Annotated in this window: 139 protein-coding genes, 2 tRNA genes and 3 pseudogenes (1 of these 144 cut by a window edge); 60 read left to right on the forward strand and 84 right to left on the reverse strand. The window is 41.9% G+C overall.

Going from position 1 to position 161,645, the window contains the following annotated elements; all coding sequences use genetic code 11:
* The 21 genes from FXV91_RS04915 to FXV91_RS05010 form a co-directional block, all read right to left on the reverse strand.
* Positions 1–135: the 5' end (the start) of a DUF4157 domain-containing protein gene (locus tag FXV91_RS04915; RefSeq protein WP_229388982.1), read on the reverse strand. Its footprint begins 1,524 nt before the window's first position; only the first 135 of its 1,659 coding nucleotides appear in the window; its start codon is at positions 133–135; its stop codon lies off the left edge, out of view.
* Between the two features lie 351 nt (positions 136–486).
* Positions 487–3,009 (reverse strand): DUF4157 domain-containing protein, encoded by a 2,523-nt coding sequence (locus FXV91_RS04920; protein ID WP_229388984.1) that lies wholly within the window; start codon positions 3,007–3,009, stop codon positions 487–489.
* Positions 3,010–3,340: 331 nt separating this feature from the next.
* Positions 3,341–4,915: a hypothetical protein gene (locus FXV91_RS04925; RefSeq protein WP_229388986.1), complete on the reverse strand. Its 1,575-nt coding sequence runs from the start codon at positions 4,913–4,915 to the stop codon at positions 3,341–3,343.
* Positions 4,916–5,067: 152 nt separating this feature from the next.
* Positions 5,068–7,158 carry a phage tail protein gene (locus FXV91_RS04930; protein WP_229388988.1) on the reverse strand — a complete coding sequence of 697 codons (2,091 nt, stop codon included), beginning with the start codon at positions 7,156–7,158 and terminating at the stop codon, positions 5,068–5,070.
* A gap of 40 nt (positions 7,159–7,198) precedes the next feature.
* Entirely contained in the window at positions 7,199–8,776 is a 1,578-nt protein-coding gene (locus tag FXV91_RS20170) for a baseplate J/gp47 family protein (RefSeq protein WP_229388990.1), read from the reverse strand.
* A 228-nt stretch (positions 8,777–9,004) separates the two neighbouring features.
* Positions 9,005–12,298, reverse strand: coding sequence for a putative baseplate assembly protein (locus FXV91_RS04940; protein ID WP_229388992.1), 3,294 nt, complete (start codon positions 12,296–12,298; stop codon positions 9,005–9,007).
* Positions 12,299–12,300: 2 nt separating this feature from the next.
* The gene (locus FXV91_RS04945) at positions 12,301–12,690 is read right to left on the reverse strand and encodes a GPW/gp25 family protein (protein ID WP_229388994.1); all 390 of its coding nucleotides are present in this window, start codon (positions 12,688–12,690) and stop codon (positions 12,301–12,303) included.
* A gap of 122 nt (positions 12,691–12,812) precedes the next feature.
* On the reverse strand, positions 12,813–13,118 hold the full coding sequence (locus FXV91_RS04950; protein WP_229388996.1) for a PAAR domain-containing protein: 306 nt from the start codon (positions 13,116–13,118) through the stop codon (positions 12,813–12,815).
* Between the two features lie 31 nt (positions 13,119–13,149).
* Complete coding sequence (locus FXV91_RS04955) at positions 13,150–13,803, reverse strand: phage baseplate assembly protein V (protein ID WP_229388998.1); 654 nt, start codon at positions 13,801–13,803, stop codon at positions 13,150–13,152.
* Complete coding sequence (locus tag FXV91_RS04960) at positions 13,803–14,879, reverse strand: hypothetical protein (protein WP_229389000.1); 1,077 nt, start codon at positions 14,877–14,879, stop codon at positions 13,803–13,805. The genes FXV91_RS04955 and FXV91_RS04960 overlap by 1 nt, the downstream gene beginning before the upstream one ends.
* Before the next feature lie 3 nt (positions 14,880–14,882).
* On the reverse strand, positions 14,883–15,530 hold the full coding sequence (locus FXV91_RS04965) for a LysM peptidoglycan-binding domain-containing protein (protein WP_229389002.1): 648 nt from the start codon (positions 15,528–15,530) through the stop codon (positions 14,883–14,885).
* Positions 15,531–15,574: 44 nt separating this feature from the next.
* Positions 15,575–16,660 carry a hypothetical protein gene (locus FXV91_RS04970; RefSeq protein WP_229389004.1) on the reverse strand — a complete coding sequence of 362 codons (1,086 nt, stop codon included), beginning with the start codon at positions 16,658–16,660 and terminating at the stop codon, positions 15,575–15,577.
* On the reverse strand, positions 16,657–17,130 hold the full coding sequence (locus FXV91_RS04975; protein ID WP_229389006.1) for a phage tail protein: 474 nt from the start codon (positions 17,128–17,130) through the stop codon (positions 16,657–16,659). The genes FXV91_RS04970 and FXV91_RS04975 overlap by 4 nt, the downstream gene beginning before the upstream one ends.
* A gap of 11 nt (positions 17,131–17,141) precedes the next feature.
* Entirely contained in the window at positions 17,142–17,303 is a 162-nt protein-coding gene (locus FXV91_RS20175; protein WP_322225055.1) for a DUF6760 family protein, read from the reverse strand.
* A 20-nt stretch (positions 17,304–17,323) separates the two neighbouring features.
* Positions 17,324–17,608, reverse strand: a complete 285-nt coding sequence (locus tag FXV91_RS04980; RefSeq protein ID WP_229389008.1) for a phage tail assembly protein — start codon at positions 17,606–17,608, stop codon at positions 17,324–17,326.
* A gap of 225 nt (positions 17,609–17,833) precedes the next feature.
* Positions 17,834–18,268, reverse strand: a complete 435-nt coding sequence (locus tag FXV91_RS04985; RefSeq protein WP_229389010.1) for a phage tail protein — start codon at positions 18,266–18,268, stop codon at positions 17,834–17,836.
* An 88-nt stretch (positions 18,269–18,356) separates the two neighbouring features.
* On the reverse strand, positions 18,357–20,849 hold the full coding sequence (locus tag FXV91_RS04990) for a phage tail sheath subtilisin-like domain-containing protein (protein ID WP_229389012.1): 2,493 nt from the start codon (positions 20,847–20,849) through the stop codon (positions 18,357–18,359).
* Positions 20,850–21,036: 187 nt separating this feature from the next.
* Positions 21,037–21,645 carry a carboxypeptidase-like regulatory domain-containing protein gene (locus FXV91_RS04995; RefSeq protein ID WP_229389014.1) on the reverse strand — a complete coding sequence of 203 codons (609 nt, stop codon included), beginning with the start codon at positions 21,643–21,645 and terminating at the stop codon, positions 21,037–21,039.
* A complete protein-coding gene (locus FXV91_RS05000) occupies positions 21,646–22,248 on the reverse strand; it encodes a DUF4255 domain-containing protein (protein WP_229389016.1) in 603 nt (200 codons plus the stop codon).
* A gap of 116 nt (positions 22,249–22,364) precedes the next feature.
* Positions 22,365–24,560, reverse strand: a complete 2,196-nt coding sequence (locus FXV91_RS05005; protein ID WP_229389018.1) for an AAA family ATPase — start codon at positions 24,558–24,560, stop codon at positions 22,365–22,367.
* A 58-nt stretch (positions 24,561–24,618) separates the two neighbouring features.
* Positions 24,619–24,813 (reverse strand): hypothetical protein, encoded by a 195-nt coding sequence (locus FXV91_RS05010; protein WP_229389020.1) that lies wholly within the window; start codon positions 24,811–24,813, stop codon positions 24,619–24,621.
* 727 nt (positions 24,814–25,540) lie between these two features.
* Between FXV91_RS05010 and rnhB the strand changes: the two genes are divergently transcribed.
* On the forward strand, positions 25,541–26,206 hold the full coding sequence (gene rnhB, locus FXV91_RS05015; protein ID WP_229389748.1) for a ribonuclease HII: 666 nt from the start codon (positions 25,541–25,543) through the stop codon (positions 26,204–26,206).
* Between the two features lie 172 nt (positions 26,207–26,378).
* On the opposite strand, the gene FXV91_RS05020 is transcribed toward rnhB, so the two are convergent.
* Both FXV91_RS05020 and FXV91_RS05025 read right to left on the reverse strand, forming a co-directional pair.
* On the reverse strand, positions 26,379–27,221 hold the full coding sequence (locus FXV91_RS05020; protein ID WP_229389022.1) for an MBL fold metallo-hydrolase: 843 nt from the start codon (positions 27,219–27,221) through the stop codon (positions 26,379–26,381).
* Between the two features lie 726 nt (positions 27,222–27,947).
* Entirely contained in the window at positions 27,948–29,030 is a 1,083-nt protein-coding gene (locus FXV91_RS05025) for a NosD domain-containing protein (RefSeq protein ID WP_229389023.1), read from the reverse strand.
* 370 nt (positions 29,031–29,400) lie between these two features.
* Here FXV91_RS05025 and FXV91_RS19685 point away from each other — a divergent pair, with 370 nt between their 5' ends.
* A complete protein-coding gene (locus tag FXV91_RS19685; protein ID WP_255679929.1) occupies positions 29,401–29,529 on the forward strand; it encodes a hypothetical protein in 129 nt (42 codons plus the stop codon).
* Positions 29,530–29,619: 90 nt separating this feature from the next.
* On the opposite strand, the gene purQ is transcribed toward FXV91_RS19685, so the two are convergent.
* Positions 29,620–30,318 carry a phosphoribosylformylglycinamidine synthase I gene (gene purQ, locus FXV91_RS05030; protein ID WP_229389026.1) on the reverse strand — a complete coding sequence of 233 codons (699 nt, stop codon included), beginning with the start codon at positions 30,316–30,318 and terminating at the stop codon, positions 29,620–29,622.
* A gap of 88 nt (positions 30,319–30,406) precedes the next feature.
* Positions 30,407–30,658, reverse strand: a complete 252-nt coding sequence (purS, locus tag FXV91_RS05035) for a phosphoribosylformylglycinamidine synthase subunit PurS (protein WP_229389750.1) — start codon at positions 30,656–30,658, stop codon at positions 30,407–30,409.
* 1,286 nt (positions 30,659–31,944) lie between these two features.
* On the opposite strand from purS, the gene FXV91_RS05040 reads away from it, so the two are divergent.
* Complete coding sequence (locus tag FXV91_RS05040; protein WP_229389028.1) at positions 31,945–33,426, forward strand: asparagine synthetase B; 1,482 nt, start codon at positions 31,945–31,947, stop codon at positions 33,424–33,426.
* 93 nt (positions 33,427–33,519) lie between these two features.
* Complete coding sequence (locus FXV91_RS05045) at positions 33,520–34,308, forward strand: carbon monoxide dehydrogenase accessory protein CooC (protein ID WP_345945473.1); 789 nt, start codon at positions 33,520–33,522, stop codon at positions 34,306–34,308.
* 186 nt (positions 34,309–34,494) lie between these two features.
* On the opposite strand, the gene FXV91_RS05050 is transcribed toward FXV91_RS05045, so the two are convergent.
* The 3 genes from FXV91_RS05050 to FXV91_RS05060 all read right to left on the reverse strand — a co-directional run bounded on the left by FXV91_RS05050 (position 34,495) and on the right by FXV91_RS05060 (position 37,287).
* Positions 34,495–35,124, reverse strand: a complete 630-nt coding sequence (locus FXV91_RS05050; RefSeq protein ID WP_229389030.1) for a tetratricopeptide repeat protein — start codon at positions 35,122–35,124, stop codon at positions 34,495–34,497.
* A 155-nt stretch (positions 35,125–35,279) separates the two neighbouring features.
* Complete coding sequence (locus tag FXV91_RS05055) at positions 35,280–36,527, reverse strand: tetratricopeptide repeat protein (RefSeq protein ID WP_229389754.1); 1,248 nt, start codon at positions 36,525–36,527, stop codon at positions 35,280–35,282.
* A 232-nt stretch (positions 36,528–36,759) separates the two neighbouring features.
* Positions 36,760–37,287, reverse strand: coding sequence for a PASTA domain-containing protein (locus FXV91_RS05060; RefSeq protein ID WP_229389032.1), 528 nt, complete (start codon positions 37,285–37,287; stop codon positions 36,760–36,762).
* Between the two features lie 425 nt (positions 37,288–37,712).
* Here FXV91_RS05060 and FXV91_RS05065 point away from each other — a divergent pair, with 425 nt between their 5' ends.
* Positions 37,713–38,432: a DUF169 domain-containing protein gene (locus tag FXV91_RS05065; RefSeq protein ID WP_229389033.1), complete on the forward strand. Its 720-nt coding sequence runs from the start codon at positions 37,713–37,715 to the stop codon at positions 38,430–38,432.
* Positions 38,433–38,629: 197 nt separating this feature from the next.
* Here the strand turns inward: FXV91_RS05065 and FXV91_RS05070 are convergent, their stop codons facing one another.
* The 3 genes from FXV91_RS05070 to FXV91_RS05080 form a co-directional block, all read right to left on the reverse strand.
* Entirely contained in the window at positions 38,630–40,018 is a 1,389-nt protein-coding gene (locus FXV91_RS05070; protein ID WP_229389035.1) for a tripartite tricarboxylate transporter permease, read from the reverse strand.
* 1,311 nt (positions 40,019–41,329) lie between these two features.
* Entirely contained in the window at positions 41,330–41,677 is a 348-nt protein-coding gene (locus tag FXV91_RS05075; protein ID WP_229389037.1) for a hypothetical protein, read from the reverse strand.
* 186 nt (positions 41,678–41,863) lie between these two features.
* Positions 41,864–42,598, reverse strand: a complete 735-nt coding sequence (locus FXV91_RS05080; protein WP_229389039.1) for a pirin family protein — start codon at positions 42,596–42,598, stop codon at positions 41,864–41,866.
* 444 nt (positions 42,599–43,042) lie between these two features.
* On the opposite strand from FXV91_RS05080, the gene FXV91_RS05085 reads away from it, so the two are divergent.
* Complete coding sequence (locus FXV91_RS05085) at positions 43,043–43,951, forward strand: TIGR00269 family protein (RefSeq protein ID WP_229389041.1); 909 nt, start codon at positions 43,043–43,045, stop codon at positions 43,949–43,951.
* Between the two features lie 114 nt (positions 43,952–44,065).
* On the opposite strand, the gene FXV91_RS05090 is transcribed toward FXV91_RS05085, so the two are convergent.
* Positions 44,066–44,971, reverse strand: coding sequence for a hypothetical protein (locus FXV91_RS05090; protein ID WP_229389043.1), 906 nt, complete (start codon positions 44,969–44,971; stop codon positions 44,066–44,068).
* Positions 44,972–45,172: 201 nt separating this feature from the next.
* On the opposite strand from FXV91_RS05090, the gene FXV91_RS05095 reads away from it, so the two are divergent.
* On the forward strand, positions 45,173–45,736 hold the full coding sequence (locus FXV91_RS05095; RefSeq protein WP_229389045.1) for a hypothetical protein: 564 nt from the start codon (positions 45,173–45,175) through the stop codon (positions 45,734–45,736).
* A gap of 63 nt (positions 45,737–45,799) precedes the next feature.
* Here the strand turns inward: FXV91_RS05095 and FXV91_RS05100 are convergent, their stop codons facing one another.
* From FXV91_RS05100 to FXV91_RS05115, 4 genes are all read right to left on the reverse strand, one after another.
* Complete coding sequence (locus FXV91_RS05100) at positions 45,800–47,848, reverse strand: COR domain-containing protein (RefSeq protein WP_229389047.1); 2,049 nt, start codon at positions 47,846–47,848, stop codon at positions 45,800–45,802.
* A gap of 30 nt (positions 47,849–47,878) precedes the next feature.
* A complete protein-coding gene (locus FXV91_RS05105) occupies positions 47,879–51,553 on the reverse strand; it encodes a leucine-rich repeat domain-containing protein (protein WP_229389050.1) in 3,675 nt (1,224 codons plus the stop codon).
* A gap of 263 nt (positions 51,554–51,816) precedes the next feature.
* Positions 51,817–52,491, reverse strand: coding sequence for a molybdenum cofactor guanylyltransferase (locus FXV91_RS05110; protein WP_229389052.1), 675 nt, complete (start codon positions 52,489–52,491; stop codon positions 51,817–51,819).
* 109 nt (positions 52,492–52,600) lie between these two features.
* Positions 52,601–53,437 (reverse strand): molybdopterin synthase, encoded by an 837-nt coding sequence (locus FXV91_RS05115; protein WP_229389054.1) that lies wholly within the window; start codon positions 53,435–53,437, stop codon positions 52,601–52,603.
* A gap of 324 nt (positions 53,438–53,761) precedes the next feature.
* Between FXV91_RS05115 and radC the strand changes: the two genes are divergently transcribed.
* The 8 genes and pseudogenes from radC (at position 53,762) to FXV91_RS05155 (ending at position 64,049) form a co-directional block, all read left to right on the forward strand.
* Positions 53,762–54,451 (forward strand): DNA repair protein RadC, encoded by a 690-nt coding sequence (gene radC, locus FXV91_RS05120; protein ID WP_229389057.1) that lies wholly within the window; start codon positions 53,762–53,764, stop codon positions 54,449–54,451.
* Between the two features lie 351 nt (positions 54,452–54,802).
* Positions 54,803–55,380, forward strand: a pseudogene (locus FXV91_RS05125) (flavodoxin family protein).
* A gap of 963 nt (positions 55,381–56,343) precedes the next feature.
* Positions 56,344–57,384 carry a methanogenesis marker protein 11 gene (mmp11, locus tag FXV91_RS05130; RefSeq protein ID WP_229389059.1) on the forward strand — a complete coding sequence of 347 codons (1,041 nt, stop codon included), beginning with the start codon at positions 56,344–56,346 and terminating at the stop codon, positions 57,382–57,384.
* A 120-nt stretch (positions 57,385–57,504) separates the two neighbouring features.
* Positions 57,505–59,247, forward strand: coding sequence for an indolepyruvate ferredoxin oxidoreductase subunit alpha (locus FXV91_RS05135; RefSeq protein ID WP_229389061.1), 1,743 nt, complete (start codon positions 57,505–57,507; stop codon positions 59,245–59,247).
* Between the two features lie 1,157 nt (positions 59,248–60,404).
* Positions 60,405–60,569, forward strand: a complete 165-nt coding sequence (locus tag FXV91_RS05140; RefSeq protein ID WP_229389064.1) for a hypothetical protein — start codon at positions 60,405–60,407, stop codon at positions 60,567–60,569.
* Between the two features lie 118 nt (positions 60,570–60,687).
* Positions 60,688–63,015, forward strand: a complete 2,328-nt coding sequence (locus tag FXV91_RS05145; RefSeq protein ID WP_229389066.1) for a DUF3160 domain-containing protein — start codon at positions 60,688–60,690, stop codon at positions 63,013–63,015.
* 365 nt (positions 63,016–63,380) lie between these two features.
* Positions 63,381–63,536 (forward strand): hydrogenase maturation nickel metallochaperone HypA, encoded by a 156-nt coding sequence (locus FXV91_RS05150; protein WP_229389068.1) that lies wholly within the window; start codon positions 63,381–63,383, stop codon positions 63,534–63,536.
* 27 nt (positions 63,537–63,563) lie between these two features.
* The gene (locus tag FXV91_RS05155; protein WP_229389071.1) at positions 63,564–64,049 is read left to right on the forward strand and encodes a hypothetical protein; all 486 of its coding nucleotides are present in this window, start codon (positions 63,564–63,566) and stop codon (positions 64,047–64,049) included.
* Between the two features lie 338 nt (positions 64,050–64,387).
* Here the strand turns inward: FXV91_RS05155 and FXV91_RS05160 are convergent, their stop codons facing one another.
* Positions 64,388–65,605: a homocitrate synthase family protein gene (locus FXV91_RS05160; protein WP_229389075.1), complete on the reverse strand. Its 1,218-nt coding sequence runs from the start codon at positions 65,603–65,605 to the stop codon at positions 64,388–64,390.
* Between FXV91_RS05160 and FXV91_RS05165 the strand changes: the two genes are divergently transcribed.
* Positions 65,604–65,870 carry a hypothetical protein gene (locus FXV91_RS05165; RefSeq protein WP_229389077.1) on the forward strand — a complete coding sequence of 89 codons (267 nt, stop codon included), beginning with the start codon at positions 65,604–65,606 and terminating at the stop codon, positions 65,868–65,870. The two genes, FXV91_RS05160 and FXV91_RS05165, sit on opposite strands and share 2 nt — an antisense overlap.
* 185 nt (positions 65,871–66,055) lie before the next feature.
* Here FXV91_RS05165 and FXV91_RS05170 read toward each other — a convergent pair whose 3' ends face one another.
* The 5 genes from FXV91_RS05170 to FXV91_RS05190 all read right to left on the reverse strand — a co-directional run bounded on the left by FXV91_RS05170 (position 66,056) and on the right by FXV91_RS05190 (position 70,805).
* Positions 66,056–66,883: an NAD(+)/NADH kinase gene (locus FXV91_RS05170; protein ID WP_229389080.1), complete on the reverse strand. Its 828-nt coding sequence runs from the start codon at positions 66,881–66,883 to the stop codon at positions 66,056–66,058.
* 1 nt (position 66,884) lies between these two features.
* Positions 66,885–67,688, reverse strand: a complete 804-nt coding sequence (locus FXV91_RS05175) for a bifunctional fructose-bisphosphatase/inositol-phosphate phosphatase (RefSeq protein ID WP_229389082.1) — start codon at positions 67,686–67,688, stop codon at positions 66,885–66,887.
* 155 nt (positions 67,689–67,843) lie between these two features.
* The gene (locus FXV91_RS05180; protein ID WP_229389085.1) at positions 67,844–68,851 is read right to left on the reverse strand and encodes a type II glyceraldehyde-3-phosphate dehydrogenase; all 1,008 of its coding nucleotides are present in this window, start codon (positions 68,849–68,851) and stop codon (positions 67,844–67,846) included.
* 645 nt (positions 68,852–69,496) lie between these two features.
* Positions 69,497–69,685 (reverse strand): CooT family nickel-binding protein, encoded by a 189-nt coding sequence (locus tag FXV91_RS05185; protein ID WP_229389087.1) that lies wholly within the window; start codon positions 69,683–69,685, stop codon positions 69,497–69,499.
* Between the two features lie 238 nt (positions 69,686–69,923).
* A complete protein-coding gene (locus FXV91_RS05190; RefSeq protein ID WP_229389090.1) occupies positions 69,924–70,805 on the reverse strand; it encodes a DUF89 domain-containing protein in 882 nt (293 codons plus the stop codon).
* Between the two features lie 358 nt (positions 70,806–71,163).
* Between FXV91_RS05190 and FXV91_RS05195 the strand changes: the two genes are divergently transcribed.
* Complete coding sequence (locus FXV91_RS05195) at positions 71,164–72,645, forward strand: alkaline phosphatase family protein (RefSeq protein WP_229389092.1); 1,482 nt, start codon at positions 71,164–71,166, stop codon at positions 72,643–72,645.
* A gap of 753 nt (positions 72,646–73,398) precedes the next feature.
* The gene (locus FXV91_RS05200) at positions 73,399–74,385 is read left to right on the forward strand and encodes a cation diffusion facilitator family transporter (RefSeq protein ID WP_229389094.1); all 987 of its coding nucleotides are present in this window, start codon (positions 73,399–73,401) and stop codon (positions 74,383–74,385) included.
* 156 nt (positions 74,386–74,541) lie between these two features.
* On the opposite strand, the gene FXV91_RS05205 is transcribed toward FXV91_RS05200, so the two are convergent.
* Positions 74,542–74,784 carry an acylphosphatase gene (locus FXV91_RS05205; RefSeq protein ID WP_229389096.1) on the reverse strand — a complete coding sequence of 81 codons (243 nt, stop codon included), beginning with the start codon at positions 74,782–74,784 and terminating at the stop codon, positions 74,542–74,544.
* Positions 74,785–75,212: 428 nt separating this feature from the next.
* Positions 75,213–76,100 (reverse strand): PrsW family intramembrane metalloprotease, encoded by an 888-nt coding sequence (locus FXV91_RS05210; RefSeq protein WP_229389098.1) that lies wholly within the window; start codon positions 76,098–76,100, stop codon positions 75,213–75,215.
* Between the two features lie 200 nt (positions 76,101–76,300).
* On the opposite strand from FXV91_RS05210, the gene FXV91_RS05215 reads away from it, so the two are divergent.
* Positions 76,301–76,474, forward strand: coding sequence for a hypothetical protein (locus FXV91_RS05215; RefSeq protein WP_229389101.1), 174 nt, complete (start codon positions 76,301–76,303; stop codon positions 76,472–76,474).
* A gap of 147 nt (positions 76,475–76,621) precedes the next feature.
* Here FXV91_RS05215 and anfO read toward each other — a convergent pair whose 3' ends face one another.
* From anfO to FXV91_RS05230, 3 genes are all read right to left on the reverse strand, one after another.
* Positions 76,622–77,248 carry a Fe-only nitrogenase accessory protein AnfO gene (gene anfO, locus FXV91_RS05220; RefSeq protein WP_229389103.1) on the reverse strand — a complete coding sequence of 209 codons (627 nt, stop codon included), beginning with the start codon at positions 77,246–77,248 and terminating at the stop codon, positions 76,622–76,624.
* A 353-nt stretch (positions 77,249–77,601) separates the two neighbouring features.
* Positions 77,602–78,111, reverse strand: coding sequence for a hypothetical protein (locus tag FXV91_RS05225; protein ID WP_229389105.1), 510 nt, complete (start codon positions 78,109–78,111; stop codon positions 77,602–77,604).
* Positions 78,112–78,135: 24 nt separating this feature from the next.
* Positions 78,136–78,750, reverse strand: a complete 615-nt coding sequence (locus tag FXV91_RS05230) for a VTT domain-containing protein (protein ID WP_229389108.1) — start codon at positions 78,748–78,750, stop codon at positions 78,136–78,138.
* A 237-nt stretch (positions 78,751–78,987) separates the two neighbouring features.
* On the opposite strand from FXV91_RS05230, the gene FXV91_RS20180 reads away from it, so the two are divergent.
* The gene (locus tag FXV91_RS20180) at positions 78,988–79,179 is read left to right on the forward strand and encodes a hypothetical protein (RefSeq protein WP_345945470.1); all 192 of its coding nucleotides are present in this window, start codon (positions 78,988–78,990) and stop codon (positions 79,177–79,179) included.
* A gap of 451 nt (positions 79,180–79,630) precedes the next feature.
* Positions 79,631–80,020: a DUF2769 domain-containing protein gene (locus FXV91_RS05240; RefSeq protein ID WP_229389111.1), complete on the forward strand. Its 390-nt coding sequence runs from the start codon at positions 79,631–79,633 to the stop codon at positions 80,018–80,020.
* Here the strand turns inward: FXV91_RS05240 and FXV91_RS05245 are convergent.
* From FXV91_RS05245 to FXV91_RS05295, 11 genes and pseudogenes are all read right to left on the reverse strand, one after another.
* Positions 80,017–80,313, reverse strand: coding sequence for a hypothetical protein (locus FXV91_RS05245; RefSeq protein ID WP_229389114.1), 297 nt, complete (start codon positions 80,311–80,313; stop codon positions 80,017–80,019). The genes FXV91_RS05240 and FXV91_RS05245 overlap by 4 nt on opposite strands.
* 328 nt (positions 80,314–80,641) lie before the next feature.
* Positions 80,642–80,746 (reverse strand): annotated as a pseudogene (locus FXV91_RS05250) (IS701 family transposase); the annotation flags it as partial.
* Between the two features lie 186 nt (positions 80,747–80,932).
* Entirely contained in the window at positions 80,933–81,682 is a 750-nt protein-coding gene (locus tag FXV91_RS05255) for a transposase (protein ID WP_229389117.1), read from the reverse strand.
* Between the two features lie 172 nt (positions 81,683–81,854).
* Entirely contained in the window at positions 81,855–82,265 is a 411-nt protein-coding gene (locus tag FXV91_RS05260) for a RidA family protein (RefSeq protein ID WP_229389119.1), read from the reverse strand.
* A gap of 8 nt (positions 82,266–82,273) precedes the next feature.
* Entirely contained in the window at positions 82,274–82,807 is a 534-nt protein-coding gene (locus FXV91_RS05265; protein WP_229389122.1) for a VOC family protein, read from the reverse strand.
* 120 nt (positions 82,808–82,927) lie between these two features.
* Positions 82,928–83,500 carry a dihydrofolate reductase family protein gene (locus tag FXV91_RS05270; protein WP_229389125.1) on the reverse strand — a complete coding sequence of 191 codons (573 nt, stop codon included), beginning with the start codon at positions 83,498–83,500 and terminating at the stop codon, positions 82,928–82,930.
* A 58-nt stretch (positions 83,501–83,558) separates the two neighbouring features.
* Complete coding sequence (locus FXV91_RS05275; RefSeq protein ID WP_345945474.1) at positions 83,559–84,086, reverse strand: DUF1579 family protein; 528 nt, start codon at positions 84,084–84,086, stop codon at positions 83,559–83,561.
* A gap of 112 nt (positions 84,087–84,198) precedes the next feature.
* Entirely contained in the window at positions 84,199–85,527 is a 1,329-nt protein-coding gene (locus tag FXV91_RS05280) for an alpha/beta fold hydrolase (RefSeq protein WP_229389130.1), read from the reverse strand.
* Positions 85,528–85,546: 19 nt separating this feature from the next.
* Positions 85,547–86,323, reverse strand: a complete 777-nt coding sequence (locus FXV91_RS05285) for a VOC family protein (RefSeq protein ID WP_229389133.1) — start codon at positions 86,321–86,323, stop codon at positions 85,547–85,549.
* Positions 86,324–86,333: 10 nt separating this feature from the next.
* Positions 86,334–86,825, reverse strand: coding sequence for an SRPBCC family protein (locus FXV91_RS05290; RefSeq protein ID WP_229389136.1), 492 nt, complete (start codon positions 86,823–86,825; stop codon positions 86,334–86,336).
* Positions 86,822–87,406, reverse strand: a complete 585-nt coding sequence (locus FXV91_RS05295; RefSeq protein ID WP_229389139.1) for a dihydrofolate reductase family protein — start codon at positions 87,404–87,406, stop codon at positions 86,822–86,824. The genes FXV91_RS05290 and FXV91_RS05295 overlap by 4 nt, the downstream gene beginning before the upstream one ends.
* 547 nt (positions 87,407–87,953) lie before the next feature.
* Between FXV91_RS05295 and FXV91_RS05300 the strand changes: the two genes are divergently transcribed.
* The gene (locus FXV91_RS05300) at positions 87,954–88,643 is read left to right on the forward strand and encodes an HD domain-containing protein (protein WP_229389142.1); all 690 of its coding nucleotides are present in this window, start codon (positions 87,954–87,956) and stop codon (positions 88,641–88,643) included.
* Positions 88,644–88,746: 103 nt separating this feature from the next.
* The gene (locus FXV91_RS05305; RefSeq protein ID WP_229389144.1) at positions 88,747–89,493 is read left to right on the forward strand and encodes a 2,3-diphosphoglycerate-dependent phosphoglycerate mutase; all 747 of its coding nucleotides are present in this window, start codon (positions 88,747–88,749) and stop codon (positions 89,491–89,493) included.
* A gap of 88 nt (positions 89,494–89,581) precedes the next feature.
* Here FXV91_RS05305 and FXV91_RS05310 read toward each other — a convergent pair whose 3' ends face one another.
* The 3 genes from FXV91_RS05310 to FXV91_RS05320 all read right to left on the reverse strand — a co-directional run bounded on the left by FXV91_RS05310 (position 89,582) and on the right by FXV91_RS05320 (position 93,325).
* Complete coding sequence (locus FXV91_RS05310) at positions 89,582–90,202, reverse strand: SagB/ThcOx family dehydrogenase (RefSeq protein WP_229389147.1); 621 nt, start codon at positions 90,200–90,202, stop codon at positions 89,582–89,584.
* 374 nt (positions 90,203–90,576) lie between these two features.
* Positions 90,577–90,735 (reverse strand): hypothetical protein, encoded by a 159-nt coding sequence (locus tag FXV91_RS05315; RefSeq protein ID WP_229389150.1) that lies wholly within the window; start codon positions 90,733–90,735, stop codon positions 90,577–90,579.
* A gap of 529 nt (positions 90,736–91,264) precedes the next feature.
* Entirely contained in the window at positions 91,265–93,325 is a 2,061-nt protein-coding gene (locus FXV91_RS05320) for a PAS domain S-box protein (RefSeq protein WP_345945475.1), read from the reverse strand.
* A 267-nt stretch (positions 93,326–93,592) separates the two neighbouring features.
* On the opposite strand from FXV91_RS05320, the gene FXV91_RS05325 reads away from it, so the two are divergent.
* Positions 93,593–93,823, forward strand: a complete 231-nt coding sequence (locus tag FXV91_RS05325; protein WP_229389155.1) for a ferredoxin — start codon at positions 93,593–93,595, stop codon at positions 93,821–93,823.
* Positions 93,824–94,063: 240 nt separating this feature from the next.
* Here the strand turns inward: FXV91_RS05325 and FXV91_RS05330 are convergent, their stop codons facing one another.
* Positions 94,064–94,840 carry a winged helix-turn-helix domain-containing protein gene (locus FXV91_RS05330; RefSeq protein ID WP_229389157.1) on the reverse strand — a complete coding sequence of 259 codons (777 nt, stop codon included), beginning with the start codon at positions 94,838–94,840 and terminating at the stop codon, positions 94,064–94,066.
* Positions 94,841–95,028: 188 nt separating this feature from the next.
* Here FXV91_RS05330 and FXV91_RS05335 point away from each other — a divergent pair, with 188 nt between their 5' ends.
* Positions 95,029–95,229, forward strand: a complete 201-nt coding sequence (locus FXV91_RS05335) for a hypothetical protein (protein ID WP_229389159.1) — start codon at positions 95,029–95,031, stop codon at positions 95,227–95,229.
* Between the two features lie 379 nt (positions 95,230–95,608).
* Complete coding sequence (locus tag FXV91_RS05340; protein ID WP_229389160.1) at positions 95,609–96,046, forward strand: CoA-binding protein; 438 nt, start codon at positions 95,609–95,611, stop codon at positions 96,044–96,046.
* Positions 96,047–96,324: 278 nt separating this feature from the next.
* On the opposite strand, the gene FXV91_RS05345 is transcribed toward FXV91_RS05340, so the two are convergent.
* Together FXV91_RS05345 and FXV91_RS05350 are read right to left on the reverse strand one after the other, a co-directional pair.
* Positions 96,325–100,146 carry a VWA domain-containing protein gene (locus FXV91_RS05345; RefSeq protein ID WP_229389163.1) on the reverse strand — a complete coding sequence of 1,274 codons (3,822 nt, stop codon included), beginning with the start codon at positions 100,144–100,146 and terminating at the stop codon, positions 96,325–96,327.
* A 177-nt stretch (positions 100,147–100,323) separates the two neighbouring features.
* Positions 100,324–101,154, reverse strand: a complete 831-nt coding sequence (locus tag FXV91_RS05350; RefSeq protein WP_229389166.1) for a CbbQ/NirQ/NorQ/GpvN family protein — start codon at positions 101,152–101,154, stop codon at positions 100,324–100,326.
* 916 nt (positions 101,155–102,070) lie between these two features.
* Here FXV91_RS05350 and FXV91_RS05355 point away from each other — a divergent pair.
* The 5 genes from FXV91_RS05355 to FXV91_RS05375 all read left to right on the forward strand — a co-directional run bounded on the left by FXV91_RS05355 (position 102,071) and on the right by FXV91_RS05375 (position 107,601).
* Positions 102,071–102,568 (forward strand): RDD family protein, encoded by a 498-nt coding sequence (locus FXV91_RS05355; RefSeq protein WP_229389168.1) that lies wholly within the window; start codon positions 102,071–102,073, stop codon positions 102,566–102,568.
* A 506-nt stretch (positions 102,569–103,074) separates the two neighbouring features.
* Positions 103,075–104,163 carry a radical SAM protein gene (locus FXV91_RS05360; RefSeq protein ID WP_229389170.1) on the forward strand — a complete coding sequence of 363 codons (1,089 nt, stop codon included), beginning with the start codon at positions 103,075–103,077 and terminating at the stop codon, positions 104,161–104,163.
* A gap of 450 nt (positions 104,164–104,613) precedes the next feature.
* Positions 104,614–105,843, forward strand: coding sequence for an AAA family ATPase (locus FXV91_RS05365; RefSeq protein WP_255679934.1), 1,230 nt, complete (start codon positions 104,614–104,616; stop codon positions 105,841–105,843).
* Positions 105,840–106,451 (forward strand): DUF4276 family protein, encoded by a 612-nt coding sequence (locus FXV91_RS05370; RefSeq protein ID WP_229389172.1) that lies wholly within the window; start codon positions 105,840–105,842, stop codon positions 106,449–106,451. The genes FXV91_RS05365 and FXV91_RS05370 overlap by 4 nt, the downstream gene beginning before the upstream one ends.
* A 907-nt stretch (positions 106,452–107,358) precedes the next feature.
* Positions 107,359–107,601, forward strand: coding sequence for a hypothetical protein (locus tag FXV91_RS05375; RefSeq protein ID WP_229389174.1), 243 nt, complete (start codon positions 107,359–107,361; stop codon positions 107,599–107,601).
* A gap of 112 nt (positions 107,602–107,713) precedes the next feature.
* Here FXV91_RS05375 and FXV91_RS05380 read toward each other — a convergent pair whose 3' ends face one another.
* Positions 107,714–107,923 (reverse strand): hypothetical protein, encoded by a 210-nt coding sequence (locus tag FXV91_RS05380; protein WP_229389176.1) that lies wholly within the window; start codon positions 107,921–107,923, stop codon positions 107,714–107,716.
* A 138-nt stretch (positions 107,924–108,061) separates the two neighbouring features.
* Entirely contained in the window at positions 108,062–108,346 is a 285-nt protein-coding gene (locus FXV91_RS05385; RefSeq protein ID WP_229389179.1) for a hypothetical protein, read from the reverse strand.
* An 858-nt stretch (positions 108,347–109,204) separates the two neighbouring features.
* Between FXV91_RS05385 and FXV91_RS05390 the strand changes: the two genes are divergently transcribed.
* From FXV91_RS05390 to FXV91_RS05400, 3 genes are all read left to right on the forward strand, one after another.
* Positions 109,205–109,756: a superoxide dismutase family protein gene (locus tag FXV91_RS05390; protein WP_229389181.1), complete on the forward strand. Its 552-nt coding sequence runs from the start codon at positions 109,205–109,207 to the stop codon at positions 109,754–109,756.
* 806 nt (positions 109,757–110,562) lie between these two features.
* Complete coding sequence (locus FXV91_RS05395) at positions 110,563–111,519, forward strand: hypothetical protein (protein WP_229389184.1); 957 nt, start codon at positions 110,563–110,565, stop codon at positions 111,517–111,519.
* Between the two features lie 179 nt (positions 111,520–111,698).
* Positions 111,699–112,994, forward strand: a complete 1,296-nt coding sequence (locus tag FXV91_RS05400) for a hypothetical protein (RefSeq protein WP_229389186.1) — start codon at positions 111,699–111,701, stop codon at positions 112,992–112,994.
* A gap of 312 nt (positions 112,995–113,306) precedes the next feature.
* Here FXV91_RS05400 and FXV91_RS05405 read toward each other — a convergent pair whose 3' ends face one another.
* Entirely contained in the window at positions 113,307–113,693 is a 387-nt protein-coding gene (locus tag FXV91_RS05405) for a hypothetical protein (protein WP_229389189.1), read from the reverse strand.
* Positions 113,694–114,134: 441 nt separating this feature from the next.
* Here FXV91_RS05405 and mtbC point away from each other — a divergent pair, with 441 nt between their 5' ends.
* The 3 genes and pseudogenes from mtbC (at position 114,135) to FXV91_RS05420 (ending at position 117,957) form a co-directional block, all read left to right on the forward strand.
* The gene (gene mtbC / locus FXV91_RS05410; RefSeq protein ID WP_229389190.1) at positions 114,135–114,779 is read left to right on the forward strand and encodes a dimethylamine corrinoid protein MtbC; all 645 of its coding nucleotides are present in this window, start codon (positions 114,135–114,137) and stop codon (positions 114,777–114,779) included.
* A gap of 201 nt (positions 114,780–114,980) precedes the next feature.
* Positions 114,981–116,384, forward strand: a pseudogene (gene mtbB / locus FXV91_RS05415) ([dimethylamine--corrinoid protein] Co-methyltransferase).
* 40 nt (positions 116,385–116,424) lie between these two features.
* Positions 116,425–117,957: an APC family permease gene (locus FXV91_RS05420; RefSeq protein ID WP_229389192.1), complete on the forward strand. Its 1,533-nt coding sequence runs from the start codon at positions 116,425–116,427 to the stop codon at positions 117,955–117,957.
* A gap of 221 nt (positions 117,958–118,178) precedes the next feature.
* Here the strand turns inward: FXV91_RS05420 and FXV91_RS05425 are convergent, their stop codons facing one another.
* The gene (locus tag FXV91_RS05425; RefSeq protein ID WP_229389194.1) at positions 118,179–119,660 is read right to left on the reverse strand and encodes an ATP-binding protein; all 1,482 of its coding nucleotides are present in this window, start codon (positions 119,658–119,660) and stop codon (positions 118,179–118,181) included.
* A 438-nt stretch (positions 119,661–120,098) separates the two neighbouring features.
* Between FXV91_RS05425 and FXV91_RS05430 the strand changes: the two genes are divergently transcribed.
* Both FXV91_RS05430 and FXV91_RS05435 read left to right on the forward strand, forming a co-directional pair.
* A complete protein-coding gene (locus FXV91_RS05430; protein WP_229389196.1) occupies positions 120,099–120,407 on the forward strand; it encodes a hypothetical protein in 309 nt (102 codons plus the stop codon).
* Between the two features lie 19 nt (positions 120,408–120,426).
* Positions 120,427–121,698 carry a multiheme c-type cytochrome gene (locus FXV91_RS05435; protein WP_229389760.1) on the forward strand — a complete coding sequence of 424 codons (1,272 nt, stop codon included), beginning with the start codon at positions 120,427–120,429 and terminating at the stop codon, positions 121,696–121,698.
* A 281-nt stretch (positions 121,699–121,979) separates the two neighbouring features.
* On the opposite strand, the gene FXV91_RS05440 is transcribed toward FXV91_RS05435, so the two are convergent.
* Positions 121,980–122,168, reverse strand: a complete 189-nt coding sequence (locus tag FXV91_RS05440; RefSeq protein ID WP_229389199.1) for a hypothetical protein — start codon at positions 122,166–122,168, stop codon at positions 121,980–121,982.
* A 1,011-nt stretch (positions 122,169–123,179) separates the two neighbouring features.
* Here FXV91_RS05440 and FXV91_RS19695 point away from each other — a divergent pair.
* The gene (locus FXV91_RS19695) at positions 123,180–123,308 is read left to right on the forward strand and encodes a hypothetical protein (RefSeq protein WP_255679860.1); all 129 of its coding nucleotides are present in this window, start codon (positions 123,180–123,182) and stop codon (positions 123,306–123,308) included.
* A 567-nt stretch (positions 123,309–123,875) separates the two neighbouring features.
* Here FXV91_RS19695 and FXV91_RS05445 read toward each other — a convergent pair.
* On the reverse strand, positions 123,876–124,055 hold the full coding sequence (locus tag FXV91_RS05445; RefSeq protein ID WP_229389201.1) for a hypothetical protein: 180 nt from the start codon (positions 124,053–124,055) through the stop codon (positions 123,876–123,878).
* Positions 124,056–124,365: 310 nt separating this feature from the next.
* On the opposite strand from FXV91_RS05445, the gene FXV91_RS05450 reads away from it, so the two are divergent.
* From FXV91_RS05450 to FXV91_RS05460, 3 genes are all read left to right on the forward strand, one after another.
* Entirely contained in the window at positions 124,366–124,968 is a 603-nt protein-coding gene (locus tag FXV91_RS05450) for a hypothetical protein (RefSeq protein WP_229389203.1), read from the forward strand.
* Between the two features lie 915 nt (positions 124,969–125,883).
* Entirely contained in the window at positions 125,884–129,063 is a 3,180-nt protein-coding gene (ileS, locus tag FXV91_RS05455) for an isoleucine--tRNA ligase (RefSeq protein WP_229389205.1), read from the forward strand.
* A 93-nt stretch (positions 129,064–129,156) separates the two neighbouring features.
* Positions 129,157–129,798, forward strand: coding sequence for a 6-hydroxymethylpterin diphosphokinase MptE-like protein (locus FXV91_RS05460; RefSeq protein ID WP_229389207.1), 642 nt, complete (start codon positions 129,157–129,159; stop codon positions 129,796–129,798).
* Between the two features lie 1,705 nt (positions 129,799–131,503).
* Here FXV91_RS05460 and FXV91_RS05465 read toward each other — a convergent pair.
* The gene (locus FXV91_RS05465) at positions 131,504–131,731 is read right to left on the reverse strand and encodes a hypothetical protein (protein ID WP_229389210.1); all 228 of its coding nucleotides are present in this window, start codon (positions 131,729–131,731) and stop codon (positions 131,504–131,506) included.
* 1,067 nt (positions 131,732–132,798) lie between these two features.
* Here FXV91_RS05465 and FXV91_RS05470 point away from each other — a divergent pair.
* Both FXV91_RS05470 and FXV91_RS05475 read left to right on the forward strand, forming a co-directional pair.
* On the forward strand, positions 132,799–132,966 hold the full coding sequence (locus FXV91_RS05470; RefSeq protein WP_229389212.1) for a hypothetical protein: 168 nt from the start codon (positions 132,799–132,801) through the stop codon (positions 132,964–132,966).
* A 55-nt stretch (positions 132,967–133,021) separates the two neighbouring features.
* On the forward strand, positions 133,022–133,189 hold the full coding sequence (locus tag FXV91_RS05475; protein WP_229389214.1) for a hypothetical protein: 168 nt from the start codon (positions 133,022–133,024) through the stop codon (positions 133,187–133,189).
* A 2,166-nt stretch (positions 133,190–135,355) separates the two neighbouring features.
* On the opposite strand, the gene FXV91_RS05480 is transcribed toward FXV91_RS05475, so the two are convergent.
* The 5 genes from FXV91_RS05480 to FXV91_RS05500 form a co-directional block, all read right to left on the reverse strand.
* On the reverse strand, positions 135,356–135,553 hold the full coding sequence (locus FXV91_RS05480) for an MM0924 family protein (RefSeq protein WP_229389216.1): 198 nt from the start codon (positions 135,551–135,553) through the stop codon (positions 135,356–135,358).
* A gap of 243 nt (positions 135,554–135,796) precedes the next feature.
* Positions 135,797–136,957: a hypothetical protein gene (locus FXV91_RS05485; protein ID WP_229389218.1), complete on the reverse strand. Its 1,161-nt coding sequence runs from the start codon at positions 136,955–136,957 to the stop codon at positions 135,797–135,799.
* Positions 136,958–137,108: 151 nt separating this feature from the next.
* Positions 137,109–137,327 carry a GNAT family N-acetyltransferase gene (locus tag FXV91_RS05490; protein WP_345945476.1) on the reverse strand — a complete coding sequence of 73 codons (219 nt, stop codon included), beginning with the start codon at positions 137,325–137,327 and terminating at the stop codon, positions 137,109–137,111.
* A complete protein-coding gene (locus FXV91_RS05495) occupies positions 137,297–137,437 on the reverse strand; it encodes a hypothetical protein (protein WP_229389221.1) in 141 nt (46 codons plus the stop codon). Before FXV91_RS05495 ends, FXV91_RS05490 begins: the two co-directional genes overlap by 31 nt.
* Before the next feature lie 394 nt (positions 137,438–137,831).
* Positions 137,832–137,925 (reverse strand) — tRNA-Arg (locus FXV91_RS05500).
* 543 nt (positions 137,926–138,468) lie between these two features.
* Between FXV91_RS05500 and FXV91_RS05505 the strand changes: the two genes are divergently transcribed.
* Both FXV91_RS05505 and FXV91_RS05510 read left to right on the forward strand, forming a co-directional pair.
* The gene (locus tag FXV91_RS05505) at positions 138,469–139,191 is read left to right on the forward strand and encodes an ATPase domain-containing protein (RefSeq protein ID WP_229389223.1); all 723 of its coding nucleotides are present in this window, start codon (positions 138,469–138,471) and stop codon (positions 139,189–139,191) included.
* Positions 139,160–140,035 (forward strand): methanogen output domain 1-containing protein, encoded by an 876-nt coding sequence (locus FXV91_RS05510; protein ID WP_229389225.1) that lies wholly within the window; start codon positions 139,160–139,162, stop codon positions 140,033–140,035. Before FXV91_RS05505 ends, FXV91_RS05510 begins: the two co-directional genes overlap by 32 nt.
* A 488-nt stretch (positions 140,036–140,523) precedes the next feature.
* On the opposite strand, the gene FXV91_RS05515 is transcribed toward FXV91_RS05510, so the two are convergent.
* From FXV91_RS05515 to FXV91_RS05530, 4 genes are all read right to left on the reverse strand, one after another.
* On the reverse strand, positions 140,524–141,246 hold the full coding sequence (locus FXV91_RS05515; protein ID WP_229389227.1) for an RAD55 family ATPase: 723 nt from the start codon (positions 141,244–141,246) through the stop codon (positions 140,524–140,526).
* A 341-nt stretch (positions 141,247–141,587) separates the two neighbouring features.
* Complete coding sequence (locus FXV91_RS05520; RefSeq protein ID WP_229389229.1) at positions 141,588–142,265, reverse strand: NAD-binding protein; 678 nt, start codon at positions 142,263–142,265, stop codon at positions 141,588–141,590.
* Positions 142,266–142,597: 332 nt separating this feature from the next.
* Positions 142,598–143,587 carry a potassium channel protein gene (locus FXV91_RS05525; protein WP_229389231.1) on the reverse strand — a complete coding sequence of 330 codons (990 nt, stop codon included), beginning with the start codon at positions 143,585–143,587 and terminating at the stop codon, positions 142,598–142,600.
* Between the two features lie 409 nt (positions 143,588–143,996).
* Complete coding sequence (locus tag FXV91_RS05530; protein ID WP_229389233.1) at positions 143,997–145,817, reverse strand: site-2 protease family protein; 1,821 nt, start codon at positions 145,815–145,817, stop codon at positions 143,997–143,999.
* A gap of 649 nt (positions 145,818–146,466) precedes the next feature.
* On the opposite strand from FXV91_RS05530, the gene cutA reads away from it, so the two are divergent.
* The 4 genes from cutA to FXV91_RS20185 all read left to right on the forward strand — a co-directional run bounded on the left by cutA (position 146,467) and on the right by FXV91_RS20185 (position 147,694).
* Entirely contained in the window at positions 146,467–146,772 is a 306-nt protein-coding gene (cutA, locus tag FXV91_RS05535) for a divalent-cation tolerance protein CutA (RefSeq protein ID WP_229389235.1), read from the forward strand.
* A 183-nt stretch (positions 146,773–146,955) separates the two neighbouring features.
* Positions 146,956–147,038 (forward strand) — tRNA-Leu (locus tag FXV91_RS05540).
* Positions 147,039–147,314: 276 nt separating this feature from the next.
* On the forward strand, positions 147,315–147,512 hold the full coding sequence (locus FXV91_RS05545; RefSeq protein WP_229389237.1) for a polysaccharide deacetylase family protein: 198 nt from the start codon (positions 147,315–147,317) through the stop codon (positions 147,510–147,512).
* Positions 147,513–147,523: 11 nt separating this feature from the next.
* Positions 147,524–147,694: a hypothetical protein gene (locus FXV91_RS20185; protein ID WP_345945477.1), complete on the forward strand. Its 171-nt coding sequence runs from the start codon at positions 147,524–147,526 to the stop codon at positions 147,692–147,694.
* Positions 147,695–147,861: 167 nt separating this feature from the next.
* Here FXV91_RS20185 and prf1 read toward each other — a convergent pair whose 3' ends face one another.
* On the reverse strand, positions 147,862–149,109 hold the full coding sequence (gene prf1 / locus FXV91_RS05550; protein WP_229389239.1) for a peptide chain release factor aRF-1: 1,248 nt from the start codon (positions 149,107–149,109) through the stop codon (positions 147,862–147,864).
* A 233-nt stretch (positions 149,110–149,342) separates the two neighbouring features.
* Between prf1 and FXV91_RS19700 the strand changes: the two genes are divergently transcribed.
* Positions 149,343–149,474, forward strand: a complete 132-nt coding sequence (locus FXV91_RS19700; RefSeq protein ID WP_255679936.1) for a hypothetical protein — start codon at positions 149,343–149,345, stop codon at positions 149,472–149,474.
* Between the two features lie 5 nt (positions 149,475–149,479).
* On the opposite strand, the gene FXV91_RS05555 is transcribed toward FXV91_RS19700, so the two are convergent.
* Positions 149,480–150,544: a glycosidase gene (locus tag FXV91_RS05555; RefSeq protein ID WP_229389241.1), complete on the reverse strand. Its 1,065-nt coding sequence runs from the start codon at positions 150,542–150,544 to the stop codon at positions 149,480–149,482.
* A gap of 1,052 nt (positions 150,545–151,596) precedes the next feature.
* Here FXV91_RS05555 and FXV91_RS05560 point away from each other — a divergent pair.
* The 6 genes from FXV91_RS05560 (at position 151,597) to FXV91_RS05585 (ending at position 157,781) form a co-directional block, all read left to right on the forward strand.
* Positions 151,597–153,780, forward strand: a complete 2,184-nt coding sequence (locus tag FXV91_RS05560; protein WP_229389243.1) for an amylo-alpha-1,6-glucosidase — start codon at positions 151,597–151,599, stop codon at positions 153,778–153,780.
* Positions 153,781–153,849: 69 nt separating this feature from the next.
* Positions 153,850–154,128: a glutaredoxin domain-containing protein gene (locus tag FXV91_RS05565; protein WP_229389245.1), complete on the forward strand. Its 279-nt coding sequence runs from the start codon at positions 153,850–153,852 to the stop codon at positions 154,126–154,128.
* A 14-nt stretch (positions 154,129–154,142) separates the two neighbouring features.
* Complete coding sequence (locus FXV91_RS05570) at positions 154,143–155,234, forward strand: alkene reductase (protein WP_229389247.1); 1,092 nt, start codon at positions 154,143–154,145, stop codon at positions 155,232–155,234.
* Positions 155,235–156,110: 876 nt separating this feature from the next.
* A complete protein-coding gene (locus FXV91_RS05575; RefSeq protein WP_229389249.1) occupies positions 156,111–156,686 on the forward strand; it encodes an HPP family protein in 576 nt (191 codons plus the stop codon).
* Positions 156,687–157,080: 394 nt separating this feature from the next.
* On the forward strand, positions 157,081–157,425 hold the full coding sequence (locus FXV91_RS05580; RefSeq protein WP_229389251.1) for a hypothetical protein: 345 nt from the start codon (positions 157,081–157,083) through the stop codon (positions 157,423–157,425).
* A 131-nt stretch (positions 157,426–157,556) separates the two neighbouring features.
* Positions 157,557–157,781: a hypothetical protein gene (locus FXV91_RS05585; protein ID WP_229389253.1), complete on the forward strand. Its 225-nt coding sequence runs from the start codon at positions 157,557–157,559 to the stop codon at positions 157,779–157,781.
* 59 nt (positions 157,782–157,840) lie between these two features.
* Here the strand turns inward: FXV91_RS05585 and FXV91_RS05590 are convergent, their stop codons facing one another.
* The gene (locus FXV91_RS05590) at positions 157,841–158,560 is read right to left on the reverse strand and encodes a CDGSH iron-sulfur domain-containing protein (protein WP_229389255.1); all 720 of its coding nucleotides are present in this window, start codon (positions 158,558–158,560) and stop codon (positions 157,841–157,843) included.
* Between the two features lie 895 nt (positions 158,561–159,455).
* On the opposite strand from FXV91_RS05590, the gene FXV91_RS05595 reads away from it, so the two are divergent.
* The gene (locus tag FXV91_RS05595) at positions 159,456–159,722 is read left to right on the forward strand and encodes a hypothetical protein (protein ID WP_229389257.1); all 267 of its coding nucleotides are present in this window, start codon (positions 159,456–159,458) and stop codon (positions 159,720–159,722) included.
* Positions 159,723–160,283: 561 nt separating this feature from the next.
* On the opposite strand, the gene FXV91_RS05600 is transcribed toward FXV91_RS05595, so the two are convergent.
* Positions 160,284–161,000 carry an alpha/beta hydrolase gene (locus FXV91_RS05600; protein WP_229389259.1) on the reverse strand — a complete coding sequence of 239 codons (717 nt, stop codon included), beginning with the start codon at positions 160,998–161,000 and terminating at the stop codon, positions 160,284–160,286.
* A gap of 25 nt (positions 161,001–161,025) precedes the next feature.
* Here FXV91_RS05600 and FXV91_RS05605 point away from each other — a divergent pair, with 25 nt between their 5' ends.
* Positions 161,026–161,472, forward strand: coding sequence for a hypothetical protein (locus FXV91_RS05605; protein WP_229389261.1), 447 nt, complete (start codon positions 161,026–161,028; stop codon positions 161,470–161,472).
* Positions 161,473–161,645: the final 173 nt, after the last annotated feature.

Raw genomic sequence — 161,645 nt, forward strand, 5'->3', positions numbered from 1 at the left:
CGCAGTTCTTTGAAGCTGCAGTATTCTGTCAGCAGGAGATCCTGAAGAATTATAGTTGAGCTTTTTGCTGCAGAAATTCGAGCATTTCTGCTTTGGCTCCTGTGCTTTGGTATGAATTCCAACTTTCTCAGCCATATGCCCTTCCCGATTAATATTTAGTATTATTACACTTTAAATGTGTCAGTTAAGGTTTAGAGAAGTAAAAAATCAAAAATTATCCAGATCATATCAGTGAGCGATGGATTAAATCTAAAAAACCTATATCCTCTTTATTTTGGAAAATATGGAGATTCTTACCCTGTGATTTCCAGTAACTCACCCTATAAACATTCTGTAAAAATTAATTACAGTGCATTTTTCGGATCAGATCCTGTCTTTTGTCAGTTACTGCTTTTTCACGACGCGGCTGACGCGGGAGGAAGTAGCAACGAGTGGGTGAACACTTAGGCAGCTTGTAATGTACGTGCTCCGTCAGCTATTTTTTCCTTACCCCTTAACATTTTTGATAATAAACCAGCGCCCATTAAGTCTTGTGTCTCCCAGAACTGCCTGTATCGGTTTGGAACCTTCCGATATTCTGAACCAGACCCACTGGTCCCGGTGAGCATTATTTGCAATCTGATTTACTCTTGCATCTAGAGGCCAGAGATTTTCAAATGCATCATCTCCACCCAACTGAAGATCCAGCACATGATCAACCTGATACAGTCTTTCGTCATAATCAACGCTGTACTCTTTGAGTATCTTTAGCAGCTGATTTTGCTCTTTCCTGCTGTCAGTTTTCCTCTCTTTCTTGAATTTGCTCTTTTCTTTATACCATTTCATGACACCGAGCGAACGACCGTCCGGATCAATATTTTTAGGAAGTTTTTTGGATGTAGTGCGATAATAACGTTCATCGTGCTCGAATTTTATGATTGGCTTATATTCGTTGAATGGCTTATACCAGGTCATCCCTATCGGATGTGATTCGTCCAAACCTGTATTGACCACACCTCGTGCCTCTTCCTTTTTTCCACAAACTTCGGCAGCTGCATTTGAAAGTGCTTTCAAAACTTTATCCTGACCCGCACTGAAAACCTGACCCTGACCTATGTTACTCTGTGCAACAACTAATTGAGAAGGACCACCAATGCCTTCAATTAAATCGCAGAACTTCGTACATTTTCCCTGCAGACCTGGCAGATTTCGTGATAAATTCCCTTCAATGTCCTCACCGGAAATAACCTGTTTCGTTATGGGTCCAACCGTAACAGGTTTATCACCTTTACTTGGGTTTATTGAGACGGGAATAGACAGCTCTTCAGCCTTGATCCACTTTTCCCAGGTCCATAATGGTGCAGTAAACTCACATAAACGTTTCTCTCTGTCAGCTATCTTATACTGGACGTTTAAGAAAGGCGTAACATTGAATTGTACCTTAAAACCAGCTTTAATTTTACTTTCAAGGTCGAATATAAATTTGTTCTGGATATATGATAAGCGCACCATCTCCTGAAAATTAAAGATAGTAGAGCCTATACCGTCACCCCGAAATCCCCCTTCAGCAAAACCTTTAATAGGAATGCTAAAACCTTCAACCGGAATTGAAAGCGTGGCACCAGCACTTATCTTGCCAGCAACTTCAACAACAATATGGCTGCCTATCGGAACATTAACCTGCCCCTGTCCTATGTAAGTATCATGCAGGGGATCAATCCTAATTAAAACATCATTCAGGGTAATCGAGCCAACACTCAGCCACAGGCTGGGACCTATATCAAGTCCAAGTTCAGGCTTGTCGATCCTTACTCCTGCAATTATATAGTCTTTTAAATTCTTAATTTTCGACAATTTAGGAAATTCCAGAACCTTTTCTTCCTGGGGATCTGTTAACTTAATGCGCCCACAGCCAAGAGTAATTCCATCCTGGCCAATTGAGAATTTGCATTTTAATTTGCCCGCCAGTTGTTTTGCCGCTGCCAGTGCAGCCGGGCTGAAGCTTGTCCCGGATATATTATTATCAGCGCCTTTCTGTCCAGCTCCATCTCCAGATTGAATAACTGCACCTGCCTGTTGCTTGGCCCAATCAACCGCTTCGCCTCCAGCCTCAGTAATAGAGTTTACCACTTCGCTGGCTTTCTCTTCAACCCAGCTTAAGATGCTTCCACCCGAACTATCAGATTCTTTCTTATCTTCGTTATCGCCAAAGAGTGACCACCTCTGTATTCCGGGCGTGGAGGTTGATATCTCAGGTGACCGTTGTATTTCCGCTTTCTTTTTTTCACAAGCTAAACACTTTAACTGGACAGACGGCTGCTCGGGAACTTTTTTGGTTTGAACCCCACCGGTTTGCTGCACCACATGAGTCAATTCGTGTGCAGTCAACTCATTCTTATCAGGAGATTTTCCGTCTCCATAATAGATGTCCTGATTATATGCGAATGCCTGTGCCTGCAGGTCGCGGTTCATCTGCACTGCCTTTGAATCCGTGTGAATGCGTACCTGGCTAAAATCTTGACCAAAGAGCGGCTCGTAAAAAGCTCGTACAGATTCGGGCAAAGGATGGCCGCCTTCGCGCATATTGCTGATGCGGGACTCCAGCTCTGGGATTATCTTAGGAATTGGGCCAGAAACCTCCTTTTTCCGGAGAGTTCCTTCCTCTTCTTCCTTTTCTGGATTATTCTTAGTACACTCTGGACACCTGCGCTGTACAGACTTGTTCCGGATGTGGCTTGAAATTCTTATCCCTTTTGAAACCTGCAGCTCAGGCATTCTCATGACTTGTTTGGCAACCCTATCAGCCTCACGTTCATAAATATCATCAGGCTGACCTATCCTGATTTTAGCCTGCAAAGCTCTTGATTTGATCAACCTCTGGACAGCCTGATTACCCGCTGTTCTTTGAAGCTGTAACATTCTGTCAGCAGGAGATTCTGAAGAACTGTGGCTGGGTTTCTGGTTGCAGAAATATGAGCATTTGTGCTTTGGTTCCTGTGTTTTGGTATGAACTCCAGCTTTTTCAGACATGTATCTGTCCCTGATTTCTTTGACGATTTATACCTTAAGTATACCAGTTAATGATTGAAAACTATGGACAAATCAAAACTCTGTACCAGTCAGTATTCAGTAGACTAAATTCCTGCCTTAAAATTACAGTTAGAAGTTAAAAATTAAAATTGAGATAAAAATTAGAGATAAAAATTAGAGATGAAAATTAGAGATGAAAATTAGAAATTAAAAAGTTTTAAACCACCAAAAAATTAAAACGAATTTTAAATTTGGTGGGAGGTTAAATCAGAAATTTCGGATCTATAGACGTGATTTCTGATATTTTCTTAATTTTCGTTTATCCCAGCAATTATCCTCGCATTTCCAGTTCTGTAGCATAGAAGCAGACCTCATCCTGCTGGACAGCTACCTGAATTGCATCGCCTGAGTCAATAGCTACTTTGAGTTCTTCCAGTGATTTCATAAATCTTTCGAAACTTATATCTGTAACTCTTCCTTGAATTTCGTCTGCAAATTCTCTCATAAACTCCAGCAAGTCTTTCATAGAAGAAATGAAGTCCTCCTCTTTTTCATAAATTCTATTATCTACTGCCTTTTTGGCCTCCTGGGAAATTTTAAGGGCTATACTGCTGTCCAGCTGCCTCATAATTGCCTTAAAATTACTTACAGTGCATTTCAGAGCCCTTTCTCTAAGGTACATAAAAAGCAGGTTAAGCTGCTTTTGAAGTGTTCCGGAAAGGTTTCCAAAGTCGACAATTTCTTTTCCCAGGTTATGTACGTGATCTTCGCGGGAATATTTATCCGAAGTACCGACAATGAGGCTGGTACCTACGCTTTCCACTGTAGTTGCCGGGGCTGCCCCTCCTCCAGTAGAAGTAAGTTCTATAGTATGGGCCGCAGGGTTGGAGGTTATCGAAATATTTGCACCTGCAATGAGACCTACGTCTCCTCCGGGGTTACTGACTCCACCTATGCTAACGAGTGCGCCGGTCTGTAGAGCGGTAACCATATGTGGATTGTCCTTTTTTGCAGAATGGGTCTCTCCTATGGTAATAAGGTTGTTCGTATCATCAGGAGTAATAACAATTGAGCCATCCTCAACAAGATCCACGTTTCCGCCAGGGTTGCTTACTCCTTCCAGACTCACAAGTGCTCCTGTCTGTACTGCGGTGACCTTATGAGGGTTTTCAGAGTCCAGAATATGGCACTTTAAAAGCTGGTAAAGTTCCTTTTTAGTGAAAAAAATCCTGTATTTCTCGGTATTCTCTGGTTTAATTATTAGGTCGCTGTCCACAGACGCAAGGAAAACTTTACCTCTCTGGTTTTCCCCACATAGAGAGCATGGTTTGTGTTCTTCTTCAAGATTTTTGAGCCACTCACTTGCATCAGGAAGCACACTCGGATCCTCTGGGGATTCGGCCCGGCAGCGTATGCCCATTGATTCAGGAGCTTCATTTGAGACAACTACTTCAAAACCCTCAACAACCCTTCCGGGACAGCATCTCTCTTCGCAACTTGAAGGATTTGAAGCCGCAGCTACATAACCTTCGTAACAGGGTTTATATTTCAGATAAAGAAATGAACCATCTGGTAAAGCGGAAACAGTTGATCCGCTGCTGCTGATTATGTCTTTCCCCAATGTATTTGTCGGCACTACAATCTCGCGTCCGCAGCAGTCAAGTGCTACCCCTCCGTCTATAAAATCGATCGTTATTTTGTTGCCTTTAAGCTCCATCTTAAGGTCTTCAAAGCCGCAGACAAGCCCTGAGCCGTGGAGAAGTCTGTTGACCAGGCGGAGTTTTTCATCGAAATAACTCTGTTCTGTTTCGAAGTCCCGGACTGTCATTAACTTGCCGTAAAAATAGTTGTTTTTCTCAAATCTGTGCAATTTACATTTATCAGTTCCATCTATGTGATTGGACATGCCATTAACCCCTTTTATTTTAGAATTATACATATTAAGACTATACGCAGCTGCCTGCGATTGATCATTAATTGAAGAATAGTAGCTCAGAGATGTATTATTGAATCTTAAGACGTCGAATCTCAGGGTATCTAATCTTAAGATAGCAAATTTTAAGAAAGTACGGTATCGATTCCTGCTCTTGAATGCCTTTGAACCTGCCCGGCTTTCTCCTCGTCGCTCAGGATGGTATCTCTGCCAATTACAGTTTCTTTACCGAGGATAAACTCAGGCTCCGTAAGTGCGGTGTTGATTCCAAGATATGTATGCATATCCAGGTAGAACCAGGGTTCGAGCATCTTCAGGTTATAACATGTGTGTGCAGGTTTTTGCTCGTCAATAATCCTTCTAATACGCTTTAGAGTACCTGTGTCAATTCCCGGACTTTTCAGGAAGACAGTGAAAACAAATTTTTCTGTCCCGAAAAGGACATTAACAAGGTTTTCTTCCCTATCGCCTATTTTTACTCTGGCTTCATTCGACGGGAAAAAGATCATATCTTCACCCGTGCAGGGGAGAGACTTTTTTCCTTCAAGTGGTAAATTGATGCGGAAGTTTTCCACAATCAGGGGCTTTATCCCCGTAAAAAGTTCGATACTTTCGGAAAGCCCTTCTCTTGTCCCTCTCTTTTTATATAGTGAGGCTGCGTGCCTGATAAAAAGTCTTTTTTTCTCTTCAGTCCAGTCCTCATCTACAGGGACCGCAAGCCAGGAAGCAAGCCAGGAAAGGAACTCAGGCGGAGCATTGCAGGTGTCAAAAAAACGGTCTATATTTTCAATCGTATAATCTATTTCAAAGATTATGCTTTCAAATATGGAAAGGAAGCGTTCGAGGAGGTCTTTGCTATACGGTTCCTCCCTGTAGATAGCAGGCAGATAATCGATATAAGAAGCCCTCGGGAAAAATATTCCGATAGATGTGACAAGCGGAGATGTCTCTTCTGTCCCTGAGAGGATGATTTTAAACCAGAGGTACCTGCCCTCTGCCCTATCAAGGAAAAGTGAATCCCTCTTCTCATAGCCCTGAACTGCCGAAGTTTCGGAAATGCATATTTTCCACCTTTTCGGGTCAAGAGCTTTAATCTCAGCCCCTGAAAGCTTTTCATCCGATGCATGATAAAAGAATTCTATTTGAGTGCCTTTTACAAAATTCCCATTTATTATCAGCCTGTGCCACACAGTATCGCTTTCCTGGCTGTCCACAGGTCTTGAAATATAGGTTCCCCGAAAAGAACCGTCAGGAGCTCTCAAATTTACTTTTTTACGTACAAGCCTGGTGAGCTTTTTTCCCTTCCCGTCAAGCACATAAAGTCTGCCTTCAGGACCGTAAACCAGCTTTTTACAGGTGCCCCTGTAGGACCATAAAGGATGAGAAAGAAAATGATTATTAAACTCCAGCCTATGAATGGTTTTCTCGTTCTGGTTTTCATCTCCTGTTTCATCCGCTTCCCCTACAAAAACCTCCTTCCAGGCATCAACTGCGATCCCTGAAGGAGAAAAGTTCTCTATATCTACCTTCCTTTCAGCCTCTGTTTCCCCGGCTCTGAAGACATGAATCCTGTTTCCTTCAAGGACGTAACGCTTCCCTTCTTTATCTACTTCCAGAAACTCTGGCTCTCCAGATCCATTAATTTCGCAGGAAATTTCGGGTTTCGGACGGAAAGGGCTGTGCTTGTTGATAGAAAGCACCCTGCTCCCTTCAAGAATGTAGATATTCCCTTTTTCATCGCATTTTATATTGGTAATTTTTTTCAGATTCTTTCCAGTTTCCTCTCCAGCCTCTTCTCCGGTCGGGCCTTTTAAAAGGGTCCAGCGCAAATAATAGTCGCTTTTTGTAAAAGCACTGAGACGGAAATTATTTCCATCAGCGCTATCTGCAATGTACAGGGTATCTTCGTCTACTCCGATTGCAGAAATCTTTCCCAGTTTTAACGGAAAAACTCCGGGACAGTTCCCTATTGGATTTGGAGCAGATGCGTTTCCTGCATACCTGAATATCAGGCTTTTCTCCGCACCCGGAGGACTCTCTGTACCTGCAGGATTCTCCTCTGTACCCAGAAGGTAAATGAAACCACATTCATCGACTGCGATATCCTCAATAATAAACCCTGGATTTTCGAATAACACCTCCTCAAATAAATATGAATAAACGCTGGAAAGCCTCAGGTCCCCCTGTCCGAGGTCGAGATTTTCGCTATATTCCATAAACTCTTCCAAAAATATCTTTGAATCTATCCATTTATGTTTAATTTCCTGAATGCAAACCACCTCTTTTCAGGCAGCTTTCAGCCTCCCTTAAAATCTCCACATTGTGTTGCCCGGAATAAACACTCGAAAATTTTGAGCCCAGTAAGAGGTTGCCCTGTGAATCTCGTGCCGCTCCGTTTTCTCCGTAGACTGAAAGCCTGATTATGCATTTTACCCCTGAAATCTTTTCCATGAGTTCATAAAGCTCCGAAAGGTAGACATCCCTGCCAATGGGCCAGCCCTGACCATCAGGCCCTCCTTTTACGGGATGGAGGTACCTGTTAAGCACAGATAATACATCCTTCCGAACCAGGCTGTCGTCAAGATAACCCTCCTGCGGGACAACTGTAATATTCACCGTCACTTTTACGTAATCTGGAGAAATTACATGGATTTCAGTCCCCAACAGGCGGTGCCTGTCAAGGTGCCTGCATACTGCCTGTATAAAGCCTGCAGAAGGAGTGGGAGGAGACCTGAGAATTTCAAGAGGAGTGTAAGGGATTACTACAACCGTCACAGAACCTTTGCTGTACCCTGATTTTGTGGGTTCCTTACCTCCGGATTTTGCCTGCTGAGAAAGGAGAGGGCGGTAATTAGGCACTGCTTTTGCTTTTGCCACTCTAAGGCCCGGAGTATTCAGGGCTATGTATTCGTAATCAGAGGTTATTACTGCAATATAGGGAACCTTAAAATCTCTGAGAAAAACTTCTACTGCCTCCTCAATTGTCTGGGCTTTTTTCCCTCCGGTTGCAGGCGTGTAATTTATAATTTCCAGATGTTCTGACCCTTCAACTTTCCAGGCACAGCCAGCTTTAAGGTTTCCTTCTTCTCCGTCCTCTTTTCCATTTGCTATATCCTCTCTTCCTTCTCCTCCTTTCCCTTTCTCACTTCCTTTTCCTGCAGTTAGATCCTGGGTTGCAGGGACCGTATTCAGCCTTATTTTTTCAATTCTTGGAGGGTACTCATAACCTGACCCTTTTACCGTACAGCGGAGCCAGAAATAAGAATTTTCAAAGTTCATTAGAGGAATAGACTGAGTTGCCTTCCAGCCTTCAAGCTCCCTAAAGGTTATTCTTCCACTCTTTTTGAACCCTGCAGTATTATCTACAGGTTTTACCTCTCTCCATGGGTATCCACTAGCCGGGTCCGAAATTTCCCACCTCAATTTCGCATTTTCAAACCCGTATTCCTGCTCGTCTCCATGGCTCCCAGGAACTTTCAGATCTTTCTCGTAAAGGTAACACATGAAATTAAGGGTCTGAGGCGGAATGGCACTGTTTTTTCCAAAACCCATATAAAATGCACATCCAGCCCGAACCTGCTCGCCAAAAGGAGCAAAGAAAAGGTCTCCTGCTTCATTTGCGCTGGTACGGTCAAATACTCCTTCTGTAAGCCCGTCAACTATCAGTTTCTCCAGTCCAAAGGCAGCGGGAACTATATCCAGGTCCTCATCCAGAGAGAAATAGATTTTCTTGCCTGCAGCTTCAGTTGACACCTGAGTTCCCTTTATCAGCTCCGTTTTTTGGGTCGAACTGAAACTGAGATTTACGCGTGCAGGTTTTGCTTTTTCCGGCACTACCCCCAGCAATTCAAGGTATTTGAGGCGGTGTCTGTCAGTAACAAGGTTTGTACGGTACAGTTCAATTTCGGTAAGCCAGGCAAAAAGCTCAATAAGCGTGATCCCGGGATCGCTATGGTTGTGATCGGTCCATTCCGGGGCATATACGGGAATGAGTTTTTTTGCTTTCTCTACAAGCTGATCAAATGACTTATCGTCAAGATTGGGTATGGGAAGAGACAGGCTTCACCCCTCCTTATTATCATTCGTCCATTTTACTGTAATCGAATGCTCCCCGCTGTAAGGGAGTGCATATTCAGGCAGTTTTATAACAGAAGTATCAGTCAGTGTTACGACCTTCGACCCTTCAAAGTACCTTATTTCTACATCCGCCACATAATCCACAGCTTCAATGCCTTCGAGTATCGAATATATGTCAGAAATACAGGGCGTATCCCCAAAATTCCAGCCTTTTCCGTCTTCAAAGCCTGTCAGGGGATGCAAAAAGTCCGTAATTTTTTCCAAGGCTTCGTTTTCAATTACAGGAATTGCGTCAATGTGACGTGTCTGGATTTGTGCAATTACATCCACCCGAACATAAAAAGGAGATATTACTTTCAGAGACAGGACAGGAGGGCACCTTGCCTCGAGATACTGCTTTACATTTCTCTTTAATTCGCCTGACGGCAGAGGCTTTTTCCCGGTTCCTTCCGGAACTATGACAACCGTAACCCATCCGGTACTGAACTTGCCTTCGGAACTAAAATTAGGAAGAACCTTTACCCTTGCAACCTTGCTGGAAGCTTCCCTTACGAGCCACTCGTAATCGTTTACTGCCATTGCACGGTTTCGGTGTTTAAGAGCAGCAGGGGACCTTTTTATAAGCGCATCTGTCTGCTCTGGATCAGCCCCGCCTTCTGAGGATACGGGGTTGTAAACCCTGTCCACAAAGGCCATCGATCTCATTAGTTTTGAGATCTTCATAGCTTCGATGTTTCCTGCTTTTCCTCCTCCGCTCCTGTAAGTGGCTTTGATGTTCTCAAAGCCTGCAGGTGGAACTTTTCCTTCTATCCTGTTCCCAAAACGGATTTTTCCTCCTATCCGGTCGAGTGTGTAGTGCCTGTCGGCCTCTTTTGATTCAAGGAAATCATTTACCCTTTGCCACCGCACCCAGAACTTTTTAAGATTTCCTTCACTATCTTTTTCTATCTCCTGAATATCTTTTCCAAGATTTTTCCTCTCTTTTTCTGAAATGCTACCGTATTCATTGACCCATATTTCTTCGTCGAGTACAGGCCTGTGAATAAGAGAAAATTCCTGGCCCGGCTCCCCGCTGCTCGAACCGATTACTTCGTTATAGGTTGTGTTCGCCTGGACAGCCCAAACCGAATTAAGATAAAACCCCAGAACCTTTGGGGGAAGCATGCGGGCTGCTTCAGGCTGGAAATCAATATTGAAGACCTCAAAAGCTTTTTTGCACTCGCCTGTTCCTGGAACCTTTCTTTGAGCAATTGCCTCCTTGCCACCTGTCTCTGAGAGGAGTGAATTCCTGAAATCCAGGAGCCTGTATATATTCGGCCTCTCCTTCTTTAGAAATCCGGCATATGCAGGGGATATAGAGCCTGATTTTACCTCTTTCATAAAGAAATTCCCGGTTACAAGTGCCCTTATCCAGTATTTCTCTCCGGAACCAAAGGAGCTGGAAGCCTGCATCTTATCAGGGACAACAAATTGAAGCATTCCTTTTTTTGTGAACCCGGCGGTTCCATCCAGGGCTTCAAGCCTTTTCCACTCTCCGCCACTTTCATCTCTACTTATCTCTCCTCCTTCTGCAAGGTATTGCCATTTCACGTCCGGCAGGAAAGATTCCGGGTATTCGAAGCTCTCCTCAATATCTACGAAAAGGCTCATAGGCCCTTCTTTGAGGGCTCCGTCAAACCCGAAATAGACTGAAGGGAATTTATCCGGCAGGGCTTCGAAAGGTCTGAAACCTTTACGGCCTTCCAGATCCTTCAGGCAGTCCCTGAATTCAAGGTTATTTTTAGCAAGAACGATGGCTGGCTGTTTATTTTCAGAACTAACATAATTAATTCTTAAATCTGTTATTACAGGAGGACAAAAACTTCCATTGCTAATATTACCATTACTATTAATCTTAAAGTCCTCCCCGTAATTTCCTCCAACCAGTCTGACCCGGATCCAGCAACTCTCCTTGCCGTTAACCCGGGAAGACTTTACGAGGGGCATCTCAGGAATTTTGATGCCAGGTGATACGCTCTCTTCAGTATCCCTTCCCCCGCATTCACTATTTTTACTTAAGTTATTACCGTCCTCAGCGATCTTAAGAACAGTCCAGCTTTCTCCATCCCAGTACTCCCAGGAAAGTTGAGGAAGATCGGTTTTATTGGTAGAACTTGGCTTTCCAGCCTTCAGATCAAATTCCAGGCATACTCTATAACCCGTTTTTGAAAAAGCCTCTGCACTCCCTATGTAAAAAGTGTCATTGAGCCGGGGTTTTTTCCCAAAAGGGTATATCTCTTTTTTGGAAATGTTAAGTGATACATCATTGTAAGACAGGAAATCCGGATCAATTCCCTGACCCTTTATTATGGAGTCTTCTTCTACTGAAATTTCGGAAGGAAAAATTGAAATTTTAATATTTTTTGCTATTAAATCCGTAAATTCGTTAATTCTGGATTTCTGTATTCTGCATCTTATCCATCTGGTCTCAAGCCCATTCACCTTAAGTATAGTAATAGGCAGTAAAGCTTTTTTATCTCCTGCTCCTTCAATCGAGTCAATTTTTAGCTTTATTTTAAAGATTTCTTCATCGTCTGTTGCTTCGCTCCTGAAAGGAATCCATTTTATATTTTTCTCTTTCTCATCCTTATTTTCCGTAATCTCAACTGCGTATTCCCATGAGGCATTCTTCTCATCCCCAAGCTTTTTAATAAAGCTGCTCTTAGTTCCTTCAAAAAAGATATCTATGCAGCCCTGCTTCAGGTTGAAAAGCTCTTCATCACCAATGTAAAGAATATGCTCCTGTAAAGACTCTTGCCCCGCAAAAAGCTCTGTTTGGGTCATTCCATTTATTGCAGGCGTGTGGCCAAAAACTTCATCCTGTTCTGTTATTACGCTATATACGGACACAATTTTTGATGGAGTTGCAAGCATATTTTTCTCAGTCTCAAAAATAACTGTTTCTCCGTCAGAGCCTTTAGCCGATACCCGGGTAGAAGCTTCGACCATGACATTTCCGGGAGCTCCTTCGCTCAGCACAAAGCTGAGAGGAACGCGTGCAGGCCTTGCCGGGATCAGGGAAAAATTGAGCATTTCGAGAAAAGACAGAAAATGCTTATCTGGGGCTTCATTAAGCCTGGAAGAAATATTTCCTGCCATGCTGGAAAAAATCATTGAAAGGGCGAATCCAACATCCTCCGAGACTTCCGCTTTCCACTCAGGGAGATAAAAGGGAACTTTTTTTCTGATTTCCTGACGAATAGCATCCGCATCTAACCGGCTGATTTCAGGAGCTTTCATAGTCACACCCCTTCTTTTACATAAAACGGATACACCAGGTTAAAACTGGTATTTGTAGTCCGGACACTGTAATCAATATTTATCAAAAGTCTTCCATCGTTTACAGGGTCAGGCAGAGCCTTAACCTCAATCAGTTCAATACGAGGTTCCCATCTGGTAAGAGCTTCAATTACGGCATTTTCTATGAGGCGAAGGCTGAGCGTATCCATTGTAGAAAAAAGATATTCATGAACCCTGCACCCAAACCCGGGCCTCATCAGGCGTTCACCTTCCGCTGTCCCCAGGATTATGAAAATAGCCTCTTTAATATCAGCTTCATAGCTGGAAATATCTACCTTTCCCCTGTGGTCTATATTAAAAGGAAATCTCCATCCTTTACCGAGAAAATCCATACTAATCTTCAGTCCCCCAGTAAATATGTACAAAAATCCGGATACCGAAAAAATTCGTTGTAATAATTCAGTGCAATAATAATTCAACTTAATAACTCGGTGTAATAAGTGTGAAATGAGTTTTACCCTATAAGCACTGTAGGACACCCGACTATAATCATATTCGGAGGTCCCGCTTCAATAACCATATCTCCTTGACGGGCAGCCGGCAGGTTATTGATTAGGACAGTGGCGCTACCCTGCACAACCACCCCTCCGGCATGAGGTGCAGGGCCTGAAGAGAGCGGGCATGCATGGAAATCAGCTGCCCCCCTCCAGGCAGGCATCCCTCCTATCAAAACATTCGGACTTCCTGGACCGGGCCCTAGAGGAGTCCCGTGGGATGTGGCATCTCCAACTCTTGCAGCAGGTGGCATTGTTTTCTCCAATTTTTTACTTTTAACTATCAATTTTTTATCCTTAATTTATTTTCACAGGCATGCCCTGGATTGTAAGAATTGCATTGGACTTCAGGCTAAGGGAACTGGTTCCTTCGATTTCAAGCATGCCGGCTTTGATAGTAAGCTGCATGGCACATTCCATTGTAATGGAATTTTTTACCGAATCGATCACAATCCTGTTACTTCCGGTTTTATCAGTGATCTCTATTTTTTCCTGACCCGAAGTATCGTCAAGGACGAGCGTATGCCCTCCCTGTGTCTTGATTTCAATCTTTTCCTGCTGGGGAGTATCGTCAAATGTAAGTTCATGTCCACTTCTTGATTTTATCTTGCGGATGTTATTTTCTCCGTTGCTGTTAGTTTCTGGAGGGAGGTCCTGAGAATTCCATAAGCCTCCGATTATATAGGGATGGTTTATATCTCCCTGTTCGAATGCTACAAGGACTTCGTCGTTAACTTCCGGATAAAAAACCATACCTCTTCCACTTCCAGCCATTGGGCTTACAACCCTTGCCCAGTGGCTTTCATCATTTTCTCCTCTCCAGGGTAGGTTTACTTTTACCCTTCCGCGTTTCTCAGGGTCCTGGTTGTTGGTTACGATTCCGACTGCAACACCATATATATTTTTAGCCTGACCTTCTTCAGCCTCTCCTAAAAGTTCACTCAGGTCCATTAGAGACACCTCCGGACTTCAAGGGAAGTTTTGTAACCGGAATCTCCAAGTACATGCTTTGATTTCATAACATAATACACTCCACTGAAGCGTTCCCCTACTTTTGTGATATTGATAAGAACGCCGGGTCTCAGTTCCGGATTTCCAGCACATTCAAGAGTTCCGGTAATAAACCCCTCATTTCTCTTTTTTAATTCCGAGAGGGCAATTGATTTCGCCTCCTCCCTCGACCTGACAACTCGCCCTTCAACTTTCACACTTACTTTGGTTCCCTGAGACTCTTTCACCATATCGACAAGCTTTTGAATTTTGGTGCCGTATATTTCATCAAGTCCAGCAGTTTCTGAAATAGTTTCCTTGTTTTTTTCGTTCCAGGCTGTTACTCGTACCTCACTTACCACATTTGCAGTGCTCATGCGTGGGCTGAAACTTATAATATTTTTATAATACTCAAAATCCATGATGCCTGTTCTTTTATCTGCCTCCTTTTGAAAATAGAGAATCCGGTTTCTGACAAAAAATTTGAAATTAATATCTTTTGCCAATCTACTCAGGAAAGCATAATCCTGTTCGTTTACTTTTCTCTCGATCTTACTGAAAGGCCCCATTTCCGCATCTTCCACTCCTGAAGGGTCAAGCTTATTTTTTTCGGCAATCTCCCTGGCTATGTCGGAATAAGTTACTTCTTTAAGATTTACTTTGGAGTTTGTCTTTTTAAGATCATAAGAAAGGTCGTACCCTTCAACGGTAAGCGTTGAAGGACCTCCTGTGAAAAAATTAGGAGATAATGCCCTGATTATTCCGGTTATCCGACTTTCTTTTCGAGGAGAGGCATATCCAAAAGAGATTATAAGCCTGGTTCCCGGAGAAATGCTTTCTGCATCCAGCCATTTGAATTTCTGCGTCTTCATGTCAAGTGCATCATTAAAATAAATGCGAAACATTGCCGGGTTTTCCAGGTCTTCATCGATTTCAATTCCGATGATCTCGTTTTTTGGGACAGCATCATCGCCGTCTGCCCAGTAAACGGTAAAAAAAGGAGCATAAATCTCAGCAGAAGAAATCAGCTGTGCCATATTTTATTCCACCGGAGGTATGATCAATTCCGTGCCCGGCTTGAGCAGTTCGGGGTGCTCGATTTTATTTGCCAGCGCAATAGGTCTCCAGAGCCCGGGATCTCCGTATTCTCTGTAGGCTATCAGCCACAGGCTGTCCCCCTGTTTTGCAGTATAAACATGGGTCTTATCAGGAGACTGAAGGCTTTTTTCACGGTTGTTGAGTTCGACTTTGAACTCTTTGAGAGTAATGTTAAGTTTTGCCCGGACAGGAATACCGTCCGAGTTAAACATAGTGAACCTTCTGGTCACCTTTTCAAGCACGCAGTAAAAAGGCTCTTTTGAGACCAGACCCCATATGAAGCGAAGCACGGGAGGGGCATGCAGTTCGGGATCGATATTCATAAGCCCTGTCAGCTGATCCGTATATTTTCTGACATCAACCCCGCCTTCCTCATAAGTATCATAAAACACTTCAAGGCTAATACTTCCGGAATTTCCTTTTATATATTGAAGGTAAGGGGACTCAAGCCCTGGAACTGAAATTTCAGAAAAACTGTTACTTTTATCGATCGAATATTCTGGAGGAAAATAAAGGATTTCTATTTGTTCCGGCTGTCCTTTCCCCCCTCTGAAAATTTCAATAAAACCTTTCTTTGGTTTTTGCTTCATTTTATCCCCCAGTTATAGCAATTCTTCTAATATCTTTTTTTCAATTAAAGAAGCCCTCTTCTTTCTTTTTCTATTTTCAATCTCATCGTGATCTGCTGCATAACCTGTTCGGAGATTCTATTTATCTCGAGATTCCGTTTTAATTCCTCTTCCATCCTGGAATAAATGGAAGAATAATTTTCCTCAGCTGCCTTTTCTGCCTGAGCCAGTTCTTCTTTAATCGACTCCATTTCTCTTTCTAACTCCTGGCTGAGATTGACCGATGAATTAAAAACCAGCCCGGGAGCCTGGCGATAAGTTTCTTTTTCGTAGGAACTGTCCAGAACAAGCCCTCCATCGAAAGCAGAAACTGAATTTCTGTCAGGTAAAGTTATTCCAGAATTTACATTTTTCAGATGAGTCCTGCTTAAGTTTGACATTACTTTACTTGTAGAGGAAGAAATTCCAATCGAGTTCCCGAAAGATTCATCCCCGGAATAAGTCTGATATATAGGTTTCAGACTTCTTTTAGCCTGATAGAACGCATAAGGACGGAATATAGAATTTTCTACCATTCTGGCAACGATAGGATTTCTCAGAAGATCTTCAGTGGCTTTTTTGCGCACAATATTTATGAGATTCGCATCCGTTAATAAGCCTGAGACCGGATAAAAATTCTCATTTCGTGATAAAGTCCTGATCTCTTTTTGAATATTATATACTGTTTTTTGAATGACGGATTCTCTTCTTTGAACTATATCCCGGGTATTTTGTCTGATTATATCCCTGGCACTTGATATGTTTCCATGTGTCCTGAATATCTCTTTTTCCTTTAAGAGAGCAGGCTTCAAAGGCTGATTACTGGTTGGCTGATTACTGGATGTTATTCTTCCTTTGGTAAGTTCTCGGGAAACCGTTCCCCGAGAAACAGGGTATTTGAGAACCTGGATATGAATTGGAAAAGAAAACCTATTTCCCTGGATAGCTCTCTCTTTGGAATTTTCTCCGAAAAGAAGAAAGGGAAAGCTGGAAAGTTTCTTTTTCCGAGAATATTTTTCTATAATGTTTGAATGGAAGCTGGGGTTTGAAACAGCGGTATGCGACCCCTTTGCACGCAGCTTTTTTGCTCCCGAGAATTTCCGTGTAATCAACCTTTCCCCTTCCATATACCCTGATGGGCAAGTTCAATAGTCTCAAAAGCTATGGTGCTGCTGTCTGCCTTCAAGTCGGGCCCTGTCCAGCGAACAGGATAAGCCCCTGAAAATTCCCAGCGCCACCTGTCATTTCCTTCAGAATCCATCAGGATTATGGATCCGTCTCTCCTTTCAAACCTCCCGTTAACAACGTCCTGATGCCACTGCCACAGCTGATCGAGATCGGTTATGCCTCTTTTGAGGACAAGGTTACTGAATTTGGTCCTTTTCGGAAGAATATGCACGAAATTGTTTACCCCACCCTCTTCGTAAGTCTCCGTATCAGTCTGTGCCTGAATCCCGGTTACTTCAGACATCTGGGCGACAATGATCCCTCCGATTTCCACCCGGAAGCGGTAAGACATAAAGGGATCCGATTTCCCTGCCGTACCTGCCATTATTCTATCTTCCCTCCATAAACCCGGCATCTGACCCGTTATTATTGGACTTCGAGGATACTTCTCTCACGATCCTTACTCAGGTGCTGGTTAATCTTTGAGATTTCTTCACACCAGCGCTGGCGGTCCCTGTGTTCAAGATTCATAATCTCTTCATGGGACCAGTGAAAATGGTAGGCAATAAAGGCTACCTCCTCATACAATCTGTTGAGGGGGTAGCCGGTTATTCCCCCTGTTCAGTCTCCTCCAGATCGAACTTATGTCCGCATTTCGGACAGACTGCCTGGATTTCACTTGTATCGTTCTCGTTGATCCTTGCATACAAATCCTGCAGGTATGCCAGATCGGAGGCAAAAAGGTTCTCTATTACAGCCGGATTGATGCTTTCAAGGGATCCAAGTTTGGTAATAACCCTTGAAAGCAGGATTATAGTCAGATATGCGGGGTTGGATTTGACCCTCGGATCCTTCAGGGGAAGGATCTCATCCGCTGCTGTTGCCAACCTCATGATACCTTTGTTATGAAGGTTCCCATCACTGTCCACATAACCTTTAGGCAGGGTAAAATCAAACTCTGTTTGAAATCCCAGAAAAATTCCCCCTTAAATTATTTTCTATCCAAAATTCTTTTCTAAAATCTGAATATATTTTTAGAACTAAAGCCTGAATCTGCTTTAAAAACTAAATATAAAAATACTTTAAAATCTTAAAAGTATTTTATATAGTATTCGGACTCAGGAAGCCCGCTTGAAACCTTCATGGACAATCTCAAGAGTCTCTATAGCCACTTCATTTCCCTTCGCATTGAAGTCGGCAGGGTCATACTTGCTTGGCCAGGCTCTCTCAATATTCCAGCGGGCTTTATCCGCACCTGCTTCATCGATCAGGATAATTGACATATTTCTCCGTGCCCCTTCTGCACCTGTGTCTATTACCTGCTGCCTCCAGCTGTAAAGGTCCAGTGAATCCGTGATCCCCCACTTCAAAGTAATATTTCCGTATTTTGTTAGCCCGGAAAGCTTTCTAAACCTTGGAGGCTCATCTCCTTCCCTGTATTCAGCCACGTCTGTTGTGGTGTCCCCAAAGGTACATTCACTGAAACCTGCCTGGGTGATCCCGTCAATTTCAACCCTGAACCTGAACTGTCTGTAAGGATCCGCTCTTACCATACATTATCCCCTTTTCCTATAATAATTTTTAATCTGTTGCCTGTTTCATTCTGCCAGTAATTATTTGGTCGTTGCTATTCGGTTATTGTTATTCAGTCGCTGCAGATCCTCCTGCCCACTGTGCTATCCTGAATATAACGAATTCTGCAGGTTTTACTGGAGCAATCCCTATGACGCATATCAGTCTCCCATTATCGATATCATCCTGCGTCATGGTAGTCCGGTCGCATTTGACAAAAAAGGCTTCTTCAGGCTTTGTCCCCATAAGAGCCCCGTCCCGCCAGACTCCGGTAAGGAACTGAGTTATAGTTGCATTAACCCGTGCCCAGAGTTTTTCATTATTTGGTTCAAAAACAATCCATTGTGTCCCGTTTTCAATAGATTTTTCAATGTAGATAAACAGGCGCCGGACATTTATATACTTCCAGAGAGAATCGCTGGATATCGTTCGAGCTCCCCAGACCCTGATCCCTCTGCCCGGGAAAGGAATAATACAATTGATCCCTTTCGGGTTCAGGACTTCCTGCTGTCCTTTTGTGATAACCCTTGCAGCACTGCCTGTTCTCTCCAAGTCCAGAGCTCCGTTGATTTTTTCATTTGCAGGTGCCTTATGGACTCCTCTTTCGGTATCGCTGCGGGCATAAATACCGCAGACATGCCCGCTTGGGGGGATATTGATCTGTTTCTTTGATACGGGATCATATGCCTGGACCCAGGGGTAATAAAGGGCAGCATATTTGGAGTCGTATAAATTGCGCTGTCCCTGGATCTCATCAAGGTCAGAACCTGTTTCCGGGTCCAGAACCGCAAACCGGTCTTTCATCTCTTCGCATTGAGCTATGATCTTGTCCTGTATCGCCTGTGTGGCAATGCCCGGAACCGCAACTATGCTTATATCCTCTTTATTTTTCAAAGTATGAAGCCCTGTCCTTTTTTCAGGAATGAGATCGTCCTTGCCTGCATAGGTTTCGTTAATTTTTCCTTCGTCTTCCGGGATTCCGTCAGTTCCCCCAGCAAGAAGCCAGCCGGGCTCTGCGCCCTGTGTGGGCATGGGGATCTTTTCAGCCGGGTCCTGTGTGCTGCTGACATCTTCTATCCGAATCAGGCGGGAACTTTCTTCCGAAATTACTCTGGTAATGTATCGGCTGTGGTTACTGTTCATGGAAAGGTTTTTAAAAATCTCTTCTGAACCGTCGAACCTGATTTTAAGGTCAAACTCAACTGTAGAGACCCTGGTGCCAGTATCGAGATTTTCATTGACCACATTTCCAAGGACTACTTTTTTGCTGCTGCCTGCTTTAATTACTTCTTTTACGGTTTCGTATATCGGAGCCTTATCTTTTGGCTCTATTTTTAGCAGGGTGCCTTTTTCCATACCGTTTATCGTACTCAATGTGAGGGTATTTTTATTTGAGGCAGGTTCTGTCAGGCTGGCTTCGGATAGGGAACTCAGGTTTGACATAACTTTGATCCGGTTTCCCCATTTTCCTTCGCTTGAAGCACTAACATTGATAGCTTTTACCAGCTGCTTTATCTCCGCATTCATTTTGTGCTGGTATTTCATCTTTTCTTCTGAAAGGAGAAGGTTACCGGTCTCGACTGCTCTTATAAGGAAATACTCATCCCCTATCTTGAGGGCACTGTTTACATCAAATTCAGCAGCTTCCTGAGCAACCGGGATAATCAAGTCTCCAGCCTTCAGTTCCATAAGTACGGCTGCAGTTTCCGGGTCAGTCTCGGGAATTGATAATTTCTGTATTTCTGCGCCCTGGTCATGTTTTAATTTTAACGCTGGTGCTACTGTAATTGACTTTTGTGTATCATTGACCGCGCTGAGGATGCAGATCTCCGCATTTTCATTCTTATCGAGCAGGACTGCATCACCTGCAGTAAGTCCGGAAACGTCATCAAGCATAATTTCCGTATCTCCGGATTCGAGTTTTTCCTGTACCTCGTAAGCATCGGGGTCAGCGGGATCAGTGGGACCTGGTATAAGTTTCGTGATTTTAGTTCCTTCCGCATATATGCTGCCTATCAGTGGAGCATTCAGGGTAAGAGTTTTTGCTGTATTTGCAAATCTGAGCTGGAAATACTCCGAGAAAGCCCCGTCTCTAAGGAATAGAATATCCTGTGGCTCCAGACCTGCTATATTGTCTACCTTCAGGACAAAAGACCCTGCTTTTGTTTCTGCGGTAAGGTGGGTGGTGATTCCCGAGATATCAGGTATAAAACCGGAGGCAGCTTTTGCATTTGAGTCTTCGTTCTCACTGTCTTCGACAGCCACCCTTACTATATAAGCCCGTTTGCCTCCGTTACTGAAAAACCCTTCTACTGCATACGGTAGCCAGCGAACACTGTCATATTCCTTATCTTCAGGCAAATATCCTCCGAAGATACTCTGGTACTCTGCAAAACTTGTTACCAGAATAGGCCTGTTAAGAGGACCCATTTCCGCAAATCCTACAAAACCGGCAGTACTCGTACTGACACCTTCGATAGGCTTTGCCCCGATTTCGAATTCTTCTATATATACCCCTGGTGCTAAATATTCCGGTATATTTATTCCCCCTATTTTGATCATCAATTATATTTTTATCCGGGCAGCCTCAGTATCTTAGTTTTGGAAGCTTTCCCGGTTCATGTGCTCCTAAATTGAAGCATGAATTATCGAATTATTTGCTAAGTTATTTGTTGAAAAATTTACTAAGTTTTTATTGAAGAGTTATTTATTGAAGAATTATTTATTGAAGAGTTATTTATCGGATCATTTACTGGATTAAAATCTTTTTTGAAGAAACCGTTTTTCCTTCCTGTACTGTGAATGAGCTCTCAACAGCTTCTCCGTTTATTGTCAGGGTTACTTCCTCTGTTTTTGCAATGTTTTTAAAATAAAGCACGAATTCTCCTCTACTGTCTGCAAGGTTTTCTATATCTCTGCCATCCACTCCAACTCTCAAGCCGGTTACGGTTTTTCCTGAGCTTGATTCTATTTGCCCTCTAAGAAGGGTTGCATTGGCAGGAAACGGATATTTGGGGTTGGGCTTAAGAGCAATTTCAGGTTTGCCGTTAATTTCAACTACCGGTTTCTTGGGATCAGAAAAAGCTGACATATCTACTGTTATTTCTTCCGGGAAATACAGTTCCGGTTTAATAGTTAATTTATAATTCCCGGCATCGAGGTCAGTAAAAAAATAATACCCGCTGAGGTTTTGGGATGCTTTTTTGCCTGTTTCCTTTGTCTCCACCTGAATTTTGCCTAATGGCTTTTGCTTTGTATAGTCATCAATTACCCATACTGCAAAGGAGAGTTTGAGAGATCGAACATCACCGGCATATGCGGTGCAGGCATCGGTCTCGTATAGTCTGGCAAAAACCATTCATTTACCTCCTTTTCTGGCATAATAGGCATAGTTTATTTCTCTGGATACTACTCTTTGAACACCAACCTCCCTGCCCGAATCTATCTGTACGGGAGTAACCACATAGCAAACTGAAGGTCTGAAAGATTTACTCGGAAATGTGCTCCAGATTTTGGTCAGGTCTTCCATATTCAGGGAACTCATCATTATGTGCAATTCCTCGTTTTTATTCAGATTCCCCTTCAAAAGCGATCCTTTCAAAATAGAGTGGTCATACAGGACTCTAATAGCCCTTCCCAGTACAGTATGTTCCTCCAGTGACCTGGCAGTTTTATCCTGCACTCCTGAAGATGTATGAGGTGTTAACATATAGTATAGTTCAAGGGTCAATGGCGGAAATGTAAGCGTATCTGGATCCTTAACCTGCATTTCCTGATTTCTCAGATGAGTGTTTTCAAAAACCTGATACAGAAAAAGGGATAGCCGCACATTGTCACTGGAATCTATTTCTCCGGGAGAAAATAACACTATTGACTCCCTGTCAACCAGTTCCTCCATATTGTCCCTTAAGAGCTCTATCAAAGTCTCTCCAACATCAGCTATTGATCTGTAATCAGACAATGAGCTTATCCTCCCACTGTTTAATTCTAAAGGACAGGATGTCCATGAAAAAATTTATTATTTAAATCTGCAATGTAAACGTTTTAGTATTCAGTAGATATGCTTCATGCTCATGATTATTTCAAATGCCTGGAATACTCTCCAAAATCAGTTTCTGTAAAGAGTTTTCCAATTTTCTGATATTCCCTTTTTGTAGCTCTGATAATGTGTTCCATTCCGACCTTACCAGACCCTCCTGCAGCCAGAAAAGAGGCTGAAAGAGCTATGTTTTTGATATTTCCTCCTGTGAGTTTGAATTTTGACAGGAAAGCAAAATCTACTTCAGCCTCAAGAGGAGTTTCAGCAGGGAATGTATGTTTCCAGATAAGTTCCCTGGATTTTTCATCGGGAACCTGGAATTCAACTGTAAAATGTAACCTGCGAAGAAATGCATCATCCATATTTTTCCGGAAATTACTCGCAAGTATCACGGTTCCTTCGTGTTCTTCCATTTTCTGGAGCAAATAAGCGGTCTCAATATTTGCATAACGGTCGTGGGCATCTTTTACCTCTGACCTTTTGCCAAAAAGAGCATCAGCTTCGTCAAAGAAGAGGATCGCATTACTCATTTCAGCTTCCTTAAATATTTTATTTAAATTCTTCTCGGTTTCCCCGATGTACTTACTGACAATACTTGAGAGGTCTATTTTATAAAGATCCAGCCGGACTTCCCATGCAAGAACTTCAGCTGCCATGGTTTTCCCTGTCCCGGAAGGACCGGAAAAAAGCACGTTTAAGCCTTTTCCAAGGGATAGTTTTTTTTCAAAACCCCAATCAGAGTATACCGTCCCCCTGTACTTGACAAAGTCACAGATTTCTTTTAACTGCTCAAGCGTATCTTTTGGAAGGACAATATCATCCCAGTTATAGTGAGGGTTAATCTTCATAGCGAGGCCACTTAGCCTCTGGTTTGACCGGGCTTTGCAGCTTTCGTAGAGAATTTCAGCCGAGAGTGTCGGAACATCTGGATTTTTTGCTCTCGCGATCTCACGTGCTGTAGTGATTGCTTTTTCAATCTGACCGCCTGTGAACCTGAACTTGCTTGCAACTTCTTTTAAGTCTGTATCCTTTTCCAGGGTACGGTCCCCCTCCAGGCAGGTCTCCCATAGTTTTTTTCTGAGAAGATAAGAAGGACGGGGAAAAGAAAAAGAAAGAAAACCGCTGTTTATCAAATCCTCTTTTTGTTCAAAAAACCCGTTTCCAGCCAGAAAAACACCCTTTGGAAAATTTCTCAGGTTATGAAGTAAATTCTTCAGAGGGATTTTAGTCTCTTTAATTTCAGTCCCTGTATTTGCAAGCAGAGAATTAAAGTTTTCAAGGTAAAGCGCCGAATCCTGCAGGAGCGATTCCCTGAGCACAAGAGTCACGATTTCTGGAAAACGGCTTTCAAGAAGGGCTTTTGAATCCACGATAAGTAAATCAGTGCCCACTTCTCTGCAGGCAGATTCTGCAGTAATCTTTTTCCCGCTGCCATCCGGCCCCTCGAAAAAGAATTTCAAAGGGACTTTATTCCTGATATGCCAGCTTATAGAGTCCTTCAACCTGCTTTTAAGGTCTTCAGGCAGGACCAGAGCTTCAAAAGACCTTTTTGTTTCTATTATGTATGAAAAATCCCGAATCCTTTCGTCAGGCTCGTCGAACTCAAGTAAAAAGTTGACTATTCTCTCATCGACTTTTAAAGCTGTAGATAGGAGGGATTGCTGCCCTTCTGAATTCTCGCCTGTCTCTTTTCCTTCAAGATAGACCAGGTGGTTTTTGACCAGGGGCGACTCTCGCGAGAAATAAGCTCTTGCCTTAATTTTCGCTTCGGTTGTCGGGCAGAGAAGGTTCAGAGCCAGATCAACTCCAGGCCGTTTTCTGGTCACGTCATTTTGAAGGTAAGAATAGATCTTTTCATATTTCAGATCCAGTTCCGGGGCAAGTCCGATTAAAAGGATATCAATCTCAAACGGATCCAGGCTGAAAAGCTCAGATAGTGTATGAAGCCTCAGTTCTTTGCCGTGTCTCAGGCTTTCAATTTTTCTACTATATATATCTCTGCGTACCTCTCCAATTTCTTTAATCTCCGAGTCAGGCAGTATTTTTGGATCTGTCCCGAAACCGGGAGATTTTAGAAGCGTCTGTATTTCGGCTTCCGAAATATATAGACCTCTGAATTCATCTATCGGCTCAGAGAGCTCTGCCCGGAAGACTTCAAAATAACTGCGAATCAGTCGATCGATTCTGGAGAACTCGTCAAGAAGATGTTCTAGACTATCAGCATATGGCATCATATAAATTCAGCATAAAAAGGAGTTAGCATCGCCAGACCGGACACTTTGGTTATCCGGGTCATGTTTTCGTTTCCGTCGCACAAACCTTAAGTGCATTTTTCGACTCCAGAATCTTCGTATATGCACCAATCAATATTTCGGCATCTGAGAATTGGCCATGGGACTTGAGTCTGTCCACCTCAAGCAGGAATTTTCCAGTATTTTCTACAAGCAGTTCATGTTTGCCTGCAAATTTCGCAGCCAGTATTTTCAATTCTTTTCGAGAAGAGTATTTCTTTGGACTTTTACCGTCAATAAAATTGAAAATAATTCCGCATGTCCGATGACCTATGGTTCTGGTTGAAGGATTAGCAGATGTTTTTGTATAAGCTCTAAAAGTATTTTCTTCTACCAGCTCTCCACATTCACATAAAAATATATTATAACCCCCTTTTATATTACCCTTTAAGCCAAAAATAAATCCCCTATTGGCTCAAAAATAAACAAACTACAGATTAAATCAAAATTCAAGCAGGAAAAATTAAACATTTAGCGTTTAATAAAATCCAGCATCTCTACTAGCCAGGGAAGTTATCATCGCCCAATCGCTCACTCCCCAAAATCGAGGATTTCCATACCCAAAGAAATTTCGACTAGATATTAAATATACTTCATCAAGTATATATGGTTTAAGATGAACAATAGTTTCAACTTAAAGTATTTTAAATTAGTTCTGAAAATTCATTATTCTAATTTGAGAGTTATTCCTAATTTGAGAGTTATTTTCTCAGATAAAATTAACCCATATGTAAAGTTGCCGCGTATAACATATGGAAAGACAGAAAAGGCTCCTTAAGAAAAGGCTCCTTAAGAAAAGGCTCCTTAAGAGCAGATATTCTCGTTTGATTTATTCTCCAAAATCACGAAGGAGACCGGCTCGAGAAGGAGCAAACTTTAATACATTGAAAATCTCTTCCCCCAAATCAGGAGATATCCAGAAAATGATGATCGCAGGAATTGACGAAGCCGGAAAAGGTCCGGTAATCGGGCCCATGTGCATAGGGGGCGTAAAAATCGAGGACTCAAAAGCCCATATCCTTAAGGTGCTGGGAGTTGCGGATTCCAAGAAGCTGACGCCGAAAAAAAGGGAGCAGCTTGCAGCCCAGATCAAAAAACATGCCGACGGCTTTTTCGTCCTTGAGGTCAGCCCCTCTCAGATCGACGAACTCAGGAAGATAATGAGTATGAACGAGATCATGGTTGTCTGCTTTGCAAAAGTGCTTGAACAGCTGAAACCGGATACCGTGTATGTCGATGCTGCTGATGTAAAAGCCGAACGTTTTGCCGAAAATGTTTGCAGGCAGTACTCAAAAACCTGTCCTGACCATGCAAAGGAAATAAAGATAATTTCCATGCACCAGGCAGATGCTATCTATCCTGTAGTCTCGGCAGCTTCTATTATTGCAAAGGTACGCAGGGACGAGCTTATAGAGGAGCTCAAGAAAGAATGGTGCACAGACTTCGGCAGTGGCTATCCTTCGGACCCGAAAACAAAAGGATTCCTGTTAAAATGGGGAAAAGAACACTGCGGAGAATTCCCCAGTATCGTCAGACAGTCCTGGCAGACAGTAGAAAATATAAGGGAAGAACTGAAAAAAGTTGAATGAAAGCCTTCAATTGAATCAAAGCTTTCCGAAAGATTTCCTGAACTACCGATATATCCTTATAAATCGAACCCTGCGTACTTACCGGTTGCGTATGCTGTCGGCTTTTTCCTGGAGAAAATGAAAGAAAGAGAAAAGGAAGAGAAAAGGAAAAAGAAAAGAAAAGAAAGGATCGTTAAAAATATTCAATCTGCAGTCCAATTCCCACTTCCTTAAGCCTGCAAACCTTTGAAAGCTCGATTTTTGAATTTAAGTCCGTACAGTGGCAGGCGTGGACGCAGGTCGGGTTAAGTATTTTGAGGTATTCGAGGGTCCCGTTCATCTTTTCTTCTGAGGGTTCCAGGAGATGGAAACCACCTATTATATCAAGGACCCTGCTGTCTCCGCAGATTTCTTTTGCATATTCGGTGATGTTGCAGATCCCGGAATGGGAGCAGCCCGTGATGATTACGAGCCCTGCCTCTGCCCTGTACACCAGGGCTGTGTCGTCCGGAAGGAGGTCGGGAATTTTATTTCCCTCGCCGTCCTGCATATATCCGACAGCTGCCCCTGCCTCAAAAGCGAAGTTCCTGGGGATTTCCCCAAGAAAAACGAGCCTCTCGCTCAGCCAGAGGGGAATGCTTGAGAGCTGCAGCCGGAAGTGTTCGGAAAGCTTTTTGGGAGTGAGCAGGCTTCCGATTTCCCCTATCCCTTCACATTTTTTACTTTCGAAGGCGAGGGGATGGGCAACGAGAATTGGAGATCTGCAGGGCAGTCTTTCTATCCCTGCTTCCATGAAAAAGCGGATAAGGGGTTCAAGCCCCCAGCTGTGGTCCAGGTGTCCGTGGGAGATGACCAGGTAATCAAGGTCCGAAAGTGAAAGTCCCATTTTCCGGGCGTTTTTGAGGAAAATATCCGAATACCCGGTATCAAAAAGGACTCTGATGCCCGAATCCTCTAACAGGAAGGACAAACCAGGCTCGGCGAGGAAATACCTGTCAATAAAGGTGTTGTTGTCAACAAGGACCGTGAGTTTCATGAAGAGTTTAATTTGCCTGCAGCCTATAATAATATTATCAAATACTCATAAAACCAGTTAGGGTTGCGTGTTTCACTGCGAATACCCGGTACCCTTTATAAAATTATATCTCAAACACATCGGCCCCCGATGTATTTTCCTGAGATCACCCCGATTTTCCCATCCGGATCAGCTTTTTATTTCAGGCTTGTTTCAAATACCTGCCGTGAACCTGAACTCTTACCCTGTACAGACTCAAAATAATAAAATCTGAAAATATAATTTCATTGTAATACTCGTGAAGAATGAAAGAAATACCTTTAGAAGTACTGATTCTGAGAAAAGATCTAGATCCTTATAAGGGAATTATAAGGGAATTATAAGGGAATTATAAAGGAATTATAAGGGAAAAATCAAAACCAAGTGAAGGAATCTACCGGAGCTTAAAATTAAAAAGCTGGAACTTGAAATGAAAAGGAAACAGACTGAAAATGAATGGATATCATAAAAAAGAGAAGGGCTTGAAAATCTAAAAGCCTTACAAGAGGTTTTAACAGAGCCCTTCCATGAATGACGGTTTGAATTCTCGTCTTTATTTTACAAGTTTCTCACAACTCTTCATTACCTTTTATATAAGCTCCTGATAATTTTTCTGAACCATCTCAGGAGTCAGAGGTACTCAAGGGTACTTATATGTATATTCCCAGCTGTGCCTTGTAGTATCCCTATATATTTCATATTGAGGCTTTATATTATCTGAGGCTTTTTATTCGCCATAAATGTCTCATCACCGTTGTTATCACTCGCGTTTCCTGAATTGTTATCCGAAGAGGTTTCATTTACCAGAGGCATGTAATCTATACTTCCGGTAGTCTCATTGATAACATATGGAGTGTCGCCTATACCGTTTCCGTCAGCATCTTGCCCTGTGTAGTTACTCCAGAAATTACCTGCCGAACTGCTATTCCATATATTAGTCCCTTCATCTATCACATTAAGGAAATTCGAAAAATCGTTCTGATAGATAGTGTTGTTAGAAGATTCATTAAGATATACTCCAAACTCATTCAGGTACACGGAGTTATTAACTATAGTATTGTATTCTGCCATCTCTCCAATGATTCCATAGTCGTTTTTTGAAATAAGATTATAGGCAAGTATATTCCTTTCAGATGTTCCAAGAAGAATCCCTATTCCATTAGCACTTGCCGTGTTATTTATAATAGTGTTATTGACAGAATTATTCAGCAAGATACCCTCGCCGTTTGACGTTAACCAGTTATCTGACAGCTCATTTTCTTCGGAATCGACGAGAACAATCCCACTATATCCGATGCCCACGAGGTTATTATAAATATAGTTACGCTGAGAACCATTGAGAGCAATGCCCACGTCATTCATTACCAGCGCATTGTTGCTTACTGAGCAGTTTTCCGCTCCTTCAAGATAAATCCCTACTTCATACCAGTCCTCGGCGGAAGGGCCTCCTGCGATATAAAATCCGGATATTGTCACATTACTTGCGTTAACGTAAAAAACATCATCTTCCGGAACTGCACCCAGTACGTATATGCGGTTAACTTGGTCTTCTGACGTGGAATTTGAGATAATTGAAACCTCTTTATTCACCTCTATATTTTCCTGGTACACTCCAGGGTTTACAAGAATCGTATCCCCATTCTGTGAATTATTAACAGCTTCCTGGATCGAACTGTAGTTTTCTCCTCCATTGGAATCTACGGTAATAACCGCAGCGCCTGCCGGGATTATGACCATCCCGAGCATAAGAAGGAAAATTGTAAAAGCATTTAGAATTAATTTTCCATTCATAAACCAATACTCCCCTTAATTGATTGAACTATCCATACAGAAAAATAAATACTGTTTTTATAATAACTCGTAAGAATATAATCTGAGGTAATAAAAAGATTTTGAAATATATATTCTGAAAAATAAACCTGAACTATCATATATTCGCCTATTCAAATAGATCCTTCTGAGCCTGAAAAATCGGTTTAATAAAAAACTCATGGATCTTAAGAGCAGGTAAAATCCCTATCCTGAAAGCCTGAATGATAATGTTTAAGGAAAATTGAAGGTTAAAGAAAATAACGAAGGTAACGAAAATAAACTAATATAAAAATAAAAAGAATAAATTGAAAAAAAATAAAAGAAATGTTTTATTAAAAATGAAAAGAACTTGAAAAGAAGAGAATCAATAACAGTAATAAAAGTAATAAAAGTAATAAAAGCAGTAAAAGCAGTAAAATTAATAAAGTTAACAAAGCTAATAAAGTTAATAAAAAAAATAGAAAATTGGCTCTGTTGATATTAATCAATCCACTTAAAACCGATCTGGTCTGTTAAAACCGATCCGGTAAGCAGAACGCTGGAATTTATTTAAAAAATAAAAAGCGGATTAGAAGTTCTCGGTAATATAATCCGCCATAGACTCGAAAACCCGCCTGCCGTCATCAGAACCAAGGATTGATTCCGAAGCCCTTTCCGGGTGAGGCATGAGTCCGAAAACGTTCTTTGAAGCGTTTACTATTCCTGCGATGTTTTCAAGAGAGCCGTTAGGGTTGGCTTTATCCGTTGCTCTTCCTTTTTCATCTACATAACGGAAAACAACCTGTTCGTTCTCATCAAGCTCTGCCAGGTTCGGTTCTTCAGCGTAGAACTTGCCTTCCATATGGGCGATGGGCATCCTGATAACCTCTCCTTTCCTGAATTTTGAGGTAAAGGGGGTATTAGCTGTCTCAACCCTGAGATTAGTCCAGTGACACCTGAATTTGGGGTACTCGTTTGTTGTAAGAGCCCCTTCAAGAAGCCGGGCTTCGGTCAGGATTTGGAAACCATTGCAGATCCCGAGGACAGGTTTTCCTTCGGCTGCTATTTTTTTTACGGAATCCATAATAGGGGTTCGGGCTGCAATAGCTCCTGCCCTCAGGTAGTCTCCATAAGAAAAGCCGCCTGGAACAACAACCCCGTCAAAGCCTGTCAGGCTCTCTTCTTTGTACCAGACAGTTTCGGCATCCACACCAACCACGTCTTTAAGGACATGAAGGACATCCATGTCGCAGTTTGTGCCTCCGAACTGAATAATGGCAATCTTCATCTTTTTCCCTCAATCTTCCTTTTGTATTTTCAAAACGTTTAGCCTTCCGGGTTTTATTCTTAAATCCCTTAATTCTGCAGGGAGCCCCTCAGCTAAGTTCCTTGAGCTTTATAGTGTAGTTGTGGACGATTGGGTTTGCAATAAGCTTCTGGCACATCTCATCAACTTTCTGCTCCGCAACTTCGGCAGACTCTGCTTCGAGCACGATTTCATACAGTTTTGCAGTCTTTACGCTTTCGACTGCATATCCAAGGTGTCCGAGAGCCCTTTTAGCTGTAGTGCCTTCAGGGTCAAGCATGCCTGCTTTCTGTTCAATAGTTACTGTTGCCTGGTACTGCATCTTTGTAAGCCTCAATTTTGAATCTTTAAATTAATCAGGCTTTCACCTGTTTTTCAGCATCCCGAATATGGTATCAGGTGAAAGATAAAATGGACTTAAAGGTGAACAAAGTGAACTTAAAGGTAAACAATTTCCGGTCTGCACCATAATAATTACAAGATGCTTAAAAACGTTGCGTATATTACGGGATATAGATAAAAAACTTCCTTTATTGCAGGCAAAGAACTCATGAGAAGTTCTTTAAAGCCAGAGAATCCTTCTTTGCCTGAAGCCTCATCTATATTTATAAAATTACTTATTATAAAAATGTTGAACAGAATAGTAAAGTTTTAAATGTATATAAAACGTAATTATAAATTGGGTGAAATGCTGAACTTCAATGAACCGGATAGCTGGGAATGTAAACAGAATAGTCTGGAATAGGACCTGCACCTGACCAGGCAGCTTGTCCTCTGCAAATATGGAGTCCTGAGGGGCAGTAATTGCTGCAGAGCTTACGTACCAAGAAATAACCTGTACGCCACACGCTGCTGCTGTCTCTACTGTGCACACTCCATCTGGATAGGGAATGAAAAAAGCGCAAGGAATCCCTTCGCTGCACTGCAGGGAGACCCTGTGTTCGCTATAGAAGTGCTCCGGGAAGAATCGCCCGGATAAAAAGAGCAGACAACGAAAATAGAGAAAGAGAAGGAGGGAAAAAAGAAAGAAAAAGAGGGAAAAAAGAAAGAGAGAAACATATCTGATTCAGCGTCAAAGTAAGAAGGCAAAAACGTACTTTCTTTTTTAATTCCAGACCTTAAATCTGTATATTATATTTGTTTATTATACCTGTTTTACCTGATAAATTCCTCAAGGTTATAATTGAAAAGCGGGTTCTGTTGTCAAGGTAAGTATTTTCAGGTAACAGAGCACCTCTTCGGTATAGGCATAATTGTCTCTAGGCATAATTGTTTCTAGGCATAATTGTTTCTCTTAACTGCGGTGCTGGTTTACCGGTTGTTTTTCTTACCTGACTGGCCGGCATAGCCATGCGGTGCAGGGAGAGAAAAAAGGGAGATTCCCTCTCTGGATTCCGAAATAGATCAACCAATTCTACAGGAGTGACCACATTTTTTAATCAGCGTTTTTTAATCTGCATTGTCAGCATCTTTTTCCAAATCCGTTTGCTTTCCAGAGAGTCCTTTTTTCAGAGTTTTATAGATGCACTGCCGGAAGAGGGCAAAATAATAAATACAGGGTGTAGCTCGTGTATACCGGACAGAAAGGACAGAAAAAAAGGTGTAACCATGTGCGGAATAGCGGGAGTGTTCGGAAACCCTGAAAGTGATTTAGAAGTAAAGAAAATGCTTGCAGCTCTGGGGCATAGGGGACCTGATGCCTGTGGGATCTATACTGCAGGAGACCTGAGCATAGGAAATACCCTGCTTAAAATAACGGGAGATATGCCCCAGCCGCTTACAGGAATAGGAGCCCTCGTACTCAATGGAGAGATATACAATTTTCGCGAGCTTAAAGCTGAGATAGGGATAAAAACCGATTCCGATACCGAACTGCTTTTTTCACTTATAGAAACAGGAGTCAGGAAGGGGAACACCCCGATAAACGCTGTATTCTCCGCACTTTCGAAAGTAAACGGCGACTATGCCCTTGCATATGTTTGCGGAAGGGAACTTGTACTTGCGAGGGACCCATCAGGAGTAAAGCCTCTTTTTTACTGCTCTGGAGAAAGGATGGAAAAGCCAGAGATAGCCTTTGCCTCCGAAAAAAAAGCCCTTGCCTGTACTGGCAGAAAAGCAAAACCCTTTCCTCAGGGAGGGATTCTGAGTTTCAATATAGAAAACAGGAAAATCGCAGAAAAAGTCGTGGTGAGGTCTATTAAAACAAAACCCCCTGAAGAGAGGATTTCCGTAGAAAAAGAGGCTTTATTTCACCTGAAAGCAGCTCTTGAAAGAGCTGTGGAACTCAGGCTTACCTCGACCGCAGGAATCGCGTTTTCAGGAGGGATTGACAGCACCTTTCTAGCAGCCATTGCAAAGCGCATTGATCCTGATATTTCCCTTTATGCGGTTGGGCTTCCGGATTCTCACGATATTGCCCAGGCAGATTATGCAGCCCAGGCCATTGGCATGAAGAAAAACCTGAAAGTACATTTCCTTTCACCCAAAGAAATAGAAGCTGCAGTCCCTCAGGTAATTTATGCAACCGAATCCACCGACCCGATGAAGGTTACAATAGGGCTTCCTCTTTACATAGTTGCAAAAACTGCAGGAGAAGATGGAAAGCGGGTCCTTCTAACCGGACAGGGCGCAGACGAACTCTTTGGAGGGTACAGCAGGCATGAAGGTTTTTTTGATCAGGGTCCTGATGTACTTGACAGGGAAATTTACTCTGACCTTGAGAACATCTCAACAATTAACCTCGAAAGAGATGACATGGTTACAATGGCCAATTCCGTGGAACTCAGGGTACCCTTCCTGGATAAAGATGTTATAAAAACCGGGCTTGCAGTAAGTCCGGAGCTCAAAATAGTGAAAAAAGACGGTTTATATACGCGAAAATATATCCTCAGGAAAGCGGCAGAAGGTCTGCTCCCTCCGGAAATTCTCTGGAAAGAGAAAAAAGCAATGCAGTATGGGACAGGAGTACAGAAGGTGCTCGACTGGCTTGCCAGGGATTCGGGTTTTTCCAAAAAGCAGGGGAAACATATAGAAAAGTACCTCATGCAAGTTGCTTCGGAAAAAAGATTTGGATTCGTAAATGAAAGGTAAAGCTAGACATAAATCAATAAGTATAAACAGTTTGATGCTTATATTCGAGTAAAAAATTATTATGTTTGATTTATAACTAGAATTTCAGGGGGAATTCGAATAAAAATAGCAATTACCGGAAAAGGCGGCGTTGGAAAAACTACGCTTTCAGGCACTCTGGCAAGACTGCTTGCAAGAGACGGATACGAGGTCCTGGCAATAGATGCAGACCCGGATATGAACCTGGCATCTTCCCTGGGGATAGAAAACCCCCCAAAACCCCTCGCCGATTTCAAAGACCTTATTCAGGAAAGGGCAGGTACCGAAGGCGGGGCTTTTATCTATAACCCGAAAGTGGACGACATTGCAGGCAAATACGGAGTAATAGGGCCTGATGGCGTAAGGATGCTTGTCATGGGCACTGTGGATAAAGGAGGTAGCGGGTGCATGTGTCCGGCATCAGCTTTCCTCAGGGCTCTTCTCAGGCACCTCATGCTTAAGGAAAAGAGCGCAGTTATCCTGGACATGGAAGCCGGAATAGAGCATCTGGGAAGAGGCACCACGCGCGGAATGGATCTTATGATTGTAGTAGTGGAGCCGGGAGCCAGGTCCCTTGAAACAGCCGAAAGAATCAAAAAGCTTTCTTCCGAAATAGGGATAAAACACATCGCCGCCGTAATTAACAAAGGAGGCGCCGGAAAAGTCAATGACAGGCTTGAGGAGCTTGGCATCCCTGTACTTGGAGAAATTCCTTTTGACCAGCAGTTAATGCAGGCTGATCTGGAAAAAAGAGCTCCTATCGATACAGGCGGCGAAGCTGTTAATGCGATAATTAAAATCAAAGAAAAACTCATGGAAACTGTTGAGGAAATCAGGAAAGAAGAAGAGGAGAGTAAAAAATAAGAGAGTGAAAAGTAAAGGCCAAAAAATAGCCCCTACACTCTTTTATCTTTAATTTTTACCTTTAATTTTTTACCTTTAATTTTTTACCTTTAGTTTTTTATCTTTAGTTTTTTATCTTTAGTTTTTTCTTTTTAGTTTTTTATCTTTAGTTTTTTGTACCCTGTAATTCTTTTATATTCTTCATACTTAGTTAAAGTCACTGTCCGGGGAATCCGTTAGAGTTCCCTTCTTATAAATAAGCCCCAGAAGCCTCAGCTTTTTCTCCCTGATAAGAACATCAGTAGGGTCTATCTCCAGAGCTCTGTCGTAAGATTCCATAGCCTCCCCGTATCTTCCCAGATTTTCCAGAACAGACCCTTTCTGGTACCAGGAGAAGACATCATCGGAATTGACCTTAAGGACTTCATCATAACACTCTATAGCTTTTTCAAAATCCTTCAGGTTATTGTAGGCAAAACCCTTAAGGCACCTTATTCCCAGATGATCGGGATCGATTTCAAGAGCTCTGTTGTAACAGGCAAGAGCTTCTTCAGACTTCCCGAGCCTGTCCAGGACAAAACCCTTCTGGAGCCAGGCATCAAAGTACATAGGGTCCAGATTTAAGGCTTTATCATAGAGACTGAGTTTGTCTTCATAATTATCGTTCTCGCCTGCCATTATAAGGAACTGCCTGGGGTCCTCGGTTTCTTCGGTTTTTCCTGCCGCTTCCATCCCCTGTTGTTTTACCGTAGTGCTTTCTGTGGTATTGTTTTCCTCTGCCATTTCGGAACCCTCGGTTTCCAGATAATGATTTATTCGGACCCCTTTAGGGGCCATCTCTCGTGCCTGATTCCCCCGTTATGTGTGAAATCAGGGTTGAAACTGATATTGAGCATTTTCGTTTTCAATGAGATATACTTTTTCTGATTCGAATTTTACTGAATACAAATCATGATACCGGCTTATGCAGAAAAAAGGTTACCGAAAAGAGCTTATCGAGAATCTCTGGCTTTTTGCCGGCTGATTCTCGAAAGGATTTCAACCTTAATTTCAATAGCAGGAACAAAGCCCGGTTTCAGTTCGAGAGCTCTGTTGCAGCTTTGCAGGGCTTCTTCCTGTTTGTCCAGTTCTGAAAGGAAAAGTCCCCTGCCTGCCCAGAGACCGGGATCTTCAGGTGCAAACTGAATAGCCGTATCGTATGCTGCCAGAGCCCTCTCAAACCTGCCCGTCCTGGAAAACAGGCTGCCGATACATTTCAGGGCTTCCAGGTAATCAGGCCTGATTTTGAGGGCTGAGCTGTATGCTTCAAGGGCTTCTTCTTTCCGATCAAGTGCAGAAAGGACTGAGCCCTTTCCTGCCCAGGCTTCGGCATATTCAGGGTTTCTCCTGAGCACTTTTTCGTAGGTTTCAAGCGCTTCTTCAAGCCTGCCAAGCCTGGAAAGAACAACTCCTTTATTGTCCCATGCAATTTCAAAAGCAGGTTCAAGCTCAATTACTCTGTCATAAGCGTCTATTGCTTCTTCAAGCCGGCCCATTTCAGAGAGGATCACACCTCTATTGTACCAGACCCTGAAGTCATCAGGAACTATTTCAAGCACCCGGTTAATAAGCTGCAGGGCAGTTTCAAACCTTGTTGCCTTATAAAGAAGTATGGCTTTCTGAAAGAGCGCTGTGGCGTTCCGAGGATCCTTTTCAAGCATCTCAGTACATGCCTGAAGTTCATTGAAGAAAGGGAAGGAAGCATAAAGATCCCTGACAGCCCGGAAAAGGGGCAGGATTTCATATTTTTTTCCATCAACCGTCAAGGTTTTTGTTTCCGGATCGTATGAAAGAGCTACTGGCTCCTTCTGGCTGATGTTTTCTTTCAACGAATTTTCTTCTACTCTTTTACTTTCTAATATATTTTCTTTTCCTTCATTCTGCAGGGCATTTTTCATTCCTTTATCAAAGGTTTTTTCCATTCTTCTAAGCGCTGTCTCAAGTTCGGATAAACATCCGGGAGAAAAAGGGGAGTTATCGGCTATGGAAAAGATAGATCTGAGATGCTTTCGGCTTTTTTTGTTATTCTTACTCCAGAGAATAGTTGAAATCCGGCTGCATTCAGTAAAAAACTCTTTAAGAGAAACATACAGATTCCTATCCTCGGAACTATTTAAGTTTCCGAAACTCCTGAGTGCAGCATTACAATGCTCCCGGAGTTCCGGAAGAAGTATATCATATTCAGAATTAAGTCCATTCATTACTACCAAGTCCTTTCATCAGCACCAGATCCTTTCATCAGCACCAGATCCTTTCATCAGCACCAGATCCTTTCATCAGCACCAGATCCTTTCATCAACACCAGATCCTTTCATTAACACCAGGTATTTTCATTAGTACCCTTTCCTTCGTTCATAAAGTTCTCTATAGACCTTACTCAGGGTCATTGGACTTTACTAAGGTCCCTTCCAGCTTCAGGAAAGATACTTGTTCTCAGTGCTTTGAATATGGACATAGAAGTGAGTTCTGGCTCAAATCAGGCTTAAAATTCCCTTTTTTTGCCACTACCAGATCTACGGTTGACCCTCTCTCCACGCACGTTCCACCCTTTGGTTCCTGCTGGATAACATCTCCGAAACGGACACCTCCTACAAAAACACTCTTCTCTCCAATATTACCGACAAGAAGTCCTGCTTCTTCCAGCTTTTTAACAGCCTGCTCCACAGGTAATCTTATAACAAAAGGAACTTCAACATCCTCTTTCTCAAACCCAGCATCCTGCACTTGTTTATCGAGTACTTCCTGTTTATCGAGTACTTCCGGTGTGCTGCTTTTACTCTCTTCTCCCAGGACCTCTTCCAGAAGCTCTATTGCTCCGCTGATCCTGAGAAGCGTTTCAGTCAGATTTTTCTTTCTGTTTTCAAGTTCTGCAAGCTTTATCTCGATATCTCTGAGAAACTTCTGGCCTGACTCGTATTCATCCCTGAGTTCTATCAAACGCTGTTCAAGTTGTGCTTTCATAGTCCTGTAAACCCCTCTTCATGATTCATTGCTTCCAGTGAAACCGAAATCAGGTTTTGGCCTTCACTCCAGTCTCCTTTTGCTCTAGCTTCTTTTAAATTAAGCAGTTTTAGTTTTTATTCAACCTTTTTATTTTTTATTCGATCATTTTATTTTATTCCATCTACAATTTCAATCCAATACATTTTAAGTTTTATATTTTTGCTTATCAGTAAGGATCTCACGAGAGTAACGTAGTTTAACATAGTCATTTACATAGTCGTTTAAAACATTCCCGGAAAAAGTTACAGAAAAAGGAGGCTGAAAAGGATTATTGCTTCTGATTTCTATTTAAGCCTTAAGCCTTACACTATTCCTGAAATACGGATATCAGGACCTCCAAGGCAGGACTAACATGGAGTCATTTCTATGAAGGAGTGATTTGTATGGAAACAGCAAGTATCGAGCAGATTAAGGAAATAAATGAGTACGGTAAGGAAATAATTGAATTGCTTAAACTGGAAACTTCACCAGTAGCAGTAGCCCTTATTCAAAAAGGAGCTGAAATTCCTGAAGGGGTCCAGCGGATCAAAGATGGAATGAAGCACTGCCAGATGATGGACCGTGTGCGCAAAACAAAAGAGGAGTTTTATGCCGTTCTTGAAGACCAGACCTGCAAAGGAGGAGCTGCAGCAATGGGGCTCGGGCACATGCCTCCTAAACTGGCAAGCGGGGAGTTCTATTATGACAAACTGAAGCATTTTAAGACCCTCGAAGCTTCGAAAAAGACTCTTGAAAGAGTCCCCATGCTTGAAGCAGAATCTACACTTGCAACTCTTTATGCACCTCTTGAAAGTGCAAGCTTCGTGCCCGACGTTGTTGTGATAATCTGTTCCCCTAAACAGATGATGCTCCTGACCCAGGCAGCCCTTTATAATGAAGGGGGTAGAATTGAAGCCGAATTTGCAGGCAAGCAGAGCCTCTGTTCCGATGCCGTTGCCGAACCCTACCTGACAGGTAAAATGGGAATAACAGTCGGCTGTACGGGCAGCAGGACATATACTGGTATTCAGGAATCAGAACTGACGGTTGGCATTCCTGCAAAATTACTGAAGGACCTGGTAGAAGGGCTCAGAGCGATTGTCGGAAAAGCTCCTGCGCATTAATTAGAAGGGAAAAAGAGCATACTTAAACAGGTCAGCTTTAAGAAAAGCAGTCTTCAGAGATGTATTTCAGAAAGGTATTTTTCAAGAATCGAACTTAGAAGAAAACGATCTTAAAATCTCTGCAAATATCTTTAAAAAGATGTTTTTCTAAAGAAACAAATAATTACAGGAAATAAAGGATTACAGAAAACAAATAACTACAGGAAATAAAGGATTACAGGCAGTAAAATAACTCCCATCGCATGGGATTTCCTGACTTTCATAAAAGACGGGAGCATGCCTATGGGAGTAGAAATTATAAAGAGGAATAGCCCGAAAAGCCCTGTAAAAAGAAATACTGTTATTGCAAGCCCTGCAAGGACGCAGGTACAGAGTTTTGCGTAGTCAAGTTTCCGGAGCATATGGTGGGCGTTATTCCCTATCCAGACTGTGGAAAAGTACGAAAACATAGCAGTCAGCAGGATAGCGGCAAAAAAGAGCAGTATTACCTGAAAACCAAGTGACCCGATTCCCAGGATTTCATTCACGGCAGCCATTGCCCCGCTGCGGGTCTTTCCTATAACCAGAAGAGCTACCAGCCCGAAAATAGCATTTGAAGTATTTACTCCGGAAACTGAGACAATGAACTCCTTTGAACTTTCCAGAGTCTGGCGGTCCGCATAAGGGTCAGAAAAAAGAGAGGATTTTTGTCCTCCGGGCACAGGTTCAGAAGTTTCTTTTTGTATGGACCGCCTGTCGAAGTCCGACTTTACAAAGAGCCCTGCCAGAAGGGCAGCAATAGCAGAAGAAACCCCTGGCAGCCAGGCTACAAGAGAACCTGCGGTGCTGCCCGTAAATACTCCCCTCAGGATCCTTTTCCGGGAAAGTTCAAATCTTGAAACGGATTCGGCCGGGATCTCGGAGCTTGTGAGGAGGCTTATGATGAGCTGGGAAGCCCCGAAAAGTCCGCTGAGGAGAGGAAGGAGCGCGGAGGCCTGCCCGAAGCTTATGACAGGGATCAGAAGGCTTTCTCTGGAGAAAGCAAAGAGCCCCAGAGCTCCTGTGATTAGAAACAGGAAAAGAGCAAGGAGCTTATATCTGTATTTTGCAAGTGAACCCTGCCCCTTTACTTCATCACCTTTCTCGCTCGCAAGCATGATAAATACGATCGTGAGCAGAACCCATGCCATATAGTCCTGAAGGTAAGGATAAATAGCTCCGAAGAAAAGAGAAAAAGGCAGCACAAATAGCATGGATGCAACAACCGAGCCTGCACTTCCGAGGGCAGAGAGGCGTACGGCTTCCGCACCTGCGCCTTCCAGCAAAAGCCTGTGCCCTGGAAGGACTGCAAGTGCCGTATCTCCGTCAGGAGCCCCCAAAAACACAGAGGGAATGATATCGTGAAACGTATGCGAGATGGCATTTGAAAGGATTATAAGGGCAATGTAAAAAGGGGCAATTCCCCTATCAGCCAGAAAGGGTGCAAGAGCCACAAGCGCAAGTGCAAAATTGTTTGTATGTATGCCAGGTAAAAGCCCTGAAAATATTCCTAGAAGGTAACCTGCAAGAACAGAAAAAAGAAGCAAGAATAAAGAAACTTCTTCCACTCAGCCAAAACCCCTTAAAATAATATATTCAAACATTGACAAACTTTATAGAGTATTTTTTACATTTACTATTAATACTTAATCTCTTTACGGTATACAGTTCATTTTTCAGACAGAAGATTTCAAGTCTTAAACCGGTTATATGAAACTGAAAATAATAATTAAAGCAGAGTGGAAGTGAGTCAGGAAAAAAATCAAAAAAAGAGAAAAAAAGAAAAAGAAAGAATATTATGAATAAATAAATTTTAAGAGAGCAGAAAGAATAAATAGAAAGAGATAAAACATAGAATAAGAAAAAAGAACATAGCAGAAAAGAGAAGAAAAGACAAATCGAAGGATAAAACGAAAGACAAATCGAAGGATAAAACGAAAGACAAATCGAAAAATTAACTTGAGAAATCCGATCGAGATCTCAATTTAAGAGTATAAATTTTAAACATGATATTATAAATAAATTTCCTTTGAAATAATGTCCTTATAATGGATAGATAACTTTCCGGCAGAAAGGTATAAATAGCCGGATTTGCCAGCACAAACAATTTTAGTTTACCGATTCGATAAGCCGCTTGAAAATTTTGAAGGCGCTTTATTACATCAAAGAAAAAGAAAAATCATTTCCACTTATGTTTTATATCTAACAGTTATACTATAACATGTAGAGTCCTAAATGCTAATATTGAATGGGGTTCATGAGAGCATTTAGCAAAAAACAGCAGATCAGGACAAATGAGGTTCGCCATTCCTCAACCCTGCTCTGAACAAATGGAACCCCGCCCGGATTAGGTGACTATTGAGGTTTTTTGCCATTCCTCGGTCTCCGTTTTCGGGAGAGGTTTCGCAGACGGAAACCGGAAACGAGGTTCGCCATTCCTCACCCGGCGACCGCAGATATCAGAACCAACAGAGAAGTGAGAGGCAAATCCCTCTCTAAAACTATTTTTACCTCTCACTTCAATTCTGTTCTCTAAATTATCTCACGCCGCTCCCTAAAAGATCTCATTTTGTTCTCTAAATTTATTCTCTAAATTTATTCTCTAAATTATTTAACTTCCGTTCCAAATCTAAATTATACAACTCTGTCATACTGATTATGAGCTTCTGTCATATTGATTATGAGCTTCTGTCATACTGATTGTGAGCTTAATCCTGATTGTAAGCTTAATCATCTTTCTATTTCCAGATTTACGGCCTACTCCGTAACCATGTCCTATGATTTTTTCTTCAGACCTTTCTTTATTTTCAGCTTTCGCCTTTCAATCTTATGCCCTTTCTGTCAACCTTCTTTTTGCTTATTTTTATCTCCCTTTCCGATTACTTTTGCCTCTCCGTCTCTCCCCTGCCTGACTGTTCCTCTTTTTTATCGCTTCCTCTTCCAGGCTGCTCTTTCTTCCTGTCACTTCCTCTTTCGGGTTGTTTCTCTTCTAACCTGTCTTCGTTTTCAGTTATTTCTGCCTCTCCAGCCATCTCATCGCCCGAATGTTCATGTTCCTTCAAACTTCTCTCTCTGATCACCTCTGCCTCTTCGGATTCACCTCTACCTGGCTGATCCTCTATCATATCGCTCCCTCTTCCAGGCTGTTTCTCTTTCTTATCGCTTCCTCTACCAAGTTGATTATGCCTCTTCTCATCCCCTCTTTTCGATCTTTTTGTTTTTTCCAATGATTTTTCCGGTCTTTTTGTTCTGATATCTTTTTATTATCGATCTCTTTTTATTACGACCTCTTTTGATTGTCTAACCTCTTTCTGTTTATCTGTATCTTCCTCAAACTAATTCATCCGGGCTCGATTCTTGCCGCTATTCAGAGAGTACTCTTATTTGCCTGAAAGAGCTTTTGCCAGCTGCGTTCACCGTTTTGCCTGTATTTCTGCTCCCTGCTGGGGAACATCGATAAGGATAAAATCTGCAGGCATGCCGGAAGAAACAGCCTCCATATGGATTGCCTTTTCAAGGTCGATGCGAGCCTGGTCTCCCCGTTCTATCCTCTGGCCATTAACAGAAAGCTCACCGGCAGAAATGTAGATAAAGGTCCGGCGATTCTCCTGTGAATTAAAATGGATAACGTGGCCTTTCTCAAGGCTGGCACGGTAAATTGTTGCATCAGCGTTTATCTTCAGGACGTTTTCAAGACCCTGACCTGAAGCAAGGGGAAGTAACCTATTCCTCCACCCCGATGCCTCGAATTTTTTCTGCGAGTAGGCAGGCTCAAGGCGGCTTCTCGAGGGCAAAATCCATATCTGGTAAAAGTGCAAAGGTTCTTTTCCCGTGTTCAACTCAGAATGATGTACTCCTGTACCTGCGGTAACACACTGCACCTCTCCTTTTCCAAGGACTCCTCTGTTTCCCATATCATCTTCATGCGTTATCTCCCCTTCAAGCACAACCGATATAATTTCCATCTCGGAGTGCGGGTGAGTTGAAAAACCTCTGCCCGGCTGGACAGTATCATCGTTAAAAACGCGCAGGTTTCCGAACTGGACATTATCCGGATCATAATAATTTGAAAAAGAAAAAAGCATGTAACTCTTCAGCCATCCGGAATCCTCAAGATGCCTGGCTTCTGCCGGAATGATTCTTATCATAAAGAGGCCCCTTTTATATTTCCCCTGTAATTATTTGAATACTTGAATAATAAGTAGGGTTTGACTGCTGAGAAGGATATACCTTTGGAAACATAGTTCAGGAATAAAGTTAAGAAAGCCTTCAGACGAGGGTAAAAAAAGTATTCAGGTTTCTTTGAAAAGCGCGTAAAAAACCATATATATGAGGGCTCCCTTTCCTAAAGCAGCCTTCTACAATTAAATTATAGTTAAGTTATAGTTAAATTATATGTCAGTTAAATTATAATTAAGCGATAGTTAAATTCTAGTAAAATTCTTCATTAAAAGAAAACTTATTTAAAACGCGTATAAATGTTAGTAAATGTCCATAAATGATGCACATAAATGGGCTCCGCAGGTACGCATTTTCCGTTTTTTCCAGATTATTTATCCAGAGTAGAAAAAAGGATTTCAAAAGGATTTCAAATGACAATTAAATGTAAAAAATGCAACCATGAAGCTATCATTTTTCAAAAATACTCAGGTATGCATCTCTGCAAAAGACACTTTATAGAGGATGTAGAAAGGAAAATCAAGCTGACTATACGGAAAGATTACAGCATCAGGAAAAATGATGTAATAGCTGTTGCTCTGAGCGGGGGAAAGGACAGCTCAGTTGCTCTCTATATAATGCATAAAATCCTGGGAGATAGACCTGATATTCAGATAGTGGCAGTTTCAGTTGACGAAGGAATACACGGATACCGCCCTCACTCTCTTGAGCTTGCAAAAAAACTTACCGAAACTCTGGGAGTTCGTCATATCATAAGGTCTTTTAGAGATGACCATGGCGTTACAATGGATGAACTGGCTGCAATGGACCGGGAAAAAGGTACATGCAGTTACTGCGGGGTTCTAAGGAAAAGCATCCTTAACAGGGTAGCGCTTGAAATAGGGGCAACGAAATTGGTAACAGGGCACAACCTGGATGATGAAGCCCAGACCATTCTCCTCAACCATTTCAGGGGAGATATGGAGCGCATGGTAAGGCTTGCACCTCCTGTAGCAATTGAAGGGCTCGTAATGCGGGCAAAGCCCCTGCGAAATATTCCTGAAAAGGAAGTAGCACTCTATGCCCTGATAAACTCCCTGCCTGTTGACTTCAGCGAGTGCCCGTATGCAGGGGAAGCTCTTCGAGGAGAAATAAGGGAACTATTAAACGGCTTTGAGACAAACCACCCCGGCACCAAATATTCCCTTCTCCGGGGTTTTGACAAACTCGTAGGAGCCCTTGCAAAGGAACTTCCTCCTGCAAAAATAGAAAAATGCAGAATCTGCGGGGATACCTGTACTGAAGATATCTGCCAGGCATGTAAACTGCTTGGAAGGACTTGAAAGCAGAGAGGAAAAGGGAAGCAGAAAGGAAAAGGGAAAGAAAAATAAAGTCAAAAAAAGTGTAAAAATAAGGAAAAGTGCAGGTTTCAGAAGTCTTCCAGTTTCAGGAATCTTTCAAAATCCTGCCGGGTCGGAAAGCAGGTCAGAAGGGTTATAGAGTTCCTTTTCCTCCCCTGTAAGGTAGAGGCGCGTCCACAGGACCGCAGTAAGCGGCTGCAGTATGAGAACCGGGACAATGTATGTAATGCCTGAAAGCAGGATGCTCTCAGAGCCCAGAAACTCACCGATAAAACTATTGATGAAAGCAAGCCCGATAGAAATAATCCAGATAAAGAAAACATCCAGCTTATTCTTCAGGAAAAACCTGTAACCTGTTTTCAGAGCTTCAAGAGGCTCAAGTTCATCGATTACAAGGGCATAAGGGGCAAGGGAAAGTACGATATTTATGGCAAGGATATAGATACCCCATATAAGGATCCCTATAGCGAGCGTGCCCATACCTTCCACAGTTGCCTGCGGATTCTCTATCAGACCGCTCATATCCCCGATTGTAAGGGCTGCAGGCACTATGAATACAATGCCCACAAGAAGCATCACGGCTACCAGCACGCTTGTGAGAAAAAGCCTGAAAGCGTTTTTAGAACCGGACCTGATCATATCCGATAATACGGTATCCCCGGTCTCAGAAGCTTTTTTTGCCATCCCGATTGCCCCTGCTGTGAAAAACGCCTGTAAGAACGTGCCAAGCAGGAAAAAAACAATAGTTACAGCCAGCATGGTTGGAATATTATTCGTGAATCCTTCCCAGATTATGGAGTAAAGCTCCTCAGTAGAAAGAGCTTGAGGGTCAATTACACTCCCCGAACCTGAGGCAAAGAGTAATACGCCCATTATACCGAAGAAAAAAATATAGAGAATCAAATTAACAAAAAAATTCAGGACATATGGAATACAAATATTTAGATTTCTAACCCAGGTCTTGAACCCTCTGTTCACTATTGTTCCAAAATCTTCATGCATGTGACACGACCTTCCAATTCTAAAGGCAGCGGCTCTGCATTCCCTCAACAGTCACGTCCTGACTGACTGCAAAAATGGGGTTCGTCTGCAGGCTCACATATACCATTTTCGCATACATATGCAGAAGATAAATATATAATCTCTTATTTCGGTACAGATAAAAATAGTGACAATCAATAATGAAAGCAACAGGCGATCCACATGAAAAAGCTGGAAAACTACAACCCCCATGCAGCCCGGGATAACTCTGCCGCCCCCGAAAATTCCACCAATTCCAGAAAGTTTACAATCCCGGATAAACCTGAAACCGATAACATCCGGCAAGAAGTACTTGTCCTGGGACATTGCCTGCTCAACCCTCTTGCAAGGGTAAAAGGAGCAAAGCCAACCACCCCTGTTGACCCTAAAGGTGCAAACGTTATTCAGCTCCCTTGCCCCGAGTCGATGTACCTGGGAATGAGACGCAGGGAAGTTACCAAAGACCAGCTCGACCACCCAGCCTACAGGCTTTTCTGCAGGAAAATCTTCACCCCCTTTGCAGATATGCTCGAAGACCTTGCAGCAAACTGCGTAAGCATCAGAATAGTCGGCGTTCCGAAAAGTCCTTCCTGCGGCGTAAAAATAACCAGTGTCGGCGGAGAGCCCGGAAAAGTTAAGGAATTTCACCACAGTCATGCTCCGGGACCGGGGGTGTTTATGGAAGAGATTATAAAAGAGCTTAAAAGGCGCGGGGTTAAGTTTGAGATAGAGGACGCGGGAAAGTGAAAAGAAGAAAGCTATACTTATACAAGCATATTTTCTAGTGAAAAATTATATCTTAAAATCAAATCATTTCTTTAGTATCATTTTGATCAATTTTAATAAATCACTAGGGTTTACTCCTATAGGACCCGCGTTAATCGAAACTGCATTCAGAAAACTGCTTTTTAATCCCTCTTCTGTATCAGCTTTGTCTTTCAACTTACAGAGAATCTCTAATATTTCTTCATTGGTCATTTCCTTAACGTCTGTCTTATTAACAGTTCCTAATAACTCTCTAACGTCATAATCGTGATCAGTTCCCTCAGGCATATATTTCCTCTTTCCGTTATTTTCTAGCCTGACCAGATGCTCGTAGCTAATACTCACTTCAGGCTTATCTGGCAGAGGAACTTTTTCGATGGGGTTTAAATCTTCAAAACTCTGATTTATTTCTCGAAGTGGACAAAGAATAGCTGCGAGGTAATCTCTTTTTTGTTTACCGTCCACATATATGTATATTTTTTTGGCCTCATTATCGGCTTTTATTACAGCAGACGATCTAAATTGTCTGTTTTTAAGTACTACTCCTGTTTTCCACCGAAGATTATCCATTATATCCTTGTGCACTTTGACGATAAAGCGAGGCATTACCGATCTTGGCAAATAATCATATTCAATGAAGAATTTTAAGGCATCAACATAATTAAAATCAAATTCAGGTTCCTGAATATCAAGAAGATCAGGTAAAAGGATAGTTTGTTCATCAATCTCATAGCATAATTCAAATTTTCTCATTAAACTTATTATGAAATTATATTGAGCTGGAGAGTAATAATAATCGGTTTCTTTTTCTTTCTTTAAAAACTCTCCTAAGAACTTAAACTTCAAAACACCCCCAGATCCAAGTAATTTTTCTGAGTTAATTATCCTATAAACAGCTTCTGTTATCCATCTAGGCTCCAGCACATGTATATCTAGAAGTGGAATTTCTTTAAAGTGTATTACTACCCCAAGATCGTTTAGATAATCAATAAGCATGTTCTGGCTATGATCTTCTGTTATGCATTCGTTATGACAAACTTCTTTATATTCTTCATATGATAAAAACTTGCTATTCGCATTTTCTAATTTTGTTTTCACAGTAAGCCAACTTTTTTCCCGCTTTATCTGTATATGATCAATCTTTGTTAATTCTATTGAAAGGTTATCTTTAAAATCCTTTATTCCCACATTATTCTTACAGGAAATACGATAGAAATCCTTTATGTAAGGATACTTTTCTTTCAGAGATTTCCTCTCTACATCAAAAGAGGGATTTTCATCTACCTTATTTATAACAACAAAAACAGGTGAGTCCCCCCCAAAACTCCGGATATGCTTGAGCCAGTAATCTGCTTTTTCTTCTTTTCTGGAATCTAGAACTAGAATATAAAGGCTCCGTCTGGTTAAGAAAAATTGGTGAGTGGCATGCATAATTTCTTGCCCACCAAAATCCCAGAAGTTGACTTTTACTTCTTTTCCATCCTCACCAAAAATCCATTTTTTAATATTTATACCACATGTTTCTGGTTCTTTTTCATTGAATTTCTCGCCAACTAATACATTAACTAGAGAAGTTTTACCCGATCCCCCCTCTCCCACCAACAAAACTTTCACTTCTCGAATTTCCTTTTTATTTTCGTCTAGTAATCCAAAAAAGTCAATTACTGTATCTCGGCCTTCTTTTACAACTTCTACAGGAGGTATCTTAAGAGGATTATCTTTCATATAAATTATATTGTTTTTCTGACGATCTTCCCATTCAATTTCCAAACCTAGGTCAGTAATTTCAGAGGGCAAGGTGGCTAGCTTATTTTCAGAGATATCAAGGCTAGTAAGATTTTTCATCAGCGAGATTTCAGGAGGCAATGAGACTAAGTTATTTCTATATAAATAAAGCTTTTTTAGGTTCTTCATTTCTGAAATTTCATGTGGCAGTAGAGTCAGTTGGTTCCTAGATAGATCAAGTTCTCTAAGATCTTTTAATTTAATAATCTCTAGAGGAAATGTAGTAAGTTGAGTTTCAGATAAGTCTAGAGAAGGTTCTCTACTTCTCCTAGCTTGTTCAATAAGCTGTTTAACTCTCTCTGTTTTCACTATAATTCCTCTTAATGTAATTTATTAGAATTAGGATTTTCGTCCTTTCAATTCGCGATCAAACTTAATCATTTCAACATTATTTAGCCTTAAATCAAAAGATTTGATGGCCAAAATAATCTTACTAATTGCTTCTAAATCATTTTTATTAGTAACTCCTAGATTACGTTCTTTTATCTCTTGAAGAGCCTTCAAAATTTCTTTATCACTCATCCCTAATTTTTTTAGCGATTCCTTTACAAGTGTCTCCATCTCAATCTCCACCAAATCATTTTTGTTGATGACCATCTCAAGCAATTGATTTACATAATATTCACGATCAGATCCATCAGGCATGTAGAATTCAATTCCCCTTGATTTCAGTTTAATTAAATGGTCATAACTAACAGCCACTTCAGGCTCGTCAGGCAGCGGAATTTTTTCTGTTGCTTTTAACTTTTCAAAGCTATTGTTTATTTCCCGGAAATTTTGAAGAATGACAGAGAAATAGTCCTTTCTTTGCTCTCCATAAACGTAAACGTTTATTCTTTTTGCTTCATTGTCAGCCCTAACCACAGCAGAAGAGTTAAAGTTTGCATCTTCCAGAACTACTCCTGTACGCCAGCGCAGGTCATCTTTTATGTCTTTGTTCATCTTCACGATAAAACGAGGCATCACAGAAGGTGGAAGGAAATCATAATCTATAATAAATCTCAAAGTCTCTTCATAATCAAACTCGAAATCTGGTTCTTGAATTTCCAGTAACCCAGGGAGAAGAACTGTGCTGTCGTCAAGGTCATAAGAGAGTTCGAATTTCTTCATCAAACTGATAAAAAAGTTATACTGATTGGGAGGATAATAAAAATCTTTTTCAGTTCTTTGTTTTAAAATTTCAGCAAACATATTTAGTTTTAGAACTCCTCTGGACTCGGCAATTTCCTTTGAGTTAACCAGCTTATAAACTGCATTAGTCACCCATTCGGGCTCAAGGACATGCATGTTTAGGAGAGGTATATCTCTAAAATGTAGTATTACTCCCAGATCATGAAGAAAATCAACGAGAGTACTTTGTTCTGATTCGCTGTTTATTCCTTCTTCATCACATATTAGTTTATATTCATCATATTGAATAAAACTACAGTGCTCACACTTGTCCTTATCTGAAAAATGAGAAATGCAGTTAGGACACATTTTTTCAAGTTTACTTTTTATATTGAACCAACTTTTCGGCCATTTGATTTCAAGATGCTTAACTCTTTTCAATTCATCTTCAAGAGTTCTCGAAAACTCCTTTATTCCATCTCCAGATGTGCAGGAAAGCCTGTAAAAACCTCTGATTGAAGTATATTTCTCTCGCAGGAACTTCCTGTTAAGTTCAAAAGCAGGGTTTTCATCTATCTTATTAATTACAACTAAAACAGGAGAATCTCCACCGAAATTCTCAATTAGTTTAAGCCAGTACTCAGGCTTTTCATCCTTTCTTCCATCCAGTACTAAGATATAAAGACTCCTTTTTGACAAAAAGAACTGGTGGGTGGCATGCATGATTTCCTGTCCACCAAAATCCCAAAAATTAGCCTTGATTTCTCTCTCTTCATTTTTCACTACAAATTTCCTGATGTTGATTCCCTGTGTCTGCGGCTCATTCCCATCAACTTCTTCTCCAAAAATCCGCTTAACCAGTGAAGTTTTACCTGCACCTCCTTCTCCTACCAGTAAAACTTTTACTTCATTTAATGGTTCTTTTTCATTCTCTGACTTAAAATAGTTGAAAACTGCTTCGCGGCCCTGTTTCACAATCTCTATTGGAGGATTTTCAAAGGGATTCTCCTTTACAAAAATTTTATTATAGTGGTCCCGTCTATTTTCCCATTCAATTTCCAGTTCCAGTTGCAAAATTTCCTGTGGTAGTGAATTCAGTTGATTTCCGGATATATTGAATTGAGTAAGATTTTTCAACTCTTTTATTTCAAGCGGAAGCGAAGTCAGTTGATTTCCGGATATATTGAATTGAGTAAGATTTTTCAACTCTTTTACTTCAGGCGGAAGTGAAGTCAGTTCATTTCTGGATATATCGAGATAAAACAAATTTTTCAACTTGGTAATTTCAGGTGAAAACAAAGTGAATTCATTTATGGATATATCGAGATAAAACAAATTTTTCAACTTGGTAATTTCAGGTGGAAACGAAGTGAGTTTATTTCTGGATATATAAAGTTGAGTAAGATTTTTCAGCTCTTTTATTTCAGGCGGAAGTGAAGTCAGCTCATTTCCAGATATATCGAGTTGAGTAAGATTTTTCAGCTCTTTTATTTCAGGTGGAAGTGAAGTCAGTTGATTTCYGGATATATTGAATTGAGTAAGATTTTTCARCTCTTTTATTTCAGGCGGAAGCGAAGTCAGTTGATTTCCGGATATATTGAATTGAGTAAGATTTTTCARCTCTTTTATTTCAGGCRGAAGCGAAGTCAGTTGATTTCCGGATATATTAAATTGAGCAAGATTTTTCAACTTGGTGATTTCAGGCGGAAGTRAAGTTAGTTGAGTTCCAGATATGTCGAGATGAATTAGATTCTTCAACTCAATGACCTCAAACGGAAGCGAAGTCAGCTCATTTTCAGATATGTCAAGTTCAGTAAGATTTTTCAGCTCTTTTATTTCAGGCGGAAGTGAAGTCAGTTGATTTCCGGATATATCGAGTTGAGTAAGATTTTTCAGCTCTTTTATTTCAGGCGGAAGTGAAGTCAGTTGATTTCCAGATATATCGAGTTGAGTAAGATTTTTCAGCTCTTTTATTTCAGGCGGAAGTGAAGTCAGTTGATTTCCGGATATGTCAAGTTCAGTAAGATTTTTCAACTCTTTTATTTCAGGCGGAAACGAAGTCAGCTCATTTCCAGATATATCGAGTTGAGTAAGATTTTTCAGCTCTTTTATTTCAGGCGGAAGCGAAGTCAGTTGATTTCCGGATATATTGAATTGAGTAAGATTTTTCAGCTCTTTTATTTCAGGCAGAAGCGAAGTCAGTTGATTTCCGGATATATTAAATTGAGCAAGATTTTTCAACTTGGTGATTTCAGGCGGAAGTAAAGTTAGTTGAGTTCCAGATATGTCGAGATGAATTAGATTCTTCAACTCAATGACCTCAAACGGAAGCGAAGTCAGCTCATTTCCAGATATATCGAGTTGAGTAAGATTTTTCAGTTCTTTTATTTCAGGTGGAAGCGAAGTCAGTTGATTTCCAGATATATCGAGTTGAGTAAGATTTTTCAGCTCTTTTATTTCAGGCGGAAGTGAAGTCAGCTCATTTCCAGATATATAAAGTTGAGTAAGATTTTTCAGTTCTTTTATTTCAGGTGGAAGTGAAGTCAGTTGATTTCCGGATATATCGAGTTGAGTAAGATTTTTCAGCTCTTTTATTTCAGGCGGAAGTGAAGTCAGTTGATTTCCAGATATATCGAGTTGAGTAAGATTTTTCAGCTCTTTTATTTCAGGTGGAAGCGAAGTCAGTTCATTAAAAGATATGTCAAGTTCAGTAAGATTTTTCAATTTGGTGATTTCAGGTGGAAGCGAAGTCAGTTCATTAAAATATATATCGAGTTGAGTGAGATTTTTCAACTCGATGATTCCAGGCGGAAGTGAAACAAGATTTCTATTTGATAGATCTAATGAAGTTACATCACTTTTTTGAGCCTCTCTAATCAGATCCTTTATTTCTTTTTGTGTCATGTATAATCCCTGCTTCACTGTCTCACGCGTTTGTTATTATAACTACTGAAAATTCAATATATAACATTACAGTTGTTAACCCTAGATAGTTCATATATAAAAAATAAAGCTAAAAAGTAGAGACAGTCGTTAGCTAAATATTTTTCGATATTATAACAAAAATAATTGAAGTCTTGAAGAATTTATGATATGAATAGTATAAAGACGCTATCCCAGCTACTTCTGCAAGTAATAAATAGATCAATAGGATAATTGCAATTAATTTACAATTTAACTTTTTCCACCTCAGACCCGATCATACTCTCAAGATCTTCAACAGTATTGATATTCGCAAAAGTCTTCAAATCAGGATCAAAATCCAGAATTTCCGAAATCTCAACAAAAATAACATCCTGCATCTGAAAAACCGGCGCAAGCACTGAATGTTTCCCCTTCTCGAAGGCTTTCTCGATTTCAGGAATTAGTTTTCTGGAATAAACTGCGTGCAGAGGCTCAAACATTCTCTCGTCCCACCTCGGGAGAGCAGCATCGTGCCCTTCTGCTTTTTCAAACAGCAGGTCTACAACTCTGAAATTTACAAAGGGCATATCTCCGGCGCAAATAAAAGAGTATTCTGACCTGGATTCAAGCAGCCCCGCCCGGATGCCTTCAAGGGGACCGGCATCATCCAGAGTGTCAAAACAGAAACGGATTTCACAGGCAGAGAATTTTTCGAGCACAGGCATAAGTTTTTCTTTCTGGGACATATCCCGGACCGAAAGGATGACCTCGTCCACAACCCGGAACAGGTTTTCAAGCAGGCGCTCAAGGATAGTTTTTCCTTCGAATTCGAGGAGGGCTTTTTCGACCAAACCCATCCTGCGGCCCCTCCCACCTGCGAGGACGATTGCGCTTCTGGTTTTTGTTCTGCCCGGTTTAAATTCTGTTTTTCTGCTCATTCTATTTCCGTTCCGGTTTTTGCTACTTTTAGTAAGAGGTTTTCGTTTTTAATGTCGCAGTTCTCGTTTTTAATACCGTTCTTCTTCTCTTCTTATTACATTTTTGCATTCAGGCGTGTTCCCGATCGTGTACCCAGAACTCTTCTTTTTCTGTGAACTCCTTTTTCCAGATCGGGGCTTCAGCCTTTACCTTTTCTATGGCTTCGCTGAGGGCGGGAAAGAGTTCGGTCCTGTGGGCGGATGCGATCACTATGTAAACGATGTCCTCTCCGGCTTTGATAACGCCTGTTTTATGGTGGATAAGGACTTCGAGAATGCCTTCTTTTTGCTTGATTTCTTCGCGGATTTTGTCCAGGGCCTTTGAGGCTTCAGGTTCGTATTTCTCAAATTCGAGCCTGGCTGTCTTTTCCTCTCCTGCAAGCTCGCGGACGATGCCAGAAAAGGTGCCGATTGCTCCTGCTTTCCTGATATCCGGGTTCCTCCGGGCTTTCTTTATAAGTGCTTCCAGGGTATAGCGGTCCGGCTGGGCAAGGGCGATTCCTACCAGGGAAGCTGTAAGTTCCTCGTGAGGGTCGATATTTTCAGGCATCCTGAAAACGACATTCGATACTCCTTCAACGTTTCCGAGCGCAATTTTTGGAAGGTTACTCCCCTTAAAACCTTCTACGACAGCAAAATCAAGCCCCTGGTCGCAGAGCATATCAAGGGCATCTTCAAGGTCGGAATCCCTTGAAAAGCTGACCAGTTCGGTGCCTGTTATCCCTATGACTGTTTCTGCTCCTGCATCAAAATGCCTTCCAGTATCCGTTTCCCCGGGATTAAGGCGCTGTTCTCCCATGTGTTTTACAGTACCCACTGTCCCGAATCCGGAAAGCTGCCGGACAAGGGATGAAACAAGGGCTGTTTTGCCCGATTTTTTATACCCAACAACGGAAATGACTTTCATCAAAGAGCCTTATGGATTTCCCGGTATAAGTAAGGGTCGGCAGCTTTTAACCGTCCAGATTTTAAAATATAACCGTTTACATTTAGAGAGGTTATCCGCGAGATTCCTCAATATAGCAACCTTTTACATTTTTTGGGCTAAATTAAAGATATTTAGGAAGGTTCAAATATTAAAACTCTTAATAGTATTACATACTGTCAGTCACATACTGTCAGCCCGAAAACGTACTACCAATAAGAGCACATAAGAGCACAGATGAGTGCCGTATACAGCAGGCCTGCTGGTCGTGAGTACTTTTTCGGTTCAGGAGATGGGGGATAAAATGTGGAAGTAACCAAAATAAGGATTCAGGACCTTCCTGAGGAAGAGCGTCCCAGGGAACGTTTAATTAAGAACGGACCGGAATCCCTTTCAAACGCCGAACTGCTTGGGATAGTCCTGAGGACAGGCTCAAGGGAAGAGAATGTTGTCAGCCTGTGTAGCCGGATATTCTCGGAATATAGCATAAAACAGCTCAGCCTTGCAAATGTTTCAAGGCTTACGCAGGTCCATGGGGTAGGAAAGGCAAAAGCTGCCCAGATAGCTGCGGTCTTTGAGCTCGCAAGGCGGCTTGAGACTTTTGTGGAAGAGCCGAAAAGAAAAATCTGCTCCCCAAAAGATGTCTATGCCCTGATGTATCCTAAAATGCGCGAACAAAAAAAAGAAAAATTTATAACACTGTATCTTGATACAAAAAACCAGATCCTTAAAGAAGAGGTAGTATCCATAGGCAGCCTGAACGCCAGCATCGTTCACCCGCGTGAAGTTTTTAAATCTGCACTTATGGAATCATCGGCATCCGTGATTATGGTTCACAACCACCCCTCAGGAGACCCGAGCCCGAGCAGGGAGGACATAATGGTTACCGAAAAGCTGGTTGAGGGAGGAAAGCTCCTTGGCATCGACATCCTTGATCACATAATAATAGGAGACGGCAGATACGTGAGCCTTAAAGATGAAGGGTTTGTAAGATAGAGACAATTAAAGCTCCCGCCAAAACTTTCAAAGTGCCGAAAGTTTCAAAACCGAAGTTCTCAAAACCGAAGTTCTCAAAACCGAAGTTCTCAAAACCGAAATCTTCAAAGTACCGAAGACCTCAAAGTACCGAAAATCTTCATATAACTCATTTTATGATAGCGTTTAAAATTTCATTTAACTTTAAGGCTCCCTTTAATGAATGCTTACCTTTAATGAACAGAATTGGGCAAGTTGGCGAATAAATTCTATCTACTTGTTTGCAGGATATGCATTATACGATGAATTTAAGATATAGTTTAAGATATTGAAAAGGTAGGAAAAGTAAAAAATAAAAACGAGTTGAAACTTATGAAAGTTATAGGTATTAACGGAAGTCCACGGAAAAACGGTAATACCGCAATCCTGATTCAAACCGTATTTAACGAGCTCATAAAAGAGGGAATTGAAACAGAACTTATTCAGCTTTCGGAAAATAAAGTGGAAGGTTGTAAAGCCTGTCGGGCTTGCCATAAAAACAGGAATAAACAATGCATTATTACAGATGATTTTTTCAATGAGTGCCTTGCAAAAATGATAGCCTCAGATGGAATTATTCTTGGTTCTCCTGTGTATTCTGCTGGTGTGACTTCGCAGATGAAAGCCTTGATTGACAGGGCAAGTATGGTACTGGCAGGAAATAAAGGATTACTTAAACATAAAGTGGGAGCATCCGTTATAGCCGCTCGCCGTGGTGGGCTATCAGTGCTTTTGATACCCTTAACAACTTTTTGTACAGTAAAGAAATGTTCCTTGTAGGTTCAAGTTACTGGAACATGGTTTACGGAAATGCCATAGGAGAGGTTGAACAGGATCAGGAAGGCATTGAAAACATGAAAAACCTCGGACAAAATATGGCATGGATATTGAAAAAAATCCATAATAGTTGAGATAATACGGTTAGATACTTATTGTTAGATGCTTACGCTCGATTCCAATTTACCCGGCAAACCACTACTTTATTCAACTTGCTAAACCTATGATGCTTTGAAAAATTTAGAAAATTGAAAGGAAATCTGCGGGAAGTGGATTCTATGCGTTTTCGGCACAAGCCGCACACTCTATTTTTCGGACTGTCCTATTTCCCGGAGAAAAGGATAGCAATGTTTTAGGGCAAAAGCGTTGCTGTTTTGGTTAAACTCTTCATATTTTGATGAAGGAAGTCTTTCATTAACTTTGCCTATGACAATAGTATCGGAGCAGTTACTTAATCTCTCATGGTTGAACGCTATGAGTAATGAACTGACTTCACAGTACAAAGGCTGGTCATTAGTTACAAGTTTGGCACTATTTTGTGAGGGATTATTTGTGAGTTTGATACTATCTTATGATCCTAATAACTCTAAACCACCAACCACTACTAAATGACCCCCAAAACATCGTCTAGGATTCCGAACTTTGGGAATTCGAACGAAAATCCCTGAACTGACCGTTTCTCTCGATTTCAACCCCGAAAAATGGCTACTTCCTCAAAATCGGACATAATACAGGGTTGAAATTCATCCAGTCTTATTCTGAATAGGGTTGAGTGATTTTCCATCTTAGTAAAAAACTCGCAGTTTCTTTTTATTTTCATTGAGAGAATTGGCGCGAAAACCGGAAAATCAACGCATATTTATACGATTGAAGATAGGCTCTATTCTACGCTGTAACTTCTGCCCTTGTGGGTGTATTGCTGCATCGACATAAGATAGCTGCGCTTTGTATTTTGCGAAGCATTTATATTTAGCAGCCATTCTATTATCGTATCACTCGATTCAAACTCTTTAACTTCTAAAAAATATCACACTATACAAATCAGGTAAAGTAACCTGATTTTTCAATAATGCATTAATAGAGCATATCTACAGGAAATGGGCTTTCGACAAACAATTATCCTCCCACTTTCTATCCCCCGTAAAAAGGAGGTCTTCGGCATTACAAAACATATAAACGCCTGTGCACTGGACAACAGACAGACAGAGGAAGTAAATCTTGATGATCCTTACACTGTGCCTTACAGGGGCATTTATGCGGTCTGTGACGCGAAAAACGAATACGCGGAGATTATCGAACACTCCAACTGCTACAGCGGGGCAGCCTGGTCCCTTTACCATTATGCAAAGGCTCCTCTTATCCTGAAAGCCCGTTCAACGGGAAACATGATCCGTTATTTCATGAAAACAGGAACCTCAAAGCTCGAACTCAAACCCTCGGTTGCAGCCGCAGGCATAGAATCCGTGATCGTGCAGGGAGACGAAGTGGAGATTACCTATGCAGGGCTGGGGGGTGGAGGCGTTGGTGCAACCCGCTGCAGAGCATTTGCTGATGGAGTTCTGCGTTACAGGATTTCCGAGTCCGGAGGAGAGCGCTGTGCAAAAGGCACAATTGTGGTTCCCCGGAGAGACCGTGTTCTTATAGGCATAGATGATACAGATTCAAAGGAAATCGGAGCTACCTGGACCCTGACCCATAACATCGCAAAGGAACTGGACTGCCAGGAAGCCGTGTACCTTTCCCATGCCCTTGTCCAGCTCTTCCCTGTCCCTGAAAAAACCCAGAACTGCATGTCAACTGTCCTGGAATTCGGTTGTGTGGACAAAAAAGCAAAGTCAAGGCTTATAGATTCTTTTAAAAAAACCCTCGAAAAATACAGCGCATCCAAAGAAACAGGACTTGTAGTACTATCTGATTTTTATGCAAAAGGGCTTTACTCGTACAGCAACCGCTGCCGGACAGAAAGAGTCTTGAAAGCGGATACCCTACGCTGCGCCGAAGAAAACAATGTAGAAGTCCTGCTTAACGGCAATGGGGTAATAGGTGCTCTTGCTTCCCTTCCCTGGTTCGGGAGACCCGAAGAATCCATTATTCCTGGAACAGAGATAAAGCCGATGAGCATGGAAAAGATTAACTAAACATACCTGATAAACAACCTGATTAAACATACTTAATTAACATATCTAATATAAACACACCTAATTAAACGGTACCGGAATATACTCGAAACTCCTATAATTCCCGGGTGGGGAGTCAACTTGAAAGAAGAAGCCGTATGTGAAATAGCATGTAACGGGTTTGAAGCCCTTCATCTTGCAGTCATCGACAGCGATGTCGCACTTATAATAGGAGTTCCCGGGTACCCTGTTACTTCCCTGATGGAACTTTTTTTGAAAACAGACATGCCATTAACTAATACACACAATACACACAAATCAACTTACAGGGCTAACTGGCTTACAAACGAGAAAGTTGCCCTGGAAATAGCTCTCGGAGCCTCTGTTTCGGGCAGAAGGGCCCTTGTGCTTGTAAAACACGTTGGTATGAATCTGCTTTCCGACCCCCTTATAACTTCGGTTACGCACACTATAGGTGCGGGTCTGGTAATCATTGCAGGAGACGATCCGGGTGTAAAAGGCTCTCAGAACGAGCAGGACTCCCGCTGGTATGGCAGGATCGCTGAAGTTGCAGTATTTGACCCGGTTAATCCCGATACTGCGTACAGAACTCTCAGACGGGCTTATGAGCTTTCGGAAGAAATCCGGGCTCCAGTAATTCTAAGAGTAACCGCAGGTCTGGAGAAAACTGAAGGGAAAGTCAGGCGCCTTCCCGCTTCTTCAGCTGTCCACCCCCTGTTTGACCGTTCGATCTGGGGACTCCGGATGATGGAAAAGCACCAGCACTTTCATTCTAAAGTTTACCCGATACTTGAAGCAGAAGCCGAAAATACTGACCTGAACAAAGTAACAGAAGAAATAGAAGAAGAAATAGAAGAAGAAATAGAAGAAGAAATCGAAGCAGACACACAGACTTCTGAACAGAAAGAAGTCGAAAGGATTAAAGGCGTTAAACAGATCGGAATCATCTCTTCAGGTTTTGCATCTTCAGTTGTCGAAACCATATTGAAAAAACCAGGCTATTCTTACGGATTTTCTCATCTGATTCTCAACCTTGTAAATCCACTTCCCCTTCAGAAAATAGGAGATTTCCTTAAGAATAACCGGAGGGTACTGGTAGCTGAAGAGTCAGAACCCTTCATAGAAGAGCATATCCGGATTTCAGGCAATGTCTGCGGCAAAAAAACGGGACACCTCCCATACGGGCAAATAATGCCTGAAGATATCGAGTTTGCCCTTGAGCATATCGAGGAAGAAACAGTTTCAAGTCCCGTAGATTCTATACGTACCGAATTCAGGAAAAAAGACAGAGCTGCCATCTGTGAAGACTGCCCCTATCTCCCACTTTACCATTTTCTCCGTATATCTGACATTCAGGTCGCCGGAGATATGGGATGTTCTGTCCGGAGCGCCCCCGAACCCCTTGCTGCAGTTGATGTCAGCTTTGCCCTGGGCTCGGCAATCTCGGTTGCCTGCGGCTTTGAGAAGAAAGGTATAGCCGTAATCGGAGACTTTGCCCTTGCACATTCCGGCATCCTCGGTCTCTTAAATGCTGCAAGCGAAGGTTATGAAGTGCTTGTACTTGTACTTCAGAATGAAGTCGCAGCCATGACAGGAGGGCAGAAAGTCCCTGAACTGAAGAAAGTGGTAGAGGCCATAGTGCCTGATGTGTCGGTTTTTAATTTAGATGGGGAAGAAGGAAAAGAAGTTCAAGATTGGGAAAAAAAGAGAGAGGGTAATACCGGAAAGGAAATTGAAAAGGAAATGGGAAAAGAAGTGAAAAAGTCAACCCCATACTCGGAACTTTCAGACCTTATCAGGGAAAAACTCGCCCTTCCGGGAACTTCGGTGATTTTTATAAAAGGCAAATGCAGAAAATATTGAAGCATTAAGTTCTTTTATTTGATTTTATTTCATGTTATTTTATTTATTTATTTATTTAGTTAGTTAGTTAGTTAGTTAGTTAGTTAGTTAGTTAGTTAGTTAGTTAGTTAGTTAGTTAGTTAGTTAGTTAGTTAGTTATTTTAACTTTTGATGCATTTGAATCGGGTAATTATTCAAATCAAGTAATATATTCATCTATAAGTTTTTCTTTCGATTTTTCTTTTTTCTGATTTTTCTCATTTTCGTTATTCTTTCTTTGAGAGAACGCTCTCCTGCGTCGAGTGTAACAGGACGACCCAGTATGGTGAATAAGGTTGTACTGGTCATGAATATTTGAATAAATCATCCGAGCAAAGCTCACTACTAAAACTCATAACTTAGTCCTCTTGAGCGAAGCGCAGCGGAGCGAAAAGGACCGCGTACTCCCGAGGCGCAATTCGGGCGAGGCACAATTCGGGCGAGGCGCAATTTGGAAGGGAAAAGCTATAGTTTTATAATTTAGTCTGCTTGAGCGAGCGAAGCGAGTGAAACAGACCTCGTGCTCCCGAAGCGGAACTCGGGAAGCGAAACTCGGGAAGCGAAACTCGGGAAGCGAAACTCGGGAAGTGAAACTCGGGTGACTCAACCAAGCATTCAGATTTTTGAGCCGTCTACTGTCATTTATTAGTGAAGAATATCAACATTACAAAAGTAGGCAACCAAACTTTTAACAGGACTTAAACTGTACTATTTTAACCTGAATTTATGCTGTTAACCCCCGCGAACTTAAAAAAATTATATTCACTCTCAGTCAGTTATATTTCTGCTTCCGGCAGGAAACAGTCAGCTTAATTCCCTGAGAATAATTAGCTTATTTTTCCTGATGAATCCAAAAAATATTTATCTCTATTTTTTGAGACTGGTTTTTTATCGAGTTTTCAATAAATCGGGTTTCTATTTGTTTTCAGAATCGAAAGCCTGTTCATTTTGAAACATAACTTCAAAACGGGTTGAAGTTTAACAAAAAATTAAATGCTTTGTGGAAAAATAAATAACCAAAGAGAAACAATTGATGTTAGGGAATTAGGGTACATATTATGCCTTAAACGAATAATTTTGAACGAATAATTTTGAAAACACCAGGAATAAAAAAATGGGAAGTAAAGGGGTGAATAAATTTGAACAGAACATTCCAGATTTTATTGATAGTAGGGGCTTTATTGCTTATCACTGGCACACTTCTTAATATCACCAGAGATCCGCTTCTCTTGAGTTCAGGAGCTGTGACTGCATTATTTATGATTTTGCTTTTCAGAATAGATCCTCTGAGCCCTCACGAATAATAGACTCTCTGAGCCCTTATAATAAGAGGGAAAAAGAGGGTTTTTCTTTTTTAGGTGTAAAAACTTAATTATTTTACGTCTGACTTATTTTTTATCAGTTTTGCCTGAGGTATAAATCATGGAATACAGAATCAAATTAGTATCAGTCTACCTGATGCTATTGCTTTTTGTCTTTTTTGCTGGCTGCTCCGGTCAGAGGACAGAACAGGACGCGCCCGGCTACGCCGCAGATGTACTTAAAACAGAAGCCGTAACTTATTCAGGAGTTCTGGGCAAGGGTGCCTCCCTGCCGATAAATTATAATCTGGAAGCTCTTGATGTCGAGTTAAAAGCGCCTTCTTACGAGTTGCCCCTGCAAAGGGACAAAATCTCCAATTATGGAACCTTTTCTACCAGAATCCCTCTGGACGCATCAGCTCTTGAGATTCTGGAAAAGAATGGTTTTGTGGTAATAGAAAACCCTTACAACCCCGCAGAAGAGGACATAACTTCAATGTACGTGACTCTCAAAGAAGAGGAGGTTCCTATTTTTATTACCACGGATTCCCTTCTGCACCTCTATCATATCCAGTTTGATGAGACCCTGCGCCAGATAGAGGAAAAGGAGTTTTATGATGCTATCTGGAAGACCGATCTTGCCCTGCTGGATGCCTCGGTCGAGAAATACAACAGCGCTTCAGGGGAAGAAAAAGAAGCCGTAAGAAGAAATACAGCTTACTTTGCGGTTGCTTTGAGCCTGCTCCAGCCGAAGCCCGAACAGGTACAGGCAGCAGAAGATCCTTATGGCTTTACTGATGAGGCTCTTTTCCCTGCAGGTTCGGCAGACCAGTACCAGTTTGAGATCCCTTCATTTGTAAAAGAAGAGGTTGAAACCGAACTGGCTCTTATCGAAAAGCACGAAGGCTTTAGTGTTTCTCCGATTTTCCTTTATAAAGAAGATTATTCTCAGTATGTGCCAAGGGGACACTACACTCACTCGGAGCTCCTGAAGAATTACTTCAAAGCTTTTATGTGGCACGGCAGGATGAGCATGCTTCTGAAGGGCGAACTGATCAAATCCGAAGACCCTGCAAAAGATGCCCGCATCCAGACTATCCAGGCAAGCCTGATCGCTTCAGAGCTCGAAAACTCGCCTGAACTTCTTGAAAACTGGGACCGAATCTACGGGGTTACGGCTTTTTACGTGGGTTTTTCCGATGACCTGGGACCTTATGAATACATGGAAGCCATGGACTCGGTCTTTGGAAATGGAGGAAGGGAGTTTAACGAAACAGTTGTAGAGGAACTGAAAACCGCACTTGCTGAATACCAGGGCCCAGAAATCTACGGCGGCACCGGAAACTGTTTGCTGGAACCGCCCTTCACGCCTGAGCAGGCTGACGAATGCCTTGAAAATACCACAGGTTTCCGCTTCATGGGACAGCGTTTCATCCCGGACTCTTACGTTTTCTCAAACCTTGTCGGAGCCTATACAGGTGAATATCAGGGAGAAAAGGAAGAGCCTTTCACTTTAGTAATTTCAGGGGCGGGAAGGCCTATTCGCGGTTTCCCTCGCGGGCTCGATGCAATGGCTTTTCTGGGTTCTGAAAGAGCTGTCTACTGGCTTAACGAATTAAACGATTCCAGTTACGAAAATTATAGTCTCCGGTACGGGGAACTGGACTCGGAGTTTTCGAATATCAGCGCAGCCGAGTGGAACAGGAACCTCTACTGGTCATGGCTTTATTCCCTCCAGCCTCTCCTGAATGATTATGGTGAAGGCTATCCCACCTTTATGCAAACCGATGCTTGGCAGGATAAAGAACTGAGCACTTCGCTTGCTTCCTGGACCGAACTCAGGCACGACACTATCCTCTATGCTAAGCAAAGCTATACTATAACTGAAACAGGCATGCCCATGCCTCCCGAAGAAAAACCGGTTGTAGGATACGTAGAGCCAGTCCCCGAATTTTACGCCAGGCTGCTTGCCCTAACGAAGATGGCAAACCAGGGGCTTGACGAAATGGGCGTGCTTGACCCCGCTTCAAAATCAAGGCTCGCGGACCTTGAAAGCATTCTTTCGAGTGTTCAGGCAATTTCGGAAAAAGAACTTGGAAATGAAGAGTTGACAGAAGAAGATTACGAATTCATCAAGAATTTCGGGGACCAGCTTGAAGGCGTCATAGACGATGTCGATGAGAAAGCAAGAAAAACTACGGTTGTGGCTGATGTCCATACCGATGGCAACACAAAAACCGTACTAGAAGAAGGAGTCGGATATGTGGACATGCTCGTAGTTGCGTATAAGCTTCCGGATGGCAGGATCCTCATAGGAGCCGGGCCCGTGATGAGTTATTACGAGTTCAAGCAGCCCATGTCCGACCGCCTGACCGACGAAAAATGGAGAGAAATACTGGAAACGCATCCACCGGAAAAGCCGGAGTGGACTTCCACCTACATTTCTTAATTTTTACTTTTTTGAATCAAAGAGATCGGTATAAGCTGAAAATTTCTGGAGAGCATAAGCAAGGAAAGGCTTTCCTGGATTCTTTTCGTTCAAAAGCCCTCATAGGAATCAAGTTTATTATCGATATTTTATTTTTTGAACTCCGGTATTTCATTTTTTGAATTCGGGATTCTTCTGGTGCTCTATTAATGAAGAAAGTATCCATCATCACAATGCTTTCGTGGAAAGGGTTGCCCTGATAGGAGAACTGCGATCAGAAATTACCCGGGAACAGATATGGAAAGGTATTAATTAGATAAGTATGAGTAATAATATGTGGATTAAATGATTATAGTAAGCCCTTGATAAACCATGAGGTGATAATTATGTGTAGCGTTGGAGACTCGTTTGATATTGATATGGAAGGAAAGTTGCCGTTTAAACAGTACGAATGCAAAGACTGTGGAAACAAATTCAAAGGCATTGGCAAGAATGTAAAATGCCCTTCCTGCCAGTCTGCAAATGTAACAGAATCTAAATAAACATGATTTTTAGATACTATTTTTAAGATGAAAATACAAGCTTCTTCTAAAGACATTTCACTGAAAGAAAGTGAAATGCTTCTCCTGCGCGGCACGGCAGGAACAGTAGCTATTGTAAAAGCAGGTCCGGACGGGCAGTTTTTTCTGGAAACCGAAAATGAAGAAATCGTACTCGGACTGGAGCCTCATGACCTGATTGTCGCTTCTTCGCTTTCAGTGGATGAGAAAACTGAGAAAGGGCTTAAATGCGTTCTCTTCATGATTCGGGAAATCAGGTCACCGTTAATAGTTCTTCCAAAGAACCATCCTGCATCACCAAGGCTCCCAATCGTAGTATCGGCTGGAAAAAAGACTGTTCTAAGCTGCAGTATCACACCTGGCACACACCCGAATCAAGACGTACTATGCGGTTCAAATGAATTTGATAGTCTGGAGATAACAGGAACACTGGAGGGCGTACAAATTAAAAATATGCCACAGTGTGAGGTATTAAAGGTTAATTTTGATATCTAATCAGCACACCTCTTTAATTCTATTACGCCGTTTTCTGCTTCCGTTAAGGGTGAACCGCCCCTCCTTACTCTACCTGAGCTCTTCGCCTCACGGCAGGTTTTTGAGAAAATTGCTTCCTTTGAGTTTTTACCTCATTTGAGTTTTCGGTTCTAAGAACCCGATACCTATCGGTAAACCTGTTTTTCGAAGATTATCAACAAATTATTGATAGCTTCATATGTATGTAGAATACTTAGAAAGAAAGTTAGATTCGGAAAAAAAGTTAGATTCGGAAAAAAAGTTAGATTTAGAAAAGAATTAGAATGAATCGTTAGAAACATTCTCATTTCTTATACACTTTAGATAGAAACCTTCTCTCTTCCACTGTCTAGGGTTTTCTGTTCCTGCCTGACCTGGGTAATTAGCTTTTCGAGCTGCTCCCGGGAAATGCTTTTGCGCTTTTCTTCGGTGCAGACCTTGACTTTTTCAATCAGAGCACAGAGTTCTTCCCTTTCAAGGCAGAAGCCGATACTGTTGATTATTCCTTTCAGGGCTTTTGTGCCTGTGTGCTTTCCGACGACAAGGTTGCGCTTTCCGCCAACCATCTCAGGGAGGAAGAGTTCGTAGGTCCGTGGTTCTTCAAGGATTGCAGCGACGTGGATTCCTGACTCATGAGTGAAGGCGTTCTGTCCGACAACAGCTTTGTTCACCGAGGGTGTAATGCCCGAGTATTCCGAGACCATTCTGGAAAGTGCAGTCAGCTTTGTTGTATCATAACGGTCTATCCCGTACTGCACCCTCAAAGCAACCATAACTTCTTCAAGGGAGGCATTTCCTGCCCTTTCTCCTATTGCATTGACTGTCGTATGAAGCTGCTTTGCCCCGGCTTCGGCGGCTGCAAGGGTGTTAGCTGTAGCCATGCCAAGGTCATCGTGACAGTGAATGCAGATTGAAGTATTTACGGACTTAAAGATCTCACTCACAAGATAGTGGGTTGTAGTAGGGTTCAGGATGCCCACTGTATCTGCAACGCTTACGTACTGCACTTTGTATTCACTTTCAACTTCCTTGAAAGCCTTCTTGAGGCGGTCAATAGGAGTGCGACTTGCATCTTCGGCTGCAAAACGTACTTTTAAACCGTGATCAGTTGCATATTCTATGGCTTCCTTAGCACAGCCGAGCATATCCTCGAGACTTCGGTGGTACTTGTATTTGAGGTGCATGTCGGACATTGCAATGAAAATGCTGACAATATCAACATCACATTCAAGGGCAGCGTCGACATCCCCTTTTACTGCTCTTGAGAGACAGCAGATCCTTGAATTAAAGCCCTGCCTTGCAATTTCCTTTACGGTTTCCTTTTCGTATGCGGAAACTACTGGAAATCCGGCTTCTATAACCTCGATACCCATGGAATCAAGTTTACTGGCTACTGCCAGCTTCTGTTCTTTCGTGAACACAACGCCAGGGGTCTGTTCCCCATCGCGCAGGGTCACGTCACAGATTTCGATATCAAGGGGGCGATATTCGATGAAGTCCATAAGTGTGTTTCTGGAGTACTGCTCGCTCTCTGACATGGTTGCTGTTTCCCGTGATTTTTCTCAATTTGAGGAATTTTTGATTATTTTTAATGATATTTGTATCAACTGCCCTGAAAAAAAATTCAAAGGCCTGGATAAGAAAGTACGTGGCGAAAACACCATTAAAAGTCAAAAAATCTTATATTTAGCAGAATTAAGCATTAGCTTTACCTACACATGTATAAATGTTTTCCTTGGAGGAAAAGAGTTTCCGGGAACAATATTCCTACTTTTGGGCTACTATTTTCGGAGAAAAAATTAGCTTTCAGTTTTTTAACGTGAGAGATAAAAGTATCAGGGAAATAACTTCAGAAGATAAATCTCAGGGGATACATTTGAGCGAATTATTTAAGGAGTAAAACGGACCTCAGGAAAAAGGTTCTGAAAACCTACGTTCATAAAGAAATTAAAATTAAAGAAGAATCAAACCTGAAAGAAGGCTTTTCTTCAGGAAAGTTTCCGCTGAACTCTCTCATAAAAGCATGTATCTGAAATCCTCACGAAACGTGCAGGATATTTTGATTTCCTCAATTTGACAATATCATCAGGCTTGATCCTGTAAGACTTCTGACCGTCAATGGCAATTACAGCCTCTTTTTTATGGTCTGACAATTTTACTGTAATCTCACTGTCCGAAGGGATGACCCAGGGCCTTGAAGAGAGTTTGAAAGGGGCAACAGGAACCACCACAATTGCATTTACCCTCGGATTTATGATAGGACCCCCTGCACTCATTGCATAGGCAGTCGAGCCTGTGGGAGTTGCAAAAACCACACCATCCGCACGCATTTCATCAAGAAGGCAGTCACTGACATATACTTCAAACTGAATAATCTTTGCGGGTTTTGCAGACATTACTGCGATCTCGTTGGTAGCGGTTTCAAGCATTTCCCCATTAAGGAAGACATCCACGCGCATCCTTTCGAGATACGAAAAACCGTAGAGGACCTCTTCTATGGTCTCAATCGCATCTTCAGGCTCCACATCTACGAGAAAACCGAGGGTTCCCATATTAATTCCCAGTACAGGGAGAGGATCTTTCATTTTGGCAATGTTCCGCAGGACTGTCCCGTCACCTCCCACACTTATGATAAGCTCGACTCCCTCATCCCTCATCTTTTCTATCGGAGTCCCTTCGATGTCAAGGACGTCAGCTGTGGCAGTTGAGACATATATCTGCACCTTCGACTGGAAGTTAGCTATAATGCTCCTTACCATATCAAGTACGTCAGGTCTATCACAGCGTGATGCGAGACCTATTTTTTTAATTGCCAAATTATCCACCTGAGAGCAAGCTTAAAAGTTTATTATGTACGTGTCCGTTGGACGCTACCATCTCCACCCTCGCGGTAACGTTATCAGGAAGCCTTAAAGTTTTTCCGTATCCGTCCGTAACAAGCCCACCGGCTTCTTCAAGGATAAGCTGCCCTGCCGCCACATCAGTTACACGCAGAGCTTTTCGGACATCCACAAAAGCATCAAGCCTGCCGGAAGCTACATAACATAGTTCAAGAGCCACACTCCCGAACAGCCTCACACGCCGGACATTGCTATATATCTTTCTGGTCCTTTCCACGTTCTGCCTGTAGCCGTATACACTGACACATAGGTTCTTCAGGTCCGAATTCATGGAGGTTTTAATTTTATTCCCATTAAGATATGCTCCCTTTCCAGCTTCTGCATAATACTCTTCTTTGAGTGCAAGGTTACTCACATACCCGAACTTGAGGTCTGCAAGGTCGTGAGAGGCAAAAGCTATTGAAACGCTGTAGAAAGGAATTCCTGCAGAGGCATTATATGTCCCGTCGAGGGGGTCAAGCACAACAGAGAACTCAGGGGAACTACCGATAATGAGTTCGCCTAGCTCCTCACTGATTACCCTCATGGGCCTGCCGTCGGCTTTAAACACCTCGACTATAGCGTCCTCTGCAACCTGGTCTATACTCGTAGTCGGTGTCCCGTCAGCTCCCATGCATACGAAGCTGCTTGCCGAATCAGTGCCCACAAGCTCAGAAGTTGCATCGTATGCAGCCTTAAAAGCCTCCCGGCACAGCTTTAAAAAATTTGAATCTGAAATCATATAAAGGTCGGATCCTTCTTATCTCGGGATTCCTGCTCCCATAACCCGTTTTTTCGGGTTAGGGAAACAGAGGTATCAAAAATCAGGACTCAGGCAGCTCGTCAGAAAGTTCATCAGAGAACCCGGAAACCTGGAAATAGAGCTCTGGAAGAGACTTAGAACCCAAGGGCTTTGTTTGTTTTCTGGATTGATTTTGCACCGTCGCTTTCAAGCTCCATCATTGCGCGGATAGCATCCACATTTTCCGGAACAACGATTGATTCCTGGTGGATTGCCTGGAAGAAGTAGAACTCCTTTTCATGCACTGTAATGGACTCAGGCCAGATGCAGTTCTCCCACATATCATTTCTTGGGCGTCCCATATCCCTGGCAAATTCAATGATCTCGGCTGTTGAACCGATACCCTGCCCCACGAAACGGATTCTTGACTGAGAACCGAAGATCTTTTTGATGTCCTCGGCAGTGCAGTCAGTATTGACTTCCATATTTACGGTATGCAGGTGCATGAGAGTTGTCGGAATTTTCATGGCTGCGGTTGTGATGTTGATGTGGGGCAGCACGCTCTTAATGTCAGGCCCGTGGTGGGACGGGAGCTTTATCGGGTCAGGAACGATTGCATTAATAGGCCCCTTCTTAACATCATTGGGGTCTACAGCTCTCCTTGCAAGGGTTACTCTCACCTTTTTTACCCCTAACTCCCTGTCTATCGGGAAGATAACCCTGCAGAGCCCTGTTGTATTGCAGGAGACAACTCTTACCAGGTCACGGCCAAGAGCCCCTTCATAATTGCTGGCTGCATTAAAGGAGAAACCTGCAAGCGGGTGACTCTCTCCTCCCTGCCAGATTGCTTTTACCCCGGCTTTTTCATACATTGGCTTGTTTGCTTCCCCAACCCCTCCAGGTGTGCAGTCAACTACCAGTTCAGCTTTCTCTACCATTTCTTCAATGGTTCCGGCTATCGGCATGCCTGCCTTCTCAAAGGCTCCGGCATTCTCAGCAGGGGCATATATGTCATACCCTTTCTGGTGAGCTACTGCAGCTTCATAGTTAGGCTTCGTTTTGGAAACCCCTATGACTTCCATATCGTCCTGAGCCTGTACGGCGTCTGCAACTCTTTTCCCTATAGTTCCGTAACCGTTTACTGCAATCTTTGCTTTAACCATTTGTGATCCTGTCCTGTTTAATTCTCTTTTACCCAATCAGGATTTAGTTTAAATTCAGTTTAAATTATAGTTAAACAATAGCCTGAGCAGCTGAAAATTTGGTTTTTCCTGACTTGCGATTTCCGGGCAGTGAATACGCAAACTCAAAGTTTAGGTATAAATTTAAAGTGTTTCATGAATTTATAATGTACGTATGATTTAAAAGACACTGCAAACTGCCCGATTTTCGACCTAAGATATTATTTAATGATAGGAATTTTTGGATGTTTTATTTTACACCTGAGTGTGATATCTTAGATCACATTGAGGTTATAGACTAGGAACAGATAAATGCTTTTCCCGGGGAGCTATTATTGATCAAAGAAAGTAGAAGAGAGATTCGGGTTTTCGGAGCTTCCAGACTGTTTTCCTGAGGTCAGGACTCCAAATCTGCGTATCATCACTCGGTGTAACTGAAACTCTTGAAAGAAAAAACTGCCTTCAGGAGAAAAACTGAAAGGGTAAAGAGGAAAATACTTCTATTACCTGAATCGACTGGCACATAAGGCAGGGTTACAAAGAATCAGAGTAAAAAGGACCGGAAAAAAGGAAAAAACTCGGAACCAGGAAAAGATCAGGAAAAGATCAGAAAAAATAGGAAAAGGTTCAATCTGCAAGAATAAGGGCTTCTCCACGTGAAAAATTAACCTCTTTTAGTGAGCCTCCAACTGTCATTTTGTCTCCGAGAATTCCTGTAAGCTGGATTGAGTTGCCTTCAACCAGGATCTTTGCTACGGAATCCATAACTCTCTCACGCGTATCTCCACGAAGCAGAATAACGTTGATTTCGCACATTTTGTGTTCTCCCTTAAATCTGATTTAATTCATTTATTAAAAAAATTATTTACCTTTAAAAATTATTTACCTTTATTAGTTTATTCACTACGTGATATATCGGTTTTTATTACCCTTATGCAATATTCAGATATATCTAATTTAACTTATCTAATTTGATTTTTTTCATTGTCTACAGGTTATTATTTGTTGCCCCGATCAATAAATAGATGCCGAAAAAATCCGGCAGGCACTAACTTCAGGGGAAGTTCATCAGTCTTGCAACCGACAGGCCCTGTTCAAGCCCTAGGTCTTCAGCCACACACTCGCACTTTGTAAGAAGCATATAAGCAATCGGCCCGAAGTTATGTTCTGAGAGAGTCTCGTAATTTGCCATGCCCTTGCTGATTATTAAAGTAGCGTCTTTCATGGCTTTGAGTAATTCGGGAGGAGCTTCCTCTACAAGGATGCCCACTGCATTTGAGCCTGTAGTCATTACCTTATCAACCTTTTTGTCGATTTGAAACTCTGCTACTTCTTCCAGAGTTACGTCTGTAAGGATGGGACCTCCACGCACAACCAGGGTAATTTTTCCACCGAGCTTTTTAATCACGTCAAAAACGATCATATCAAAAAGAATTTCTCCACAATTGTCAGCAATATAGACAACGTCCTGAAGAAGTTCCATCATTTTCAGGGTGTCATCAACGTCAAGCCCGTGCTCGAAAAATTTCAGAAAAGCAGCTTCAAATTTATCCTCGCTTGCATCAAAACCCATAATCCCGAAATCAAAATAATTGGCAATAACCGATGCCAGCACTGCCCGCCTGAAGAGTTCCCCGTCATCAGGAGAATTTTCGTAAATTTTTTCTTTTGCTGCGGGCAGGACTTTTAATGCAGCCTGGTTGATTAACTTTTTTGTAACCTTATACGGATCATTGTCTTCCAGGACTTCATAGCACTTCCTGTGAATTTTAGTGGCTACAGATGCTGACACTGCCTCCGGGCTATAATGTTTGTTCATGACTCCAAGGCACTCATGGAGAGTCTTGCTTATCAGATCTTCATCGTCAGTAGAAAGCTTTGACTGAAAATGTACTCGGGAAAGCAGGCAGTAGGTACATCGTGGGCTCATCTTCATAGGAATTCTTCCTGTTTTTAGGATTATGGATAGGGTTTTTCAGAATATTTTTCAGAATATTACTGATATGTGCGGCAAATGTTATACATTTACTCTTTCTGGAATAGTGAACCTTTAAAAATAAACCTTTAAAAAGGTAACCTGAAATCCGGATACGAGAAAAATATATATTAAAATATTCTACTACAGTCCCATATTTATGCATCCTCAGTTTCGCAAAATTGATCAGCAGCGAACATGGATCAAGAAGCGAACTTTAAGAGCAAACCTTTTTGAGAAGATAAATTCTTTATAGAGGAGGTGTGTAAAATAATTTACAATGATATCCGGAACACGAAATTTCAATCCCTTTTCAATTATGGTTTTACTTACAGCAGCACTGCTGATCTTTTCTGCAGCCTTTCCAGCTCCTGCCTCTGCACTTACCGAAGTCGAGGTAAACCCTGTCGATACGCCGGCAGGGGTAGTCGTGTTGATCGTTGATGGCTTAAGCGCACCTTTTATCTATCCCGAGCTTACGCCGCATGCACTTGACGGTGCACCCCTTGAAAAAGCCAGGCTTGAGAATATTCCGGAAATTGGAAAAAACAGCGCACGGATTATCGAGTTTCGTGTTCCTCAGACATTTACCGAAGGAGGGCATTCAGTCCTTGTTACCGGGAACCCGGGCGCAGACAGTGAGTTTGTCAGTTTTAAAGACGCAAGTATTTTTGATGTTTTACATCAAGCGGACTACCTCTGCATTGCGGTAATGGAAAAAGGAGATTCCTGGTCAATCTGCGCTGAACAGGATGCTGTCCTAAGAGATAAAAACAACTCTATAAAGAATATGGAGATAATGCTTGAGCAATATGATCATTCCCTGGATTCTCAAGTGCCTTCCGGGCTTTTGCAGCTGATGGAAAAGGAGGCTGACAGGGCTCCGGGATATGTTACCTCTAAAGAGACAAGGGAGAGGTATAACGGGTATAACAGGTGGGGAATTGAGGCCGCCTGTGCTGTCGTGAACTATATGGCAAAAAACATGCCAGGACAAAAATACCTCTTAACTGTCAACGTAGGGGCGATTGATATGAGCGGGCACTACAGGGACAACTACGGGTATATAGACTGCATCGAAAGCCTCGATTCCGAACTTTTGCCCCTTTATAAATTATGTGAAAAAAATGACCTTGCTTTTGTCCTGACCGCAGACCATGGGATGGCTTTTTCGGCAGATGGTTCTAAAGGAGGTCATCAGTCCGAAAAATACTCGGTTTCGGATGAAGCGCAGCTGGTTCCCCTTATTGTATATGCTCAGGACGTTGAGAGCGGGGTTGTCAGAGGAGATTTCGGGCAGGAGGATTTTGCTCCAACCCTTCTTGGAATCCTTAATATCCCGGACAGGCCCAGGTTTGCACAGGGAGAGCAGATCCTGCTTACAGGTCACGTAAACCTGAAAGTCAAGCTTCCGGAAAAAGGGTCCGTAGAACTTAGGAAGGACGGAAAGGTGATCTCATCCCCAGAAAACGACGACCAGTTCCTTTTCCTCGGACTTGAGTCGCAGAATTCCTATACTGTCAGGGCTGTTCTTGATTCCGGAAATAGCCTTGAAGAAAAGGAAAAAGAGATTTTTCTAAAAACCGACTCGGTGATCGATTTCGGGAATAAAGAAACCGAAATAAAGAAAAGCGAATCCTCCCTGGCGGGAGCAAAAGAAGAAACCAGTTCTGCAGGTATTTTCGGAGAAGGAAACTCAGTTTTTGGCAGTAACTCAAAGCACCTGATAGGATATTTCCTGATAGGGGCAATAAACCTTGCAGGATTTTTTATCATTATGAGGGTCCTGAAAAAAGAATGAAGAAACACTCAGGGCTCTTAAAAAGCTGTAGAGCAAGGAAAAAGCTGCAGAAATTTTAAAAATCTGTTCTGAAAAATGGGGCACATCCGGCTACCTGATTGATATTATGGGAAGAAAGCCCTGCGTAGTTAATGTTTTTGTTTTTACCTATTACCTGTTTTTACCTATCATTTGTTTATACTTCACATAAGCAGGCGGGCGTGAGCGGCTCATGAGTTGCTGTAATGAATCAAGTTGCAGTGACACACCCCGAGCAAGCTGGCGGGGTATTCGACTGAAAATAAAAGGATGATCTCATAAAGAGTAATGCCATTCATATTTACCCCGAATAGCATCAACAGATTTCTCAAACAGATTTTTCATAGACTGCCAGAAAAGAGAAAAAGTTGATGAAGTAATAAAAATAATCAAAATAACTGAAGATTAACATAAATGAATTCGATAGCTTTACTATATAAAGAAATATTTAATATAGATTATAGAGATATATTTATTATATATCCATTAAGCTCATCTTATTGATCCCATTGAGTTCATTTTATTGATCCCATCCCATTGAGTTCATTTTATTGATCCCATCCCATTGAGCTCATTTCATTGATCCCATTGAGCCCATCTTAAACTGTTTAACCTGAAACTGCTTGATCTGTACTTTAAATGGATTTAATGTATCTGAGTTTCTAGCGTATCCACTGCCACAGAGCAGGAAGAAGATCCGAGAATTTGATTCTCTTTAACGGAAGTGACCAAAAAATGGAATATGAAGAAAGGTTTGAGCAGGCTGTCCGGGTTACAGGCGTCGGGCTCTTCGTGAACCTCGGGCTGACTATTTTTAAATTATTTGCAGGCATTCTGGGCAATAGTGCGGCAATGGTCGCAGATGCTGTCCACTCTCTTTCGGATTTTCTGACTGATATTGTGGTGATCTTTGGCTTTAAAATCGCAAGAAAGCCTGTGGATGAAAGCCACAACTACGGGCACGGAAAAATTGAGACCCTCTCTGCAAGCCTTGTAGGACTCATACTTTTGGTGGTAGCAGGACAGATTTTGCTTTACGGGCTCAGGAAAACCCTGCTGTTCGTGGAAGGTGGAACCCTTGAGCAGCCTGCCCTTATTGCTCTTTATGCAGCCCTGCTTTCAGTAATCTCAAAAGAATTCATGTATCACTATACAATCCTGCAGGCCCGGAAAATCAACAGTATGGCTCTAACTGCGAATGCCTGGCACCACCGCTCTGATGCTTTTTCCTCACTATGCACCCTGGCCGGAATAGGAGCTGCAATCTTCCTGGGGGGAAAATGGGTTGTGCTCGACCCCCTTATGGCGATCTTCCTGAGTTTTATCATTCTTAAAGTTGCCCTGAAAATTTTCCGCAACAGCCTGAACGAACTCATAGAAGCCTCCCTTGATGAAAAGACCGAAGGCGAGATCAGGCAGATTATCCGAAAAACCGAAGGAGTAAAAGCCCTCTCAAATCTCAAAACCCGGAGAATAGGAAATAATATTGCCGTGGATATCCGCATTAAAGTTGACAATGCTCTCGATATAGGGGAAGCAAACCGAATTTCAATTCACGTGGAACATAACCTGAAAAAAGCCTTCGGACAATATACCTATGTCCTTGTGAAAGCCGAGCCCTATGAACGCGAACCCGCGGGAAATCCCGAGGAAGATCAAATTCCTGAACACACGGTAAATTCCAAAAAACATGAGATATGCCTTAGAAAGCAACCCGATTAAACAGGGCAAAAATAGTAGGGCAAAAAATACCTGATTAAACAGGGTAAAAAATATCTTATTAAATAAGGTAAAAATAAAAGGTTACGAAACTTATCTCAAGGGAAATAAAAGGTTACGAAACTTATCTCAAGGGAAATAAAAGGTTACGAAGCCTATTCAAGAAAGCTCGTACACGTTTCCCAGGGCCTCTTCAAAAGTTACATCAACGTGTTCCACGTGCGCAAAAGTCGGCCCTTTCCGAAGCTCTTTTATCAGGAGTTCTAGGGCTTCCCGCCTGCCTTCAGCTAGAACAAAAACCCTTCCGTCCCTGAGGTTTATGGGATTGCAGTCCACTCCAAAGCGATCGGCAGCATTTCTTGCAAACCTTCGAAAACCCACGCCCTGTACCCTTCCTGACACAAATATTTCCGCCCGCAAAGTTTCTCCAGAGGTCACAATTGGCTATTTTGAATAAGAACGATATATATCTATGGTTACTTCGGGAAGTAAGAGTAGACGGAAACTGGTTTTCAGGATAAATGAAAGAGATCTCTATAAGCAAAATAGAGAAATTTATTCATAACATTATTTTAATTAACATTATTTTAACTTGACATTATTTTAATTATTTAGTTGTAATTGTCTGGATTTGGTCTAGTTTTTTAAATTGAATAAATAATTATGCAGATAAAAAAATCGCCTGACTTTTCTAGCTAAGGCAATCTTGCCTCTGACTGTAGTGTGTATCGATACTCTTTACTTTATCCTGAAGCTCATCTGCATTGTAAAATTTACTTTTGATGCCCAGATATTCTTAGTGTGGAATCTCCCGCATTCCCCTTTCAAATTTATTTGGCCTTGGTTTCTGGTGGCAAAACAGCTTGTGACCTGACCGCTTCTCGCCAGCGCATCCAGAGTACATACAGTCCAATAAAACCAACTACACTCCAGGAGGTGATCACACTTAATCCCAAACCAATCACGGGAGTGAGAACCGGGGACAACCCGTTCCACATTGCGTGCAGAATGGAAACAAGCAGGTATGCGCCAATCACTCGCAGGTTGATTCGGAAGCAGCATTTCTCGCTTTCACGGAACAGTACACTGGCTAAAATCGCTGTCCAGGTCCCGTGTCCCAATGGGGAAAGCAGACCGCGAAGCAAGGTCACTTCCACTGCTACCGAAATGCTCCCCGAACTTATCAGGAAGGCAGTAAAAGCATAACCGGTGCTTTCCAGGGCCGCAAACCCCATCCCCACTGCCGCGCCCAGGATCAGCCCATCCATTTCCGAGATATACTGTCTGCGGCGTGCGATCACCAGTACACCCAGGATTTTAGCAAATTCTTCAATGAGCCCTACTGCTAGAGCCTCACCAAGATCAAACCGAATGTTAAATAATGGTCCCAGAAAAGAAGTGGCGATAATACTTACTAGCCCACCGTACAGGAAAGCCAGGGAAACAGTCGGCATTTTCAGGCGACTAAAATACCTGCGCTCGTATAAGAATGCTACGTAGGCAACAGGGACCGTAAAGTTGCCAACCATCACCAGGCTGGGAAACAGGTTGGGATTGCCCGTCAGCATCAACGCCACCAGTAAGAGAATATAGAAAACTGTTGCGGATATTAAAACTTTTAGCCAGGTATTCCGCCGGGTAGCCGGTTTAGACGATTGACCTTTCACCGGGCTATCTATAATCTCCTCTCGATCCAATATCCCTGAATTATCTTCCAAAATGCGCCTCCTGGTGTAAACAATTTACATCGAGCTCAGCATCAACTCAGGACGGTATAGATAAGTGTAATATAAAGCTGAAGACGGATAAACCAGAGTTCCCTGCCTACCTCAATATTGTCTCAATTGCCCCACGCAAAGACTCCCTAGCCCATCAGAGCTTTGAACTGGATGTTTTCAAGCGATTGCCACAGCTTATTTTGACTACTGACTCAAAGACTCCAGACTCAAAGACTCCAGACTCAAAGACTCCAGACTTAAAGACTCCTGACACAAAATATCATCGACTTGCTCGGCCCGAGATGGTTGAATTGCTCGCACCCAAAAAGTGGATCGATAATTGCCTGCACGTCCCCAATATATCCTTAAATTAAGCTTAAGCCCTATGCAGACAAGGGTCTTGACTCATACCAATTAAGGGAGCCTCAAAACGTCATCCCCAGGTTACAGGTAATATTATGGTTGGGGCTTTAAATACTATACTTCTGATGGTATTCCACTAATTCCGCATCCAACAAGTCTTAAAAAGTTTGCATACGCACTATTCTAACGGTCTTCCTATTCAGCGATTCATTCAAAGTTTCATATTCAAACCCCAGGGTGCCTAAATCTGTGACAAACCACTTTGGAGTATGACTGCAAATAACATCCAGCCTGTTGAATTCTCCGTTTTTCAGATAGGGGATCATAATTTTCTTTGAAGTCAACTCCGGATTCTTTGAAAGGATTTTCTCCATATTAAGAGAAAAATCACCTTTATTCACACCGGGTTCCAGAAATTGCATGATATCGAATTTGGCGGGTTCTTTCTGCCGTTCCTCAATTGCCTCAAGCATTTCTTTTTTGACCGAATCAAGAACATCTAGCACGCTATTTTCCACAATGAATATATCAAAGCCTGCTGCTTGAAAAATGCCGGAAGCTATCCCGGGGATTTCACTTGCAACAATTACTTTTACATCATCAAGCTGTTTTATGGTATCCGCTACAGCTATGCGTACCGCAGCCATGCCCTTTGCATTGCAAACTTTATTTTCAAAACGGTTCAGGACTTTCCATTCCTTGCCGTCTTCATATGTTGTAATGAACCCTGGTTCGAATATTGAACTAGTTTGCCATTTATCGTTTTCTACAACTGCAATTTTCAAGGTGCGTCCTCCTTTAGTGTTGAAATTTATAATAATCTCAGGTGTGATTAAAGCAACTTTTCGCCATAGGAACTATCTGCTCGATTTGCATAAACTCGGTGAGATTCATTCTACAACCACAGAGGAATATATCTTTCGCCGGATTGGTGATACCAGGAAGCCGCTAAAGAGGTTAGTGGCTGGAAAAATGAGAGAATTTCTAAGATAACGCTAGAAAAAAAGGTTCATGGGCATTATCTCAATATTTAGAATATTTCAATATTTAGAATATTTCAATATTTAGAATATTTCAATATTTAGAATATTTCAATATTTAGAATATTTCAATATTCAGAATTGATGTAATAAAGTAATTATTTTCCTGAAATATACCATCTCAACTTCCTTACAATTTCTGTTCCACGTGTACGTAATTCTTTGATATTTTCCTGGTATACAAAAGCTGCCGGCACTAACAGTAATGGGACAGTTGCTGCAGCTTTAGCGCCTTCTGAAACAGGCAAAGCAGCTAAAAAGCTCGCTCCGGTAACACCATAAATAGGAACTATAGGAAACAGCATAGCTAAACCAAATGCTCTCCTGAAATGAATACCTAATTTTAAAGCCAGAAAACCATTGGACCCTATTACCAGACCAATGCCGATACTGGGCCCTATAGTCCGAAACGGATTATATGATGGTCCAATATAAAGTCCAAAATCGATGCCAAAAAAGGAAAAGAGCCCGTTGAATTGATTCCTTTCTTGATTGGAGTTCCCTCCAAGGCCTGATAGAACTACACCTATATCCAGTTGTAGAGGCCCTCTCCCTGTTTCCCTTCCACCCAATATGTTAACCATTATGTTATTACTTTCTCTGCTCAATAATATAATTTACCTATCTTCCGATCAGAAAAAGCTGTATCCAAGCATTACAAGCTCCAGGAAAACGAATATCAGTATAAATTTACCAAGAACTAATGGGAGGACCATTTTTCGAATCGGGAAAGATGTTACTCCAAGAAAAATTGAAATTGCATCGCTTGGGAGTGGCGTGAGAGAATAGAAGAAAATTAGCAAAATAATTTTGTTATCACTGTACTTTTTAGTCCATTTTATCAAGCGAACAATAATGCCTTCATATTTTTCCGGAACGCACTGGCTACCTGTTTTAGAGAAATAATAAACTACCAGATCCCCGGAAAGAAGACCAACGCTTGCAAGCAAAGAAACCCAGACCAGGTTAACTCCGCCAAAGGATATTGCAACCAGGGATGTATAGAACAAAGTGGTAGTAAATACGGATACACCAACGATAATTGCAAGTAAAAAGACAAAAATGTAAACGTTATGTATGCCCAGCATTGCGACTATCTGTTCAGGAGTATAGAAATTAAGAAGAATTGACCATAATACTATGAAAAGGGCAATCAAAACAAAAATTAGCCTGCTTTTTTTTCGGTCAAAATTGCAATATCCGGATATTGCATCTTGCTTCGACAAATCGGGTTCCCTAACTACCATCTCCCCTTGAGGTAATGGTAAGAAGGTTGTATTATTATATTTTAATTTCCGGAAATCGAAATTAGAATAAAAACTTATCTTAAGGATATGTTTATTCGAATCTACTTTGAAAATGATTGAGACTTTTAGAGAGGCCGCTTTTAATAGGACTTACACACTTGAGGTATAAATTCAAGTACAGTAAACATCGTGGATTAAATTTACGTTTTAAATGTTTGTCGGTTTGGTGTTTCGATTATGAAAACCCTGGAGTTTATGGGGCTGCAGTCAACTCCAAAGCGATCGGCAGCATTTCTTGCAAACCTTCGAAAACTCACCCCCTGTACCCTTCCTGATACAAGTACTCCCGCCCTTACAATTTCTCCAGAAATCACAATTACCTATTTTGATCTATGGTTATTTCTGCTGACAAAATTAGACGGAAACTGATTTTCGGGATAAAAGAAAAAGATGTCATATATAAGGAAAATTGAGTAATTTTTTCTTAACATTATATTTATTAATTAGCTGTAAATTTAAACATTGCCTGACTTTTTGATATGTCAAATACGATCTCGCTTAAAACTTATCTGTCGACTCAGGATAAAGAAGGTAAGGAAACTATTTTTAACCCGATATAGAGGCTCTCTGGAAATTATAAGAAGCCTTTTAGGTTTCTTTCCTTGGTGAACTTCCTGTAAAATGCCTGCAAATATCTGGGAAATATGAATGAAGAGGAAGAATCTCCGTTTTCTAGAATAAATTGAAAACAATTGTTTAGTTAAGTTCTTTTAAGGGCTCTTTGACTGCCCAGATTGATAATTATGCAAAGATTTTTATTAATAGAAACAAATTATAAAAAGAGATTGTTAATTGGAGTATCAATTTTGGGGATTACAATATGGGAAGAGGTACATCAACCGAAGAAAAGGGCTCTATAACACCTGGAGACAGAAACAGAACTTCTGAAAAATGTACAGATTTTATAGTTCCTTACCTGGGGGAAAACATTAGTAGATGTAAATGCCCGCAGTGTCCGGTCCAGGCTGACAGTCCGTGCGCACAGGATAAAATTAAAAGTTCAAGAGAAGCAATGGAATATATGCCCGCAGGAGACGTCCCGAATCCAGAGTATATCCCGGGGGTATATTGCTCAGAAGATAGGTTCCGATGTAAAGACCTTAACTTTGACAGACAATGCATTTGTGACTCATGTGATGTCTGGAAAGAGTATGACCTCAAAAATGCAGATCCGAATAATCACTTCTGCCAGCACGGCAGAGCAACTTAATTTATTGAGGATAATAGCCGTCTATTTTTTACCATAAACCCAAGTGAAAATATAACCTGCCATCTGATCAGTCCATTAGGTGCTTTCTTCATGAGTCGCCTGAAGTAAGGGATACCGACCTTCTTATAGTGCCAAAGGGCATTACCGACTTTTTTGCGATGAATTCCAGTTATCTTTTCAACATCTAAACTTGTGAATATTTGATTTGGCATGGAAAGGCCGACATCGGCAATTATGAATTTTAAAAAATTCTGTTTGCAATAATATCCAGACTGATATTCCTTTACATCCATGTATTAAATGCTCCAAAAAACCTCATCAATTTTTCGCTTGCGGTTTTCATACATGGGGATATCAAGAGCCAGGAATATGTAAGTTATTACCGTGTTATGATATTAAGATGAATATTCATCTTACGTTTGCTATCAGTATTTTATATATATAGGACTTACGCATTTGCCTGCTTTGCAGGCAACTTTTTCATTTTCTCAATTTTTAAACTAAAGTATAGATTGGCTTTCTTATAAATTGATTAACAGCGTTTCTAGTAATGTTCCATTTCGTTTCAAACCATGTAATGCCTGTTGTTATTCTTTGAATTTCAAATCTTAGAAATGCTCTTATTGCCATCATAATATGTGCTCTCTGCACACTATTTTTTCTTGCTTGACAGCGTTCTACTCCACAAAACTGTTTTATTCCTCTATGGTATTCTTCAATCTTCCAAGCTTTCTTTGCTAGCTCTTTCCTTTTTTCTTTCTGCATATCCAGTAAGAACCTATCCGAAAAGTAAAATAATCGCAATACAAGCTAATGTGCTGTAAAAACAAAACGAAAAACTGGACACAACTACGAGAATATGATAAGAAAAAATAGGATTATGCTTCTGTGTTCATTTCCACATAACAATGTTCAGAGTAGTAGGACTTTTCGGATAAGCTCTAAATCTGTAGCCCAGTATTGCGTGTCTCCGTCCTCGGAAACTATCCGAAATACCTTAATAAAGCCGTACTCTTTCAGATGGACCGTCATACCTTGTGGTGGAATAGTTAACAATTCAATTGCTTTATTACCTGTATTATCTGGGTTAACTAACCGGTTTTTCTTCAACCTTGTTAACCAATGCCATCCTTTTTTCCTGATTGCTTTGAGATTCTTTATGCTGGAATACCAGGTATCAAACAGAACAAATTCGGGTTTAAAACCACGTTCTTCCGCCCTGTTTAACATGTCAAGGAAGTGATCATTTTTTGTTTTTCCGTCAGTATCTATATCGTAAATTCTAAARTCAACAGGGATTATAGCATCATTATAGGTCCAGACAACGGTTTCAAGATTGATGCCATTTACAATCTGATGATGTTTACCACTCCATTGCCTGTGAACAAGATCTATACGTTTGGAATAAGGTTTATCGAGAACAGTATCATCGATAATAAGAAATCCAGTGTCAGGAGTGACAAGATCCTTAACTTCTTCCCATAAAGCCTCCGTATCCGGAGGCTGCCTTAAAAGAAGGAGAGTAAAAGAGTCATGAGATGGACTATTCGAGTCTATAAAACTACACTTAGAAGCTTCAGTACAGCTAAATACGCGCGAAGAARCAATGAGAAAGTTGATGTAATCAAGTTCAGTACATTTAGGCGGATTTATTGCATTCAACTCAAAGATTTTTTTTTTGAATATATTTCTACTATTATATTGAAAACAATATTATTTTAATGTAATCTACAGAAAACAATTCAACTGCGTAAGTCCTATAATGTTAATTTCTCTGACTATTCCCATCAGGTATTCGCATAATCCGTACGCTCATTCCCTATATTTGTGGTCATCATTGAGGTACAACGGCAATAGCGTCCATTTCTACCAGGAAATCCGGGTTTGCCAATCCCGATACAAAGACCATGGTAATGGCTGGTGGATCAGATCTTTGACCCCATAATTGCTGGAATGCTTCAAATGCCGGCTGAAGAGGTTGTCCCTGGACTACATACACATTCCATTTGACGATATGCTCCAGTTCAGCACCGCCAGCTTGCAGTGCCGTTTGCAGATTGGCTAAAACCTGTTCCGTCTGCTTTTTGATGTCGCCTTTTCCGACGATTGCGCCGGAAGCGTCTACTGCGTCCTGTCCCCCGATGTAAATTGTCTTCATCTGACCGGTTACGACAATTACGTTGGTAAACGCCGGATTCCTGGGTAACCCATCGGGATTTATATACAAAACCTGTCCTTCCTGCATGTGTTCCTTCACCGTCCTTCATATGCCCGCTTCAGAGCTTCGATGTCGTATTTTTTCATTCCATAAATTGCAATAATAACCCTATTTGATTTTTCAGGGTCAGGATCATTAAGCATTTCGTCTGCAATAGCAGGTGCAATCTGCCACGAAACGCCATATTTGTCTTTAAGCCAGCCGCATTGGCTTTTCTCCCCGCCTTCAGACAGCTTTTCCCAGAGCCAGTCTATTTCCTCCTGGCTCTCGCATCTAACGTACAGCGACATACCCTCACAGAAATTGAAAAAGTCCCCCCCATTAACCGCTTCAATTTCATGTCCATTGAGCAGGAATCTAACGGTTCTTACGCCGCCTGTAGGTCCGGGTCGAATGTCCTCGGGTAAGTATGAAAGAGCCGCAAGTTCTTCTTTGCTATAGCGAGTAATACTCAGAATTTTTGAATTTTCAAATATAGCAGAGAAAATCGAAACGTAGAAATTCACCGCCTCTTCGGCCTGGCGGTTGAAGGTCAAACACGGTGTTATTTTCTGAGTACTTGCTTTCATAGGGTCTTCTCCCCATCAGACTGCTTCTTGAAATTTTGCATATTTTAACTACCCCTAAAATTACACAACTTTGTTCTATAATCATTCGCTTCTCTGATCTGTAGAATAAGGTACCCCTTTTTAAGTTTCATAGTGAAGCAAAACGTTTCCGGATTTGAACTTTTTTGTTTCTAAAAGCTTAAGATTTAATTTTTTGACATCCTTAAACAGCGGTTTTCCTGTTCCCAAAACAACCGGAGTTACCGCCAACAAATATTCATCAATTAATCCTTCATCTGCAAGCTGCTGTACAATTGTGCCACTGCCAAATAACAGGATATCAGAACCTTTTTCTCGTTTTAACCTGCTTACCTCTCCTATGACATTACCTTTAACCAGTCTGGTATTCTGCCAGGAAACTTCTTTTAAGGTCTTTGAAAAAACCACTTTGGTCATTTGATTTAATTCGTTGGCAATAACCCGTGCTTCTTCGGGAGATTCTGGATCAGCAGCTACCTTTGGCCAAAAACTTTCAAACAGCTGATATGTCACTCTGCCAAGCAAAACCGTGTCGGGTGAATCCATGCCGGGTTCCCCCATTTCATGTAACGCTTTGTCAAGTTCATGGTCTGCTATGAACCAATCGATTTCTCCGTTAGGACCAGCAAAAAAGCCGTCAACAGAAATTCGATTAAACATAATAATTTTTCTCATAATTCCTGTCCCCATTCTCCCAGAACTGTTCTCATCCGGGTTTCAATCAACGAGCGATTTATTTTATCCGGGTTCCGACAAAATCGTAAGCTACGTTTCCGGGATTTTCTTTGCCCGGGTTCGGTCTCCAGCCGCCAGAGAAGGTATTGCAGTCTTCGCTTATTTTTCCCGTCATTTTTGCCCCTCCTGCAAGATCCGTTGTAATCGTGACGTTCTTGCCCCGGACATCATATTTGTATGGGATGGGAATCCCTGCCAGATTGGAATAGACAAGTGAGGGGAAGGCATCGCTCTCCGGATCGTAGTAAATGAGTTCCAGGCTCTGGATTTTCATGTCCATGAAGTCAGCCTCGAAGTTCTGTTTTAGAAAGAACCCTCCAGGTAGCCACTCAAAAGTAGTCAGTGCAGATACGTTGTCGACTTTAGAGTCAAGCGTGTGACCTTTTATACTCCACGTACCGACCAATTCATCCAGGCGCTTGAGTGCGGAATCAGGTTCAGGTTGCTGTTCTAACTGCGTGTTGTTGTTTGAAATGATAATTTCTCCTTCTTTTTTATTTACTACTATACTTCGAAAATTATGAATTCTTGATCTGCAGACTCGTTAATAAATTTAGTAATTATGCAGCCGATAAGTTGTATTCTTGATCTGCAGACTCGTTAATAAATTTAGTAATTATGCAGCCGATAAGTTGTATTCACTCAACCTCAGGCATGCGTGAGTCAAGGAACGCCGTAACAAAGGCAGCCAGCGAGGGAAAGGAGAGAATATTGTAATGCGTTACGCCCGGCAGAATAGCGAGCTGCGCTGTTGGCCGTTTGGAACCATCGAGGCCGGCATCCCTTTGACCACCGCCAAATAATGCGAAGAACTCAGTTATATGATCAATACGGACGGCGTCCGCATCCCCAAAAACGATCATCATAGGCGACCGAATCGAAGCCACGTCCTTCGACCAGTCATAGTCCTGCCTGATCAGGTCACCTAGTTTAGTAAAGAGCACTTCCCAGTCGGTGTCGGGATAGAACTGGTAGAGCAGGGTCTGATTCATTGCTTTTGCAGTCTCGGGACCCATCTGCGCCATAAGCTCCTGAACCTCGGGGTACCATCCATTCTGCTTAACAGGAGCTGAGATAATCACAAGTTTGCGAACTAGGTCAGGGTGGCGGATGGCTGTCTGCAGAGCTACGCCTGCGCCAAGAGAGTAGCCCATGATATCGGCTCTTTCGATGTCGAGGTGCTTCGTCAACGCCGCGATATCGTCAGCCATCGACTCGAAGCTGAGCGGCCGGTCGATGTCAGCCGTCCTCCCGTGAGCCTGCAAATGGACTGCAACGACCTGCCTGTTTTCTGCGAGTATTGGCAGGATCGGACCAAACATTTCGCTCGCACCAACACCGCCATGAAGCAGGATCAGTGGTTTGCCAGTTCCATGTATCTCATAATAAATGTTGAGACCGTTAACGAAAGCATAGTTGCCTGTGGCTTCTCTATCCGGGTGTTCAGGCTTTTTTTCCCTGTTTTTTGAGGTGGAACCGGTATCAAACGGGTGTGCCATGAGATCTTTCACTCTGGTTAACTTCACCTCCATCCAGGGTGACCAGTTCGAGCCATCACTTAACCGCTCCCAGCTGGCCGTTATAATATTATTGTTGTCGCTGAACGTAACCGTGGAGCGCTCCGATTCTCCAATGAATATCCAGTCACCGTTACGTACAATCGCCTGAGATGTACCGGAATTGCCCTTGTTGTCAAAATAGCGCATTGGATAGATATTGCTCGAAGCATCATAGCCGATGATTTCAACGGACTTGACCTCCTCGTCTCCCATACGCACATCCACGCGGTGAATAAGGAAAAACCCGCCGGGCAGCCACTCATAGATATCCGTTCCAATTATCTTAACGGCAGGGTTAGACGGTGTTGCTCTAAGCTGGCCTTCCGTGTTCCACTTGCCGACAAAGACATTCAAGCACTTGAGTGCTAGATCTGGCTCGGGTGGCTTCTGTGTATTGTTCTTATTCATATTCTATTATCCTTTCAGATTATTGTCCCTCATATGCCTGCTTTAATTTTTTTATATCAATTTTATCCATCTGAAGCATAACTTTCATAACTCTTTGTGATTTTTTAGAGTCAGGATCATTTAACAGCTCGCCCAAAAAGGTTGGTACAATTTGCCATGACATGCCGTATTTATCTTTAAGCCAGCCGATTCTTTGTTTTTCTCCGCCCTCGGAGAGCTTCTCCCATAGATCATCTACTTCCTCTTGGGCCTCGCAGCTCACAAACAAAGATATGGCTTCAGCGAAGGTGAACTGTGGACCGCCGTTTAACGCAATGAATTCCTGTCCGTCGAGCTGGAATGTCACGAACATTGCCGTTCCTTTCTGTCCGGGCCCTGCTTCTCCATAGTGCGTAATGCTAACAGCCTTTGAATTTTCAAAAACTGATGTATAAAAATTCATTGCCTCCTCAGCTTTACCATCGAACAACAAGCATGAGGTGATTTTTTGCATATGTGTCTCCCGGTTGCCTTTAGTTACGCGAGTCGTAGTATACTCGTAGCCACCCGTTTTACCATCGCCTTCCAGCCATTGCCAGCGGCCTTTAATGGTATTTCCATCCTTGCTGAACGTCCCCCGGCTAAAATTGTCCGAACCTTTGTCTCCGAACCAGTAATACAGGGTATCGCCTTCGAGGTCGTAGGTATATGTAAAATTACCACCGTTAATTTCCATTAAATGCGAACGCAGTGTCCGGGTATCTTCGTCAAAGCCGGTATATTCGATGCCCTTATGCCTTTTGCCATCATAAATCAAATCTTAACTTTTATTTTTTCATCTTTTCCAATAGCTCATCGAGACGGTCATACGAATCATTAACCCCTTCTTCCATGCCTGACTGGAGCATCCCGTCACGATCCTCAACCGTCTGGAAGACAGATTGAGATGTTAATTTTGTCCTGTCACCCGGCAATGCTTCAAATCTCGCTGTTTCGAGGATGACATGCCCTTTTTCCGGAAGCCCTTCAAATTCAAATGTGCCAATAATTCGTTCAGGTGCTAAGACTTCATGATTCACACCATGAAATGCATACTCATTGCCATCCGGGTCTTTTTGGATGTAGCGCCATGAACCTCCGTTTCTTGGCTCAAATGTCTCAAGCGTCATTACAAGTTCACGAGGCCCAAGCCATTGTGCATAAAGCTTCGGGTCGGTAAATGCTTTAAACACAATCTCACGCGGTGAATCAAATTCCCTTTCAATGATAATCTCCTGTTTCCCAGGTTCAGCTGTAATCTTAGTAAGCTTATTTGTCATGCTTTAATCGCCTCCTTTGAGTCAGACTGATAGTGAAGCAGAAAGACGCCGTTGCTGAACGCCTTTGTTCTTATAAGCTTCATCTTATGCCTGTCATTCAGGTCTTTGAACAGGGACTTTCCTCTGCCCAAGACGACAGGATTAACAAAAAGGTAATATTCGTCAATTAAACCAAGATTCATGAAAGCTGACACAATGCTACCACTACCGTATATCACCATGTTTTTTCCGGGCTGCTTTTTCATTTTAAGAATTTCTTCCGGTGTAATTTCTTTAACTAGCCTCACATTGTTCCATTTTCCCCACTCAACTTTCTTAAGCGCCCTTGAAAAAACAATTTTGGGTAAATTATTCATCTTGTCAATGATTATTGGGTCTTCCGTAGGCGGAGAAGCGGATGGCCAGTAACTTGCCATTAGTTCATAGGTTACCCGTCCGAATAGAAGCGTGTCCGCGGTACTTATCAGATCGATGGCAGATTGCGCCATTTCTTCATTCCAGAAAAACCAGTCTATCTCCCCATCCTGTCCCGCAAAGTAGCCATCGAGCGTTATCATTTCCGAGGCAATTATTCTTTTCACTTTTCTCCCCTCAAAAACTTTGACTTTTGACAATCGTATTAGAATTTGTGACTGCGCATTAACAGTTATGCAAGTAATTCTGGCTCAAGAAGTAACCCGGTTCCGTCTGATTCTCTGAGCGAGACAACTGTTAACCGTTTGAATCCCCTCTGTCATGCCCCTTTTTTAACGAAATCTGAATTGTCCGTACAAACGTGAAGAACTTTCTCCGGTAGCCTACAAATATGTTATTCAGTTATGTTATTCAATTATGTTATTCAATTATGTTATTCAATTATGTTATTCAGTTATGTTATTCAGTTATGTTATTCAGTTATGTTATTCAGTTATGTTATTCAGTTATGTTATTCAGTTTTTCCGCCATTATCCCCAAAATAATTCCCTTATCAAGATATATAGTTCTCAAATTTATATGTAATTTTGAAATTTAATTAAAATGATGTTTACAGTTAAGAGAATGTTTACTTTACATCCCGACTGAAAAAAACAAGTTTAAGTTGATCTAACACCATACAGATAAAGAAAAATAACAAAAAAGGGTTTTAATGTGAATTCAGATGATAAACCTTCAGGGAACAAACGGTCCGATGCAGATCCAGGTGGCAAAATTTCAGGGGAGGAGAAGTCCAGAGAAACTTTCGTTCCCGATCCTTTGCCCCTCGAAGCCCTTTACCACAGGTATGGGATTGAACGAAGCCACGCCGACAATGTGGCACGAAATGTGCTCGAGCTTTTTGATATCCTTGCTCCTGTCCACCGTCTTGGCCTTGAATTCCGGAAGCTCTTGGAAATAGCAGCTCTTGTTCATGATGTAGGGGTCGCTACGGACCTTAAAAACCACCATCGGGCAGGAAGAGATATCCTGCTCCTGCACCCGCCTTCGGAGCTGCCTGAACGGCTCTGGCCTGTTGTTGCCTGGACGGCTTTCCTGCACAAAAAGAATATCGGAGAAAAAAAGCTCAGTAGACTTAATGAGAAAAGCTTCGGAAACATGCCTGAAGACCTGCAGGAACTTACCCTGAAAGTTGCTGCCCTTGTCAGGCTTGCCGATGCCCTGGACTACAGCAGGATGGAGAGCAGGCTCGGAAAAGTCACATCCGGGAAAAAAAGTTTCAGGTTTGAAATAGAAGGTGAGGGAGCTGCAATTGATGCGGAAAGAATGGACAAGAAAGGGGATCTCTGGCATCTGCTCTACGATACGGAACTTGAGTTCAGGCCCCAATCGCATAAATCATGAGTATTTAAATCAAAGAGTCACGCCTTAAAGTCATACTTTAAAACCATAACTTAAAGCCACTTTTTAAAAAATAAGCATTAATTCCTGGGATTGGAAGATCTGGATGAGTTACCTGATACTTGTACGACATGGGGAATCCGGCTGGAACGTTGACGGCAGATTTGGAGGCTGGGTTGACGTCCCACTAACAGGGAAAGGGATAGAAGAATCCCTGCTCTGTGCTGCCGAAATTGAAAAGATCGGGCTGGACCTTGCTTTTACTTCAAAGCTGGTCCGGGCGCAGGAAACCCTCTTTCTTATCCTCTCTAAGCAGAAGAAGATCGGAGTCTTTGTCCATGAAGCAGCCGGCTCAGAGGAGGACAGGGCAGAAAGCGGAGCCGAAGCCGGGATGGACAAAAAAGAAAACCAGTATTCATATCCCCCGAAAACCGAAAAAAACCTGATCCCGATCTATTCCAGTGAAGCCTTAAATGAGCGTTATTACGGGATATTGCAGGGAAGGAAAAAGGACAAAATGAAAGAGAAATACGGGGAAGAACAGATCCTTCACTGGTGCCGGAGTTACGACGAAGGGCCTCCTGAAGGAGAGAGCCTCAAAGACATCTATAGACGTGCAGTCCCGTATTTCGAAAGGGAGATATCCCCTCCCCTTCGGGAAGGAAAAAATGTAATAGTCTGTGCCCATCAGAACAGCTTGAGAGCGCTGATTAAGCATATCGAAGGAATTTCCAATGAAGACATCCGCAAAGTAAGACTGGCAAATGCAAGGCCCGTAATCTACACACTTTTCGGAGGCGGGCTGGTCAGGGAAAATGCTGAAATGGATCCGTCGGTGAAAAGGGACTTCTGAACTCTCTTTGAGCTCTTGCTGAGTTCTTTTTTTAGAGCCCCCCTGATTCTTGCCGGAAAAGCATTTACAGGCATCTATTTTCAGGCATTTATATGTAGCCAAGCGGCAGAATATAAAGAGGCTCTTCATTTGCAGGTAGTTTAAGGACTTTTTTTACCTCTTCATCGTCAAAAGCCCCTACGGCACAGGTGCCTATCCCGAGTTCCACGCCCAGCAGGTAAACGTTCTGGGCTGCGTGTCCGGCTTCCATATCTGCGTAACGGATGCCTCTTTTTCCGTATTTGCTCGTTATACGCGGGTAGACTGCGGAGATTATAAGTGAGACGGGAGCCTGTCTGACCATAGGCTGGGAAAGGGCTGCTCTTGAGAGCCTTTCTCTCATATCGCCAGGGATTTCCTGCGTAAGGGTATGTTCTTCTGCAATGTACCTGTAAATTCCGGGCTCAAACCCATTTCCCTCTCCGATAACAGCGTGGATCTCAAGGGGATAAAGCGCACCTGCAGAAGGAGATGTCCTTAACCCTTCCTTTGAACTTATCCCCTGGGCTGCCCAGAGAAAACGGGAAATTACCGTTTCGGACAGGTCTCTTTCAGCATATCTACGTACTGATCTTCGCTTTGCAAGCAGTTCTTCGATCCGATTGCCTGAAATTCCCGGTTCAGGCAGCTTAACCCTCATAGGCAGGTCTGCAGGATTCCTGTTTACCATGATTATTCCCCCACAACAATTCTTTTTCAGATGTGATGTACTTTGTTTTAAGCTAATTCGGTACTTTAAGCTAAACTCAATACTTAGATAGTATCAGATGGCGGGTTATCAGACAAGTCGTTTTATGCTTCCTATTTAATAAAAAACCGCCTGCAATTAAATATGTTTTCCGGAAGGCGTTATAAGCCATCTTGAAGTCTATTTTCAGGCTGGAAAGTGAACTATTTTTAGGCTGGAAAGTGAACTATTTTTAGGCTGGAAAGTGAACTATTTTTAGGCTGGAAAATGAACTCAAAAATACAGCTCCAGTGCCGGTAAAGGCGAAAATTGCTGAAAAACATGCTGCTCAAAGGAGCGTTTATTAAAAAGAGAATTCAAAGCTTTTCGGCTGCACACCAGGGCCGGGTTTGTGGTGTGGTAGATATGTTAGATGTGGTAGATATTTTGATGTGGTAGATGCGGTGGTAGATAAATGGTTCTTTTGGGCATTTACGCGCCCGGCCCTGTGGAATGCAGTTTATGGTTCCAGACATGTTGGTGCGTTTTAGTCTGTTTGAATCTATTCGCGTAAGTACAATATGTGTTCCCTATCAGGGTTCACACAATTAGGAACCAACGTACTGGTGTAAGCTGTTCTGGATTTACAACTCACCAGCTTATAATATATTTCTCGTGGTTTTAACTCTCTCCAAACAGGAGAATTTCGGAAGACATATATAGGTGAAAAAAACGAAAGTTTCAAATCCGTTCATATGAAATAACTTTTAATTTAAACCTTTTTTTGAATTTATCTTAAATATCTTTATCAATCGACGTTATACCCTGAGATACTGTTAGATCGTTGCATGAGATAACTTTATATACATGTTTTTTGAAAATGAAACTTATCGTATATGTCGTTTCTCTGCTTGAAAAAGGAATAGGCTATTTTTAGATCTATCATCCACTTAGCGAGAGAAAAAAATAAAAAAAATTGATATATAATTTTATTGGTTAAAACCTGAAGAAATCCATCAGATTAGATTTATTTTGTTCTGTTCCTTTTTCTGTTCCTTTTGTCCCTTATTCTGTAAGCCTGGGGCGTGCGAGAGCGATAAGGACTTCCTGTCCCTTCCATGAACCTCTACTGAATCTGGTCTCGGCAAAAATCTCAGCCCCTTCCCTGCTAACAAAGGGCACGCTGTACAGGGAAGTTTTTCCTTCGAGGATTTCAGAAAAATTTTTTGCGGCTTCGAGTACCCGGTTCTGAGGGTGGAAAGAAAGTATATTCTTTCCAAGGAGTTCTTTCTCAGTATAAGCAAGGTGCTTGCGGAAAGCAGGATTGGAATGGAGAATGCAGCCTTCGTAATTCACAATAAAAAGAAAATCCTTTATGCTCTTAAAAAGCCCCTGAAAATCGCTGCTGGTTTGATGGAGCTCTGCTTTTTCCCTTATTCTGCCGATTTCGTTTCCGAGTTCAAGGGCAATGGTTTCAAGCTGTTTTCTGGAAGTTTCGGAGATTTCATCTGCTTTATGGGAACTGAGCTGAATGACTGCAGCAAAGCGACCACCTGAGAATACAGGGATAAAAGCAGCTGCTCGAAGCTTTTCTTCAGGTGGAGTCTCAAGAGAAGCCATATTTTTAATCTCAAAATAATGTCTGTAAACAGGTTTCCCTATCCTGAGCAGGTTTGCCAGCCCCTGAGCTTTCCCAAAACCGGACGCCGCTTTCACAAAAGCAGGAGATAACCCCTTGCAGGTTTTTAACCTCAGTTCGTTACTGCCTTCATCCATAAGATAGATGCATCCAGAATCCAGAGGCTCGACCTCAAGAGCGAGATCAAGGAGCTGCCTTAAAATTTCCTGAATTTCATCTGTAGAAGCAAGGGCATTTCCGGCATCGCGGCGGAGACGCAGGAAGTCAGAGCTTTGCCTCTTTTCAGTAACATCAATAACTGTTCCGTACAGGTAATCAATATCTCCTTTTTCATCGGAATGGATAAAAGTCTGCTCATTCACCCAGCGGACCTCTCCCGAAGCCGTGAGGATCCTGTATTCCTGGAAAAAGTCGTTTCTACCTTCATTATAATTCCTGAACAGGTTATCCCTTACCTTTTCAATATCAAGGGGATGGATAATGTTTTCATATGTGAGTTCTCCTGAGGTAAAGGCTCCTGCAGGATATCCGAAAATGATTACGTTTTCAGTTATAAATTCCACAGGTCGCTTTTCCCTGGGGCTGCTCAAAAAAACGACTAAAGGGCTGCTGCTTATAATTAATTCCAGGACTTTGTTCACTTTTAGTAAATGCGAGATATCTCTTTTTATTTTCTTTTCCGCGCTGATATCTCTTGCAACTATAAGAACAGTATTTTTGCCCTCGTAATCCATTACATGGGCTTCCACTTCTACCGGGATAGAGATGCCGTCTTTTTTCAGATAGGTAGTCTCAAAAGTAATTTTCCCTTCCTGGTATATTTTCTTAACCTGCCTGGAAAACTGGTTCCCATACCTGGTGTCGATGTTTGCCGGAGCAAGCTTAAGGAGTTCTTCTCTGCTGTATCCCAGACCCGTGCACGCTCCTTCATTTACTTCCAGGAATTTTCCATTTCTATCCAGGATAATTATGATACTGTTGTTTGAGTTGAGCAGAGAGTTGAACTTCTGCTCCTCCTGCTCCAGTTTTTCTGCAAGCTCTCTACGAGTGGTAATGTCCGAAACAATCCCGAAGTAGCGGCTTATCCTGCCGTTTTTTCCATACTGGATGAGAGTCCTATCCTCAACACGGCGAACGTTTCCGTTCTTTGTGAGGACCCTATATTCCAGAGTGTAATCCTTAATTCCCCTTTCAGAATTGCTTATGACCCCGAAATTAAAAGCTTCAAGGTCTTCAGGGTGGACTATGTCAACATATAGAATTTTTCCAGTCTTAAACTCAGCAGGCTCATACCCAAGAAATGAAACGTTTGCAGAAGCAAACTCTACCGGAAAGCCGGCTTCGGCTTTTCTTATGAAGATGACCTGTGGAATACTTTCGAGGAAGATTTTCAATTCTTCTTTAGATTCAAAAAAGTCGGGCAGCTCCTTTTCAGGATGCCCTTTTCCCGTGAACTTGCTCTGAAGGCTCTTTTCCGTAATACTGATCCCCTGTTAAAATTAATATAGGCTGATATTTATATCTTTGGTTTATTTATAAAACTGTTTATTATAATAAATGTGTCTATTAATAAAACTTTCTTTTCATTACAGGAAAAAGATATCCGAAGACGGTGTCATTTAAAGGCAATTTAGTTGAATATAAGGAATATGATTGAACCTTAAGGCTTGAAAGAGTATTTTGAATGTTAAGTTATATATAAAAATCCCCTAATTACTCTTATTGTGGGATAAACACAATAGGGAGAGTGAAATATGGCTGATAAGACAGATAAAGTTGCTGAAAATGTTCCCGGACCTTATTATTGTGACTACGAATGTATCGCATGCCACCTATGTGTGGATACGTCACCAGAGAACTTTAAAATGACTGATGATGATTCCAATGCTTATGTATATAAGCAGCCGGAAAATGATGAGGAAAAGCAAGCCTGTGAGGAGGCACTGGAAGCCTGTCCGGTTGATGCAATTGGCAACGATGGCTAAACTGGCCTGTTCCATTTAAGCTTATTTCTTTAACTTTTTCCTATTCGCCTTTCCTGAATGGAGAAAGTTAACTTATCTATTATCTATCTACAGGTTTTTTACGTTTTTAATTTTCTATGTTTTTAATTTTCTACGTTTTGGTTTTATACAGATTTTATACCGCGATTTTTATACTACAGTTTTTATGCATAGGTTTGTATGCGCTGCATTATATCCTTTATTTCATATCCTCATAATCCTTTATTCTATCAGCCCGATTTCTGAATAGATCCTGGAGAGTCCCTGAAGGGTTGAGTATCCTTTTCTTGTGATGATATAGTCTCCCCTCTCACTACGCTGTAAAACCATGCCCGTATCAAGCAGTTTCTGCAGGTGGAATAAAAGGTTTCCGCCGCGAAGCCCGGTGAGTTTGGAAAGCTCAGAGAAGGTCTTGTTTTCTCCCGAAAGGGCTTTTAGCATAACGAGGCGCTGTTTGTTTGCAATAGGTTCGCAGACCTCAGAAACTATCCTGTCAGGCTCGATTGCACTTATGTCGCCTTTTTCGTCCTTTTCTTCCCTGTCTTCATAGATCTGGAGGGAGCGCATGAGTTTTACCTGTTTTTCAAAAAGATTGCTGGCTTCTGAAAAGCACCTGCTGCACTGAGGTTTTTTTGCTTCCTTCTTTAATTCCTCAAGCCTGTCCCTGTGCAATCTGACAGTCCCGGCATCAACCTTCGCTCTGCCAACAAGCCCTGCTGTTTCCTGTAAAATCTCTTTGAATGCAACTTCACAGAACTCCCTCATCCCGCAGTCCCTGGTCATCTGGCTGTGCATCCTTTCGTTTGCGTCCTCGCAAAGATAGTCCACCATGGGTTTCATGAAGTTTTTCCTCATTTCTACCAGCATCCCTTCAATATGCTGCTGGTTTGACCTCTGCAAAAACCTCGAGAACTCATTCCTCAGGGACGTTACCTCTTCCTTAATGGAATGCAATTCTTCCCTGTAGTAAATGTCAGTATCTGCCTGTGTCGTCTCCATTCCTATCAATCTCTGAACCTGTAAAAAACCTGCTTTTGTTTAATTTGAGATATTTTAGTTAAAGGTTACTCTGGTTTGCTATCATTTTTGTATTAAGGGTCATTTTTCTGTACTATCAGAAAGTTGTGCATAATTCTGACGCTCAAGTATATAAATATATACAGCTTTTAAGAGTCCGGTGATAATGAATGGAATTACAGGACATAAACAACTTCGTACAGACCGCAAATGAAGAACAGCTCAAAGCCTTCGGATTCCTTGGACAGTGGATGATGGAAAACGTCCCTAAATACTGCACCTGTGCCTCAAAGTGCAACCAGAACTGTGAGCTTGCAAAGGCACTGGGCGGAGCACTCCAGACTGCCGGGCAAAGACTTCAGGGACAGTAAGCGGGTTCTGTCAGAATCCTGCTGCCCCTTCATTTTTTATTTTTCGGTTTTGAGGCATTTATAATTTCACTGGTGCATTTAGAGCCTATCCGAAAAGTGGTTACATGCTATAACTTTTACAATATGCAATATGCAAAACCGGAACGGATACTCTGACATTATAGACCTATTGTGACTTTTCAACATGCATTACTGACTTTTCGGATAGGCTCTTACTCCGTTTTGTATCATTTTACGCTATCTTCCACCATTTTACACTATTTTCAAATCAAATCTGTCACACAGGCCGGGCATACAGACCCGGGAATACAACATATTAATAACTTGTAAGATATATTTTAATATACGAATATAATTATTAAATAAAGGGGAATTTAAAATGGAACCAACAGCTTCAGATTGGGAGAACTTCTGGAACGCAAACACTTTTGCAGTAATTACTGACAATACAAAGCCAGCCATGAAATGGGCTGCTTCAGAACTCAAAAAGAGGGGCAGGAAAGTATACGTTGTTGACTTATCCGATAAACCTGAGCCCGGCTCCCTGAAAAATGTCTCCGAACTTCCGGGCGGCCTTGACCGCGCCATCGTCGGGATAACGAAATCCGAGCCTGGCGACCTGATCCCTGCCCTGAAAGAAAAAGGCGCAAAAAAAGTCTGGATCCACTGGAAAACAGAAACCGAAAAAGCTCTCAGTGCCTGCGAAGAAGAGAATCTTGAATACCTGGCAGGGCGCTGCCCTATGATATATCTGGGAAGCGGGTTAAGTATACATGGAATGCACAGGACGATTGCGAAGATGACGGGGAATTATTGAAAAAAGGTGGGAAAAAACAGGAAAATACTCTACCCTAAGAATCTTAATGCAAATTCTACTAGCAGAAGGTAATATTTATTTTTATCCCATTTTAGCCCGTTTATTTTCTATTTTACTCACTTATTTTCTATTCTACTCACCTATTTTCTATTTTACTTACTTATTTTCTATTTTACTCACTTATTTTCCATTTAGACTTTAAGTTCCTGAATAATTTGTTCTATTTTCTTAAAATGTGATTGAGCGGGACTGGATTTCCTGTTAGGTTCCGGTTTTCGTCAGGTAGTTATTCGCTTATAAAGTAAAGGAAGCCTCTCCGGGAGTATCTGTGCATCATCAATTATCGTGTACCCGGTATCAGAGAATATGTTATCAAGATAGTCTCCGGGATTGTTATCAACAGTAATGCAAAAAAAATGAATTCCGCGGGCATTTCCTTCCCGGATGGCAGTCTTTGTATCTTCTTCAGCAAGTTTTCCCTGATATGCTCCCTCTCCATAGCAGGTATCATAAGGTTCACCGTCTGATAGCAAAATAAGAATCTTTGTTCTAGCATCGACCTGTTCCAGTTTTTCGATGGAATGGCGGATTGCAGGCCCAAGTCTTGTGTTAGCTACCGGTTCTAGCAGGCTTATCCTTTGCTCCACACTCGCTGACAGCTCTTCACCGAACTCTTTTATGATGTAATATTCCACATCTTCTTTTGTATGGCCGGAAAATGCATAAATTGCGTATTTGTCTCCTATGTTTTCAAGGGCCTGGACCATTATTACCAGCGCATCCTTTTCAATGTTTATTATACTCCTTTCCCCAATACTCCTTCTTTCCCCAATACTCCTTCTTTCCTCAACACTCCTTCTTTCCTCAACACTTCTTCCTTCTCCACAAAGCCTTTTTCGGGTCGAGGCGCTCACATCTACGAGGAAAAGGGTAGCAACATCCCTTTTGCGTTTATCCCATCTCACATAAAGTTTCTCATCAGGGTTAATTCCACACCTTCTTTCTATCAAAGCATCTGAAAAAGCATCGATATCGATCTCCGTACCGTCTGTCTGCCCTTTCAATTTTTGAAACGACTCCGGTTTCATTCTGCTGAAAACACTTTTTATGAGATCAATCTCGTTGCGATAACGCTCGGAAGCATCCCTGTAATATTCACCTGACCCTCCGGCAGGTTCTATTTCGTGTACAGCGCACCAGTCTGACTTATAATCGTTCATAGCATAATCCCATTCGTCATACCTGTAACTGCCAAGGACCTTCCAGTTTTTATCCGTCGCATACGCAGGCTTCGGTTTTGCTTTTTCCCCATGTGTTTTCTCGTTTACGGGCCGTTCTTCTTCAGCTGCAGGTTTGTCCTCACTTTCAGGGATAAATTTCTTAATTATATTTTCATGAGATTTTGTGCTCAGAGTATCCTTTACACCGAAAGAACCAAAACCCACACCCCGGTATTCGATATTTTGTATTGTCTCGTATTTCCGGTGCCCCAGTGAGCCCAGAAAGTCTTCAAGCATAATGTATATGTCAAAAGTAGCTTCCAGAGAGGTCAAAGTTGACGAATCAGGCTGTAAAACCTGGTTCCGCAAAATATCATGAATTTTATCGAGAAGGAACCCGGTCTCTTCCGTAAGCTTAAAAAGCGGTTTGTGAAGGGATGAAAGCCACAGTAGGGCTTCCATAAGCTTTTCAAGGTCCCCTTCCGGGACAGGTCTTGTCAGGAGCATCCGGGACCTTACAGATTCAAGGTCCGAACGCAAGCCCCTATAAAGGTCCATTATCAGGTACTCAACCCTTGCGTCTTCCAGAATGCCAAGTATGCTTGCTGCCAGGACCCTGTTTGGGAACATCGCTATTATGGTTGAGATATCCATTATGTCCTTCGACAGCCGAATATTGTCTGAAAGCAGAATATCTTCTGAGAGCAGGTCGCTTCTTTCAGCTCCGTATTTTTCATTTATTGCTGTTAGCAATTCGCACACGGCTTTCGAAGAAATCTTTGAAGAACTGAACAGAGCATGGCCTACCTCATGCATGACACTTAACTTGTATATCTTGAAATTATTCTCAAAATTGCCATACCTGTTGATTCTCGGTTCAAGATAGATTGTCCTGCCTGATATAACAGGGTTTAAAGAACCGGTTTTATTGGTCTCATTATAACCCGGAAGCTCTTTTTTTGACCGTATCTTAAAACCGGTACCTGAAAGCCCCATTGCATAATACCTGAGGATATTTGCAACTTTCTTAAGGGCAACACTTCCTGTAAGTTCATCAATGAAATCTTTTGAACTTCTGGACTTTAAGGAGAAGTAGGGCCTGCCAGGAAAAATGTTACCTTCAGAAATCTCAAGCCCTTTCAGTGCCCACTCTTCCAGTTCGAGAACATCAAGGTCAGTCAGGAGCGCAGGGGAGTAAGTAAAGTAATCCACAGCGAGATTTCTATCCGAATCATAAACTTTTATCCCGGTATCTACCCATTTCCTGATGTCTCTGTGTCCTATTTTTTCAACAACTTCCGGGAGGCTCTCGAAAAATTTTCCTGCAAGAAGCCAGTCTTTTTCGAGCAGTGACTGCGCTATTTCGAATATTTCTCCATGATATGAAGGGGGTATTTTCCTGAAGGAAACAACCGAGTTTTTGAAATATCCCGAACCAAGGCTGGAACTCTCTTTTGATATTCTGGATCCTGTGTCCACCCAATCTTTAAATTTGCTGCCTGAAAATAACCTGAGAGCAGCAGGAGAGTATTCAAAGTAACTGCCAGTGCAGTCTGGATTTATAAGCGCAAGTTCGACTCCAACATCAAGTAAATATTCCCTTTCCTCACTATTAATAGTTTTAAGACGTTTTTCCAGGTCCCCAAAACTGCTCTCATAAAACCTCTCAAAAGCCTGTTTTTCGGATGAGAGGGAAAGTATCCCCTTTTCAGCCCATTGTTGAAGCTCACTGATATTAAGGTATAAAAGGACACCCGGACTCCTGTCCAGGAAGCTAACAGCTGCATCAACATTTATTTTTGCTATTTCTTTAGCTGTTGATACCCAGGTTCCAAAACCCATATCATCCAGTTTTGCCATTGCTGCAGGCGTATGCTTGAATAGCGCCAGTGCAACGGCAGTTTCGTCCGCATGATCTACACAGCCTGCGCAGCCTGCAAATTCATTTAATGCTGTTAGAAGCTCTTTTCGTCTTCGAGGCGGAATAGCTGAAAATACATCTTTTGATGCAGCCAGGATATCGATAGCTACTATCCACTGCACATTGAGCAGGCAGTCAATTATGCTGTAAAATATCCTGAAATCCTCAGGGGAAAAGAGAGCCAGCATATCCGGAAGGCGTTCAAAATATGCCTCTGCAACCTTTGCATTTGAGCCGGCAAATTTCTCTCCGAGCCTTATAAATTCTTTAAAGTTTTCCAGGTCCCTGGTGTCAATGGAAGTATTAGTTGAAGTATCAGCAGAAACGTCGGTGGAAGTACCGGTGGAAATATTAGCGAGGATATCCGTGGAAGTGGGAATATTAGTGGGAATATTAGTGGGAATATTAGTGGGAATATTAGTGGAAATAGGAATATCTGTGGAAGTGGAGATATCAGTGTTAAGGGAAGTGGAGGTCACTATACTGGCAGTGTGACTAAAGTAAGCTATTGCAAGCCGGTTGTTTTTTTCAGCGAGCGATGCCCCGATTTCCGTCCATTTTTCTAAAAGAGGAAGCCCTTTTTGACCTTTTTTCTTTAGGATCACAACCGAGGAGTCAAAGAACCCTTCAAAGCAGGAAAAGCTTAATTCTGAGGCTTTGCTGGCAATTGAAAGCCATTTACGGAAGTCGTGGTTTTCACGGTTTGTCCGGTCTTTTTGAGCTGTCCGGTCTTTTTGAGCTGTCCGGTCTTTTTGAGCTGTCTGATCGATCTGATCTGCCAGTTCTGTCTGTTCCGTTGTTAGTTTTGTGAGTTTATAGACCACGGGTGCCGTTCTGATGTAAGCTGCCTGAACCCTTTTTCCTTTTTTTGTGATGAATTTTCCGGGATGAAGTACTGTTTCCAGTTCAGCCCTGTCAAATTCTACTAATTGTTCCGCAGCCACAGAAATATCTTTCACATCAAGTTTCGGAAAATTTGACTTTATCAGTGCAGAGAGTTCTTTGTGGGACAATTCGTCCTGAAGGTGTTCTTGAAAGCCTTTTTGAAAGTCTTCATGAAATCCTTCATGAAATCCTTCATGAAATCCTTCCTGCGATAGTTTATCGTGTTTTTTGATATCCAGGGGCAGTGGTTATCACTCCATAATTGCAGAGATTATCTCATCAAGGCTGACCTGCAGGTCCGGATTGTCCGTAATCGGCCTGACCATTGCTATCTGGCATGCTTTTTTAGGTTCTATACCTTCCCGGATTAATTTTCCGGCATAGATCAACAGCCGTGTGCTAACCCCTTCTTCAAGCCCATGATGCTTAAAATTCCTTATACGCGAGCCGATTTCTACAAGATACTTCGCCATTTCCTGTCCGACCCCGCTTTCATGTGCAACTATCTGCATCTCAAGCTCTGCAGGCGGGTAATCGAAATCAATGGAAATAAACCTCTGGCGCGTACTCTGTTTCATATCTTTTACAACACTCTGATAGCCCGGGTTATAAGAAACTACAAGCATAAACTCGGCAGGCGCCTTCATTACCACACCCAGCTTATCAACCGGGATTATGCGCCTGTCATCGGTAAGCGGATGAATAACCACAATTGTGTCTTTTCGGGCTTCAACAACCTCATCAAGATAACATATCGCACCACTCTTAACTGCTTTTGTAAGAGGTCCATCACTCCATTCAATGGATTCTCCCTTTATCAAAAACCTCCCCACGAGGTCGGTGGCAGTAAGGTCCTCATGGCATGCAACAGTTATCAGAGGCCGCTTCAGCCTGTAAGCCATATATTCCATGAAACGTGTCTTACCACACCCTGTAGGCCCTTTCAGGTTGACTGGCAGCAAATTCTTATAGGCTGCTATAAAAATCTCCACTTCGTTTCCAACCGGAATGTAATATGGCTCTTTTTCAACAAAATATTCTTCCAGAGGTATCTCTTTGAACAACTGGCATTTATTGTCCATATTTTTCTCCCATCTGATGCAGGTCTTTTATATATTTCATTGGATATATTTTCTTTGATGGGTTTTCTTTTATGGGTTGCTTTGACAGATTTCAATAGCCATGGCAAAAATATCCATTTATTGACCTTTCTGACTAACCGATACCTGACTTGTTAAGAAATATTTTTTAACTTCACGCTAGCCCCGACCACACTGTCCTCGCCGTTACAAAAACCGAATTTTGGGACCTGATCCCCGTTCTGAAAGAAAAATGCATAAACAAAATCTGGCTGCACTTGAATGAATAAATCGAAAAAACCCCTGGTGTCTGCAGGGAAGGAGGTATCAGAAATATGATCGGGTAATGCCCTAGGACATACCTCGGAAATGAGCTAAGTATAAGGGATGTACAGGACGATTGCAAAGATGACCGGGAAGTATTGAAAAAAAGTATGAGTTTTATTCGCTATTCAGAACCTCTCTGTGTTCACTATTTCAAACCCGTTCCCTATCCCCGTTCGCACAGTGAACGGCTTTCTCTTAAATCAAATTAAATAAGTAATATATACACGGGTTATGTGAACGTCAGCGATTTAATACTTAAAACAAATTTCACTTTTCTTTCATTTTAGCTTTAGAGCCTGAATATTTTGTTCAACTATCTTAAAGTATGAATGAGTAGTACCAAGTTTACTTTTAAATGTTCTGAGGGAGCCAGAGAGTTCTTTTAGGATTAAGAAAAGACATTCGGGGAATTTGTTTACTCTCAGAAAGAAAAACACTCTCTAAAACTCAACCAAAATATTTTTAACCTTTCCCGGTTGCATAGTTACTACGCATTAAAAAAATTATAGAAACGGGGGAATGGTTTAATACGAAAACGGTTAGTGTTACCGGTGAGAGCGGTAAGTATTTTGAATGTGTGAATGAAGAAAAAATGATTGAAGAAGCTCGTCTGGGAGACATCTGGAAAAGATGTGCAGCTTATATTTTTGATATCCTCTTAGTAAATTTGTTTGTATTTATTATCCTGATTGCATTTACGGTAACTAACAGTCCTCTGGCTAAGATATACGGTATTGCCTTTGCAAACCTTGCGATCTTTGCTTATTTTGTTTACTTTGAAAGTTCTCAGGCACAGGCAACACCCGGAAAAAAGTGGATGAACCTGAAAGTGGTCGACTTTGAGGAGAAGAGGATCTCTTTCCTGAGGGCATTTTTCAGATATTTTGCAAGAGGGATGTCGGGTCTTGTTCTGGTAGTCGTGGATATAGCTGCTAACGGAACGGGCATAATTAATCAACACCTGGGATGGTATTTCCTCATACCAGTCGTAACATACGCTCCTGTTCTCTTTATGGATATGAGGCAGGGAGTTCACGATGTAATGGCAGGAACTGTTGTCGTTAAAGGTTCTACGGAGGATAAGGAGTGATTTATTGCCTGTGATCCCTTATCGCCTGGTTTTCGGCAAACTGCATGTTTTTCAATAAATCTGTATCTTTGACAGGTTTCTTTTTCTTTTTTTATTCTTTTTTAAAAGGCCACCAGACAAGCTGGCGGAGGCGTTTGTATTTATCTGCGGATTTAAAATCGGTCTTAGGTTAAGGAAATAATTACCTCAGACCAGAAGATGTTTTTTTTCAATATCTAAAGGTTACACTTATTGTATCTTTGTATCTTAATTGCGGTTTAATTGAGGTATCGGTTTGCTGATTGTTTTTTTTCTTACCTGGCAGGTCGGTCTCAACCTCGTGCAGTAATCAGGGATCATCAAAAATTCAGTCCTGCGGACGTCGGGGGAAGTTCTTTCTGCCGTATGCTCTGCTGTACGGAAAACTTTTTCACAGGATTCTACTGGCTGTTTCGTTGCGGTCTGGTAAATTGTTACCATTAAACATTTACCATAAACCTTTAACCCATGCAAACAGATATTCTAATATGGCAGCCCCGAAGTACCTGAAACGCTATCTTAAGGTTCAGGGTGATGAAATGCCTGCTCTCTCCAGGATAACAGAGAGAATTTCAGTCGAATTTGACCCGGAAATGGAACTTGAAGAGCTCCGGAATGCCCATAAAGCAAGCATCAAAGAATACCGAAATTTGCTGGAAAGCCTTGAAATCGAAGCCGCGGAAGCCCTAGCTTATTCAGATAGTTCGGACATGCTGAGGCTGTACACTAAAAGCTTTCTTGAGCTCCCTAAAGCCAGCCCTTCTCTCCTTGACCTCAAGATTGCAATCGTGGAGAGGATGATCGAGAATTGCGCCTGCTGCGGGTGGAACTGCGGAGTCAACAGGAAGGCAGGCGAAAAAGGCTTCTGCAAGCTGACCGATGTTTCTTATTATGCTTCCGAGTTCCTGCATATGGGAGAAGAGCCTGAACTTGTGCCTTCACACACGATTTTTTTTGCAGGCTGCGTCTTTGCCTGCGTCTACTGCCAGAACTGGGACATCTCTACCTGCCCGGATTGCGGGACCCGAATTGAGCCACGAAAGCTTGCAAAACTGATTGACCTCAGGAGGATGCACGGGGCAAAAAACGTAAACTTCGTAACTCCAACTCCTCACACATATACCATTCTCAAAATCATCAGGGAAACTTCGCAGAACAACCCGGTTATCTGGAATTCAAACATGTTTCACTCCCCTGAAATTGCAGAAATTCTGGAGGGAGTAGTGGACGTCTACCTCGGCGACTTCAAATACGGAAACAACGAATGCGCCCGGAGATACTCAAAAATAAATAGCTACCTGGAGATCGTGCAGCCGAACTTCAAATTTGCCTACGAAACAGCCGAAGTCCTCCTGCGCCACCTCGTCCTTCCAGGCCACCTCGAGTGCTGCACAAAGCCGATTGCCGAATGGGTGGCAAAAAACATCCCGCAAATCAGGTTCAACCTCATGTTCCAGTACATGCCCTGCTACCGGGCGCTGGAATACCAGGAAATCGGACGCCAGCTTACCCCCGAAGAAGAGGAAAAAGCGATTAAAATTGTGAGAGAAGCTGGGGTTGAGGATCTGCTGGTTTGAATGGGAAGGAAAACGGAAAACTTAATTTTGAGCACAAACCCAAATCTCTTTTTTGATATTTTTCTAATATTTTGGCATCACTTTATCCTACTGTATTTTCAATTTACAGGATCCGAGCTCTCAATGGGAGCGGAGCAGCCAGCACTTCACAATATTGGTTTTAAGAAACTGTTAATTTAAAGGGATCTGTTATAATTATTTATTACTGGACCACTGTTGCTTTTATAGATATTCAAAATATGAAACCGGAAAATAGTGTAAAATTTGAAAAATTATAAAAAAGAGCAAGAGTTAAAAGGATTAGCAAATATACTTAAACGGAAAATCATAAGTGAATAAAAATCGAAACTAATCAAAAGGCAGAGTTTGAGAGTAGAACTCTAACACGTTCATAAAACGTCATAATATGAATGCCAGTAAACCGGAATTAAAAACCGGAGTTATTATACTATGAGTGAAAGAGAACGAAAGACGCCGGCGCGCATCGAGTATCTGAGGGTGGAGAACTATCGGGCACTACGGCAGGTGGAGTTCAAGAATCTTACACCTATGACAGTACTATTAGGTCCTAACGGCAGTGGCAAGTCTACAGTATTCGATGTTTTCGCTTTCCTGTCTGAATGTTTTGAATCAGGACTGCGCCGGGCCTGGGACCGACGGGGCAGGGCGAAAGAACTCAAGACACGTGGCTGTGAAGGACCTGTGGTCATCGAGATAAAATACAAGGAACCTGGCTTCCCGAAAATAACCTATCACTTAGCTGTGGACGAACGTAAGGGTTCGCCTGTAGTAGTGGAAGAATGGCTGCAGTGGAGGCGGGGTACACAGGGTAAACCCTTCCGATTTATGGAGTACCGTGAAGGCAAGGGCCGTGCCATTAGCGGTGAAAAACCAGATGAACAGGACAAGCGAGTTGAAATTCCACTCAAATCTCCAGATCTCATAGCTGTAAATGCTCTGGGCCAATTTGCCGACCACCCGCGTGTGGCTTCGTTACGCGATTTTATCACAGGCTGGCACGTCTCTTACCTGTCTGTGGATGATACACGTGGGCAGCCGGAGGCAGGCCCGCAGGAAAGACTTTCACGCACAGGCGATAATCTGGCCAATGTCATACAGTACCTGGCCGAGCAACACCCATCACGGCTGGAGCATATCTTCGAGGTATTGAGAAACCGCGTCCCTCATGTGGAAAAAGTGCTGGCTGAGGCTATGCCGGACGGCCGCCTCCTGCTCCAGATCAAGGATGCTCCTTTTGACCACCCGGTGCTTGCCCGCTTCGCATCTGACGGCACACTTAAGATGCTGGCTTATCTGGTGTTGCTTAACGACCCCGAGCCACCTTCATTCATTGGTATTGAAGAGCCTGAAAATTTTCTTCACCCTCGCCTGCTGCCGGAACTGGCCGAAGAATGCCGTGCAGCAAGTGCCCGTGGACAGTTCCTTGTCACCACCCATTCACCCTTTTTCGTCAACGCTCTGAGACCTGAAGAGGTCCGCATACTTTACCGCGATGAACGCGGATACACCCAGACAGTCCGGGCGGCAGATATCCGGGGCATCCCGGAATTTGTAGAGGCTGGCGCTTCGCTGGGATACCTGTGGCTGGAAGGGCGTTTTGGCATGGGGGATCCGCTTGTTAACCAGGGAGCCCCATCGCGTAAAGGAGGAAAGCCATGAATGCAGGACATCTGGAAATCCTGGTTGAAGAACCCTCCATGGAGGCATTTCTCCGGGAATTACTCCCCCGGATGCTTGGAGATAAAGTGAGCTTTGAGATTTACCCTTTCCAGTGCAAGGATGACCTGCTTTCCAAACTCTCCTCCCGACTGAGGGGCTACTCTGCATGGCTTCCGGCAGACTGGCGTATAGTCGTGGTTGTGGACAGGGACAATGAGGACTGCTACAAACTTAAACAAAGACTGGACGATATCGTCCTCCGGGAAGGTCTTCGCACCCGCTCAAGCGGCTCTGCCCGCTGGCAGGTGGTGAACCGGATCGCCATCGAAGAACTCGAAGCCTGGTATTTCGGGGACTGGGATGCTGTCAAACATATCTATCCCAGAGTGAGCGCAAATGTCCCGCAAAAAGAAGCTTTCCGTGATCCGGATGCCATTTCCGGCGGCACCTGGGAAGCCTTCGAGCGGCTGATGAAGAAGGCCGGCTATTTCGAAGGAGGCCTGCGCAAAATAGAAGCCGCACGCCAGCTAGGCCGCCAAATCGATTGGCAGCGCAACAGCTCCCTCAGCTTTCAGTACTTCAGGGATGCAGTTCTGGAAGTCATGTGATACGGATCAGGTGCAACCGGCAGCAATTATATTTTTTAGCTTATGATTCTGCGAAGTGTGTAATCTATCACTTTTCTATCATCAAAACGCTCTAATCTATCACCTCAGTCCCCACATCCAAAAGTTCGATTCCTGAAATCATCCGATAATCATCCGATTTCCCGCCAGAATCATTCGATAAAAGTTTTCCTATAATCTTCCGATAATTTTCCAATTTTCCGCTGTAATCTTCCGATGGCATAGCGAATCGTTAAGAAATCGTAAACCAGAATCCATTAATCGTAAAGTCAAAGCCAGATTGTGAAAAAACAGTGGCATCCTGTATTGGTCACTCTACGCCTTCAATATCTAATTATGACATGCTAAACCACCTGGGAACGAATTTAAACTTTTTACAAGTATTTACCCTTAAAATCTTTAAATTATTCCGAGGCTCTTTCCGACATCCCTTTTATTTTTTACTTCATAGAACCCCAAGCTCTCACCGGGTGCGAAGCAGCCGGCTTTTACATCAAAATGCATGAGCATAAGCATAAAGACCGATCCGTTAAGTTTTAAGTCCCAGAATATAATCGACTGGATGAACCTTCAATTTTAAAGAGCTGTTATTACCATTTTCGATATTTTACATCAGAAAGGAAACTGGAGAGAAAAGGAATAATTTAAGATAGAAGAGTCTATCCTTAAATTTGAAAAGATTGTGAAAAAGAGCAAGAGTTAAAAAGATTAGCGGATATACCTGAATAGAAAATATTCAATGAATAAAATTAGAAGGTAATCGAAACCCTCATTAAGATACTAATTGAGAACAGGTGTCAGGCTGAAAAATGAATGAAAACAACGTTAATCGAACCACAATTGATGAGCAGTGTATGAGACTGCAAGCCGGGATTATAGAGGAATAAAAATGATCAAGGGTGAACTGAAAAACAAAATCGATGGCATCTGGAACGTTTTCTGGTCCGGAGGAATCAGACCCAAAATTTATAGAGTTGTTCTCAGGAACAAGCAGACACCGTCTGCCAAATTGATAGAAAAGTGCATGAGATCCTTCAATGCGGTCTGGAAAGAAAGAATAACAAGGATAATTGTGCAAGAGCCCCTTTCACAATTCCTTGGGAACACAATCTGTTCACCATTAAGGGACTGAGAGAAAAAGAAATTTTGATAAGGTTTTAGATTTCTTTTAAGGAAGAGAGATCAGAACAAATCATTCAATGAGAATTTGCTCTCAGCAACCTGTATAATAATCCTTTTTTTCACTACACCAGGCTTTCAAGCAGCTCCTGATATTCTTTCCAGGGAAGAACAAAGTCACTGTTGTTTTCTTTTTTATCGAGATATTCAAGAAGGGTTCTGACATGGGCTTCAATATTGTAATAACCGGCATACTTCAAGAATTTTTTTGACCTCAATCGGGGTGCAAGAGCAAGAGCATATGAATTGAAAATCGGGCTGTAGAGGTCAATCAAAATTGTATGGATAAAGAACTCTTCTTCACTCGGCGTTTTTTTGCTAAAGAAGTATTAGTTCATATCGGTTACCACATCCAGGTCGTATTTTGAAAAAATGCTGATAGCCGTCGGGTGGACTTTATTTTCCAGATCCAATTAGAGACCAGGGTTCAGTTTTTCCGCCTTGAACAGAAATTCCAGGCATCTTTGCCAGATCAATACTCCGTTTTGGGAAACAACCTTCAGGTTCATGTTTGCCCTATACTTAAAATAATTGTCAACGAAGTCTTCAAAAAACATATGGCGACTGTTCAGAAGAAACCTGCCGTTTTCTTTGATCACAATCCCATACCTTGCCAGCCTTGATATTGCCGCAGAAACTGTATACCTGTCGAGACCTGTTATTTCAGAGGCTTCAGTGATACTGCGCGGCGATTTCAATACGGAAAAAACATACAGAGATGAAGGAGTGAAAAGTTTACTCAACGGGAGTCTAGGAAATTCTCTCAAAATAGCTACACGAGATTGTGCATGTAGCGAATCCGAGCTCGGATGTATACCTGGTTTCCATTTTGTTCTTTAAGCACGAAACCTTCGCTTTCTAGCGAACTTACAGCTTTCGATACTGTAGAGTGGTGCAGGTTTAAAAGCTCTGCAAGGTCCGATATATTCTTGGGCTCTTTAAGATATTTAAATATGGAAATTCCTGTAGAACTCAGCATTATGTGGAAAAATGTTCACATACTGTATAAATAATATGGCAAAAATTCCACATCAAATAATTACGCAGATGGACAAAAATTGATAATTTCTAGTAAAACTCGATTATACATTACTCTCCCCAATCTATTTTCGACTTACAAACTTTCGTGGTTTAAACATAAGTGTTTACGTTCGAAACAATAGTTAGTTTTTAGAAGTACGATTAATTAGTTTGTTTACTATAAATAAGGGATTTTAAGAGCTAATTTGAGACCCTTTAATATATCATAGTTTTATAATAGCGTTTTTATATTATCTGGGCGTTTATTCGTCCAGGCGTATATTTACGCGAAATTCATAAAACGGCTAACCACTGGCATATCAACGGCATATTGTCAAGGCTGCAAGTGTTATGCCGGTGTCTGGAACTGGAAGAGGAGCGTTTAGGAAAGAAGCATTTTAGGAGAGGGGCATTTTAGGAGAGGAGCATTCTACATGACCTGTTACAGGATTGGGGACCAGTATCCTTCTCATCCATTGTTTAACAGGTAGATTTCTTTTACATCAACACTATCGTTTTTAAGGGGGAATAAGCTGATGAAAACTGGACTTGTATTACTGACAATCATCTCGGCAGTACTGATGTTTGCAACTGCGGGATCTGCTGCCCAGGAAAACGCAACAGACAATGCCACAGACAGTGCGATAGCTGTCTTAAAGGACGCACAAAACAATACTGTAGGGTTTGCTACCTTTAACGAGGACGACTTTGGTCTGGTCCGCGTACAGGTTCTCGCTACCAACCTGACACCGGGACTGCATGGTATCCATATCCACGAGAACGCAAACTGCACAGGACCGTCGTTCACTTCTGCCGGCGGGCATTACAACCCTCTGGGTAAAGAACATGGTCTCGCAAATCCCAATGGCCCGCATGCCGGCGACCTTCCCAACCTTGTAGTGGGCTATGACGGCACGGGACAAATTGACGTCGTCACCAACCTTGTGACACTGTCAGCCGGACCGACTACGCTGTTCACGGACAACGGCACTGCACTTGTAATCCATGCTGGTCCTGATGACCAGATAACAGACCCTGCCGGAACAAGCGGAGACAGGGTTGCCTGTGGGGTTATCGAGAAAAGATAAGTTTTTCCTTAATCCTTCTATTTTTTTAATCTTCATGTTTTATCCCGAAAAAATTTCGTTTCTTAAATTTTTTTGCTATCGTTGAATATCGGGCAGAGTAGCTGTTATCATCTCGCAATTTCAAATTTGTTCCATTGTTTCCACTTACTTCCTTGAAACCTGCTGGAAATACAATTTCCATAGCAATCAACCATTTGTGTTATATGCTGAGCTCATCCCAAAACCAATTTTATTCTTAAATCAGTAATATTCAGAACAATTTTTCATGATCAGAAACTCGATCTATTATTCGAGACACGGAATTCTGAGAATCAATTTATAGTTTCGGGATAGGCTCGCTATTAAATAATTATATGAACTGGCCAAAGATTTTGGATCTGCTACATAATTTTGGGATACAATAGGATTCGCATTTTACTGGAAAATATAAGTTTCAGCGGATTGGATTACTTTTTTGTTATGAAAATGAAGCAGTCTCTTTCAATGAGCCCGCCAAACTTGTAAACTTAATAAAGAATCCGACCTGGATCTTGACTGCAAAATGCTTGAAATGGATCGGTACTCTTGAAGCTTGACAGTGTTATTACCATGTGCCTGAATCAAAAATATTGATCCCGTTAAGTGCCCACGAAAAGCTGTCAGCTTCATAGAAGATTGCGTCGGTAATAACTCTACTACCTGAGGACAAATATGTTATTAAAAAAACATATTTTATCATTAATTTTGTAAGATAAGCCACCGCAAAATAGACAACTTTTTATACAAACTTATCTTTCAACCATTTTAATAACCCTGGAGGTTTATGTATGAGGTTTAGCTTAAAATTATGTATTATAGTTATTTTAATAATTCTTTTACCAATAAATGTTCAGGCTGAAACAAGTAAGTACCAGGCAGGAAAGCTCGTTGACGAATATATATTAGAAAACGAAATGTCTACCCCTTACGGACCATATGAGTATAAAGGGAATGAATATTTTGTAGTTAAATTAATACCTCAAAATCAAGTAGATTTAATCAAAACCCAATTCGTGGTAGATAAAACGAAAGGAGAAATCGTTCTAGATCAGGATGTCTATTACGGCGTATCAAAAATTGACCTTTATTTAAACGATATTGCTGCAAACGACTACTTAACAATGTATAATGATAATACAATAGCGATACGCGAAGACATTAGTTACTGGGGCGATTCTCAAAAATTCTGGAGTGAAACTGCAGATATTGCCACAACAACTGATGAAAAAAACGCAGCAGAAGAGGCAGCATCTATTTGTGGGGAACTAGTAGTTAAATTTGAAGGTGAATTAGAAGTTTCCCAAAATCTGATTGATGCTATTAATGATATTCTTGAAGACACCCCAAGCGATGTGGAAGTAGATAACTATATAGATTTAAAAACTCAGTTAAACAGTAATTATAAAGATAGTCAAAAAGCTGTAGTTGAAGCCAGTGACAGTTTTCCTCCAATTTATGATAAATTCACAGACAGCAATTATGCATATGGTTTACCAAAATCAGATTGGGAGAGTTATAAAAACACTGATTTGAGTGAACTGGGGAACTTAGACGATAACTACAAGGTATTAATTACCTCAGGTCAGATAGATCCATGGGTACAAGACAATATAGATTGGTCATGGGAATCAATGAATGACAGAGTAGCCTCTGGGAGTAACATTTTAGCGTCTTTGCCCGGATTCGGAGTTTCAGGATCTATTGTAGCTCTTTTACTTTTAATACTTCTATTCAAAAAGAAGTGAGATGTTTTTGTAAGTGTCCAGGGTATAATTGACGGCGTTCCATTGAGCGCCGCGATAATGCCCATTATAACAGGCAAACCGTTCGTTCTGATAGTAGACATACCTTCTAATGATTTTCGAACATCGGCTGGATGTGAACAATAATATTTATAATCTCACTAAGTGTATCCACCAAATTGATGGTAGACAACCTGGTTGCAAATGAAAACAATGTGCCTGTTGAGCGTATTCACCAGGTCCACGAATCTCCCTGCAGGGCAGTTCTGGCAATAACCGGTGGCGGGGCAGAAATTATTGGGGAACTTCTCCGCCACGGCAGCGGCTCTGCAACTGTGCTTGATGCGGTTGTTCCGTACAGTACAGATGCAATGGACCGGTTTCTCGGAAGAAAACCAGAGAAGTACTGCTCGGAAAAAACTGCGAGATCGATGGCTATGGTCGCTTACCAGCGAGCCCTGGACCTATCAAAAGGCGACGGGTTTGCAGACCAGGAAGTAATCGGAATTGGAGCGACCTGCAAGCTTAAAGCAGCAAACGAGCGGGAAGGCAGGAAACATGAGATCCATGTTGCTATCCAGGCAGTATGTGAAACCAGAGTGAGTTCACTTGAACTGATAGTAGACAGGACAAGGGAAGAGGAAGAAAAGATTGCTGCACTCCTGATTTTCAATGTACTCGCCCGCCACTGTGGCGTTCCCGAAATTAGTTTACCGGATGGGATCGGGGCGCGGAATGGAATCGAGAACTGCACCGGAACTGATCAAAGAGAAGAAACTAATCGAAGGGAAGAGATTATTGAAAAATTTGCTTCGGTGTCCGGGGAGGTAGGAGGTCTCCTGAAACAGCAGAATTGCAGTGCTGATTTTTCCTGCAAGACAACTGGAATTGCAAGAATTAATCTTGATGAAACAAAAGCTCTCGAAGAGGTAAAGCCTGAGGAAATAAAGCTCGTATTCTCCGGCTCTTTTGATCCCTGCCATAGTAACCACGTTTTTATGGCAAAAACGGCATCAGAGAAACTTAACACACCTGTTTATTTTGAAATTTCTTTGACTAATGTCGACAAGCCGCCCATAGATTTTATTTCGTTGAACCAGAGGCTAAATTCTTTAAGAGAATACAAAGACAAAAGCTTCATTGGCGGCATTTGTCTGACCAATGCACCTCTTTTCCTTCAGAAAGCTGTCATTTTCCCGAACAGTACTTTTATTGTTGGTGCCGATACCATCAACAGGATTTTTGATGCAAAATATTATAGTGGTATAGAGGACACATCCACAGTTTTAAAGCACTTTAAAGAAAAGAATATACGCTTCATGGTATTTCACAGAAAATCCATTAAAATTTACATCAACCCTGATGCCCTTGAGTTCTGCGAAATTATCCCTGTAGATGAATATGAAGATGATGGGATATCTTCTACAGAAATCAGAAGAAAAAGTGAAAATTATAAAGAGAATCTGGATAACAAATGAAATTCAAGCTTTTAAATAAATAACAGGCTTCAATAAATAATCTAGTTAAAATACTTATAACCATTTTTTTGTTTTAATTTATTCTCCTCTTTTTGGAGAGAGCCGCTCTCCTTAGCAGATCTTACAAAATGAGACCTACAGCCGATAAAGTTGTATAGACGGGCTTGTTTCAAAACTACCTCCAATAACTCTGAACCAATATTTTGGAGTAGAGAACCAAAATCAAGAGGAATAAATAGAACACTTGTTTTGGGTCAAAAGCATGAATAGTCGGGATTTTGAAACCAGCTCATTATTATAAACAGGCATTTTTCATTCATCTTTGATTTCATCCCACATTAAACCACGTTCTCCACATCTGGGAGCACGTAAACTATTTTCAGTTATCATCCATTTTATGTGACTAACCAAGTGTTTGTAAGAAAAATTATGGAGCTTCTTATAATGAATCTCATCTATTACAGCTTTCAATAAACTGATAGTAAACCGTGTCTGTTCTTTCCTTATACTGTCGCTCAGGAAGCTAGGGGTGTCTTTTTCATAGTGCCATAGTATCCACTCATCGGTCACAGGATACCGTTTAGTAGACAGCACCTTCATCTCAAGTACTAAATCTAAACTCGGTTTTTTTTCAAATTCTTCAATTACAGCCTTTAACCTGTTCAGGTTAGCTAGTTTAGTTTCTTCACTTACTGCCATTTTTATTCTCCAGCTTCCTAACAAATACTCTTAATTCATAGCCCCTATTTAATTGAATGGTGCTATATATTTAAAACTAGATTTATATGGTGGCCACCATCGAGAGTCATAAGGTAAATTTTAGTCTCAAATTGAGATTCTAAGGTTTCGAGCTGCTTTTCTAGTTCTTTTAAGAACCTCATTATATGCCACCAGGATCATAATTTAGGTATAGGATGTTAAGCCAGCATTTATTTTTCTTTTTACTCAAACAATAACTGTAGAAAATTATAGAATTACGAATAAAATCTACTTAATTCTCTTTTTGCTTACATATTTATATTTTTAAAATCTTATTATATACTTTTAGAAAATTATAAATATTATTATTCGGAAACAACTTACCGTATTCCTATAAAATAAAGATTCCAGGTTATATTGAGATAAAAAGGACAGAAAAAAATGGCAGATATCGAAGGATTGCTCCACGAGGTTGCCGATGCGGTAATCTCATGTAAAAAAGAAAAAGTGCTCGAAGCGGTTGAAAAAGCAAAGGCTGAGATCCCGCCGGAAGAAATTATTGAAAAAGGGCTTTCTGCTGGCATGAACCAGGTAGGAGTTTTATTTGAAAGGGGAAAACTCTTCCTGCCTCATGTGATGATTGCAGCCGATGCGATGACTGCGGGCGTGAAATTGCTTGAAGAGGGCATGCCGGCAGGCACCCAGGAAAAGAAGCTCGGAGTAATTGTAAACGGAACCGTTGAAGGAGATGTGCACGACATAGGCAAGTCAATCGTCTCAACCATGCTGCAGCCTGCCGGTTTTGAAGTCCACGACATAGGCAGGGATGTCCCTATCCGAAGTTTTGTAGAGAAAGCAAAGGAAACTGATGCTGATATGATAGGGACCTCTGCCCTGATGACCACAACCCTGCAGGGGCAGAGGGAAGTTATCGAGCTCCTGAAAGAGGAAGGGCTGCGCAGCCGAATCAAAGTAATGGTAGGCGGTGCTCCTGCAACTCAGGCCTGGGCTGACAAAATAGGCGCGGACTGTTATGCAGAAAATGCAAGCGAAGCCGTTGCAAAAGCAAAGGAACTGCTGCTCTGAACCCCAGATTCAGTCCAAATTATTCCAGTCTAAATTATTTCATTCATTTAAAGCTCAGTCTTCTAAGTTCAATCATCTGAATTTAGTCATCTGAATTTAGTCATCTGAATTTAGTCATCTGAATTAGTCATTTGAATTTGGTCATCTGAGTTTAGTCATCTAAGTTTAATCAGTCTAATTTGAGCAATGGAGGATTAAAAAATGGCTGCTGAATACGCTTTGAGGATGGGAGACGGCAAAAGAATCTACCTGACAGAAGAAAAAATCCTCAGTGAAATAGAAGCCGGTTCTGGAAACGCTGCAGACCTTGGAGAAATCCCTGATCTCAGCGTTGATGAAATCGACAAGCTTGCACAAATCCTTATGATGCCCGGAAAAGCCGTAAGCGTCGAACACGGCATGGAAGTTCCAGTCACTCACGATATAGGCACAATTCGGCTTGACGGTGACCAGGGGAACAGCGGAGTTGGAATTCCTTCAAGCAGGCTTGTCGGCTGTATGATGCACGAGAGGGCTTTCGGCGCCGATACAATGGAACTTGGACACATCGACTACAGTTTCAAACCGGTAAAACCCGTTGTTGCAAACGAGTGCCAGGCAATGGAGGTCTGCCAGCAGAATATGATCATCCCGCTCTTCTACGGTGCAATGCCTAACATGGGGCTTTACTATACCCCGGATGGGCCTTTCGAAAACCCGGGCGACCTCATGAAGATGTTCAAAATCGACAAGGCGAGAGAGTCTATGGAACATGCAGCCGAACATCTTACAAGGGACACGGTCTGGGTCATGCAGAAGCTCTTTGCCTCGGGAGCTGACGGGGTTAATTTTGACACAACTGCTGCAGCAGGAGATGCTGATATGTATGGCACTCTCTGCGCGGTCGAGATCCTCAGGACTCAGTTTCCGGACATGTACATTGAAATGGGAATGGCAGGCGAGATGGTGCTCGGGATGCACGGGGAACTGGAGTACGACGGAGTGCGCCTTGCAGGACTCTGGCCGCATGAACAGGCACCTCTTGCAGCACAGGCAGGGGCAAACGTTTTCGGGCCAGTTGTCAACACAAACACCAGCAAGACTTCTCCATGGAACCTGGCACGTGCTGTCACATTCATAAAAGCGGCAGTTGAAGCGTCCTCAATTCCCTGCCACGTGAATATGGGTATGGGTGTGGGCGGAATTCCAATGCTTGAGACTCCACCTGTGGATGCGGTTACAAGGGCAAGCAAGGCGATGGTCGAGATTGCAGGCGTAGACGGCATATAGATAGGGGTCGGCGACCCGCTGGGTATGCCGATTTCCCACATAATGGCTTCCGGCATGACCGGGATAAGGGCTGCAGGCGACCTCGTCGCAAGGATGGAATTCTCAAAGAACATGCGCATCGGCGAGGCAAAAGAGTACGTGGCAAAGAAGCTCAATGTCGATGCCATGGACCTCTCAGACGAACATGTCATGAGAGAACTGCGTGAAGAGCTCGATATTGGTATCATCACCTCCGTGCCCGGAGCTGCAAAGAGTATTGCCGCAAAGATGAATATCGAGAAGCTGCTCGGTATCAAAATCAACTCCTGCGAAGCCTTCAGGAAGCAGATTGCCTGACACTGGTGCTTAAAGAGATTTTTGAAAAAAGGTGATTCTTATGGACAACAATACCCATCCTTCTCATACCCAAATCGACTGGCAGCATTCAGAAGAGTGCAGCAGGGCGAGCTGCGACCTGAGCGGACTTGAAAGGTCAATTGACTGGAAACAGGGGCTTGCAATTGCCCTTGGCGTCCCTTTACTGATCCTGCCTTCCATAGGCTATTTTACAGGTTACGTCTGGGCTTTTTCAATAGCTGTATGGGGCCTGACCATTTTCCTGGGCTTTTTTCAGAACCTGGCTTTCGGAGAGCTTGCAACTGTCTTTCCGAAGGCATCGGGCCTTCCAGGCTATACACAGACCGTTTTTGGCTCAGATTCAGACAAAATCAATAAAGGGAAATTTAAATTTGGAAAATTCATTGGTGGCTTCAGTGCCTGGAGTTACTGGTTCGGCTGGAGCCCTGTGCTTGCAATCTATGCAATCCTTATCGGAAGTTACCTTAAAGGCCTTGTCCCTGCTTTTTCCGACCTTCCGGATACCCTGCTCTCCTTACTGGTTGGAGCTGTGGTCTTCGGGTCTCTTGCTATTATAAACTCAAAAGGGCTCAAAAACGGAGCAAGGGCTGGATACATTCTTGCTGTTGTTTCCCTGATACCTCTCATCGTTATTACCATCGCCCCGTTTATTACAGGAGACTTCCACTTTAGTAACATCACAGGCTCCTGGTTCCCGACGGACTGGACCTGGGACCTGAAACACATCCTGATTCTCTTCGGGATTTTCGCAATGGCTGAATGGAGTGCATGCGCCTGGGAAACCGCAGCTATCTACGGGCCCGAGTATAAGAACCCGAATACCGATACTCCAAAAGCCCTGCTGGTCTGCGGAGGGATCTGCCTTGTGCTTTATGTGCTTGTCCAGACTTCGGTTATCGGTACCCTCGGAGTCGAAGGTGTGCTTTCCGAACCCATATCTCCGATGCTTCCCATTGCCAACCTTACGCTGGGTACACTTGGGGCTTCGATTGCAATTATCATGCTTGTAGGGGCAATGCTCCTTATTATCCAGACCGCCTTTCTCTCCTCGGCACGGTCAATATACTCTATGTCAGTTGAAGGCAACCTGCCTGCATTCCTGAGCAAATTGAATTCTCACGGGCACCCTATGAACGCAATGATTGCAGATGCCCTCTTTAATATGGGCCTTATCCTGCTCGGGACTCCGACCGCAATCCTGGCAGCCTCTGCAATAGGATATATCTGTGCAAACGGGATAAGCCTCTATACCTACGTAAAGGTTAGAAATGACCCGGAACTCTCAAAACTTGACAGACCCTTTAAAGCCCCAAACGGCTGGAAAAACATAGCAATGGCAACTGCGGTTTTGAATATCCCCTTCTTCCTTGTGGGTATCATATACCTCAACAGCCTCGAACTCGGCTGGGCTACTACAGGAGTCGGCTTTTTCGTGCTCTGTCTTTTTGTCCCACTCTGGTTCTATTCCCAGAGAGAAACAAAGAAAGCAACCGAATCAAAAGAAAAAAGAGCTGCAGAAAGGGAAACGATTTTAGCCGAAATTTCTGCATGAACAACTGAATTCTGCAATAAAAAACTGAGTTTGCATAAAAACTGAAGCTTCAGAATGAGAAATATGAGACTGCTTCCTCGAGGTTCACGACCCTGGGAACAGTTTCGGACTAAAAACTCAACCGGAACAGGAATATCACGGCTTCTCTTTATCCTGTTCCGGATTTTCTCATTGGTTCTCTTATTTTTAGATCCTGCTTTATTTTTACCAGATTAGAATAATTATTCCAGCATCCATTTCCATACCGAGTTAATGATTATTTTTTTCTTTTCCCCATCCCTGCCTTCTATCTCCGTGACTCCTTCATCATCCAGAGTAAGGATAAGCCCCTCATTAAGCCCATATTCTTCCATTGCCTCCATAAGCCCGAGAACCTCCCGTTCCCTTACTGCCGGGCTTCCGAAGTAGACAGAGACCTGAACCGCAGCTGTAACAGCCTGGCTGTCTTTTTCGGTAATAAGAAAATCACATTCTCTTCTGCCGCGGAAATAGGAGACCTGCTTGCCCTGCCTGAGCAGTTCAAGAAATACAAGGTTTTCAAATCTTAACCCCAGGCTGTCGGGATAATTGGGATATACTGTCTTGAAGAAACCCGTGTCTCCGGCGTATACTTTACACGGGACTTCTTTTCCTTCTCCGTCTTCCGATATTTCAGATACATGGTTAAACATGGGGACGCGGTATAGCAAAAAAACCTCTTCCAGATAGTCGAGATAGCTGCGGATAGTATTCTTACCATCGATCCCACTCGCTTTTTTCAGGGTATCGAGTGAGTACTCTGATGCCATATTCGAGATAAGAAAAACTGCAAGTCTTTTTAGCTCTTCAGGGTCCTGAATATTATGCCTGTCAATAATCCCCTTTTGCAAAGTTTCCTCAAAATACTGCCTGGAAAGATTGGAATCTCCATTTTTGATTACATCTGGAAAACCGCCGTTTTCAAAATAGTGCAGGAACAGGCATAACATTTCATCGCATCTGGAAGATGTAAGCCGGTCAGGCTTTGGGACCCTGAGCCCTCTTAAAATAAGGTATTCTTTAAAGGAAAAGGGCAAAAGCTTGAGAACTTTTATCCTGTCTGCAAAGCTTGAAGAGACCTCCTGACTCATGGGATTTGCGGAAGAAGAGGTTATAAAAACTCGTGCCCCATCTCTCTGAAGCCTGTCAACCCAGCCCTCCCAGCCAGGGACATTATAGATCTCATCCAGGAAATAATAAACTTGTTCTTCTTTATCAGATTTTTCTTCAGGTTTTCCTTCAGGTTTTCCTTCAGATTTATCTTCAGGTTTTCCTTCAGATTTATCTTCAGGTTTTCCTTCAGATTTATCTTCAGGTTTTCCTTCAGATTTATCTTCAGATTTATCTTCAGATTTATCTTCGGGTTCTTCTTCAGGTTCCTCTTTATTTTCAGATCCTTTTCTGCAAACTTCAACTGCAATTTCCTCAATTTCCTGAAAACCTCCAGGTTTCAGCTCTTTAAATCTGCTGTCTTCAAAATTAATATAAATCTTTACACCCTGAAAAAGGCCTGCGATCTGCTTCAGGAAAGATGTCTTGCCTGCATGGAGCGGACCATAGATTAAACTGATCTCACCCCCATCCAGAAAAGCGGAAGCTGGAATGTTGCGCGGGATTATATCAGAGGGGCTCTGAAAAAAGGCCTGGTGGTCAAGAACGAGGGGAAGAGTTTCAAGTCTTTGCATATAATCACAATAATTTGTGAGGTAAGACTATATAGTTATTCTGGCGTTAATAAATACTTTTAAAATAAATTTATACATCTGGAAGAGGATGGAAGACTCTTTTATAAGTTCTCGCCAAAAGCAGGCGTAAACAGGCTACGGATAAGAGAGAAACATAGAAGTATAAACGAAAATATATAGCCTGCAATCTTTTATATGTAAAAAAAAGTAAATTCATATTGGGTTTTGTGGGAAATTTTTTTTATCCGGCAAAGAAGGGACTATTGAATTCAGGAAACTGAGAAGCCTGCAGAAGGACATCAGATTCTTTGGAAAGTAACCGGAAAGGGAATTAAAATGCTTCAGAGTAAGTTGACTGGAAGTACAATAACTGGCAGAGAATGGGTCAGATTATGAAATATTAAACTTATTTTTAAAGTTATATCGTGGAGTATTCATATGAATAAGCAAAGACTTAACTTTATAAATGAAGCTTTAATGTTTCTGGTATTAATGGGATTAGTCGGGATAGGGATATCTCTCAGGCTCCAAATGCATCTTTATGGAGGTGTTCATTATTATCTGGGGTTAACTCTTGTCGTTCTGATTTTAATCCACATATATCTTCACTGGATTTCGATTGTGAAAATGTACCAGAAGTTAATACCTGATCCGGGGAAGAGAAAAATAATTTCCATTATATATGTATCAATAAGCATCCTTCTTTTAGTTGGGTTTATAACTTCAATTTTTATTCTCGAAACATAAATTTTGGAACGTGAGGGCGATGAAAACAGGGGTCAACAAAAAAGCGCTGGGAGCAATTATAATTACATTATTCTTTTTATCCCTTCCTGCAGTTGCAGAAACTTATGTAATGGGAGAACAAAGAACACCGGTAACGATGCCGGCTGAGGGAGCCAGCTATGTGGGAGCTGGGGAGTGCAGAGTTTGTCACGTGGAGATACATAACAATTGGACAATTTCAGGACACAAGTATATGCTCATGACTCCGGATGAAGCTCTGGAAATAAGGCCTGACCTTCCTATGCCGGAAGGATATACCGAAGAAGACATACTCTATGTTATTGGCGGATGGGGCTGGAAAACCCGGTATATGAATGAACAGGGGTATATCATAACCGAAACCGGAGAAAATCTCAGTGTCAACGGATCAAACCAGTATAATATTGAAACTGGAGAGTGGGTCGACTATCACCCCGGAGAAATAGTGGAATATGACTGCCAGAGATGCCATACTACAGGCGCATCTTATGACTCTGTAACTGAAGGCAAACCGGGAATAAATGGCTCATGGGAATTTCCGGGAATACAATGTGAAGCGTGCCATGGGGCAGGTAGTGTGCATGTAGCAGAAAAAGGAGTCGGGGGTGAGGCTATTACCGTTGACAGGGATGCTTCATTATGCGGTCAGTGCCATCAGCGTGGAGATAGAGAAGACCAGATCCCTGCAAGTGGAGGATTTATCAGGCATCAGGAACAGTACCAGGAATTTCTAGCGTCCGGGAAAATGAGCAAGCTGGACTGCGTGGTCTGCCATGATCCACATAGTCCGGTCCATGCCGGTGCAACCAATCCCATAGAAGGAGAGGGCATAAAAAGAGATTGTTCCGACTGCCATGTCGAGGCTGCAGAAATATATAACCAATCTTCAATGGGTACAGCTGGAGTGGAATGCGTTGACTGCCATATGCCAAAAGTTGTTAAAACAGCTGTCAATACGTCTCAGTATGAAGCAGATTTGAGAACGCATCTATTCAGAATCAATACCAGTGCAGATGCTGAGTTTACTTACATAGATCCTGAGGACGGAAACGAATATGCAAATCCTCACATCACTCTGGAATACGCGTGTCTGCAGTGCCACGAAAGCAGGGATAAAGACTGGGCTGCTGAGGTGACCCCTCTTGTTATAAACCACAGTGTAGAAGAAGAAATTGAAATTCCCGGGACCCCTGATGCGGAAGGAATACCTGGTCCCGGGATTTTAGTTCCCCTTGAGGTGTTGATAATTGCATATCTACTCAGGAGAAAATGAATGAGGCCGCAGAATTAGAAATCTCAGGAACTAGAAACTTCAGGAACTAGAAACTTCAGGAATTAAAAACTCAAGAAATTGAAAATTCCAGAAATTAAAAACTCCAGAAATAAAAACCCTGAGAATAAAAGGAGCCTTATGGAATAAATATGATGGCTAGAAATTATACACATGCACTTGAGTTTCATGAATGCACTATAAAAGTTTTAAGGTTCTCATGAACTGGAAAGGTTTTGAATTAACATAGAGCAAGTTAATCTCTGAAAACCTATCCGGAAGTTTCAATCTTTTTTAGGTTCATATACTGTTTTATTTTTCCCGCATCTTGTGCATACAAAATATTTTTCCCTTACATTTGAAGCATAGACATTCAAACCCCCACTTCTCTTCCATTTGTGAAGGCCTATGAAGCACAAAATGCTTTTCCGCGGAGTTTTTCCCGAAATTCTGGATGGAGCCCTGTAAGCCAAGTAATCACACCTGCTTTATCAATGAATCTCTACAACTTGAAAGTTCAAGTAAGTTCCCCACTCAATCTGCAGGTCACGTTTTACCCTACAGGAAGATATTAACAGGTATTTGATAGCTGGCTGTACATTAATTGCTGCAATCAAAGCTGAGGAGAAGGCTGAGGAAAAAGGTTGCGTCACACGGATTGGCTGCAGTCAATTACTTGTTCCATCCGTCACCTGACTGTTTGCAGAAGCGTTGAAGCAGGGAACTCCCTGAAATGGGTTTAAGCTCTCTTTAACCTGTTTTTATTAGTTGATACATTTTTCCGGACTTCAACATATTCCTCTCCTGTTTTCGTACCCTGATTCGACTTTAAAACCTGATCACCACGGGAATAAATATTTTACTTTTTTTAACCTCACAAACTTATATATACTAGAAATAGGAATGATACTGTAGTACCCCCATACATAAAGGGATATGATTAAACGCTCTTCACCTCAGTATTGCAATCCATATCCACCCCTGGGTATTGGTCAGTCGTTCTGGTGATGGGCAAAGGAAAGAGCAGAAAGGCCGGATATCAGGCATAATAAATGTGCTAGAAATAAAGTGGTAAATAAAATGGTAGAATCAGTGGGCGGCAGATAATCGGATATGCCTCAAAGGTTCTGCATGCCTGCTAATTTCGGCGGAAAGGCAAAAACAAAAAGGATGAAGCAAACAGGAATGTTTTTACATACCTCAAGCTGTATATGTCATTTAAACGCCTCAACTATATACAGCAGTTTGAAAAAACGCTGTTTGCCTCTCTCTTAGATTTATACTTCAGCCTTAGAATTGTATTTCAGCCTTTGCTCTTTCCTTTCCATTTTTCAAGCTAATAAGAATTATGGGACATATAGAAACTGTTTGATTTGAAAATTGTAAAGCATCCTGGTTTCGTTTATAAGGACGATCCAGAGGACTAGTGAACTACTCCTCCCTGTCCAATCCGGCAAACCGGATCGTCTGAGGGAGGGGCTCCCTTGAGACTACTCAGCCTAAAAACAATATCTGAGCGATCCTCTTCCTTCATCCCCCTCTCTAATGAGAGCGAGTCCAGAGGCTCTACCCTGCGTTCCGCAGGTGAAGAAAAATCAAAGTGGAAGATATGAGTGTGATGATGCTTGAGATGCACAACGGCTTGCGGCTTTCCCCGCCTTGTTCCCGATCCCTTCGGGAGTTGTCACATCCTGTTTGCCCACTTCCTAGCTTGGTTCTCGCTTCAGATTGGGGTGACAATGCAACAAGAACTATATGGTTTCAAGGAAGAAATTTGTCAGATTCAATAAAAACAGAAGGTGTGGAAGTTGACGGCTTTCATCCCCCACCTGCCACTTCCGGTAAACCGGAATTGTCGAGGAAGGGGACTTCCCGCCTTATAGTTAAAACAAGAAAAATTTACATAATAACCCTTCGTTTTTGCTTTACTCGTTTCTCCAGATTAAAAATGGTTGAGTTTCTATAGCAGTTATCCGGAAAATTATTTATAATAATAAAAACCAATCATTATTCGTATTTCTGTGGTGCAGAAATACATGAATAAGTTCTTCGCTACCATTACGATCATCACTCCACCCTGGCGGCAAATGAGTGAGTCGTTTCATAGATGGGCGAAGGACTGCAAGAAAATTGGGCAATAGATGATTAGAAAGTGGTAGAGTAAGGCTAAAAGCCTTGTATTAGATGCGGTGGAAAGGCAAGACAGGTTTGGTAAAGTCATACTTCCGGACTGATGTTTCATCAAGTATCGCGTGACACGCCTCAACCTTATGCGATACCCGGATACATATATCTTCCTGACAGCTATTTTTAGCCTTTCCACCATTTCTGCTGAATCCTGCACTGTTATTATCCCTCATAAACATCCTTTTTTCAATAGTTATCTATCAGGAACGCATTTTCTCTCGATCTTTGAACTACCTTTTTTCTTATAACCGAATCCCAGCATGCTACTGGCCAGGATGCTGAGAAGTTCCATGCGTATATCAATGATCTCTTCAGGCTCATTTCTCTATATTTATTCGTTTTGCTTTTTTAAAAATAATTAAAAGCCCCACTATATGTGCAAATTTATCCGCAGTTAAAACAACCCATAAATAAGATCAAAAACAGAAAAACAAGGTAGTAAAACGAGAATTAGATAATCCTGAACAGGGGGATAAGAATTCAATGAAACAAATATATTTCCCTTCTATACTATTTACACTGATCTTCTTTCTGATTTGTGTCCCCGGCCCTGCAGCAGCCTTTCTAATACCGGAAGCTGCCGAAATACCTTACCAGATTAACACCTCAGATAGAATAATAATAGGAACAGTAAGCGGGATTAATATACACTACGACCATACAATCTTCACAATTAAGGTTGAGGAATGGCTCTATAACCCACTACCTGCTGAAAAGATAAAGGTGAGAACCGAAACCGGCAAGTATGTCTGGACCGAAGACCAGGCAGAGTTCACACTGAACGAATCCGTGGTCCTTATGCTGAGAGATAAAGACCTGGATAAACAGCTTTTCAGCGTGTCTGTAGGATTTCCCGGGAAACACCCTGTATCAGACAGGGATGAGGTAGTTGAAGAGCTGAAAACTCAGGGAAAATGGAGGGAAGAGAATCAGACCGAAAACGAGACGAATAATGTCGGAACAGCAAATGAACAGCCCCCAGATTCAAATTCGTCCTCAAATGCTGAAAGCATCCCTCTCACAGGCATTTTATGGTCAATTGTGGCAGTTCTCGGAGCAGTTGTATGTGCAGGGAAGACGAAGTAAATATTATCCACGTTCGTTCAGATTATCCATATTTTATTGAACCAGCAAACCTTTTTTCAATTCACAGGTTACACTAAGGCAACCAGGCCATTTTGTCTGTCTGCCCGTCGAAAAAAACAAAAAAGAGAAGCAAAAAAGAGATTAAAGATACCTGAGATGTCTGCTGGGTGAGGAGAAGAGCCTGGAGACCTGTTCTCAAAAGAGAAAGGGATGATACAGGAAGTGCATCCTTCAAAAACCCGAGCCGTAAAGCAAAGGGTTAGGGAAGAGTAGTTCATTATCAACTTCTCAATCCGAGTTATTCCGTAAGAATTTCGTAATAATTTCCTTAATCCATAATAAATTATTTAATAAGTACTGTGAGTAAGTACATTGGATAGAACAATAGACTGACTTGTCTGCTGTTACAATAAAGCTTAAATTAAGTACAGTAATACTGAATAAACTGATTGGCGTGCAGCAGGTCCTTTTATCCGCCTGAAAAGCGCAGATTTGCTTTCCCGGATAAGGATATTTTGTACGTCAGATATTTGTCTGAAGTGCCAGTATATAAGCGCTTGGTAAAGGACATTAAATATACTTTACTGTAGATTCGGTACCTTACCGGTCAGAGGTTTGTGTCAGAGGTTTGTGTCAGAGGTTTGTTATAGTATGGTGACCAGTAATTTACCCTGAAACCAGCGCTTACCTGTCATCAGTGCCAGCCGTAGTTTATCAGCATTAAAATTATCAGTATTGGTATACTATCAATATTAGTATTATCAGTATTGGTATTGTAACTGCTTACCGGTTAATAGTTTACTTACTGGTTAGCAGTATCAATAGTCGTCTGTCAACCGCAGGAAAGGGTTTTTATCGACGACATTTACCTCAGTCTATTTACTTTAGTTTATCTTTCATCAGGGAGACCCCCATATGATAAAGGAAATCACTGCCAAATACAATGCAGAACAAATAGAAAAAAAAGTAACGCAGTTCTGGGAAGACAGCGACGCTTATCGGAAAACCCGGGAGCACCGCAAGACTGGAAAAAGGCTTTTTTTCGTTGACGGCCCACCGTACACTACAGGACACATCCACCTGGGGACTGCCTGGAATAAGATTATTAAAGATTCCATTCTCCGCTATTACTCCATGAATAACCGCAATATCCTTGAGCGCCCGGGCTGGGATATGCACGGCCTGCCCATTGAGGTCAGAGTCGAAGGTTTGCTCGGCTTCAAGTCCAAGAAGGATATCGAGAGCTTCGGAGTAGAGAACTTTATTGAGAAATGCAAAGAATTTGCCCTCACGCAGAAACAGGCAATGACCGAGCAGTTCCAGAGGCTTGGGGTCTGGATGCAGTGGGAAGAACCCTACATGACCTTAAAAGACGACTACATCGAGGCTGCCTGGTGGACCCTCAAACAGGCCCATGAAAAGGACCTCCTTGATATGGGCAAGCGTTCGGTAAACTGGTGCCCGCGCTGTGAGACTGCAATTGCAGACTCCGAAGTCGAATATTCCGAGCGGACTGATCCTTCTATCTATGTGAAATTCAAGGTTAAAGGCGAGGAAAACACTTTCATTGTTATCTGGACAACAACCCCATGGACAATTCCAGCCAACGTGGCTGTGGCTGTTCACCCGGCTTACGAATACTCGAAATTCAAAGCGGTCAGACAGGACGGCTCGGAAGAAGTCCTTATCGCAGCCACAGACCTGATCAGAAATGTCCTCAAGCAGGGCAGGTATGCAGACTTTGAAATCCTTGAGACAATGCTCGGGGAAGAGCTCACAAAGCTTGAGTACGAAAGCCCTGTTGGGGATCTCGTGCCTGTGCAGAATAAGATAAAGCACGGCGTTTACCTTGCAGATTTCGTAACCGTAGAAAATACAGGCTGTGTGCATATAGCACCAGGGCACGGTATGGACGACTTTAACGTTGGTGTGAAGCACAAACTCCCTATCCTCTGTCCTGTAGGCCCGAACGGCTCTTATACCGAAGAAGCCGGGGAATACGAAGGCAAGAACGTAAGAGAAGCAAACCCAATTGTCATCGAAGACCTCAAAGCCCGCAACAGGCTCCTTGCCGAAGGGACAGTCACGCACAGATACGGGCACTGCTGGCGCTGCAAGACTCCTATCATCTACCTTGCAACCGAACAATGGTTCCTCAAGGTTACCGAGATCAAGGATAAAATGCTCGAAGAGATCGATGCCGTTGACTGGTACCCTGACTGGGCAGGTTCAGCCCGTTTCAGGACCTGGGTCGAAGGCGCAAGGGACTGGTGCATCTCCAGGCAGCGCTACTGGGGAGTTCCTATCCCTGTCTGGAAGTGCAGGAAATGCGGAAAGCTTGAGGTAATAGGGACAAAAGCCGAACTGCTTGAAAAAGCAGGATTAAGCGGCACTGATATCGAATTGCACCGCCCCTATGTGGACAAAGTCACTGTACCCTGTGAGTGCGGAGGGGAGAAAAAGCGTGTTGAGGACGTCTTTGACGTCTGGTTTGACTCGGCTGTCGCCTCATGGGCTACCCTGAAGTTCCCGCAGACGCACGAGCAGTTTGATGAATGGTGGCCTGCAGACTTCATTACCGAAGGACACGACCAGACACGCGGCTGGTTCTATTCCCAGCTCGGAGCAAGCATGGTTGGCTTTGGGCGGGCTCCTTATAAGAGTGTGCTCATGCACGGCTTTACTCTTGATGCAGGCGGAAAAAAGATGTCCAAAAGCCTTGGAAACGTAATCTCCCCGCTGGACATCATCGACAGGTTCGGGGCAGATACCCTGCGTGCCTATGTGCTTTCTTCAAGCGCTCCCTGGGACGACCTGAAGTTCAACCTGGAAGAAGTAGAGACCATCCACCGTTCGATTAACATCCTCTGGAACGTCTTCAGGTTCCCGCTGCCGTATATGGCTCTTGACAACTTTGATCCCATGAAGGTCAGCCTTGATTCCGTAAAAGATGCCCTGCGTGAGGAAGACAGGTGGATTCTCTCAAGAGCCCAGTCCGTTGTAAAAGCCGTAGATGAAGCCATGAGCGGGTACCTGCTGCATAAAGCAGTCCGTGAGATCCTGGAGTTTGCTCTCGAAGACCTTTCACGCTGGTATATCCAGCTTATCCGCCCGAGGACCTGGACAGAAGCTGACGACCCGGACAAGCTTGCAGCTTACTGTGTGCTTTACGAGGTATACGTAACCATCACAAAACTGATCTCGCCTTTCATGCCCTACCTGGCTGAGGAGATGTACCAGAACCTGATCAGGAATGTGGACCCGAACGCTTCCGAGTCGGTCCATATGTGCGATTGGCCGAAAGTTAACGAAACCTATCTCGACCCTGAGCTTGAAGCAGCTATGAGCACTGCCCGTTCTATTGTGGAAGCTGCCTCAAACGCCCGCCAGAAAGCAGGAAGAAAACTCAGATGGCCCATATCCAGAATTGTTGTGTCCCCTGAGAATGAAGATACAGCAAAAGCTGTCGAAAGGCTGCGCTCAGTCCTTATGGACCAGACCAATTCCAAGGCGATCGTTCTAACAGGCATGGGCGAAAGCTGGGACGAACTCGGGCTTGAGGTCATCCCTGACCCGGGCAAGATCGGGCCTGTCTTCAAGAAAGATGCCGGAAAAGTTATCCCTGCCCTGCAAAAAGTCGATGGTTTTGCTTTAAGGAAAGCCTTTGCCGAAACAGGGGAATTCGAACTCTCCCTGACTGATGGGACCACTGTCACAGTCACCCCGGGCATGGCAAACTTTAAAGAAACCCTGCCTGAAGGTACAGCCAGTGCCGAATCCGATGCAGGTCTTGTTTATGTGGACGCAAACCTCACCTCTGAACTCGAAGCTGAAGGATATGCTAGGGAAGTTATCCGCAGGCTCCAGGACATGCGTAAGGAACTCGATCTTATTGTGGACGAAAACATCCGCGCCTCTGTACGGATCGAAGACGAAAGGGTCTTCAAACTCGTTGAAACCCTTAAAAAAATGATTGCAGAAGAGGTTAGAGCCGATGTCTTTGACCTCGGCAGCGGGATCGAAGTTTCCGGAGCCCTTGTAAAGGAATGGGACGTCGAAGGCATTGCCATGAAGATGGGAATTGCAAAGAAATAATCCAGAAGAATAAACTCTGAAATTAAGTTTAGAAAAGCAACTCAGTAAGAAAATCTAAGTTCAGAAACGAAAAACAGGAAAGGAGTTATTAATATGGATTTTGCTGCCTGGGAGCCAATTTACGAAAGAATCCTTGAAGACTTCGGGTTCGACCGCTCAGGTGATGAAGAGGCAGCCCGATTCCTTTCCTTCCTACTGACCAGGGAAAATACTGCGAGCCTTTCCGAACTCAAAGACACAATTTCAGGAAAGCCTGTTCTGGCCTGCGGAAACGCCCCCGGACTCAGAAACGAGCTTTCGAAAATCAATTTATCTGCTTTTGTAATAATTGCAGCCGACGGAGCTGCTGCTGTTCTTATGGATATGGGTCGCGTACCTGAAGTCATCTGTACCGACCTTGACGGCAATTCCGAAGCTGATATAGAAAAAGAGATCCTTGCCTGTGCCAGGGGCTCCATTGTTCTCATCCATGCCCACGGGGACAACATGGACAAGCTGGAGAGATATGTGCCCCGGTTCAGGCGCTTTATTGCAACCACCCAGGCAAGGCCTTTCGATAAAGTATATAACTTTGGCGGATTCAGTGACGGAGACCGCTGTGTTTTTGTAGCCAGAGATTTCGGGGCTAAAAGTGTTATGCTGGCTGGATTTGATTTTGAAGATCCAGATGTAAATCCGATTAAGAAAAAGAAATTGAAGTGGGCAAAGGAATTAATCGCAAGACTGAATGTCTAAAGGCGAAAGATTGGCGGAAGGCTAAGTAGGTAATTAAAGTTTAATAAATGGACAGAAAAGAATTATTTCGTGTGAGTATTGACCAATAGTCTATCTTTTTGGGAAAAATATACCTCTAAATAAAAAAAAGGGAACTTGCATACTCCATGAATAGAAGAGATACTCATTTTTTTCAGTTAAATTCTTAAGCCCTAAGGCTTTAGATCAGACCTAATTGCTTTCCTGTATTTTTAATTCACTTAAACTACCTTATTTTTCCCTTATTTGCAGAAAAGAGAGCTAAAAGCTTTTTTCTATGGATAGACTGGCAAATTAATAGGATATAAATTAAATTTATAAGCTGATCATTTTGTTCCCGCGAGGTTTTTTACGATATAAACTGTTTTTTACGATATAAACTGTTTTTTACGATATAAACGAAGATAATCGTGCGCTTTTACATAGTTGATATTTTGAATATAAACAAAAAAATGATTCCTACTCCAATTCAGAATTCGGGTCCGTAATTAGGAAGGCAGCCAGACAATCTGGCGCAGGCATCCTGTACCATATGAATCGAAAAGCAATTTTTCGAGTTCATGGGACTATTTCTCAGACCTGGAGGTATTTTTCTATATTATTTGATTTTTTCCAGGCCTTTCAGTAAAGCACATAATTTAAAGGATTCATTGACAGAGTCCGCTACGTTTTTGTAGCCTGGAACTTTGGGGCTGATTGCATAAGGCTGGATTTGATTTTAGGGTCTCTATAAACCCGATTAAAGAAGTTAAAATAGACGAAAGAATTAATCGGGATGTATTATTGGGATGTTATGAATTAGAGGGCTAATTGCTATTTTTGATGATGGTGGCGAAATGAACTAACAAACTCAAAATTCTTTACCTGCTGATTGACTAATAATTTACGTTTTAGAGAAAAATACACTTTCCAAGAAAAAAACTGAATTTGAGTTGTTTATAAATATAGAGGGTTATCCATTTTTTGAGCCAAATTAGGGATATTTAAGGATTTAGATTACATTAAGCTGCTTTAATATACCACCGAAATTTAATAGATCCTTTATTTTTCCTTTATTTCCAGAAAAAAAAGCTAAAAACTCCATTCTATGGATAAACTGGCAAATATATAAACTATAAATTAAATTTGTAAGTATATCACTTTTTCCCCACTGGATTTATCCGAATTTTCAAGAACTATTTAATGGTAAGTAGAGTTTATTCTGTTGAATTTATATAATTTACGGTTATATATTTATTTATACTTACTGGCAATTAAAATTAATTCTGTGCGTCTCCAAACAAAATTAATAACCAGACTATCTTCTGGAAATAATTGCTGTGAGTATAATCTTGATGTTGGGGGTTGATAGAGGGTTTGATTACAGGAGTAGCTACATTATAAGAAGACTAATTTAAACTTAAAAACTCCATTCTTTCCAAATAACGTATAGAAATATATAAGGCAAGTACATACAAAACTCCATTCTTTCCAAATATTGTACAGAATATACAAGGCAAGTACATACAAGACAGGTATGAGAAAATATACCAAAATCTGGAGGAAAATATAATGGCATTTTTAAACATTTACTACAGCAACGTAAAGTTCTATTATGAGTCCACCAAGCTTTACATTAAAGCCTGGTGGTAAATAACACGTGATGCAGAAGAATGTTAACTGCTTAAACTGAAAAGAAATGGTTTCCTTAACCATCTTTTCTAAACGATGTACAGGAATATGCAAGACAGGTAAGAATAGGATACGCTAAAATCTGGAGGAAAATATAATGGCATTTTTTACCGTTTACTACAGCAACGTAAAGTTCTATTATGAGTCCACCAAGCTTTACATTAAAGCCTGGTGGTAAATAACACTTGATGCAGAAGAATGTTAACTGCTTAAACTGAAAAGAAATGGTTTCCTTAGCCACCATTTCGAAATATAATGGATAAGTTCCCGGGACATTTTATTTTGATTTGATGGCTATTAATTCTTATTTTTCATGAATCTGCAGCTATAAGTTCCTTTTTTCAGGGATCCTGGTATGATTATCAGGGTAGCTACTGCTTTTATAACCCTTATTTTCCGTTTTTCCTTTTTTCCGTTTTTCCGTTTTTCCGTTTTTTTCCATGCTTCTTCTCTTAGCTTGAGATTGATAAAAAAATTATGGTTTTAATTATAGTGATTCTTGTTTCTTCGACTTACTGGATTTGATTTTGAAGGCTCGGACATAAATTTAATCAGGAATAAAAAATCGAAGCTGGAATGAAACTATCCAGGACTTCAGATCTTTAAAAGCAAAGTTCTGCTTTTTATATAGGCTTTGCGCAGTCAATTGGCAAATCCTCAAGTTTTTATTCATAGGATTAATTGAAACAGGCCAATTGAATACTTCTCTGCTTGAAGAATTTCTTGTTTCTAAATTAAATGACTGAAGTTGTATAGTCCATAATTAAAAAGTGTTATTCATTTTTTTCAAAAAAATTAACCTATTTTGAGATTTTTTAATTCGATTTAATTGGAAAATGGGACTTACTTATGCTTAAAAACCCTTATTTCTATCTAAATGACGAATTGAAGACTAAATGTCTTGATATTACTGAGATTTTTTAAGAATTGTAACTTCTAAATAAAAAAATATAGTAAATCTGTAATTTCAGCCGAGTGTTTATCTGGATTTTCCAAGTCTATTAGTAGTAAGGAGATTTTATTCTGGTATTTTTATATAATTTACTATTACTATTTTAGTTGTACTCTATGGCAATTGAAACTAAATCTGCTCCTCTCCGAACGGAATGGTATCATAATTCCAAAAATTGCCATGAGTATAATACTTATCTGGGGGTTGATAGGGTTTAACTTGAAAGGTACACACCATATAAGAGTATATACCAATCTTAAAAATCATCCTTTCCAGTATGTAAACGAGTATTGAAAGAATATAGTAGAATCAACGATAAGATAGTAAAACCACGGAGGTAAATATAATGTGCGGAGGATATGGTTTCGATAGATGTAAATTTGATAGTTTCAAGAGCTTTGGATGTGGCTATGGTGGCTATGGCGGCGGCTATGGATGCGGCGGCTACGGTGGATTCTTCAATCGCTTCAAGCACTACGGCCGTCGCTTCGGCCGGTGCTGATGAAAAGAATATAAAGAATACATAATTAAGCTAAATAAAATATGGTAAAACCACGGAGGTAAATATAATGTACGGAGGATATGGTTTCGATAGATGTAAATTTGATAGTTTCAAGAGCTTTGGATGTGGCTATGGTGGCTATGGCGGCGGCTATGGATGCGGCGGCTTTGATCCCTGGCGTAAATTCGGCGGTCGCTTCAAACACTTTAGCCGTTGCCGTTCTTGGTGCTGAGACGACTAATTATTAACTACTGAACCTGAAAGGATTACTGGATGCGAAAGAAACAGAATCCATAGTCATCTCTTCAAGATATGAAGGACAATTTTTCAAGGTATGAAGGATAATTTTTGAGAATTTGTCTTTTCTTGAATTGATGACTATGCATATTTATTCTTCTATGAGTTTTCACTTTGAAAGTGCGCCATAATAAACTTAAACATAGTTTCTACGGGGATTTTTATTGATATGGGATGTATAATTTCAACTGCATGTAATTGACGCATAACAGAAAGATAAACAAAGAAAGACTAAAAGACGGAAGGAATTATAATGTTTCCTTTCTTCTCATTTAAGTTCTTCTCCTTTAAATTCTTCCCGTTTAGATTCAGGCATGGATTCCGCAGGTTCGGGTGCTGCTAAATTCTGGGTCTACTACTTACTCGGATAAAGTATATCTCTTTCGAAGGTGTCCTTAATGATTAATGGCCATTATGAAGATCTTTTTAAATAGTCATAAAGGCTACATTTTAAGTGATCATTGTAAAGATTATTTCTACTCAACCGGAACAGAAACTACTAATTATTTTTCTAAAAGAACTCTTTTTCTAAAGAAAAAGGCTGAAGTTTTGATGTTTAGTATTATAAAATGTTAGTCTTTTTTTCAACAAAAATAACCATTACTAAGGGTTTTAAATGGATTTAATTGTAAAATAGAGCTTATTTATCATGTAAAATTTTCTTTCTTACCAGAATAATAAATTAAAGACTAAGTATCCTGACATTATTGAGAGTTTTTGAGAATTATAACTTCTAAATTAAGAAAAAGAGTAAAACTACAATTTCAGCCGGATATTTACCCGAATTTTCTAAGTCTATTAATGGTAAGGAGACTTCATTCTAGTAATTTTATATAATTTGTTATTATTATTTATTTTTATACTCTCTGGCAATTAAAATTAAATCTGCTCCTCCAATGAAACTCAGTCTCAAGAATAATTTCAAAAATAATTGCCGTGAGTATATACTTATGTGGGGGTTGATAAAAGGTTTAACCCGGGTACACACCAAGAAGAATATTTCAGCTTAAACATGGTCTCTGTGGAGTTTTTTCCTAATATGGAGTGTATAATTTCGGCTGCAGAAGACTGAAGCATAACGGAAAGACGAACAAGGACAGACTAAAAGACGGAGGGAATTGTAATGTTTTTCTTCCCATTTAAGTTCTTCTCGTTTAAATTCTTCCCGTTTAGATTCAGGCATGGATTCCGCGGGTTCGGGTGCTGCTAAATTCTGGGTCTACTACTGACTCAGATAGAGTATATCTCTTTGGAGCTATAATCAACCCTTATGGCCATTATGATTATGCGAAATGGTCATAATGGCTACTTTTTAAACGGTCATTGTAGAGAGCTATCTCCACTCAGCCGGAATAGAACTTCAATTGTCTTTTTTGCGATATAACGACAGGCAGTTGTGCAATTTTACATGGTTGATATTTTTGGGTCGTCTACGGTCAAGCAGTTGATATTTTGATACTATATTTTATCCGGTGCAGTTGAAGATTGATCCTTAATTTGATCGAAGCCGATAAGCCATGCCGCGCATGACGTCTATAAAGAAAGGTTAAAAAATGCCATTAAGGCTGCCCTGTAGTAATATCAACCGACTAGCTGTAGGCTGCCCTGTAGTAATATCAACCGACTAGCTGTGGATCACCTATTTTTGAGTGAAAAGAAAAATAATGTCTGGCTCCCCCGAGTTTCGCTTCCCGAGTTTCGCTTCCCGAGTTTCGCGTCGGGAGCACGAGGTCTGTTTCACTCGCTTCGCTCGTTCAAGCAGACTAATTTATAAAAATAACAGATTCTACTTCCATAATTTCGCTTCCCGAGTTTCGCGTCGGGAGCACGAGGTCTGTTTCACTCGCTTCGCTCGTTCAAGCAGACTAATTTATAAAAATAACAGATTCTACTTCCATAATTTCGCTTAGGATCACAGGAAATATTTGATTTCCTGGGAGTTGCATTGCAAGTGCAACAGCACGATATAGAATAATAGCAGTAAGCTTCGCTCAGGAGAACTAATTAAACTCAGGTGAAATGTAGAAATAGAACTTAGCAGTAGAGCAACTGAAAAGACTTCAGCCATCTCCACTGCTGGGTTAAATTCGTATATAAGGGAAAAATTTTGGAGTATATTATTTTTTCAGGGTTCTCCACATTACAGCAATTCTCTCTATATCAATATGGGTGTAGCCCTCTTCTTTTATAGTCCATTTAAGGCTCAGGACTCCGTCATTGCATTCTGCAGCTATTCCCCTGTATGTTGTATTTCCCCCAATATCAATTTCTACTTCTTTGCCCAGATAATACTTTTCAATGAACTCCTGTTTCACAATTATCAACTCCTAGATTTTATCCTTCCGGATACAGATAGACCCGTGTGGTGTTTACCAAGATATAGTTAATATCAGGAAGGTATATTATAACTTGAAAAACAGGGATTCTGAACATAGATCAGGGTAACAGGGTAAAAAAGATAGCTGCCGGGGTTTACTTAGCGCTTCTCATTAAAGTAACCGGGAGCATTAAGAAAAAATTAAATCTTCAATAAGGCTCCCTAAAATTAGAAGTCCTACTCAAGCAGTCGGTTCTGATCCGCCTGATCCAGATCCATCTGATTCGGATGCACCCTGTTCAGGTGCGTATTCTTTCGACCCACTTAATCCTGTCTCGAATCCTGTTTCCGGCTGTATGGGAAGCTTGTCAAAAAACGGGATGTCTGCCCCGACAAACCAGGTTTCAAGGAAGCTCAAGAGGTGGTACTTCAGGAAAACTGCGATTGGTACGCTCAGAAACATTAAAATCCCGAAGGTCAGAAGCATTTCTATAACGACAAAGGGAATCAGGAGTATCCAGTTAAAGGGCTCTGATATAAAGGTCGAGAAGAGGAAATAAAGGACCCCGTCAACAATAAGGAAAATAATAATTAACGCTATTATTAACAGCCCGAACAGGATTATTGCAAGGACGGTTACCCCAATTCCCAGAAGGAACCTGATAAACCAGTAAACCAGCACTTCCTGCCAGCTTTTTCTGAAATTTTTATAGATCATCCGGAAAGCCGAAAGAATTCCGGTTTCTTTGTAAATGGAAAGGGGAATTGCAAGGTTTAAGAAGGAGTTTATTACTGCGCCGATCAGGGCAAGCAAAATAATTGCGCCAAAAAACCAGAACACTCCACCTACAATAGCAGGCAGGGCAAAATCAGGGGACTCATCAAGAAGTACGGGGATAAAAGGCAGCAGAGCCAACATAAAGAGCACAAGAAAAACAAATGTAAGGGCTAAACGTATTAACAGCAGGTTGAACCCTTTTCCCATGAATTTTTTTGAATATGCCCAGAAGCGCACCTCATTCTTAACCAGGGCTTCTACAAAAACAAACTCCATGACACTGGAAATATAAGAAAAAATCAAAACTAACAGAAGAATGAAAAATATTACTGCAGCTATAATTGCCAGGGACGATACAGATTGAATGTAATTAAGACCAGGCCCTGATATTTCGGAAGGGAGGCCAGGTATCTCACCAGGTTCGATATTAGGAAAATCGTTTCCGTAATTATCGAAACCCGTTTGGTAGTTGGTGCCCGAGCCTCCATAATTGGACCCAATGCCACCAAGCAAAAAAATAATTATTGCAAGTTTTGCCCATTTCCAGAAGTCAAAAGGTTCGAAAAGGGCTATTCTTGTTCTTGAAATAGCCTTATCTACCGCATTTATTCCGCACCAGCTCATGACATATAATTTTATTCAGTAGATAAGTAATTATCTGTATAATAAAAATATAATAGAACATATTCTCGATAGGTTTGCAGGCAATCCAACTAATGAACCAGAACTGATTAACCTGATCTAACTGACCTGGTTAACCAGAATTATAGTTTATTCAGTATGGATGCGTGTTTGATACTCCCTCGAGAAAGGGATCTCCATAAGCAACAAAGCCAGATTTCCTGTAAAAGCCTGTTGTATGTGTCTGCATGTGCGCATGAACTTCTTCTGCTCCCAGTTCGGCAGCTCTTTCCAGAAGTTTCTTCACAACGAGTTTGTCGACCTGTTTTCTCCGGCATTCTTTCAGGATGGCAATCCTTCCGATAAACCACAGGTTTTTCCATCGTTAAAAAGCCTGCACGTGGTTACTGGCATGGTGCTTGCATACACAATAACATGATAGGGCCTTAAGTCTGCCCTGTCAAATTCCTCTTCTTCCGGCACATTTTGTTCTTTTATGAAGACTTTCTGTTCTTTTATAAAGATTTTCTGTTCTTTTATGAAGACCGTCCTGCGGACATGGAAGGCTTCCTCCAGTTCTTCAGGACTTTCTACATCAATCCATTTTATCCTCTTTAACTGTTCATGCTTATTTTTCTATCCAGAAGCCTCTTTTTTTCAGTTCCTGAAGTCTCTTTTTCTACAAAAATCCGGAGAATAAAATACTTTTTTCACACAATGATAGGATAACCTCAAAATATATGATAAAATTTCCAAAAATGATGAAATGATAATATTTTCAAAATCAAGTTTCAGATGAAGAAAACCTGTATCGAAGAAATTTACGCTGAAATTGGGTGAACAGATCAAAAATAAATTACAGATCAAAATAGATTAACGGGCCCGCCGCGATTCGAACACGAGTCAATGGGTATCTTCGTAATAATTTTACTTCGAAGCCCATTAGGATATCCTGGCTACCCTACGAGCCCATGGTGCAGAAGTAGTGATAGTAACTATCTATATTAAAGGTTTCTCTCAGAATTAAGAAAGGGGGACAGAAAAAAAGAATAAGTTCAAAAGCTTCCCTGTAATGAAAATATTTATCAAGTCATACAGACTAAATAAATGACCGCAGATTACGTAAAAAAAGAGGAAATTTATGGTTCAAAGCCAGGTCAAAATTAGTAGAAGTATTAATGAAAAAAAGAAATACACCACAAACATAACTTTTATATTACAAAAGTTCTTTTAATATATAGAAATGATTTCCGATATCATATCATTATACATTATTGGAATGCAGAAGTCAGAACGGTCTTTATCTTAATTAATAAAATTAAGTAGAATGTTATTTGTTTCAAGCTGTGAACTAATATTGAATATGTGTATTAAGTTAGAAAACTCTTTAGAAGATCTGAAGATTATTTGAATATTTTCTATAACTTACAATCTATTGTATAACAAATTAAATTCCGTCTGATGTCGCGGGTAGAAATGGGGCAAAGTACGCAGAAGAATGAGGGTTTACAAAAATGGAGAGGGTTTCAACAGGTATAGAGGAGCTGGACAGGAAATTGAGTGGAGGCTATCCTGTGAATAAAGCAACCCTAATAACAGGTGTGGCAGGGAGCGGAAAGACTATTTTCGGAATCCATTTCATTCACAGGAGCTGTGTTGAAGGCAGAAAATGCCTGATAATCGCAACAGAAGAAACTCCTGAAGACATTCTCTACCAGGCAGAAATGCTGGGGCATGACATTAAACCTTACTACGAGAGCGGGCAGCTTAGTATAGAAAATATATTTGAGAGCCGTTCCGAAAGTATAGGGCAGACAAGATATGGTTTTAAGCCTGAAAGCCTTGATATTGAACTTCCTAACCTTATAGAATTCATACATGAAGGAACAGAATGCCTGGTCATAGATAACCTGGGAACTTTTGCCCTGAGAGTTTCCAAAAAAAGGCTAAGAGACCAGTTTGACGGACTGAACTACCTTGTGAGAAAAAAAGGCTGCACTACTCTTCTAATCATGGACGAGTCAGCACACAATCTGACTCACCAGCTTGCTGAGTACTCAGTCTATGGTTCTATTCGTCTCCTGGTAAAAGAAAATGCTTATCTCGGAAAAATGGAACGATATCTGTGCATACCCAAGATGCGCAGCACTCCTATTTCTCCCGATATGTCTGTCTTTGAAATAACATCTGAAGGGATCAATATTCATGAACCCGAGGGAGGAAGCCTTGTTGAATAAGAAAAACAAACCAAAAGTCCTGATCGTAGATGACATGAAGGAAAATGTAGAACTTATGGAAGCCTACCTTGCAGTTGAACCTTATGAAGTAATCTCTGCCTACGGTGGAAAAGAAGCACTCCAGAAGGTTCTGGAAGAAAAACCGGACATTGTCCTTCTGGATGTTATGATGCCAGAGCTCAATGGCTACGAAGTCTGCAAAATTCTCAAGGAAAATCCGGAAACTCAGTTCATTCCCGTCCTGATGCTTACAGCCCTCTCGGAACTTGAAGACCGGATAAGGGGAATTGAAGTTGGAGCTGATGATTTCCTCACAAAACCCATAAACAGGCTTGAACTCAAGACAAGGGTAAAATCTCTGCTCAGAGTCAAGTGCCTTCACGACAGGCTCGTTGCTGACCGTGACAGTCTAGAAGTAAAAAACAGAGTACAGAGCATCCTTACAGCCGTAATTCCGACCCTTCTCCAGTCTGTCTCCAATGAAGAAAAGAAGGTTATAATAAATCAGATGACAGGAATGGTTGAGAAAACTCTTCTTGATATGTACCACTTTGAGGACAGGGAAATGGACCTTGCCTACGCAGGAAATGTCTGCGCCGATATCATGAACCAGCTGGGCGGAAACTTTTCCTCAACTATGGGTGAAAGTGGAAAGCTCTGGATAGTCAAAGGAACAAAATGCCCCTGGAAAGGAGAAGAAGCCCGCAAAAACCCTATCCTTTGCACACTAACCAGGAAGATTTTTTCAAACATAACATTGAAAGTAGACTCAGGTTGCAGCCTTGAAGCCCTAAAAACCATAGGAAACAGGAATGACTGCTGTGAATTTATCATAAAAGCATAATATATTTCAGTCATCTTCACCTGATGCCTTAATAGGTCATATACGAATTTCCTTTTCATATGAACTCTTTTTCGTATGAACTCTTTTTTTTTGGATGAACCCTTTTTCTTCTCAAATCCTTTTATTGGCTAAAAACAACAGTTTTCACGGATATATAATAGGACATCCAGCTCAATTAACTTATTAATTAATGTTAGAGTCAAATTTCCATAAAATTTCAACCCAATTTAATCAGTCCTCCTGAGCAAGGATAACTGCTATAACCAATAAATTAGTCCTCCTGAGCGCAGCGAAGCGTAGCGAAAAGGACGCGTACTCCCGAGGCGCAATTCGGGATGGCAAGCTATGCAGATGTAACTGTCTATCCGTTATCCTGTGTACCCTCAGTTACTATCTCCTTTTTACTCTGTTTTCCTTAATCTCAGAGGTTAGTTTTTCTGTTTGAAGGGACATTCAGGAAATTAAATCGGGTCATTTTACAGTTGATTTCATCCTACAGTTGATTTCATCCCTGCGATAACTCTGATCCCCTGCGGGGTTATATCAAACAGAGAATACTTGACCGGAACTGGAGTATTTCTCATTTTCTCAATGTAGAGATATTGCTTCGTTTTTCCCGAACTGTAATTTTCCTGTGTTGTGAGCCTCATCAGCCCGAAAACCATGTAACCTGTAAGCTTGTGAGTCAGCTCGTAAGAGTCCTCGTCCATTATAAAGAGGCTTGTGCATCCGTTTTTCAGGAGGATGATGCTTATCGAGCTGAACTCATCTGCAAACTCCCTGATGTCATGGTGTATGGCCATTACTCCGATATTGTCAATGACCACAACATCAACCTCCGAAGACATGGAGCTCAGATATTCAATTATATCCGTGTCAACGGCGCATAGGCCTTTTCCGAATTTAGAGGTGCTTTTGATCTTGTTCATTTTGTCTTCGAATACATTCCTTATACTGAGCTGCTTGTTCTCAAGGAAAGGCTCCAGGTCAAGCTTGAGGCTCCGCGCCTGAGTGAGTACGTCTTCAGTGAGTTCTCTGGTAAGAACAAGTATGCATTTTCGGCCTTCCTGACAGCTCCTGTGAAGGAAATGAAGCCCAAGGATGGTTTTTCCTGAGCCAGGAGGGCCGGTAATCAGAATACTCTTTCCCTTAGGATACCCTCCCTCTATCAACAAATCCAACCCTTCTACTCCGGTAGACAAACTCTCCATACTATCACATCTTTAAACGCGATAAGTTTTTTAAACGCGATAAGCTTCTCATCAAGATAAGTTAATCTCTTACTTACTATAAAAAGTAAGTTTCTTTTTATTATGTTATGTTTCAACCAATATATTATTTCCTGAAAAACTAAAATAAGTTGACAGAAAGTAAAATACCTTTAAAAATTACAGAAACTGAAGTAAAGGGGGCTGGTGGGATAGGAACTGACAGAAATTGATAGTACAGGACGTGGAAATTGATAATACAGGATATGGAAATCGATAGTAGAGGAAAATATTAAAAACAGAACTTTTTAAAACCGGACTCTAATTGAGTGCATGCAGGTGCATTAATCTAGATATTTCTCTTTAAACTCCGAAATCTGCTTGCTGCTTCCTGCAACTGCAATTATGTCCCCTGCATGGAGTACAATCTCTTTGCTAATAGTAGTAGAGACTAGACCTCCACGCTCAATACCTATTACCGTGCATCCGATTTTATTTTCGAGGTCCAGGTCTTCTATTGATCTTCTGTCAAAGAAAGATCCCTTCTCAATATGGTGCTTTTCAATTTCTATGCCCTCGTAAAGCATTATATCTTCATCAATCCTGCAGATTTTCCCGATGCAATTTGCACTCATTTTAGCAAGCATCTGTCCTGCAACTATGGAAAGAGACCCGACATAGTCAGCTCCTGCTTTATATATCTTATCTATGGATTTTACAGAGTTTGCCCTTGCCACAATGGTAGTTTCAGGATTCAGTCCTCTGGAAATAAGGGTTGCGAAAATAACATTGGTATCATCATTAAGGGCTACAAACACAAAGGATGCGGTCTTTACTCCTGCTGCGATCTGAACCTCCTCATCTGCTCCGTTGCCCACAAGATGTTCAAACTCTATATTCTCAAAAACTTTTTCATTAGAGTCAACAACTACAAAACGGAACAGTCCTCCAGAGAGTTCACTCACAATGCTCTTTCCAACGTCTCCATATCCAAGTACGACAAGATGCCCTTTTGACTCCATCTTGAATCTCCCCGTCTTTAAACAAATTTTGAATAATTATTTATATAATATCACTTACAGTAAATGTTAAATCATTCACAGTAAACGTTATCCTGCGATTAACTTGCTAGGTGTTTAGCGTTATCCGACTATTTATCCGATAGTTAGTTTTATTTGGAATTTATGATTTTAAACTGATGAAATTGATTATATTATGCTGGATACATGTATTATGCTGGATACATGTATTGTGCTGGATACATATATTGTGCTGGATACAGATATTGCGCTGGATATATATTATGCTGGACATATATTATGCTGTAGCACAATCCATAGTTTCAGGCTGAGGATCAATGTGTGAGCTTTTTTAGCTTCGAAAGCTCCTCAGGAGTCCCTACAGCCAGCAGGACAGAGTTTCCCCGAATGACATCATGTTCTTCAGGATTAAAAGAGAGGTTTCCACTTTTCCAGATTCCCACTATCCTTGCGTCTGTCAGCTTCTGGCTGGAAACTTCCTTAAGGGTTTTGCCTATAAGAGGGCTCTTGAGATAGACAGGAAATTCAGTAACATGCACTCCTTTAAAGATTTCAGTTGCCCCTGTTACCCTGCTTACAAGCCTATCCATAGCCTTTCTCCCGATAAACTGCCCGAACATTGATTTAGGAGAAACGACCATGTCTGCACCAGCATATTTAAGGTATTTAGAGTTAGACAGGTCTTCAACGATGGCAATAATATTGAGGTGCTCAAACTCTCTTGCAGTCAGTACGATGTTTGCGTTTCTCTCGTCGGACTTATTGGCAATAAGGACCCGGGCTTTTTCAATACCTGCATTAATAAGGGTCTGTTTGTCACTTGGAGTCCCGAAAATGCAGGGGATGTCTCTGTAAACAAGTTCTTTGATCAGGTCTTCTTCGTCTTCGATTATTATGAACGTTATCTCCTGCTCTGCCAGTTCATCAATCAGGGTTTCTACCAGCTGGTTGTATCCACAGATAATAATGTGGTCTTTCGTGCCAGAAGGAACTTTCCTGGGCATCCTGAACTTGATCACCTTGTCCATCCAGGGAGTGATAACATAAGTTGCAAGAAAGCCTGAGATAAGAATAATTCCCATGACCTGTACCACTATGGAAAAAACCCTTCCCGGAAGCGAAGTGAAGACCACATCGCCGTATCCTACCGTCGCAACGGTAGTTGTAGCCCAATAGATAGCTGTGATAGCGTTTGCATTTTCTAATTGGTTCTCAAGAACCATAATATATTTGAAAAGCAGGACATAGATAGTAAGCAAGAGAAGAGCTGTAATTTTATATGCCAGATTGAGCCTTTTGCGCATTATTTTCCTAAACATTGATTTGCGCTTCGTCTTTTTTCTTTCTGAAGAAAACATTTTCAGTGCCCTGCCTTATTTTTGCTGCTGAACTACGTGAAAATACCTTATAATCTTTATTAATATCTCTATGTGTTCATAGAATTTAGCTTGAAGGTTACTTGAAAATTTCTTCTCACAGCCCGGAATATTACTACAAAGGAACAGGAAATCTCGAAGAGAGATAGGAAAAGTAAACAGGAGCAATAGAAAAAAGGAGTCCTGAATCAAAAAAATCAGTAAAGCCGGAAAAAGAAGTCTTAATTCCAGCTTTCCGGCAGATTTCCGACTTAATTAAGTTAATGACGTTGTTCTCATTCCGATCTATTCTCAATTTGATCTATTCTCAATTTGATCTATTCTCAATTCGACCTGTTCAGATCCACTGTCCTATGAAAGGCCCGAATATCATGAAGAGGAATGAGAACAGGATCAGCATGGAGAAACTTGCTGTGATAGAGTTCGAGATCCTTTCCGAAACTCCTTCATTCCGCGTAAACCTGTATATGAAGGAATAGGTATAGTCCCTGAACACATGCCCACCATCAAGAGGCACCGCAGGCAGGCAGTTAAACAGGCCTACATAAAAGTTCAGCCAGCCAATCCAGAGCAGAGAGTTTGCAATCCAGAAAATTCCGACTCCGAGAGGTTCTGCCCAGCCAACCGGCTGGTAGAACTGAGCTATTGTGCCTGAAAAGCCGCGGAACCCCTCACCTGCAAATCCGTATATCGGAAGCCCGAAAAGAATGATCCATCCTACTGGCTCGGAAAGCAGGGAAGGGATCTGTTTGAGCGCTTCAAGATAGAATTTTGCCTGGGGCATCCAGATGGAAACTCCGAGCATCGGACACTCCAGAATTCCGTCATTCCCGTACATAACTCCAAGGAAGCCACTTTCACCTCCCGAGGGATGAGGAGCCAGCTGGACGTTAAAGACAGCAGTGCCGTTTTCGGTAAGGTCACCTGTATAATTTGCAGAAGGCAGCACCTCTACCTCTATGGTCTGGTTTGCCTCGGTCCCCTCCATAAAGTCAACGAAAGTCGCAATGCTTCTCATCCTTGTATCGTTAATCCGGAGCATTGTCATTCCTGTCTCTATTCCTGCTGCTTCTGCAGGACTCCCTTCCACAATTCCTCCTACAGGCACTCCATTGAAACATTCCTCCGGAGAAGAAGGAACTGTTAAATCATAGACTGAAACGACACTATCTTTTGAGGCATGGATGCGTACAGAGTCTCCGGGTTCGACTGTCTCTAGATAGTTAAGGAGATCCATTCCTGTAGTGATGCTTGTACCGTCAACCTGCGTAATTACCATGTCTTCCTGAAGCCCTGCAAGCTGAGCTGGAGAACTTTCATTTATGCCCACTATCATCGCATCACTGAGAGGAGCAATTGCCCCGAGCACAGGTCCGAAAAAGAGCAAAAGAGCGATAAATGCAACACAGAAGTTAGCCATAACCCCTGCAGCAAGGATACGGGCTCTCTGGGTCCTTGTGGCGATTACTTCCGGTGCAGCTTTCTTTTCTTCAGGTGCAAGGATGGCTGCTTCCCCGTTCTGTATCTCTCTTAGCTTTTTTTCTTTTCTTTCCCTTTGCTCCCATTCTTCGATTTCATCAATCGACGCAGTTAACGGCAGCTCCTTTTTTACTTCCTCTTTTTTGCCGAATAACTGTTCGTCATCAGGTTCCGCAAAACCCCCTATAGGGACAAGGGCAAACAGGATTCCCATGGATTTGACCCTGATGCCTTCAACTCTGCACAGGATTGCATGGGAAAACTCATGCACTACAAGAGTAACTACGAGGGCGATCACTCCCCAGGTAAAGGGAATAAACTCGTTTACACCCGGGATCAGCAGGATATTCCTGGCAGAATTATATTTCCCAGGCTCTGGCACATTGTTATTCAGGAAAGAGGTATAAAGCGCAAGGTCCGAAATAGCAATAACCAGGAACATGGCAATCATGCCCGCAAACATCATAAGGATCCCAATGTTTGCAAAAACCTTCCAGTAACGTTTCGGGCGGGCAAGAATGTCCAGTAGTTTAAGACCCTTTGTTGTCCTGATCATGAGGATAGGAAGAGGCCCGAAAGTGCTTATGTTATACTTCTCCAGAATACCCTTTCTATCAAGAAAGGAGATGAGGAACCAGTACATTAAAAAAATACCAAGTGCAATGCTTGTACCACTCAAGGAAATTCTCCGAAATAATTAAGCTGAACCAATTATAGGCTTTGGATTGTGAATATTAACTGCTTGTGAATGTTAATCGCTTAAATATTGATGATAATTGTATATTGGCGATTCATGTCTGTCAGCAATTAACTGTCTATTGACGATTAAACGTTGATAGATTAAATGTTGATAGATTAAACGTCGATCGACTAAACATTAATCGATAACAACTGTATATAGAACATACCTTCAATAAAGAAGTTAGCGCCAGTAACCTTTGAACTCGGCTTGCAGATCTCAAGCTGTTATTTCGAGTAGAGTCATTGGGAGCAGGCATATATTCAATTAATTAATGCTGTTAATCCGGTAGTCTATCTTAATATAAATACATTTTAGTTGATCATTATTACATAGCGTGAGGAGATCTGGCTTCTTAATAATACATCATAATTATATAAAAATGTACATGGAAGTTACAGCTTCCGGTTCGCCGGAAAGATAATTTCACAGGTCATTTTAAAGATTACTTTAAAGGTCATTTTACAGGTCAATTATAAAGGTCAATTTTTATGCCTAAAGGCATAGATAATAATTACACGAATAATAATATTCAGTAAATACCCAGTACATTTGTGGTTATAATAACTTTCTACGAGGTGCCTGCTTCATGATAGGGATCGTATACATTACAGCCGGAAGTATGCAAAATGCATCGGAAATTGCAAGAGAGCTGGTTTCAAGAAGGCTCGCAGCCTGCGTAAACATGTTTCCCATATTTTCAGTATACAGGTGGAACGAACAGATAGAAGAGCAAAACGAAATAGCCCTGCTTGTTAAAACTGACTCTTCCCGCCTTGACGAAATTATCGAAACCGTAAGATTCCTTCACACCTACGAGCTGCCTGCCATTGAATTCTGGGAAGTTAAAGGGGAACAGGAGTACCTCGACTGGGTCCATGTAAACAGTTCGTGAGGGAAGCCTGAAGGATTCTAAACCTGACTAAATTTGAAGCCTGGAGAACCGGAAAGTTTGAAGCCGAAAAACGAGAGAAAATCATCTGGAACCATCCCCTGACTCAAAAATTAGCAGGATAAGCTTATTCACAGGATTAGCTTTATATGCTAGTTATAACTTTACCTAATTGGATCAAAAAGCGCGGGAGTAACCAAGCGGTCAACGGTGGCAGACTCAAGATCTGTTCGTGCAGACGTTCAGGGGTTCGAATCCCTTCTCCCGCACTAAAATTATTAGGATTTTCTTGTTTTTTTTAGGTTCTTATTTTCGTTCAATTTCTCTAATTCTATTACATTATTTTTGAGTTGCGGCAAGAAATCAGGTCAAAGGTGACTTTTACTAATATCTTTATCGATTTTTCTGATAGGTCTTTAGTTTTCAAATTTTTCTTTAAAGTCCATCTGGAAACTTCCCTCCACGCCCGCATGCTCACGAAGTGAGTAGGTGTAGGGCTGTCACTGGCAAAAAGGAAAAGTCAATCAAAAACTTACAAGGTATTTATGATGTCAAACGAGATAATTGTAAAAGGTAATCCTAACATCTCTAATATTGCTTTGACCTTTGATAATGGTCCCGGTAGAGCAACCCCATACATTATTGATATGCTTAGAAAGTATGGAGCTAAAGCTACATTTTTTGCCTTGGCTGCTGTATTAAGAAAAACATTGCTATTCAAGATTATACAGGCAAATACCTAACGGGCAGCGAAATTGTCAAACGTGCAAATGACGAAAGCCATCTCATAGCCATTCATTCTTATGATTATCTAGCTCTTCCTGGATTTACTGATGAAGAAATTCTTAACAATGAATTGTCCAGAACCAAAAATATAATCACTAATTTGATCGGAAAAAAAATCCTGTGTATTTGTATAATTTGAGCTCATCCCAAAACTAATTTTGTCCTCACATCAACAAGGATATTAATACAATTTTCAGGATCAATAGCTTTGTTGATTCTATATTATTTAGACTCAGAGAGATAAATTTTGAGTTTTAGGATGAGCTCTTTATATAAATTCATTAACTAATAAACTTACGAACTAAACTACACTCCTGTGCTATATCTAAGAATTGCAGCAATTCCGCCAAAAGCTATCATAAGTTGAGAACCTTCGTCGAAATCTGTTGATATAAAAGCAATCCTTGCATTTCCTTTATCAGCGAGTTCTGAGAATTCACCAACAATATCAATAACATCTGTGACTTCAAGTGCAGAACCACATTCAGGACAATTTCCAGCCACAGGAACAGCTTCATTGTTTTTCCATTTTCTTGTCCATTTATTCTCATATCCACAAACACTGCATTTGATAGTTACTCTTTCAGATCGCAGGTCTTCAGAAAGTAAAAGCACATCAACTGCCTTTATTTCAAGATTCGCCCGTACATTGTCTTCTCCATAGGATACTTTACCAGACTCAGTAGCGATTTCTTTAAAAAATATTTCCATATCTTTCTTTTGCTTAATTAAGTCAATACCCTGGAGCGTATCTTCTGCTGCATTTATTAACTCAGAAAAACCCGATTCATCCGTATACCCTGTATCGAACAATCCAAGAACCTTTTTCTGAAGCTCATAATGTAGAAATTCGCCTTCATTAAACTCTTCTTTAGTTGGAGAATGCCCTCCTATAAGAATGCCTTTAAGTTCAGCTGGCTCTACTTCAAGAAATGCCTCACTTGCGGCATACCCTATTCTTTTGTAGAAGTCATGAATAGCAATGCGTCTGAGTTGTTCAAAACGATGTGCACTCTGCCCCCCTTTTCTTTGTTTACCAGGGACAGTAGAATGGAGATGTTTAGTAACTTCAATTTGCCTACCTACAAGCATTCCGATAGTAGCTTCTCTTAAATCAAGAAGTATAAGCCCATAAGTACTGCACTCCCTTAGCATTTCCTCAAGAGGCTCAAGATAAAAAACGGAATCACAGTGATATATGTAATCTATAACATGTTCCGTAGGAATAAGGACTTCGTTTACCATGCTTGTCCTGTTAGCTCCGGTATCGACAACTCCTGTAAAATAAACTAGCCCATTTTCCGGTATTTTTTTAAGATATCTTAACTTTGCCAGCAAAGAATCAAGTGCTCCCTGTATGTTATTGCTGGTTAGTTTAGACTCAATGTTCGAAGCCCGCTCATGTTCTTCTCTCAAATGATTTATAACATCTGAAATCTGTTTATCATAAGGAATATAAAGGGAAATTAGTTCTGTGCTCCTTCCAATTTTACTTTTTAAAGTTTCAAGCTTCTTTTTAAACACATATTTTTCATATGTACAGTACTCAGCCACTCCACTTCCTCCTTTTCTCATAAAAAATAGTTGAGGACCCAAAAAATGACATGAAATTACAATGTTCTTTATGCTTTATTTTTTTAAAACATTTTTTGAATGGAAATTCAAAAAACACATTAAAAATCAGACTTGTGATAGCCCAATGGATGAGTTACAGAAATGGAATCAGAACTTGAGGATGAGCCCCTATCCCATCCCTGTGTTCGGTGTAGATAACGCGAATAATCTCGATGATGAAAAAAAGAAGAGTTTTAGGCGCAGGGATCTCGCAGCGCCTTATCGACGCCGAAGGTCTTGCGCTCCTTGATAGTCTTCCGGTACACGAAAATGCAATTATGCTTAATACTGGAAACCAACAATGAAAACATCAACCACGCACTGATGGAGTTTCATTTTTGATTTTTATTTTAACGTCACCTTTTTTTGCATCACTTGAAAACCCGCTGTTTTCTTCAAACCATCTGTAATATTCCTCAGGGCATTGAGTTTCTGGGCATTCATGCATATACGCCAAGACATCGCTCATTTTTGCAGTAGCTAATGACACAGAAGTATCCGCGCTTCCGTAATAAATACGGATTTCATCATCCACCAGGACCCATCCACAGGGGAAAACAACGTCATTAACATCACCGCTGCGTTCATACATTTCGCGAGGCCCAAAAACCCATCCTTCTGACCTGTAGAGTACTTTCCTTGGATCTTCAAGGTCAAGAAGCGCCAGCCCAAGCTTATAACTTGTTTTTGACGATGTCTGGCGTACCCCATGGTACATAATCAGCCAGCCATCAGGTGTATGCAGTGGCTGCGGGGATAACCCGATTTTTCGGGCGTCCCACCATCCGCCTTCCCGGGCATATAGAAGGACTTGGTGATCTCCCCAATATTTCATATCTGGGGAAAAAGATATCCAGATATTTGCCTTCCCACCTCCCATACCAGATACGGGCCTGTGTATCATTGCCCACATGCCGTTAAATCTTACAGGAAAGACAGCAGCATCTTTGTTTTCAGGCGGCAGGGCAGGCCCTACTCTCTCAAAATTACGGAAATCCTCAGTGAAAGCAAGAGCTGGTAAGGGGCCCGAGTCTGAAAAAGCCGTATATGTCACAGCCCATTTTCCCAGCTCGTCTATATAAGTTATACGCGGATCTTCAATGCCGTATATTTCTTCAGGGTAATTTAGAGGGTCCGGAGTGAAGGTAGGTTCAGTGTCAATTTCCCATCCGTCAATTCCGTTCTTACTTCTCGCTACTGTAAGGTGAGAAAAACCCCTGTGGTCTTCGACACGCACCAGCAGGAGTGTTTGGCCGTCAACTATAGCTGCGGCAGGGTTGAATACCGAATTGGCTTGATATGGCCAATCATCAACGGTAAGTATAGGGTTTTTCTTACTTCTCTGGAACAACTCTCCATGGTCTTTCCATATCATATTACATACCTCATTCTGCCTGATTTAATGATAGCAGGCTCTTTTTCTTTTGCAGAACCCTGTCACTTACTTTGGGCTGGATGCTGTACTGAAGGACTTATTCGGGCTCTGTAGAAATCTTCATAATAAAGAAGTTCCAATATTTGAAATGAGTAACATTATATATTTATTTCTATATTTTTCAGCCTATTGAATTTAATTAAAAACCTACCGAAAAATTGTGACCTCCTTATCTAATAATAGGCAATATACTCAAATGGACGACACACAATTGGAGTAAACACTTGATGTTAATACAGTATTTTACCAATATCGTTATCTATCTGATAGTCTCTTAATTTTCAAATTTCTTTTTAATCAAATCATCTAAAAACTTCCCTACACGCCCGCACGCTCACGAAGGGAGCAGATATCGGGCGGCTACTGGCAAAAAAGAAGAAAAAGAAGAAGAGTATGAAGCTGCAATAAAAAGAGTATTATAGATGGCACAATTTCGGGACTGAAGACCTTCCGCAATAAGTTTCCAAACCTTATTTGACCCCCATGGAAGTCTCCAATATCTAAATTGACTTTTCAGAATGCAATTTGGTGGTTTAAATACCCGACAATTCATCAGGCAAGCTACTACTATTTAAATAAAGATTCCATAATAATTATCATATAAGTTTTTACCCGGAGCTCGTATTTAGCGATTCAAGGTTATATTGTAAGCGTCGCACAATGGGGATGGTGCGAAGCGCTGAGATAATAACCAGTTCAGTAACCGGTTTAATGATTGCGGGGGCATTGAAGAGGTAAATAACATTCTAAGAATCAGCTAAAAACGTAGCTACTGATTTTGCAGGCTTACGCGGATAGCAAAGATAATTCTCAGGATAGTGGGACTATATGGAAAAAACTTCGATTACGCCAATGACGATAGAAAGGATGACTCTTTGAATCTGTGACCAGTCTGACCATGTAGTTTTTGTAAGAAGCGACCTGACGGCAGAGCATGTCCTGAAGGCTGCATTTACTATCTAATAATTAGTATTAGGTTGTGAGGAGTTTGCATGCCAGAGCCTTCTGAACGAGAGGGAATCCGCGAAGCGTGGGACATATACAAGAAGCATACCCTGTCTAACAGCATTATCAACGAGATGGTCATACGGGACAATGGGCTGACGTTCGTAACGCAAGAGAATGGCGAGATACCCATTACAGAAAATTATGGGTATGGTCTCTATTACCACGATTGCAGATACCTGAGCGGTTTTCTCATACGACTCATGGACACGCCTCCAACGCAGGTTTTATCCAGCGACGAGAGGGGGTTCAGATCGACTCTTATGGTTACCAACCCGGAACTGAAGGATTGCATGGGTGCCACTATCGCCAAAGAAACGCTTCTTGGCACTCTGGCCACGGTCATACCGGGCTGCATTCGGCAAAGCCATACCATCCGGAACTTCAACACTTTCCCTGTGACCTTGAACCTGACTTTTGAGTTCGATGCAGATTTCGCAGATATGTTCACCATCAGAGGCATTGCCCCACCGACTCCTGCAAAAGTGCTACCAGCCAGGTACGATGGTAAAAACCTTTACTTATCCTATGAGGGGGATGATAAGCTTCGTCGCAACACGATTATCGCATTTGAACCATCGCCCACGAGGGTAGAAGGGAAAGTATGCACCTTCGAGCTGAAGATAGCCCCTCACGGGTTACAGACAGTTAATGTGGAAATCTCCATAGAGGAGATCAAGCCCGGCCAGGAACCGGAAAGGCCAGTGGAAAATCCCGATCAACGACTGAACCAGATCATGAGATCCTATGTCGCGGCCCTTGAATGCTGCGACTACATACCAACCAGCAACAACATTTTCAACAGCATTATGGTTCGCTCGCTTGCCGACCTGAACATGATGCGCATGACCCTTAAAGGAGACATGTTCCATTCGGCGGGGATACCCTGGTACGACACGCTATTCGGGCGAGACAGCATCATCTCGGCACTCCAGCTATTGCCTTTCGAGGCGGGGCTGGCAAAAAGCACGCTGCTGGTGAACGCAAAATTCCAGAGCAACAGATCAGATGACTGGAGAGACCAGGAACCCGGTAAAATTCTTCACGAACTGAGATTGGGCGAGCTGGCTAACCTGAACCTGATCCCACAGACACCGTACTACGGTACTGTCGATGCTACGCCCCTGTTCCTAATCCTCCTGACAGAATATGTGAACTGGACTGGAGATATTGAATTGGTCAAGCAGCTGGAAGGCAATGTTGACCAGGCCCTGAAATGGATCGATGTCCACGCCAACATGGAAGGAAATGGCTTTGCCTATTATGCGGTGAAATCCCCATTGGGCATTTATAACCATGGCTGGAAGGACTCTCCCGACTCGATTAGCCGCTCAGATGGCACGCTGGCGAAACAACCGATCGCCGTTGCCGAAGTACAGGGATACGTATACATGGCGAAAAGGCAACTTGCGCCGCTGCTCAGGCAGCTGGGCCGGGAAAGTGACGCAGCCAGGCTGGAAAAAGAAGCAGGAGAACTGAAAGAGAGATTCAACCGGCAGTTCTGGATGAAAGACAGGCAATTTTTCGCCCAGGCACTGGATGTGGAAGGCATATGTGACGTGATATCATCTAACCCGGCGCAGTGCCTGTGGACAGGAATCATTGATCAAAAATACGTAAAATACCTTGTCGACAGGATCTTCAGAGACGACATGTTTACCGAATGGGGCATTCGCACACTGTCCTCGAAAGAGCAGCGGTACAATCCGCTAGGGTATCACAACGGCACGGTCTGGCCGCATGACAACGCGATCATTACCATGGGCTTGAGAAAGTACGGGTTCATCAATGAGATGTCCTTATTGTTCACGGGCATGTACGAGGCGGCCAGAGCGTTCGATGAATACCGTCTGCCGGAGTGCTTCTCTGGGCTGGCACGCTCTGAGTACGGTATCCCAGTGAAATATCCTGTAGCCTGTAGCCCTCAGGCCTGGGCATCTGGGACCATGCCATTTATGCTCACAGCCTGCCTGGGCATAGCTCCCGATGCCCTGAATAATCGGCTGACCATCAGCAAGCCCTATCTGCCTTCGTGGCTGGACAACGTGCAGTTAAATAATGTGAAGGTCGGAAACACGCTGACTGATCTGAATTTCAGGCGGATCGAAGGAGAGACACTGGTCAATGTTTCCAAGAAGAGCGGGGATATCAATGTGGTCATCGAGTATTAGATGCCGGGAAATAATGAAAAAAACTGAAGGAAGCAGGATTAACAATAGAATTAGGAATTAGGAGAGCGTATGGCAAAAATATCGATTTACACCATAAGCACCTGCCCGGTGTGCAGGAAAACAAAGGAATATTTCCGGTCCAGGAGCATACCATTCGATTTCATAGATTTCGATCTCGCCAGTGAGAGTGAGCAAAATAAGATAGCGTCCGAGATGATGAAGGGCACCGGCGATATAGGCTTCCCGTTTGTCAGGATAGGCGATGTTGTGGTCATCGGGTTCAATCCGGAGAGGTTTGAGCAGCTTTTGAAATCGGAGAATCTCGAACCAGCAACCAGCCAGGCTTAATGGAGACGGTCATCATGGCAGGAAACCAGGACCTTTTTTCACAATATCGGATGGGCGATCTCACGCTGCCAAACCGCATAGTTATGGCGCCGCTGACCCGCAACCGCGCAGGGGATGCCGACGTCCCGGCCTCACTGACGGTCACTTATTATGTGCAGCGAGCTTCGGCAGGCATGATTATCTCCGAAGGCTCGCAGGTTAGCCCGCAGGGGGTAGGCTACATACATACACCGGGCATATACTCTGCGGCACAGGTCGCTGGCTGGAAAAAGGTAACAGACGCCGTCCACAGGGCTGGTGGCAGGATTTTCATCCAGCTGTGGCACGTAGGGAGGATCTCTCACCCCGACTTGCTGGGTGGCGATCTGCCGGTCGCACCATCCGCACTACCAGTCGAAGGCTTTGTCCACACACCAGGTGGAAAAAAGCCAATTCCGGTACCCAGGGCTCTCGAGACTGACGAGGTGCCGGACATCGTCAGGCAGTTCCGGCAGGCGGCTGAGAACGCCAGAACCGCTGGCTTCGATGGGGTAGAAATCCATGGCGCTAACACCTACCTGCTGGACCAATTCCTGCGAAGCGGGTCCAACAAGCGAACCGATAAGTACGGCGGCAGCCTTGAGAACCGGGTACGTCTGCCGCTTGAGGTCACGAAAGCCGTCATCGATGTATGGGGCGGCGACCGTGTCGGCTACCGCATCTCTCCGCACAATACCGCTCATTCTATGTCGGACTCCAATCCCAGGGAGACCTTTTCCTATTTCACCAGAGAGCTGGACAAAACGGGCCTGGGCTACCTTCATTTAATCGAGTCCATCGGAGGCCGGACGGAGTTCGTGCCACCCGAGGCACGGCTTGGGCCTGCCCTGCGCAGAATTTTCGAAAGGACATTCATACTGAACGGCGGCTATGACCTCCAGAGCGGGAACAAAGCCATTGCCAGCGGCGAGGCCGACCTGATAGCCTTCGGAGTGCCGTTCCTGGCCAATCCCGACCTGCCAGAACGCTTCAGGCAGAATGCGCCGCTTAACGAACCGGACGCGGCCACTTTCTACAGGGGCGGCGCAAAAGGCTACACGGACTATCCGGCCCTGGTCGATAGATGACGAGGCTCAAAAGACGGTACTGTAAAGTCCTCGGGGGATTTGTATATTTATAGGTTCTATACTAGCTTGAAAAAAATTCTCGTCCCCTGAAGAATTTACAGAACTGGGACTGACCTTCGAATTGAATTCAGAGCTTTCTGAAAATCTATCCCAGCCCCTGTGGACTATACAGAACCCTAAAACTTCCCTCCACGCCCGAATGCTCACGAAGTGAGTATATATCGGGCTGTTACTGGAAAAAAAAGAAAGAAGAGTAGGCAGAACAGATACTTATAAATTGACAGAGTAACTTTAAAAGGTCACAAAAGTAATATTTTACCCTTTTTTCTTGCGCAGACTTATCATAAGGCTCTGTACTTTTGGTTATGTTTAATCTTCAGGCGCTTACATCCAGACTGACTTCAGGCTTAACCATAATTATCTAACCTCGCGGACTATAAGAGCCGTTATAATGACTGGCTTTAGGGCTTACCGAAGATTTATCCCAGTCCCCTTTATACTATTATAATACTTTACCTGGATAAGTATGGAAGGAATATACCCAACGAGTCTGACCACCTTCGCAAAGCACTCTTCAAGAGGCAATCTGGAGAGTTTGGCCTGATCAGGGACCTCTAGAACCTGTACTGGTGTCCAGCGAAATGCAGGTAGCATTGTATATTATTATGAAGCCTAATGCCGAGATGTTACGGGATAAGCAACTCATGGACACATGCGAGCAGATCCATGAGTATAATAAATGAGTATAATAAAACAGATAAAAAAACAAATAGGCTGGATGAGGACACAACTATATCTTAAGTCACCTCATGGTCTGGTAGTCTCGACATAACACAGCTTTCTAATGGAATACACGGAATAGAGGCGTTTCAACACATGAATCCGACCAGCGACCGATATGAGGCTAAAAGCGCTCCCCGCAGGAAAGAAGCACAGCGAGCTCTCAATATCGTGTTGAGGTCAGTGTTAGGTTGCTTGCTTACGCTTTTAGCTGGAGGGCTAGGCTATATTACCGGAAACCTGTGGCTCTTCCCAAGCCTGGGCCCATCCATTTTCTTGCAGGTTGCATCTCCCCGGTTGAAGTCATCGAGCTTATACAATATGACTGTAGGCCACCTGGTCGGCATCATTAGTGGCTACACCCTTGTTATCATAACCGGCGCTGCTTACGTTCCAGCTGTGTTTGTGGCCGGCCATCTACAACTCCCGCATATTGTGGCATCATGCATTGCCATAGCACTTGTAATACTAATTCAAATACCTCTTAAAGCGTTACACCCGCCGGCTGTTGCCACTACCTTTCTGATCACCCTTGGCAATTTTAAGGCGACGTGGCACGATCTGTCTGCGATCCTTATAGGCATAGCGATAATAGCCATCGCCGGTGAAATTGTGAGGCACACGATACTTTCCATGGAGAATCGTGGTCTTGTTGAAGCAATAGAGAAATGAGCAGGGATAATATCATGGATTCTGTAGAATCTTCGGTTGATGCCTAACTCATGGAATTAAGACAACGAGGTCATCTCACGCAATCTTAGAAGAGATAAGGTCTATAAAAGATCCCAATGGTCCCAAATAGTGATAATTAGAGTTTTTTACTACTATTGTTATCGATTTTCCAATAGACTCTTTTCCAATAGATTCTTAGTTTCGAATTTCTCTTTAAAATTTATCTGAAAACTTCCCTCCACGCCCGCATGCTCGCGAAGTGAGCAAATATCGGGCGGTTACTGGCAAAAAAGAAGAAAAAGCAGAATAAAATAAATAAGTAAAATCTTTTGCAGGTAGACACATATCAGTAGCAATAAAGCAATCAATATCCGCGAGGTTTTCGCTCGCATCCATGAACGACGAAGAGAACGTTGCGCTCATCGCTGGCGGCATGCGCGTGCTGAACACCAACTTCGAACAGACCCAGCACGGCGCTTTTACTCAGAGGCCGGAAGCGCTAACCAACGACTTCTTCGTGAACCTGCTCGATATGGGCACGGAGTGGAGGACGGTATCGGGCGCCAGGGACATATTTGAAGGGCGTGATCGCAAGAATGGCGAAGTCAAGTGTACCGGCACGCTTGTCGATCTCATCTTCGGTTCAAACTTCCAGCTCCGCGCTCTGACCGAGGTCTACGGAAGCGCGGATGCGCAGAAGAAGTTTTTCCAGGACTTCGTGGCGGCCTGGACCAAGTGATGAAACTTGATCGCTTCGACCTCGCCTGATAGTATCATAAACGTCTTCAAGGGCTTGAAGATCTTCAAAACAAACGACTTTGCTCAGGCTGGAGAAAGGTATCGGTCGCTTGATAAGACAGGCAGGAATATATGATTGGCAATCTTGTGGCCGACGTGAGCCATGTCACCATTCCAGCTATTCAGAGACGTGCAATCGAAAACTTGCTGCAGGCTGATGAGACTTTGGCAGCATCTGTGGAGCCAAAAGGAGTTCGAGGATATATTGAAATAAAGAAGGCTACACCCTCGAATTCTCTATTTTTTATCGCGGAATCGCCCATTGATTGCTTTCATTTTGGCTTTTGGATTGCCTGATTGTTATGCGAGACTACTATTTCCGCAAGTTAACAACCTCTATGAATCAACGAACTCACTTATTCCAGGCCCCACTTCTTCCTGAACTCGAGCTTCTGCTGGCTGTTCATCCAGTGGCTGCCGTCACAGTAGGGCTTGTTCTCTGACTTCCCGCAGCGGCAGAGGGTTACTCTGTTCCGGAATTCGTACGTGCTGCCATCTGCAGATTCAATGGGGATACCGCCTCGAACCCAAAGGGGGCCTTCACAACCTTTTTGTTTGTCGTGGACCAGTACAATAGATGGTTCAAATTCTTTTTCAAAGGGTTTGCCTGTCTTCTTGTCCCACAGGACCAGCCGTCCCGACGGGCAGATCATGGCTTCTTCTATGGCGGTTTGTCGGGCTTCCGGGTCATCTGATTTTTGTATGAGATCCCTTATTCCTCCAGACCGCTGACAGAAACGGGAATGATCGCAGAGTTCGTAGACATCAGTGAGTTTCAAATCAGGACCTTCAAACGTTTCCGCTTTTTCCAGGTAAGGCTTTCTGCTGGCTGTTTCGCTACCGTCAAAACCGATCTTAAGGTGGGCTCCATCACAGAAGGGCTTGTTTTCGGATGAGCCACAGCGGCATAAAATATAGGCTTCCCGCCGAGGGTATTCCTTTATATCAATTAATTCTTTGGTGTGGCCGGTGTCATCGGTGACAATTACTTGTTCGAAAAGCGGCACTCCACCTGTAACCCGATACGGTCCATCTTTGATTATCTTAATCCTTATTTCTTTCTCATTGACTGCCATAATCATAATCCCCCCATTAACTATTATAATGCAGTACTGGATGTTTAGTCTGACTATTCACCTCTTTGATAATTTCTATAGTTTTCCGATTCATACTATCTCCAATAAGAGAGCATGTAATAGGATTGATCAAATCCTCAACCAGGCAATAAGATGGTTACCGCTGCGGACATATCCGATAGCTATCAGCTCAACTGAGGGTTTCAAGACTAAGGGAGGGGGATCAGAGACAGACGATGATTACGGATTTCTAAGTCTCACTTCTCCACTGGAGATAAAATAAGGTTTATCAAGTCCAAGGTTGCTGGGTGAAACAAAAAATCTTTTAACTTTTCAAAACATATAAGGAAGCGTGAACAATGAAAGCGCACTCATTGGTTCTGGCACAGGAGAAATAGAAGTTTCGAGTCATGCTGTAACAACGAGTCATACTGTAACATTATATGGGATACCGGTTGTTTACATTGTTATTGTAGCATTATTTGTATTATTTATTTTATATTTATACTGTAGGGTGACAAGAAAAGAAAGACACTGTATGAGTAAATCGAGTTACTTAAAATTGTTTTTTGCTTTATTTATCCCGCTATTTTTTTATAATCTGTATAATATGTATAACAGTTCATGGTTTTACAATGTCTATGCCAAATCGTGGTGTAATACTTTCTGGTTTACCCATACTATTTTTATTATTATGAATGCAAGTACTGTATCTATATTGGAATCTATCTTTCCGTATTTATTCATAACTCTTAGTATATTAATAATAAACTGTTATCGTAAACCAGTTTAGAGAGGGTCTTGAAATTAAACTTTTATTGCAAAAACATTTGTTTAGTCTGTTATACACGGATATATGAAAGCTCTCCCTAAAGCTGTAAAATAAAAGTTCGTTATGATGATTTTTTCCACATATACACGCTCAAAGACTATCCCGGTCTGGACTTCGGATATCTTCGTAATTAAGAGGACAGCCATGCAGCTACTTGCTGAGTTTATCGGAAGTCAAAAAATAAGGCTTGTGGGTGTAGGGGTTTCAAGACTGAGGGAAAGGGATCAGAGGCAGACGCTGATTACGGATTTCAGTAGCTGTAATGATAAACGCGGTACAGACTGGCATATATCAGCAGCACCCAGAAGCTCGATAAGAATTCAGTATTAATCTATTGGTCATGATTACAGCCCGAATTTGACAGAAGCATACATTTTGTAATGTATAAATGGGCTTCATGCTTCTTTTTTCTTCCTAAATCTCAAATTTATATCGTGTGTTTATTGATTTTTGACATGTTCCATTTTACCAAAACGTAATATGTCGATACAACACGTTTTTTGTAAGAAAATACTGTATTAATTAGCAGAATCTGTCAAATTAGGGTTACAGAGGAATCGTTATCAATTCCGTCGAGGATGAGAATTTTAAAGTTTATTTGTTAACTTAATGCAATACATTACCCAAAAGCCTTAAATACCGCCCGATATCTGCTCACAAATAAGCATGCGGATGTGAAGGGAAGTTTTAAGATGATTTTAAAAAGAAATTTGACAACACCTTCAGCGTTAATAAGGCGCTGCGGATCCCTACGCCTAAAAAGCATATTTTTTTGGAAATCGAAAGTTATTCGCGTTATTACACGAATATGGGGGTGAGGTAGAGACTCATCCCCAAGATGATTCAACTGAAAACGTACCGAAATTTCTGTAAAATTCTAATTAGCCTGTATTACAGCAAATTCTCATCTGCCCATATGTCAAACACCTGCAGTTGCTCTTCCGTATGGAAGTAATGCTCGCCGTGCTCGAGAACTTTAACTTTTGCTTGATATCTTGTTGCAAATGCTGAAATCTCATTCCCTTCAGATAGATTATCGTCCGAACCGTACAAAATGGCAGTGGGCGCGTTCCATTTAAAGCAAATAGGGTTTTCTTTCACATAGCAATAATAGTTCCATTCCAATATCTGTCCAACCGGCAACCGGATTTCAAGCTCAGCTTTTAGTCTTTCTTCACTCACCTGAAAGCCTTCCATCATATTGCATATGATACGTTCCATATTGACAACGGGCGAGAGAAATAAAGTTTGCTTTATGTCAAAGCCATGATAAGCAAGCAAACTGAAATAGGCACCCATGCTACACGCAAACAAATGAATGTCAGGAGCAAGAGACTTTGCAAATTCATAAACAGTGGCCAAATCACTTACGCAATTTTCGGGAATACACGCATATTCTTCATCTAAACGTTCACCATGCATAGGCAGGTCAAAGCTTAACACCTGGTAACCTTTTTTAACGGCTTTTTGTGCCATCATGGAAATTACGGTATCCTCTTTATTAGATAGGTTACCGTGAACTTCAATTAACAGCTTTTCACTCTGCTTTCCCCAAAGGATGGCAGGAATACGAATTTCATTATTTAAGATATAAGGTCGTGTCCCCAAATCATTGACTTAATTTTATATAATTTTGAATCTATTATTATTTGGGGGTATTGAAATCACTTCTGAAATCGATTTTTCACAATTTTTTTGCTGGAACAAAGATTGCCCTGATTATGGGATTAAAAATCAGGGGAATATAGCCTTTAAAGAGAGATACGGTAAAAATAATCGTGTTCTTCTTAAATGTAAAACCTGTAATCGTTGCTTTAGTGAAACAAAAGGTACAATATTTTTTGGACTTGATACTCCTGAGGAAGAAGTTCTTAGGACATTAGGTATGCTTCCTGAAAAAGGAGGTATTCGTGGAGTTGCAAGAGCTACTGGGCATGATAAAGATACAATTTGTAGATGGCTCAAGATTGCAGGAACTCATTCAGAAGAAGTTACAACTTATTTCCTCAGAAATCTTAATCTTAAGAGAGTAGAAGTTGATGAGATCTGGTCATATATAAAAAAAAGCAAAAAAATGTGACCGAAGAGGATTCTGAAGAGTATGGTGACGTATACTCACTTACAGCAATCAAAAGTAACTCAAGATTGCTCCTTTTCCATCATGAAGGAAAACGTAGTACAGAGGATGCTATAGAGTTATTTAACGGAGTTGAGAAGATGCGTTCCGCATCTTCTCCTATTCCTGTATTTACC

Origin of the sequence: Methanosarcina sp. DH2 (assembly GCF_020804225.1) — an archaeon.
In the GTDB taxonomy this organism is placed as follows: domain Archaea; phylum Halobacteriota; class Methanosarcinia; order Methanosarcinales; family Methanosarcinaceae; genus Methanosarcina.

What these genes read in the sequence shown, in the direction of transcription:
- FXV91_RS05445 (WP_229389201.1), bottom strand. Translation starts at nt 124,055, where the DNA reads ATGAGGGATAATAACAGTGCAGGATTCAGCAGAAATGGTGGAAAGGCT.
- FXV91_RS05335 (WP_229389159.1), top strand. Translation starts at nt 95,029, where the DNA reads ATGGAATTACAGGACATAAACAACTTCGTACAGACCGCAAATGAAGAA.
- purQ (WP_229389026.1), bottom strand. Translation starts at nt 30,318, where the DNA reads ATGAAGATTGCCATTATTCAGTTCGGAGGCACAAACTGCGACATGGAT.
- FXV91_RS05555 (WP_229389241.1), bottom strand. Translation starts at nt 150,544, where the DNA reads ATGATATGGAAAGACCATGGAGAGTTGTTCCAGAGAAGTAAGAAAAAC.
- FXV91_RS05590 (WP_229389255.1), bottom strand. Translation starts at nt 158,560, where the DNA reads ATGGCAGTCAATGAGAAAGAAATAAGGATTAAGATAATCAAAGATGGA.
- FXV91_RS05020 (WP_229389022.1), bottom strand. Translation starts at nt 27,221, where the DNA reads ATGAAACTCACGGTCCTTGTTGACAACAACACCTTTATTGACAGGTAT.
- FXV91_RS05510 (WP_229389225.1), top strand. Translation starts at nt 139,160, where the DNA reads ATGAACCCGAGGGAGGAAGCCTTGTTGAATAAGAAAAACAAACCAAAA.
- FXV91_RS04995 (WP_229389014.1), bottom strand. Translation starts at nt 21,645, where the DNA reads ATGGTTTTTGCCAGACTATACGAGACCGATGCCTGCACCGCATATGCC.
- FXV91_RS04930 (WP_229388988.1), bottom strand. Translation starts at nt 7,158, where the DNA reads ATGGAATATAGCGAAAATCTCGACCTCGGACAGGGGGACCTGAGGCTT.
- FXV91_RS05265 (WP_229389122.1), bottom strand. Translation starts at nt 82,807, where the DNA reads ATGAAAGCAAGTACTCAGAAAATAACACCGTGTTTGACCTTCAACCGC.
- FXV91_RS05305 (WP_229389144.1), top strand. Translation starts at nt 88,747, where the DNA reads ATGAGTTACCTGATACTTGTACGACATGGGGAATCCGGCTGGAACGTT.
- FXV91_RS05175 (WP_229389082.1), bottom strand. Translation starts at nt 67,688, where the DNA reads ATGATTTCAGATTCAAATTTTTTAAAGCTGTGCCGGGAGGCTTTTAAG.
- FXV91_RS05400 (WP_229389186.1), top strand. Translation starts at nt 111,699, where the DNA reads ATGGTAGACAACCTGGTTGCAAATGAAAACAATGTGCCTGTTGAGCGT.
- rnhB (WP_229389748.1), top strand. Translation starts at nt 25,541, where the DNA reads ATGATGATCGCAGGAATTGACGAAGCCGGAAAAGGTCCGGTAATCGGG.
- FXV91_RS05365 (WP_255679934.1), top strand. Translation starts at nt 104,614, where the DNA reads ATGAGTGAAAGAGAACGAAAGACGCCGGCGCGCATCGAGTATCTGAGG.
- FXV91_RS05290 (WP_229389136.1), bottom strand. Translation starts at nt 86,825, where the DNA reads ATGACAAATAAGCTTACTAAGATTACAGCTGAACCTGGGAAACAGGAG.
- FXV91_RS19700 (WP_255679936.1), top strand. Translation starts at nt 149,343, where the DNA reads ATGATGAAAAAAAGAAGAGTTTTAGGCGCAGGGATCTCGCAGCGCCTT.
- FXV91_RS05340 (WP_229389160.1), top strand. Translation starts at nt 95,609, where the DNA reads ATGGAACCAACAGCTTCAGATTGGGAGAACTTCTGGAACGCAAACACT.
- FXV91_RS04990 (WP_229389012.1), bottom strand. Translation starts at nt 20,849, where the DNA reads ATGATCAAAATAGGGGGAATAAATATACCGGAATATTTAGCACCAGGG.
- FXV91_RS05425 (WP_229389194.1), bottom strand. Translation starts at nt 119,660, where the DNA reads ATGCAAAGACTTGAAACTCTTCCCCTCGTTCTTGACCACCAGGCCTTT.
- FXV91_RS05145 (WP_229389066.1), top strand. Translation starts at nt 60,688, where the DNA reads ATGGAATACAGAATCAAATTAGTATCAGTCTACCTGATGCTATTGCTT.
- FXV91_RS05460 (WP_229389207.1), top strand. Translation starts at nt 129,157, where the DNA reads ATGGATTTTGCTGCCTGGGAGCCAATTTACGAAAGAATCCTTGAAGAC.
- FXV91_RS05545 (WP_229389237.1), top strand. Translation starts at nt 147,315, where the DNA reads ATGATGTCAAACGAGATAATTGTAAAAGGTAATCCTAACATCTCTAAT.
- FXV91_RS05185 (WP_229389087.1), bottom strand. Translation starts at nt 69,685, where the DNA reads ATGTGCGAAATCAACGTTATTCTGCTTCGTGGAGATACGCGTGAGAGA.
- FXV91_RS05095 (WP_229389045.1), top strand. Translation starts at nt 45,173, where the DNA reads ATGAAAAAGCTGGAAAACTACAACCCCCATGCAGCCCGGGATAACTCT.
- FXV91_RS05280 (WP_229389130.1), bottom strand. Translation starts at nt 85,527, where the DNA reads ATGAATAAGAACAATACACAGAAGCCACCCGAGCCAGATCTAGCACTC.
- FXV91_RS05240 (WP_229389111.1), top strand. Translation starts at nt 79,631, where the DNA reads ATGGGAAGAGGTACATCAACCGAAGAAAAGGGCTCTATAACACCTGGA.
- FXV91_RS05150 (WP_229389068.1), top strand. Translation starts at nt 63,381, where the DNA reads ATGTGTAGCGTTGGAGACTCGTTTGATATTGATATGGAAGGAAAGTTG.
- FXV91_RS04985 (WP_229389010.1), bottom strand. Translation starts at nt 18,268, where the DNA reads ATGGTAAGAGCGGATCCTTACAGACAGTTCAGGTTCAGGGTTGAAATT.
- FXV91_RS05155 (WP_229389071.1), top strand. Translation starts at nt 63,564, where the DNA reads ATGAAAATACAAGCTTCTTCTAAAGACATTTCACTGAAAGAAAGTGAA.
- FXV91_RS05315 (WP_229389150.1), bottom strand. Translation starts at nt 90,735, where the DNA reads ATGTCTGGAACCATAAACTGCATTCCACAGGGCCGGGCGCGTAAATGC.
- FXV91_RS05180 (WP_229389085.1), bottom strand. Translation starts at nt 68,851, where the DNA reads ATGGTTAAAGCAAAGATTGCAGTAAACGGTTACGGAACTATAGGGAAA.
- FXV91_RS05110 (WP_229389052.1), bottom strand. Translation starts at nt 52,491, where the DNA reads ATGAGCAGAAAAACAGAATTTAAACCGGGCAGAACAAAAACCAGAAGC.
- FXV91_RS05060 (WP_229389032.1), bottom strand. Translation starts at nt 37,287, where the DNA reads ATGAAAGCACAACTTGAACAGCGTTTGATAGAACTCAGGGATGAATAC.
- FXV91_RS04925 (WP_229388986.1), bottom strand. Translation starts at nt 4,915, where the DNA reads ATGTCCAATCACATAGATGGAACTGATAAATGTAAATTGCACAGATTT.
- FXV91_RS05360 (WP_229389170.1), top strand. Translation starts at nt 103,075, where the DNA reads ATGGCAGCCCCGAAGTACCTGAAACGCTATCTTAAGGTTCAGGGTGAT.
- FXV91_RS05595 (WP_229389257.1), top strand. Translation starts at nt 159,456, where the DNA reads ATGATGATTTTTTCCACATATACACGCTCAAAGACTATCCCGGTCTGG.
- FXV91_RS04945 (WP_229388994.1), bottom strand. Translation starts at nt 12,690, where the DNA reads ATGGATTTTCTCGGTAAAGGATGGAGATTTCCTTTTAATATAGACCAC.
- FXV91_RS05245 (WP_229389114.1), bottom strand. Translation starts at nt 80,313, where the DNA reads ATGGATGTAAAGGAATATCAGTCTGGATATTATTGCAAACAGAATTTT.
- FXV91_RS05395 (WP_229389184.1), top strand. Translation starts at nt 110,563, where the DNA reads ATGAGGTTTAGCTTAAAATTATGTATTATAGTTATTTTAATAATTCTT.
- FXV91_RS05505 (WP_229389223.1), top strand. Translation starts at nt 138,469, where the DNA reads ATGGAGAGGGTTTCAACAGGTATAGAGGAGCTGGACAGGAAATTGAGT.
- FXV91_RS05560 (WP_229389243.1), top strand. Translation starts at nt 151,597, where the DNA reads ATGCCAGAGCCTTCTGAACGAGAGGGAATCCGCGAAGCGTGGGACATA.
- FXV91_RS05065 (WP_229389033.1), top strand. Translation starts at nt 37,713, where the DNA reads ATGGAAACAGCAAGTATCGAGCAGATTAAGGAAATAAATGAGTACGGT.
- FXV91_RS05050 (WP_229389030.1), bottom strand. Translation starts at nt 35,124, where the DNA reads ATGGCCCCTAAAGGGGTCCGAATAAATCATTATCTGGAAACCGAGGGT.
- FXV91_RS05580 (WP_229389251.1), top strand. Translation starts at nt 157,081, where the DNA reads ATGAACGACGAAGAGAACGTTGCGCTCATCGCTGGCGGCATGCGCGTG.
- FXV91_RS05375 (WP_229389174.1), top strand. Translation starts at nt 107,359, where the DNA reads ATGATCAAGGGTGAACTGAAAAACAAAATCGATGGCATCTGGAACGTT.
- FXV91_RS05325 (WP_229389155.1), top strand. Translation starts at nt 93,593, where the DNA reads ATGGCTGATAAGACAGATAAAGTTGCTGAAAATGTTCCCGGACCTTAT.
- FXV91_RS05435 (WP_229389760.1), top strand. Translation starts at nt 120,427, where the DNA reads ATGAAAACAGGGGTCAACAAAAAAGCGCTGGGAGCAATTATAATTACA.
- FXV91_RS05165 (WP_229389077.1), top strand. Translation starts at nt 65,604, where the DNA reads ATGGTTGCTGTTTCCCGTGATTTTTCTCAATTTGAGGAATTTTTGATT.
- FXV91_RS05575 (WP_229389249.1), top strand. Translation starts at nt 156,111, where the DNA reads ATGAATCCGACCAGCGACCGATATGAGGCTAAAAGCGCTCCCCGCAGG.
- FXV91_RS05200 (WP_229389094.1), top strand. Translation starts at nt 73,399, where the DNA reads ATGGAATATGAAGAAAGGTTTGAGCAGGCTGTCCGGGTTACAGGCGTC.
- FXV91_RS04955 (WP_229388998.1), bottom strand. Translation starts at nt 13,803, where the DNA reads ATGGACCTGAGTGAACTTTTAGGAGAGGCTGAAGAAGGTCAGGCTAAA.
- FXV91_RS04920 (WP_229388984.1), bottom strand. Translation starts at nt 3,009, where the DNA reads ATGTCTGAAAAAGCTGGAGTTCATACCAAAACACAGGAACCAAAGCAC.
- purS (WP_229389750.1), bottom strand. Translation starts at nt 30,658, where the DNA reads ATGCAGTACCAGGCAACAGTAACTATTGAACAGAAAGCAGGCATGCTT.
- ileS (WP_229389205.1), top strand. Translation starts at nt 125,884, where the DNA reads ATGATAAAGGAAATCACTGCCAAATACAATGCAGAACAAATAGAAAAA.
- FXV91_RS04975 (WP_229389006.1), bottom strand. Translation starts at nt 17,130, where the DNA reads ATGCCGGGTTTATGGAGGGAAGATAGAATAATGGCAGGTACGGCAGGG.
- FXV91_RS04960 (WP_229389000.1), bottom strand. Translation starts at nt 14,879, where the DNA reads ATGGCACAGCTGATTTCTTCTGCTGAGATTTATGCTCCTTTTTTTACC.
- FXV91_RS20180 (WP_345945470.1), top strand. Translation starts at nt 78,988, where the DNA reads ATGAAAACCCTGGAGTTTATGGGGCTGCAGTCAACTCCAAAGCGATCG.
- FXV91_RS05470 (WP_229389212.1), top strand. Translation starts at nt 132,799, where the DNA reads ATGGTTTCGATAGATGTAAATTTGATAGTTTCAAGAGCTTTGGATGTG.
- FXV91_RS05005 (WP_229389018.1), bottom strand. Translation starts at nt 24,560, where the DNA reads ATGATGCCATATGCTGATAGTCTAGAACATCTTCTTGACGAGTTCTCC.
- FXV91_RS05055 (WP_229389754.1), bottom strand. Translation starts at nt 36,527, where the DNA reads ATGAATGGACTTAATTCTGAATATGATATACTTCTTCCGGAACTCCGG.
- FXV91_RS05475 (WP_229389214.1), top strand. Translation starts at nt 133,022, where the DNA reads ATGGTTTCGATAGATGTAAATTTGATAGTTTCAAGAGCTTTGGATGTG.
- FXV91_RS05465 (WP_229389210.1), bottom strand. Translation starts at nt 131,731, where the DNA reads ATGGTGGCTAAGGAAACCATTTCTTTTCAGTTTAAGCAGTTAACATTC.
- mmp11 (WP_229389059.1), top strand. Translation starts at nt 56,344, where the DNA reads ATGGGCTTTCGACAAACAATTATCCTCCCACTTTCTATCCCCCGTAAA.
- FXV91_RS05485 (WP_229389218.1), bottom strand. Translation starts at nt 136,957, where the DNA reads ATGAGCTGGTGCGGAATAAATGCGGTAGATAAGGCTATTTCAAGAACA.
- FXV91_RS05355 (WP_229389168.1), top strand. Translation starts at nt 102,071, where the DNA reads ATGATTGAAGAAGCTCGTCTGGGAGACATCTGGAAAAGATGTGCAGCT.
- FXV91_RS05310 (WP_229389147.1), bottom strand. Translation starts at nt 90,202, where the DNA reads ATGGTAAACAGGAATCCTGCAGACCTGCCTATGAGGGTTAAGCTGCCT.
- mtbC (WP_229389190.1), top strand. Translation starts at nt 114,135, where the DNA reads ATGGCAGATATCGAAGGATTGCTCCACGAGGTTGCCGATGCGGTAATC.
- FXV91_RS04940 (WP_229388992.1), bottom strand. Translation starts at nt 12,298, where the DNA reads ATGAAAGCTCCTGAAATCAGCCGGTTAGATGCGGATGCTATTCGTCAG.
- FXV91_RS05430 (WP_229389196.1), top strand. Translation starts at nt 120,099, where the DNA reads ATGAATAAGCAAAGACTTAACTTTATAAATGAAGCTTTAATGTTTCTG.
- FXV91_RS05570 (WP_229389247.1), top strand. Translation starts at nt 154,143, where the DNA reads ATGGCAGGAAACCAGGACCTTTTTTCACAATATCGGATGGGCGATCTC.
- FXV91_RS05115 (WP_229389054.1), bottom strand. Translation starts at nt 53,437, where the DNA reads ATGAAAGTCATTTCCGTTGTTGGGTATAAAAAATCGGGCAAAACAGCC.
- FXV91_RS05390 (WP_229389181.1), top strand. Translation starts at nt 109,205, where the DNA reads ATGAAAACTGGACTTGTATTACTGACAATCATCTCGGCAGTACTGATG.
- FXV91_RS05405 (WP_229389189.1), bottom strand. Translation starts at nt 113,693, where the DNA reads ATGGCAGTAAGTGAAGAAACTAAACTAGCTAACCTGAACAGGTTAAAG.
- FXV91_RS05330 (WP_229389157.1), bottom strand. Translation starts at nt 94,840, where the DNA reads ATGGAGACGACACAGGCAGATACTGACATTTACTACAGGGAAGAATTG.
- FXV91_RS05260 (WP_229389119.1), bottom strand. Translation starts at nt 82,265, where the DNA reads ATGCAGGAAGGACAGGTTTTGTATATAAATCCCGATGGGTTACCCAGG.
- FXV91_RS05090 (WP_229389043.1), bottom strand. Translation starts at nt 44,971, where the DNA reads ATGCATGAAGATTTTGGAACAATAGTGAACAGAGGGTTCAAGACCTGG.
- FXV91_RS05420 (WP_229389192.1), top strand. Translation starts at nt 116,425, where the DNA reads ATGGACAACAATACCCATCCTTCTCATACCCAAATCGACTGGCAGCAT.
- FXV91_RS04965 (WP_229389002.1), bottom strand. Translation starts at nt 15,530, where the DNA reads ATGAAGCAAAAACCAAAGAAAGGTTTTATTGAAATTTTCAGAGGGGGG.
- FXV91_RS05080 (WP_229389039.1), bottom strand. Translation starts at nt 42,598, where the DNA reads ATGATAAGAATCATTCCGGCAGAAGCCAGGCATCTTGAGGATTCCGGA.
- FXV91_RS04980 (WP_229389008.1), bottom strand. Translation starts at nt 17,608, where the DNA reads ATGAGGTTGGCAACAGCAGCGGATGAGATCCTTCCCCTGAAGGATCCG.
- FXV91_RS05370 (WP_229389172.1), top strand. Translation starts at nt 105,840, where the DNA reads ATGAATGCAGGACATCTGGAAATCCTGGTTGAAGAACCCTCCATGGAG.
- FXV91_RS05270 (WP_229389125.1), bottom strand. Translation starts at nt 83,500, where the DNA reads ATGAGAAAAATTATTATGTTTAATCGAATTTCTGTTGACGGCTTTTTT.
- FXV91_RS05085 (WP_229389041.1), top strand. Translation starts at nt 43,043, where the DNA reads ATGACAATTAAATGTAAAAAATGCAACCATGAAGCTATCATTTTTCAA.
- cutA (WP_229389235.1), top strand. Translation starts at nt 146,467, where the DNA reads ATGATAGGGATCGTATACATTACAGCCGGAAGTATGCAAAATGCATCG.
- FXV91_RS05230 (WP_229389108.1), bottom strand. Translation starts at nt 78,750, where the DNA reads ATGGTAGTTAGGGAACCCGATTTGTCGAAGCAAGATGCAATATCCGGA.
- FXV91_RS05525 (WP_229389231.1), bottom strand. Translation starts at nt 143,587, where the DNA reads ATGCGCAAAAGGCTCAATCTGGCATATAAAATTACAGCTCTTCTCTTG.
- FXV91_RS05520 (WP_229389229.1), bottom strand. Translation starts at nt 142,265, where the DNA reads ATGGAGTCAAAAGGGCATCTTGTCGTACTTGGATATGGAGACGTTGGA.
- FXV91_RS05190 (WP_229389090.1), bottom strand. Translation starts at nt 70,805, where the DNA reads ATGAAGATGAGCCCACGATGTACCTACTGCCTGCTTTCCCGAGTACAT.
- FXV91_RS05515 (WP_229389227.1), bottom strand. Translation starts at nt 141,246, where the DNA reads ATGGAGAGTTTGTCTACCGGAGTAGAAGGGTTGGATTTGTTGATAGAG.
- FXV91_RS05450 (WP_229389203.1), top strand. Translation starts at nt 124,366, where the DNA reads ATGAAACAAATATATTTCCCTTCTATACTATTTACACTGATCTTCTTT.
- FXV91_RS05565 (WP_229389245.1), top strand. Translation starts at nt 153,850, where the DNA reads ATGGCAAAAATATCGATTTACACCATAAGCACCTGCCCGGTGTGCAGG.
- FXV91_RS05585 (WP_229389253.1), top strand. Translation starts at nt 157,557, where the DNA reads ATGATTGGCAATCTTGTGGCCGACGTGAGCCATGTCACCATTCCAGCT.
- FXV91_RS05350 (WP_229389166.1), bottom strand. Translation starts at nt 101,154, where the DNA reads ATGGACAATAAATGCCAGTTGTTCAAAGAGATACCTCTGGAAGAATAT.
- FXV91_RS05025 (WP_229389023.1), bottom strand. Translation starts at nt 29,030, where the DNA reads ATGAATGGAAAATTAATTCTAAATGCTTTTACAATTTTCCTTCTTATG.
- FXV91_RS05195 (WP_229389092.1), top strand. Translation starts at nt 71,164, where the DNA reads ATGGTTTTACTTACAGCAGCACTGCTGATCTTTTCTGCAGCCTTTCCA.
- FXV91_RS05160 (WP_229389075.1), bottom strand. Translation starts at nt 65,605, where the DNA reads ATGTCAGAGAGCGAGCAGTACTCCAGAAACACACTTATGGACTTCATC.
- FXV91_RS05040 (WP_229389028.1), top strand. Translation starts at nt 31,945, where the DNA reads ATGTGCGGAATAGCGGGAGTGTTCGGAAACCCTGAAAGTGATTTAGAA.